Genomic DNA, 223,915 nt, shown 5'->3' with positions numbered 1-223,915 from the left:
GTCGCTCTGGCGGCGCAGAAGGATGAACCAGCCGGCGCCGATCACGATGGGCGGCACGATCAGCACCATGCTTGCGCCCGTATCCGTGAGTCGTTCGAGAAGACCGGACCTTCCGCCGCGCCGGGCGATCTCGAGCGCGCGGCGGGCGACCACCAGCCCGATAGACAGGAGAAGGCAGAGAATTGCGGCAAAGGCAGCCAGGACGAAACTGGTCGCCGTCGCGCCTCGAACGGCTGGTTCGCCTGCCAGCCTCGATAGATCCGCTTCGAGTCCGGCAAACACGGTCGCGGCCATCGGTCCGCCGACAAAGACCAGCGCCATCAGGATCATCGCGGTGTTAAGCCCCGCTTCGCCCGGTCGCGCGAATACGGTGCGGCGCGGCGCCACCGGCAGGTTGGCGTCACCCGTCATCGAGGCGCCAAGACGGGAAAGGACGAGCACGATCGCAAGGGTGAGCACTACCTGCGCGAATGTCAGTGCGATGGCGCGGGCGGGATCGAAATCGAAGCGCAGCGCTTGGTAGATCGCCACCTCCAATGTAGTGGCGCGCGGCCCTCCGCCGAGCGTCAGCACGACGGTGAAGGAGACGACGCAGACCATGAAGACGAGCGCCGCGACGCCCGGAACCGCGGCCCGCAGTGCCGGCCACTCGATAAGCCGGAACGTGGCGCCCGCGCCCATGCCGAGCTGCGCGGCGAGCCTCCACTGATCCGCCGGCACGGTTTCCAGCGAGGCAAGCAGCAGGCGCGCCGCCAGCGGCAGGTTGAAGAAGACATGAGCGACGAGGATCCCCGAAAGCCCGTAGATCCCCTGCCATGTCTCGCCGGTAAACGCGGTGAAAAGCGGTGCCAGGAAGCCGGCGCGCCCATAGAGCGCGAGCACGCCGAGGGCGGCGACGATGCCAGGCAGGGCGAGCGGCACGGCGAAAAGCTGGAGAATGAGCCCGCGACCCGGAAAACGGGGATGGCGCGCGAGAGCGCGGGCGACGAGGATAGCAGGCACGACCGAAAGCAGCGTGGAAAGCCCCGCCTGCAGGAGCGTGAAGCGGGCAACACGCAGGAGATAAGGATCGAAAGCCGTGATGGCGCTCTGCCAGGAGCGGGCTGCCTCCAGTGCAAGGCCCGCGAAGGCGCCCCCGATGAGAGCCCCGATCGCCGCCAGCGCAAGGATGCCGGCAGCGACACGGCCCGGCCGGGGAAGGCTCACCGGCTCATCACGGAAAGCCACTCGTCGACCCAAGCCTTTCTATTGCGGGCCACGTCCTCGGGCGAGAAGAGCAGCGTCCTAGCCGGTTCCACCAGCTCATCGAAAACCGGGTTCAGGGGCTCGGATGTCCTGCCGGCGGGGAACATCCAGTTCCGCTCGGGGATCGCATCCTGGAAACCGGGCCCGGTCATGAAGGAGAGGAATGCTCCGGCAAGCGGATTGTCCCCGGCCTTCACCGTACGCGCGGCAACCTCGATCTGCAGGTAATGTCCCTCGGAGAAGGCTGCAGCCTTGTAGCGATCCGTGCCCTCGGCAATTCGGTGATAGGCAGGCGAGGTGGTGTAGGAAAACACCATCGGCACCTCGCCACTGGTGAAGAGGCCGTAGGATTCACTCCAGCCGGGGGTGACGGTCAGCACATTGTCCTGGAGCCTGCCCCAGGCCTCCGCAGCCTGATCGCCATAGACCGCCTTCATCCACAGAAGCAGGCCGAGGCCCGGCGTGGACGTGCGCGGATCCTGGATCGCGATCTTGAGGTCGCTTCCGCGTTCCACGAGCTCTTCCAGACTCTGCGGCGGATCCGCAAGGGCCTCTGTGTCGTAGACGAAGGCGAAATAGCCATAGTCATAAGGCACGAAGATATCGTCTTCGAAGCCGCCGGGCACGTCGATATTGCCGGTATCGATATCGTGCGGCATGAACAGGCCGGTCTCCTTCGCCTCGTAAACGAGATTCGTGTCGAGGCCGAGAACGATGTCGGCCCGTGTCTCCTCGCCTTCGAGCCGCAGACGGTTGAGGAGCGCCACGCCGTCAGCCACCGAGACGAATTCGAGATCGCAGGCGCATTCGGCCTCGAAGGCTTCTTCCACCACCGGACCGGGTCCCCATTCGGAGGTGAAGCTCTCATAGGTGTAGACGGTGAGCTTCTCCTGCGCCGTGGCGGGAAGCGCCGCCAAGCCGAATGCCAGGGCCGGAAGAAGAGCTTTCATGCGCATTTCGACGCCTCCTTTGCAACGGTTCCAAGGGAATGAGGCGCCTCGGCGTCTAATCCCTCCGCCGGTGCGAGCCGGATCAGGTTCAGCGGGTTGGCCGATGCCTCTCAGCCGGCAGCAGGCCGGCACCCCGTTAGAGCGACGGGAAGTTAGGCTGGAGTGGGGAAGCGTGCAAGGGGCCCCGGAGGGAGCAGGCATGCTTCATCGATGCCATCACGGTTTCAACCGTCTGCATTGACGTGGGAAACGAGGCGCATGGTCCGCACTGTTTCCTATTTTAAACCGGCACCTGACGGTGTGCGTCTGACATTTCCCGCTCCCCTCATCTTGCCGGTTGTTTCAGCGCGATTGCGCCTGAGCGCCGTCACCTCGATCTCGATCTTCATTTCCGGCTTGTTGAGATCACAGACGATCATGGCCGCGGCCGGCCTGATCTCCCCGAACGCCTCCCCCAGAATGGGGAAGACCCGGTCGACATGGGCGCGGTCGGTCACGTAATAATGCGCCCGAACCACGTCGGCCAACTCGAACCCGCCTTCCTCGAGCGCGGCACGGGTGGTGGCGAGACAGTTGCGGGTCTGCTCCTCCACGGTCTCCGGCATGGAGGTATAGTCGTAACCGGTGGTGCCGGAGACGAAGCACCAGTCGCCCTCGATCACCGCGCGGCTATAGCCTGCGGTCTTCTCGAAAGGAGAGCCGGTAGAGATCAGGCGGCGCAAGGACGCCAAGCCTCAGGCCCAGGGGCGGCTATCGGTGTATTCATCCTCGAAGCTCTTGATGGCCGGCGCCTTTTCGAGCGTCAGTCCGATGTCGTCCAGTCCGTTCAGAAGGCAATGGCGCTTGAAGGCATCGATCTCGAAGGAGATCACGCCGCCATCCGGCCCGTGGATTTCCTGGTGTTCCAGATCCACGGTCAGCGTGGCGTTGGCGCCGCGCTCGGCATCTTCCATCAGCTTCTCCAGCTCTTCCGGGCTGACCGTGATGGGCAGGATGCCGTTCTTGAAGCAATTGTTGTAGAAGATGTCGGCGAAGCTCGTGGAGATCACGCAGCGGATGCCGAAATCGGCAAGCGCCCAAGGCGCGTGCTCACGGCTCGAACCGCAGCCGAAATTGTCGCCCGCAACCAGGATCCTGGCGTTGCGGTAAGCCGGCCGGTTGAGCACGAAATCCGGATTTTCCGAGCCGTCCTCATTGTAGCGCATCTCGGCGAAAAGCCCCTTGCCGAGTCCCGTGCGCTTGATCGTCTTCAGATAGTCTTTGGGGATGATCATATCCGTGTCGACATTGACGATCGGCAGGGGGGCGGCGACACCGGTGAGCGTGGTGAACTTTTCCATGGGGCTGCGTGCCTGTCTGTAACCAGATTGGTGCCACCCCTTTACAACAAGCGCGCGCGGACGCAAAGCCCTTGCGCCGCTCCTTGCACTGCGCCATGAAGTGGCCATGCACGAGCCTCTTCCGCGCCTTCGCCGTTCCGTTCTCTATGTGCCCGCCAGCAACGAAAGAGCGCTGGGGAAAAGCGCGGCGCTTCCTTGCGACGCCGTGATCCTCGATCTGGAGGATGCGGTCGGGCCGGAGGAGAAAGCCGATGCGCGCGAGCGCCTGCGCGCCCTCCTTGCCGGGCCAGGCCGGCCGAAATGCGAGATCGTCATCCGCATCAACCCGCTGGGAAGCGAATGGGGCACGGAGGATCTTCTGGCCGCACGCGCCGGCCGGCCCGATGCCATCCTGCTGCCCAAGGTGGATGGCCCGCGCGACATTCTCGAAGCAGACGCGGCCCTTGACGAGACGGACGCGCCGCGCTCGATCCGCTTGTGGGCAATGGTCGAGACTCCGCGTTCACTTCTCAATATAGGCAGCATCGCGGAGCTCGGGCGCGACCCCGCCGCGCGGCTCTCCTGTCTGGTCGCCGGCACCAACGACATCGCGAAGGAAACGCGCGTGACGGGCCGCGGCAACCTGCTGCCCTGGCTGATGCAGGTCGTGCTCGCCGCACGCGCGGGGAATCTTACTGCGCTCGACGGGGTATCGAACGATTTCCGCGACCTGGAAGCTTTCGGTCGGGAATGCGCCGAAGCCCGCGCCATGGGCTTCGACGGCAAGACGCTGATCCATCCCGCGCAGATCGGGCCCGCCAATTCGGTCTTCGCGCCGACGGGGGAGGAAATCGCCGAAGCGGAGGCGACCGTCGCTGAATTTGCAAAGCCGGAGAACCGCCATCGTGGGGTCATCGCGATCGACGGCCGCATGGTCGAGAGACTCCATCTCGAACAGGCCGAGGCGTTGCTCAAGAAGGCGCGGGAAATCGAGGAGAAAAGCAAATGAGGCTGTACCGCTTTTTGACCGGGCCGGACGATTCCAGCTTCTGCCACAAGGTCACGGCAACGCTGAACAAAGGCTGGCTGCTGCACGGCTCGCCAACTTACGCCTATGATCCCGAGGCGAAGGCCATGCGCTGTGGCCAGGCCGTCTACAAGGAACTGGACGGGCTGGAATACACGTCGGACATGAAGCTCGGCGATTATTAGCGTCTTCGTGGCAACGCAGTCCGGGAGCGGCGGAAGCCGCCCCAAGGATTCACGACCCTGGATGCGGCCAGTCGCCCGCATTCTCCTCGATGCGCGCCATATCGTCGTCCGACAGGCCGAAATGATGGCCGATCTCGTGGATCAGCACATGGGAGACGATATCGCCAAGCGTCTCCTCGTTTTCGGCCCAGTAGTCGAGGATCGCCCGGCGGTAGAGCGTGACGCGGTTGGGGCCTTCTCCCGTAGCCGGGTTCCAGCGCTCGGCGATGCCGCGGCCCTCGAAGAGCCCCAGCAGGTCGAACGGCGTTTCCAGCGCCAGGTCATCCATGATCTCCTCGGTGGGAAACTCCGCCACCTGGATGACGATGTCACCGGTGAGCTTGCGGAACTCTTCCGGCAGGCCGGCATAGGTTTCCATCGCCAGAAGCTCGAATTCCGCAAGCGAGGGTGAAAGCTGGTCGTGCCAGGCGCGTGTTTTGTACATCCGGGCCATCTTGTATCCTTTGCCGGGCATATAGCGCTTTCCGGCGCGGGATTCGAGAGGGCCTGGATTCCATCTGGCCTCCCGGAACAGGGAAGGAATAAAATCCTTCTTGACTCTTGAGGGCGCCTCTGGAATCCATAAGAACATAACAGGAACGACCTATTCGCCGGAGTGAGCGGCATGGCACGTATGGCCATGGCGCAGGAGAAGATTTTTGCCCTGCGCCGGGAAATCGCCAGGATCGAAGGTACGCTGCCCGAGCGCCTTGTTGCGCCGGAAGCCGGCAGTGCTGTGGTGCTGCGGCGCGGCATATCGGCAGTTCGCGAAGGCCGCAGCGCGTTTCTTGGGACTGGCGTTCCGGGGCTCGATTCCGCGCTCGCCGGCGGCGTGCCGCAGGCCGCGCTCACCGAGTTCCACAGCCTCGAGACGCGCGACGCGGGAGCTACGGCAGGCTTCGCCCTCGCCCTTGTCTCTCTGTTGCGCAAGACCGACAGCCAGAGGCAGGGGAAGAGCGCCGTCTGCTGGATCGGCATGGCGAATCTCTTCCGTGAGGCAGGCTTTCCCTATGCCCCCGGCCTCGAAAGACAGTTTGGTCTCTCTCCCGGGGACCTCCTGTTCTCTACTGCGGAGCACCTTGCCGATGCGCTGTGGATCGCCAAGGAGGCCGCCAGGCTCAAGGATTTCTGCGCCGTGGTCCTGGAGATCCGCGGCAATCCCGCCCGGCTCGACCTCACGGCGACCCGCCGCCTCCACCGGCGGGCGCAGGAGGCGGGCCGACCCGTCTTCCTGATCCGCGAGGGGGCCCTGGCGGAACCGACGGCCGCCCTCGTGCGACTCGAGGTTTCCGCCGCCCCTGCCGTGCCGCGTCGGACAGTGGCCGGTCCTTTGGGGGATGCGATCGGCCATCCCGCCTTCACCGTCGTCATCGGCAAGAGCCGCACGGCCCGTCCGGGGCGTTTCATCTTGGAGTGGAATCCCGATGAGCACAGCCTGCGTGAAATCCGCCCAGCGCATTCTCGCGCTCTGGTTCCCGCATCTGGCCACCGACCGTATCTTCCGGCAGCGGGTGGGACGGTCGTGGCGCTGCGGCCCGCCGCCACAGCACCCACCGCTGGTGATCAGCAACCGCGAGAAGAACGCCCAACGCATCGCCGCCCTCGACGAGCGAGCTGAGGCGCTGGGGCTGAAGCCGGGCCTCGGCGTAGCCGACGTCCGCGCCATGCATCCCTCGCTCGAGATCATCGAGGCCGACCCGCAGGCCGACCGCCGCCTGCTCGAAAGCCTGGCCGACTGGTGCGACCGCTACACGCCGCTCGTCGCCCTCGACGGCACGGATGGCCTGTTCCTCGACATCACCGGCTGCGCTCATCTCTTCGACGGCGAGGAGAAGATGATGCAGGAAGTTCAATCCTGTCTCCACCGCCAGGGCTTCGATGCGCGAGCGGGCCTGGCCTCCTCCCCCGGCGCGGCCTGGGCGGCGGTGCGTTTCCCAAGCCTCTCGATGATTCCGCCAGGCCAGGAGGCGGATGCCCTTTCTCCGCTCCCCCTTTCCGCCCTGCGCATCGACGCGGAGACCCGTGCCAAGCTGGAAAGCGTGGGCCTTTACACGGTGGGGGTCATCCTCCATGCTCCGCGCGCGCCGCTGGCGCGCCGCTTCGGCGCCGGACTCCTTGAGCGGCTCGATCAGGCGTTGGGACGGATCGAGGAGGCGATCTCCCCGCGCCTGCCCGTGCCGCCGCTCTCGGCGGAGCGGCAGCTGGCCGAGCCGGTCGTCCATGCCGCAGACATCGAGAACCTCGTCCATATGCTCGCCGTCACCCTGCGGCTGGATATGGAGCGGCGCGGCGAGGGCGCCGACGCCTTGCTGCTTTCGCTCTTCAGGGTCGATGGCGCGGTGAACCGGCACGTGGTCCGAACCTCCCTGCCGCTGCGCGATCCGGCCGTGATCCGCAGGCTGTTCCGCGAGAGGCTTGCCGCGGCAGGTGACAAGATCGATGCCGGCTACGGCTTCGAGCTGGTGCGCCTTTCGGTGCTGAAGGCCTCTTCCTTCGCCCTTGCGCAGGTCGATCTCGCCGGCGAGAGCACATGCGAGGAAGAGAGGCTCGCTTTTTTCGCCGACCGCGTACGCGCCCGCCTCGGCGAGCATGCTCTGATGCGGCCCGTACCCGTCGAAAGCCATGTTCCCGAGCGCGCCGTCCGGATGCTTCCCTTCGCCGCGGCGGGCAAGGCGGCCGTGCTGCCCGTTGGAGAGGCGCCGGCCGCATCGGCGCGGCCGATCCGCCTCTTCTCCCGTCCCGAGCCGGTGGAGGTGATCGCCGCCGAGGTGCCGGAGGGCCCGCCGCTGCATTTCCGCTGGCGTCGCGCTACGTATCGCGTCGCCCGCTCCGAAGGGCCGGAGCGCATCGCGCCGGAATGGTGGCACGAACCGGACGATGCGGCCACGCGCGATTATTTCCGCATCGAGGATGCCGAGGGCCGGCGCTTCTGGCTCTACCGCCAGGGCCTCTATGGTGCCGCGGAAGACATGCCGCGCTGGTTCATGCACGGGATTTTCCCATGAGCGCGGCTGCCGTTCCCGCCTATGCGGAATTCGCCGTGCAGTCGAACTTCTCCTTCCTGCGCGGCGCCTCGCGGCCGGAGGAACTGGTTGTTGCGGCAAAGCTCTACGGCCATTCGGCCATGGGTCTTGCCGATCGCAACACGGTGGCCGGCGTGGTACGCGCCTGGAGCCAGTCGAAGCATATTGAACTGCCGGAAACGGGAGAGGTGGTTCAGCTGCCTTATCACCCCGGCTGCCGGCTCGTCTTTTCCGACGACATGCCGGACGTGCTGACCTATCCGCAGGACCGCCGGGGCTGGGCGCATCTCTGCCGCATGCTGACCGTCGCCAACGAGCGCGGCGAGAAGGGCGAGCCTGACCTGCGCACGGAAGATTTCCTGGCCTGGGGCGACCGCATGTCCCTCGCCGTCCTGCCGGACCTTCATGCGGCTGAGGAAAAGATCCTTTCCCTTCTGCGCTCGCTCAAGGACCGGTTCGGGCGCGATCTCCGCCTTGCTGTCGCGCCGGCCTATGGTGGGAACGACCGCTGGCGGCTTGCCCAGGCGGCGGGCATGGCCGAGATCGTCGGACTTCCGCTCATGGCCGTCAACGACGTGCTCTACCACGCGGCGGAGCGCCGCCCGCTGCAGGACGTGCTCACCGCCATCCGGCTGAATACCCCCGTCGCCGAGATGGGTCTTACGCTCCAAGCCAATGCCGAGCGCCACCTCAAGCCGACGGCGGAGATGGCGCGGCTCTTCCGCCGCTACCCCGAGGCGCTCGCCGAGACGATCCGCTTTGCCGAAAGCCTCACCTTCTCGCTCAAGGAACTCGAGCACAATTATCCTGACGAGCCGACGGAGTCCGGGCTCCCCGCACAGGAGGAGCTGGAGCGGCTCGCCTGGGAAGGCGCGAAGGAGCGCTTCCCGCAAGGCGTTCCCGAGGAGCACAGGAACCTCATCCGCAAGGAACTCGCCCTTGTCGAAAGGAAGAACTACGCTCGGTATTTTCTGACCGTCTACGACATCATGAAATTCGCGCGCTCGAAGGGCATCCTGTGCCAGGGACGCGGATCGGCTGCCAATTCGATCATCTGCTACTGCCTGAAGATCACGGATGTCGGGCCGGAGATCATGGATCACCTGCTCGAGCGCTTCATCTCCGAGGAACGTGACGAGCCGCCGGACATCGATGTCGATTTCGAGCATGAGCGGCGCGACGAGGTCATCGCCTATATTTATGAGAAGTACAGTGAGAAGCATACTGCTCTCGCCTGCTCGGTCATCTCCTATCGCGGCCGCTCGGCGCTGCGCGAGGTGGCGAAGGCGCTCGGACTTTCCGAGGATGTCATGTCCGCGCTGTCCGGTTCGATCTGGGGCTGGTCGAGTAAGGAAGTGGGTGACAAGGCAACCAGTGCCGCCGGTCTCGTCGAGGCTGATCCCCGCACGAAGCATCTGGTCGCGCTCGCAAATCAGATCATGGGCTCTCCGCGCCACCTCTCGCAGCATGTGGGCGGCTTCGTCATCACCAAGGACCGGCTCGACGAGATCGTCCCCATCGTCAGGACGGCGATGGAGGAGCGCCGGATGGTCGAGTGGGACAAGGACGACCTAGACAATGTCGGCCTTCTCAAAGTCGACGTGCTGGCGCTCGGCATGCTGTCCTGCCTGCAGCGCGCCTTCGGCCTTTTGGAGAACCACTACGGTGAGAAGCTGACGCTCGCGGCGCTCCCGAAGGAACGGAAGCCCGTCTACGACATGATCAGCCGCGCCGATACGATCGGCGTCTTCCAGGTGGAATCCCGCGCGCAGATGTCGATGCTACCGCGCCTTAAACCGAAAGAATTCTACGATCTCGTCATCGAGGTAGCGATTGTCCGGCCGGGACCCATCCAGGGCGACATGGTACACCCCTATCTCAGGCGGCGTGAAGGGAAGGAGGAGCCCGAATATGTGCGGCCGGAGCTCAAGGAGATCCTGGAGAAGACGCTTGGCGTTCCTCTTTTCCAAGAACAGGCGATGAAAATCGCCATCGTGGCCGGCGGCTTCGAACCGTGGGAAGCCGACCAGTTGCGGCGTGCCATGGCGACGTTCAAGCGCACGGGCACGATCCAGAACTATGAGCAGAAGATGATCGAGGGGATGGCCTCGCGCGGCTATCCGCGCGAGTTTGCCGAGCGCTGCTTCAACCAGATCAAGGGCTTCGGCGAATACGGCTTTCCTGAAAGCCACGCCGCTTCCTTCGCGCTGCTCGTCTATGCATCAGCCTGGTTCAAGGCTTTCTACCCGGACGTCTTCTGCGCGGCGATCCTCAATTCCCAACCCATGGGTTTTTATGCGTCGGCACAGCTCGTGCGTGATGCGCGTGAGCATGGCATCGAGATGCTGCCTGCGGATATCAACCGGTCTGAATGGGACTGCACGCTGGAGGAGGGGGTCTTCGATCCTGCCCGCGTGGCCAGGCGGCATGCGGACATGCGCCCCACTATCAGGTCGCGTCATGCCGTGCGCCTGGGCTTCCGCCAGATCAAGGGGCTCGCGGAAAAGGAAATGGAGCGGATGGTGCTTAATCGCGGTGCGGGTTACGAATCCGTGCGTGACCTCTGGCTGCGTTCAGGCCTGAGCAAAGGCGCGATCGCCCGCTTGGCTGAAGCAGATGCTTTTCGTTCCCTGGGTCTCGACCGGCGGGCCGCTCTCTGGGACATTCAAGCCCTGGATGGGGGAGCCCCCGTCGAGCGCCTGCCGCTTCTCGACAGGCCTGATCTCCACCTCACCGAGCATGAGCCGGAAGTGCTTCTGCCGTCTATGCCGCTGGGGATGCATGTGGTGCATGACTACCGGGCGCTTGGTCTCTCGTTGAAGGCCCATCCCGTTTCTTTCCTGCGCGACAGGCTTGCCGCCGAAAGGGTGATTTCCAACGAACGCCTGCAGGCTCTCGGCAACGGCCGCCGCGTGTCGGTTGCGGGCCTGGTGCTCATCCGTCAGCGCCCCGGCACGGCGAAGAATGTCATATTCATGACCATCGAGGACGAGACCGGCATCGCCAACATCGTCGTCTGGGACAAGGTATTCAATCGTTTTCGCCCGGAGGTAATGGGGGCTCGTTTCGTGCGCGTCGACGGCAAGCTGCAAAGCGCATCAGGCGTCATCCATGTGGTTGCCGAGCAGATCATGGATCTGAGTGCCAGGCTCGGCACCCTGGTGCAGGAAGAACAAAGGCCGGGAATCCGCGTTCAAGGGAAGACGACCGAGTCAGGAGCGACGAATGCAGCGTGTCGGCTCACGCCGCCGCACCCCACGGAAACGGAAAGCGAGCAATCGGCCACCGTGACGCGGGTGATGCCGAAAGGGCGAAACTTCCATTGAACCGTCAGAAAACCTGCTCGGGTCAGGGCTACGATTCTCAAGCGGCAGCCTTGATTCGGAGAGGTTCAAAAGAGGGGCCGAGTTCGACTGTCGACGCCACCCTGAGTAGCGAATGGATTGCTTTGACTGACGAGGAATGGGTGTTGATCAGGCCGCTACTGCCCGTTTAGCGCGGGTGCAGATGCCGTCCGGTGCAGGATATTCGCCGCTATTTCGAAGGCATGATGTGGATAGCGCGAACGGCGTCATCTGCTTGATGAGTATGGCAAATGGAACAGCATTCTCCCAATACTGGCTTGCTTGCGTTCCGATCGTCCGAATTTCTGGCGAGTTTCTGCAGTTAGCACTTCCACTGATACCTCTACGGCACCGTTTCCCTGTTTGTCTATTGGGCCGCTGGATAACCGCACCGCGACTGACGTGCTTCCCTCATCGACGAAATCGCCTCATGCCGGGCCAGAAGCGCGACGCGGTGCTCGGTATCCGTGAACCCATCAAGGAGGCGCACGAGCCGGCAGACGTGCCGCCCATCTGGTAACGGAACATTAATACCAGCGAAAAGTTGGAAAACTGGCTTCTCAGGCCTGGAAGAAATCCACGGAGGAGGGAAGGCTTCCATGAAGATTCTCTATGGTGTTGTCGTCGCCGTCCTCGTGCTGGTCGCAGCTGCGGTTGCCTATGCCGTCAGCCCACGCGCGCTGGAGACGGTCGAGCGGCCCGATTCCGAGGGTTTAGACCAGGAGACGGTGGCGCGCGGCGAGGAGCTGGCGATGATCGGCAACTGCGCCGATTGCCACACGGCCGAAGGCGGCGAGCCCTATGCAGGGGGGCGCGCCATCCCCACGCCGCTTGGAACCCTCTACGGCACCAACATCACGCCCGACGAGGAAACGGGCATCGGTGCCTGGTCCGCGGAAGCATTCCAACGGGCCATGTATCGCGGACTCGACCGCGAGGGAAACCATCTCTATCCGGCCTTCCCCTACCACCATTTCACGAAGGCGGCGGAAGAGGACATCGAAGCCATCTACACGTATCTGATGAGCCTTGAGCCGGTACGCAACGAGGCGCCGGCCCACGAGCTGACTTTCCCCTTCAACATCCGGCCGCTGCTCGCCGGCTGGAAGCTGCTCTACCTGGAGAACGAGCGCTTTGCCGGGCTGCCGGACACCGACGAGCAGGTAAATCGTGGCGCCTATCTCGTCCAGGGGCTAGCCCACTGCGGCGGATGCCACACGCCGCGCAACGCCCTGCAGGCGGAAATCGAAGACGAGTTCCTGCAAGGCGAGGTAACCGAGAACTGGTACGCGCCCGCGATCGCCGGAGAGGTGCCGGCGGCGACAAGCTGGGACAAAGAGCAGCTAAACACCTATCTCACCGGCCAATGGACTGAGCGGCACGGCGTAGCCGTCGGGCCTATGGCGCCGGTGGCGCACAATCTTTCGCGCGTGCCTGGGGAGGATGTCGCCGCGATCTCTGCCTACATGGCCACGCTGATCGAAAGCGATACCGGGGCGGAAGCGGAAGCCGAGGAGATCACCGCCGCGGTCGGCGAGGAGCCGGCGGGCGACAATCCCGGCGCGGTTATCTATGCGAGCGCCTGCGCGGGCTGCCACGAGGGCGAGCCGGCGCGGTTCGCGGCTGGCCTGCAGCTCGCTTACAGCACGTCGCTGCGCATCCCCGACCCGCGCAACCTGATCCACATCATCGAACAGGGGGTCCAGCCGCCCGAGGGGCGGCCCGGTCCCTATATGCCCGGCTTTGAGGGGGCGCTGACGCAGGAGCAGATGGTGGCGCTCACCTCCTATCTGCGTGAACGCTTCACCGACCTCGACCCCTGGGAAGACCTGGAGGGCGCCGCGACCGAGATCATGGGCTCTGGCGCGGCACACACCGCCGAAGCCTCGCACACGGAGGAATGAAATGGTCATGCTAAGAGTGAATGGCGGTACCTTCGAAACCGAAACCGATCCGGACACGCCGCTACTCTACGTGCTGCGCAACGAGATGGACCTTTACGGCGCCAAGTTCGGCTGCGGGCTCGGCCAGTGCGGCTCCTGCACCGTGCTGGCCGACGGAACGCCGATTTTCTCTTGCCTCACGCCCATCTCGATGCTCGCCGAGCGCGAGATCACAACTCTTGAAGGTCTCGGCACCATCGACAATCCCGGCCCGGTGCAGCGCGCCTTCATCGAGGAGCAGGCCGCGCAGTGCGGCTATTGCATTCCCGGCATGATCATGCGCGCGCATGCCCTGCTTTCGCACAATGCCACCCCCGACGAGACGGCGATCCGTTCGGCGCTGTCGCCGTCGCTCTGCCGCTGCGGTACGCACATGCGAATCCTGCGCGCCGTCCGCCGCGCTGCAGAAAGCTTCGAGACTCAGGCCTCCGTTGCAGAGGAGGAGACGCAATGAACATGGTCGGCCGAAAGGGCATGTCCCGCCGCACGCTGCTCAAGACGGGGGGTGCCCTGGTCCTTTATTTCTCCTCCTCCCCCGGCCTGCTTCTCGCGCAGGAGGAAGAGGCGGAGGTGGTCGATCAGTCTGGCGAACTCCCCGGAAGCCTTGCGGATTATCCTTATGTCGACTCCTGGATCCGCATCGGCGGTGACGAGAGCATCACCGTCTTCACCGGTAAGGCCGAGCTGGGCCAGGGCATCAAGACTGCGATCACGCAGATCGCGGCGGAGCAGCTTCAGGTCGAATTTCCCCGCATCGAGCTCCATACGGCCGATACCGGCCAGACGCCAAACGAGGGCTATACCGCCGCAAGCCACTCCATGGAGGAGAGCGGCACCGCGATCCTGCACGCCTCGGCCTATCTGCGCCGCATCATGCGCGACCTTGCGGCCCGGGAGCTCGGCATTCCAGCGGAAGAGCTGACGCTGGAAAACGGTGTTTTCATGTCCGGCTCCGGCGAAAGGCTGAGCTACGGCCAGCTTGTCACCGGGCGTTCGCTACACGTGCGCGTGAGCGAGCAAAGGGATTTCCTCGACCCCGGAAGCTACACGATCATGGGCCAATCCGTGCCGCGGGTGGACATTCCCGGCAAGCTCACCGGCCAGCCTTCCTACGTGCACGACCTGACACTGGAACGCATGGTGCATGCGCGCGTGGTGCGTCCGCCCCGTCGCGGCGCCCGCCTCGCCGGATTGGACACATCAGAGGTCGAAAACCTGCCGGGCCTCCTCCAGGTGGTGCGCGACGGCGACTATCTCGGCGTGATCGCCGAACAGGAGTTCCAGGCCATCAGGGCCATGCGCGCGCTGGAAGCGGCCGCAGAGTGGGAGGGCGGTGATCCCCTGCCCTCCGAAACGGAAATCTACGAATACATCCGCCAGCTTCCCTCGGAAGACAACGTGCTCATTGGGGCGGACAGCGCCCCGTCGCCGCCCGCCGGCGCCGCGGTGGTGGAGGCCACCTTCACGCGGCCCTACCAGATGCATGCCTCGATCGGCCCCTCCTGCGCGGTGGGGCTCTACGAGAACGGCCAGCTCACGGTTTGGAGCCACACGCAAGGCGTCTATCCCGACCGCGCGGCGATTGCCGAGATGATGAGAATGGACGAGAATGCCGTCCGTGTCATCCACATGGAGGGCGCGGGCTGCTACGGACACAACGGGGCGGATGACGCGGCGGCCGACGCCGCGCTGCTCGCCCGCGCCTTGCCCGGCCGGCCTGTGCGCCTGCAGTGGATGCGAGAGCACGAGCATGTGTGGGAGCCCTACGGCTCCGCCATGGTGGTGACGGTGCGGGGCTCGGTGTCCGACACCGGCGAAATCACGAGCTGGAACTACGAGGTGTGGAGCAACCCGCACTCGACCAGGCCGGGTCCTGCCGGCAATCTGTTGCCGGCGCAACTCCTCTCGGCGCCCTTCGAGCCGGAGCGGCCCGGCAACATCCCGCAGCCTGCCGGCGGCGCGGACCGCAATTCCGTACCGGGCTACACGATCCCCAACGCCCGCGTGGTCGAGCATTTCATCCGCCAGATGCCGCTGCGCACATCCGCCCTGCGTTCGCTTGGCGCCTACATGAACGTCTTCGCGCTCGAAAGCTTCATGGACGATCTTGCCGCGGCGGCAGGTGTAGACCCGGTGGAGTTCCGTCTGACCCGTCTGGAGGACCCACGCGCCCGCGAGGTCGTCACCGCGGCGGCCGACGCATTCGGTTGGAGCGATTGGGAGCGTGGTCCGGGGCGGGGCCGCGGATTCGCCTATGCACGCTACAAGAACCTCGCCGCCTATTGCGCCGTCGCCATAGAGGCGGAGGTGGAACGCACATCAGGTCGCATCCGGCTCGGTCGGGCCGTCGCAGCTTCCGACAGCGGTCAGGTGGTCAATCCCGACGGCATCCGCAACCAGATCGAGGGTGGGCTGGTGCAGTCGGCGAGTTGGACGCTCTTCGAACAGGTTCATTTCAACGAGGACGGTGTGACCTCCATGGATTGGGCCGGCTACCCTATCCTGCGCTTCCGTTCCGTGCCGGAAAGCGTCGAGGTTCACGTGATCGACCGGCCCGGAGAACCCTTCCTCGGTACCGGCGAGGCTTCGCAAGGGCCGACGGCCGCGGCAATCGCCAACGCCGTCGCAGACGCCACCGGCGTCAGGATTCGCGACCTGCCGCTCCATCCGGAGCGTGTTCGCACTGCTCTACGGAGGTAGTGCTTGCATCGGCGGCTTGCATTGGTCGGTCGTGCCACATGCCCGGCCGGGGCACCAAATCAACGCCCGGTCCGGGTACGACGACCCGTATTCTGCAAAGGAGGAACAAACCGCATGCGCGCGATCTTATTCGGTATCGTAACCCTCGCCGTGACACACGCGGCCGCCATGGCCCAGAATTCCATCCCGGCCTGTCCGGAACAGCAACAGCTCGAGCAGGTTCTGGACAGCAATGGGGGAATCATGCCGGAGGGCTGCCGAAACGTAAACATAAGTGTTTTGGAAACTGATGGCGACAGGCTCTGCCTGGTCGATCTTTCGGGCTCGGGCGAAGGCGTCGTCGAACAGCTGCGGGAAGCGGCAGTCGATCAGCGATGGTGGATGCGCTGCCAGGATATCGAGGAGGCTTTGCGTTAGGCCGAACATGCCCAGATTCCGCGTGCCGCAAGGGAAAGATCTGATACTGACGTGCCGCATCTTCCTGTCATTGCCCACGCGATCCGGCACGAGGCGCTGACGCGCCGGCGCGTCGGATGATCTGCCAGTGTCGCATTTCCTCTATTATAAGCGGTTAGAGTCGTGTTCGCGGATCTGGACTTGCGACGGAGACAAGCCACGGATGACGAGCCTGGCTCTCGTTCTCAGAGTTTGTGTTGCCTTCTTGCTCTGCGGCATCCTGGCGGCTGGCGCCCTTGCCGAGGAGGCAACGCTCAACACCATCTCCTTCACCCTGCCGGATATGGCACTGGGAGCATGAAGAGGGGGCAGGCGGCATCATCCTGCGCAGAGCCTGGCAGCGTGACGAAGCAGCCCGGCGCGACGAGGCCGGAGCCACGCTGATCCAGATCTTTCCGGCCACCGATGCAACCGATTTCGATGCCAGATTCGATCAGCTCTTCGGCATGTTTCCCGAACTGGCCGAAGACGACCCGCTGGTCGACAGCGAGGGCAGAACCGCCCATGGGCACGACATCCGCGTCGAGCTGCGCTGCTGCACGAGGCGGCAGGATGTGACCATCTCCGCCACCCTCGCCGGCATCGCCAAAGGCGGCCTTGGCCAGTACCTCATGCTCATCAAGATGGATCTTCACGACGAGGATTCGGACGCCGCCGAGGATGCCTTTTCCGATATCGTGCGCAGCGTGCGGTTTTCGCCGAACGAGGAGGCTTTCGCGCTCGCCCCGCCTAAAGGGGCGGGTGGCCTCGAAGGCGTATATACCACGCTCGACTCTGCCCTGATGCCCAACGTGTTCGGGGGCGTCGATTTCACTGTCGAGAACCGGGTGCTTGCGCTCGATCCGCGCGGTCTTTTCAGCGCCGTCATCCCGGCCGGAACGATTGCGGAGCATTGTGCCCGCGCGCCCACCGATTGCGGCACCTACAGGCTCGTTGGGGGCGGCCTGCTCTCGTCCGCCGATACCATCGAGATGGCCGAGGTGGCAAACGACTACGGCATTCTCGAAGTCAGCCGGCATGACGGCGGACATTCCGCTTCATCGGGGCTCTCCGTGACATGAACGGCTCACGCGTCGTGCTATCGACGCGTGAGGCTTAAGGGGAACTCGCTAGCCGCCTCCCAGGCGGCCATTCAAACATTGGGCGTTTGCGCCCCGTCATGCTTAGCTTTCACAATGACACCGGAGGCAGCAATCGGCGCTCGCTACCCCCACCAAGGGCGTGATTGCGAAGAACTTCTATCGCCCCTTTGCCTCGGTTTCCGGCTATCACGGCGATGGCTCGAAGCTCATTTCTTTTTCTGCGGATAGATCGTCTCGCCGCGCTTCAGCATCTCGACGAAGGTCTCAATCTTCTTCTTCCGACCGGCCTCCGTCTTCATGTGGTGAACGCGGTAGGCAAGCGCATAGCGGTTCTGTGCGCTCAGCTGCCCAAGCATTTCCCTGGCTTTGGGCTCGGCGTCGATAGCGGCCTGGAGGTCGTCGGGAATGCGCATGTCCCTGCCGCCGGCATAAGCGTGGTCCCAGCGCCCGTCAGCCTTCGCCGCCTCGACATGCCGCAGCCCGTACTCGGTCATCCGGCCCTGCTTCATCAGCCGGACGACATTGTCGACATTGCTCCTGCTCCAGGCGCTCTTTCTGCCGCGCGGCGTGTAGCGCTGGAGAAAGCTCTTGTCGTCGAAATCTTTGCGCACCCCGTCGATCCAGCCCCAGCACAGAACCACGTCGATTGCTTCCTGAGGGGTAATCGACTTGAGCCCAGAACCGAGCTTGTGGATCTTGATCCAAATCTCGTCCTGCTTGTCGTGGTTCTCGCCGAGCCACGCGTAGAAGCTCTCTGCATCCTCGAATTCGCGGATCTTGTCGGGATTTACCTTGATGGGCGCCATCGGTGACTCATGCGAGGCTGATGCTTCCGCTGTCACAGCGAAAATATCCCCGCATGTCACGACGCGGTTGCAGCCTCGTCGGAAATGCCGAGATAAGCGTTGATCACGGCAGGGTCGCTCAGCACCTCATCGGGCGAGCCGACGGCGATGGTGCGGCCGTAGTCGAGCACCTGCAGCCGGTCGGCAAGGTCGGCCACCATCTGCATGTCGTGCTCGATCCAGATCATCGCCAAGCCGAGCTCGTGCTTGATGCGCAGGAGAAAGCGCGCCAGATCCTCCCGCTCGTCGCGGTTGAGCCCGGCGGAAGGCTCGTCGAGCAGCAGGAATTTGGGCTCCATCGCCAGCGCCCGGGCAAAGCCCGCGAGCTTCTGGACGCCGAAGGGAAGGCCGCCGACCGGCGCGTGGCGGTAGCGCTCGAGCTCGACGAACTCGATGATCCGCTCCACGGCCTCCCGGTGTTCGACCTCCTGCCGCCGCACCGAGGGGAGAAACAGCGCCTCGGCGAGCGGGCCGGTGGAAAAGCGTGCATGCCGGCCGGCGAGGAGATTGTCCACCACGCTCATATCGGGGAAGAGCTCTCCATGCTGGAAGGTCCGCGCCAGCCCGGCCCGCGCGATCACATGCGGGGCGAGCCCCGTGATATCGCAGTCCTGAAAACGGATTCGACCCTGGCTCGGGCGGTAGATGCCACTGATGCAGTTGAAGACGCTGGTCTTGCCGGCGCCATTGGGACCGATGAGCGCGAACAGTTCACCCGGCGCAACGCTCAGCGAAACCTGTTCCAGAACCGTCAGCCCGCCGAAGCGCAGGACCAGGCCGGAAACCTCCAGATCAGCCATACCACCTCCGGCTGCGCCGATATTGCTTGACGTCGCGATAGCTTCGCCGGTCGCCCCCCGCATGGCCCAGATAGAACTCCTGTATGTCCGCATGACCGAGCAGGCGCTGGGCGTCGCCATCCAGTACCACCCGGCCGTTCTCCAGCACGTAGCCGTAATCGGCGATCCTGAGCGCCACGCTCGCGCTCTGCTCGACAAGCAGAATACTGATGCCGAGTTCGGCGCGGATCTGGACAAGGCTTTCCGTCAGCTTGCCGACGGCGACCGGCGCCAGGCCGAGGGAAAGCTCGTCGATCAGAAGCAGGTCTGGCCCACACATCAACCCGGAGGCGATCGCCAGCATCTGCCGCTCGCCGCCCGAAAGCAGGCCCGCCACGCGCCGGCGCAACTCGGCAAGGCGCGGGAAGAAGTGATAGACGACCTCCTCCATGGAGCGGCCATCGCCGCCGGCGTGGCGGCGCGGCACGACGGCCAGATTCTCGGCGACCGTCAGGTTGGGGAAGACCTTGTCGCGCTCCGGCACGAGGGCCAGCCCCCGGCGGGTGATCTCGTGCGGCGGGCGGTTCTCGAGATGCGCGCCGCGAAGGAGGATGGTGCCTTCCGTCACCCGCGCGTCGTCGAGGCCGAGAAAGCCGGATATGGCGCGCAGCGTCGTCGTCTTGCCCGCACCGTTGGTGCCGAGCACGGCAACGATCTGCCCCTCCTCCACCTTCAGGCTCACACCCTGGATAGCCGTTATCGCCCGCTGATAGACGACCTCCAGCTTGTCGACGGCAAGGAGCGGCGGCGCTGCCGTCATGGCCGCTCTCCCAGCGCTTTCTGGCGGAAGGGCCAGAGGAGGAAATAATTGCGCACCCTGCGCCAGATGCCGACCAGTCCCTGCGGCTCGAAGACCAGGAAGAGGATCATCACCATGCCGAAGGCGGCATAGTTGACGGCGAAGACGGAGCCTGCGAGACGGTCCGCCCCCGGAAGCGCGGCCATGAGGCCTTCGATCAGATAGGGAAAGAGGGTGACGAAGAGGGCGCCGAGCAGCGCGCCGAGCAGGCTACCCATGCCGCCGATGATGATCATGGCGACATATTGGATCGTCAGATAGAGTGAAAAGGCCTCGATCGACACGAAACCACGGTAATAGGCAAAGAGCGCGCCGGCGACCGCCGTCATCGCCGAGGTGATGACGAAGGCAAGCAGCTTGTAGCGGGCGATGCCGATGCCGAGCGCCTCAGCCACCGTCTCGTTGGAACGGATCGCACGCCAGGCGCGGCCGGAGCGCGAACGCATCAGGTTGATGCAGACGAGGAGCGCAAGTCCCACCGTGGCCAGCAGCACGAAATACCAGACGCGCGGCGCATAGATCTCGTAGCCGAATACCACAGGCGGGTCGATGAGGATGCCGGTCGAGAAGCCGCGCCGCGTCTCGTACTCGCCGCCGAGATAGACGACGAGAAAATGCAGTGCCAAGGTGGAAACGGCCAGATAGAGCCCGCGCAGGCGAAGCGACGGCAGGCCGAACACGACGCCCAGCAGCGCGCCGGCGAAGGCGGCGGCCGGCAGCGCCACCCAGAAAGGCGCGGCAAGCTCCTTGTAGAGGATGCCGGTGGTAAAGGCGCCGGCGGCAAGCAGGCCGGCATGGCCGAGGCTGATCTGGCCGGCAATGCCCGTGAGCAGCATGAGCGCAAGCGCGCCGATGGCGGCCAGAAACACCTGGGTCGCCAGATCGACATAGAAAGGCGAAGCGAGAAAGGGAAAGCCCACGAGGAGGAGAGTGAAGGCAGCGGTCGATGCTTTCGCGAAACGGGTCTCGACCAGGCGGAACTCGTCCGCATAGGAACGGCGGAAATGGCCGCTCGCCGACGGCAGGGGCTTAGACACGGTCGAGTTCCTCGCGCGTCCCGAACAGACCCCATGGCCGGATCACCAGCATCGCGATCAAAATGACGAAGGGCACCACGTCCGCCAGCAGCGGATCGACGAAACGGATAACGCCGACCTCGGCGGCGGCGATGATGAGCGCACCCACAAGCGCGCCCGCCAGGCTGTCGAGCCCGCCGACGAGGGCTGCGGGAAACGCCTTCAGCCCGATCATCACCATGGTGCTGTCGAGCCCCGAATCGAGCGCGATCAGGACGCCCGCCAGCGCGCCGGTGAAGGTGGAGAGTCCCCAGGCGAGGGCGAAGACGGCATGCAGGTTAATGCCGCGCTGGGCTGCCAGAAGCGGATCCTGTCCGGCCGCCCGCATGCGCATGCCCCAGCGGCCGAAGCGTAGGAACAGGAAGAGCCCGCCATAGACGATGACGGTCGCCACGATCAGGAGCGCGGCGTAGAGCGAGATACGCGCATCGCCCGGAAGCGTGATGACGGGGTTCTCCCAGCCGAGCATCGCCCGCGGATGGTAATGCTGGGCCGACCAGATGAGAATGATCGCGCCGCGGATCAATATGCCCAGCGCCACGGTCGTCAGCACCGCCGCAAGCACCATCTCGCCCGTCATGCGCCGCATGAGGAAGAGATAGACCATGCCGCCCACGGCAAGGCTGAGCAGGGCCGCGACCACGACCGCTACGACCGGGCTCATGGAAAAGACCGAGGCCGTTGCCGCCAGCATGTAGGCGCCGAGCATCATCAGCTCGCCATGGGCGAGATTGAGCACCCGGCTCACCCGGTAAATGAGCACATAGCCGCAGGCGATCAGCGCGTAGATCGCCGCGAGCACAAGGATATTGACTACAAACTGCAAGGGAGCCCGCCCAATCGCTTCGTTTCTTCCGTGGCAAGGTTGGGACTATTCGACCGAATAGGTCGTCCAGCCTGACACCGTCTCGATGCTGCCGTTTTCGGTATTCCAGCGATAGACCTTGTAGTGCTGCTCGGTGCGGAAGTGGTTCTCCTCCGTCCATTCGAGCGGGCCGCCGCGCAGACCCTCGGTATCGACGCTCAAACCCGACATGGCCTCGCGCACGGAATCTGCGGAAGCCGGATCCTCCGCCGAAGCAAGCGCCGCCTCGATCACCATGCCGGCGATCCATCCCTCGGTCATCTGATTGGCCGGATACTCGGCTCCTGCCGCCTTTGCCGCATCGGCGATCTCCTGCATCACCGGCAGGTCTTCGGCAAAGAGCGCGTTCGCGCCCAGGATGTAGAAGCCGGGATCCTTCACCCGCTCCAGCTCGCTCTCGGCCTCCAGATGGGCCCAAGCCAGGTATTGGCCCTCCCAGCCGAGCCGGCGCAGCGCCTCGAAGGTCTTGATCTGCGATCCCCAAGGGGCCCAGGACCAGACCCATTCGGCGCCGGCGCTGTTGATGTTGCTGGCAAAGGGCGAATAGTCCGGGGCAGGCGGCGGGGTGATCTCCTTGGCCACCGGCGTCATGCCCATTCCCTCCGCCAGACCCTCGGCATAATCGATCTCGCCACGCGACACGGGAATGGCCATGGCCTGGAAGCCGATCTTCACGTCGGTGCCGGCCGTCTCCTCGATGAAGTCGAGTGCTGCACGGCTGTCATATTCGGTGCCAAAGGCAGTGGCGCAGAAGAGGTTCGGGTCGGCCGGCGGGAAGACCTCCGGCGGGCAGGCCGCAGCGGTGAAGAGAAGCGGCACGCCCGCCCGCTTCGCCTCGGCGATCACCGGCGCATAGGTTGAGGAGAGGCTCGCATTCAGGAGCATCACCACGCCATCCTGCGTCAGGAAGCGCTTGGCGTTGGCCGCCGCCCGCGAGGGCTCCGCGCCATCGTCCTGAAGCAGGAGCTCGATCTGTCTGCCGTCGATTCCGCCGGCCTCGTTGACCCTGTCGATGTAGATCCGCAGGCCTTCCACGGCCGGCGCATAGGTGCCGGCGACGGGCCCGGTCAACGCGCCGGTAAGCCCGATCTTCAGCGCTTCCTGCGCATGGGCCCATGGCGCGGCGAGCGCCGTTGCCAGCCCGACGAGCATGCTCCACTTCATCGTCTTCATTGTCGTTCCTCCCTGTCGCAGCGGCTTGACGTCCGCGCGTTCACTCCAAGCAAATCAGCCGGCGCCCACGGCAGCGGCGACCAGCCGCTCCTCCCGGTCGTCGTACATCTCGTCAACGAGCGGCTTGAATCTCTCATACATCAGCGTGCGCTTGACCTTTCGCGTCGGCGTCACCGGCTCGCCGTCCTCCTCCGGGTCCAGCATTTTGGGCAGGATGCGGAAAGCCTTGATCTGCTCCACCCGCGCCAGTTTCTCGTTGCCGCGCGCGATCTCGGCCTGGATCAATTCGCGCGTGCGCGGGTTCTCGGCGAGATTGGTGAAGCCGGAATAGGCCACATCGTTGGCGCGGGCCCAGTCGGCCACCATGTCGAAATCGATTTCCACCAGCGCGGTGAGATATTTGCGGCCGTGGCCGAAGACAACGACTTCGCTCAGATAGGGGCTCGCCCGCATCACGTTCTCGATATAGGCGGGCGATATGGTCTTGCCGCCGGAGGTGACGATGAAGTCGCGCGCCCGGTCGATCAGGCGCAGGCTGCCGTCCTCCCAGGTGCCGATATCGCCTGTGCGCAGCCAGCCGTCTTCCGCGAAGGCGCCTTTCGTGGCTTCCTCGTTGTTCCAGTAGCCTTCGAAGAGATCGGGGCTCCGCACGTGAATTTCGCCGTCCTCCGCCAGCCGCACCTCCCAGCCGGCGGGAACGCTGCCCACGGTACCCGGCTTCGCATAGGGACCCTGCTGGCCGGCCACGATGCCGCCCGCCGTTTCGGTCTGGCCGTACATTTCAAGCACGTTGATGCCGTAGATCTGCCACAGCGCCGCCGTCTCGCCGGGCAGCGGCGCGCCCCCGGAGATGACGAGCTCCAGCCGGTCGAAGCCGAGCTTGTTGAGGATGGGGCGGAAAACCGCCGCCCAGGCGGCGGCGAAGGCGGTATTGTCGATTGCCGGGCGCCTGCCCTCCCACCGGGCGACCCGCATGGCGAACTCGTAGGCCGTGCGCTTGATGCCGGTGGAATTCGAGATGCCGATCAGGATCTGCGAGGCGAATTTCTGCAGATAGCGCGGGACGGTGAAGAGCACCGTCGGCGCGACCTCGAAGAAGGTGGTCGAAAGGTCCTCGAGATCTTCGCCGTAGTGCGGCACGAGGCGCGAGAAGAGCGGCATGGTGACGGCGATGTCCCGGCCGAGTACATGGCAGAGCGGCAGGAAGACGACCGTGCGCTGCTCCTTCTCGGTCAGCATCGGATAATGGGTGACGATGTTGTAGGTCGCGGCCAGATGCTTGCCATGGGCGATCACCGCGCCTTTGGGCGCGCCCGTCGTGCCGGACGTATAGACGATGAAGGCGGGCGCGGCGGGATCGAGTTTCGAGGACTGCTCTTCCAACCAATCGAGGCCCGCCGATTCCGCTTCCACAATCCGCTGATAGGTGAGGAGACGCGGGTCGTCATAGGCGAAGAGAGCGGTATCATCTATGACGACGATGTGGCGCAGCGCCGTCAGCCGGTCGGCGACGGCGAGGATCTTGTCGACATATTCTTGGTCCTCGGAGACGAAGAGCGCCGCACCGCCGTCGCGCATCTGGTATTCGAGTTCCTCGGCCGAGGCGGTCGGGTAGATGCCGTAGGTCACGCAGCCAATCGCCTGGGCGGCAAGATCGGCGATCACCCATTCCTCGCAAGGATCCCCCATGATGGCGACGCGGTCGCCCGGTTCCAGCCCCAGCTTGCGGAAGGCGGCAGCACAGCGGGCGACGGCCGTGGCATAGCCGGCCCAACTCCGCTCGCGATAGATGCCGCGGCGCTTCGCGCGGAAGGCGACGCCGTCCGGCTCGGCCCTGGCGCGCTCGCACAGCAGCGTCGGCGCCGTGGTGCGGCGAAGCCTTTCATACTCGGCCAAATGCGCGTGCATCCATCGCCCCCGATCCACGGGTTCTGTCGGTGTCCGAGGCTGCACCATAGCCGATCGGACTGCAAAATTCTATAGATCTATAAAAATTTTGCCCTCCGCAGCCTCAGCCATCCGAGACGGCGCCCTTGAGGACGAGGTCGGACAGGGTTTCGGCGATGTGGTCGAGCGTCGCGCTCTCGCGGTGATGCCAGATCGCCACCGAATTCATCATGCCAAGCATGGCGAGTGCCGTAAGCCGCGGATTAAGATCGCTGCGGAATTCACCGCTGCGCATGCCCTCACGGATCACTCGCTCGAAGATGGCCTCGAGCCGCCGCGACAGGCGCCCGATGCGGCGCCGGCTCTCGCGCGGCAGCCATTTGCGCTCGTTCAGGAAGGTGAGCATGTAGTCGGCGCGGTCGCCGAGCGGGGTTATGTGGGCGGCGAGGAGCGCGCGCAGCTTTTCCTCCGCGGAGCTGCCGTTCTTGAGGATCGCTTCGGCGGCTTCCACAAAGCCCGCGGTGCCCCGGGCGCAAACCTCCTCGAGCGCGGCCTCCTTGGATTCGAAATAGTAGTAGAGGCTAGCCTGGCGCATGCCCAGAAGATCGGCGATATCCTGGGTCGAAGCGCCGTGATAGCCGCGCTCGGCAAAGACGCGCGCGGCCGCATCGACGATTTCCTTACGGCGCTTTCGGACGGGCCGGCCGGCTGGCTTCTTGGTCGATTGGACCTCTCGTGACATGGTTTCTCCACCGCCTCCGGCCGAATCCCGCAACGCCGCTGTTGTACGCAGCAAGGACGGCGATGGAAAGCACAGGGGAGGACCGTCCCGCACCTGCATTTGGCGCGCGTCGTCCGCCTGCGCGTTTGGAGACAAGCCTGCGGTCCGGCCATACCCCCCGATCATCCCCCATTGTCATTTCTTCTATAGGTTTATAGAATGAATGTGAATTTGGCGAGCGACAATTCTTCCGAAAGGCAGTCCGATGGCCAGCAATGCACAAGAGCCGCAATCCCTGAGCGACCTGATCGAGAAGGTCCCGAGCATCGTGGATCATTTGTTCAGAAACCCGCCGAAGAACGCGCTGACGATCTTCACGCAGATGATGCCGGGCGATGCGGTGCGGCCGGAATTCACGACCTGGCGGGACGAGCAGCGGGCCTGGCGCGAAACCGTCGCCCTGCACGACCAGAGCTTCCACATGGACAGCCTGCATCTAAAGGGGCCCGGCGCGCTCGATCTCTGCCAGTACCTTGCCGTCAATTCCTTCCGGACATTCGAGGTGGGGGCGGCGAAACAGCTTCTCGCCTGCTCGCCGGAGGGTCACGTGATCGGCGACGCCATCCTCTATCGGCTGGAGGAGGAACATTTCATTGTCGTAGGCAACCCCGCCACGACCGACTGGGTGCGCTTCAACGCCGAGACGCTCGGCTACGATGTGGAAGCCGAGCTCGACCCGATGTGGGCGCTCAACAAGGCGAAAAAGCGCAATTTCTACCGCTATCAGGTGGAGGGGCCGAGAGCTTGGGATCTCCTGGAAAAGCTGCACGGTGGACCGCTGCCGGAGATAAAGTTCTTCAAGTCCGACATCATCGACATCGCCGGCTGCAGGGTGCGCGGCATGCGCCACACCATGGGCGGCGTGCCGGGGCTTGAGCTCTCCGGCCCCTGGGAGGACCGCAAGACGGTCAAGAACGCGCTGGTGGCGGCCGGCCGGGAGTTCGGCTTGCGGCAGATCGGCTCCATCGGCTATTTCACCACCGTCATCGAATCGGGCTGGTGGGCCGTGCCGGTCTCCGCCGTCTATACGAGCCCGGAATTGAAGCCCTATCGGGACTGGCTCACGGCGAAGAACGCCGTGATGCGCATGTCGCTCGGCGGCAGCTTCTATTCGCCGGATATCGAGGACTACTATCTCACGCCCTACGACCTCAACTACGGCCATCTCGTAAAGTTCGACCACGACTATGTCGGCCGCGCCGCACTGGAGCGCATGAAGGACGCGCCGCACCGGAAAAAGGTGACACTGGTGTGGAACGCCGAGGACGTGCTGGAAATCATGCAGAGCCAGTTCGAGACGGGCAGTGCCAATCCGCTGCCGATCACCATGCCGCTGGCGGCCTGCGCGCGCATGCATTACGACCGGGTGACGGACAAGGCGGGCAGGACGATCGGGCTCGCCACCTATCCGACCTATACGGCAAACGAACGGGCGATGATGTCGCTGTGCAGCATAGAACCGGAATTCGCCGAATACGGCACGGAAGTCGTCCTTCACTGGGGCGAGGATGGTGGCGGGGCGCGCAGCGCCGGCAATGTCGAGCCGCACGACCAGGTGAGGATCCGCGCCATCGTCGCCCCCTGCCCGATCAGCCAGGCGGCGCAGTCCTACCGCAGCGAGATCGGCGTGAAGCGCGGATCGCTGGAGGGAGTGTAATGGCGAGGATCGTCAACGAATGCGAGCGGACAGATGCTTACCAACACGCTTGAGCGGCGCATCGAATGGGGCGATTGCGATCCGGCGGGGATCGTCTTCAACCCCAACTACTTCTCCTTTTTCGACCACTGCACCACCATGCTTTACGAGGCGGCTGGCTGGCCGAAGCAGATCATGGTGGAAAAGTTCGGCATCGCCGGCTGTCCGCTGGTCGAGACCCGGGCCAAGTTTCTGGCGCCCTGCAGCTTCGGCGACGAGGTGAGCATCACCAGCACGGTGGCTGACATCCGCAACTCGAGCTTCGACGTTAAGCACGAGTTATCGAAGGCCGGCAGGCTTTGCGTGGAAGGCTTCGAGACGCGGGTGTGGACCCGCAAGGACCCCGACACCGGCCGGCTCAAATCCTCGCCGTTGCCGCCGGAGGTCGTGGCGCGCTTCCGCGGGGAATGAGGCCCGCTCCCTGCCTCACATCCACCACAGCGCCAGCGCCGGGAAGAGGATGATGAGCGCGACACGCACTATGTCGCTCGCCAGGAACGGGACGACCCCGCGGAAGGTCTGGGTGATCGGGATGTCGCGCGCCAGCGAGTTGATGACATAAGCGTTGAGTCCCACCGGCGGCGTGATCAGGCCCATCTCGACCAAAGTGAGCGCCAGAATGCCGAACCAGATGGCAAAGCCGTCCGGCGACAGGCCGAAGTCGAGCGTCGACAGCACCGGATAGAAAACCGGAATAGTGATCAGGATCATGGACAGGCTGTCCATGACGCATCCGCCGACGAGATAAAAGAGCAGGATTGCGAGCAGCACCAGATAGGGCGAGATCTGCGCATCGCCAAGCGCCTCGGTGAACATGCGCGTCAGCCCGGAGACGGTGATGAAAGAGCCGTAGAGTTCGGCGGCTATCAGGATCAGGAAGATCATGGCCGTCGTGCGCGCGGTCTCGAGCAGGCTCGCCACCAGTCTGCTGCCGTCCATCTCGCCGCGCATGAAGGCAGCCACCGCGACCAGGAAGACGCCGATCGCGCCAGCCTCCGTAGGCGTAAAGACCCCGAGATAGATGCCGCCGATCACGGCAAGGAAGATCAGAACCACCGGCCACACGTCGTTGACGACGCGCAGTCGGCTGGCCCAGCCCACGCGCGGCGCCAGCGGCGCGCTTTCGGGATCGACGGCGACGAAGATGCGCACCGTGATCACATAGCCGATGACGGCCAGGATGCCCGGAACCAGCGCGGCCAGGAAAAGCGCGCCGATCGATTGCTCGGTCAGGATCGCGTAGATCACCAGGATCACCGAGGGCGGAATAAGGATGCCCAGCGTGCCGCCGGCGGCGAGCGAGCCGGTGGAAAGCACGCCCGAATAGCCGTAGCGGCGCATCTCGGGCAGCGCCACGCTGCCCATGGTCGCGCCTGTGGCAACGGAAGAGCCGGAGATCGCGCCGAAGGCCCCGCAGCCGATGATGGAGGCGATGGCGAGCCCGCCCGGCCTGTGGCCGACCCAGGAGCGGATTCCGTTGAACAGCGATTTGCCGAAGCCGCCGTGCAGCGCCACCTGGCCCATCAGCACGAAGAGCGGAATGACGGTCAGGCTGTAGTGGGAGACGCGGCTCCAGACCATGTTGTTGAGCAGGTTGAAGAGCGCGTTGGAGCTCGTCAGAATGCCGAAGCCGAGCGCGCCGGTGACGAACATGGCCACGCCCACATGCATGCGGGCGACGATCAGGCCGATCATGGCTGCAAAGAGCAGGAGCGCTAAGACGGGACCGCTCATGATGCGTGTGCACCTTGCATGCGCCGGAAGGAATCATAGCCCCGCCAGAGGCAGACCACGACGAGGAGTGCCATGGCGAAGGCGCCGGGCACATAGCCCCACCACAGCGGAATGCCGAGATGCATATAGCTCTGGCCGTCGGCCAGCCGCTTTAGCCCACCAATCACCAAGCGCCAACCAATCAGCGCCGCCACGCCGACAAAGGCCACCTCGCTTACGAGGTCGAGGAAATGGCGCCAGCGCTCCGGCAGGGACATGGTGAAGAACTCCGCCTTGATATTGGCGCGGGTCATCTCGCAAAACGGGAAGAACAGAAGAATGGCGATACCGCAGCCGAACTCGGTGATCTCGTAGTCGCCAGGAACAGGCAAGGAGAATAGATACCGACCGGCCACGCTCGCCGTCGTCACCACGACCACCCCGAGCAGGATCAAGCCGCCGCAGCCGGCAAAGAACCGGCTGACGGCAAGCAGGCCGAGCGCGAAGCCGCTGGTGGCTCCGGCCTGCTCCTCCGGGCTCCGGGCGCCGTATCCCTCCGTGCTCATTGCGACGCCTCTGCCGCGTGTTTGTCGATCAGCTCACGGGCGCGGTCGAGCATCTCGCGTGCCGGCAGGCCCTTGGCCTCGACGCTCTTCGCCCAGGCGTCGATCACAGGCTGGGCCGTTTCCTTCCAAACTTCGAGCTCAGCTTGGTCCAGGGTCACGACCTCGACACCTGCATCGATCGCGCGCTGGCGCACGGCCCGCTCGTCCTCGTCCCAGATGGCGCCGGCGCGCTTGGCAAGCTCGATATCGGTGTTCTCAGCGAGGATCTGCTTCAGATCGTCGGGCAGGGATTCGTAGGCATCCTTGTTCATGAAGAGGGCGAAGGTGGAGGCGAGCACGCCAAGCTCGGTGGCATGGCCCGTAACCTCGTAGATGCGTGTCGGCCCCATGATCGTCCAGGGCAGAAGCGTGCCTTCGACAACACCGCGCGAGAGCGCCTCGTAAACCTGCGGCACGGGCATACCGACGGGAACGGCATTCCAGGCCTCGATGGTCTCCACGCCGACGCTGGAAGGCGCACGCACCTTCATGCCTTGGATGTCGGCGAGCTCGTCAACCGTCGTGTTGACGGTGTAGAGATTGCCGGGGGCGGTCGTGTGCAGCAGCAGCACCTTCACGTCGGACCACTCATCCTGCAGATATTCGTCATAGAATTCCATCAGGGCGGGGCTGGTCGCCTCGGCCGAACCGGCGATGAAGGGAAGCTCGAACATCTCGGTAAGCGGGAAGAGGCCGGCCGTATAACCCGGCAGAGTCCAGCCGAGGTCGACCACACCGTCGCGCACCTGCGAATAGATGTCGCTCGCGGTCCCGCCGAGTTGCAGCGCGGGGTAGATTTCGATCTTGATGCGCCCGTCGGAAGCCTCTTCGATCCGCTCGGCCCATGGTTGCAGAAGTGCCCGGTGGCCAATCGCTTGTGGCGGCAGATGGTGCGTCATGCGAAAGGTGAATTCCTGGGCGACGGCCGGCAGGGCCAGCAGCGCGCCGACCGTCGACAAGGCCACGGCCGCGCCCAGTCTTTTCAGTCGATCGTAGATCATCTTCTCCTCCTCTGTGCCCGACGTTCCGTATGGCGCATCGTCTGCCGGCCCGCAGGCGCGGCGGCAATCATGTCGGCAGGGCGAGCCTCGCGGTTTCTCCGACCGTGGCCCTCTCGGCCAGCGGCACCACGTCATAGTCATAGACGGACCTGCGGAAGGCAGCATGGGCGACGATCTCCGCATCCCGGACGCCAAGATCCGAATAGGCGGAATCGTAACGTAGGCCGTTTTGCCGCGCACCACGCTGGATTTCGGCGACACGCTCCCGCCGCAGCCCTTCATAGATGCGAAGGGCTGCCGGCAAGGTTTCCCGACGGGCCCCGGACAGAATCGTCGCAAGCGCGATGCCATCTTCCATCGCCTGATTGGCACCCTGGCCCAGATGCGGCAGCATCGGATGGGCGGCGTCGCCCAGGAGGGTCAGCCGCCCCCTGGTCCAGATGGGCAGCGGATCACGGTCGTAGAGCGCCCAGCGGAAGGTGTGCTCCACCTGGGCGAGCAGGTGCTCGATCCGCTCGTCCCAGCCGGCAAATTCGGCGCGCAGCTTCTCCGGGTCTCCAGGCGCGGACCAGGATTCCTTCAGCACCTCGTCCGCCGGAACGAAGCCGACATAATTGATGAGCTTGCCCGAGCGGAGGGGAAAGACCAGAAAATGCTTCTTCTGTCCGAGCCACATCTGCCAGGCATCGGTCGGCCAGTCCGGCACGCGCTCGTGCAGGATCGTGCCGCGATAGGCTCCGGAACCGGAGAAGACGGGCTCTGACGGCGGCGTCACATGGGGGCGGAGGACGGAATGGATACCGTCGGCGGCGATCACCACGTCCGCCTCGGCGACGGCACCATTGGAAAAATACACCCGGGCGACGGTTCCGTCCTGCTCGATCCCGGTACAGCAATGGCCCGTTTTGACGATGCCCTCCGGCAAGGGTTCCGCAAGGATGTCCACCAGGTCGGCGCGGTGCATGCCGAAGGTGGCGTTCCAGCCGGAGGAATCGGTGACCTGGACCGGGGCAATCTCGGTGCCGTCGTGCCGGTAATAGCGGGAAGCGGCACCCACCAGGGCGCCGCGTCGCCGCACGGCTTCCCCGAGGCCGAGACGGTCGAGCTGGCGGACGCTGTTCGGGGTGAGGAAGACGCCGGCTCCGATCTCGCCGAGCTCCGGCGCCTGTTCGAAGACGGTGACCTCCAGCCCCTGGCGCAAAAGCGCATTGGCGGTGAAGAGGCCGCCGATTCCGCCACCGACTATGGCTGCGCGAACCGGTCCTTCGGACATCCTATTCCTCCTCCCTTTCGCTCAATGGACCTACGGGTCCTTGCGCCGCGTGCTCGCAAAAGCTCTTGCAAAGCCGGCGTCCGATCTGTATCGTTCGAATATCGAACAGACAACCTTATAGCGAACGACATTAAGAAGGAGGGGCAGAGGTGTCAAGCCCGAGTGAGAGCAGCAGCGCCGCGGGGCGGCAACAGTCACGGGAGCAGATGGCCGGGCTCGCCAAGGGGCTCGCCATCATCGAGCTGTTCGACGGCATACGTTCGCGCCTTACGGCGGCGGAGGCAGCCCGCGCGACGGGCACCTCGCGCGCGACAGCGCGCCGTTGTCTTCTGACGCTGGAGGAGCTCGGCTATGTGGCGCGTGGCGAGGAGCAGAGCTTCGTGCCCTGCGCGCGCATGTCCCGGCTCGGGCGCGGCTACACCCCGCCTGCTTCCTTGGGCGAAGCCGCACAGCCGCTGCTTGAACGCTTGCGGGATGACCTGGAAGAGCCCGCCGCGCTCTCGGTCCTGGAAGGGACGGATGTCCTGATCGTCGCGCGCGCGGAGAGCGCGCGCATCGTCACGACGGGCGTCAGGGCCGGCGGAAGGCTGCCCGTTTACTGTTCGGCGACAGGGCGGGTGCTGACCGGGGAGTATACCCGGGACAGGCTCGAGCGCCTGCTCTCGCATGTGAAGCTCGCCCCCCTGACGCCGAAGACATGCATCTCCGTCGCCGAATTCGTCAGGCTCACGGAAAGGGCGCGCGCGGAGGGCGTGGCCTATTGCGACGAGGAGATCGAGATGGGCATGCGCAGCATGGCCATACCGGTGCATGGTCCGGACGGGCGGATAAAGTATGCGCTCAGCATGTCCACCTCTTCCGCGCGGACCAGCCTTTCGGAGATGGAGCAGCGTTACCTGCCCATACTAAGACGGCACCTGAAATATTTCGAGCAGCTGATCGCCGACGGCGTTTTCTGAGGAGGTGGCCCGCTGGGAGGGAGATGGGCCTTGTCGAACCCCTTGGCCTTTCCAGGCCCGGATGAAAACGGTCGTCGTTGTACGTTTGTTGTGCTGCGGTTCAGCAAGGCTCGTCAGGCTTGGCACATCCCCGGGTTGGCCTGCTGCCGTTCGGAAGCCGAGATAGGGTGTTTTGACGAAACCGGAGTTGCGCGAACTGGAACTCGCGCCTCCTGCCGGGGTGGCCTGTCAGCCGGGTTTCCCATGCTACGAACGTGACCCGAACCGCTCGATCACCGCATTGCAGCGATCGAGCGGTTTCGTCTCGGGTTTCGAGCAGAATATGGACGGTAAAGCTTCAGGTCTCGCCCTATCCCGCCCGCTCGCAGATGGAAAGGATCGCTAGCATGTATATGCGGACCGCATCCAGGAAATCAGTGATATCCACCCGCTCGTCCGGCATCGTGTTGTAGCGCCCACCTGGCCCGCATACGATGCCTTCCATGCCCGCCCGCTGGTACAGATGGGCAGCATCCGTGCCGTAGAACCCGGGCGGCGTGATCGCACCCGTGGGTTGATCTTCGCCACGCACCAGCCTATAGGCGTCGTTCACCGCACGGACTATCGGAGAATCCTTGGCGACCTCGAAGGGCGGCATGGCCGGCCGACCGATGGTATGCTCGGGCGTGAGGGTTGCGCTCAAGCCGGGAAAATCAGCTTCGATCTCGTCGAGCACCCGGCGCATGTCGGCGAGAACCGTCGCCTCGTCCTGCCCTGGGGCATAGCGCGCCGAACCCTTCAACCGGACAAAGTCCGCCACCTGCGGCGGACGCCATTCATGCAAATCTTTGCCCAGCGCGCCGTGGACGACGCCCACATGGCAACGATTGATCGAGCGGTGCTCGGCGCTACGCGCGCCTGAGAAGGTCATGCTGGTTAGCGCCGGGATCAGACGGCAAGCAGCGAGGATCGCGTCCACGGCTTCCTCACGCTTGGACAGGTGCCGCGTTACGCCCGTCAGCTCGATGATGAAGGTGAAAGCTGCCGCATGCATGGTCAGCGCTTTCAGGTCCGTCGGTTCCGTGTTGATGAAATAGTCTGCCTTCCAACCCTGCTCAATTGCGGCCAGCGTTCCCACGCCGCCCTGGAGCTCGCCCACCACATAGGTGAGGATGACGTCTCCTTTGACCTGCACGCCCGCGTTGATCAGCGTCTTCGCGGCGCAGAAATAAGCCGCATCTCCCGCCTTCATGTTCGAGACGCCTATGCCATAGATGAATTTGTCGTCGACGAGGCCGCCCCACGGGTCCACCGTCCAGCCTTCGGTCACCGGGTTGGTGTCGACATGGCCGTTGAAAAGCAGGCTCTTGCCGCCCCCCGTTCCTTTCCAGACGCCGATGGCATTGGCGCGGTCGCCTTCGAAAGGCTGGGTCTCGGTTTCCAGGCCGATCTCGCGCATCCGCTCAGCCATGAAGTCCACGATCCTGCGCTCGCCGGGCGTCTCGGAATAGCTCTTGTGCCGTACCATTTCGGCGAGAAAATCCAGGCATGCCTCCTTGTCGATGCGCGCCAGCAGGTCTTTTGTGTCCATTAGATATCCTTTTTCGTCTCAGCCAACTGGGGTGGGTACGGCATCGATCAGCGCTTTCGTATAGTCCTGATTGGTTGGCTGGCCGAGTTCCCCGGCAGCACGAACCTCGATCAGGTCGCCGCGGAGCATGACCGCCACACGATGTGCGATCTGCCGGATCAGGTTTATGTCATGAGTGATGAACAGGTAGGCGGTGCCGAACTGCTCCCGCAGTTCCAGGAGCAGCTCGATTATCTGTGCCTGCACCGAAACATCGAGCGACGAGGTGATCTCATCACAAATGACGAGCTTCGGCCGGGCCGCGAATGCGCGGGCGATTGCGATCCGCTGCTTCTGCCCGCCTGAGAGCTCGTGCGGGTATCGCTTGGCGAAGTCGCGGGGGAGCTGCACCTGCTCCAGGAGATCGCCGATCGTCTCTGCTTCCGTTCGCCCCTCGGAAAGCCCGTAGAGGCGTAGTGGGCGCGCCAGAATCTCATCTATGCGCCGACGCGGGTTGAGCGATGAATCGGGGTGCTGAAAGATGATCTGGACTGCACGCCGATAATCGCGGTCCATCGCATCAGGCGTCGGAATTGATCGGCCGCCGAGTGTTATCCTCCCTTCGAACGGATTGATGCCGACCAACGCTCGCGCAATGGTGGACTTGCCCGACCCGGATTCGCCGACCACACCGACAATTTCGGACGGGCGGACATCGAAGCCGATATTGCGGGCACCGACCGTCAGCTCGGGCCCAGCGCCGCCAAGCCGCTTCCAGAAGGAGGCCTGTCCGTAACGCACCGTCATATTCTCAAGCTTTAGGAGCGGCTCCAGCCGGCTTTCCTCGAGTGGCGGTGCGAGCCGCTTCTCGGGGCGGGGTACGCTCGCGATCAGCTGGCGCGTATAGTCATCACGCGGGTTGCGGAAGACTTCCCTGGCCGGATCTTCCTCCACAATGCGCCCGCGATGGATCACTGCCACGCGATCGGCGATGCGGGAGACGAGGGCAAGATCATGCGAGATGTAGAGCGAGGCGACGCCGGTCTCGCGTTGAAGCTCGCCGAAGAGCTCCAGGATTTGCCGCGCCGTGATGATGTCGAGCGCGGTCGTCGGCTCGTCGAACAGGATCGCCTCCGGTTCGGCGCCCAAGACGCCCGCGAGGATGACGCGCTGCTTCTCGCCGCCCGAAGCCTCGTGCGGATAGCGCGCCATCATCTTGCGCGGCTCCTTGAGCGCAACACGCTCCATCAGGTGCTCGGCCTGCGCGCGCGCCTCATTCCAGGAAAGCCCCTTGTGGCGCACGAGAGTCTCGCTGACCTGCTCGCCCAAGGTCAGCGTTGGGTTGAGCGAGGTGCTTGGGTCCTGAAAAACCATTGCAATCCGGCGGCCACGGATATGCGAGATCTGCCGGCGCGTCATGGTGCACAGATCCTGCCCGTCAAGGCGGATCGCCCCGCCGCTCTCTTGGGCGCCTTGGGGCAGGTAGCGCATGATGGCATTGGCAAGCGAGGACTTGCCCGAGCCCGACTCGCCGACCAGCCCCAAGACTTCACCCCGTGCAACCGAGAGGGAGATGTCGACAAGCGCGGGAACGAGATCGCCGCGATGGCCGGTGCGATAGGACAGGCTGTAGCCTTCGACGGAGAGAACCGGGCGCATCACTGGGTTATCGGCGGCCATGGTTTAGCGCTCCCTCGGGTTGATGGCATCGCGCAGCCCATCGCCTAGGAGGTTGAAGCCGATCGCGAGCAGAGCGATCGCGAGTCCGGGCCAGATCATCATCCAGGGATTACGGAAGAGGTAGTCCCGCGCTTCCGAAACCATCAGCCCCCATTCCGACGAGGGCGGCTGGGCGCCCAGCCCCAGAAAGCTGAGAGTGGCAATTGTCATGACAGCAAAGCCGATCCGGATGGTGCACTCCACGACAAGGAGCGCCAATACGTTCGGCATCATTTCCCTCATGACGATGAAAGTGCCGGATTCGCCGCGTGCCACGGCGGCGTTCACATAGTCCTGCTCGCGGATGGCAAGCGATGCGGCACGAGTGATACGCGCCATGCCGGGCGCGAGTGCGATGCCGATCGCAAGAAGTGCATTGGTGGCGCTCGCTCCTGCGGCCGTGACGATCAGGAGGGCCAGCAGCAGGCTCGGTATCGCCATGACCGCGTCGAGGACGCGCATAATGATCTCGTCTGCGATGCCGCCGAGATAAGCGGAAAGCGTTCCGATCACCGCGCCTATTCCCGTGCCCAGGAGCGTGGCTGCGACGGCGAGGAAGAGCGTCGATTGCGCACCGAGCAGAATGCGGCTCAGCAGATCCCGGCCGAACTGGTCGGTGCCGAGCAAGAAGGTGCTGCCGGGCCCCTGGAACCGGCTGGTGATGTTGAAGGCCTCCGCGCCATGAGGGGCGATGTAAGGCCCGATCAGGGCGAGAGCGGTGATGGTGCCCAGTATGACCATACCCAGAAGGCCCTGCGGAGATCTCACGAGGCGGCGCGTGGTGTCAAGCATACTGAATTCTCTTGTCGAGCGCGGCGTAGCACAGATCGGCGGCGAGATTGGCGATCGCATAGGTCGCAGCCATGATCAGCGCGCCCGCCTGGATGGAGGGCAGGTCGCGCGCCTGGATGGCAACGATCAACTCGCGCCCGATGCCGGGGAACGCGAAGATTTCCTCCACGACAATGATGCCGCCGAGCAGATAGCCCACATCGAGCGCGACGATGGTGATGGTCGGCAGGAGTGCATTGCGTAGGGCATGGCGGATGAGAATGCGGCCGCGCGACAACCCCTTGAGATGGGCGGCGCGGACATAGTCGAGATGGAGGACGTCGACCAGTTCGGAGCGTACCATGCGAGAGACATGGGCGACGAGCACAACCGACACTGTCAGCACAGGCAGCGCCAGATGATGAAGCCCGCTCCAGAAATCTTCCGTCAAAGGTACGTATCCCGTTGCGGGAAAGAGCCCGAAAGAGGGGTGCGCGAGGAAGATCAGCACCAGCGTTGCCGTCACGAATTCCGGCAGCGAGACGCCGAGATAGGTGCCGATGCTGACGCCGAGATCCGTGGCACCGCCTCGCCGCAGCGCAGCGAGCACGCCAAGCGGGATGGCGATGACGAGCATCAGGACGATCGCCAGGAGCGCAAGCAGTAGCGAGCGTCCCAGAGCCTCGGCCATGACCGGCCCGACGGGTAGTCCCGTGCGCAGCGACGTACCGAAATCACCCTGAAGAAGGCCACTGAACCAGCTCCAGTATTGCAGCCAGACCGGCCGGTCGAGGCCGAGCCTGGACGTGACGGCGGCGAGTTGTTCGGGCGTGGCGTTCTCTCCAAGCAGCATTGTGGCGGCATTTCCGGGCAGCACCTGGGTTATGCCGAAGACGACCATCGAAACGATGAGGAGGGTGACGAGGATCGTGAGAAACCTCCTCGCGAGATAGCCGGGCGACATCGCTGGGCTCCTTCCTGTTTCCAGCACCGAGACAAGCCCGAGAAACGATCCCGCGTCCTGCATCGGATAGAACAGAGGCGAAGCCGCTCAAATAGGAGATGAACGGCTCCGCGCGGTGTCTTCGATTTACCCGCGCTGTGGCTTGCCTTCGCCGAGCGAGACATGATCGAGCCGGAACACCGCGCCGCGCGGATGCAACTCGAAGTTTTCGACATAGTCGCGCTTGGCGCCGAGAAGGTCGAAGAACACAGGGATGATGGTCGGAACCTCGTCGTGCATGAGTTGCTGCGCCTGCGCATAGAGTTCGGCGCGGCGTGTTTCGTCAATGGTGCCCCGGGCCCCCGCGATCAGGCGGTCGAACTCAGCGTTGTTCCACTTGGTCTCATTCCACGCAGCGTCTGACGTGTAGAGCAGCGACATGATGCCGTCGACCGTCGGCTGCATGTTGTAGAAGCCTACATAGAAGGGACCCTTGAGCCAGACTTGATCGAGATAGGTGGCGTGCGCCAGGGTCTGAACTTCGATCCGGAAACCAGCGGGTGCCGCAAGCTCCCGAAGTGCTACGGCGAGCTGGGTCCGGGTACCCGGACGGTCGGAAGCGATCAGCTCGAGCGACAGACCGTCAGGATAACCGGCCTCGGCCAGAAGAGCGCGAGCTGCCTCGTAATCCGGCGTCTTCGCCGGCAGGTCGGCAAAGAAAGGATAGGCGGAATTGATGGGTGTATCGTTTCCGACCGTGCCGTAACCCTCGGCCACCAGCTCGACCAGCGCCTCCCGGTCGATGGAGAGAGACAGCGCCTTGCGCACGCGCGGATCGTCGAACGGCTTCTCGTCGCAGCCCAGGATCACGTTGAGGAACTGCCCGGACGGTATGCGCAGCGGCGTGATGCCGGTTGTTCCGCCAACCCGCTCGAAATCGCTCGGCGGCACGATCAGCATCAGGTCCGTGTCGCCGGAAATAAGGGCGGCGGCCTCGGCGGTCGTGTCCGGGTAGACCACGACATCGACGCGGTCGAGATAGGGGCGCTCCGGATCGTAATAATCCGGATTGCGCTCGACCACCGTCAGGCGTGACGGCTCGTAGGAGACGAGCTTGAATGGACCCGTGCCGACAGCCTCGCTGTCGAGACGTTCCAACCCCGATTCGACGATGGCGGCCGGCACGATCTTGGCATCCGTATAGGCGAGCGCGACCGGCAGATCGGCATAGGGCGACGAGAGATGAAAGACGACCGTCAAATCGTCCGCAGCGCTCACGGTCTTCACCGGGCCGATATTGGTGCGGGCGGGCGAGCCCGTGGCTGGATCGAGGATGGCCTCGAAAGTTGCCACCACATCGCTGGCGCTGAACGGTGTTCCATCGTGAAAGGTTACGCCCTGACGCAGGCGGAAGGTCCACGTGTCCAGAGTTTCGTTGGCCTCCCAGCTTTCGGCAAGATCAGGCTCGGCCTGCATGTCGCGACCAAGACGGGTCAGACCGCTGTAAAGCAGCTCGCCGAGGAGGTATTCGGGATTGACCCGATGCTGAAGGGGATTCAGCCGGGCCGGCGCCTGGTCGACGCTGACGCGGAGAACGCCGCCGCGCGCGGACTGGGCAAGGGCCGGCCCTGACTGGAAGCCTATGCCCGTTCCGACCGCCGCTCCCAGCAGGGTGGCGCGATGCAGGAATTGGCGGCGGTCAAGTGGAAGGATTTTTTTCATTTTGGTTCCCCAATTGTACGCGTGGAAGGAAGACGGGCGCCCGCTAGATAGAAAAGAATGCTGCGGGCCAGCGATCGGACATCGCCGAGAGTCGCATGCTCGTCAGCGGCGTGAGCCGCCGAATCCGGCCGGATCAGCCCGCCCAACAGGATTTCGTGGATGCCGGCATCCTGCACCCATCCCATGTCGGAACTGCTGGATGCGCCCCATTTCGAAAAACTTTCGACGGGCCATCCGAAGCCGTGGGAGAGCGCCTCGATCCATGCCGGCCAGTGGGGGCCCGTAGGATCGACGACCGGAGAGAGATGGCCGACCATCCGATGGGTCACGCCGCGCGCCCTGCTACCTGCCATGGCCCGCGCAATCGTCGTCTCCAGCTCGGCCCGCACATCCTCATAGCGCTCTTCTGGCGCATAGCGGCGGTTGACGACCAGCTTGAAATGCCCTGGCACGGACGACCCCTTCGCGCCCCCGTGGGCTGCGGTGACGGTCAAACGTGCGTTGAGTGGGCGCCCTCCATTGGCGGGCGGCGGCGGCAGAGCCGAGACACGCTGCTCGACCTGCGCTTTCAGCGCGAGGAAGGCGTTTAACAGCGGGATCGCCTCCTCGATCGCGTTAATGCCTTTGCCGGTGGATTCTCCCGAATGGGCGGCGAGGCCCTTTATACTTATCTCCAGGTCGATGCTGCCGAAGCACCCGGCCCAGATGCGCGGCGCCGCACCACCGTTGAATGAAAGGAGATGGCCTTCCACCAGCCCTTGTTCGGCAAGATAGCGGATCCCGGGATAGAGGCCGCCCTCCTCATCCGTGCAGAAAAGAAGCGAGGGATCGTAGGCAAGCTCGATACCAACGGCATCGGCGGCCCGGATTGCGGCGAGGGTGGCAGCGATGCTGCCCTTCATGTCAGCTGTCCCGCGGCCGTAGAGGCGGTCGCCTTCCACGGTGAGAGCAAACGGATCGCGCGTCCATCCGTCACCCGCCGGAACGGTATCGACATGATAGTAGATCGAACAGACGGGGCGTCCGGTCCGCCGGCGCGCAATCAGATTGATCCGCTCTCCGCGAGCAGGACCATTCTCCGTTTGCCATAATTCTCCCGGCACGCTCACACGATCGCAGGCGAAGCCGGAAGGCTGCACCATCTCCTCACACGCGGAGGCAAATGCCTCGTAACCATCTCCGGGCGGAAACGAGGTATCGATAGCAATGAGGCGGTCGAGATCGGAAATGATAGTCGCCTCGTCCCCAGAGATATGGGCGAGCGCATCCTCCAGGTGCTTCGGCAATGGATATTTGGTAACAACCGACTCCACAGGGCTGCCCGTCGAACTATTTCTATAGAGAATAGAGTGCGGTTGGCTGGGAAGTTTGTCAAATGCATATTCTCAGGGAACTGAAATTTCAGTGTCGGGCAGCTATCGATTGCACAATAATCAGACGGATGGTGCAGAACGCGGCAGCCAAGTGCCGCTTTATGTGCGGATTAAGCGTGAGTTGACGGAGCGAATCCTCATGGGAGTCTGGTTGCCGGGGGACAAGCTCCCAGGGGAGGTACAACTCGCGGAAGAATTCAACGTTGCCGTCGGTACTATTCGCCGGGCGCTTATCGATCTTACCGCCGAGGGTTTCGTCACCCGAAGGCCTAAAACGGGAACGGTGGTGACTGGCCGCACACCGCACCACAACCTGCGCAATTTTTTCCAGTATTTTCGCTTTCACGATCTCGACGGTGGTCTGCTGCGCTCTACCGCCCGAATCATCGAAGCCACCGAGGGCCGGGCAAGTCCTCACGAATTGAGGCTCCTCAACCTGGAGGAGGAATGCCAGCTCGTGCGAATCCACCGTGTGCGCTCAGTGAAGGGGCGACCGGTCATGCACGAGAAACTCTGCATCCCGACAAGGCGGGTCCCGAATTTCCCTCTGCAGGGTGTTCCCGAGCTTCTCTATATCTCTCTTTTCGAGCTTTACGGCATCCGCATCTCGGCTGTGAGAGAGCAACTCTCGGCGGAACCGGCGTCTTCCATGGACAGTGAGTTACTTGCTGTCGCCGAAGGAACACCGCTCCTGATCATCGACGAGATTGCCTACGACCAGCTCGCCGTGCCGATCATCTGCGCGCATCATCGCGCGATCACGGACAAGTACCGTTACGTGAATGAGATTTCTTGACCCAAAGGCGCCAGGAGCCTGAGAAAAGCATAACGGTCTGTCGGTCTGACGTCGCCATCACGACATGCTGTTTCGCTCAAGACGGCGGGCGTTTGCGTGACGGGGCGAAATGACACGCTCTTATGACCGTCATGTTGGCATGGCGGGTTTCATCGAGGAGAGGGATCGCCGGGAACAGCTTTTCTTGCCGGAATGCCTCGATGGTTACGTCACCTGACGGCCGGCAGGTAAACAGCGGCACTCGCTACTCCGGCATCCGAACGCTGCCATCAAAGCACACCGCAGGTGACGTGCGATCATTCGTGACGGTCGATATCGTAGGCTTGCTCCGCTCGTCCCGGAGCGGTGTGCCAAATTACCTCTCTGTAAGCGCCTCCGAGTGATTGGTACCAGATGCCGCCGGCCACGGGTACGGGGTACAAGCCGGCGGCGGAGGTGGAGAGCTTTCGCTACTTGCCGAGCGCGTTGCGGAAGGCGTTGAGCACCTCAGTGCCGGCTTTGCCGCGCGCATCAAGCTCGGCGGCCCATTCGTCGCCGACGCTGGCCATGCTGGCTTCCAGCGCGCTCCGATCCTCTTCTGACAGCGTCACAAATCTGACGCCAGCGTCCATGATCACCTGCCGGTCGTTGGCCGTCGCCTCGTCGGTATATTCGCAGCCATGTCGAGTTGCGGCCTCACCGGCTTCGGTTAGCGCCTGCTGGGCATCTTCTGGAAGGCTGTCGTATTTCGACTGGCTCATCATGTAGACCACGGTGAACGAGCCAAAGTTGGTGTTATCGGTTGCACTGCTCAGCTCGGGCGCGAGGTCATAGGGGCGGATCGAGGCGATCGGAAAGGCAAGACCGTCCACCGTCCCGCGCGAAAGCGCCTCGCGCGCCTCGGGGGCCGCGATGGTGGTGGGGACGGCGCCGAGCTTGGTCAGGCCGATGTGCTTGGGCGCGCCGCTGGCCACAATCCGCTTGCCTTTCAGATTCGCGAGGCCCGACATCTCCTCAGACAGGAAGACCTGATAGGGTGCAAGCACGAGCACAGCTAACGCGCGCACGCCCTCGGGTTGGTACTCGGCCTTGTCGAGCACACCGCCCGGCTTGGCCAGTTCCCAAAATGCCAGAGTGCCTTCGCAGGATGACGAGAACGCTTCGGGCAACTCTCCGACTGAGCTGAGCGGCAGCTTGTCGGATACGTAGGACGCGCCAACATAGGCAATATCGGCAACGCCGGATTTCACTAGCGAGAACATATCGGCAGATTTTCCCAGTTGCTGCGCCGGGAAATGCTCGAAGGCGACCCTGCCGTCGGTAGATTCGGTGACCTGCTTCATCAGCGGCAGCAGCACGCCTTCCGAGATGTAATGCCCCACGGGCAGGCTATCGGCAGCGCGCAATGTGATCTCCTGCGCCGATGAGGCACCGGCCGCGACCGCGGACGCGATCAGCGATGCCGCCATCAGGAATTTCGGATATTTCATGGATGTCTCCTCCTTCATATTGATTAGGTGGTTTCTGCCCTCAGCGCATGGTCGAAGGCAGCCAAAGGGTGATGGCCGGAAAGGCAGCCAGGATGGCGATGATCACCAGATGCGCCCATACATGGGGCGCGACGCCACGAAAGATCTCGCTCAGGGGGCGTCTTGTGTAGCGCGCCACCACGAAGGCATTCATCCCCAGAGGCGGCGTGACCATTCCAACTTCGGCCGTAACCACGATCAGCACACCGAACCAGACAGGATCGAACCCGAGCTGCAGGATCAGCGGCAGCACGACCGGCACGGTCAGGATCAGGATGGCGATTTGATCCATGAAGAAGCCGAGCACCAGATAGCCCGCCAGTATCACGGCGAGAATTATCCAGCGCGATGTTTCAAGCGCACCGACCCATGCGGCGATGTCGTTTGTCACCCGTGTGAGGGTAAAGAAATATCCGAAGACATGCGCGCCCATCACGATGAAGAGAATCATGCAAGTGGTCTGGGCCGCCGATCTCAGTGCACGCCAGGCCGAGGTGAAGCTGAGCTTGCGCTCCCATGCGGCAGTGAGCATCGCGGCGAAGGCGCCGATGCCCGAGGCTTCGGTCGGAGTAGCAATACCGGAATAGATCGTGCCGGTCACCGAAAACAGCAGGACGACCACTAGCCCGACGCGTTTCAGCGAGGCCAATTTCTCAGCAATAGTGTAGGTGCGGGTCGCTGGGGCGATGGCAGGGTCCCACCAGACGAGGATGGCAATGGTCACGATGATCGTCAATGTCACAAGGATGCCGGGGACGACCCCGCCAATCAGCAGTGCGCCGATCGGAATATCCGCAATGATCCCATAGAGTATCAGCGCGATGGAGGGCGGGATGAGCATCGAAAGGGTGCCCGATATCGCCACCACGCCGCAGGCAAACTTGGTTTCATAGCCTTGCTTGATCATCACCGGAATCGATGTCGAGGCGAGGGTCGCCGCAGCAGCAGTCGATGAACCAGAGATCGCACCGAAGCCAGCTCCTGCAAGCGCCGTCGCCATGGCCGTACCACCACGTACCCGGCCCACCCAGATTGTCGCCGCGCGGAACAGATCGTCGGCCACACCCGAGAGAATGACAAACTCCGCCATCAGCATGAACATCGGGATGGTAATGATTTCGTAATTGTTGGCCGTCGACAGCGGCGCGGTTTCGAGGATTCCGCGCAGGATTGGCCAGCCGCCGAACATATAGAGCCCGACGGAGCCCGAAACCGCCATGGCGAGGGCGACGGGCAGGCCCAGAACCAGCATGGCCGCAAGGAACAGAAGGACGATGGTAACGGTCATTCAGCGTGCTCTCCGGATCTCGTGCTGGTGATCGGCGGCGGCGGCAGTTCGACCAAATCGCGGCCGGAAAAGGCACTGGCGAGGTGAAAGATCGCGCGATAAGCGCAGCGCAGCGAGAGGACAGCCATGCCGAGCGCCAGCACCGCATGGGCGACCCACGTTGGCATCGGCGGCACCGAGTTGATGCGTTCATTGCCGAGATAGGCTCCAACCGCCTGGCCGTACTCCAGCCAGGCGATCAGTGCCACGACAACGGCTGAAAACACGAAACCCACGGACTGCATGAGGTGTCGGGCGAAGCGCGGCATGGCAGGAAGGAAGACATCGAGCGCGATGTGGCCGTGGTGCTGCAACGTATCGGACAGGGCGAGGAAAACCACGGTCCCCACGAGGTAGAGACCGATCAGATCGTAAGACCAAATCAGCGGCGCGTTGAACACATAACGCAGCACGACGTCGCTGACGACGATCAGCATTATGGCTGCCATCGCGAGGGTCGACACCGCCACCAGCGCCAGTTCGACCGAAGCAAGCAGTGCCGACAGGCGATTGGCGGGTTGTTGGTGAGATGCGGAATTCGCCATCTCGATCACGCCTCGCCCGCAGCCGCCAGCAGCGCTCGTGCCGTTCGCTCATGCGGCTTGTCGATCATCTGCCCGCCGATCTGCAGCACCCCGGCGCCCGGATCCGAGGCGAAGGCGTCTCGCACCTGGCGCGCCCAGGACAACTCGTCCTCGGTGGGGGTGAAAGCCCGGTTCACGACCGGAACGTGTTTGGGGTGGATCACCGCCTTGGCGCCGAAACCATCGCGGCGTGCAATCTGAGCCTCGCGGGTCACAACGTCGAGATTATCCAGAACGGCGCAGACCGTATCCACCGCAACCACACCCGCCGCAGCCGCCCCTGCCAGGCAAAGGTTGCGCGCCAAGCGGAAGGGTTCGTGGAAGCCTTCGCGCGCGCCGTTGTTGCGCGCGCCGAGTGCCACGGTCAAGTCCTCGGCACCCCACATCATGCCCCATAGGCGCGGATCGGCATCCTTGTAGCGCCCTAGCGAAAAGAGCGACTCCGCCGTCTCCGTCACGATGGCAAGGATCGGCGTCTGGTCCAACCCGTAGGTCGCTTCGAACGCGGCGAGATAATATGCCGCCTGCCTTAGCGCCTCGGGTCCCTCGCATTTGGGAAGAACAATCCCGTCCGGCTGATGCGGCATAACGGCCGCGAGATCATCGAGCGTCAGCGCGGTGTCGAGCGCGTTGACCCGTACGAAAAGGCGCGGCCCCTCACGCGGCTCCTCGAGCATCTCGGCCACCTGATCGCGCGCACGGGTTTTTTCGGCCAACGCGACGGAATCTTCCAGATCAAGGATCAGCGCGTCGGCATCGCCGGCCCTTGCCTTTTCGAACTTGCGGCGGCTGTCGCCCGGAACGAAGAGAAAACTGCGTATCATCCTGCCTCCGTCGGACGTTTGCGCATCATCGCCGTGCGTCGGCAGTACGCCACGAGCGTTCCGTCCTGCTTGAAACAACTGTGCTCGAATTCCACCAGCCCCCGGTCGGGCTTGGATCGGCTTTCGCGCAGCGAAACGACACGGGTCTGCGCGCGCAGCGTGTCGCCGTGGAACACCGGCGCCGGAAACCGTACGTCGGTCATGCCCAGATTCCCGATGGTGGTGCCAAGCGTCGTGTCCTGCACGGTTAGTCCCACCAGGATCGCCAAGGTGAACATGGAGTTGAACAGCCGTTGCCCCCATTCGGTGCCTTCTGAGAAGTGGGCGTCGATATGCAGCGGCTGCGGGTTCATTGACATCAGGCTGAACATCGTATTGTCCGCCTCGGAAACCGTTCGCGTCAGCTCATGATTGAAGACCTGACCTTGCTGGAACTCCTCGAAATACAGACCGGCCACATGCAGTCCCATCAATAGGATTTCGGTAGCTTCAGCACCTTTTCGGCAATGAAGCAGAGGGCAAGTTGCGGCGAGACCGGTGCGAGACGCGGGATCAGGCTTTCACGGAGATAGCGCTCGACGTGGTATTCCTTGGCGTAGCCGAAGCCGCCATGAGTCATCACCGCCTGCTGGCAGGCATTGAACCCTGCCTCGCCTGCGAGATACTTGGCCATATTTGCCGAGGCGCCGCAGGGCAGCCCCTGATCGTATTCCCACGCGGCCCTCATCACCATCAGCCACGCGGCGTCGAGCTCGGCGCGGCACACGGCCAGCGGATGCTGGATGGCTTGGTTCTGGCCGATTGGGCGATTGAAGACGATCCGCTCGCGGGCGTAGTCCGTGGCGCGAGCCAGCGCTGCATATCCCAGCCCCACCGCCTCGGCGGCGATCAAGACGCGCTCCGGGTTCATCCCATGCAGGATGTATTCGAAACCCCGTCCCTCCTCGCCGATCAGATCGGTTTCGGGAATCTCGAAATCCGAGAAAAAAATCTCATTGGAATCCACGGCCTTGCGGCCCATTTTGTCGATCTCGGAGATTTCGGCGCAGCGGCGGTCCAGCGGAGTGTAGAAGAGCGACAGCCCCTGCGTGGATTTGGTGACCTCTTCCAGAGGCGTGGTGCGGGCCAGCAGCAAGATGTTGTCGGCCACCTGCGCGGTTGAAATCCAGACCTTCTGCCCGTTCACCACGTAGCGATCGCCCCGCTTTTCCGCGCGCAGCCGGAGCTGTGTGGTGTTCAGGCCGGTATTGGGCTCAGTGACGCCGAAACAGGCCTTCTGCGTGCCCGCGGCAATCGGTCGGATCATGCGGTCACGCTGCGCCTCGGTACCGAAGACCGCCACCGGCTGCAGGCCGAAAATGTTAATATGCACCGCCGAGGCGCCCGACAGCCCTGCTCCGCTTTCGGCAATCTCGCGCATCATCCAGGCTGCTTCGGCTATACCTAACCCCGCCCCGCCCTGCGCCTCGGCGGTGCAGATACCCAGCCAGCCTTCCTTGGCGAGAGCATCGTAGAAGGCTTCGGGAAAACCGCCCTCCCGATCGCGGGTCAGCCAGTATTCGTCGCCGAAACTGGCGCAGATGCGCCTGATCGCGTCCCGAATGGCTGTGACGTCGTCGCTGATGGAAAACTCCACCCTGTGATCTCCTCCCGTCTCCCTCCCGGCCCACGCGGGGCCGGGCCTTAGGCCTGCTCCGGCAATCGCAATGCACCACTCTCTGCCAGGGCGGCGATCTCCTCGTCGCTCAGTCCGGCGTCGGAAAGCACCTCGGCCCCGTTCTCGCCCTGCCGGGGCGCAAGACGGCATGGCGCGGGCTGACTGCGCGAGAATCGCACCGGTACCGCCATCGAGCGGATCCGGCCCACACTCGGGTGCTCGACTGTCTCGAAGAAGCCAGTCGCCGCCAAATGCGGATCTTGCAGAATGCTTTCGAAACTGTGCATCGGCATGGCCGGGACGTCGGCTTCTTCCAGCAGCACCAGCCATTCGTCTGTGGTCCGGGTCAGCAAGATCTGCCCGAGCTCGGAATAAACCTCGTCGATATGCGCCATCCGCGCAGTAAAATCTGCAAAACGCGGATCGGTCTCGGGGGTCAGGGGCCGGCCGATGGCGTTGAAGAAGCGCCGCCAATGATCGTCGCTGTAGATCAGCGCGCAGATATATCCGTCTTTTGTGCGATAAGGCCGGCGCTCGGGCGATAGTTGGCGGGCATAGCCGCCCTTGTCGAGTGGCGGCTCATAGGTCAGTCCCCCGAGGTGATCGCTGAGGATCATCGAAACCATGGTCTCGAACATCGGAATCTCGACCTTCTGGCCCGCGCCCGAAGTCTGCCGTTCGATCACCGCCGACAGGATAGCATTCACAGCGGCGAAACCCACGATCCTGTCGGCAACCGCCGCAGGCACGTAGGCCGGGGCCTGGCCGGCGCGGACGAAGCAATGCGAAATGCAGGCTCCGCCTTGGATGAGATCGTCATAGGCCGGGCGTGCGGCATAAGGACCTCGCTGATCGAAGCCGACGAGCGAGGCATAGATCAGACTTGGATTGATCTCCTGCAGCGCCTCATACCCCAACCCGAGGCGACCCATCGCCTTAGGCCGGATGTTGGTGACCAGAATGTCTGCCTGCGCGATCAGCCGGATGAGGGCCGCATGCCCCCCCTCGGTTTTCAGGTCGAGCGTAATGCTCTGTTTCGAACGGTTGGTGTTGAGGAACAGCGGCCCCATACCGGCACGACGCGCGGGCCCGATCTGCCGGATCATATCGCCCGCGGGCGGCTCGACCTTCGTCACCTCGGCGCCGTAGTCGCCCAGGATCTGCGTCGCGTGAGGCCCCATGAGCACCGACGTCATATCCAGAACGCGCAATCCCGCGAGTGGGCCCAAACTGTTCCTCCCTTCATTTTGTTCAAACATATGAACAAATCTGTTATATATAGAGATACTTTCAGGACTGATTTGCGTTGTCAACGGTGGAGTTTTATGGCCATCGAACGCAGGTCCGACCTGCCGCACGAGGCGGGGCACATGTTCAGCAGAGGCGCAACAACGCATGTCCGTAAGACAAATTCACAACTTGCTGTCCCTTTTGGAGTTCTTCGCGCAACGTCAGTCGCCCGCAACGCTTGCCGATGTGGTCAAGCATTTCGGCTGGCCGCGCTCGAGCGCGTTCAACATCCTTTTGACGCTGGTCGAGGCGGGCTATCTCTACGAGCCCCGCGCGCGGGCAGGCTATTACCCCTCGCCGCGGTGGAACCAGCTCATTGATGCCATCTCGCAGGCCGAGCCCGTGCCCGATGCGCTTAGGGCAGTCATCCACAAGCTGGCCGAAGAGACCGGCGAAACGACATGGATCGCCGCGCCAAGCGGGCGCATGGCGGTGCTGCTCGACGCAGTCGAATCCGCGGCACCGATTCGCTATGCCGCGCAGATCGGCAAGCGCGTGCCCATTCATATGACCGCTTCGGGAATCGCCCTCCTGGCGGCGATGCCTGCGCGGGCCAGGGAGGGGATCTTTCGCAAGGTCGATTTCGCCGGAGGGCGAAAGGACGCTCCCAAATCCGTCGACGCGGTTACCGGGCTGATCGAGGCTGGGCGGGCGGCCGGCTATCTCTACTCGGTCGAATGGCATTCCGAGGGGCTTGGCGGCGTGGCGGTGCCGGTGCGACTCAACGATCGGATATTTTCGGTTGCGGTCGCCGGGCCCCTCTATCGCATGGACGGCAAATGGACGCGTCATGCCGAAGCCATCCAACGCACCATCGCCGCCGATCTCGGGACCGAATGCTTCGTCTGGCCTCCGGCACGCGACTGATTCCGCAGCGGGGTCAGCCGGCCGGCGTCGCGCTTACCCCTCTCGCGCCTCGGCAAAGCTCAACTGATCCTTTATCATCTCTATCAGACTGGGCATCTCCGAGCGATCTGGCCATGTCTCGGGCTTCCACAGGTCCGAGCGCATATAGGCTTTGGCGCAATGTAGAAACACCTCGCGCACCTGCACGATCATCACCGTCTTCGCGGGGCGTCCGTTGACGGCCAACTTCTCGCACAGCGTTGCGTCGGCGGTGATGCGCGCCCGGCCGTTCACGCGCAAGGTCTCGTTCATGCCGGGAATCATGAAGAGCAAGCCGACCGATGGGTTACGGATGACATTCGAAAACGTGTCGAGCCGATTGTTCCCGGGCCGGTCAGGAATGGCAAGCGTGGTCTCGTCAAGCACCTGTACGAAACCCGGCGCATCGCCCTTCGGGGTCACATCTGCGTTGCCCTCGTCGTCCTGGGAGCCGATGGCCACCAAGGGCGCGCGCGCAATAAAGCGAGCCGCATGCGGATCGATAGCGGGGATCTGCTTGCGCACCGCGTTCGTCGACGGAGCAGTATAGAGGCTTCGCAACTCGTCCAAAGTCTCGATGAATTTCATGTCCTGTCCTTCGGCGATCCGACAGTGGAAAACTGCATCGCCTTCGCCCGGTTTGCAATTTCCGCCGCCGCTTCCTGCAGGCGAGGCACGTATTGGCGCTCGATCTGTTCGACCGACACCGCGTTTCGTGCCGTCACGACATTGAGACAGCAGCGCAGCTCTCCGTCTACGATCACCGGCACGCCGGCGCCGGCCTCGCGGTCCAGAAACTCGCCCGATTGCAACCCGTAGCCGCGCAAGCGAGTCTCGTGCAGGATGGCACGCAACTGTTCGGGATTTGCCATCAAATCGCGCGATTCAAGCGAATGTGGATTGTCGAAACGGAGGATTCTTTCACGCATTTCCTCGGGACAGAAAGCCAGCCAGGCTCGCCCTGTGGCCGAGATGGAAAACGGCAGGCTCGATCCTGCCCCGCGCGATCGCACGACCGCGAACTGCGGTTCCGAGGTGTTGGTATCGGCAATCACGAGCTGGTCGTTCTGGCAAACCACGATATCCGAGGGCCAGCCCAGATAAGCGCGAAGTTCGGCGACGATGGGTCGGGCGATGTTCACGATCTCGTCCACCGCGTCATAGCCATTGCTGAGCGCCAGCGCCCGCAGCCCTACCGCAAAAGTCTTGCGCATAGGATCGTAGGTGGCAAATCCCCCGGCCTGGAGTGTCTCGAGCATTCGCAGTGTTGTTGCCTTGGGCAGCCCACAGCGCTTGTGCAGCGCGGTCAAACCGGCCGGGCCGATCGCATTCAAAGCCTCAAGAACCTCCAGCACTTTGAGCGAGGCCGAAACGGCTTTGTAGACAGGGGGCTTACGGGCAGGTTCGTTCGTCACCTGGATCGTCTCCTGATTGGTCTGCACCCGCCGCCGTTTCGGGGGGCTATTGCCTCCTGTTCCCTCACATCAGGTTGGGCAACCAGAGCGACAGGCCTGGAAAGGCGATGAGTAGCCCGACAATCACCACTTCGCACAGCAGAAACCAGCTCAGCCCGGCAAAGATCGTGCTAAGCGGGACCCTGTCACCAACAATATTTTTCACGATGAAGGCGTTCATACCGACCGGTGGCGTCAACAACCCCACTTCGATCATCTTCACCACCAACACGCCGATCCATATCAAGTTAATATCCAGTTCCTTGAACATCGGCAAAAAAATAGGAAGCGTCAGTAGGATAATCCCCAGTGGATCGAGGAACATGCCGAGGATCAGATAGACTACGATCATGATCAGTATGACCCCGAGGGTACCGAGATTCCACGCCTCCACCACATCGCCCATCATGAGCGGCAGCCCCGACATGGCCAAAAAACGGGTAAACAGGATAGCCCCGATGGCGATGAAGAATAGCGAGGCGGTGGTGCGCATGGCCTCCGTGAAACTGTCATATAGCGCGCGCTTGCTCAGTCGCCCCGAGAAGAGCGCGATCAGCAGCGCAAAGCTCGCCCCGAAAGCACCCGCCTCGGTCGCAGTGGTCATGCCCGAGAAAATCCCGCCGACGACGCATAGAATTAGCAGCGGCATCGGCCAGATGTCGGTCAGCGCCGCAAATTTTTCGCGCCAGGTGACGGTGATGTCGGCACGCGGCGCCAGATCGGGATTGTGCATGCACCGCAGGATGATCATCGCCGAATAGAGGCCCGCCGTCAGCAGGCCCGGGACGATCCCCGCCACGAGCAGCGTGCCCACGGGCTGCTGCGTGTACCAGCCATACAGCACGAAGGCGATCGACGGCGGGATGAAAGCGCCCAACGTGCCTGAGGCGGCGATGGTCGCCGTCGCGAGCCCCTTGTTGTAGTTGAAGGCGAGCATCTCGGGGATAGCCAACCGGCCCATGGCGGCGGCAGTGGCGAGGCTTGATCCCGAGGCGGCCGCAAACCCGGCCGAGGCGAAGTTCGATGCCACAGCAAGCCCGCCGGGCAGTCCGTTGAACCACAACCGCGCCGCCTGATAGAGCGAGCGCGTCATCCCGGTATGCGAAGCCAATGCCCCCATCAGTAGAAACATCGGCACCGCCGATAGTGACCACGAAGCGGCGAAGTCGAACGGCAGTGACCCCAGCACGCCAAAGGCGGGACGGGTGCCGCGCAGCGCGATGATCCCGCCGATCGAGACCAGCGCAAGCGAGATGGCGATGGGCACGCGGACGGCGAGCAGCACCAGAAGCAAGATGAAGCAGACGGCGACGATCATGGGATCCCTATGCGTGTTGGCCGTCACCGCCCAGCGCGGCCCGAATATCTTCGGCGACGAGCAGCAGGAACCATGCCAGCATGGTCAGGCACCCCAGCGGCACCAGCCAGCGCGCGGGCCAGATTTCGACATAGCCAAAAGCCGTCTCCCAGGTCTCGCCGATCCGCGTCTGATGCAGCGCCTCGGCGGCAGTGAACCATAGCAGCAGCGCGGCATAGACCGCCCCCAGAAGATCGCCGAATGCATCCAAAGCCGCCCTACCTCTTGGTGGCAGGTTACGGGTGAACAGATCCACCCCCACATGGCCGCGATCCCGCGTTACCAGCCCCAGCGGCAAGAAGATCAGCGCGACCATGTAAAAGCTCGCCACCGCCTCGAGCGTCAGGGGTATCGGCCTGTTGAAGAGATATTTCGACAGCACGTCCGCAGTGACCTGAACCATCATCAGGGCCACGCTGAGAAATGCGATGGCGAGGATCGCATTGTTGGCCTTGTCCAGCCAGTGGCGAAGGGTTTTCATGATCGGCCCAGTTGGCAAGGGCAACGCCTCATCGCGGCGCATGCCGGACGGGCGTGCCGGGGATCACAGCGCTAGTTTCTGAAAGACTTCACGGTCTATCGCGTCAATGAAAGCTGCGCGATCGTCGCCGACCTCGGCAAGGATGCCGCGCCATTTCTCGACAAGCGCCATATAGGTCCTGATCCGCTCCTCGGCGCCTTCAATTCCAGCCTTTTCGGCATTCGCGATCGTGTTGGCGATCTCGCCCTCGCGGAAGTCGGCCAGCGCCTGTTTCATGTCATCGCCCGGTTGAACCACCACCACGCCGGCGTCCTCGGCGGCTGCCAGCGCATCGTCGCCACCTGCCTTGTAGGCCAGCAGCGCATCGACGACCAGTTCAGCGAGGTTGTTACGAATTGCCGCTTGTTGCGCCCCGGACAAACCGTCCCAGACGTCGCGATTCATCACCAGAAGGCCAGCATTGAAATAGCTGCCCATCGGCAGATCGATCACCGTCTCGACCACATCGCTCAGACTGTAGCTGTCGAGCCACGCAGTCGAGGCGATAGTGCAATCCGCCTGCCCTCGCTGCAGCGCCTCATATACTTCGGAACTGGGCAGGGTGACGGCGGTCGCGCCGAGTTGCTGGACAAGCACTCCCATCCGGCCGCTGGAACGGGTCTTCCTATCGGCAAGTTCGGCCACCGATCTCACATCGTCGGCGCACATCAGACGGTACGGGTCCGGCCCATAGAGCGCCAGGGTCAAAATTCCCTTTTCCTTGCGCTCTGCCTGACATGCCTCACAGGCGACGAGCTGCATTTCGTTCGCCGCCGCGGCATAAACAACAAAATCGTCCGGCAGGGCGATCATATCCGCGAACATCGAACTCACCGGAACTTCCTGTCTCGTATAAATGTCGAGCAGAAGGCCCAAATCCGTGACGTTGTCGCGCAGCATCTGAACAGTTTCCTTGACGCTGCCCATGGCGCCGCCAGGGATGAGTTCGATGCTGAGCTCCCCGTCGGTTGCCGCGTGCACGCGCTCGAAAAACGGGTTCAGCGCCTCTTCGTGCACCAGATGCGGTGCGGGTAGCGTGCTGCCGTAGGTGAGTTTGGTTTCCGCGCGGGTCACTGTGGCCGAAACGGCGACGATGGCGGCAGCGATTAGACCGGCAGATTTCATGGCGTATCCTCCCTAGCATAGCGTCGGACGCAGAACCTAGGTTCATTTGATGAACCAGATATTTTCCACATGAACCATGCTAGACGTATTATCTTTCTTGAGTCAATCATGAGGGCAAGAGCCATTTGGCTCATACGTTGAACCACGGAGATCCTTCATGACCGACCCCACTTCCGTTCCCCCCTTTAACTGCGAGAAATCGCCCGCCATTGGCGCGAAGGGCGTGGCGGTGACAAATCATCCCCTGGCCTCGGCGGCGGCTATGGAAATTTTGGCGCTCGGCGGAAACGCTGCCGACGCCACGGCAGCCGCATTGTTCGCGCTGACCGTGGTTGAGCCGATGATGGTGGGCATTTTCGGCGGTGGCTGCGCAGTGATCCGCATGGCCGACGGTCGCGAGGCGGTGATTGACGGGCTCTGCACCGCGCCGCTGGGCTGTAAGCCGGATCAGTATCGCCCAATTTCGAATACCTGGCCCACCTACATGGAGACCGAGGGCCGAGAAAATCGCGTCGGTATCCGGTCGATCGCAGTGCCCGGCAATCTGCGCGCATGGTGCGAGATGCTCGGCGAGTTTGGCAAGCTCACCCTGTCCGAGGTCCTCGCCCCGGCGATCCGCCTCGCCGAAAACGGCTTCATTGTGACCCCTTACCTGGAAAACTGCATCGCCGAACATGTCGACGATTTGTCGCTCGATCCGGCGATCTCTGCGATCTTCCTGCCCGACGGCACGCCGCTGAAGGCTGGCGACCGCCTCATTCAGAGCGACTACGCCCGGACATTGCGCCGGATTTCGGCCGAAGGACCCGACCTACTCTATCGCGGTGATCTGGCCCGCGTGATCCACGACTTCATGCAAGGCGGCGGTGGTTATGTCACCGCCGATGATCTGGCCTCCTACCGCACCGAATGGCGCGAGCCCGTGCGCGGCACTTATCGCGGTGTCGACCTGATCGGCCCGCCTCCACCCTGTTCCGGCGGGGTTCACGTGATCCAGATGCTCAACCTGATGGAGGGCTACGACATCACCGGCAAGGGCTTCGGCACGCCGGAGACGGTGCATCTGGTGCTGGAAGCGCTGAAGATCGCTGCTGCGGACCGCCGCGCCACCACCGCCGACCCGGCTTTCGTGAATGTTCCCATCGAGCGGCTCATCTCGAAAAGTTATGCCGAAGAACGCCGCCCGGAAATCCGCCCCGACGCGGCGTCGGTTCACGTATCGAAAGTGCTCCTCCGCGAGTCCGACAACACCACCCATGTAACCATGGCCGACAGCGAGGGGAATGTCGTCAGTTCGACCCAGACGATCAATTCGCTCTTCGGCGCACGGGTCGTGATCCCCGGAACCGGGATCATCCCCAACAACTACATGTATCTCTTCGATCCGCACCCCGGCAACGCTCTTTCGCTGGAAGCAGGCAAGCGCATTACCTCCGGCATCTCGGCCTTCATCGCGCTGCGCGAAAACCGGCCCTATTTCGCGGTCGGCCTGCCGGGCGCGCATCGCATTCCTGCCTGCGTGTTTCAGGCGATCATGAACATTGTCGATCACGGCATGTCGCTGCAGCAGGCGGTCGAGGCGCCGCGCGTCTTCACGCAAGGCCAGGAGGCCGAGCTCGAGAAGGGCTTCGCCGCCGAAACCCGAGCGGCGCTGGCGGCCCTGGGACACGACGTGCAAGAGGTGCCCCACGTGGGCGGCGGCATGGGAATCATCGGCTTTCAGGAGAACGGCCTGATGGAAGGCGCAGCTTGCTGGCGCGCCGATGGCACGGTGATGGCGATCGGCGGCGGCCTTGCCCGGCCCGGCGTAAGCTTCTGGCCCGATCCCCACGGACGTTGACGGGATTCGATCGAAGTCATGAAGGCCCGGGAGAAGCCAATTCGAGCCAACGAGATCGAGCCTGCCAGCGCGCTACAAGCTGAGTTGCTGCGTCTGCCGCGGATCAGAACCCGGTGATCGCGCCGGCCCCAAGCCATTCAAATCTAATGAGCGACCTGAGACATAGGTGGCGATTCGTACCGGACACATGGCGATGGCGGTGGAAGAGGGCGTCGACGTCCACCACGGACTGAAGGTCTATTTCAACCTGACCAAGGAACAGCGTCTCGACGTTCAGGTGATCTCCAACACGAACATCTCGGTGCCCACAGACCTGCTCGACCGCATGTACGCCACTATGGAGGGCAAGGATCTCCGTGCCTGGTGTCAGAAGGTAGGGCTGCTCGAAAAAGGTCAGGATTTCGCAGACAGGAGCAAGCACGGTGCCCCCATGACGGTGAAGGAGGCGCGAACCTTCATCGCCAACTTCTGTCTAGGCAAGGCGATTCCGGCCGAGAAGTTCGAGTCGGTTGAGACGGTGCCCCAGGTCGTCGAGTCCGGCGAGCGCCACCCGGTCCTGTGGGAGGACACGGTCAAGAATAATCCGGACCTCTGGAGCGACCTTCAGCTTCTGGAGGCAGGGAAGCGGTTCGCGGCATGATCGCGGCGCAGGCAGAACATTTCCGGGACCCCAAGAGCAAGAAGCTCAAGGGCAAGCCGGATCAGATTCATAAGACGAAGAATATCGCGCTCCTTGCTGCATGGGCCTTCGTGGCGGGCGCCCTGCAGGGCAACCAGCAGCGTCTGCAGCGGCACTATGGCCTGATCACGTCCAAGAGCAAGGACCCGCTCCGAGCCGACTTGCTGGTCAAGGAGCGACACACCACCGACGCGGACAGCTACCGAGGACTTGGCTTCCGCTCGGACGCCAAGGAGCGAGGTCGTTTCACTCAGTTGTTCTGGCTGCAGGCTGAGAAGGGCTCAGGGTTCACCTCCGCGATGATCGATTCCGCGATCAAGGGATACGAGGCGAAGCGCGCCCAGCTCGTTTATCAGGAAAGCAACTCGATGACGCCATGAACGCGATCCTGATGGGTGTCGACGCCCTCTACCGAGTAGCGCTGAGCAAGCCGCTGCCCTACGCAAAGAAGGGCCTCGACGGTGGGCTGTCAGTCTAGGCCGTCGTCAGGGCGGTCAAGCACCAGTTCGGCCCTGCAGTTCCGGCAGTCCTCATGAGCCTCGGCCGCGCGGGCGTCAGGTGGTCGGCGAGGTCCGCCAACGCGACTTTCTGGAGCGCCAACTACTCTGAAATCTGCTTTGATTGAGAACGCCGGACGCCGCCGATTGCCGCCATGGATCAGGTTGACGGCGGCCGCCGCGTCTGTGGCGTGGCCCACGGCCTGGCGAGAAGGGCGGGCGGTGCACCGCGAACTCCCAGAATACGTTGTGGCCGGTATTCTCCGCCACAACGATGCCAAACTCGCAGGACTCCTAAAGGGCCGGCACATCGTCGAAGGGCAGCTCGGCGATGTGCACTTCGCCGGTTTTAAGCGTAGCGAGCCGCGCCTGTGGCTCCGGCTCGACTATGATGACCGAGCCCTTCATGTAGAACGGCCCTTGTTCTCCGCGAGCTTGCCGAAAATTCACGTGGTCCGGGTTCTTTTCCAGCACGATCTTGTCGCCCTTCGTCCAAGAGACGAACTTCCAGGGCCTAAGCCGCTTGCCGCTGTGGTGCCGAATCCTTCCGTATCCGCGTTGGAGTGGCAGACGGTCTAGGAGAAGCTGCCAGCCAGGAACGGGACGAGAGCCGCAAAGGGCTTTTCCAGCGTGATCTTCACCGCCAGCGGACCGATCGCCTCGGCACCTCTCACCGCCCCCCAGCTCGCATGTGTCACGCCGGGGGCTGTCGAGGTCGGAGGCCCGGTCGATCGTGTACTTCACCTCGTTGGCGTCGAGCGGCGTGCCGTCGTGGCGTTTAGTGTCGTCAAAGTGTGAAGACGTGCTCGGTGCCGTCCTCGTTCGCCGTCCAGGACTTCGCCAGATGGGGCAACACCGGTAGCCGGGCTTTCCGGCACGGCACTTGCATGTGAAGCCAGAGGCAGCATCAGTGGGGTATTTACCATGCAAGAAACCACGAACGCGCGCGTCGAGGGCGACTCGCTCTTTCCCATCGTGCTTTCGATCGTCGCTGCAGCGGCGACCGGCGTGCTCTGGGCCTACGCGAACCCTATTCAACTCGTCCCGGGCGTCATCCAGTGGCGAATCTTTGCTTTCCTGCCGCCGCTGGTGGGCATTTTGCTCGGCTGGAAGAGCGGCTTCATCTGCGGCTATCTCGGCACGATCGTCTGGTCGCTTCTTGCAGGCACCTTCATTCCCGCCCACTCGCTCATCGTAGATGGCATAATGGTGGGTCTGACCGGCCTTCTGCCGGGGCTGATGTTCGACCCGGCGAAGACGACGTTCGACCGTATCGCACTGGTGAAAATTGCGGCAGTTTGCCTGATCGTTGGTCTCGTGATGGTGGTTGCCGTCTCCGCAAGCCTCGCCTTCCTGGGCATCTTTCCTTTCTGGTGGGCGGTGTTCTATCTGGGCCTGTCGGATATCGTGCCCATGATCATCGGCACTCCCCTTTTCGTCATCCCAGCGCTGAAAATCCTGAAGAACGCGCATCCAACGGGCTTCTCCCGGTTCTGAGCCGAAGCGGAAGAGGTGCTCACGCTCGAGAACGTGACGGTCGGCTTCGGCGAGGCAACGCCGGCGATTGCCGACACCAGCATGACGCTCGCCCGCGGCGAGCGTCTGCTCGTCTGCGGGGCCGGAGGGGCGGCCAAGACCACGCTACTCGCAGTGGCGGCAGGGATCATCCCCCGCCTCGTCAGGCCGGCGCGCTTCGCGGGTTCCGTATCCCTGAACGGCCGGCCGCTTGCGGCCCTTTCAAAGGATGAGCTCTTCACCAAGGCCGGCATCGTCATGCAGAATGTCGATGACCAGCTCTGGGATCTGGGCGTCGAGGACCTGATCGCCTTCCCCCTCGAAAATCGCGGCGTGGAGCAAAAGCGCTTACGTGAAAGGCTGGAGGTGCTGCTCGGCGCGCTCAAGCTCGACGCGCTCAGAGGGAGGCGGGTCCTCTCCCTCTCTGGGGGAGAGCGGCGGATGGTGGCAATTGCGGCAGCACTGGCCGCCACGCCCGCCCTGCTCATCCTGGACGAGCCCACCACGGGCCTGGACCCGGCCGCGCGCCAGCGGCTGGGGCGGGTCCTTGCAGCACTTGCCGCCGACGTGCCTTCGCTGCTCGTGGCCGAACAGGATCCCGGCGCGTTCGAAGCGATCGCGCAAACCGTGCGCTTCCTGACGGCGGGCAGGCTCTCGCCGCCTGCCGCCGCCCACACCGTAATGGCCCAGCACGAGCCATGGCTCGAAGCGGGTGTCCTGCCGCCCCGGCGCCGAGCCGCCTACGCGCCCCGCCGTTCGCCCGGTCGTACGCTTCTTTCGGTTGCTGGACTTACGACGCGGCTTGCCCGCCGAGACGGCAGGCCGGTGCTGCGGGACGTTTCCTTCGAACTCCGCGCTGGCGAGGCGGTCGCGCTGGTGGGGCGCAACGGCGCCGGCAAGACGACGCTGTTTCAGTCGATTCTCGGCCTGTCCAAGGTGGCAAGCGGCTCCGTTGCAATCGGCGGAATGCCCGCCGATGGCTGGACGGTGGCACGGCGCGCCCGCGCGATTGCCTATCTTCCGCAGAACATGCGCCGCATCCTTTTCAACATGACGGCGCTTGAGGAAGTGGTCTTCGCAATGACCGCGGGAACTCTGGCCAGCGAAGCGACCATGAAGACGGCGCGCGATGCGCTTGAGAAATACGGGCTCGGCACGCTCACTGAAGCCAATCCCTTCGGGCTTTCGGTGCGGCAGCAGGCATTGCTGGGCCTCGCCTGCGCCGACGCAGCGCAATCCCCGGTGGCGATCCTCGACGAACCGCTGCTCGGCCGCGACCTTCACGGCCGCCGCATGCTGGACCTCTTCCTGGATTCCATGCTGTCGTCGGGGCGCGCCCTCATGCTGATCTCGCACGATCTGGACCTGGTCGAGGAGGCCGCCTCGCGCATGCTGATCCTGGAGGACGGCGGGATCACCTATGACGGAACGCCGCGGGAAGGTTGGACATCGAAGGCGTTTTTCGAGCTTGGCTGGGCCGTGCCTTCGGTGCTGTCCGCAGAGGCGGCCGCATGAAGAGGGTGCATGAGCTCAACTTCTTCGTGAAGCTGGCTGCGGCCTTCGCCGTCATGCTCGCAGCCTGGCTCATGCCGGACTGGCGCTTCGGCCTGCTTCTGGCCGGATTCTCCATCGGCTTTCTGCGGCTGGCGCGGGTGTCCGGGCTGCGCGGCTATCTCAAGGGAGCAGGCCTGCTCGTTCTCCTGGTCATGACGAGCTGGATCGCCAACCTCCTGCTGCAAGGCCAACCGCTTGCCGCAGCTCTGCCGATCGCGGCGAGCATGGCGGCGCGCCTGCTCACCACCACCGCGGCGTTCTACTTCGTGATGGAGACGAGCACCCCGGGCTCCATCCTGGCGGCGGCCAGCGCCGCGCGTCTTCCGCCGATGGCAACGCTGGTCCTGTCGCTCACATTCGGGGTCATCCCCATGCTGCGCGAGGATCTCGAGCGCATTGCGGATGCGCAGCGCGCCCGCGGCATGGAGATCGATGATGTGCCGTTGCCGGTCCGGCTGCGCTTCGCGCTGGCGCGGGGAATCCCGCTTCTCGTGCACGCCATCCGCATGGCGCACGCCATCTCGCTCTCCCTTTCCATCTATGGGTTCGACATGCACCGCAAGCGCACGACATGGCGCAATGTGGGGCTATTGGTCGAGCCGCGCCTCCCCAGCCAAGGATCAGCAGAATGAACAATCCCTCGCCGGTCACCCGGCAGACATGGCAGGTCGACGTCGCCGGGCTGACCGTCGAGCTGCCCATCGTGGCCATCAAGCCCGACTTCGCCATTTCGCTGATGATGGTCGTCGATCTCGGTGTGAAATTCGGCGAGCATGTCGGTCGCAAGCTTGCCGAAAAGCTCGGTCCGCTAAAGCCCGACGTGGTGGTGGGTGCTGCCACGCTCGGTATTCCCGTCGCCATCGAAGTGTCGCGCGCCCTTGCTCTCGATTCGTATGTGATCCTGCAGAAGTCGCCGAAAATCCATCTGGGGGACGCACTCGTCCAGCGCATCTCCTCCATTACATCGAAGGGCGAGCAGCGCCTGCTTCTCGACCGCCGCTCGATACCGCTGCTTTCGGGCAAGCGGGTGGTGGTGGTTGACGACGTGGTCGCCTCGGGGTCGAGCCTGAAGGGCTCCATCGAGTTGGTGCGCAGCGCGGGGGCGAATGTCGTGGGCTCCGGCGTAATCCTTACGGAAGCACGGGATTGGCAGACGATGCTTGGGGAGGACCGCGCATTGATCCATAGCTTGGCCCATATTCCGCAGTTCGCGCCGGGTCCGGACGGATGGACGCCGATTCCGGAGACGTTTCTCTAGAGCGGTTCCGGTTGTGTCTGAATCGAAGGGGGATTCCGATTTCGGAGGTTTTGTGATTCAAGATGCTGGCTGGAGTGGAGGCCAGCATGGGATGACGCGACCTCTTTCGAATGATCTGCGTGAACGTGTTGTTGGGGCGGTCGAGGCCGGCGAGAGCTGCCGGTCGGTGGCGGCTCGTTTCGGCGTTGCCGTCTCGTCGGCGGTGAAGTGGTCTCAGCGCTACCGTGCGAGCGGGTCTGTGGCGCCGGGCAAGATGGGCGGGCACCGCAAGCGCGTGCTGGAGCCGCACCGTGCCTTCATCGCCGAGCGGATCAGCCAGACGCCGCATCTGTCGCTGCACAAGCTGAAGGAAGAGCTGGCGGCGCGCGGCGTGAAGGTGTCGCACGATACGGTGTGGCGGTTCCTGCGCCGCGAGGGGCTTCGGTTCAAAAAAACGCTGTTCGCCCTTGAGCAGGCTCGTGCCGACATCGCCCGCCGGCGGCAACGCTGGCGTTCTTGGCAGTCCGGTCTCGATCCGACACGGCTGGTGTTCATCGACGAGACCTGGATCAAGACCAACATGGCGCCGCTGCGGGGCTGGGGACCACGCGGCAAGCGCCTGCGCGGCTTTGCCCCGCACGGCCACTGGCGCACGCTGACCTTCCTCGGCGCTTTGCGCCATGACCGGCTGACGGCGCCTTGCGTCTTCGATGGACCGATCAACGGCCAGTGCTTCCGCGCCTATGTCGAGCAGCAGCTCGTGCCGGTGCTTGAACCGGGCGACATCGTCGTCATGGACAATCTCGGCTCACACAAGTCGGCCGCCGTCCGGCAGATGATCAAAGCCGCCGGCGCAAGGCTCTGGTATCTGCCCCCATACTCGCCCGACCTCAATCCGATCGAGCAGGCCTTCGCCAAGATCAAGCATTGGATGCGCGCGGCTCAGAAGCGGACCATCGAGGAGACATGGCGGCACATCGGCGGCCTCGTCTCCTTAATCCAGCCCAGTGAATGCAGCAACTACTTCGTCAATGCAGGATACGCTTCCGTCAAAACCTGAAAGGCTCTAGTCATCGCGCATACAATCGATCGAGCCGAACGGCGCGCCCGATCAGGATCAGTGCAACGACGGTGAATGCGATCAGCAGTGCGGAGATCGCGTGCGCAGTCGGCTCGAGGCTGAAGGTGGAATCAGCGTAGATGCGGACGGGCAGCGTGGTGAGCCGCGCCGTGGTGACGAAGCTGGTGACGGTCACCTCGCCGAAGCTCAAAAGGAATCCCACCATGCCGGCGGCGAACAGCCCGGGTGCCAGCGCCGGCAGCGTCACCAGCAGGAAAGTCCGGGCCGGATTGGCGCCAAGGCTCGCTGCCGCTTCCTCCAACGCGCGGTCGAGCGCCATCACCGATGCGGTGAGAAGGGTGATCGCAAAAGGCAGGATCACCACCACGTGGATCGCCATGAGGCCGATGAACGGCGGGATGGCGACATAGATCTGCAAGAGCCGCAGCATGCCTACCCCGATCGCGATGCCCGGCAGCGACAGCGGCAGGAGCCAGAACACGAGCAGCACCGAGCGCCCCCTGAACGGATGGCGCGCGAGCGCGAATGCGGCGGGCAGCGCCAGCGCCAGCGCAACGACCATCGAGGCCAGCGCAAGCCGCATCGAAACCCAAAACGAATCGGCATAAGCCCCGCCCCACAGCACCGCCTCGTACCAGCGCAGGGTGAAGCCGCGGAAACCGGAGGCGGTCGCCTGCGGAACGTCGTTGAAGCTCTGCACGCAGACGAGCACCAGCGGCAGAAGCAGCAGCAGCAGGGCCGCGGCGAGCAACAGCCATGAGATTGGTCGTCCGACCACGTCTATGACGGCAAGCACGGCTTTCGGAGGTGTGACCGGGCGGCTTTTCCTGCCCGATGTCCACGGCATGAGCCGGCCGATGAGAAAAGAGGTGAGCGCGGCGAAGGCAAGGCCGATCGCGGTCATCATCAGCGCGAGCGCCGCAGCCATCGGAGCATTGAGGTAGTTGATCGCCTCCTGCACGACCAGCATTCCGGTGGTCCACACCTTCTTGCCGCCGAGCAGCGTCGCCGAAACGTAGGCAGTGGTCGACGTCAGGAAGACGATCACGATGCCGGCCCTCAAGCCGGGCAGGGAAAGCGGCAGGTCGACCGTCAGGAAGCGGACGGCGGGCGAAGCGCCCAGGCTCTCGGCCGCCTCGTGCACGCGGGGCGACGTGTTCTGCAGGCTGTCGTAGAGCGCCAGCACCATGAACGGCATGAAGACCTGCGCCAGCGCTATGGCGACTGCCCCGTGGGTGAACAGCATGTTGCGCATGGGCGGCAGGCCGACGAGCCCGGTGACGGAATTCAACAGCCCCTCCGGCGCAAGCAGCAGGATGATGCCCAGCGAGCGCACCACGACATTTGTGAGCAGCGGAATGAGGATCACCGAAAATGCCAGCGGCCGCCATTTCGCGGGCATGCGCGCCAGCCAATAGGCGAGCGGGTAGGACAGGACGATGCAGATGGCTGTGACCCCGAAGCCGAGCAGCATGGTCTCGCGGATGACGCGGGAATAGAACGGATCGGTGGCGATCACGGTGAACTGGGCAAGCGAAGGCCTCTGGAGCAGCGGTCCAAAGGGATCGGCCACTTCGTGCAGCGACAGCATCGCCACGACCAGCATCGGCGCGGCGAAACTGAGGAGCAGGCAAAGGGTGACCGGCGCCGCGAGCGCCGGTCCGAGCCAACGGTTCATCCCGCGATCTCGCGGTCGAAGCGCGCCTGCCATTTCGGCAGGCCGGCGGTCACGACGTCCCAGTCGAAGTCGACCAAGCGGTCGACCTGGTCGCCGATGATGAGCTTCGGCTTCAGATCGTCGGGGATGGTGAGGTTGCTCACGGTCGGCGAATAGTAGATTTCGCGCGCATAGGCGAGCATGCAGTCCTCGCTCAGGTGCAGGTTGATCCACTCCTCGGCGAGCTTCTGGTTGCGCGAGCCTTCGGTGATGCAGGCGACGTTCATCGTCACCGCCTGGCCTTCGACCGGATCGGCGATTTCGATATTGGGATTGCGCGTCTCGGCATAGGAGCGCGTGAAGCTGCCGAACTCGATCGACAGGTCGCAGATGTCCTGGTCGAACATCTCGAAGAGCTGCGCCTGGCTAGACTGTATCGCGGCGAGCGGCTTCAGTTCCTTGATCTTCTCGAAGGCGATCTCGACATTGTTCTCGTCGCCGCCCCAGGCGCGCGCGGCCATCATCAGCGCCGATATTCCCTCGGCGCCGCCCATCAAGGGCCAAGCGATGCGACCCTGCCACTCGGGATTCCACATGTCCTTCCAGGAGGTGATGGGTGCGGAGGCCCGCGTCTTGTCATAGACGATCGTGCAGGGATTGAAGGCCACTCCGTAGCCGCCCAGGCGAGCAAGGGGATAGAGGTTCTCGAAGTTCTCGACGGCCGGCGTGGGCGCCTGGGTGACACCGTCCCGGACGGCTTGGCGGCTTTCGTAGATGTTGAGGTAGATGACGTCGAAGCTTGGGCGCCCGCGCTCGGCATAGGCGCGGGCGCGGCGCTCGCCGGTGCCGCCCAGCACGTAGCTGATCTTGCAGCCGTATTTCTCCACGAGCGCAGGTTCGATATGCGCCTTGACGATGCGCTCCTGGGCCCCGCCCCAGACACCGACCACCAGTTCGTCGCCCGGCTTGGGCTGCGCGACGGCGGGACGCACGAAATGGTAGGGGGCAGTCAGGCCCGCTCCCAGGATGAGCTTGTTGACGGTTCGGCGTGAAACGGTCATGCGCGGTGCTCCTTGTGCGAATGGATGAAGGTGGTCCCGCCGGACAAGGACTGGATCCTGCACGCCGTCCCGACGGGTGGCGGCGGCAGGTCTGAAGGCAGGAGGAGGCGGATGGTGCCCGCGGCCGATTCGATGTCGGCCTCGTAGACGTCACCCAGATAGCCGGTGCTGACGAGCGTGCCCGTGAGCGAAAGCGGGCCCGGCTCGTCCGATACACGAAGCCTGGCGGCGCGAAGCACCAACCGATCGGCACCTTCGGGCGCGCCGGCGCAGGTCAGGCCCGGTGCGTGAAAAACACCGTCGCGGCTCACACCCTCGATCACCGTCCGCGAACCGAGGAAGGAGGCCGTAAAGGGCGAGGCAGGCCGGTCGCAGAGCTGCTCCGGCCGCCCCGTCTCGGCGATCGCGCCCTTGTTCATGACCACGATGCGGTCGGCGATCGCGAGGGCCTCCTGCTGATCGTGGGTTACGAAAATCGTCGTGATCGCCAGCCGCTGTTGCAGCGCGCGGATTTCGGCGCGCATGTCGGCTCGCAGATGCGCATCGAGATTGGAGAGCGGCTCGTCGAGCAGCAGCACTTCGGGTTCGATGACCAGGGCCCTTGCCAATGCCACGCGCTGTTGCTGCCCGCCAGAAAGCTGACCGGGATAGCGCTCCGAGAGGTTACCAAGGCCCACCGTGTCAAGAACGGCCCGCGCGCGCTCGCGCAGCTTCGCGGTCGGCACGTGGCGCATGCGCAGACCGAATCCGACATTGTCCAGCACGGTCAGGTGGGGAAACAGCGCGTAGGATTGGAAGACCACGCCGATATTGCGCTTGTGCACCGGCTGCCGCGTGATGTCGCGGCCGTTGAGCACAACCATGCCGGAATGCGGCTTCACGAAACCGGCAATCATCCTCAGCGTCGTGGTCTTGCCGCATCCGGAAGGTCCGAGCAGCGAAACCAGTTCGCCCTTCAGTACCTCGATGGTGACACCGTCGACCGCACGCGTGTCGCCGTAGATGGCCGTGACGTTGTCGAGCGTCAGATACGGGTTAGACGGCATCGGCATCAGGCGTTTCCTCGGACAGGATGGGCAGGTCGATCCGCGACGGCCGCATGGCGCCGTGGCTGATTTGCAGCGTCACGGGCGCGGCGCCCATGCCGGAGGCCGGATGGATGTCGAAGGCCGGCCAGCCCCCGCCTTGAAGCGACAGCCTTAGCGCGCATCCGGCGGGCACCGTGGCGCAGGTGGCGTTGAGCGCGATCGCGATTTCCTGTGATCCGCCGGCATGGCTGCGCGCATAGCCGGTGGCGAGCACGAACGCTCCTCCCTGCGGGTGGACCAGCGACAGGCGCGCGCTGAGGTCGAAACCCGGCTCGGCCGTGGCTACCTGGATCGCGGCTTTCGCCTCGCCGGCCAGCAGCACCGTCTTTTCGAAGGGCGGCGTGGTGTAGACGGCCACGTCGGCCCGGTCGTCGGCCGCGCGCGGATCGGCGAAGCCGTTGGGCGTGCCCAATGCCCCGCCCACCATCGGTGCCGGCCTCGTCGGGTCGTGCACAAAGAGGTCCTCGCCGGGCTCTCCGGGTTCGCGCGCCAGCCTGCCGTCGCTCACCAGCGCGGCCGCAAGACCCGACGAGGCGAGAAAGAAGGAGGTCGAAGCGGCCGCCGGCCGATGCGGAAGCGTCAGCCAGCGCCGCCGGCCCATATCGAACATCTGGGCAGACGGTGGCCGCTCCCCTTGTCCCTTGAGGTAGAAGTCGAAGAAGGCGAGCTGGGCGCGGTCGACCGAGAACTCGGCCGCCGCACCCATGTCTGCCGTTCCGGCAGAGCGGTTCCACGGTAGGTGCGCCCACGGGCCGACCACCAGATGTGCGGTCTGGGGGCTTTTCGCGCGGAACGCCGCATCCGCGGCAAGCGTGCCGCCGAGGAGGAAGTCGTTCCAGCCGCCGGTGTGCAGCACGGGTATATCGAGGGGATCGTCGGCAAGAAGCTGCGATGGGGCTATGCGCGCCCAATAGGACGGATCGTCGGCCAGCCATGCGGCCAGATGCGACAGGTCCGGCCGGGCGACGAGCAGCTCGCGCAGCCGATCATGGCCGCAGGGACCGGAGAGCGCGGCATGGGCCTCAAGATCGCCGGCGCGCGCAGCCTTGAGCTTCGCCATCTGCACCGCCCAGCCGACATTGTTCTGTATGCGGAAGGCCCCGCCTTCATAGGCCCAGTCGTCGCGCAGCGACCATCCGCCCATGGCGGGTGCGAGCGCGTCAGGACGTCTGCCGCCCCCTGCCAGCGCCAGATATTGCGTCACTGCCTGGTAGCTGAACCCGTAGAGCCCGATGCGGCCGCTCGAATAAGGAAGCTCCGCAGCCCAGTCGAGCGTGCGCACGCCGTCCGCCGCCTCGTTGACGAAAGCCTGGTAGTCGCCGCCGCTGTCTCCGCAACCGCGCACGTCCTGCACGACCACGATATAGCCCCGCGCCGCGTACCAGGCGGGATGCGCAAACACGACCGTGGATGCGATGGCGCGGCCATAGGGCTGGCGCATCAGGAGGACCGGATGGTGGCCGCCGCTTGGCCGGTAGATGTCGGCGACGAGCACCGCCCCATCGTCCAAACCCAACTCCGCGCGCTCGGGGCCGATCACGGCGAAGCGTGGCGGAGAGGCAGTGTTCACCTCACGCGCCCCCGAAGGCGGTTTTCCGGGTCATGCCGTCCAGCGGAAAGTCCAGCACCTCCTGGAAGAGACGGACAAGACCTTCGGCACAACGCTCCACGACGATCCGTCCGCGGTCCGCGTCGGCGGCCGAGGCATTGCCGCAGGCGCCCCAAGGCTGCACGTCCTGCGTCTGCCAGCCGTAGCCGACGAGCGCGCCCTCGGGCATCAGCAGGCCGCCCTTCTTCTCCATCTCCACCGAGACCGGCACGAAATCCCGTGCGTATTCCATGTCGATCAGATCGCGATGCAGATGGAGCATCAGGCTTGTTTCCATCTCGCCGCCGTGGATGCCGTGCTTGCGCTCGTGCGCGCTGAACAGGTCCGAGATGTCGGCGCCGCTGTAAGCCCAGGCGCTGACGGCGAACATGCCGAGCTTGACCCTGAGCTCACGGCAGATGATCTCCATCACCTGCGGCTGACCGCCATGCGAATTGATGAACACGATCTTGCGGCAGCCGGCGCGGTACACGCTTTCGGCGATTTCGTACCAGACACGCGCCAGCGTTTCGTAGCTGAGCGTCAGAGTGCCGGGATAGGCGATGTGCTCCACCGACTTGCCCACTGCCTGCATGGGAAGCACCAGCACCGGCATGTCCGCCGGCATCAGCTCGACCGTGCGCGTCAGGACCCCGGCGTTGATCGCGGCATCGACCTTGACCGGCAGGTGCGGCCCGTGCTGTTCGACCGCCGCGACGGGCAACACCGCCACGACCTTCGACATGTCCAACTCGGCGAAGTCCTTGGTGGTATGGTCCCACCACCAGTGCGATTTGAGCTGCATTCGAAATCTCCGGTCGTGTCAGAGCCCTGCCCGGGCGCGGGCAGTGAGCTCGGCCTTGGCGATCTTGCCGGTCGGCGTCATCGGCATCTCGGCAATTGCGACGATCTCGAGCGGTGCAAGGTCGTAGCTCACCGTCCCGGCGATCATCCGCTTGAGCGCGTCCGCATCGACCGCCGCCGCTGTCTCCACGAAGGCCACCGGACGGCTGCCGAGCGCTGGATCGGGCACGCCGACCACCGCGGCGCCGGCGATGTCGGGATCGGTGCAAAGCGCCTCCTCGACATCGCGCGGATACCAGTCCTGCGCGCCCACTTCGATCAGCTCGGAGCGGCGGCCCCGCATGGTGACCTGCCCCTCTGCATCCATGGAGCCGAGGTCGCCGGTCCACAGCCATCCGTCGCGCAGCGTTTCCGCGGTCTTCTCGGGACGCTGCCAATAGCCGACCATGAAGCCGCCGCGCAGCGCGATTTCGCCCACGGCGCCAACGGGCAGTTCGTTGCCGTCCCGCCCGAGAATGCGCACCTCCTTGTCAGGCAATGGCGGGCCCACGCGGCGCGTCTCTTGATCCCGCGGGCCTATTTCGGGAAAGCCGAGCGCGACGAAACCGCCGAGCTCCGACTGGCCGTAGCTCTCGACGAGCGGAATCCCCAGCGTCTGCTGGAAAGCCGCCTTGAGCTGCGGCGGCACCGGCCCGCCGCCGGACAGGCCCAGCCGCAACCGGCCTGGCTTTCGGCCGCGCAGCGTCCCCTGGACAAGAAGGTCTTGCAGGATCGGCGGGTTGGCGATCAGCATGGTCGCCTGCCGTACCTCGATCGCATCGTATCCGGTCTCGGCCGTCCAGCGGCCCATCACGTTGATCGACGCACCACGGGAAAGCTGCGGCAAGAGATTGCCGACGAGCTGATAGGAACTCGAAAGCGCGCTCGGGCCGAAGGATATGTCATCGCCGGTGATGCGCAGCCGTTCGGCAATGCAGCGGCAGGCCCGCACGGTAGGCTCGTGCGCTAGGCACGCACCCTTCGGCTTGCCTGTCGTCCCGGACGTATAGGACAGGTGCGCAATCGCCGTTTCGTCTGAAGGATCGGCCGGCGCAGGCAGTCCGGCCGCCATGAGCTCGGGGAGGCCGTGCGCACCGTCCTGCGGACCATCCATGCAAACCAGCGCCTTGACCGAGGAAACACCGGCTGCGGCACGGCGCACCGCATCAACCATATCGTGGGTGTAGATGACCACGCTCGGCTCGTGGTCGGCGAAATAGTAATCGAGCTCGTCGACGAATTTCACATTGACCAGCCCCGCGATTGCGCCAATCCGCCAGCACCCGAGCATGGCGACAAGGTAGTCGAGCCCGTTATGCGCGAAGATCGTGACGCGGTCGCCTTTGCGCACGCCGAGCTCGTGGAGAGCGCCGGCCATGCGGTCCATGGCAGCGGCCGCTTCCGCATAGGTGAGCCCACGGCCGCGGTCCACCCAGAAGAAGCAGGGCTTATCCGGAGTTCGGTTGGCGCCATCCAGCAACAGTGTGTGCATGAGCATCGCGCAGGATTCCCTTCGATCGGTCAAGAATTCGGGCTGATCGCCTAAAATTTAGGCGTCCATCGTTTCTGCAATGATAGTAGGCAGGAACGGGCTCGCCGCGTAAGAGCAGCTGCGACATACCTGTTATTACCGATCGCTTATGACCTAGCAGTCTCAAGGGGTTGCGTCATCCTTCCGCGCAATGTGCCGGCAATTTCCGCGCTGTGCAGCGCAAGGTCGAAGCGCTTGGCGGCACTCTTGACGAGCCCGCGCAGCCATCGATTGTGGGCGCTGAAATGCGCGCGCTCGTGCCATAGCATGTAGAGATTCATCTCGCCGAACTCCGCAGGCGCCTCGATGAGGCGGAGCTGCCCCGGGGGCGATGCGGCGATGATCCGCTCGGCATAGGGACGGGCCGTGGTGAACAGCAGGTCGGTTTCCGCAAGCACCGCCGGGATCAGTGAATATTCCGGCACCGACATGGCGATGCGGCGCTGCACGCCAAGCTGATAAAGGCGGCCATCTATCGGACTGAACGCAGCGCTCGTGCCCGGCGTGGGCGAGACGTGGTCAAATCCCAGATAGGCCTCCAGCGGGATCGGCCCCGGCCCCAAAAAGGAATGGTCAGCGCGCGCCACGCAGGCGATGCCGCAGTGAAGAAGCGCCGAATGCCGCAGGCTTGGCGTGGGTGCCGGCCAGTTGCCGATGACGATATCCACCCGCCCAGCGCCCAATTCCTGCTGCAGGTCGGAGTTGGGGGAGGGGGCGAAGAAGTCCACCGCAATCTGTGGCGCCTCCCTCCTTATCCGCTCGCCGATCGCCGGGATCAGGAAGATGCCGAAGCAGTTGACCGCCGCGATGCGGATGCGGGTCTGGGCGGTGCGCGGATCGAAGGTCGAGGCCGGCAACAATGCCTCGGAGAGGCCGCCGAGGACCATCTCGATAGCGCGCCGCACCTCTTCGCCGCGCTCCGTCAGCACGAGCATGTGGCCGCTGCGCACGAGCAGCGGGTCGCCGAATACATTCCGCGCCTTCTTCAGGCTCTGGCTCACCGCCGGCTGCGTCTGCCCCAGAAACACGGCCACCCGCGAAACATTGCGCTCACTCAAGAGCAGATGCAGCGTGCGGAGCAGCCGGACGTCAATGGTGGGATTAAGATGCGCGAACATGGCGCTACCTCTCTGATTGCAACCTCCCCTTCGGTTGCCTCTGGCCTAGTGCCAAACAAGTAATGCAAATATCGCGCCAGTCTTTGAACCAGGAATGCCGCTGCCCCTTGACCTGCATCAGGCGTGCATAATGGCCAGGCCTCCGGCGTTCCTGCCTCCAACAAGCGGGCGAAGAACCGAAGCACCTTGGATGCTATTCTCGAGGCCGCTTGACGGAAGCGTGGGCGGCGATCGCGCCTACGCAAAGGACCGACACCAGAAAGGTTTGCGCCCGACATGGCGTAGATCGTCGGCGAGGCGCCGGAATTCATCTTGCCGAAGAGGACGACCGGCAGTGTGTTCTGTCTGCCCGCGAGATAGAAAGCGCGGGTGAACTCGTTGAGGGACAGCAGGAACGAAAATACGAAAGCGCTGACAAGGCCGGGCCGGATCAGCGGCAGGATGATGTCGCGGAACTGCCTCCACCGGCCGGCGCCGAGATCCGCGGCTGCCATGAGAAAAGAGCCGCGCACCGCCGCGAAGCTGGTCAGGATGACGATGAACGCGAAGGGCATCGCCCATAAAAGATGCCCTGCCATCACGGTGAGGCCCGAAGCCTTGACCCCGACGCGGGTCATGATGACCGAGAGGGCAAGCCCTTGGATGACGCCCGGCACGAACATCGGAAGAATGACGATCAGGAACCACCTGGCGCGGCGGATATGCAGCTCGACATAGGCGAGAGCCGCGAGCAGGGACAGCAAGGTGGCGGCCAGCGCCGTTCCCGTCGCAATCGCAACCGACTGCCAAAGTGCCGCGAGCAGCGCGCGTTCGCCCGCCAGCGCGGCATACCATTTCAGCGTCGCTTCCGACGGGTAGGGCGAGCGGGGCTGGAGGGACGGGCTGAACGAAATGCCGAGCAGGTAGAGCGGCGGCGCGTAGATCGCCACGAAGCCGAGGACGGTGATCGTCCAGACCACCAGCCGCGGGATAGGCTCGTCACGGATCGTCATTGTTTCCGATCCTCGAACAGGCGCGCCAGACCGTCCAGTTGCCAATCAGCACCAGGCCGAAGATGATGACGAGGACAATCGTCGAAATGGCGAAGGCGAGCGGATAGTTCGCTACCCGCATCACGTCGTTGATCATCACCGATATCACGCTGGCGCCGGCGCCGCCCAGCATCTGCACCTCGGTCGACGATCCCGCGACCATGACGAACACGAAGAGAAAGCCGGCGAAGACGCCGGACAGGGTGAACGGCAGAAGCACGGTTCGCAACACGGTCCAGAAGCCCGCGCCGAGGTCGCGCGCCGCCGCAAGGACGATCGGATCGACCCGCTGCATGGCCAGGATGAGAGGGAAGGTGGCAAAAGGCAGGTAGGAGGCGACTAGGCCCACGATCACCGCAAAGTCGCTGAACAGCAGCCAGTCGATCGGCGCCGATATCAGCCCGACGTCCTGCAGCAAGGTGTTGATAATGCCGGTCCGGCCAAGCACCAGCCGTCAGGAGAAGGAGCGGATCAGATAGGAGGTGAAGAAGGGGATCGTCATCAGCGCCAACAGCACGACGGCGAGCCGACGGCCGGCGATAAAATGGACTGCATAAGCAGTCGGATAGGCGAAGAGCAGGCAGATCGCGGCCGTGAGGAATGCCTTGAGCAGGGTCGACAGGATGACGGTCCAGCGGCCGGCTGCGGGAGTAGGGGTCGTCTCGGGTACAATTTCGGGCTGGAGCTCGCATTCTGGAGCTGGATTGTCGACCGCCTAAGAGCAGGCAAAAACCGCGACTTCACGCCGGGGTGGATGCGCTATCTGGTGACCATGCGGTAACCCTGATCCCTCGATGCAAGATCTCGAATTATGATCTCAACCGCCCTGAAAACACGAAAGCCGCGGCGTTCCGCGGCTTTGAGTCTTAAAGATTTTGGAGCGGGCGAAGGGATTCGAACCCTCGACCCAACCTTGGCAACCCATTGATTCTGCTTAACTTTCTGTCCCACAGAGTAACTTCTTCATGCCAAAACTGATTGTCGTACCTCCGGGGAGCGGACACGATTCGTTCCGTGGGGTTCCACTGAAAACCGGGCCTTTTGGCTCCCCGTGGAAACCCCGGAAAAATCGAATCGGACCTCTTTGCCACATCGGGGGAGCAATGGCTACGACAAACAAGAAGCGGCTGACCAATCAGGTGCTGGAGCGGATGAGCCCGCCCAAGGCGGGGCGGCTGGAGATGGGCGATGAGCTATGCCCTGGGCTCGTGCTGCGGGTTACCGAACAGGGTGCGAAATCGTTCTCGGTCATCTACCGCGTACTCGGCGAGGGCGGCGAGACGGAGAGTGGTCGACCGCTGGCGGGCAAGCAGCACCGCATCACGCTGGGCAAGTGGCCGGTCCTCAGCCTCGCAAGCGCGAGGGACCGGACGCGGGCGATCATCGCCAAGGCCAATGAAGGGATCGACCCAAGGGCGGAGCTTATCGAGGCGGTGAAGGAGCGGCGGGCGAACACCTTCTCCGCCGTGCTCGACCGTCATGTGAAGCAGGACGCGATGCGCACCATATCGAGCTGGCAGAACGTCGAACGGGTGCTTCGCCTGCATGTCGTGCCGCGCCTGGGCGACAGGCCGATTGCCGACATCCGCCGCTCGGAGGTCCACGAGATCATGGACGATCTTGTTGCGAGTGGCCGCATCGGCACGGCGCGCGAGGTGCGCAAGCAGATGTCGCGCATCTTCAATTGGGCGGCGGATCGCGAGATCATCGAGAGCAACCCGCTCTCCGGCATGAAGCGTACGGACCTCGCCCGGAACACGGAGGCAGGCCGTGCGCTCACCGACGTCGAGCTACGCTCGATCTGGAAGGCTGCGGAGGACCTTCGCTACCCGTTCGGCTCGCTCTATCAGACGCTCATGCTGACCGGCCAGAGGCGGGCCGAGTGGGCCTTCTGCAAGCGCTCGGAGATCGACACGGAGAACCGCTGGCTCGATCTCGGCAAGGAGCGCTTCAAGAGCCGGCGCGAGCACATCGTGCCGATGTCGGAATTCGTCTGGGCGCTGTTCGAGACCTTTCCGGTATGGGCTGGCCGCAACGACTATTTCGTGTTCTCCTCGAAGCATGGAAGGGTTCCGGTCGCGGGCTTCTCGCAGGGCAAGCGGGCGCTCGACGCGGCGGCGCTCAAGCACCTGCGCGAGGAGACCGGCGACAAGACGGCTTCCCTCCAGCACTTCCGCATCCACGATCTGCGCGTGACCTGCGAAACGCGCCTTGCCAATCTCGGCTTTAATCAGGAGGTCCGTGACGCGGTGCTTGGGCACGCGCGGCCGGGGTTGCAAAAGATCTACAACAAGCACGATTATCTGAAGGAGAAGCGCGAGGCGCTACAGGCGTATGGCGCGCACCTGATGGGGATTGTGCGGAAGTGACGGTGTCTATCCAAGCCGGTCTCGCCGAAGAGATAGCGAGAGACTACGGCCTCGATACGGAGCGGCTCCAAGGCGCGTTGGTTCAAGCTGCGCAAGCGCATCGCGATGTGCAGAATTTTTGGCTGTGGCGTGAGCGCTCGACTGGGCAGTCAGCAGATATCGAACCGACGCTTGCCGCCGTCCAGCGTGCCTTGCGGCTGTGGAGCGAAGTGCCGGCCGAATTGCACCGCGACGTTGCTTTCTTCCAAGACCCGTCCGACCAGAGCGATCCCGTCGGCGCAAAGCTGCGCTTCGTGGCTGAACTATTGGAAGAGTACCGCGACCACTATCGGCGGCCTCGCGGCAATCCCGGCCGCTCGCGGACTGGACAGGCAGCCAACGACCTCGATCCCCTCAAAGCGTTTTGTGCCGTGCTGATCGATTTCTGGAGCATCGAAAAAGGAATGCCCTTCGGCCACGGCGTTGAACGTCAATATGACCTTGATGGTGTCGATCTCAGCGACGACAAATCAGCGCCGCGTGCGGCAGAGTCGTTGGCAATGCGTTTCCTCGAGCATGCGGGCGTCGCGCTCCACCCGATCAACTACACAATCTCGAATTTCGAGACTGTGGTGCGCCAGATCAAGAGAAACCCACACCGCCTTTAGGTGGGACTTAATCGGCCTGCTTTCGCCCGATTTAACCCACGCCCCGTGATCCACCCTCCCTGCTCGAATGGGCCTGCATGTAACCACATGGAGGACCCAGACATGCCGAACCGCCTACTCTCACTAAAGCAGGTCATGGAGCGCATTCCGCTCTCGAAGACCGAAATCTATCGGCGCATCCGCGATGGCCGATTCCCTCGACCAGTTCGCATCGGTTCCCATCGTATCGCCTTCGCCGAAGCCGAAATCGAGGAGTGGTTTGCCGACCGCCTCAATCATCGCGACGGCACTCCAAAGGCGGGGGAGTGACCGACATGAGCAACCATGATCTCCTGATCGACCTTGCCATGCAGACGCCCCCCTTTGTTCTCGTAGCGCGAAATCCGCTGCCTACATCGATTGAAGTACGGACAACAACCGCCGTGCGGTTCGACACGGTGGATGCTGCGGCGTCTTGGGTGTCGCGTGCAGAGCGCGCCGCCCGGAATCTCTACGTCGTTAGAAATCCTTGCGTAGATGGAAGGCTCTATCGACGGCGTTCCGATGGGGTGCGTATTTCCGCTGCAAGATGGGGCAATCCGCCTCTCATCGAGGATATTGCATCGATCGAGTGGCTGGTTATCGACCTTGATCCTGTCAGCGCAGATGGCGACCGCGCAGTTGATCACGCAAATGAACTGCTCGACCGCCTGCCTGTCGCCCTGCACTATCGAATGTTCAGCGGTCGGGGCGTCCAAGCCGCGCTCCGGCTGGCGGAGCCTGCCCACAGCGACAATGAAAAGCGTTTTCGAGCTGCGCTAGAATTGGCTGATCGCGTCAATACCTGGCTTCGCAATGAAGCCGACCCATCGCTGGTGACGGTTGACGACGTTTCAAACATCAATCGCTTTTCGCGTCTTTGCGGGACGATAAATCAAAAGACCGGCCTGCGCGCGACGTGGATTATGCCGCCTTGTCCTGACGCCGTGGTGGTTAGCCCCGAGACTGCCCTGCGGCATATCACTCCGACGCGAGCGCGGCACTGGCAGCGCGTCGCCATCGCTGACGGTGTTGATCCCTATGTTGCGGAAGCGGTACGCGAAATCGGCCGGCAGCCAAACGAGGCGGAGCTTGATTTGCTCCGGCAGATCGGAGCACATGACCGCAATCCCTCACCTCCTCTCTCCGAGGAATTTCAGCACCGCGCGGCTTCTGGCGAGGATTGGGCCGGGAACATCAACCCAGATCGTTCGGCTCGCATCATCTCGTTCGCGTCAGCTGCGCTGAAGGCGGGAGAGCCGATCTCGGCTATCGTGGCGGCACTTCTGGACCCCGAAAATGAAACCCTCAACGAGCACTGGCTGAAGCCGAAATCCGGCCGGCCAAATCCTCGGCGCGTTGCCTTTCGCGCAATCGCAAAGGCGATCATGGCCTTGGGATTGGAACGTTCAGAAGTGGAGGCCGGCCATGAGGACTTTTGAGAATCCTTTCGCCGGCAAAGCACGAGAGCTTCGCGGCAAGAGCCCGCTGGTGGGTAAGGCGCACGGAATAGTAGCGAAGCACTACCTAACCCACTTTCGGCCTCACCTCGTCTACTTTAACGACGAGTATTACGACTGGACCGGCTCAGGCTACCAGCTTCTTGATCCGAGGCAGGTTCACGCGGATTTGGTGGCAATATATGACGGGTACCCGGTCGTTGTTGGCGAAGGCCTGGAGCGTGCGGCGTGGGCTGCTTCGCCCACCAATCTTGCGGGCGTCATCTCCATCGTCAACGGGACATGCCTGCTATCTCGCACTGATCATCAGCCCCCATGTTGGCTTGATGGCCGCCAAGGCGCCACGGACAATCTGGTCGTGTTCAAGAACGGTGTCCTCGACCTCGATGCCGGCACGCTGATACCACCGACAGAAGCGTTGTTCTGCACCAATGTGCTGCCATTCGACTACGACCCGTCGGTGACCGAGATGCCTTACTTTAAGGCATTCCTGGACCAGGTGTTCGCTCATGACGCAGGCGCGCAAAACCTGCTTCAAGAGTGGTTCGGTTACAATCTCGGGACCGATACCTCTCACCAAAAGCTGTTGCTTATCGTTGGTCCTCGCCGATCCGGCAAAGGCACGATTGGCCGTCTTCTGCAGAGTCTGGTCGGTCCCGCGAACGCCGTTGCTCCAAAGCTCCGGCAGTTCGGCCAGAACTTTGGCCTGCAACAACTCATCGGTAAATCGGTTGCAATCGTTTATGAGGCTCGGACCAGCTCTCGCGATGACCGGTATGCGATTGCCGAGAACCTGCTGTCGATTGTGGGTGAAGATCCTCAATCAATCGATCGGAAGAACAAGACCGCGTGGCAGGGTAAGCTGAATACCCGGATAACCCTTATGTCCAACGAGGTGCCCGATCTGCCGGACGGCGCGAAGGCACTGGAAGCGCGGTATCTTATCATTCGCCTTCAGGAATCCTTTGTCGGTCGGGAAAATCGAGAGCTTGGAGCAAAGCTGACCGCCGAACTGCCGGCGATCATGAACTGGGCGCTTGCCGGCCTTAGGCGCCTACGTGATGTGGGATCATTTTCGCAATCCGATGACGCGGATATCCGCGAACTCATCTCCGAGACGCCGCTGAAGCAATTTGTAGCCGAGAGGTGCCATCTCAGTCCGGATGCCCGATGCGATAAGAGTGAACTCTTCCGCGAATTTCGGCAGTGGGCGGCGGAAAACAATGTTCCTCTCAGTATGGGCATGCAGCTGCAACATTTCAGTCGCCGGCTGTTCGAGGAGTTTCCCGAGGTGAGCGGCGCAAAGAACCTGAAATCAGAATATCGCGGCATCCAATTGCTGCCGCCACCGAAACTGCCGTTCTGATAAGGAGGAAAGAAGATATGTGGTATGTGAAGCAGGGACTTCTGCTCGAACGCGAATGGGATTCGATATCGTTTGGCGATGGAGTAGAGAAACTGGTTCGCCTGGGGAAGATCGCGGAGGCAGTAGAGTTTTGCCTTCTAGGCCAGCGAGCTGTGACGCAGGCAATGGTCCGTCGCGGCGAGCCAGAATACACCGCCACCGCCGACGACTGCGATTTTAAAATGGTGGCCCTGGCCAAGGGGGAATTCGGTCTGCTGGTCGAGCGAGTTTCGCAAGACGCGCCTTACCAGAGTTTGTACACACGGACTCCGCTACCCGGCAGTGTGCCGGCGGCAATATAGGGCATGCTCAAGGGACCTGAATGCCGAGGCTGTAGGCTGTTAGGAATTGTCCTTGGCTTCAGACGATATTGGCAGTCAGGTCCCCTGATATTGGCGGCTCGCTCCCCGTAGGCTCCCCGGCAGACTTGTCCAATTTAGAAAGCTGCACATCCCCAACGCGTTAGGCTAAGCCACCCTTACCTTAACGAGAGTATGGTGCCCCCAGCCGCCGTTTTGGGCTTGCTCCCTTCCGGTCGTCTAATCCCCCTCCCGCCAAAAAATCTCCCCGGACGGCGTTGCCGCGCCTATTGGCGGGGCAACTGTAGGGGGTTGGAGGGCAGTCCGCCATTTGTGATTCGTGGATCGCTTCTTCGCGCACGCGCGCGAGGCCGATACTGCCCATCAGGGCTTCCGCTGGCTACTCCCGGCATAGGCGCCCCGTGCCAGCAGATTGGCCGTCGTCGTGCCCAGCGCCTCCGCGAACCGAGCGACCACGGCGATCGTCGGGTTGCGTTTCCCCCGCTCGATCCCCGACACATAGGTTCGGTCGATGCCCGCCCGGTCGGCAAGCTCCTCTTGCGAAAAGCCGGCGGCGATGCGCGCTAAGCGCATGTTCGTCGCCAATATCTGTCGAACGTCCTCCATGTCGGGCATAGAGGCGATCGCGTAGACGATTGGCCCACGGACTATGAGTCACATTTTGCTTTGGATTGGCACTTGTAGACGATAATCATCATCCCCTGCTGGTACAGAGGGGGATGGGATGCTGCAAGCGGTCGGCGATTTTCTGTTCACGCTCGTCGGATGGGCTCTTGTCATTCTGGCGCTAAGCCCGATTGTCGGCGCAATCGGCTGGGAGGTCTGGCAGGGGCAGATACGGCCGCGTCTGATTCCCAAAGCCGAAATCGAGGCAATCGCGGCCGAACTAGTCGTCCGGCATGGGGACCAGGCCGAAGAGATGGCGTTCATTAATGAAGATCGCGCGTGGCGGTACAGCGATAGTTTTGAGCAGGGCAAGTGGCGGCGGGTTCGCTACCATTTGGCTCATATGGACGCCTCGCCTTAGTCAAGTTCCTTCATTAGCATTGCGCTCAACAGTTCTGTTAGGGCGCGGAATCTCCAATGGCTGACCTTATTACGCCAGAGCAGCGGAGCGCCAACATGGCGCTCATTCGCTCAAGAAACACGCTACCCGAAATACTCGTCCGCCGTACACTTCATCGGTTGGGTTATCGCTTCCGTATCCATTGGAAGAACGCACCTGGTCGTCCTGATATCGCTTTGCCCAATCGCAAATGCCTAATCCAAGTTCACGGCTGCTTCTGGCATCAGCATCCCGGATGCGCTGCGGCCCGGATCCCCACCACTCGACGCGAATTCTGGAAGCAAAAACTTGAGCAAAACAGAGCCCGCGATTTGAAAAATCAAGCAGCAGCGGAAGCCCTCGGCTGGCGAGCGCTTATCATTTGGGAATGCGAACTCCGCGACCTTCAGGCGATAGAAAAACGCCTGGTGACGTTCCTCGGGCCGACTCGTGTAGATCAGTAGGCGACCACAGATCATTTCCCATCTCAACCGCCCAGGCGCGCCTGAAAAAACGACCTGGCCATTTTTTCAATTGGCCAGGCGATTTTTCGTTGACGACATCGCGGTCATTCCTTTACAAAAAGAATCGTCGCTGAGTGTCTGGAAAACCGCAAGCGACAGCCGATAACCCGAGCGGAAAAGGAGGAACCAGATGCTGTGGCTCAGCTCGAATAGGAGAGTTTAAGCGTGGGTGGGAAATACCACTCGCCCACGGAAAAAACGTCGCGCGACCGGAGTGTCTGGAAACCGCCGGTCGCGCGATTCACACCGATATCCCGCCGAAGCGGAAAAGGAACATTCGATGGATGACGTACATGTAGATCAAATCGAACCAACTGTCACCAACAGTTTGGATGACCTCTTGGATCAGGGCGATCATTCGGGTCGCCCCTTCAACGTTCTGGTAGGCTCAAATATGGGTAATCGAACCCTTATTATGAGCGTTCCCATGGCAGCATTTTATGAGATTTCCGAGGTGGCGAATAAGGCTAACCTTGAGGCACTGCCTGCGCATCGTGAGTTGCCAGTAGCACAGCGGCGGCTTGATGAAACGCACGCTAAAAAGCTAGCAATATTTATCTTGAAGGGGCTCATCGACACTGCTCGCCGCAAGCTTGAGGTGCAGGGTCGCCCGCTTCCGCCCGCGCTTGTCTCAATTCAGAAAGATATAGGCTCCCAACCGTATATCTCGATGCAACCAATTACGGCCAATATCCGGACCTGTAAGTTTGGAGGGGATGGACTTCGGTTCGAGCGCAAGGGCGGTGTGATCACGGTCTTTCTGTCAGATAAGCACGTGCTTTGGGTAATTGACGGCCAGCACCGCCGTTTCGCCATGCACATGGTGTTCGATTTTCTTAAGTCGGTCATCAACAATGGTCGCTACCCTCGGAAACCCGCCCTCTACGTGCCGGCAGGAGACGCCAAGCGGGAGCCGACTCCGGAAGAGATGCAGGTTTGGGCAGCCGCTTTTGAGGTCGCGCGTGCTGAATGCTCAATTGTAGTGGAGACCCATTTGGGTCTGACTTTCGAACAAGAGCGCCAATTATTCCACGATCTTAACAATCTTGGAAAGACAGTCGAGAGTGGGCTGGTTTACGAGTTCGATAATTCCAATGCCGTCAATCGGTTTATTAAGGACCGGTTGCTGGGTAACGACATACTCAAGGCCAAGGTAGTGGACACCGATAATCCGCACGATTGGCACAAGGACGAGGGCGTGATTTCTCGAAAGGATCTCATTTCGATAAATGCGCTCCTTTTCCTAAATAAGACCACTATTAACGGCGCCTCACCTGCCGACATCAACGCCAAGGAATCGTATGGCTGTCGGTTTTGGGGTGCCGTCGCGCAAATTCCATATTGGGGAGAAGAAGGCGCCAAGAAGAACACCGTCGCGGCGCAACCTGTCGTACTTAAGGCCTTGGCCAAGCTCGCGTACGATTTCGGCTATGGCCGGGATCAAAACCCAGAGCACCTTGAGCGTTTGTTTACTGCTATTGAGGAGGGTGAGATTGACTTCGGTCATACCAATCCGATGTGGCGCTACTTTGAGATGAGCTCGGCTGATCGTGAGGCGCTTTGCCCTGGATTGAAGGACGCGGTGACGCCGGATGAGGCAGGTTACAATTTGGATCTTGGCAATTTCGACGAGAAAATGCAGGTCATGCGTTTCGGAGCGAAGCACAATGATATCCAACGGCATCTCGGTGACATGATCCGCTGGAAGCTACAGCTTCCGAAACGGAAAGCGTTGGTTAAGCTGCAGGAAGAGTTGGCATTCGCCAATTCAAAGTCCTAGGGGATGCACATCATCCGATGAAGACTTTTGCGCTTTGTCCGGGTAGTTTAGCTTGAGCTCGGGGGTGGGCTCTGTCGATCCGTGCCGCGGGCGATGAGGGGTAATCTGTGCCGGTAGAAGCTGAACGCGTATTGCAGCGGTCCTTTAAGCCGCGCGCTAGGTTGCTCCAGCTGCTGGGGGATCAGCTTATAGGTTCGCCTCGTCTGGCGCTTTTTGAGCTCGTCAAAAATGCGTACGATGCTGATGCGGACGAAGTCGTTATCACATTTCACAATGTTGGCACGACAAAAGCGAAGATAACCATACGCGACAATGGTCAAGGCATGTCATTGCAGACCATCGAAGATGTATGGTTAGTCCCTGGGCATGATCACCGGGAAAAGGATCGCGAGAAGAACGTCCGATCACCAAAATACGGCCGATTGCCGCTTGGCGAGAAAGGTGTGGGACGGTTCGCTGTTCATAAGCTCGGCGATCGAATCCGTCTCGTCACCAGAGCGGAGGGGGAGGCCGAGTGCATTGTGGATTTCGACTGGGACGTTCTGCTGGAGAAGACCTATCTAGCAGAAGCGGAGATCACTGTGCGGGAACGCACTCCCCAAGTCTTCAAGACAGGAACGGGGACGCTCATCGAAATCAGCCGTTTGCGTTCTGCCGACTGGACGAGGGGCGAGGTTCGCGACCTTTATAGGCAAGTTACCTCCATAGCCTCGCCATTTGGCGACCGGATAGGTGATTTCGATGTAAGGCTGGAGGTGCCCGAGCATCCGGAATGGTTGTCAACACTCCCTGGAGTGGAGCAACTGTTAGAGAAGGCCCCTTACACATTCGAGTTCGACTTTGATGGACGCAGACTGCACTACCGGTACGAATTCAGAGGTATCCCGCGGCTGAAACTCAACAAACGTGTGGTGGAGCGCGACGAAATTCACTTTCAGATCCCGCCTGGCGAGGAGCCGGACGTACTTGATCCAAGCGATGAACCACGACCGCGGCGGCGTGGCCGGATAGCGGCAGATGAAGAGACTCTTGCAGGAATTGGGCCTGTATCGGGTCGCTTCTACATCTTCGACAGAGATAAGAAGATTTTGCCTCTCTATGGAGATACCCGTTTCCTCGAACGATATCTCGACCAGAATGGTGGTGTCCGCGTCTATCGTGACGGTGTCCGCGTATATAATTATGGCGAACCCAGTGATGATTGGCTTGGCCTTGATCTCCGGCGAGTAAACGAGCCAGCCAAGCGTCTAAGCCGGAATATCACCGTAGGTGTTGTCGATCTAAGCTTAGCTGAAAGCTATGCTCTTCAGGAGAAGACGAATCGCGAAGGATTCGTGGAGACCGAGGCTTATCAAAGACTTAAACGAATAGTCCTTGGTGCGTTGACGATACTACAAGTCGAGCGCAACATAGACAAAGAACATATCCGCCAAGTGACTGGAGAGCCGAGCGGGACATCAGAGGGCATTGAGGGACCATTGGCAGAGTTGCGGCGTCTGGCGCGGGCGAACCGCGTGGACAAGATTTTAGAACCTGCAATCCATAAGATTGAGACCGACTATGCAATATTGCGTGAGAATTTCGCGCGATCCGGTGTGTCCAACGCCGGCCTTGCTGTTATTTTTCACGAGGTGGAGCGTGGCGTCCGTGTATTAACCGGAGCAATCAATGATCCGGACTTCGATATTGAGAGCTTGCGCGAACAGGCAGGCCAGCTTCAAGGCCTGTTGGAAACATCAACACAGCTGCTGCGGAACACGACGAGAAAGTCCGGCTCGCTTAGAGACATTGTGCGAACAGCCAGAGACCTGAGCCTTCTGCGATTTCGCCTACACGGCATCAAGCTTACATGTCCAGCTCTGGAGGAGGATGGCCCGGACGCAACCGCCGTTTTCAGTTCTGGCCTGGTGCTCGGTGCTCTGACCAATTTGATAGACAACGCAGTTCACTGGGTCAAAGTCCGCCATCCAAATGCTGACGACAGGCGTATATACGTCAATGTGTTCCCCGATTTCGAAGGCGGCCCCGCAATTATTGTTGCGGATAATGGCCCGGGTTTCTTGGATGATCCAGCCACAATTGTTAGTCCGTTTTTCACACGTCGACCTGGTGGAAGCGGTCTAGGCTTGTATTTTGCAAACTTGGTGATGGACCTTAACGAAGGGCATCTTGTGTTTCCTGCTGCGGAGCAAGCTGACGTGCCCGAGGCTTTTGACGGCGCTGTAGTTGCGCTTGTGTTTGGTAGACACTAATGTTCACGCCTGCGCGATATATTGCGATAGACGATGATCCTAAGGAGCTCTCACCTCTAATTCAGGCGCTCCATCGCCTTGGTGCCCCATGTGTTGGGATTGAATTTGATCCGGAGGCGCTGCCGTCACCGTCGCTGTTCCATGGACTGCGTATCTTGTTCAGCGATCTCCATCTCCTGAAAGGCGCACCCGCGAGTATCCAGCACTATGACACTCTTGCCAATATACTGAATCTGTGCATTCCGGAAACGCATGGCCCCTATGTACTGGTGTTATGGACATCCCATGAGCAAGAACGAGTTGAATTCTCGGGACGGCTTGAACAGATTCTGCCTCTAAGCAAGCGCCCTATCGCGGTACTTGCGTTGGATAAGAAGCTGTTCGGCCAGGCGGCCGGTCAGTGGGATGTGAAAGGTATCCGATCTGCCATTGGAGAGCAGATTGCGTCTATGCCGCAGCTATCCGCACTCCTGAGTTGGGAGCGCGACGTATTGGCGGCGGCAAATTCCACGCTGGCGCTTGTGGGTCAGCTTGTACCTGACGATCAGCGAACCTTTACGGCCTATCCGGCGGCTCTTGATGGCATCCTGAGCCGCTTAGCGGAGGCTGCTTTTGGAGCTTCCAATGCTCCGAATGATCCGAGGGGTGCTGTGACGGCAGCGCTGTCTCCATTGCTCAGCGACAGGATACTGAATCAGGCCGAGGCACCCGGTTCTGCAGATCTATGGAAACGTGCCGTAACATTCCCTCAGCCGGGCATCGTGCTTACTGACGCTCAGAAAGCACAGATGAATCGGATGGCACATTTGGCTATTGGGCCAGGTGAGTCCGTCAACAAAACGGACTGGGGTGCGATTATTCCGCTTTCCGCTGCTCAACTCGAAGACGCTGCGATGAAAGCAAGGTTCGGCGTTACTGCTGCACATCTAAGAGATAAGGAATTCAAGCTAAAACCGGATCGAGTAAATGACGGTCAGTTGGTGGTGATCCGTGGGGGCGCGGCTTGCGATCAAGCACAAGCCAATACCGGTCCACTACCTATGCAGTTGGCTCTCCTCGTGCCTACTGACGCGCTCCAGAACACAAAACGTAGTCCAGCAGTCTTTCTTTGTCGTGAGCAATTCAGTTTGGGGGCTCCTCCAGAACCTCACAGTTTACTCGTCCACGCCCGCTTTGGGACGACGGTGGTCCAAGACGATCTTCCGAATTGGTTAGACGCCTCAATGCGATTGCGCGAACAGTTGTTAATGACAATCTTGGTGCATGTCTCTGCGCATCTGATGAGGCCCGGGACGCTCAGTTTTTGACCGTGAAAACAGCAGCAGTACCGTTTCAGGTAGTGGACTTGTTCGCTGGCCCGGGCGGACTCGCCGAAGGATTCGCATCCGTCCGTGATGCGGATGGTTTTCGTCCCTTTAATATTGCTTTATCAGTTGAGAAGGATGCGACAGCTCATAAGACGCTGCGTTTCCGAGCCTTTTTGCGCCAGTTTGGCGACAGTTTCCCCGACCGGTATTACTCATTTCTGAACGACGAGATTGACGAGCCGGACTGGGAAACTCTCTATCCAGAGCAATGGCAAGCTGCTGAGGCCGAGGCACTCCTGTTGGAGCTTGGAGAGGAGGGCGCGAGCGATGTAATCGCCCCGAAACTCCAAGCAATTCGTGAGAGTTCGGGTGACAGAACCATCGTTATCGGTGGGCCCCCCTGCCAAGCCTATTCTATTGCCGGCCGCGCTCGGAACAGGGGAATTGCGGAGTACGACCCGGCAAAAGACAAGCGCCACTTTCTCTATAAAGAATACATCGCGGCGTTGGAGAAACTAAAGCCCGCAGCATTCGTTATGGAAAATGTAAAGGGGATGCTCTCCACGTCAGTTGGGGGGGAGGACATTTTCAAGAAGGTGCTTGCCGATCTCGCCGCTGTTGGAGGCAATTCGCAGACCTATGAGTTCTTCGCCTTTGCGCCGGGGCCAGGCGGTATCGGCCACCTAAAGCTTACTCGGAAGCCAAAGGACTTTGTCATCCGTTCGGAAGTATTCAGTGTACCTCAAGCACGGCATCGTATCATCATAGTTGGCGTACGTCGGGATTTAGCTCTGTTGAAGCAGCAGACTCAATCAGAAACTGAGCTGACCGCGATAAAGGTTACTGTCGCTGATGTGTTGAGGACGTTGCCAGCTATACGCAGCGGCGTGAGCAAGGCAGACTCGGTCGATGCATGGAAGAGCGCTTTGGCCAGATCAGTTCAAAAGGTGATTGAGGCTACGGCAGAATCCGGCGACGACAACTATCGTCTGATCAACCAACGATCCCGAGTGCTCGCTAAACAGATAGCGAATGGCGAAGGTCCGACACATCGAAGCAGTTCCGACCTAGGTGCTCTGTCCGAAAGATGCCCCCAAAGCCTTCGTGAGTGGATTATGGATCGAAGACTCAAATTGCTAAAGGGCCATCTCAGCCGTGGTCATATGGAATCCGACCTTGCTCGCTATTTCTTCGCTGCGGTATTTGCAGAGGTGACCGGACGCTCACCAGTCGCTAAAGAGTTTCCTCCTATCCTAGCACCGAACCATAAAAATTGGGATAGTGGAGTATTCTCCGATCGGTTTCGAGTGCAAATTTGGGATGCTCCCTCTACAACTATAACCAGCCATCTTGCGAAAGACGGGCACTACTTCATCCATCCCGACCCCATGCAGTGCCGGGCGCTGACTCTACGAGAAGCTGCTCGTCTGCAGACATTTCCTGACAATTATCGCTTTTTCGGCAACCAGACTGAGCAGTTTGTCCAAGTTGGCAATGCGGTACCGCCTTTCTTGGCGCGCCAGATAGGGGAGGCACTTCACGCCCTTCTTTCTGGGGCGATTGGAGCCGTATCGAGCAGAGAGGGAGAGAGCGCCAGCGACACGGCAACAGAGCCCATGGGCCAAGCGGCAGAGTGAAATTTTGTTCCGAAGCGGAACGCCACCATCTGTTGAGGCAAACTCCCCCGCCCGCTCCCCGGCGCCCAGACAGCAGAAAGGCCCGGATACCCCGAGCCCTAAGCCCTTCAAATCTAAGGAAAACTGGAGCGGGCGAAGGGATTCGAACCCTCGACCCCAACCTTGGCAAGGTTGTGCTCTACCCCTGAGCTACACCCGCTCGCGCGGCGAAACGCCGTAAGCGGCGCTTATATGGCTGAACTCGGCACCGATTGCAACAGGGAATTCGCGTCGAAACAGGAGACAGGGCTCGCACCGTGGTCGGGCGCTCTCCTGCTTGCACCTGTGCGGGCGAAACGCGTAGACCGGCCTCAGCATGATTGGAGAGCCATATGCCTAAAACACCGGATGATTTGATGCGACATCTCGCGGAGCTTGGCATCGAGGTGAGCACCTACGGGCATCCTCCCCTCTTCACCGTCGAAGAATCCCGCGGCCTGCGCGGAAAGATTCCCGGTGCCCACACGAAAAACCTCTTCCTGAAGGACAGGAAGGGCAGGTATTTTCTTCTGACCGTCGCGGAAGATGCGCGCGTGGACCTCAAGGCCATCCACCATACGCTCGGCGCGTCGGGCCGCCTCTCCTTCGGCAGCGCAGAGCGGCTTGAGGCGTTCCTCGGCGTGGCGCCTGGATCCGTCACGGTATTCGGCGTGATAAACGATGACCTGCGACAGGTGACGGTCGTCCTCGACGAACAGCTCATGGAGAGCGATGTGATCAATGCCCATCCGCTCCACAATGAGGCCACGACCTCCATCCGCCGCTCTGATCTGCTGCGGTTCCTCAGATCCACGGGTCACGAGCCCCTCATCTTGAAAGTATCGCAATGATCGCCACATCACGGGAGCCGCTTTGCGTTTGCATGATCGGCTGCTATGCGCAAGGTCATCAAGGATGAAGTCCAGGAAGGGGCAGAGATGAACGACCGTGAAAACCCTTATGCGGGCGGCGGGATGACAACCAATGTCACCTTCGGAAACGCACCGCATGCGGATGCCGGCGCCGCCGGCGGGATAGCAGGGTTGTCCAGTGCGCCATCCACGGGCGATCTTATCAAAGACACCAGCACTGCCGCTTTCGCAGCTGATGTGGTGCAGGAGTCGCGCAATCAGCCGGTGCTGGTGGACTTCTGGGCGCCGTGGTGCGGGCCATGCAAGCAGCTTACGCCCACGCTTGAGAAGGTGGTGCGGGAAGTTGGCGGCCGAGTGAAGCTCGTGAAGCTCAATATCGATGAGCATCCGGCCATTCCGGGCCAACTCGGGATTCAGTCGATCCCCGCGGTGATCGCTTTCAAGGACGGCCAGCCGGTGGACGGCTTCATGGGCGCAGTCCCGGAAAGCCAGATTCGCGAGTTCATAAAGCGGATTTCCGCCGGTGGCGGTAAGCAGGTGGAGGACGCGCTTGCAGCCGCTTCCGAAGCACGGGAAGCCGGCGATTCGCAGATGGCGGCACAGATCTACTCTGCCGTTTTGCAGCAGGAGCCGGAACATGTCGAGGCGATCGCGGGCCTTGCCGATCTGCTCTTCGAGACAGGCCAGACGGAAGAAGCGCGGTCCGTTCTCGACCGGGTTCCCGAAACGAAGAGGAACGCGGCGGCGGTCGCGGCCGTGCGGGCAAAGATGGCCCTGGCGGAGCAGGTCGCAGATCTCGGAGATCCCGTCCAGCTGCAAAGGCGCCTTGAGGCCGACCCGGCCGATCACCAGGCGCGTTTCGATCTCGCGCTGGTCCAGAACGCACAGGGAAAGCGGCAGGAAGCAGCAGACAATCTGCTGGCCATCGTGAAAGCCGACCGCGACTGGAACGAGGATGCCGCGCGGGCAAAACTGCTTGAGTTCTTCGACGCCTGGGGAATGACCGATCCCGAGACGCTCGCGGCGCGACGGAAGCTTTCTTCGCTGCTGTTTTCCTAAGGGTTTCCACTACCGGAAACCCGGGTCACGTCTCGGACAGAAGCGAATGCCCCGCTGCAACAATTTCCTCGCCAGCTCGGCGGTCGGGCGGGGTCGATAGTGGCAGGTGAACCGCTCCGCGATCCCCAATGGCCTCGATGCGTAGGCCACAAGTGAGATAAGCCGATGACGGATGCTCGACAAACGGAGAGGGCTTCGATCGATCCCAAGCTTTTGGAGCTGTTGGCGTGCCCTCTGACAAAGGGTTCTTTGAAGTGGGACGCAGCCAGGAGCGAGCTCGTTTCCGTTAGGGCAGGGCTTGCCTATCCGGTCCGTGAGGGCGTCCCTGTGATGCTTGCTTCGGAAGCACGCCCCCTCGAACCGGAAAAAGCCCGGCGGGGATGAACTTGCACGATCTCGCGGCCAACGGTGCCAAGCCATCAGCCTGGCACGCATCGAGGACAAGACCGACGGATATGCAGGCCCAGTACCTTCTCCGAAACTGCTCAGTTCGGCGAGCCGGAATGCGGCACAATTCCGGTCCGCCTCGACATCGATTGAGCACGCCGTAATGCGGCCAGCAACGAGTCAAACACTGGCCGATGAGGCGCTGATGAACCCGCGCTCCGTGGCCGAGGTCGGCGCGACTGAGCGGGCAGGCGCCTCGTCAAGCTTTGTCATGCGCAATCTATAGGGATGGGCTTTTCCGGCCATCTTTCCCATCCGCCGAAGGCCCAATCCGTCTTCGGCATTGCCGCCGATCGGGCGGTGGCGCACTGGAGGAGGCTGGGCGCGCGGCAACCACGACGGCCGTCATTCTCGCCTCCGGTTTCGCCGAGCCTGATACGCGGGGCCAAGCACGTCAGCGGAGGCTGACGGAGATCAACGCACAGCTACGAGACTGACTGCGAGTATTGGAATCGCTCTCGGCTCAGCGTTAGCCCAGGCGGGGATGTTTCCCTCCCCGGCCCGCAAGCGACTTCGTCAGCACTAACCCTGCGGGCCGGCGGTGGAGCTTGCCGGCTCGCCTGCTATGACGTGAGGATGAGAAAGGGCCAGGTGCCCGGCGGACTGCCTTTGGAACGAAGCCGCCACAGGGTCGTTCCGGTGAGGAGGCAATCGTGCCCCCCGGACGGGCGAATGCAGAAGCAAGGTACGATCCGCATCGGCATTTCTGGCTGGACCTACAAACCCTGGCGCGGCGTGTTCTATCCTGAAGGCCTGCCCCAGAAGCGCGAGCTTGCTTATGCGGCGGAGCATTTTCGTACTCTCGAGATCAATGGCACGTTCTACGGCATGCAACGTCCCGAGAGCTTTGCCCGCTGGTGTGGCGAGACACCGGATGATTTCGTCTTCGCCATCAAAGGATCGCGCTACATCACGCACATGAAGCGGCTGAACGGTGTGGAAACGCCGCTCGCCAATTTCCTTGCGTCAGGTCCCCTGCGCCTCGGGCCGAAGCTCGGGCCAATCCTGTGGCAGTTTCCACCGCGCATGAAGTTCGATCCGGAGCGGTTCGAGGCATTCTTCAAGCTACTCCCGAGCGACACCGAAGCAGCAGCAGCCTTGGCCCGCAGGCATGATCGGCGCCTCGAGGGCCGTGCCTGGACCGAAGCCGGTATCAGCCAGCCGATACGCCACGCGGTAGAGATCAGGCATGACAGCTTTTGCACCGGCGCATTCATTGATCTTCTGCGCCGCTACAACATAGCGCTGGTGTGTGCAGACACGCCGGACTGGCCCCTGCTGATGGACGTTGCTGCGGACTTCATCTATTGCCGCCTCCATGGGTCCGAACACCTTTATTCGAGCGGCTACGACGACGAGGCGCTCGATCGTTGGGCGACGCGAATAAAGGCTTGGGTGAAAGGCAGGGAACCTGTGGACGCCAACCGCGTACTCTCACCGACGAAACCGCAGCCGGCGGGACGCGACGTCTATGTTTATTTCGACAATGACGCAAAGGTGCATGCCCCTTTCAACGCAGCAGACCTGGCCGCCCGTCTTGGGATCGGCAAGGCCTTGAAACGGGAGGGGCTGAAGCGCTTGGCCGGCCACGACCGCAATAAGGCCTCGTCGGCGGGGCTCGCGCAAACGTGACCCCCGCACATCTTTCACGGTGCGTCTTGCCAGGATATTGTTTTGTGCCGTTGCGAACGCGGAGAACACCGCGGCCGGCATGGAGGAGGATTTCCGATGTTGCGTTCTGCCCTGATAGTGCTGTCGCTGCTCGCCTTTCCGGCGACGGCGCTCGCCAACCAATGCCCTGCCCTCATGGCCGAAATAGACGCCGCCCTACCCAACGCCCAGCTCTCGGAAGAAGATAGGGCAAAGGTCATGGAACTGCGTGCCAGAGGCGAGCAGGAGCACCAAGCCGGCAACCATGCCGCCTCCGAGGCGACCCTGGCGGAAGCCAAAGTCCTGCTCGGGATGTAAGAACGTCAAGGCGCGCTGGAGCGGTGTCTGCACGGCGCGCCTTTTCAAGCGGGATATCCTCGGCCAGATTGGCCGGATGCGATCTACGATCATCCGCCGCGTCTTTCTTTCTCTAACCTGCACACTGTCCGCGTCTCTCTCTCAAAACGGGCATGCCCTTGCGCATGCTTCGGAGCGCGGCCATGTGCTCCTCTTGCCCACACAGTTCTACATGCTGGGTGGCGCCATCGCCGTGGCGGCGAGCTTTCTCGCATTGGCGTTCCTGCCGCCTTTGCCGCTGATGCGGCTCTTCTCGCGACGCGTTTCCCTTGGCAAGGTCCCCTTTGACGGCCGCGCACAGACCAGCTTCCTCTCATTTCTTCTTTACGTCGGTCTTCTTTATGCAGGCGTCTCCGGCAGCCGCGATCCGCTGGCGAATCCCCTTCCACTCACGATTTGGACGCTGCTGTGGGTGGGGCTCACTCTGGTACAGGGCTTGCTCGGCAACCTTTGGGCTTGGCTGAACCCGTGGTATGGCCCATGGCGGCTCTTCGTGAGGCTGACCGGAAGGTCTGGCTGGTTCCATCTCCCGGAAAAGCTCGGCTATCGCGCCGCAGTTCTGCTTTTTCTCGCCTTTGCCTGGTTCGAGCTCGTCTATATCGCGCCGGACGACCCCGCCCGCCTTGCGGCAGCCGCACTTGCTTATTGGGTAATGACATTCATGGGCATATGCCTGTTCGGTTTTAAAGCCTGGACAAGCCGGGTGGAGTTCCTCTCCGTCTTCTTCCGGATGCTCTCGCGACTTTCCCTTTTCCAAGCGCGCTTCGAAACCGGAGGCTTTCAGCTTTCACTCGGGCTCCCCGGAGCTAAGCTTGCAAATATCGAACCGCTCCCCTTAAGTGGTGTAGCGTTTCTCCTGCTCGCCCTGAGTACCGTCTCCTTCGACGGATTCATGCGGAGTTTCGTTTGGCTGGATCTGATAAGGGTAAATCCGCTCGAATTCCCCGGACGGTCGGCGGTGGTGGTGGAAAACAGCGTGGGGCTGGTTGCCTCATTCCTGGTGCTCGGCGCGTTTTTTGCGGTGGCGGTGTGGCTGGGCGAACGCTTGGCTGGCGCAAGAAGCTGGTACCGTGCGGCAGGACTGCTCGTTTGGTCCATCACTCCCATTGCGCTTGCTTACCACTTTTCCCACTACCTCACGGCTCTTCTGGTCAATGGCCAGTATGCCGTTGCCGCGCTGTCGGATCCTTTCTCCCTCGGCTGGAACCTCTTCGGCACGGCCATCCCGCATGTGCGGGCCGGCTTGACCACGGGCGCCGCTTCCGCTTGGGCGATATGGAATGCGCAGGCAGCCGCGATCGTTCTCGGTCACGTGTTGGCGGTGATGCTCGCCCATGCTCTCGCCTACCGTGTCTATGGTACCAACCGTCGCGTCGCCGCCAGTCAATTGCCGATGGCCATACTGATGATAAGTTACACCCTCTTCGGCCTGTGGCTTCTTTCGACACCAACGGCGGGTTGAACCCACGCCACCTCATTGTTGCAACTGCGAAGGTTTGGTGTTTTCTTCTCCGCGCTGCGCTTTGCGCCCGCGTCGACAGGAGAGGACGGGTCATGATCCACAAAAACAAATTCCAGGGTACGGCGGCGAACGGAATTTCCCGCAGGGCTGCCCTCCAGGGTCTGGCCACCACCGCCGGAACATTGGTTGCGCCTGGCTTCGTCCGCTATGCCCAGGCCCAGTCGTCCGCTCCCATCAAGATCGGCTTTCAGTGCCACCGGACCGGCATCGGCGCAGCCTACGGCCGCTGGTACGAACGGGTCACCACCGCAACCGCGAAGCTCATCAATGATGAAGGCGGCATCAACGGACGGCCTTTGGAGATCATTATCGAGGACGATGGCACGGACCCGAAACGCGGCTCTGAGGTGGTCGAGAAATTTGCCAACCAGCACAAGGCAGACCTTGTCTATGGCACATTGTTTTCACATGTCGTCGTGGGCTCTGCGCCGACGGCGGGCGAATTGAAGATACCCTACTACGTGGTCAGCGAAGGCTACCACGTCGCTTCCGGAAGGCTTAACCGCTATTGTGTTCAGCCCGGCATCACAGACGTAAAGGCGCAGGTGCGTTCCGTCGCTCCCTGGATAGCGGACAATCTGGGGAAAAAGGTCACCCTCATCTATCCCGATTACGCTTTCGGGCACGATCATCGTGATTTCTTCGAACCTGCGATCCGGGTCCAGGGGGGCGAGGTGATCGCCAAGGTGCCGATCCCGCCGACCGAAACCTCTTTCACCCGCTATTTCCCGCAAATACCGCGCGACACGGATGTCATCTATCACGTCATGGTGGGACCAGCGGTACTGACTTTCGTGAAGGAACTTGGCGAGTTCTTCGGTTCGGGCGGGCCGCAACTCTTCGGCTTCATCGACTCGCTCGAAGCGGTCGACATCAACAGTCCGGGGCTTGAATTCCTGGAGGGCAGCCATTTCTGGGAAGGGATGCCACGCTACGCGCAACCGGATCAGCCGGATTTCGTGACATTCTACCGGAAGACGGTCGGCATCGATGAGAACGGTGCGAGCATCAACGATCCCAAGGATGTCTCCACAGCGGCTCATATGTTCGGCTGCTGGGAAACGCTCTACATCATCAAGGCCGCCATGGAGGCAGCAGGCTATGAGGGACCGGGCGACCGCGCCAAGCTGATCGAGGCCACCGAGGCTATGACGGAGATGGAAGCCGGACGCCGGCATCCGCAGGGAAAGAAGCTTTTCAATGGCAGGACTCATCAGGTCTTCGGCGAACAGAGCATCAGCCAGGTAAAGGGCGGGAAGCTGGAGGTGGTGCATCGCACCTCCATCGAAGACGGATTGTACGAACCGGAGGCCGATTACACGACCATGCCGTTCTGACAGGGACGGTTTCCCCCTGTCCGTCGTGGGCCTCTGGCCTGCTGCACAATCCCGGATGCATTCCTATGGCCTTCGGCCCCTATCTCCTCCTCGCCACCCTGGAAGGTCTGGTCATGGCGGCCGTGCTTGCGCTGATGGCGCTGGGACTGTCGCTCGTCTTCGGCGTCATGCGTATCGTCAATGTCGCCCATGGCGAGTTCTACATGCTGGGTGCGGTGCTCGCCTGGTGGTTCGCGAGCCTCATCGGGGGGCATCCGGCCCTTGGCTTTTTGCTTGCGCTTGCGGCAAGCCCCTTGACCGTTGCCGCCGTCGCCTTTCTGTCCGAGCGCCTGGTCCTTCGCCGGCTAAACTATGAGCCGGAAACCACGATCGTCGCCACGATTGGCCTTCTCTACATCATTCAGCAACTGGCGCTCACCTTCTACGGACCGGAGGCGCGGCCTGTGCAGCCTCCTTTCGATGTGCGGCTATCGCTGCCCTGGTTCGGCTATTCGAGCTACAAACTGGCTGTTGTCGGTGCTTCGATCTTCTTGATGCTTGCGACCTGGTTTTTGCTTGCGCACACGAAGGCCGGCCTGGTCATGCGCGCGACGCAGTCAGACCGCGAGACCGCGCAGGCTTTCGGCATACCCGTCGACCGCGTCTACGCCGGTGTCTTCGCGTTGGGTGCAGGATTGGCCGCTCTTGCGGCGGTCCTGGTCGTGCCGATCCGACAGGCCCACTATCTCATGGGCCAGGATCCGTTGCTCCTGTCCTTCATAGTTGTCATCATCGGCGGGCTGGGCTCCTTGCGCGGCACGGTTATCGCCGCCCTGCTGATCGGGCTTTCGGATGGCATTATATCCATGTTCTTCTCGCCAACCCTTGCCAAAATGCTCGCGACATTGCTGGTGGCACTCGTTCTGGTCTTCCGGCCGCAAGGTCTGTTCGGAACGGTGACGCAATGACCATAAGCGCCAAGGCCCTGTGGTTGCATTTCGGTATTCTTGCCTTGCTTTTCGCGTTGAACTTCGTGCTGCCGGAATATCACCGTGGCATCTTCTCGCGCGTGATGGTGCTTGCCGTCTTCGCGATGGGTTACAATCTGGCCTACGGCTATACGGGGTTGTTGAGCCTGGGTCATGCAATGTTCTTCGCAGCCGGACTCTATGGTGCAGGCCTTACGATCTATCATCTGGACTGGAGCGTTTGGCCGGCCCTTCTGGCAGGGCTGACCGCCGGCGCGATACTGGCAGTCGCAGCAAGCTTTCTAGCTTTGCGCACCGCGGGTGTGGCCTTCATGATTGTCACTCTGATGTTCGCCCAGGTCTTCTATCTTGCCACACTCTATTTCACGACCTACACACGAGGGGAAGAAGGCCTTGTTCTCCCCCAATCGGCGCGCGTGCTTTCATTGCCCGGCATAGAGTTGAACCTCACTGATCCGGGGACGCGTTACATGGTGGCTCTAGCGCTGTTTGCCACCGTACTCTTCTCCCTCCTGTTTCTCGTGCGCTCCTCCTTTGGCCGCACACTGGTGGCAATCCGCGAAAGTGAGGAGCGTATGCGCATGCTGGGCTATGACGTCTTCACAAACAAACTCTCGTCGATGACGATTTCCGCGCTCATTTGCGCCGCCGCCGGCGCAGCATATGCCATCCTCTTCGGCTATGCCGGCTCGAGCTTCGCCTCGATCCAATATTCCATCCTCCCGCTTCTCTGGGTATTGCTGGGAGGTGCTGCCACGACGCTCGGGCCGGTGGTCGGCACATTTTTCATGTTCTACGCCGTGGATATCGCCTCCGGCTATACCAGCGCCTACATGCTGGTCGTGGGCCTCGCACTGATCCTGCTCGTCCTCTATTTTCCCAGAGGCATCGCCGGCACAGCGCGCGAAAGATGGCTTCCATGGCTGCCATAGCGCCGCTTCTTGCGACACAAGGTCTGAGCCGCTCCTTCGGCGGGCTGAAAGCAGTGGACGGGGTCGATTTCTCACTGCTTGAGGGCGAAATCCGCGCGATTATCGGCCCCAATGGCGCAGGCAAAACCACGCTTGTGAGCCTTATCTGCGGACGGATTGCGGCGTCGTCGGGCAGCGTGTTCTTCGATGGCCGCGACATTTCGCGCTTGCCCGCCCACAAGCGTGTGCGCGCCGGCATCGCTTACACCTTTCAGATAACCAGTATCTTTTCCGATCTGACCGTCTTCGACAATGTGGCGCTCGCAGTGCAGCGGCACCTGCTCGATGACGAAACCGCGCGCTTCTCGCACCAAGCACTTGCAAGACAGAGTTTCGAGGCCTTGGAGAAGGTCGGCCTTGCGCGCTATGTCGATGCTCGGGCCGGCAATCTTTCCTACGGCCATCAACGGCTCGTGGAGATCGCGATGGGGCTTGCGCTCAAGCCACGCCTTCTCATCCTCGACGAGCCGACGCAGGGGCTGTCCGATGAGGAGATAAGGAGCTTTATCGCCCTCGTCCGCGAAATCGGGAAGTCTGCTACGGTTCTCCTGATCGAGCACAATATGGATGTGGTGATGGCACTTGCCGGGCGCATCACGGTGATGGAACAAGGACGCATCCTCGCCGAAGGCACGCCCGAGGAAATCCGCGCGGATAAGGCCGTGCAGCACGCCTATTTGGGAAGTGTCCCATGAATACGGCCCTTACACTTGATCAGGTCGACTGCTTCTACGGCTCCGTACAGGTGCTGTATGGCCTCACTTTGGAATTGCGCCGGGGCGAGGTGCACTGTCTTCTCGGGCGCAACGGTGCGGGCAAGACCACGGCGCTGAAAGCGATCATGGGCCAAGTGCCGGTGAGTTCAGGCAGTATAAGGAAAGGCCATACGGAACTGTCGCGGCTTGCACCACACGAAGTGCCCAAGACCGGCATAGCCTATGTGCCGCAAGGGCGCAGGCTCTTCGCCGATCTCACAGTGGCTGAAAACCTTGAGATAGGCCTCATGACACGACGGAAAGGCGAGGCTACGCGCGAAGATGTCCTGCGTCTCTTTCCCGTCCTGCGTGAGCGGCTCAACCAGCGCTCCGGCACGCTTTCCGGAGGAGAGCAGCAGATGCTCGCTATGGCCCGTGCACTCTGTCTCGAACCCGACGTGCTGCTGCTCGATGAACCCACGGAAGGACTCCAGCCGTCGATGATCGAGCGGATCCACGAAACTGTTTCCGCCCTTCACAACAATGGCGTCTCCGTCCTGCTGGTCGAGCAAAGGCTTCACGCCGTGCTTGCCGTGGCCGCGCGCGTATCTTTCATCGAGAACGGCAGAAATCGGGAAACCGTCGATGTCGGGCGCCTGCGTGAAGACCCGGACATGGTGCATCGTTACGTTGGTGTGGGATAGCTCGGAACGCGCCAAGGGTCACGCCTGGTCAAGCAGGCGTGGACCGCTCCCCTGCTCCGCGAGTCCATCATAGGGATTGCGCAACGGACAGGTTTCGACCGACAGGCAGCCGCAGCCGATGCATTCATCCAAGTGATCGCGCAACTGCACAAGTTTGTTGATACGTGCGTCGAGATCGGCACGCCAATATTCCGAAAGTTTGCGCCAGTCGGCAGCATTTGGCGTGCGCCCTTCCGGGAGGGTGCCCAATGCCTCCCGGATGGTCGCAAGTGGGATTCCCAGCCGCTGCGCTACCTTGATGATTGCGACACGACGCAGCGCATCGCGCGAGTAGCGGCGCTGGTTTCCACTCGTCCGGTAGGAGGAGATAAGGCCCTTAGCCTCATAGAAATGCAGGGCGGAAACCGCCACTCCGCTACGGCGCGCCACCTCGCCCACGCTAAGCTCCCGCACCAGCGGCCGACCATTGCCCATACCCATGTCATGCCTCCGGGCTTGACCTCAACTAAACTTTAGGTATTAGGCGATAACAACGGGACAGAGCAAGTGGTTGGGCGATCCTACCGGCGCAAGAAGTCGCGTCTCTTTTTCTCAAGTGCGCCGGAATTCGAGAATACCAGACCTTTTGCTCTGCAGCATTTTGAAATAGGTCGATAGGCAAATCTTGGCTGAGCAAACCAAGTTGGCAAAGACCCGTTGAGAGGAAAAGCCGAATGAACACTGCCGCGCTGCACAATCTCGAAGCCGCCGACAGGCTGGAGTTTCCCATCCCCGCCGGTGTCTACGCCGAGCGCGTCGTCAGTGTGAAGCATTATACCGACCGACTGTTCTCTTTTCGCATCACGCGGCCGCAAACTTTCCGCTTCCGTTCGGGCGAGTTCGTGATGATCGGCCTGCCCAACGCGGAAAAGCCGATCTTTCGCGCTTACTCGATTGCGAGCCCTGCCTGGGATGAGGAACTGGAGTTCTTTTCCATCAAAGTGCCGGACGGCCCGCTCACCCAGCACCTGCAGAAAATCGAACCAGGAGACATCGTGCTGATGCGGCAGAAGTCGACTGGCACGCTGGTGCTCGACGCGCTGACATCGGCAAAGAGGCTCTACATGATCTCGACGGGCACGGGCATCGCCCCCTTTGCAAGTCTTATCCGCGACCCCGAAACCTACGAGAAATTCGACCAGATCATTCTCACCCATACCTGCCGCGACGTGGCGGAGCTTGCCTATGGAGCGGAATTGGTTGCCGCGACCCGCGAGGATCCGCTGATCGGTGAGCTGACCGACGGGCGGCTGCATCATTTTACGTCCACCACCCGTGAAACCTCGCGGCAGATGGGGCGCATCACGACATCGATCGAAAGCGGAGAGCTTTTCCGTGCCCTTGGCACGAAGCCGTTCGACCCCGAGAACGACCGCGTCATGATCTGCGGATCCATGGCCATGTTGAAGGATGTCAAGGCGCTCGTTGAGAAGGCGGGGCTGAAAGAAGGCTCCAATGCCGAGCCGGCCGATTTCGTCGTTGAGCGCGCCTTCGTCGGATAGCCGCCGGACAAGGTCTGCATATCGGCGTAGCGAGATGCCTGGCGGTCCCTTTGCCCGATCCGATCAGGGCGGCGAACCCGACCTGTGGCATTACCTCCTGCGATAGTTGGTCCCGCACGCTTGTTTGCTGCCCCTCCGCGGGTAAATATGTCAGTGCCTGAAAACCGACGGGAGGCGATCATGGCCGAGACATTCGTCATTGCGCAGGGCGGCGGGCCGACGGCGGTGATCAACCAGACCGTGGTAGGTGCTACGCTTGAGGCGCGAAAGCGGTTTCCAGGCGCCCGCGTTCTTGGAGCGCTGCACGGCATACGTGGAATCCGAGACGGACATTTTGTTACTCTCTCCGAACTGTCGGATGAGCAGTTGCGGGCAGTGGCGGCGACACCAGGCGCAGCGCTCGGCAGTACACGTGACAAGCCGGATGACGCTTACTGCGAATCCATCCTCGACGGCCTGCGGAAGGTCGGTGCCGACGCTTTCGTAAATATCGGGGGCAATGACACCGCCGGTACGCAGGCAATCCTTGCCGATGCCTCGAGCGGCCGGATTTCCTGCATCCACGCACCAAAGACGATCGATAACGACCTTGTGGAGAACGATCACACCCCTGGTTTCATCTCCGCTGCGGAGTTTGTAGCCGGTGCTTTCCTGAGCCTTGATCTCGATTTTCGCGCGCTTCCGGGCGTCTATGTCGGCATTGTCATGGGTCGCCATGCTGGATTTCTCACCGCTGCGGCGGCCGCCTGGTCACTCGACGAGTATAGCGCCCCACATCTCGTCTACGTGCCGGAGCGGACGTTCGAACGCGCACGCTTTATTGACGACGTCCGCGCAACCATGAGCCGGCACGGCCGCTGCATCGTCGCGATGTCCGAGGGTGTGGTCGGCGCAAATCGGCGCTCCCTGGTCGAGGAACTGGTTCCGCCGGAAATGCAGGAACGGGATCAGCATGGGAATATTCGTCTGTCGGGCACAGATCTGGGCCAGGCCGTGGAACGCATGCTGGCTGAAGATCTTCCTAGAACACGCGCCCGCGTCGATACGTTCGGCTATCTGCCGCGCGGCAACATTGCAACCATCAATGAAGACGACGCACGCGAAGCTTTCGAGGCTGGCGCCTTTGCGATCGCGTCTGCGGAGAAAGGCGCCGGCTCCGCGGCACTGCACCATAGCAGCGCCGGAACTATATTCCGGCTGGTGCCGCTCAGTGAGGTGGCGGGCAAGACAAGGCATATGCCCAGTGACTTCTTACATCCACAAGAAGACCGCGTATCGGAAATTTGCCTGAGATATCTCGCACGGCTTGTGCCCCGAAAATTCGCCGCCGCCAAACCGTTTGTGTGAATTTCCTCGCCGCGTCTATTCCTGGCTGCGGCTTGGCAAGTCTATAGGCATATGCCCGGGAGACTGCGCCGACAACGCTACTGATGCACTCTCTAATGCTCTAGCGCTGTAACAGGCGGCACAATTCGTCCAACTGCTCGAGCGAGCGATAGGAAATGCGCATCTCACCGCCCTTTTCCTTATGATTGATCGAAACCTTCAACCCAGTGTGATCACTAAGAAGTTTCTCGAGCGAAATGGTATCGGCGTCTTTTTCCTTTCGCTCCTTGGCCCGTGATGGCTCCTCATCTTGAGCGCCGGCCAGTGCTTCGGCTTGGCGAACTGACAGCCCCTCGTCGATAATGCGCTTCGCAAGCCCTGCCGGATCGACGGCAGTCACAAGGGTCCGCGCATGGCCCGCTGTCAGGGAACCGTCGATGATGAACTCCGCCACGGATTCGGGAAGCTTCAGCAGCCGCAGAGTGTTTGCAACGTGACTTCGGCTTTTGCCGATCACTTGCGCTAGGTCGGCCTGGGTATAATTATGCTCATCCATGAGCTGCTGATAACCACGTGCTTCTTCGATCGAATTGAGATCTGCTCGCTGAACATTTTCGATGATGGCGAGTTCCAACGCCGCCTTGTCATCGACGTCACGGATAATAACCGGGATCTCTGTGAGGCCCGCCCGCTGAGCAGCGCGCCATCGACGTTCGCCGGCAATGATTTCGTATCGCCCTGTTGCGGCGGCCGGCCGCACAACCACGGGCTGCACAATCCCATGCTCGCGAATGGATTGCGAGAGCTCGATGAGGTCCGTTTCGGCAAAATTGCGTCGAGGATTGCGCGGGTTCGGCGAAACGAATTCGATCGGTATGCTCCGATCGGCACGAACGGTCTCCTCCTCGCGGGTTGTGGGCTTGTCGACTTCGCCAATAAGGGCAGCAAGGCCGCGGCCGAGGCGTTTACGCGAGGGGTCTTCATTCATGACGGTGACCAGGTTCTTCAGTTTAGGGCAAAATTCTCAAGCCGCGCGAAGGCGCCGTTCTCTGCGGATGACCTCGGAAGCAAGCTGCAAGTATGCCTGGCTGCCGGAGCACTTCAAATCATAGAGGATCGCCGGCTTTCCATAGGATGGCGCCTCCGAAACGCGAACATTGCGCGGGATAACGGTCTCATAGACCGTTTCCCCCATATGAGCGCGCACGTCCTCCACCACCTGATTCGCCAGATTGTTACGTCGATCGAACATCGTTAGCACGATGCCCTGTATGGTTAACGAGGGATTGATGGAACCACGAATTTGTTCCACCGTCTCAAGAAGCTGGCTCAGCCCTTCGAGCGCGAAGAACTCACACTGGAGAGGGACGAGCACCGAGTCCGCGGCAGCCATGGCGTTAAGTGTCAACAGGTTGAGAGACGGCGGACAATCGATCAGGACGTAGGAGAATCCCTTTTTCGAAGGCGCTTGCCGCAAGGCATTGCGCAGCTTGAGAACTCGATCGGCGGAAGTGGAGATTTCCATCTCGATACCGAGCAGGTCGAGCGTAGAAGGAACAATCGCCAATCCGGGAACGGCGGTTTCCATTGCCGCCCCATCGATATCCGATGCGCCGGTGAGAACGTCATAGGATGAAACATGCCGCGCCGGTCTATCTATACCCAATCCGGTGCTTGCATTTCCCTGCGGATCGAGATCCACAATCAGAACACGTTCACCGATCGCGGCCAGCGCCGTGGCAAGGTTGATGGCAGTGGTGGTTTTCCCGACCCCGCCTTTCTGATTTGCGACGGTGATAATGCGTGAAGGCTTGCTCATAGGCCCCCTGCCAACAACGAATCCGAGAACCAGCGATCGCTAGAGGCGGCGAAGATTGCTTATATCCAGAATCACGCCGTCCCCTCCAACCTTGTTGCGATGTTCTATCAGATCGAATCCCCAGGCGTCACGGCTTTCTTCCACCTCACGTCGATAATCCCGGCCTTTATGAAACAACGCTCTTGCTCCTTCGCTCATCCAAGAAGCTGCGAGTTCCAGCAAAACGGGCAGCGGCGCCAGCGCGCGTGCCGTGATGATGTCCGGCGTCTCGAGATGCCCGAAACACTTCTCGACTCGCCGCGCATGGACGGAGGCTGGCGCATCGAGCGAAGCCAAAACAGTCTGAAGAAAGGCTGCCTTTTTTCGGTTGCTCTCGATCAGATCGACATGCCCTCCTTCTCGACCGGCGATCATGATCGCCACGATAGCGCCCGGAAAGCCCCCGCCGGAGCCAAGATCCAGCCAATACCTCGCGTTGGGAGCCAGCCGTGGCAGTTGTGCGCTATCCAGGATGTGCCGTTCCCATAGATGCGGAAGACTTGAGGGAGCCGCAAGATTGATCCGCGCCGACCACCTGACGAATGCTGCCTCGAAGCACTCGATGCGCTCGAATGTTTCACGTGAAACGGATCCGGCAACCTTCTCTAAGGCAAGAAACCGTCCGCCGGTCATGCAGCACCCTTCAGTGCGTTGCCGCGCTGCAGGGCCAACAGGATGAGGGACAGCGCGGCCGGAGTCATCCCATCGATCCGTTGAGCCTCCGCCAAAGTCCGTGGCCGGCGGCGTCGAAGCTTGTCCTTAAGCTCATTAGAAAGTCCCGGAACGGCATCAAAGTCAACGGAATCGGGGATTGCCCTGTTTTCCTCACGCCGCACTCTCTCAACATCCGCCGCCTGCCGGTCTAAATAAACGGCATAGCGAGCCTCTGTCTCCAGGCGCTCGCCCGTTTTTGCATCAATAGCGGATAGCTCGGCCCAAATTCCAGCCAACCTTCGCAGTGACATATCCGGGTGGGACAGAAGGTCATAGGCAGTGCGCCGGACTCCGTCGCGATTGAGGGACAGGCCATGCTGGGCCGCCTCGTTTGGCGTCAGGCTAAGCCTTCGCAGGAGCGCGCGTGCCTCTTCAAGCAACCGTTCTGAAGTTGAAAATCTTTCCAAACGCGCGGCGGAAGCGATTCCCCATTGCATGGCGATTGGAGTGAGGCGGATGTCGGCATTGTCAGCGCGAAGCGAAAGGCGGAACTCGGCACGTGAAGTAAACATGCGGTACGGCTCGGTTACGCCTCTCGAGATGAGATCATCTATCATGACGCCGATATAGGCTTCTGTTCGGCTGAGACTTACCAAGGCACCGCCTGAAGCAATCCTTGCGGCATTGACGCCGGCGACGACACCCTGGGCGGCAGCCTCCTCATAGCCAGTGGTTCCATTGATCTGGCCTGCAAGAAAGAGACCGCGCACACGCCGCGTCTCGAGAGAAGGATCGAGCTCGCGCGGATCAACATGATCGTACTCGATTGCATAACCTGGCTGGAGAACGCTGGCTCTTTCGAGCCCTGGTATCGTTTTCAGGAATGCATGTTGAACGTCCTCTGGAAGCGAGGTCGATATACCGTTGGGATAGACTGTATCGTCGTTGAGGCCTTCCGGTTCCAGGAATATCTGATGACCATCGCGCTCCCCGAACTTGACGATCTTGTCCTCGATCGATGGACAATAGCGGGGACCGATCCCCTCTATCTGTCCGGAATACATCGCAGAGCGGCCGAGATTCTCCTGAATAACCTGGTGAGTTTCGCTTGTCGTTCGTGTTATCCCGCAGGTAACCTGAGGGTTGGCGATCTTGTCCGTCATCAGGGAAAATGGCACCGGGTCGTTGTCCGCCTCTTGTGCATCGAGCCGATCCCAATCGATGGTTTTGCCGTCCAGCCGAGGTGGCGTTCCTGTCTTCAGCCTTCCTAGGGCGAATCCGGCCGCTTCCATGGAAGCGGACAGTTGCTTCGCAGCGGGCTCGTTGACCCGCCCGGCCGGTATTTTCTTCTCGCCGATATGGATCAAGCCGCGCAAGAAAGTCCCTGTCGTGAGGACTACCGCACCGCACCCTATTCGGCGGTTGTCAGATAGGAGCACATGCGTGATTCGACCGCCTTCAATGCCCAGCACATGAACTTCAGCTTCGATCGTATGAAGGTTCTCCTGAGTGTCGATCGCAGCCTGCATGGCGTTGCGGTATAGTATTCGGTCCGCTTGCGCGCGAGGCCCACGAACAGCAGGTCCCTTCCTGCGATTCAAAAGCCGGAACTGAATACCCGCTAAGTCTGCAACACGGCCCATCAGCCCGTCGAGAGCGTCGATCTCTCGCACCAGTTGCCCCTTACCGATACCGCCGATAGCCGGGTTGCAGGACATGACACCGATGGTATCTCGGCGCAAAGTGATAAGGGCCGTTCTGGCGCCGGCTCGTGCCGCCGCCGCTGCAGCCTCGCAACCGGCATGGCCACCGCCAATAACGACAACGTCGAAACTCTTGCTCATTGCAGATCCTCGCAGCTGGCTTCTGATGCTTATATCGCGTTAGCCAGTCAAGTCTTTCGCTTGTTTCACGTGAAACTGACCGAAGGGGGCCGGCTTGTCTCACGGACAATGTTTCACGTGAATCGCACTGCTGGTTCGAGCCTGGTTGTTTCACGTGAATCATTTGCCGATGCAAAAGGTTGAAAAGATCGTGTCCAGCAGATCCTCGGTCCCGATCTCGCCGAAAATGCGTCCAAGCGCATCGCCTGCCAAGCGCAGATGTTCTGCACGCAATTCAAGCCCGGCCGCTTCGCCCGCGATTGCCTCATCCAAGGCTTCGATCGCCTCCTGTAGAAGAACGACGTGCCGAGCGCGGAAAGGCAGGGTCTCGCCCGCCTGGCTATGGTATCCGGTGCTCACGCTGCGGAGAAGGCCGACAAGTCCGTCGAGGCCATCACCCGTCTTTGCCGATATCACGCAGTCATAGCGCTTCTCATCCCATGTTCCGGCCAAATCCATTTTATTGCCTACCCGGAGGGCGAGCTTATCCGGAATCCCGCCAAATTCGGCTGGAGACGTGATGTCCTCCAGAAGCAGAAGGAGATCTGCATCTCGTGCTCGCTCAAATGTTCGCTCAATGCCAATCGCCTCGATTCGACCGCTCGCCTCCCTTATGCCGGCGGTGTCCGCGAGAATCACTTTCATCCCGTGCAGGTCGAGACTCACCTCTAGAATGTCACGGGTGGTCCCTGGCTCCTCCGTCACGATCGCTACCTCCCGGCGGGCCAGCGCATTGAGAAGGCTTGACTTACCGGCGTTCGGCGCGCCGAGAATGACGACCACAAGGCCCTTTCGAATGATCTCTGCAGTGCGGTAGGTCGCCTTATGTTCCGCCAGTTCCCCCCGGAGAAGGTGGATATCACCCCAAACCGTGTCACCAACGGATCCTGGGACATCGGCTTCGTCGGCAAAGTCGAGTTCTGCCTCGATCATTGCCCTGGCGCGTATAAGCCGCTGCCGCCAATCCATATAGAGTCGCCGGTGCGCCCCGCTGCCGTTGGACAACGCAAAACGGCGTTGAGCCTCTGTTTCGGCCCCTATGAGATCGGAGAGAGCTTCCGCGCCGGTTAAATCCACCTTCCCGTTGAGAAAGGCACGCTTTGTAAACTCTCCGGCTTCTGCTTGCCGAAGGGACCGCAGGCTGCCCAACAGGTTCAGCACAGCGGCCACCACAGCCCTCCCGCCATGCAGATGGAGTTCTGCACAATCCTCACCGGTGAAACTGGCAGGACCCGGGAAATATAAAACCAAGCCCTGGTCAAGGATGGCTCCGCCCGAATCGCGGATCTCGGTCAATCGAGCGTACCTGGCCTTGGGAGCACTGCCGGCCACCCGCTCTAACACGTTCCTGGTCGCAGGACCGGATATTCGGATCACGGCCACGCCCGAAGGCAGGGCACCGCTTGATAGCGCGAAAATCGTATCGCGGACTGGTATTTGATTGGGCACGACGAGCGCTCTACCTTCTAGCGAAAGGATAGGAGAGATGCGCGTGGTCTTACCTCACAAGAACTTGCTTGGCGAGCAAACAAGCCCTTATCTGCTCCAGCACAAGGACAATCCGGTGCACTGGAGACCATGGTCACCTGAAGCACTGGCCGAGGCAAAGTCGCTTAACCGCCCGATCCTTCTGTCGGTGGGCTATGCTGCATGTCATTGGTGCCACGTCATGGCCCACGAGTCTTTCGAGGACGGTCGGGTGGCTGAGGTGATGAACCAACTCTTTGTAAACATCAAAGTGGATCGGGAGGAACGTCCGGACATAGACCAGATCTACATGGCCGCACTTGCGGCCATGGGCGAGCAGGGCGGATGGCCATTAACCATGTTTTTAACCCCGGAGGCGAAGCCCTTTTGGGGTGGGACCTATTTTCCGAAGGAGGCCCGTTTTGGAAGGCCTGGGATCCTAGATGTTTTGAAGGCGGTGCATACCGCCTGGCGGGACAAGCAGACAGAGATCTTGCGCAGCGCTGAAGCCCTCTCCTCCCATGTTCACCAGCGTCTCGCGCCGGAAGCGCTCAAACCCGCGGCCGAACCGCCCCTGAGTGACTTTGCAGGAAAGATAGCAGCGCTGATCGACCCGCAGTTCGGAGGTTTGCGCGGCGCCCCGAAATTCCCAAATGCGCCCTTCCTCAATCTGCTTTGGGTCGACTGGCTGGAAAACGCCAAGAGGGATCATCGCAATGCGGTTCTCCTGACGCTTCGTCAGATGCTCTCGGGCGGCATCTACGATCATGTCGGCGGCGGTCTCGCGCGATACTCGACGGACGAGCAGTGGCTGGTGCCGCATTTTGAAAAGATGCTTTATGACAACGCTCAGCTCATCCAACTCTGCTCTTTCGCCTATGCGGAAACCGGTGAGGAGCTGTTCCGGATCCGAATCGATGAGACGGCTGAGTGGCTTCTTCGTGAAATGCGTATGCAGAGCGCCGGGTTCGCATCCAGCCTCGATGCAGATTCAGAGGGTGAAGAGGGTAAGTTCTACCTTTGGACCCACGACGAAATAGAGAAGGTCCTGGGAGCGGATTCGGAAAAATTGCTCGCATATTATGGCCTTGCGAACCCGAGCGGATGGGAAGGAAACCCCATCCTCCACCGTCTGCATCATCCCGCAGCATTGAGCGATGCTGAGGAGCGAGACGTACGGGGGCTGCTGGATCAACTGCTTATCGCCCGCGAAGCGCGCGTGCGTCCCGCCCGTGACGACAAAGTCCTCGTAGATTGGAATGGCCTCGCAATAGCGGCGTTGGCGACCGCAGGCCGTCAACTCCAAAAACCGGATTGGGTCGACGCGGCCTCCTCCGCATTTCATTTCGTATGCGAATCGATGGAGGACGGGCGTTTGCCCCACAGCATCCGCGGCGCAAAACGCCTCTTCCCGGCTATGGCGAGCGATTATGCAAGCATGATCCAAGCAGCCATCGCTGTTCATGGTGCAGTACAGGACGACATTCTCGTCCGACAAGCAGAAGCCTGGGCACAGATGCTCGACCGCTGGTACCTCGACGAGACGGGGAGCGGCTATTATCTCACCGCCGCCGACAGCGCTGATACACCCATGCGTATCCGCGGAGACGTGGACGAAGCGGTACCCTCGGCCACGGCGCAGGTGATCACCGCGCTTGCACAGCTTTCCACGCTCTCCGGTGATCACGGCCTGTATGAAAGAGCGGTGAAGATGGCTGAAGCCGCTTTGGGCCGAGTTCGCAACCAACCCTATGGTCAGGCGGGAATCGTCCATGCAGCTGCGTTGGTCCAGCGCCCCAGGAAATTGCTGATGAGTGATCCAACCGGGACTGACTTTGTTCCGGTTGCGAACCGGATGCCGGACCCGCGGCGGGTCGACATTGTCGTCACTGCAGGAGGAACCGCGGCAGAACGGCACTCCGAAATCCAGATCGACCGGTCAGCTCGTGCCGCCTGGCTCTGCATCGGGCAAAGTTGCCTTCCCCCGATCCATGATCCTGCCGCGCTCGCGACAGCTTTGAAGGTAACGCCAAGGTCCAGAGATCGGAAGCAATGACAGGCTAGTGCCCAAATGTTTCGCGACTGCCTAGAGCGGTTCCGGTTGTGTCTGAATCGAAGGGGGATTCCGATTTCGGAGGTTTTGTGATTCAAGATGCTGGCTGGAGTGGAGGCCAGCATGGGATGACGCGACCTCTTTCGAATGATCTGCGTGAACGTGTTGTTGGGGCGGTCGAGGCCGGCGAGAGCTGCCGGTCGGTGGCGGCTCGTTTCGGCGTTGCCGTCTCGTCGGCGGTGAAGTGGTCTCAGCGCTACCGTGCGAGCGGGTCTGTGGCGCCGGGCAAGATGGGCGGGCACCGCAAGCGCGTGCTGGAGCCGCACCGTGCCTTCATCGCCGAGCGGATCAGCCAGACGCCGCATCTGTCGCTGCACAAGCTGAAGGAAGAGCTGGCGGCGCGCGGCGTGAAGGTGTCGCACGATACGGTGTGGCGGTTCCTGCGCCGCGAGGGGCTTCGGTTCAAAAAACGCTGTTCGCCCTTGAGCAGGCTCGTGCCGACATCGCCCGCCGGCGGCAACGCTGGCGTTCTTGGCAGTCCGGTCTCGATCCGACACGGCTGGTGTTCATCGACGAGACCTGGATCAAGACCAACATGGCGCCGCTGCGGGGCTGGGGACCACGCGGCAAGCGCCTGCGCGGCTTTGCCCCGCACGGCCACTGGCGCACGCTGACCTTCCTCGGCGCTTTGCGCCATGACCGGCTGACGGCGCCTTGCGTCTTCGATGGACCGATCAACGGCCAGTGCTTCCGCGCCTATGTCGAGCAGCAGCTCGTGCCGGTGCTTGAACCGGGCGACATCGTCGTCATGGACAATCTCGGCTCACACAAGTCGGCCGCCGTCCGGCAGATGATCAAAGCCGCCGGCGCAAGGCTCTGGTATCTGCCCCCATACTCGCCCGACCTCAATCCGATCGAGCAGGCCTTCGCCAAGATCAAGCATTGGATGCGCGCGGCTCAGAAGCGGACCATCGAGGAGACATGGCGGCACATCGGCGGCCTCGTCTCCTTAATCCAGCCCAGTGAATGCAGCAACTACTTCGTCAATGCAGGATACGCTTCCGTCAAAACCTGAAAGGCTCTAGCGTCCTCAAGTATTCATGGAATCAAAGAACTCGGCGTTACCCTTGGTCTGTTTGAGCTTATCGATGAGGAACTCAATGGCGTCTGTCGTCCCCATGGGTGCAAGGATTCGCCGCAACACGAAAATCTTCTGAAGATCCTGACGAGGCACCAGGAGGTCCTCTTTGCGGGTTCCGGATTTGAGAATGTCCATTGCGGGGTAGATCCGCTTGTCGGCCACCTTGCGGTCAAGCACGATCTCGGAATTGCCCGTTCCTTTGAACTCTTCGAAAATAACCTCGTCCATGCGGCTGCCCGTGTCGATAAGCGCCGTGGCGATGATGGTGAGTGAGCCGCCTTCCTCGATATTGCGGGCTGCGCCGAAGAAGCGCTTCGGTCTCTGCAAGGCGTTGGCGTCCACACCACCGGTCAGGACTTTGCCCGAAGATGGCACGACAGTGTTGTAGGCGCGGCCGAGGCGGGTGACCGAATCGAGAAGAATGACGACATCTCGCCCATGCTCTACCAGACGCTTTGCTTTCTCGATTACCATCTCGGCAACTTGGACATGGCGCGAGGCCGGTTCGTCAAAGGTCGAGGAGATAACCTCACCTTTCACCGAGCGCTGCATATCCGTAACCTCTTCCGGTCTCTCATCGATCAGAAGGACGATGAGGTAGCACTCCGGATGATTGGTCGTGATCGAGTGAGCGATGTTCTGAAGCAGAACCGTTTTACCCGTACGGGGAGGCGCCACGATCAGTCCTCGCTGGCCTTTGCCCAGCGGCGCGACAAGGTCGATCACCCGCGGTGAAAGATCCTTTGTCGTCGGATTCTCGATCTCCATTCTTAGCCGCTCGTCAGGATAAAGCGGTGTCAGATTGTCGAAGTGGATCTTGTGCCGGATCTTCTCGGGATCCTCGAAATTGATCGTATTGACCTTGAGCAGGGCAAAGTAGCGCTCACCCTCCTTGGGACTCCGAATGGGCCCTTCGACCGTATCGCCGGTCTTGAGTGAAAAACGCCGGATCTGCGAAGGCGAAATGTAGATATCGTCCGGACCAGGAAGATAGTTGGCAGTGGCGGATCGCAGGAAGCCGAACCCATCCTGGAGGACCTCCACGACACCGTCGCCGATGATCTCGATGTCCTGCATCGAGAGTTTCTTCAGGATTGCGAACATCAGCTCCTGTTTACGCATGATGCTCGCGTTCTCGACCTCGAGCGACTCTGCAAATGCAATAAGGTCGGTTGGCGATTTGCTCTTCAGCTCTTGGAGTTTCATTTCCTGCATAAGGGCGGACTCTAAATGTAGCATAGGGATACCGGAGATGGCTGGGCGCTCTTGCGGGCCTGCAGCGTCCGAAACTTCAGACGGAACGGCACCAGACATGAAGGGAAGGAAGACCCTTTTATCGTCCCGTCCGGAAAAGAGCAAGGAGTGATTTTCTCTCACTCCCTCAACAGCCCAAATGGAAATAACCGCTCGGGCGCCCCGGCTCACTTGAGCTAAACAACGGGCGTTCAAAAGGGTTTCACAATCACCAGGATAACGATGACGATCATGAGAAAGGTAGGCACTTCGTTGAGGATTCGCCAGTGCCGTGCCAATTTTTTGTTCTGATCCTTCTCGAACATCCGCTGAGATTTCGCCAGATAACCGTGAAGAGCGGAGAGAAGAACCACGAGACCGATCTTGGCGTGCAGCCACCCGCCCGAGAAGTCGAATCCTTTCCAGGCAAGCCAAAGGCCGAACACCCAGGTTGCTATCATGGCGGGATTGATGATGAAACGCAGAAGCCGCGCTTCCATCAACTTGAACGTCTCGCTCTGGGCCGAACCTGCTTCGACCTGAGAATGATAGACGAAAAGACGTGGCAGATAGAGCATCCCTGCCATCCAGGAGATCACTGCAACCACGTGAAAGGCTTTGATCCAGAGATAAAGGCCGTCGGGCGCTGCTGCGAAAAGGAGAACCGTCAGGAGGAGGAAGATCGCAAGGGACACGGCTGCTCTCCGTGCAGCGGCTTTCCCGCCGCTGACGCTTACGTCGGTTGCCATGATTGTTCCTCCCGCACCTGGTTGATCATCGCCTGTACATGCTCAACGGGTGTCTCAGGTGTGATGCCGTGGCCGAGATTGAAAATGAACGGGCCGCCGCTCAGTGCCGACATGATCGACTTGACGCCCTCCGAGAGAGCTTTGCCGCCGGCGACGAGCCGCATGGGGTCCAAATTGCCCTGCACGGCACCTTCCATTTGCAGCCGGCCCGCTTCATCGAGCGGCACCGTCCAATCGAGCCCGAGCCCCTTCACACCGGTTTCGCGGCGATAGCGGCGATAGAGCCATCCCGCTCCCTTCGGAAACCCGATGATGGGAGTGGTGGGATGCTTCTGCCGTACTCGCCGCACGATTTCCGCTACGGGCCGTATGCACCAGCGATCGAAGCTCTTCTCATCCAACACGCCGGCCCAGGAATCAAAGATCTGCACCGCATCAGCTCCTTCGTCGATCTGCCGGATGAGATAATCCGCAGAAGCTGCGGCAATGTCATCGAGGAGACGGGAAAGCGCTTCGGGATGCCTGTAGCTGAACAGACGCGCGGGCGCCTGGTCCGCGGTTCCGCGCCCGGCGATCATGTAGGTGGCAACTGTCCAGGGAGCGCCACAGAAGCCGATCAACGCGGCTTCTTCCGGCAATTCCTGCCGTAGCCGCCGCACGGTCTCGTATACCGGCTTCAGATGTTCGTGAAAACCATCCATGCTCAGAGCCACGGCTTCCTCCGCCCCGATTGGCGTCATAAGCGGTCCGAGCCCTTCCTCGAAGCGCAAGTCGCGGCCCAGCGCATGGGGCACGACGAGGATGTCGGAAAAAAGAATGGCGGCATCAAAACCGAAGCGACGGATCGGCTGCAGCGTCACCTCGACCGCGAAATCTGGATTGTAGCAAAGATCCAGGAAACTTCCGGCTTTCCGGCGCGCTTCCCGATATTCGGGCAAATACCGTCCCGCTTGGCGCATCAGCCAGACGGGTGGCGGAAAGGCTGTCCGCCCCTTCAGCACTTCCAAAAGCTTCCGTTCCGCCACGTTTCAGGTCTCCGGATTCAAAAAATAAAGATTCTATAAAAAAGGTTTCTGATTCTATGACTCTGTTTGGAACGTGGATTAAATCCTGTCCACCGGAAGGCATTCCCGGCGCCCGAGCAAATTGCCGCGCCTTATATCCGTACAATGTGGAAAATTGCGACAGAGGTCAAAAAAATCCCGCATTTTCAATACCTTTTCTCATGCAGAGAGAAGCAGATCCCGGCATCGACATGTGGACATGGTCCATCATCAACATAGTTCTGCACACCCCGCGATGCATTGCGCCATTCCCGATGGGTGTGGATCACGACCCGGTTTTTCCAGAGCCGAAAATTCGCCAAGCGTGTTTCGCCGCGCTATCAACATCTCTCCACAGAGTGGAATCGGAACCTGTGCAAAAGCCCCAGAGCTTCTTTCATCTCCACCTGATTTCAGATGCCACGGGCGAAACGTTGCTCGCGGCCGGAAGAGCGGCTGCCGCGCAATACAAGAATGCGCGTGCCATCGAGCACATTTACCCGTTGGTGCGCACGGAAAAGCAGCTCGACAAGGTCTTCGCCGAAATCGATGAAGAACCGGGGATCGTGCTTTACACGATTGTTGATCAAAAGCTTGCTCGCGAAGTGGACGAGCGCTGCCAATCCATGGGTTTGCCAAGCGTCTCCGTCCTAGAGCCTGTCCTCACGGTGTTCCAGTCCTATCTGGGCACACCCGCAGGTCGCCGGGTTGGCGCCCAGCACGTCTTGGATGCCGAATATTTTCGCCGCATCGATGCGTTGAATTTCACCATGGAACACGATGACGGCCAACTTCCGCAGGATGTGGATGAGGCCGACATCATCCTTGTCGGCGTATCCCGCACATCGAAGACGCCGACCAGCATCTATCTGGCAAATCGTGGCATCAAGACTGCGAATGTGCCCATCGTTCTCGACGTGCCGTTGCCGGAGCCGATGTTGAAGGCAACGCATCCGTTGGTCGTTGGCCTTATCGCTTCCGCCGAGCGCATTTCCCAGGTTCGGCAGAACCGGCTTCTCGGCACGATCAGCGTGGACTTCGATGCTTATGTCGATCGTGTGGCCATTGCCCGGGAACTCGCCTATGCACGCCAGCTTTGCGCACGATACAATTGGCCCGTGATCGATGTCACGCGCCGCTCCATCGAGGAAACCGCGGCGGCCATATTGGCCCTGCGCGGCAAGCCCTGGTGACGAAACGGGAGAAGAGAATGCCGACGGAAAATTCGATCATCATCCTGGCGTCGACCAGCCCGTTTCGCAGAAAGCTGCTGGAAGATGCCGGTCTCTCCATAGGGACCGTCACGCCGCAAGTGGACGAGCGGGCGCTGGAAACACCATTGGAAGATACCGGTGTCACCCCGGATGAAGTCGCTCTCATCCTCGCTGAAGCCAAGGGCGTGGACGTCTCGCAGCGTCATCCGGACGCCTGGGTGATCGGCTGTGATCAGACTCTCTCTCTGGACGACCGAATCTTCCACAAGCCGCAGGATATGGAGGGCGCCCGTCGCCATCTCCTGGCGCTGTCTGGCAAGACGCACCTTCTGAACAGCGCAGTGGTGCTCGTCCGTGGCGGAGAGGTCGCCTGGCGGCATGTTTCAATCGCGCGGATGACGATGCGCACGTTGGGTCCGGGCTTCATCGGCCGGCATCTTTCGAGGGTCGGCGACAGGGCATTGTCGAGCGTTGGTGCCTATCAGATCGAGGGCGAAGGCGTTCAGCTGTTCGAAAGGATAGAGGGGGACTATTTCACCATAGTTGGCGTTCCCCTTCTGCCGCTCCTGACAAAGCTGCGCGAACTCGAGGTGATCGATGGCTGATCCCTTTCCACGGGCTTTTGTTTGCGGACACCCGATCGGCCATTCCCGTTCGCCGATCATTCACGGTCACTGGCTGGCGGAACATCATCTCGGGGGCAGCTATGAGCGGCTGGACATCGCCCCGGAAGAGTTCCAGGCGTTCGTGAGGGAATTGCCTCTAACCTATGTGGGTGGGAACGTGACCATTCCCCACAAGGAACACGCGCACCGCCTGACGGATCGGCACGACGAGGCGGCCGAGATCATTGGCGCCGTCAATACGCTTTGGCTCGAAGATGGCCGTCTGTGGGGGGGGAATACCGACGCCTATGGTTTTGCGGCAAATCTCGATGCTGCCGTTCCGGATTGGGAAAAGAAATCTGCTGCCACGGTGCTTGGCGCCGGCGGTGCAGCGTTGGCGATCGTGCATGCGTTGCAGAGCCGCGGCGTAAATGAAATCCGAATCGTCAACCGCACGCTGGCGCGGGCCCAGGCGCTCGTTGATCACTTTCGTGGAAGTACCAGCGCCCATGGCTGGGAGGCGGTCCCGGAACTCCTTTCGGATACGGAGATCCTCATCAACACGACTTCGCTTGGCATGCACGGTGAGCCGGAGGTGATGCTGGACCTGTCTCCGCTGCCGGCCTCCGCGATTGTCACGGACATCGTCTATGTTCCATTGCAGACACCGCTCCTTACGCGCGCGGCTGAACGCGGTCTGCGCACAGTGGATGGCCTCGGTATGCTCTTGCACCAGGCCGCCCCCGGCTTTGCCCGATGGTTCGGCGTGTGGCCACAGGTCAGCACACGGCTGCGTGAAATCGTCGTCGCGGATCTCGAGGACGAAAAATGATTGTCCTCGGCCTCACCGGATCCATTGGCATGGGCAAGTCCACCACTGCTCGTATGTTTGCAGAGGAAGGCGTGCCGGTGCATGATTCGGATGCCACGGTACACAGGCTTTACGAGGGTGAGGCAATCCCACTGATCGAGGCGCATTTTCCCGGTGCGATCGCGAACGGAAAGGTGGATCGCGCACGCCTGGCCAAGGCGGTTGTCGGCAACCAGGAAGCGTTGGACAGGCTGGAACGGCTTATTCACCCTCTCGTGCGCGAGGATGCGGATCGGTTCGTTGAAAAGCATCGCGAGAAGGGAACGCCGCTTGTCGTGCTCGACATTCCGCTTCTGTTCGAGACCGCAGGTACCGACCGGGTGGACAAGATCGTCGTCGTCACGGCACCACCGCAGGTGCAGCGGGAGCGCGTGCTGGCTCGGCCGGGAATGACCGAGGAAAAGTTCCAGAAGATCCTTGCCCGGCAGGTATCGGATGCGGAAAAGCGGAGCCAGGCTGATTTCATCATCGATACCAGCAAAGGTATGGAAGCGGCGCGTCAAGCGGTGCGCGGAATCGTCGGCCTGCTGACATAAGGCTGACGGCTTTTAAACCATCTCTGCCTTGCAACGCGTGCGCTGCATGGCCCATGCTTCGGGTGGGGAGTGATTCGAATGCGCGAAATCATCTTTGATACGGAAACGACCGGCCTCGACTCGCGCGAGGACAGGATTATTGAGCTTGGCTGTGTGGAATTGGTGAACCGCTTTCCCACCGGCCGCTCAATGCACCACTATATCAACCCCCAGGGACGTTCCGTTCATCCCGACGCCCAGGCAGTGCACGGGATTTCCGACACGGACCTGGTCGGTAAGCCTGTCTTTGCCGAAATCCTCGACTCGTTTCTGGAGTTCATCGATGGTGCAAAGCTCGTAGCTCACAACGCCAATTTCGACATCGGCTTCATCAATGCCGAGTTCCATCGGTTGGGGCAGTCATTTGTTGATCCCGCTCGCGTGGTGGACACACTTGCGATCGCCCGCCGCAAGCATCCGATGGGTCCAAATTCGCTGGATGCACTTTGCCGGCGCTACGGCATCGACAATTCGCGTCGCACCAAACACGGAGCTCTTCTGGATGCCGAGCTCTTGGCTGAAGTCTATATTGAACTGGTTGGCGGCAAGCAGGCGGCCTTTGGCCTGGAGGTCGAGACGCAGGAGCGCGTTGAAGATGCAAGTGAAAGTCGCGTTGTCGTCGCACTGCCTTCCCGCCCCCGCCCCCTCCCTCCGCGGATGACCGAAGAGGAACGGCAAGCCCACGAGGCGTTGGTGGCAGGTATCGGTGACAACGCCCTCTGGCGGAAGCTGGCTCCGGCTGAACCGGCCGAACAGGCCGAGATCGCCTGAGCGCCAGAGGCGACTTGATGAGAAGGCCGGGCGAAGAGCCCGGCTTTTGTCTTTTTTTTTGCTGCTTTGCGCTCAGGAAACCTGAACTTTCCTCCGCGCCTCTTCTTCCGCGAGACGCTGCTGGAACATGCGTGCGAAATCGATCGGGTCGATCATCAGCGGCGGGAAGCCGCCGTTACGCGTGGCGTCGGCAACGATCTGCCGAGCAAACGGGAAGAGAAGTCGCGGGCATTCGATGAAAAGGAGCGGCAACATATGTTCCTGTGGGAAGCCCTGGATACGGAACACGCCGCCATAGACGAGCTCGACATTGAAGAGCACCGTCTTGTCGGCCTCCGCCCGCGCCGTGAGTGTGAGCAGGACATCATAGTCCGTTCCGCCAAGCGGGTTGGCGTTTACATTGACATTGATGTTGATCGAAGGTGCCTTGTCGCGAGCGCGCAGGGACTGAGGTGCGCCGGGGCTTTCGAAAGATAAGTCCTTGATATACTGCGTCAGCACATTAAGGTTCGCCGGCACAGTGTTGTCGCTGTTCCCCGCCTGCTTTGCCTCGTCTTTTTCTTCGGGCTGTTCAGCCATCCGCCTCGATCCTCTGGAATGTCGCGCGCCGCCCTGCGCGGGTTGCAAAAATAGAGGCGTTGGCTAGCACGGTGACCTTGGCAATACAAGTTTGGATTGGTCGACACCCTGCGCCCCGGGCCTACTTCTCCCGCCACGGCGAATCTTTGTCGTCCGAGCTGGAATAGTCGCTCATGTCGAGGTCGATCGTCTTGTCCGCCGGCCCCCGTTGGGCGCCTCCGCCGCCCATGCCCGCCGGAGCAACGACAACGACACGTTTGCGGATAGATTTCCAGGCGGCATCGCGTAGCTGGGGAACAAACAGCAGAAGCCCCAGGCTATCCGTGACGAAACCCGGCGTAAGGAGAAGAAGCCCCGCGACCAGGATCATCATCCCATGCACCAATTCGCGTCCGGGCAGCCGGTTCTCGGCAAGCTCGCGCTGCATGCGCGAAAGGACTGCAAATCCCTGCACGCGAAGCAGGATAGAGCCGGCGATCGCCGTCGCAAGAACAAGGCCCAATGTCGAGAGCAACCCGATCTGTTGTCCGACGATCACAAAAACGGCGATTTCCGCGAGCGGAATAGCCAGGAGAAGAAACGGGAGAATGGAGAAACGCACGTTTTTGGTCTAACCTCTTCACTTGGACCTTCGGGCCGTTCCGATCTGAACATAGGAAAGCGAGCCGACGATTTGAATGATCGCCTCACGCGTTCTATATGAATTCTAATCGCGGCGGCGCCGTGGCCTGGCATTCAGGCCTGCCCGTATCGGCAGGCGCAACACGACAGAGCGGCTTTGGCGGACAATATGGAATTCTTTGATTTCGGCACAATTTTCTTTCTGGTCGCGGCGGTCGTGATCTTTTTTCAGCTGCGCAATGTGCTCGGTCGGAGAACCGGCAGCGAGAGACCGCCTTTCGATCCTTATACGGCCGGACGCAGCCGCCCGACCGAAGGGGACAAATCCGCAAAACCGGATACGGTCGTGTCGCTGCCGCGCCGTAAGAACCCGGTCGAGCCCGCGGCGGAGCGCTACGCCGTCATCGATACCGTGGCCCAACCGGGCACGGATCTCAACCGCGGGCTGCGGGCGATCAAGGATGCCGACCCTTCCTTCGATCCAAAGGTGTTCGCCGACGGGGCCAAGCTTGCTTATGAGATGATCGTCATGGCATTTGCCGATGGCGACCGGCGCACCCTCAAGAATCTGCTTTCTCGCGAGGTCTACGACGGTTTTGTATCGGCCATCGATGAGCGCGAAAAGCGATCTGAAAAGATAGAATCCTCCTTTGTGGGGATCGACAAGGCCTCGATCGTTGGCGCTGAGATGAAGGGTTCGGAAGCGCACATAACACTTCGGATCGTCAGCGAATTGATCTCAGCCACGCGCGACAGCGCTGGCAGCATCATCGATGGCGACCCGGAGACGGTGGCCGAGGTCAAGGATGTCTGGACCTTCGCCCGGGACACACGCTCGCGCGATCCCAACTGGAAGCTGGTGGCGACCGAAGCCGAGGAATAGTTTTGGTTGAAGCCTCGGGTCCGGATGAGGAGAGGTGCTTATGAGCCTTTCCGAGTTTTTTCGTCCCGTTTCATACGACCAACTTCCTGGCTGGCGGCAGGATACCGGCATCGCTGAGGCGCTTGCTGCATTTACGCGGTCTGCCCACCAGGCGGCAACGCGGCCTTATCGTTCTGGAAGTCTCGGGATATGCTTCGAAGCCTTCGCACCCGCCTATGGCGAGGCCCGGACGATGAGCCATTCCGCCGACGCGGCTCGGGCATTTTTCGAGCGCCACTTTCTTCCCTTTCATGTGCGTCCGGACATCGGTGAGCGCGGATTCGTGACCGGCTACTATGAGCCGGAGGTTGAGGCGTCCTGCACCCCTACCGAAGTATTCTCGGTGCCGCTTTACCGCCGCCCGGACGATCTTGTCGATGTGGATGACGGGAACCGTCCCGAAGGTCTCGATCCATATCTTGCCTTTGCCAGGTATGAAGCTGGTGCCTTGGTCGCTTATCACGATCGGCAGGCCGTCGAGCGCGGCGCTCTGGAAGGAAGGGGGCTCGAACTCTGCTGGCTAGCCGATCGGGTGGACGCTTTCTTCGTTCACATCCAGGGGGCAGCCCGGTTGCGCCTGCGGGACGGTGGCAGGAAACGCGTCACCTACGCCGCCAAGTCCGGCCACCGATTCACCGGGATCGGTCGCCTTTTGGCTGATTTCGGCGAAATCCCTCTTCAGGAAGTGACGATGCAGACGATCCGCGCATGGCTCGCGCGGAATCCGCAGCGCCAAGACGATCTCCTTTGGCAGAATCGCTCCTATATCTTCTTCCGCGAGACCCCGCTGGGCGAAATGAATCTCGGACCGGTCGCTGCCGCCAAGGTGCAGCTCCAGCCCGGTCGGTCGATTGCCGTCGACCGGCTCCTCCACACCTTCGCCACGCCTTTTTTCATTGATGCTCCGGAACTTCGGCATGTAAACGGCGAGCCCTTCCGCCGGCTGATGATCGCGCAGGACACTGGCTCCGCGATCACGGGCTCCGCGCGCGGCGACCTCTTCATCGGTACGGGAAGCGCGGCCGGCGATGTTGCCGGCTCGATACGCCATGCAGCCGATTTCTATGCCCTTCTGCCACGGTTGCTGGTTGAGGGAGCATGAAGCGGGGCGGATCAAAGACGCTTTCGGCGGAAGATAGGATTCTTTGGAGCCGTGTGGCCCGCACGGCAACACCGCTTCCGGGAAAGAAGCACTCCGAGGAGGATGCCTCGTCTGTCGAAAAATCTCAGAGGCCTCGGATTATACCCTCGGCTGTTGCACCGCAGGCGCCTTCGGTTCCGGAAAGACAACCTCGAACCCCGCATCCGCGCCGCCTCGATTCTCCCACCCGCGAGAAGCTGGCCCGCGGCCGTCTTGACATAGGGGGCCGGGTGGACCTCCACGGATTGACCCAGTCGGAAGCCTATGCGCTTCTGCTCTCCTTCCTGAGACAGGCTTTTCTCGGCGAGCGCCGATATGTGCTCGTGATAACCGGCAAAGGCTCCAGCAGCGGTGGCGGCGTCCTCCGAAACGCGGTCCCGCAATGGTTCTCCACGCCACCATTTTCTGAAATCGTGGGCGGTTACGAGGAGGCCGCCCGGCATCATGGCGGTGGCGGCGCACTTTACGTTCGGCTTCGCCGCAAGGAAAACCGCCGATGACCCCTTTTGCCGCGAGGATACGAGCGCTCCGCCGCGCCCGCGGCGTAAGCCAGAAGGAGATGGCCACGGCGCTGGGCGTGACCTCCGCCTATCTTTCGGCCTTGGAACACGGGCGCCGCGGCCCCCCGAATTGGGCGATGGTCCAGAAGATCATCGGCTACTTCAACATCATCTGGGATGAAGCGGACGATCTCCAGCGGCTCGCCGAACTCTCGCACCCGCGCGTGGTGGTGGATACGGCTGGACTTCCGGAAAAGGCCACCGCAATCGCCAATCTGCTCGCGCAGAACATCGCGAGCCTCGATGAAGACGATCTCGAGCAGCTCTACCGCGTGCTGCACGACCTCCTGAGAGCAGGGACGGACAACCCGGCTAAGCCGGACGGCTGATTACGATTCAGCCGCAAGCCCCCGGAGTTCCTCCAGCTTCTCGTTGACGAGCCAGCCGTAATAGTTCTCCTCGGGCCATTTGGCCTCTATTCCCTGCTTACGGCGCAACCTATTCTCGGCCGCCAGCTTTTCCGCCCGTGTTTCGGGATCTCCGAGATTATACAACGTGGCCGTCAGGCCGGGGTTTTTGCTGATGTCGAAACCGGCTATCTCCCGATAGGCTTCGATCGCCTTTCTGATCGTCGCGGCCACATATTCGAGGGAAATGTCCGGATCCATGATGGCGCGGTACACTTGCTGCGGGTCGCGATGATCGATCTTCTCGTGACCGGAGATCCGGTGCACCATATCGTTTAACTGAAGTGCCGTAAGCGGGTTCAACTGGCCGATGCCGAAGGTCTGTCCAGCGAAGAAAGGTTGCAGGAAGACGGCGCTGAAACGGTCGTTGGGGAAGAGTTGGCCATCCACCCTTTGGCCACGGAAGAAGCGGTCCCAAACGGCCTCGCGGCAGCCCCAGAGAGCGTAGCTTTCCCTGATTTCTTCGCAGCCGGTGAATTGAGGCCGGTGGATGAAGTCGTCCAGCGCCTCGCCGCGATAGGAAAAGGTGAAGCTGCTACGCAGATACGAGACCGCCTTCACATAATAGGTTTGCAGCTGGTCGTAGGCATCCACATTGTAGGTGTGCTCGCCGACGATGGCGCCGATGATATGGATCGGATCGATATTGTAGGCGGCAGCCGCCCGGCGAATCTTGGCCCGCAACGCGCGGTCGTTCTTCAGGAGCTCAAAGACCTTCGCGTATTTCGCTTCATAGGTCGTCCTGGCAGCCTCGGTGCGCCTGGCGGAAGCCCCCGGGACGGGCGGCTGTTCCGCGTTGCGGTTTCCCGGTGGCACGAGCGTGGTGGCGCCGGCAGCGCTCGCCACCAGAACCATGACAAGGCCAAATAGCATGCCGCGCTGAAAAGCCATCCGCCACCCAGACATTTTCGGATTGGCCGGAACCTAAGGAAAGCGGGCACTCAAGTCGAGCGAATTTCCACGCTCGCGAGATCACCCGCTCCTTCCGTGTCTTCAAAGTCACAGGATAAAGCGCGACAGATCCGTGTTCTTCGCGAGATCGCCCACGTTCTCGTCCACATAAGGGGCATCGATCGTCACCTTGTTGCCTGACCGGTCGGGGGCGTTGAAGGAGATCTCGTCCAATACGCGCTCCATCACCGTCTGCAGTCTCCGGGCTCCGATGTTCTCGACGCTTGCGTTGAGGTCGACCGCGATCGCGGCCAGCCGGTCTATGGCATCGTCGGTGAACTCCAGTTCCACGCCTTCCGTCCCCATCAGCGCGACGTACTGCTTGATGAGGCTTGCCTCCGTTTCCGTCAGGATGCGGCGGAAATCCTCCTTCTCCAACGCGCGGAGTTCCACGCGAATGGGGAGGCGGCCCTGCAGTTCCGGCAGCAGGTCCGAAGGCTTCGACACGTGAAACGCACCGGAAGCGATGAAGAGGACGTGGTCGGTCTTGACCGGGCCGTACTTGGTCGCAACCGTTGTTCCCTCCACGAGCGGCAGAAGGTCGCGCTGCACCCCTTCGCGCGAGACACCGGCGCCGATGCCGCCTTCACTCGCAGCGATCTTATCGATCTCGTCGATGAAGACGATGCCGTCGTTCTCGGCGGACGAAAGCGCCCGCCTGATCACCTCGTCCTGATCCAGCAGCTTGTCCGATTCGTCGTCGATGAGATGCTTGTAGGAGTCCTTGACGGTGGTTTTGATCGTCTTGGGGCGGCCGCCGCCCATCGCCTTTTGCAGCATGTCGTTGATGTTGAGCACGCCGATATTGGCGCCGGGCATGCCCGGGATTTCGAAATTGCCCATGCCGCCGCCGGTGTCGGTGACCTGGATTTCAATTTCCTTCTCGTCGAGATCCCCACTCCTCAGCTTCTGCCTGAAGCTGTCGCGGGTGGCCGGGCTTGCCGTCTTTCCCACGAGCGCTTCCAGCACGCGCTCTTCGGCGTTGAGGTGCGCGCGGGCCTTCACGCTTTCGCGCATCTTCTCGCGCGTCAGCCCGATGGCGATCTCGACCAGGTCGCGTACGATCTGCTCCACGTCGCGGCCGACATAGCCTACTTCGGTGAACTTCGTCGCTTCCACTTTGACGAAAGGTGCGCCGGCCAGCTTCGCGAGGCGGCGGGAGATCTCCGTCTTGCCGACGCCGGTCGGTCCGATCATCAGGATGTTCTTCGGCATCACCTCTTCGCGCAGCCCGGATTCGAGCTGCTGGCGCCGCCAGCGGTTCCTGAGTGCGATCGCCACCGCCCGCTTCGCGTCCTTCTGGCCAATGATGTAGCGGTCGAGTTCGGAAACGATCTCCCTGGGTGAAAAACTGCTCATATCGTCGTCTCTTTTATGTTCGGGTCATATTGCATGATCAGGATGTCCCCGGTGCGCCCTTCCAGATCGGGAATGGGCTTGAAGCCCGCTTTCATATAGGCGCGCACGGCACGGGCATTTTCACGGTCCGGATCGGTGATGATCGTGCGGAAGCCCTCGCTGCGCAGCATGCAGACGAAGGCGGCAAGCGCCTTGGAGCCGATCCCTTGCGATAGCCACGCCGGCTCTCCGATCGAAAGATCCACACCGACCGCATCGGACGGCAGCTCCGTCAGCCAGGGGTTCTTTTTGATCCAATCCTCGTTCTGATGGTGGCCGATGAACCAGTATTGGATATAGCCTACCGGCACGCCGCCAAGCTTGATGATGAAGGGCCGCGTCGAATCCCGCCCTTCGATCATGTCGCGGATGAAGCCCAATTCCTGCTCCGGCTCACCCCACCATTCCCGCACATGCGGCTCCTCGAGCCAGCGCCGCAGCATCGGCAGATCCGTCTGCGTCACCGGTACGAAGTGAACGGCGATCTCATCCCGCATCCAGCGATTCCAGGACGACGTTGTCGTTGGTGTAGATGCAGATGCTTGCCGCGATCTCCATCGCCTTGCGGGCGATCTCCTCCGCGCTCTTGTCGGTGTCGAGCAGCGCGCGTGCGGCAGCGAGCGCATAGTTGCCGCCGGACCCGATGGCCATCACGCCTTCTTCCGGCTCGAGCACGTCGCCGTTTCCGGTGAGCGCCAGCGTCACGTTCTTGTCGGCCACGAGCATCATGGCTTCCAGCCGGCGCAGATAACGATCCATCCGCCAATCCTTCGCGAGCTCGACGCAGGCGCGCATCAGCTGATCCGGATACTGCTCCAGCTTCTTCTCCAGCCTTTCGAGCAAGGTGAAGGCGTCTGCCGTCGCACCTGCGAAGCCGGCAATCACATTGCCCCTGCCGATGCGGCGCACCTTGCGGGCATTGCCCTTCATCACGGTCTGCCCCAGGCTCACCTGCCCATCGCCGGCGATCACCACCTTTCCGCCCTTCCGGACGGTCACGATCGTGGTGGCATGCATGGAATGATTGTCACTCATGAAACTGCTCCTGCGGCGCCTCTCGCGGACGCCCGTTCGAGCGTTTATGTAAGAGGCGGAACAACGAATGCAAATCCGGCGGCAAACCCGATACCGCGGCTTCTGGCATTCCTCGTCCACATGCTCTAAAAGGCGAGCCTCTTCTTGGAGTATAAGGGAAAGCCATGGCTGCCACCAATCCGCGCCGGGCCGAAGTCAACCGCAAGACGAACGAGACCGACATCTCCGTCACGGTCGATCTCGATGGCGAAGGCCGTTCCGAGATCGTTACGGGCGTCGGATTCTTCGATCATATGCTGGATCAGCTCTCCCGCCATTCCCTCATCGATATGAGAGTGTCGGCATCGGGTGATCTCCATATCGACGATCATCACACGGTGGAGGATTGCGGCATTGCGATCGGTCAGGCCATCGCCGAGGCCTTGGGCGATCGTCGCGGCATCACGCGGTATGCCTCGCTCGACCTTGCCATGGACGAGGCGTTGACGCGGGCGGCGGTGGACGTCTCGGGCCGGCCCTTCCTGGTCTGGCAGGTCGCTTTCCCTTCGCCCAAGATCGGTACGTTCGACACCGAGCTGGTGCGCGAGTTCTTCCAGGCGCTTGCACAGAATGCGGGCATCACGCTCCATGTCGCGAACCTCCATGGCGCAAACGCTCACCACATTGCCGAGACCTGCTTCAAGGCGGTCGCGCGTGTGCTGCGCGTTGCCCTGGCGCCGGATCCGCGTCAGCCGAATGCGATCCCGTCCACCAAGGGCTCACTGAGCGGCTGAGCCATGGCAAGCTACGTCGTCGTGGAGCCGCCGGACACTAGGCCAGACAGGGCGGAAAAAGCCGTGGTCGTTCGCGACGGCTTCTCGCTCTTCGCCTTGATCATACCTTTGCTCTGGTTCCTGTGGCATCGGATGTGGCTGGAGGCCGCCGCCTTCTTTGTGGCCGCACTGTTGTTGGCTGGTCTCGGCACGCTGCCGGGCTTCACGATGCTGGCTCCATTGCTCTCCCTGTTTCTTTACATATTTATCGGCCTTGAGGCTCAGGCGCTCAGGATAGCGTCTCTCCGCAGGCGAGGGTGGGAGGTCTGGGGCGTTGTCGAGGCGGGCAGTCGTGATGAAGCAGAAGCGCGCTATGTAGCCGAGGCGGAAGAGATGCCGGCCCGGCAGCCGGCATCCGGCACTCCGGAGGTACCCGTTGCTCCCCGCGCCCATCCGGGTGCTCCAAGGTCCGCGTCCCCCGCCTTCGGCCTCATCGACTACCCGCGAAAGAATTGACCCATGCGTGTCGCTATCATCGATTATGGCTCAGGCAATCTGCGTTCCGCCACAAAGGCTTTCGAACGCGCGGCGCGCGAGACGGGGATTGCTGCCGAAATCGACCTTACCGACGATGCCGACCGGGTGCGTACGGCCGATCGCATCGTGCTTCCCGGTGTCGGCGCCTATGCGGATTGCCGCGCCGGCCTTGATGCCGTGCCGGGCATGACCGAGGCCATCGAGGAGGTCGCGATCGGGAATGCCAGGCCCTTTCTCGGCATCTGTGTCGGCATGCAGCTCATGTCGGACCGGGGGCTTGAGAAGACGATTACTGAAGGCTTCGGCTGGATCGCAGGAGACGTGAAGGAGATCACGCCCGACGACCCGTCGCTCAAGGTCCCGCAGATCGGGTGGAACACGATTCACGTGAAACATTCCCATCCGCTCTTCACCGGGATCACGACGGGACGGGAGGGGCTGCATGCCTACTTCGTCCACTCCTATCACCTCGACGCCAAGCGCCCCGAGGATGTTCTGGCCGTGACCGACTATGGTGGCGAAGTCACTGCGGCCGTCGCCTGTGGCAACCTCGCGGGCACCCAGTTCCACCCGGAAAAGAGCCAGGCGCTGGGTCTGGCTCTGATCGCCAATTTCCTGCGGTGGCGCCCATGATCCTCTTCCCCGCCATCGATCTGAAAGACGGCGAATGCGTTCGCCTGAAGCTGGGCGAGATGAGCGAGGCCACGGTCTACAACCGTGATCCCGCCAACCAGGCCAGAACCTTCGAGCAGCAGGGTTTCGAATGGCTGCACGTGGTCGACCTCAATGGTGCCTTCGCCGGCGCGAGCGTCAACGGGGCCGCCGTCGAGGCGATCCTGCGCGCGACAAGCAATCCGGTGCAGCTCGGCGGCGGCATCCGTTCGCTCCACCACATCGAGGCTTGGCTGGAGAAAGGGCTTGCCCGCGTGATCCTGGGCACGGTTGCCGTGCGCGATCCTGCATTGGTGCGCGAAGCCTGCCGGAAATTTCCCGGCAGGATCGCCGTCGGCATCGACGCGCGCGCAGGCAAGGTGGCCGTCGAGGGCTGGGCGGAGACCTCCGATCTTGCGGCTGTCGATCTCGCCAGGCGGTTCGAAGGCGCGGGCGTCGCCGCGATCATCTATACGGATATTGATCGCGATGGTGTGCTCACGGGTATCAATTGGGAGTCGACCATCGCCCTTGCGGATGCGGTGTCGATCCCCGTTATCGCGTCGGGTGGCCTTGCCTCCATGGCGGACATCGATCGCATGACCCGGCCCGATGCGGCGAAGCTCGAAGGTGCGATCTCCGGCCGCGCACTCTATGATGGCCGTATAGATCTGAAGGAAGCGCTCGCAATGCTTCGAAAGGCGCGCACATGACCCTGAAGGCACGCGTCATCCCCTGCCTGGACGTGAAGGACGGCCGCGTCGTAAAGGGGGTGAATTTTGTCGATCTCGTCGACGCAGGCGATCCTGTGGAGGCCGCGAAGGCCTATGACGCGGCTGGTGCCGACGAGCTCTGCTTCCTCGATATCACCGCGAGCCACGAAAACCGCGAGACGATCTTCGATGTGGTCGCCCGCACGGCGGAGCAGTGCTTCATGCCGCTCACCGTTGGCGGCGGCGTGCGCCAGGTCTCCGATATCCGGAAGCTGCTGCTCGCGGGTGCGGACAAGGTCTCCATCAATACGGCCGCGGTGAAGGATCCGGAATTCGTCGCCCGTGCGGCGGACAAGTTCGGTGACCAGTGCATCGTCGTGGCGATCGACGCGAAGAGAGTCTCCGCTCCAGGCGAGGCCGGCCGATGGGAGATCTTCACCCATGGCGGCCGCAATCCCACCGGAAACGATGCCGTCGAGTTCGCCAGACAGGTCGTCGGCCTGGGCGCGGGCGAGATCCTGCTGACCTCCATGGACCGCGACGGCACCAAGGGCGGCTATGACCTCCCACTCACGCGAACGATTTCCGATGCGGTCCGCGCGCCCGTCATCGCCTCGGGCGGTGTCGGCACGCTGGATCACCTCGTTGAGGGAATCCGGGAGGGCCATGCGGCGGCCGTACTGGCGGCCTCTATCTTCCACTTCGGAACCTATACGATCGTGGAAGCCAAACGGCACATGGCTGCGGCCGGGATACCCATGCGGCTCGATCAGACAGGCACCAGGCAGGATAAGTATGAGCGGGTTTGATCTCTCGACTCTCGAGGCCATCATCGCCGAGCGCGCCCGCTCCGACGCGGCAGAGTCCTGGACCGCCCGGCTCTTTTCCGCCGGAATGGAAAAAGCTGCCAAGAAAATGGGCGAGGAGGCGGTGGAGACCGTCATCGCGGCAGTGACGCAGGACAGGAAGGCTCTGGTCTCCGAAAGCGCGGATCTCCTCTACCACTGGCTGGTGGTGCTGGCGATGGCCGGGGTCGAGCTTGACGAGGTCATGGCGGAGCTGCAGTCGCGCACGGGCCGTTCGGGCGTCGCGGAAAAGGCTGCGCGCGGAAAGACTCCGGAAAGCCGGGCATGATGATATCATGGGCCTGCGAGCAGGCATGGAAAAGACGCTGATGGATCAATTGGTACCCGCCGAACGCTACTCTCCCTATCGGTTCTTCACGGCGGAGGAGTGGGCGAAATTCCGAGCCGACACGCCGCTCACCCTCCGCGAGGACGAGGTGCGCCGGCTCCGCTCCCTGAACGATCCCATCGATCTGGAGGAGGTGCGGCGGATCTATCTTTCGATGTCGCGGCTGCTTTCGGCGCATGTCGAGGCGAGCCAGCTCCTCTTTCGCCAGCGCCAGGTCTTCTTCGATTCGAACCATGCGGTGAAGACGCCCTTCATCATCGGCATCGCCGGTTCTGTCGCCGTCGGCAAATCCACCACCGCGCGCGTCCTGAAGGAGTTGCTTGCGCGCTGGCCCTCCAGCCCCAAGGTCGATCTCGTCACCACCGACGGCTTCCTCTATCCCAACGCGGTCCTCCTTCAGGAAGGACTGATGGAGCGCAAGGGTTTTCCCGAGAGCTACGACGTCGGCGGCATCCTGCGCTTCCTTTCGGGCATCAAGGCGGGCCTGCCCGATATGCGCGCCCCGCTTTACTCACACCTCACCTACGACGTGCTGCCCGGTGAATTCGTCACCATCGACCGGCCGGACATCCTCATTTTCGAGGGTATCAACGTCCTGCAGACGCGTGACCTGCCCAAGGACGGCAAGGCGGTGCCCTTCGTGTCCGACTTCTTCGATTTCTCCATCTATATCGATGCGCCGGAAGAACTGATCCATCACTGGTATGTCGATCGCTTCATGCGGCTGCGCGATACGGCCTTTCGCGACCCGAACTCCTTCTTTCACAAATATTCGCAGCTTTCGGAAGGGGCGGCACGCGCCGTCGCCGAGCAGCTCTGGAACAGTATCAACCTCAAGAACCTGCGGGAGAACATCCTGCCCACCCGTCCGCGCGCGGATCTTATCCTACGCAAGGGTACGAACCACCTCGTGGAGGAAGTGGCGCTCAGGAAGCTGTAGAGCGAAGGCGCCGACCGCCCACGATCAAGGCAGGTTCACTCGGCGCAACGTGAGGTTTACCCGCCCGCCGTCCTTCAAAAGCGCCGATGTGCCGGAATACACCCGATCGACGCCATGAAAGGCGAGGCGGCCCTCCCCGCCCAGCACCACCACATCGCCACTTTTGAGCCGAAACGACTCCGTCTTGTCCGATCGCTTGGTGCCGCCCACGCGGAAAAGGCAGTCGTCTCCGAGAGAGACGGAGACCACCGGTGCCGCGAACTCCTTTTCATCCCGATCCTGGTGCAGACCCATCTTGGCCTCACGCGTATAGAAATTGACGAGGCAGGCCTCGGGCGGGTGCGGATAGCCGGCAAGCTCGTTCCAGAGTGAAAGCAGCCTCTGCGGGATCGGCGGCCATGGCTTTCCGGTGACGGGGTGCCTGTCCTGATAGCGATAGCCGTGCTCCTTGTCGGTCACCCAGCCGAGTGCGCCGCAATTGGTCATCCGTACGCTCATGGGCTTTCCCGAGCGCGGCATGGTCGGCACATAGAGCGGTGCCTCTGCCACCACCACACGGATGTCGGCAAGCAGCGCCTCTTGCTCGGCCGGCGGGAAAAGGCCGGGCATATAGCTTACGCCGCGCGGCAGAACGGACATGACCTCCTCCCGAAAACATGCCGGCGCGAGTAGGACCGCGCCGGCTAAGAGCAGTTCGTCGTTGGAATGAGTTGTCAGCTCAGTCCGAAAGCTCGGGGATGCGCAGCACCTGCCCGGGATAGATCTTGTCCGGGTCCGTCAGCATCGGCTTGTTCGCTTCGAAAATGAGGGTGTATTTGGCGCCCTTGCCTTTGCCGTACTGGGCCTCGGCGATCTTCCAGAGATTGTCCCCCTTCTTGACGGTATGGAAAACGGGCTCCTTGGCGGGCGCGCTCGCCACCTTCAGCTCGGACGCTTCGACCTTGGAGACGCCCAGCGTGTTGCCGACGGCGATAACGGCCTTTTCGAAGGCCGACTGGTCCTTCACCTCGCCCTTCAGCACCACCTTGTCCCCCTGCACATCGACATCAACCTTTTCGGTCCCGAGCTTGTGGGATTCCAGTTCCTTCTTCAGTTGGTCCGCGGCCGGCGGTTCGTCGTCCCCGATGCCCAGCTTCTTGCCGACGGATTTGACGAAATCGAAAATGCTCATGGAATCTGCCCTCCGGATTGAATGCATGCCCTCGACGTGTGGCAGGCAAATTTATCGAACAGAAAACACAGGAAGGCAAACCGGATCGGCAGCGCTTAGTCGGCGGAAACCTTGCCGCGCATTTTCTTGATGCCCGATCGTCCGGCTTTCTCTTTGAGGCGCCGCTCGACGGCGCCGCGGGAAGGTCTTGTCTTCTTGCGCGGTTTCGGGGGCGGCTCGGATGCCTTATGCAAGAGCTCCGTCAGTCGCGCGCGGGCGTCGGCGCGGTTCTGCTCCTGCGTGCGGTAGCGCCCGGCCTCGATCAGGATGTGCCCTTCCTTGGTCGCGCGGCTCCCGGCAAGCTTCAGTGCCTGTGCCCGCACGCGTTCGGGCAGGTGCCGCGCATTGGCCGCGTCGAAACGCAGCTGGACCGCCGTCGCCACCTTGTTGACGTTCTGCCCGCCGGGCCCGGAAGCGCGGATGAACTGCTCCTCCAGCTCGTCCTCTTCGACGAAAATCCCCGGTCGGATATGGAGGCTCCCATCCATGATCTTACGCTCCGGCGTTTCAGGAGCGGCCGTTCGTGTGCCAGCCGCGACTCACGCCGAAAGATGGTCCGGGAGCGCCGGTCCGGCAAGCCTATTCCGCCGCCTGCCTGACTTGCGGTGAGGCGTCCATCACGTCCGGCTCCACATGACTCTCGAACTTTTCGAAATTGACGACGAACATGGAAACCAGCTTTTCGGCTTGCGCATCATAGGCGGCCTTGTCGTTCCAGGTCGCCCGCGGATCGAGGATCGTGCCGTCGACGCTCGGCACCGCCACCGGCACGGCAAAACCGAAATTCGGGTCCGTGCGGAACGGGGCCTGCTTTAGCGATCCGTCGAGGGCGGCGGAAAGCAGCGCGCGCGTCACTTTGATCGGCATGCGGTGACCGGTCCCGTAGGCGCCGCCGGTCCAGCCGGTGTTGACGAGCCAGCAATCCACATTGTGCTCCGCGATCAAGTCTCTGAGCAGATTGCCATAGACGGATGGATGACGCGGCATGAAAGGCGCACCGAAGCAGGTGGAGAACGTCGCCTCGGGTTCCGTGACGCCTTTCTCGGTCCCTGCCACTTTTGCGGTGTAGCCGGAAAGGAAATGGTACATCGCCTGCGCCGGCGTGAGCTTGGCGATCGGCGGCATCACGCCGAAGGCGTCCGCCGTCAGCATGATGATGTTCTTGGGCTGCCCCGCCCGTCCGGTCTCGCTGGCATTGGAGATGAAGTGCAGCGGATAGGCGCAGCGCGTGTTCTCCGTCAGGCTGCCGTCGTGGAAGTCGGGCACGCCCTGCTCGTCGAGCACCACATTCTCCAGCACCGTGCCGAAACGCTCGGTCGTGGCGAATATCTCCGGCTCCGCGTCGCGGCAGAGCTTTATGGTCTTCGCATAGCACCCGCCCTCGAAATTGAAGATGCCGCGCGCTCCCCAGCCATGCTCGTCGTCGCCGACGAGGGTGCGGGAGGCGTCGGCCGAAAGCGTTGTCTTGCCCGTGCCCGACAGGCCGAAGAAGACCGCGACATCTCCCTTCGGCCCCACATTGGCGGAGCAATGCATGGGCATCACGCCCTTGGCCGGCAGCAGGTAGTTGAGCGCGGTGAAGACCGATTTCTTCATCTCGCCCGCGTAGGACGTGCCGCCGATGAGCACGATCATGCGCTTGAGATCGATGGCGATGATTGTCTCGCTGCGGCAACCGTGCCGCGCGGGGTCGGCTCGGAAGGAGGGCAGGTCGATCACCGTCATCTGCGGTATGAACGTTTCGAGCGCCGCGGGCTCCGGCCGGATGAGCAGGTTGCGGATGAAGAGTGAATGCCATGCATATTCGGTGATCACACGCACCGGCAGTGCGTTGTCCGGATCGGCGCCGCCGATGAGATCCTGAACGAAGAGATCAAGCCCTTCTGCATGATGCTGGAAATCCCGGTAAAGGGCTTCGAACTGTTCGCACGAGATCGGCTTGTTGTTGTCCCACCATACCGTGTCCTCGGTGCCGGTGTCGCGTAGGATGAATTTGTCCTTCGGCGAGCGGCCCGTGTGCTTTCCCGTATCGGCCGTCAGCGCACCATGGGCCGAAAGCCGGGCTTCTCTCCTCTGAAGCGCCTCTTCGTAAAGCCTGGGTTCGATGAGATTGAAGAAAACAGTCCCGCTCGTCTTCAGCCCGCTGGTTTCGATACCGCTGGCGGGATTGCGGAGGCCGGTCTCTTGCATAAGTCACTCCAGAACAGGTGTTGGTCGAGGCCGGCCGCGGTGCCGACGGGCGCCCATATAGGGGAGCTTCTTTTCAGGACCAGAAAAGCGGAATGATTTCAAATCATTAATCGATTTAAAAATTTGAAGACAAAGCTAAATCGTTTAAAAGCCGGTCTGGCGGGACGCCTACGGCGTCTCCAGCGTTCCGAGCACGTCCGCGGCGATCTCGAACGATTTCAGCCGCGCACCATGATCATGGATTTGCCCTGTGATGATCAGTTCATCGGGAGCATAGCGAGTGACGAAACCTTGAAGCTGCTCCCGCACCGTGTCAGGCGAACCTGCCGCCGTGCAGGCGAGTGCGTGATCGACCTGGGTGATCATCGCCGGATCGACATGCTCGGCGATATCCCGCACCGGCTTTGGCAACGGGCCTGGCCGGCCGGTGCGGAGATAGGCGAAGGCAAGCTGCATGGAGGTTTTCAGGAACAGCCCCTCCTCGTCCGTCTCAGCAGCAAAGACATTGAGGGCCAGCATGAAACGAGGGCTTTCCAAATGCCTGGAGGGGCGGAATGTTTCGCGGTAGACCGCAATGGCCTGCTCGAGGGCAGGCGGCGCGAAATGTGAAGCGAAGGCGTATGGCAAGCCCAGATGAGCGGCAAGCTGTGCGCCGTAGAGGCTCGATCCCAGAATCCAGATCGGCACGTATGTGCCCGTCCCGGGAATGGCCTGCACGTTCTGCCCCGGCGTGGGATCACCGAGATAGGCGATCAGCTCCATCACGTCGTTCGGAAAACCGTCGCCATTGTCGAGCCCGCGTCTCAGCGCCCGTGCGGTGGCCATATCGGTGCCCGGCGCACGGCCAAGCCCGAGATCGATGCGGTCCGGGTGCAGGGTGGCGAGTGTGCCGAACTGCTCCGCCACCACCAGGGGCGCATGGTTGGGCAGCATGATGCCGCCCGCCCCTACGCGGATGGTCGAGGTCTTCGCCGCTACATGCCCGATCAGCACGGCGGTCGCCGCACTCGCAATTCCGGGCATGTTGTGATGCTCGGCGAGCCAGTAACGGTGATAGCCCCATCGCTCCGCATGCTGGGCCAGGTCGATCGTGTTGCGGAGGGCGTCTGCAGGCGACGCTCCCTCCGGAATCGGCGCGAGATCGAGAACGGAAAAGGGTATCATGCGGAGCGCTCCGGATGGGTGTAGCTGCCGTTCATATGGTGCCGCTCGGGCGGTCGCCCAAGAGGCCTTGTTCTTGACCGGTTTCGCTGCCTGGCAGGAACCTCCGCCGGCCCGAATGATTGGGGCCTCAGATCCAGTCTCACCGAGAAGGAGGAAGACCATGGCAGAGAATGCAAAGGAGAGACTTGTGGGCTTCCTGGAGCGGAAGGCTTTCCGGCCCGTACTCGGCGCAGATCCCGACTCCTTTCCGCAGGACAAGCGCAACAAGCTCAGGGATGTGCAGGAGGCTACCCGCGCCGAACGCGAGCGCTTCCACAATTATGGCTCGGCAAAGGAAGTCTACGAGATGTTCGAGGACGATCTTAACTCCGAGCCTGCCCAGAAGATCCATCGCGAGCTGCGCGATCTGGATCTGCCGACCCTGAACGACTGCCGCGAAGACTTCGAGAAGCTGGCCGAAGAGGTCGGCGTCCGCCATTGATCGAGGATCACGTTATGGAAGCCAAGCGCGAACACGAGATGAAAAAGGCCACCAGCGGCAGCACGGAGGAGAGCGCGCCGTCGAAGAAGGGCGGCAGCCAGGCTCGCAAGGCACAGGAATGGGGCGGCGGCTCCAAGGGCTCCAAGGGCCCGATCACGAAGGACGACCGTCACAATCCCAACTCGAGTCAGAAGAGTTGATCCGCGACTTCCCCGGAGCGGAATCGCCCCGGGGCTGTCAAGATTACCGATTGAGGAGCCACAGGGCAAGGCTCAGCACAATGCTGATGACGATCGAGGTGGTGATCGGGATATAGATGCGGAAGCTCTCGCCGCCGAAGGTAAGATCCCCGGGCAAGCGTCCGAGGCCCATCTTCTGGATCACCGGCCAAAGAAGCCCAGCCGCTATGAGCACGATCCCGAAGGTGATCAGCAGCCGGCTCATTTTGCCCGCTCGAGCACCGACACATAGTTGGCGACGGCGGCCCCGCCCATATTGAAGACGCCCGCGAGCCGGGCATTGGGGATCTGCATGTCTCCCGCTTCGCCCATCAGCTGCATGGCGGCCATCGCATGCATGGAAACGCCGGTGGCGCCGATCGGGTGCCCTTTGGCCTTGAGCCCGCCGGAGGGGTTCACCGGCAGTTTTCCGTCCTTGCGCGTGATGCCTTCCCGCACCACCCGGTGGCCTTCGCCTGGTCTGGCGAGACCCATGGCCTCATATTCGATCAGCTCCGCGATCGTGAAGCAGTCGTGGGTTTCGACGAGCGAGAGGTCGTTCACGGAGATCCGGCCCTCCTCCAGCGCTGCCGCCCATGCGCGCCGCGCTCCTTCGAAGGCGAGCACGTCCCGGCGGCTGAGTGCCAGGACATCGTTCACATGCTTGCGTGCGCGAAACGCGATCGCCCGCTCCAGCGTGGCCGCAATCTCCTCGTCTGCGAGCACCAGCGCCGCAGCACCGTCGGAAATCAACGAGCAGTCGGTCCGCCGTAGCGGTTGCGCCACATAGGGGTTCTTGTCGGAAACCGCGTTGCAGAATTCGAACCCGAAATCCCTGCGCATATGCGCATAGGGATTGGCCACGCCGTTGGCATGGTTCTTGGCGGCGATCATGGCGAGTTCCTCCGAGCGGTCGCCATAGCGCTGGAAATAATTCTGCGCGATACGGGCGAAGAGCCCGGCAAAGCCGCCCTCCATATCGGCCTCTTCCTTTCGGTAGCTCGCTCCGAGGAGGATGTCGCCCACTTCCGCCGTCGGCGTTGCGGTCATCTTTTCCGCTCCGACCACGAGTGCGATGCGCCCGCGTCCCGATTCGATGAAGTCCATGGCGGTGTAGATCGCGGCGGATCCGGTGGCGCAGGCATTTTCCAGCCGCACGGCCGGCACGTGTGCGAGCCGCTCGTCCGTCATGGCCACCAGGGCACCCTGGAAATCCTGCCTGGAAAAGCCGTTGTTCATCACCCCGACGAAGATGCCGTCCACCTCGTCAGCCGCCACGCCGGCATGCTCCAGCGCGGGCGCGGCGACCGAGGCCATCAAGGCCTCGGTGTCCTCCAGCTCAGATTTTCCGAAGGGCGAATGCGCCCAGCCCACGATTTGTGCCTTGCCCATGCCGGTGCTCCTTGCTCGGTTTCAACATAGGAGCGAAGCACTGCGGCTCCAAGCCTTACCAGATTTCCGGCGGTCGGGTGATCATCAGCCAGAAGATGGCGAGCACCGCGCCGAAAGCCGGAAAGCCGAAGGCGAACCATAGGCGGAAGAGCCTGTGGTAGCGCTGCGGCAGCGGCGCTCCCTTCTTCACCGATGTGGTCGCGAGCCTGCGCATCTCCGCCTGCATCCACACGACAGGCAGCCAGAAGGCGCCGGTCAGGAGATAAAGCAGGATTGAAAGCACGATCCAGTGCTCGCCAAGAGGATAACCGATGTGCCATGCGAGCGCGAACCCGGTGATCGGCTGGGCAACGACCGCCGTGGCGGTGAAAAGGAAATCGGCGAGCACGACGATCCGCGCGGTGGCTGCGATCGTGGCGGCATCCCCCGTGCGATGGGCCATCAGCATGAAGAAGGCGATGCCCGCGCCTGTACCCAGAAGCACCGCCGCGCCGATCACATGAAGATATTTCAGGAAGAAATAGAGCATCAGCGTTCCCCGTGGATGGCAAGCGCCACGAGGTGGAGCGCCAGGATCGGCCAGATCTTCATGAGTGGTCCGAGCGGCTGCAGCCATAGCGAAGGCAAGAGGATCGAGCCCGCGACGATATAGAAGAGCGAGAGCGCGATCGCCGCATAGAGGCCCTGACGGGCCGTGGGCCGATACGCGATGGCAAGCCCTACCAGGATATCGGTGATGGCGCCGGCCACGACGCCAGGGGAAGCAAGCGAAGCCGCGCCGGCCCTCGTCATCAGTTCGATGCCCTGCTGATAGCCGGCCGTGAGCGATATGATGCCGGTTCCTATCCAGAAAAGCGGCAGGATCAGAAAGATGATCGGCTTCAGGAAATAGAGTTTCGCGAACCAGCGGTCCTGCACGCTGGCGGGCTCCCGCACCAAGGCGCTGGAAAGCGAACTGGGCGCTATGCCCGTCATCGAGCGCCATGGCCGGGGATTGCCGATCGCCCCTCGCTCGATTTCCTTGCGGGCAGTGCTGCGCACCGGCGATCGCCAGCCGAGCAGGCTCGCCAGATCTCCCGTCCGATAAAGCAGGTTCGCTGCCCGGTCCGGGACGGTCAAGCGGCGTGCCGGTCGCCACCCGTGCCATTCCCGGTAGCGCGCCACCACTTCATCCATGGTGAGCCGCTCCGGCCCGGCAAGCTCCAGCGCCACCTGCGAGGGGGCGGCGGGATGCATGAAAAAGGCGACCGTGGCCGCCACATCGTCGAGCTGCACGACTTGGAGGGGCGCGGTACGCCCCATGCTGAGCCCGAGCGGCAGGGCGGACAGGCCGCGGATCAGCGCGCTTGCCCCGAAGACGTTTCTCCCCAGCACGACAGATGGTCTGAGGATCACCCAGTCGAGCTCGCGCTCCATCAGCAGGTGATCCCCTTCGAGCTTGCTCACCGAGAATGCCGAGGGCTGGGCACGATCGACGCCGATCGCGGAGAAATGAATGACGCGGCGCACGCCTATTTTCTCGCAGGCGCGGAAGAGCGCGGCGGCCCCGGTCACGTGCACGCCCTCCACATCTTCGCGCGCGCTGTCCTGCAGGACGCCCACGCAGTTCACCACCGCCTCGACACCCAGCAGGTGCTGTTCCCAGATCTGTGTTCCGGTTGCGCGGGCGATATCCATCTCCACCACCCGGACGGCGCCCATGGGAAGCGGTCTGCTGCCCGGGCGCACCACTGCCAGAACCTGATGGCCTTCCTCCGCAAGCCGAGCGCACACGGCACAGCCGATCAGCCCCGTGGCGCCTGTGACGAGAACCTTCATGGACCTCCTTTTCGAGTGCCCAGGGGGACGCCGATCTCCACGCCGACCCTCCACGCCGACCCTCTCCTAACCTGAAATGCTGAATCAAACCTGAGGCCCGCGGGAAAGTTCCTGTGGTCCGCGGTCCGCAATGGGCTGCGGTAAACGGCGTAAGCGCACGCTCATCGCGGAATGATGCTGATATTGCCACCGATCTCGAGCACGGCGAACTTGATCTGATCGAGTCGCTCCAGGCCATGCTGCTCCCGTGCCGCCTCCAGCACGTCGTCGAGGCTTACGCGAGCCCGCGTAAGCGCCTCGTTGTCCGCTTTGCCGAGGCTGATGAGCACGGTGGGAGTCCCGTCGATCAGGGTGGCGGTTCTCGGCGACCACTGCTTCAAATAGGAAAGCGCGATATCCGTCACGAAAAGGGTCAGCACGAGGATGGCCGCGTTGACCAGCGAAAAATCATCGCCGAGCAGCGCCTGCTGCGTCGTCTCGGCGATGATGAGCAGGAGCACGAAGTCGAAGGCGGTGATCTCCGCGAGTGTGCGCCGGCCCGAAAACCTCACGACGACGAGGAGGAAGAGATAGACGACGATGCCGCGGGTCACCGAGTCCATCGCTCTCTCCTATGGCAGGATCAGGGTGGACGCTTCCACCTGGGCGCCGTCGAGAGTGATCCGGTATTCGGGGAAACCGGCATGCAGTGCACGCAGATAGAGGATCACCTCGACCGGTGCCTGCTCCTCGGCTTCGAACTCCATCGCCACGCCATCCGGTCCGGTCACCATCCTCTCCGGTTCCGGCTGGATGCCCTGGATCTCGAAATATTCGAAGAGGACGGGGTCGAGGATCAAGCGGTGAGTATCCGCACCGCCCGCGAAGCTGGCCCGCATCTCGTCCGAGGCCTCCCACCGTGCAACACGAGGATAATCCGCCTTGCCGGTCGGAAGAGCCGCCGTGATCCTGGAGAAATAGCCTCCCGAACCTGTGAGGCCGGCGAGTGCAAGGAGGAGGAAGAGGGCGAAGACCGCCCAGGCGCCACGTTCGACCGCCCAGAAGAACCGGTGAAATTTTCGTTTCTCCTCAAGCTGTAGGCCGTCTTTGCGGATCGGGGGTGCTTGCATGGCGGTGTGCTTCGCTGTGGGCGAAGCTTCAATCCGCAAACCCGCCACAAGTTCCCGTGGGTGCGTCCGGCCCGCCGCCCATGGCTGTTAATGCCTCCGCTGGGCCGCCCACGCCCCGGCAGCAAGCCCCGCCGCCATGGCCGCGAATGCGCCGGCGACGGCGCGCTTCGAAACTGCCAACTCCCATCCCGGCGACAGCCGGCGTGGCAGCAGTCCGTAGTCCAGGAGTGCGGCCAGTGCCGAGAGCACGGACGCCCCGCAGAGGAGGTGCGTCAGGCTGCGCGGACCGCCGCGCGACGCCCAGAACGCGAAAGGCAAGGCCCAGAACATTGCCGAAGCGGCGTTGGTGACGAGTCCCACGCCCGTATGGCTCGCATCGGCCTTCGCCGTCCTGCCGGCGCTGTCGCCATGCAGCCAATGGCTCGTCGCACTCACCGGCTCGAGCACGCCGCGCCCTTCCGCCATGGCTGAAGCCATGACGGCAAGCAGCGCGGCAAGGCCCGCCGCTGTGCCGCTGAAAAGTGCATATCGTGCCGTGCCCATGCGCTGCTCCATCAAAACCCGTTCCTGCGCGAACCGTCGAAACCGCCGCCAGTTCCATTTGCAATCGCGGCCGTCTTCGTGTCCGCTTGCGGGCGGAACAAGCCTGCAGGGGCCGCGTTCCGGTTCGGGTTCGCCGTTGATGTCCGGGGGCAGCCCATCCAGCGAGAGATAGCGCGCATGATTGCCAGAGACGACATGCCTGTAGCCGATCCTGTCACCCCGCGCACTGCGCGCGTCGTCATCGTCGGCGCGGGGTTCGCCGGTCTAGAGGCGGCAAAGGAATTGGGCAAGGCCGGGGTTCCGGTTATCCTGCTCGACCGCCAGAACCATCATCTCTTCCAGCCCCTGCTCTATCAGGTCGCCACCGCGGCGCTGTCCGCGCCCGACGTCGCCGAGCCCATCCGCAAGGTTCTCAGGCGGTATGAGAGCGTGCAGGTCCTTATGGGAGAGGTGAAAAGGATCGACATGACCAGCCGCTCGCTCGACCTGACCGACGGGTCCTGCCTGGCATTCGATTATCTGATCCTCGCCACCGGAGCCACTCACAGCTATTTCGGTCACCATGACTGGGCGCGTTTCGCTCCGGGGTTGAAAACCCTGGCTGACGCGCGCCGCATCCGCGCCAATGCGCTGCTCGCCTTCGAGCGCGCCGAGCGTACCGTCGATCCGCAAGAGCAGGCCCGCCAGATGACGATCGCCATCGTCGGCGGCGGGCCGACCGGCGTCGAGCTCGCCGGGTCCCTGGCCGAACTTAGCCGCTTCACCCTGGCGCGGGATTTCCGCAGCGTCCGCCCGGAAGCGGCTAGGGTGATGCTGATCGAAGCCGGGCCGCGTATCCTGTCGGCGTTTTCGGAGAAGATCTCCGGCTATGCGCTGAAACGCCTCGAAAAGCTCGGCGTGGAGGTGCACACCAACACCCCCGTCGAAGCGATCGAGAAGGACAGGATCACCTTCGGCGGTCAGACCGTCCCGGTGGGTCTCGTCCTGTGGGCGGCAGGGGTCGCCGCCTCGCCGCTTGCCGCCCAGCTCGGTGCCGAGACCGACGATGCGGGCCGCGTCGTCGTCGACGAGACGATGCAGGCAAAGGGTCTGCGGAATGTCTTCGTCGTGGGCGATGCCGCCAATTTCACCGGCGAGGACGGGAAGCCGCTTCCGGGCCTCGCCCAGGTCGCCAAGCAGCAGGGCCGGCATCTCGGCCGCAGCCTCTCCCGCCATCTCCTCGACGGGTCGCCGCTCGCGCCCTTCACCTATCATGGCCGCGGCAACACGGCGATTGTCGGGCGCCATGCCGCCGTCTTCGAGCAGGGCCGCTTCAAACTCACGGGTTGGGTCGCCTGGCTTTCCTGGGCGATCATCCATGTCTACCTGCTCGTGGGCTTTCAGCACCGCCTCATGGTCTCGCTGCAATGGCTCTGGCGTTACCTCACCTTCGAGCGGGGCGCCCGGGTGATCACCGACGATTCGCTGGAAGGTCCGCCCGAGGGGGCGCATGCCCCCTCCACGGCCAAGCGCCGCGCCGGCTGAGCCGCGCCGGGTTGGCGCGGAACGGGGGCTCGGGTCGTGCGTTGGATGGCATGTCCGGGTCTCCCGCCGCCATCCCTTCCATCTCCGCGCTGGACAGCGGCATTGCGCTCTGGCGCGAGGGCTATGTTTTTGTGCGCAGTCGCTGCGATGGCCTGGGCACGGACGCCTTCCGCACGCGCATCATGATGCGGAACGTGGTCTGCATGCGCGGACCTGCGGCGGCAGAGCAGTTCTATATGCCTGGCCGCTTCACGCGCCGTCGCGCCATCCCGCGCACCGCGCTGGCACTCCTGCAGGACTGGGGCAGCGTGCAGACGCTGGATGGCGAGGCGCACCGTCACCGCAAGCAGATGTTCATGGATATGATGGATGCGGCGGGGATCGGGCGTGCGATATCGATCTTCCGAGCGGAATGGGGGGCGACGCTTGATCGGGCGCCGCGGCGTGTCAGGCTGCATGACCTGGCGCGCGAGGCTCTCGGGCGGACGGCGATCCTCTGGTGCGCGCTGCCGCTGGAAGAGGCGGAGCCGGAGCGCAGAACGGCCGAACTCTCAGCCATGATTGAAGGCGCGGGCAGCTTCGGTCTAGGCCATATACGCGCCCGCCTGATGCGCCGTCGCTGCGAGCATTGGGCGCGGCAGACCATTGAGGCGATCCGCGACGGCGCTCTTCAGGCAAGGTCCGACAGCCCCGCGCAGCGGATCGCCCTCCATCGGGGCCTTTCGGGCGAAGAGCTTCCGCCCGGGATTGCCGCGGTGGAACTCCTCAACCTTCTGCGTCCCTTGGTGGCGATCGCCCGCTTTGTCACCTTCATCGGACATGCCCTCCATGTCCATCGTGATGCGGCAGCGCATCTCTCGGCCAACGCCGCTGACGCGGATTTGGAAGCGTTCGTTCAGGAGGTTCGCCGATTCTATCCTTTTTTCCCCATGGTCGGCGGCCGCGTGCTGGAACCGTTCTCCTGGGCCGGCCATCAGTTCGGCAAGGACGATTGGGTGCTCCTCGATCTCTACGGCACCAACCACCATCCCGATGCCTGGCACGACGCGGAGACCTTCGATCCGCAGCGCTTCCGTGGCTGGCAAGGCGATGGCTGCACCCTCGTCCCCCAAGGCGGCGGCGGGTTCCTCTCCGGTCATCGCTGTCCGGGCGAATGGCTCACAATAGCCCTGATGGGCGAGGCCGTCCGGCAACTCCTCGCGATGGACTATGCCGTTCCCGAGCAGGACCTCCACATTCCGATGAACCGCCTCCCAACGCTCCCGAACAGTGGTCTCGTGCTGGAATTGGGGAACACCTGATTCTTCCGGGTTTGCGGGGAACATGGGTGCCGCTCCGATGTTGGAGCCTCGAACATAACCACTTCCGAGGAGTAACATCGATGCATCGCAGTCTTCTGTTGGCCGCCGGCGCCCTTGCACTGGCGTTTACCGGCCCTGCTCTGTCACAGGATACCACCCCGACATCACCAACCGAACCGGAGCTTTCGGACAGGAACGATCTGCCTGCGGGCAGCGAGGTCACGGTTTCCACGCCGCAGGAATTCGCGACCATGGCGGCGCATTCCAATATGTTCGAAATCGAATCGAGCCGAATCGCGCTGGACAAGGCGCAGAGCGACGAAGTCCGGCAGTTCGCGCAGCGGATGGTGGACGATCACACCATGGCCGCGGAGGAAATGAAGGCGGCAGCGGAGGCCGACGGCGTCAATGACGTCCCGCAAACGCTCGATGCGGCCCATCAGCAGCAGATCACCGAGCTTGAGAACGCCTCGGCCGATCAGTTCGACAGCCAGTACGTGCAGATGCAGGTCGCGGCGCATCAGCAGGCGGTGGCGCTCTTTTCGAGCTATGCGGAGCAGGAAGGCGCTTTGGCGGATTTCGCCGAGAAGACGCTCCCCACCCTGCAGGAGCACCTCGACCGCATTCAAGAGATCGCTCAGCAATAGCCGACGGAGAGACGAATGACCGACATGAACGACAGGTTGAACCAATGGCTGCGCGATGCGCACGCCATGGAAGAGCAGGCGGAGCAGATGCTCGATGCCCAGGCGCGCCGGATCGAGAACTATCCCGAACTCAAGGCGCGCATAGAGCAGCACATCTCCGAGACGCGGTCGCAGAAGCAGCGCCTCGAAGCCTGCATGGAAAAACGCGGCACCTCCTGGTCCGGCATGAAGGACCTTGCGGCCCAGTTCTCTGCTCTGATGCAGGCGGCAGGCGGGATGTTTGCCGGCGACGAGGTGGTGAAGGGCTCGATGGCGAGCTACACGTTCGAGCATTTGGAGATCGTCTCCTATCGCATCCTGGTGGCGGCGGCGGAGGCCGCGGGCGACGCGGAGACGGCGCGCGTGTGCGAGGAGATCTGCCGCGAAGAGGAAGCCATGGCCTCCTGGCTTCAGGATCATATTCCGCAGGTCACGCAGGCCTATCTCATGCGGGAGGCGACCGACTCGGGCGCCGCTAAGCGCTAGCTGGAGGCGAGGCCCGGTGATCTGCAACCGGGTGCGAACCCGCCCGGCATTGCCGTTGGGGCGGCGGCCCGCGTCGCGCAGGCGCCGCCCCGTCCGGAATGGCGGTGATGCCGCTTCCGCGATGGGAGTGGATTTGGCGAGGAGAGAGATGCCGGATCTGTCCAAACGATCGACCGCAGAGGTCCTGGCGGATCATTTGCGGTGCAGAATCGCCGGAGAGGTCGAGCAGGATATCGAGCGGAATTATGCGCCCGACGTGGTGGTGATGACCGCGAAAGGCATGAAGAAGGGGCATGCGGCCGTCCGTGACTTCGCAAAGATGCTGGTTGGCCACGTGCCGCCCGGCTACGAGTTTCCGATGAAACTCATCGAAGGCCCCTTCGCCTTCATCGAATGGCGGGCGCGCGAGCCGGGCCGCAGCGTGGAGGACGGCGCCGACAGCTTCGTTGTTCAGGACGGCAAGATCGTCTTCCAGAGCATCCACTACTCTCTACAGGAGACAATGCCTGGATAGGTGTATAGCCGGCTGACACGATAGGCGTGGGCTTCTGCGTGGCCATCACTTGCAATGCGGCGGCGGAAGAAAAAAGCCATCAACGCTGGCCCTGTCCAGCACGATGCCGCTCGGCGGGGATAAAATCCGCCCCTCCGGAATTTTTCTCGCCCGCCAACCCTCTGTTCCCACTCGCTATTCGCTGTTTCGTCATTCGCTCGTTGCACTCTTTTTCTCCCCACTTCCTCCAGCCGGTTTATTCTTTCCCCATCGCTCTCGCGGGAACCGGATGCGCACCGGGTGTTCGGGAGGGCGGCGGAAACCTCCCTCCCCAGGATCGGAACCCGGGGATCCGAGGGCCCGCGACAGGCCGGCGGTGCCGGGGCGGTGGGTGTGAGACGCCGTTTCCGGAAAAACGGATGCTGGGTGAGAGACGGCATCGCGGAAACCGCGGAGAAGCCGCTAGGGCTCTCCTTCGGCCCGGCAGAGACCACCCCCTTCATCGGGTGCAGCCGGGAAGGAGAAGGGTCCGAGTGATCGGCCGAGGTCGGGACAGACTCCGGCGGGGGTGAGGAGCGGTCCGCGCAGCGGACGAAAAGCCAACGATTTGGCTTTTCGAGCGAACGAACGCCCGGAGCGAAAGCGGAGGGCCAAAGGGAGCGCCTTTTTTAATTTTGTGGCGCGAACGGTGCGCCCCGCTTCCCAAGTTCTTTGACAATGGCCAGACGGTGCAAACCGGGCGTGGCAATGGTGAGGCACGCCTATTGCTCCAGGAGCAGCGAGCCGTCTTCCACCTCGAATCGCGCAAGCCGGTTGAGGAAGCTCATGCCCACGAGCGCGAAGCCGAGCGCCTGATCCTCGAGCACCACAGCCTGTACATCCTCTACATATATCCCGCCGATCTGCAGGCTTTCGAGCGTCGCGGAGGCGGCCCGGGCAGTCCCGTTCGCCGTGCTGACCTCGTAACGGAAATCCGATGGCGCGAGCTTCAGGCCGATATGGCTGGCGGTCGACCGGTTGATCACGACATAGGTCGCGCCGGTATCGACAAGGGTTTCCACGGTACGGCCGTTGAGCCTGAAATCGGCGACATGATGGCCTCGCGCGTCCGCCGCGATCCGCACCTTTCTGCCGAGAAATTGATCCGGCGGCTCGCTGATCGGCGCGGTCGCGTCCTTGGACGAGCGCGCTGCGGCCTGTTCGTCGGCCACCCGCAGGACGCTGCGGAACGCGTCTGCGTTCTGTTGGTAGAGCGGAGGAATGCAAACGGCGGCGGCCGCCGCGATCGCGCCAAGAAAGATCAGCCTGCCCAGCATGGAGTCCGCCCCGTTCCACCGCCGCCATCCTGGCGGTATCATGATGACCGGAGCTTTAACCGCCGCGCGGTTTTACCGAGCGCAGTTAAGGACGGGTGAAGCTATTTCGTGCCGTACATCCGGTCGCCCGCATCCCCCAGGCCTGGCACGATATAACCCTGCTCGTTGAGGCGCTCGTCGATCGAGGCAGTGAAGACCGGCACTTCGGGGTGCGCTGCACGGAAATGCTCTATGCCCTCGGGCGCGGCGAGGAGGCATAGGAAGCGGATATTGGTGGCGCCGCGCGACTTGAGCTTGTCGACCGCCGCAACGGCCGAATTGGCCGTCGCCAGCATCGGATCGACGACGATCACCAGCCGGTTCTCCAGATCGCTCGGCGCCTTGAAGAAATATTCCACCGCTTCCAGCGTCTCATGATCGCGGTAGAGCCCGATATGGGCAACGCGCGCAGCCGGCACGAGGTCAAGCATGCCGTCCAGAAGGCCGTTGCCGGCGCGCAGCACCGAGGCGAAGACAAGCTTCTTGCCCTCGAGCGTCGGGGCCTCCATGGGAGTGAGCGGGGTCTCGATCCTGCGCGTGGTCAGTTCCAGGTCGCGCGTCACCTCGTAGCACAAGAGCAGCGAGATCTCGCGCAGGAGCCGCCGAAAACCAGCCGTCGACGTCTCCTTGTCGCGCATGATGGTGAGCTTGTGCTGGACAAGCGGATGGCCCACGACGGTCACGCCCTGCATGATCTGCTCCACGAAACTTCTCAACAGCCGATAACAATACCGCTTATGTGTAGCGCCGCCACCGTCGCGCAGGTTCCGGCCACAGATTTGTCGCCTCGCGTCTTCAGGCGGCCTTCTCCTCCCGCGCCAGACGGGCAAGGAGGACGGCGCGCGTTTTCTCGTCCATGAAAGCCGCCTCGATGGCCGTGCGCGTGATGGCGGCGAGAGCCGCGTCGCCGAGACCGAAATGCTCCGCCGCCACCGCGTATTCACGGGCGAGGCTGGTGTGGAAATGTGGCGGATCGTCGGAATTGAGCGTTACGCGGCAGCCGGCGGCGCGAAGCTGCGGGAAGGGGTGCCGCGCAAAATCGGGAAAGACCCTCAGCACCACGTTCGAAACGGGGCAGGCCTCCAGTACCACGCCTTCATCCGCGATGCGGCGCACGAGATCGAGGCTCTCGATCGCACGCACGCCATGGCCGATGCGTGAAGGGTGGATATGGTCGAGCGCCGCCGCGACGCTGTCGGCCCCGCCGAATTCACCCGCATGGATGGTAACGCCGAGTCCCGCCTCGCGGGCGGTGGCGAAGGCTCGGACGAAATCCCTCGGGTGCCCGATCCGTTCGTCGCCCGCCACGCCGAAACCCGTCACCAGCGGATGCCCGCAACTTGCGGCGAAGCGTGCGGCCTTCTCGATGGCCTCCGGGCCGAAATGGCGCACGCCGGTAACGATCATGCGGGATTCGATGCCGGTCGCGGCCTTCGCCCGGGCCATGCCCTCGCCGAGCGCTTCCGTGTAGGCCTGCGGCGAAAGTCCCGCCCGCTCCGCATGGTCCGGCGAGGTCAAGAATTCCGAATAGATTGCACCCTGGGCGGCAAGCTCCGTCAGATAGGACTCCGCGAGCAGCGCATAGTCCTCCGGTGAGCGGAAAAGACTCGCCGCCCGGTCATAGGCAAGCAGGAAACTGGTGAAGTCGTGCCAGTAGTATGCGCCGTTGCGGATGAAGGAGGAGATGTCGACCCCGTATTTCCGCGCCTGTGCTTCCACCAGGGCGGGCGAAGCCGCACCCTCGATATGGCAGTGCAGTTCGGCCTTGAGCACCATGTGGTCCATCCCTTTCGGGATCAGACCATATCACAAACGTCGCTCCAGGCAGCCGCCTTGCGCAGCGCTTCCAGGAGGCGCTCTCCCGCCTGTTCGAGGGGGCCGGAATTGTCGATGACGAGGGCGTCGGGCACGGCCAGCTCGCTTGCCGTGCCCCGGGCGAGCCGCGCAAGCACCTCCTCCCGCGTCTCCCGACCGCGGCGGGAAAGACGCTCCGCCAGGACCGCGCGCGGGGCGGTGACGACCAGCGGCAGGACATGGGCATAACGAGCCCTGATTTCCGGGATCACCGCGCGCGAGCCGTTCGCCACCACTACTTTGCCCTGGCGCATTGCATCGTCGAGACTCACCGGCAGGCCGTAGCTCAGGCCGTTGGCGTGCCAGGAAAGGGCGAAACGGCCGGCGGCCTTCTCCTGCTCGAAAGCCGCCTCGTCGAGCGTGTCGTGCTCCTCGCTGCCCGGCTCCATCGGGCGCGTGATGACGCGCCGCGCGAAGACGATGTCCCCTTCGAGCCGCCCAAGCCGTTCGCGGGCATAGCCGATGACGGAATCCTTGCCTCCGCCGGATGGACCGACTACGGCGACGAACACGCCCTGCCGGATGGGAAACGGCGCCTCGTCCTGCGCCCGCTCGATGGTGGCCGAAAACATCACGCGACGCGGCGCCCCTCACGCCAGACGGTACGCACCACCGGGATGCCGTCATCAAGCCGGACGCGCACGAGGTCGGCACGCCGGCCCGGCTCGATCACGCCGCGATCGGTGAGCCCGACGGATTCGGCGGGGTTCCTGGAAACCTTGGCCACGGCCTCCGGCAGGCTGATGCCTTCCACCACCTCGTCGAGGAAAAACGCCGCCTGGACGAGGCTGAAGGGGATATAGTCGGAAGACAGGATGTCCAGATCACCCGCCTCGGCGAGCTCGCGCGCGGACACATTGCCGGAATGCGAGCCGCCACGCACCACGTTCGGCGCGCCCATGAGGACCGCCATGCCCGCATCCTTGGAAGCACGCGCGGCAGCGGCCGTGGTGGGGAATTCGGCCACGCGCACGCCGTCGGCTTCCGCCTCTTTTACATGCTCCGTCGTGGCATCGTCGTGGCTCGCCAGGATGATGTCGTGAACCCGGCACGCTTCGGAAATGGCACGCCGGTTTGGACCGGAATTCGCCTGCGATTCCGCCATGCGCCTCTCACAGAAGCGCCGGAAATCGTCGTCCGAGAGCTTCATCTTGACCTTGTAGTAAGTGGCATAAGCGTCAAGATTGGTGAACTGCCGCTGGCCCGGAGAATGGTCCATCAGGGATGCGAGCTTCACATGCGGGTCATTCTCGAAGAGGGTGAACCCGGACAAGCAGTCGGGTGCGGAAACCTCGCAGCGCAGATGCAGAAAATGATCGGCGCGAAGCCGATCGGCCGCGATGCTCTGCTCGATCGCATCCGCCAGGCGGCGCATGTCCTCGGCTTCCACGTCCGCATCCTCGTCGAGACCGATGCGCAGCGCGTCGAAGACGGTCGTGATGCCGGACGCGGCGATCTGCGCATCATGGGCCAGCACGGATGCCACGGGGTTCCAGCGGACCTTGGGACGCGGCGCATAGTGCCGCTCGAGGTGATCCGTATGGAGTTCGACGAGCCCTGGGATGAGGAAATCGCCCTCCATATCCTCACCCGCATCCATCTGGCCTCGGGACAGTTCGGCAATCCGGCCATCCCGGACGGCGACGCTGCCGCCGATCACCTCGTCGGCCAGAACGATACGGGCGTTCTTGAGAATCAATTCACTGGGCATTTTCAAGCGAACTTTCTTTCCCTCGCGCCACCAATGGCATGCAAGGATTTCACATGGAAGGGAGATCCCGCCTCGGGCTCGGCGAAAAGCGCGAGAGAAGAGATCTCGAGCGGCTCCAGGAGCAGCGGCCCGAAGAACTCGTCGATCGCAGCCTCCATGCGCGCGGCTTCAGCCGCCGGGACACGCCCCGTAAGCGTCATATGGAAGCGGAACTCCTCGAACACGTAAGGATAGCCCCATTTGTGGAGATTTTTAAGCTGCGCGGGCGTGAGGCCGTCCGGATTGCGCCGCTCCATCTCTTTCGCCGTCATCGGAGCACGGAAAGGTTCGAAAAAGGTCACGACATCAGCGGCGAGGCGATCGAGTTGCGGAGAAGGAACGGCCGGAACGAGAGCGAAGAAGCCATCCAGCCGCGCAAGCTCGATGCGCTCGACGGCGAATGGCTCCCGCTCGGCGGCAAAGCGCGAGAGGGCGGCCGTAAGCTCGGCCTCGCTCTTGCCCTCCACGAGCCGGAACGGCGCCTTGAGCGTAGCGTGAAAACCATATCGGCGGGCGGCCGCTGTGTGAAAGGCGATCTCGGCGGCGGAAAAAGGGCCGGCGGCGGACGGTGCCTGGGTTTGACCGCCAAACGCGCTGCGCCCCAGCCACCGCTCGGCTACACGGGCCAGCGGATCGTCCTTCTCGGGTGTAAAATAGATCGCGTATCGCATGGTCGGTCCTCGCAGATCGCGATGGATTAAGTGATTTGCATGACAGATTAACGAAGCCGCCACAGAAAAGCATCTGCCGGGTTCTTCTCGGCTGGGGGCGTGCAGCGCCCGTCAGCCGCCTTCGGAAGCCTGGGAAGGCGCTCACATCCGCAGGCGTTCCGATTGTTCTTGCCGTATTTGTGCAACGCCAAGTGATGCCGTCGCCTTGGTCGAAAGGCCCTCTAAGGGCCGATCAGTCGGCGGCGCAGCATGTTGGATATATTATCGAAGATGAAAACCACAAGAAGGATGAGCAGCACCATATAGGCCACGTTCTCCCAATCGGAATTGGTCCGCATCGCCTCCCAGAGCTTCAGGCCGATCCCGCCTGCGCCGACGGCGCCGATGATGGTGGCGGAGCGTGTGTTCGATTCCCAGAAATAGAGCGCCTGGCTCAGGAAGACGGGCAGGACCTGCGGCATGACTCCGTAACGCTGGACCTCCGCCGGAGCCGCGCCGACGGAGCGGACGCCTTCGCGCTGCTTGTCGTCTATATTCTCCAGCGCTTCGGAATAGAGCTTCCCGAACGTACCGGTGTCCGTGAAGAAGATGGCAGAAATGCCGGCAAGCGGCCCCGGGCCGAAGGCGCGCGTGAAGAACAGGGCCCAGATCAGCATGTCCACCGAGCGCAGGAAATCGAAAAAGCGCTTGAGAAGGAAATTGCCGACGCGGTTCGGATAGATGTTGCGGGCGGCCATGAAGGAAAGCGGGAACGCCACCAAGGTCGCCAGCACCGTGCCGGCAAAGGCCATGACGATGGTCTGGAGAAGCTTCACCCAGACGTCGCCGTGCTGCCATTCGGCGTTGTTCACGAAATCGCTCCAGGCGAGCGCCGCGTTGGATACACCCGGATCGAGCCGCTCGCCGAAGAGGATGAGCGAAGCGACCTCGCCGAGCGGACGGCCGAAAAAGGCCGAGCGCGTGTCGAAGAGGAAGTTTTCCCAGCCAAGGAAGCGGCGGCGGATCTTGACCTCGTCGTCCTCGATCTCGGCACGCCCGGCAAATCCCAAATAGGCGATCACCTTGGCTCCGGGCTCACGCTGCGAGGCCCATCGCGGCAGGGGTTCGCGGGCGATCACGCCCGCGCCCTCCTCGACGTCGAGCGTCAGTGCCTCGCCGCCGCGTTCGATGCGCACGAGACCGGGGCGGACATCCACGCGGGTTCCTGCGCCGAACCGGATGCTGGCCTCCACGACTGCTTCTTCCCGCCGAACCGTCTCCGGCACGCCATCGGCGGGAGAGGACTCCACCGACGGCGTACCGGAGGCCCCCGCGCCCAGGGAGCCGAGAAAGCTGTCTTCACCGCCCTTGGCGTTCGCATTATCCAGCGGGCCGAGGAAACCCGCGCCGCTAGTTGCACCGCCCGAGGCGGTCCCCGCCTGCTCGCGTATCGCGACGATAGCAGTCTCCTTGGTCACCCAATCGGGGTCGGGGTGCTCTCCCAGGGGCGAAAAACGCGGATAGGTGATCTCCAGGTGGTTCTCGCGGAACCCGATGTCCGGCCGGACTTCATACGAAACCCAGTCAGCCATATAGGCGCCGGCAATGCCCCAGTTCCCGCCGGAGAACACCTGCCCGATCGAGAAGAACCACCACGCGAAGACGAGATAGGCGACAATGCTCGCACCGACCAGAAATGCGGTCAACCGCTTGCGCACCGACGCGGCAAAGACCTGCGGGTGGCGTTCGGCGATCGCCTGAGCCTCGGCTTCCGTCAAAACAGCCATCTCAGCCTCCGCGTCCGAATTCGAAGCTCTGTTTGCCGACGACGCGGCGGCGGAGCCACGCCGAGAGTTGGTCGACGGCTACAATCGTCAGGAAGAGCAGGAGAACGATCGCCAGCGTCTTGGCCTCATGCGTCTGGCTGATGGAGAGCCGGAGCGCTTCGCCGATGCCGCCTCCCCCAACCGCACCGATGATGGTGGAGGCGCGGACATTGATCTCCAGGCGCAGAAGCGCGTAGCTCAGGAAATTGGGAAGCACCTGTGGCACGATACCGAACCAGACGCGCTCGACCAAATTGGCGCCGGCGGCGCGCAGGCCTTCCTCGGCACGCATATCCGCATTTTCCACGACCTCGAAAAACATCTTGCCCAGAGCACCCACGGTGTGGATGGCGACAGCGATGATGGCCGGCACGGCGCCCAGCGAAAGGATGGCGAGGAAGAAGCCCGCGATCACGATCTCCGGAAACGCGCGCAGCACTTCCATGAAGCGGCGGACGAAGAAACGCAGCCAGCGCCGGGTCGTGATATTCGAAGCAGCGACGAAGCAGAGCATGAAACCCAGCGCGAAGCCGACGAATGTCGCGACGAGCGCGATATTGATCGTCTCCAGCATCTTGTAGAAATACTCGGGAATATAGAAGGTCTCGGTGATATAGACCCTGCCCGCCGGATAGTTGTATTTGAGGCTGCCGTCGTCATAGGGCGAGGGCAGATCGAACAGGGCGCGCCAGACTTCCCAGCCGTCGCGCGGCACGAGTTGCCCGACGAAGTCGAAGAAATAGGGAAGGCGGTCGAAGAACTTGCCCGCATTGGATTCGTTGGCGAACCAGAGCGAGCCGCCCATGGCGAACACCATGAAGAGGATGCCGCCGATGGTGTAGAGCCGGCGGCGCGCCGCCAGGGCCTGCCAATGACCTTCGATGGCAAGGCCGACACTGGAGAGGGTTGCGCCCTGATTGGCTATGCTCATGCCGCTCTTTCCGCAAAAAAAGCGCCGCCAGGAGGGACTGGCGGCGCAGGTGGGGCAATCGATGTTCAGGAGCCGATCTGCTTGCGGCGCGCCTCGAAGATGGGCTCATAGAAGGCCGGCGTGACTTCCGTGTAACCTGTGTAATCGCCGCCCTGGATCGCGGAGAAGCACTCGGGATCGTTGTTCGGCAGGTCCATCATGAAGGACTTGAACGTGTCCTTCATGCTCTGGTCCATGGAAGTGCGCACGACGATCGGGCCGTTCGGGATGAGCGGTGATTTCCAGATCTCGACCAGGTCATCCATGTCGAGGATACCCTTCTCCACCATCTTGTGCAGGTTGCCCGACGTGTAGCCTTCGGAGAAGTCACCGACCCCGGAGGCCCAGGTCGTGCCGGCGTCGAAGGTGCCCTTGACGACTTCCAGCACGAGGTTCTCGTGGCCGCCGCCGAAGCCGGTCTCGGAGAAATATTCCTCGATGCTGCTGCCGATCGCGGCCGGCAGGGTGACCGCCGGAATGAGATAGCCGGAGGTGGAGTCCGGATCGGCGAAACCGAGCTTCTTGCCCTTGAGGTCGGCGAGCGTCTCGATGCCGGAATCCTTGCGCGCCACCATCACCGAATGGTAGCCGGTCGAACCGTCGGTCTGCACCGTGGTCAGGATCGGCTCGACGGCGTTCGAGTCCTCGAGATAGACCTTGGCATAGCCAGAGGCGCCGAGCTCGGCGTAATCGAGCGTGCCGCCCAGAAGCCCCTGGATCACGCCGTCATAGTCGGCGGCCGGGAAGAGCGAGACCTTCTCCACGCCGAGCACAGCAGGCAGTTTGTCGACCAGGCACTGGAAATTTCGCAGCCGGTCGGCTTCGTTCTCGCCGCCCAGGATGCCGATACGGAATTCCTTCAGGTCTTCCGCGTGTGCGCCGTTCGCCAGAACCGCGCCGAGGGCGAAGGCGCCCATCACTACATGCTTCAACATTGCGTCTCTCCTGTCTGGGCCGGGCCTGCCGGCTCGCTTGTTGTCTGCTGCGCCCTTTACGCGGGCAAACGCGCCGGTTCAGCCGGCGAGCACGGCCGGTTCCAGGTGGCGCGGCTTTTCGCCTCGCGGCCGGAGCGGCTCGTCGATGCTCGTGGAGGTGATCTCCTCGGGAATGGCGTCCGCCCCTTCCGCGCCGTAGATCCGCCGCACGGCGTCGCCGGTCAGTTCGTCGGGCGCGCCGTCGAAGACGACGGCACCCCTGGCCATGCCGACGATGCGCGAGCAGTAGTGACGTGCGGTGTCCAGCGTGTGCAGGTTGGTGATGACGGTAATGCCCTCGCGCGCATTGATGTCGGCGAGCGAATCCATCACCACCTTGGCGTTGAGCGGATCGAGCGACGCGATCGGTTCGTCGGCGAGGATCACCTTCGGCTCCTGCATGAGCGCACGCGCGATCGCGACGCGCTGCTGCTGACCGCCGGAAAGGGTTCCGGCACGCTGAAGCGCCGTCTGGGCGATGTCCAGGCGCTCGAGGGCCGCGATCGCCTGCAGCCGCTCCTCGCGCGAATAGAGGTTGAGGAGGTTGAGCGCGGTCGACCGGTGGTTCAGCCGTCCGAGCAGCACATTGGTGAGAACGTCGAGCCGCGGCACGAGGTTGAACTGCTGGAAGATCATCGCGCAGTCGCGCTGCCAGCGGCGAAGCTCGGCGCCCCTGAGCGCCGACACCTCGGTGCCGCGAAAGAAGATCGCGCCCTCGCTCGGATCGATGAGGCGATTGATCATGCGAAGCAAGGTCGACTTGCCGGCGCCGGAGCGGCCGATAATGCCGACCATCTCGCCCTCGCCGATCTCGATCTGCACTCCCTTCACGGCGGCATTGGAGCCAAACCGCCGCGTGACCTGGCGTAGCTGAAGCATGAGCTGCTTCTCCCCGTTTCGGGCTTTGCACCCTTTGTTGGGGAAACCGCCTAAAACCTCAGCATGAACTTGGAATGTCGGCGAGGTGTCAGTTTTGTTACAATCCACCGGCACCTGGCCGGCAGCATCCTTCGGACCGTTGCTACAGCCTCGCCAGGCGCTCGACCAGAAGCTCGAAGAAGGCCTCGTGATCGATGTCGCGCATCACATGCGCATTCACCGGCCGGTCGGTGATGCGCCACCAATCGATCACCGTCATGCCCCGGGTCAGCGGCGAAGCGGTCTCGACGCTCACATTGCAGCGGCGCCCGCGGAAAAGCTCCGGTCGAAGGAGATAGGCGATCACGCACGGGTCGTGCAACGGGCCGCCGTCCGAGCCGTATTTCTCCTCGTCGAAGCGCTCGAAGAATTCGAGCAGTTCCGCCGTGACCGCGCCGACGCGGGTACCGAGATCGCGGAACGCAGCGATGCGGGTTGCCGTCGTCAGGGCCTTGTGCGTGACGTCGAGCGGCATCATCACGATCGGGATCCCGGAACGGAAGACGACGTCGGCCGCGTGCGGATCGACATAGATGTTGAACTCGGCCGCGGGCGTTATGTTGCCGCCCTCGAAGAAGCCGCCCCCCATCATGACGATCTCCTTGACGCGCGGAGCGATGCGCGGCTCGCGCACAAGAGCGAGCGCGACATTGGTGAGCGGCCCGAGCGTGCAAAGGGTGATCTCGCCGGGATCATGCGCCATCAGCGCATCGATGACGAAATCGACGGCATGCGCGTGCTGCAGCGGCATTGTCGGGTCCGGCAGGTCCGGACCGCCGAGGCCCGTCCTGCCATGGACGTGCTCCGCCGTCACGAGTTCGTTCACCATCGGACGTGTGGCGCCGGCATAGACGGCGACATGCGGCCGCACCGCCAACTCGCAGACCTTGCGGGCGTTCTTCACCGTCAGCGCGAGCGGCACGTTGCCCGCGACAGCGGTGATCCCGAGGACTTCGAGTTCGGGGCTCGCCAGCGCCAGAAGGATGGCAACTGCGTCATCCTGGCCGGGATCCGTATCGATGATGATCTTTCTCGGTTGCGCCACAGGACTTTACCCTTCTTGAACTCGTCCCCAGGATCGACCATATCAGGAGCACGGGCGGAAACGCCATTCGGGTTTCCGCCTCTCCACGTCGCTCTTTGAGGGCAGGAAGACATGACGCGCATGACGCCGTTTTCGAACCCGCTTCTGTTGGGGTTCGACAGTATGGAAAAGACGCTCGAACGCATCGCAAAGTCGGGCGACAGCTATCCGCCATACAATATCGAACGCATTCGCAACACCGATGGGCAAGGCGAACGTCTGCGCATCACGCTTGCCGTTGCCGGCTTCTCGGAGCAGGACCTGGAAGTGACCACGGAGGAAAACCAGCTCCTAGTACGGGGACGGCAGAACGACGAGACCGAGCGCGAGTATCTGCACCGGGGCATTGCCTCGCGGCAGTTCCAACGCGTTTTCGTTCTTGCCGACGGCATGCGGGTGTTGAGTGCCGAACTCAAGAACGGCCTGCTTGCCATCGATCTCGACAGACCCGAGCCCGAGCGGCTGGTGCGCAAGATCAATATTTCGGTGAAGGAGCCATGACTGACAAAAGCGGCGGCTCCCTTTTTACCGGAACCACAAGCTCTTTGGCGGGTTGGTCCCTTGAGGACGGCCTGCCGGACAGGAGGCTAAGATGACTGAGAACGAAATGAAATTCACGGTGACCCCGCAGCAGCTCGCCCATCTCGGCGAAGGTGCAATCGCCTATATGCGCGAAATGGACGCGGCGGAATTGAAGGTGAAGTTCCCCGGTGTGCCCGACATGGCACCGGGCACCAAGCTGTGGGCGCTGTTTGCCGCCAATGGTCAGCCGATCCTGCTGGCCGATGCGCGCGATGCAGCCCTTGCCGGCGCGTTCCAGAACGATCTGCAGCCGGTCAGCCTGCACTGACGAGGAGCTGAACAAGCCGATGGCGCCACGCCGGAATGCCTGCGTGGCGGATGCCTGATGGTCAGGCGGCGTTCGAGGCGGGAGCTTCAGACAAAAATGTGTGAATGGCCACGGCGTCATGCGTGCCGCGGATTTTCGCCGTGGTTTCCGCATCGCGCAGGACACGCGCGATGCGCGAAAGCGCCTTGAGATGATCGGCGCCTGCCCCTTCGGGGGCCAGCAGCAAAAATACCAGGTCGACGGGCAGATCATCAAGGGAATCGAAATCGACCGGCGTCTCCAGCCGGGCGAACACACCGGTGATCTGCTTGATTCCGGGCAGCTTTCCATGCGGGATGGCTATGCCGTTGCCCACACCGGTGGAGCCCAGCTTCTCCCGCTGCAGGATGGTGTCGAAGATTTCGCGCTCCGGCAGCCCCGTCTCGGCAGCCGCCTTTTCAGCAAGAAGCTGCAGGACCTGCTTCTTGGAATTCGCCTTCAAGGCCGGCAGGATCGCCGAAACCTCGATCAGATCGCTAAGATCCATTTCATGCTTCCTCTGCTTGCCCAGCGGCCAAGCTTTATCCGTTGGTGGCTGCCGAAGGATCGATCCAGCCGATATTTCCGTCCGAACGCCGGTAGACGATGTTCACCTCATTGCTTCCGGCGTTGCGGAAGACGAAAACGGGGCTGTCCTTCATGTCGAGTTCGATGACGGCGGAAGCGACGGACATGGATCTGAGCGGCATCTTCGATTCGGCCACGACGGTCGGCGCATAGTCCTCCGGCACCTCGTCCTCGCCCTCGTCAAAGGAAGCGAAGACCCGGTAGTCCGCTTCGAAGGACCCGGACCCGTTCTGGCCGATGCTGTGAGACTTCAACCTCCGCTTGTAGCGTCGCAGCCTCTTTTCTATCCGTTCCGCGGCCATGTCAAATGCAAGCTGCGGCTCCTGTGCCTCGCCCGTTGCCTGCAGCATAGCCCCGGTGTCGAGATGGATCGTACAATCCGCCGAGAAGCGGCTGTTCGACTTCTCCACAGTTACCCGCCCCGAAGACCCGCCGTCGAAGTATTTTTCCACCGCTTCGTGGATCCGGTCTTCGATGCGCGTCCGAAACGCATCACCGATTTCCATATGCTTGCCAGAAATACGGAGGCTCATGAGAGAACGACCTTTCCTGGTCAGGATACCAACAGATGCGAGTTTATACCCGTGGTCCGCGCATACAAGGTTCCGCGGAAGCAAAATGAGGTCCATGCAGTCGGGACTTCGGCTCATTTTCCGCCTGCCCCCGAGGGAGCAGGCGCGAGCGCCGAACCCGCCGTCCTCTTGGGGGCGGGCTTCTAGTGGCTTCACAGACCGTTGTCAATCGAAGCGCGCGGACAATCGGGCGCAAGCAGCATTCATGCGCCGGCGCCGGCCATCGCCTTCTTTTCGCGCCGGCGTTGCACCGAAGACGGAATATTCATGCCCTCTCGATATTTGGCGACCGTCCGGCGGGCGATATCGATCCCTTCCTTGTGCAGCACGTCCACGATCGTATCGTCGGAAAGCACGTCGTTGGGGTCTTCGGCTTCGACGAGGCCGCGGATGCGGTCACGTACGGATTCCGCCGAATGCGCATCGCCCCCGTCCGCCGCTGCGATCGCCGTTGTGAAGAAATAGCGAAGCTCGAAGAGGCCACGCGGCGTCATCATGTATTTGTTGGCCGCCACCCGGCTGATGGTCGACTCGTGCATATCGATTGCCTCAGCCACCGTGCGAAGCTTCAGCGGGCGCAAATGCCGTATCCCGTGCAGCAGGAAGGCATCCTGCTGCCGCACGATTTCCGCCGCTACCTTCAAGATGGTCTTCGCCCGCTGGTCCAGGCTGCGGGCGAGCCAATTGGCGTTCTGAAGGCACTCGGTAAGAAACGCCTTCTCACCCTTGGTGGCACGTTTGGAAACGGTCGTGAAATAGGTCTCGTTGACGAGGACGCGCGGCAGCGCGTCCTGATTGAGCTCGACCGCCCATCCGCCGTCCGGAGCAGGCCGCACGATCACATCCGGCGCGACCGGCTCGGCGGGCACGGACGTGAACGCAGCACCCGGCTTCGGGTCCAATGCCCGGATCTCGCCCAGCATTTCGATGAGGTCTTCCTCGTCAACGCCGCAGATCCGCTTCAGCGACTGGAAATCCCGTTTTGCGAGCAAATGAAGATGATCGAGCAGCGCCCGCATGGCCGGGTCCAGGCGATCGCGCGCCTCAAGCTGCAGCGCGAGGCATCCCGCCAGATCACTGGCGAACAGCCCCGGCGGATCGAATGTCCGGCAGGTTTGAAGCACGCGCTCCGCCGTCGCAGGATCTGCGCCCATGCGTTCGGTGATCTCGGTCAGGTCACCCGTGAAGTAGCCGGCATCGTCGAGGCCCTCGGCGAATTCCTCGGCGAGCAACCTGGAGGCGGGATCCGGAAAAGTAAGGACGATCTGCTCGCGCACGTGGTCACGCAGCGTCACCGGCGCTGCCGCTATCGCCTCAAGATTCCAGTCCTCACCTCCCGCGAGGCCGTTGCCCGAAGCCGAGCGCCACTGTGCGGAGAGATCCGGTCCAATGGCATCCCGCATGCCGGGATCGTCGGGAAAGAGATTCTCAAGCGAACTGTCCAGCCGATCGGCCATCCCCTCGGCGATAGAGGAAGGAGGCTGCGTGGTGTCGGAAAGGGCATCTCCCTCGTTCGCCTCCTCCCGTTCCAGAAGGGGATTGCGCTCGATCTCGGCGGAGATGAACTGCTCCAACTCCACGTGAGTAAGCTGAAGCAGCCGGATCGACTGCAGCAGTTGCGGCGTCATCACCAGCGATTGGGCCTGCCGCAAATATATGCTGGGTGAAAGCGCCATGCCGCGCCGTTCGATTCCGTTCCCGCGGACCATTCCGCCTGGCCGCGATAAAACTGGCCCGGTATTTGCTTGTCAAGAAACAAGCGTCAAAAGAAGGCGAAAGCACGCTCGAAGACGGTACTTTTCGCATTTTGGGCGCAGGACAGCTTCCCGGGTCGCAATCCCGGCGGGACGCCGCGCGCCGCGGAATACTAAAGCGTGAAGCCCTCGCCGAGATACAGCCGACGGACATCGGCGTTGCCGACGATGTCCTCCGGCCTCCCGTGGGTGAGGACCTGGCCCGCATGGATGATATAGGCGCGGTCGATCAGACCGAGCGTCTCACGCACATTGTGGTCGGTGATCAGGACACCGATACCGCGCGCGGTCAGGTGCCGCACCAGTTGCTGGATATCGGTCACCGCAATTGGGTCGATACCGGCAAAGGGCTCATCAAGCAGCATGAAGTTCGGCTTGCTGGCAAGGGCCCGCGCGATCTCCAACCGCCGCCGCTCGCCGCCCGAGAGAGCGATGGCGGGCGATTTGCGCAGGTGACCTATATGGAACTCCTCGAGAAGCGAATCGAGCGTGCGCTCGCGCTCCTTGCGGCTCTTCTCGACCACTTCGAGGATGCCGCGGATATTGGCCTCGACCGTCAGGCCGCGAAAGATGGAGGCTTCCTGCGGCAGATAACCGATGCCGAGACGCGCCCGGCGGTACATCGGCATGGAGGTGACGTCATAACCGTCTATGTGGATCGTGCCCTGGTCGACCGGGACCAGACCGGTCACCATGTAGAAGCAGGTGGTCTTGCCGGCGCCATTGGGCCCGAGAAGACCAACCGCCTCGCCGGCGCGCACGCCGAGCGACACGCCGCTGACGACCTGGCGGTTCTTGTACGACTTGGTGAGACCGCGGGCGATCAGCGTGCCCTTGTAGGGCTCCGGAACCGCGTTGGAATCCGGCTTCCCGGCCCCGCCATTCCCGCGCGACTGTAGAAATGCCACTGGCGCTTACTGCCTGTTCTCGGAACTCGGGGTGAGGAGCATCTTCACGCGGCCGTTCGATCCGCCGCCCTTGCAGCTCTCCAGGGTGGCCTGACCGCTTTTCATCTGCACGGTGAGCTTACAGCCCACGATCACGTTGTCGCCTTCAGAAAGGACCACCTCGTCACCGGAAAGCACCAGCACTTCCGTTCCCATGTCGAAGGTGCCGCGGTCGCCGGTTGCGACCTGTGTCTCCGATTTTATATAGACGCCGCCTTCCGCCTCGATGCGGTCGATCTGCGCGCTGCCGGCCGTGGCGGAGCCTCCGTCATTGCGGTAATAGACATTCATCACTGCGGCCTTCATGGTGGTCGGCCCCTGGACGACCGTCACATTGCCCGTGAACGTGCCGAGACTCTTGTTCTCGTCCACCTCGAAGCGGTCGCTCTCGATCTGGATCGGTTCATCGCTCGAAAGACTGAGACTGCCGAACTGTGTCTGCGTGTCCTGCGCCGATGCGCCCGGCGCCGCAAGCACAAGCGCCGACACCAGGAGTGCCCCCAGAAGTTTCGTCATTGTTCTCCGCTCTCCTGCCGCTGCCGCAGCCGCGCGGGGTCGAGCTCCACGCGCACGCGCTTCTCGAATATCAGCTTGCTGCCGCCTTCCGTCGCCTGGAAGGTATCCGCGTTCACACGCATCCCCTCCATCTCGATCTCTACCGGGTCATCGGTCGCCAGATCGTTCGATTCGATATCGACATTGGCGGATTGCAGCCGCGCCACGATGCCGGAGCTCATCGTCACCGTGATTTCGTCATCAAGCACCAGCTTGTTCGCCTGCCTGTCAAAAACCCCGCCGCCGGCGCTGATCGTCGCCTTGTGCTCCTCGTCGATCGGCAAAGTCGCCCTGATCTTTTCAAGCTCGATCGGCCCCGTATCGGAGCCGATCGGTTGCCGCGCCCGTTCGGCGGTCATGCTGTAGGGCAGATCCTCACTGGTGAAGCCATTGAGGGAAGGATTGTGCATCACCAGGCTGCCACCTTCGATTGTCGCCGAATCGAGATCGATCGCCTCGAGTCCTGTCGGAGAAAGCAGAGAATAGCCAAAAAAGAGCCCGGAGACCACGATGGCCGCCGCCGGCAATATGAATTTGAGAGCGCGGACGCGGCGCGAGTGGCGAACGGCGCGCGCGAAAGCTTCCGCGCCACGCTCGGTGTGCCGCGTGGCCGGGGCGGAAATCCCGCTCATTTCTGCTTTGGCGATGCTGTTCAACAATCCACTCCTGGCGAACGAAAAAAACGTCTTCCGGCCCTTTGCATCCTGCCCGTTCGCGTCTTCGGCAGCACTGCTGCTTTCGCCGCCTTTTGCCGGCCGCTGCATCGGGGTTCCTCGCCCTTTCTCGCCGTCCCACCGCATTATGGCCGATTTTGGGTTGCCTTCAAAGGCTTAGCAGCAGTGGACCCGACGCCCACCCGTGATCCGGAGCGAAACACGGGTAGCTCATATGCGCAGCTTCGTCTAAAAGGCAAGCCTGATCATATGTGAGTATAAGAGCCCGCCATGTCCACCCGAGCCGATGATCTTGTTGACCGGAGGCGCCTGAGGCGCAAGCTGACGTTCTGGCGTGCCGCCGCCCTGCTGGTGCTGGTCCTTGCCATCGCCGCTACCGCTCGCTGGCTCTTCGGCGATACGCTGGCCGCCGGCCCGCATATCGCGCAGGTTCGAATCGAAGGCACCATCCTGGAGGACAGGGAGCTTCTCGACCTGATCAAGGACCTGCAGGAAACCGACGCCGTGGAGGGCGTGATCGTCACCGTGGATTCCCCCGGAGGCACGACGGCAGGCGGGGAGGCGATCTTCGATGCCTTGCGCCGGCTTGCGGCCGAAAAGCCGGTGGTGGCCCAGGTCGGGACGCTGGCCGCTTCAGCAGGCTATATGGTGGCGAGCGCGGCTGATTTCATCGTTGCGCGCCAGACCTCGATCGTCGGCTCGATCGGCGTCATCATCCAGTATCCGGAGGTCACCGAACTGCTGGACAAGCTCGGCATCAAGGTGGAAGAGGTGAAATCCTCCCCGTTGAAGGCGGAGCCTTCTCCCTTCAATCCGACCACGGAAGAGGAACGCCAGATGCTGGCCTCCATGATCAGCGACAGCTACGACTGGTTCGTAGACCTCGTCAGCGAGCGGCGAAAGCTGCCTCGCGAAGACGTGCTGGCGTTGGCGGACGGCTCCATCTTCACCGGCCGCCAGGCGCTGGAGCGCAAGCTTGTCGACGCCTTGGGCGGCGAGCGCGAAGCGCAGGCGTGGCTGACCGAACAGGGCCTCAGCGGCGATCTCGAAGTGGTCGAGTGGAAGCCGGAAGGGTCGGGCGGATCGTTCCTCCTTCCGGGCGCTGCGATCCGGTGGATCGCGGCCGTGCTGGGTCTGCCGCAAGAAGGAGCGTTCCTTAATCGTCTCGGAATGGAACACATCTTCCTTGACGGTCTGGTGTCGCTCTGGCAACCTGAAGCCGGGTTTCAAGAATGAAAAAAAGAATAAATTCAGGGGAATATGTGAACAATCAGAGCGGCGGAAAAGACTATGATCAAGTCCGAACTCGTGCAGACCATTGCCAATCGCAATCCGCACCTGTTTCTTCGTGACGTGGAAAACATCGTCAATGCGATATTCGACGAGATCACCGAGGCGCTCGCCGCGGGAAACCGGGTGGAGTTGCGCGGCTTCGGTGCTTTTTCAGTGAAGAACCGCCCCGCCCGCACGGGGCGCAACCCGCGCACCGGGGAATCCGTTCCCGTGGAGGAGAAATGGGTTCCCTTCTTCAAAACCGGAAAGGAGTTGCGCGAGCGGCTGAATGCGGAAGAATAGCCTGTCTCAGCGAAGGAACCCGCTCGAATGCTCAACCGTGCCGTGCTCGTGCTGATCATCGTGCCCCTCGCGATCATCCTGATTGCGCTGGCGGTGGCGAACCGAGCCCTCATGCCGTTCACCATCGACCCGTTCAATCCCGGAAACCCGGGGCTGACGGTGGAGATGCCGCTGTTCGTCTATCTCTTCCTCGCCATGATCCTGGGCATGATCATCGGCGGCGCGGTCACCTGGTTCCGGCAGGGGCGATACCGCAGGCTCGCTCGCGAGCGGGCCTCGGAAATCGAGCGCTTGCGCACGCGCGCCGCTCCGGAGGCAAGCACGACCGCGTTGCTGCGCACGGATGCGTAGAAACGCGGCATGATCACGATCTCCCCTGACGACGTCGACGGATGTCTTACCTATCCCGGTTTGGTGGAGACGCTGCGCAGTGCATTCAAAAACGGGGCGGTGCAGCCGGTGCGCCACCATCATACCATCGCCCGACAGCGAGGAAGCGATGCGACCTTGCTCCTGATGCCGGCATGGACGGGCAGCTCGGCGGAAAGCGACGGCCATATCGGCGTCAAGATCGTCACCGTCTCACCCGATAACAACGGGATCGGCAAACCCGCGGTCATGGGCGTCTACTTGCTCATGGACGGGAGGACCGGCGAGCCGCAGGCCTTGATCGACGGCCCGCGGCTGACGGTATGGCGGACCGCCTGCGCTTCTGCGCTTGCCGCCTCCTATCTCGCGCGCCAGGACGCGTCACGGCTTCTGGTGGTGGGTGCCGGCGCACTTGCGCCGCATCTTGCGCGCGCCCATGCCAGCCAGCGGACGATCGAGGAGGTGCGAATCTGGAATCGCACCCCCGCCAATGCCGAAAAGGTGGTCCGGTCCTTGCGGGAGGAAGGGCTCGACGCTTCGGTTGCCGGCGACCTCGATGAGGCGCTCGGCTGGGCCGACATCATCTCCTGCGCCACGCTCTCGGAGACCCCCCTGGTCCGAGGCGCTCTCCTGAGACCGGGCACTCATGTCGATCTCGTCGGAGCCTTCTCTCCGACCATGCGCGAAAGCGACGACGAAGCGGTTTCCCGGGCCTCGGTGTTCGTCGACACCCATGCTGGCGCTACCAAGGAGGCCGGTGACATCGTGCAGGCGATCCTGTCCGGCGCGCTGACGCCGGAGGGAATCAAGGCCGATCTCTTCGAACTCACGCGGGAAGAGAAGCCGGGGCGGCAGACTGGCGGCGAGATCACCCTGTTCAAGTCCGTCGGCGCTGCAATCGAGGACCTCGCCGCGGGAATAGCCATCTACCGGGCTTCCAGGGGCTGAAGCCACCCGGGGAGCGTTGTTGCGTGCATCGGAGCCCTATGGCAGAAGCCGGTGATGCACAATCCATTCGGAGCCCTTGTTGAAGCCTCCTCGGGACAAGAACAGAAATCCCCGCCAGCACGCTAACGCCCGCCCGCGGCCTGAGCCTGCAAAGATGGGTCGCCGCGCCGGCCCCTTGCCGGACGAACGCCTGCCCGTGATCCTGGAAGTGCAGCCAGATGACGAATACGCGCTGCTCGATTCGGGCGGTGGCCGCAAGCTCGAGCAATACGGCCCCTATCGCATCATCCGCCCGGAGGGCCAGGCGATCTGGCAGCCGGCGTGGAATGCGACGGAATGGGAGAAGGCAGACGCGGTCTTCACCGGCGACACCGACGAGGAGGGTATGGGCCGCTGGCGCTTCCCCGCCGCACCGCTCGGCGAGACGTGGCCCATGCGGCATGAAGGCATCGCCTATCTCGGCCGCTTCACGTCCTTCCGGCATGTCGGCGTGTTTCCCGAGCAGGCGACGCACTGGGCGCATATGCGTGGCCTCATCGAAGAAGCGCGGCGGCCGATCAAGGTGCTCAACCTGTTCGGATACACCGGCCTTGCCTCTCTCGTCGCGGCCCAGGCCGGCGCGCAGGTGACCCATGTGGATGCCTCGAAGAAAGCAATCGGCTGGGCGCGCGAGAACCAGGAAATGGCCGGCCTTTCGGACCGTCCCATCCGCTGGATCTGCGAGGACGCGGTGAAATTCGCCGAGCGCGAGGCGCGCCGCGGCAATGGCTATGACATCATCCTTCTCGATCCACCTGCATATGGCCGCGGCCCCAAGGGCGAGGTCTGGCAGCTTTTCGAAGACCTGCCGGCGCTGGTGGAGACCTGCCGCGCGATCCTTTCGCCGAAGCCGCTCGCGGTGGTGCTGACGGCCTATTCGATCCGCGCGTCCTTTTTTGCGATCCATGCACTGATGCGCGACAGCTTTGTCGGGATGGGCGGTCGGGTCGAATCGGGTGAACTGGTCATCCGCGAGAAGTCGGCGGGCCGCGCGCTTTCCACTTCGCTTTTCTCGCGCTGGGTGGCCCGATGACCGGCGGGGAGAGGAGCAGGCGGGCGCCGGGCCAGGTGAAGGAGGTGACGAGCCTCTCCAATCCCCTCGTCAAGGACATCAAGGCGCTCTCGCTCAAGAAGTACCGGGACCGCGAGCACGCCTTCATGGCCGAGGGGTTGAAGCTGGTGCTCGACGCGCTCGATGCCGGCTGGATCATTCGGACGCTCGTCTACGCAAAGGCCGGGCGCGGAAATGCCACCGTGGAGAAGGCGGCCGCCCGTACGGTGGCGGCAGGGGGGCTGGTGCTCGAGGTCAGCGAAAAGGTGCTTTCCTCCATCACCCGGCGCGAGAACCCGCAGATGGTGGTGGGCGTCTTCGAGCAGAGATATCTGCCGCTCAAGGAAATCCGCCCCTCCGACCAGGACGTCTGGGTCGCGCTCGATCGCGTGCGGGATCCGGGCAACCTCGGCACTGTCATCCGCACGGTTGACGCGGTCGGCGCCAAGGGCGTGATCCTTGTCGGCGAGTGCACGGACCCTTTCTCCATCGAGACCGTGCGCGCCACCATGGGATCGCTGTTCTCGGTGTCCATCACACGGGCGGAGCGGGAGGCATTCCTCACCTGGCGAGGGGGACTCCCGGGTCTCATGGTGGGCACGCATCTGAAGGGTTCGGTCGACTATCGCAACGTCGACTATTCGAAAGGCCCCATTCTGCTCCTCATGGGCAATGAGCAGCAAGGCCTGCCCGAAACACTCGCCGAGGCATGCGACCGGCTGGTCCGCATCCCCCAGGCGGGCCGGGCCGATTCCCTCAATCTCGCCGTCGCCACGGGTGTGATGCTCTATGAAATCCGCCGGGCAGCACTGCCTGCAAGCCACGGGGCCGCGTGATGAAAGCTCGTCGAGTCGCACCCTATGCTCTCATCGTGATCGTTGCGATCCTGTTCGACCAGGGCGTCAAAGCACTTGTCGAAGCGTGGCTTCCACTGCACCAGCAGGTCGAAATCCTGCCGTTCCTTGCCCTCCTCCACTCCCGAAACACGGGCGTCGCCTTCTCGTTCTTCTCCGGCGTCGGCGGGTTCTGGCTGAGCCTCCTGGTATTCGGGATCATCATCTTCATTGCCGTGCTCGCCTTCCGCACCGATTCGGCGCAGCTTCTTGCACGGCTGGGCTTTGCCCTGATCCTCGGCGGAGCTATCGGAAATCTCATCGATCGCGCGGCCCGCGGCTATGTGGTGGACTATGTCTATTTCCACACGCCGGTCTGGTCCTTCGCGATCTTCAACCTGGCCGATGCCTTCATCACCATCGGAGCAGTGCTCGTGATCCTGGAAGAAGTGCTCGCCTACCGCCGCGAGCGGCGGGATTCTTGAACCGGCGTTGACCGCGAAGCCCCAGCGACGCACTTTAGGCCGTGTCATCTGGAGAGCGCGCCATGAGCGATCGTTTCGAAGCCGTGCTGATCACGTGCGACGAGGAGAAGAGTCAGTCCGTCGCGTTCGTGGAGATGGGCGAGGACGAACTGATGGCGGGCGATGTGACCATCGCGGTCGAAGCGACGACGGTGAACTACAAGGACGGTCTCGCCTTGACGGGCAAGGCCCCGGTCGTGCGGCGTTTTCCGATGATACCGGGCGTCGACCTCGCAGGCACTGTCATGCGCTCTGGTCATCGTGAATGGAAAGAGGGCGACAAGGTCATCCTCAATGGCTGGGGCGTGGGGGAGACGCACTACGGAGCCTATGCAGGGCGTGCCCGTGTGAGCGGCGACTGGCTGACACCGCTACCCGAAGGCATGAGCCCGCAAGAGGCGATGGCGGTCGGTACGGCCGGCTACACGGCTATGCTTTGCGTGATGGCGCTCGAATGGCATGGCATTACGCCGGATCGCGGTCCGGTGGTCGTCACGGGGGCTGCAGGAGGGGTCGGCTCCATCGCCGTCTCCCTCCTGGCAAGGCTTGGCTATGAAGTGATCGCATCCACTGGCCGGATGCGGGAAGAAACCTATCTGAAGGAACTCGGCGCCCACGAGCTCATCCCGCGGGACGAGCTTTCCGGCCCCGTGCGGCCGCTCGGCAAAGAGCGCTGGGCGGGCGGGATCGATACCGTCGGAAGCCATACGCTCGCCAATGTACTCTCCATGACGAATTATGGCGGCGCCGTCGCTGCCTGCGGCCTCGCACAGGGTATGGACCTGCCCGCCTCCGTGGCTCCCTTCATCCTGCGGGCGGTGTCCCTGCTCGGGATCGATTCGGTGATGGCGCCGAGACCGCTGCGGCTGGAGGCGTGGAAGCGCATCGCCGGCGATCTCGACCGCGCCAAGCTTTCCGCGATATCGCAGACGATCCCGTTCCATGATGTCATCTCAGCCGGTGCAGACATCGTTGCCGGGCGCGTGCGCGGGCGGCTGGTTATACAAATGTAAAGCAAATGTGCAGGAAAGAAGAGCGGCCGTAACTCTCTATAAGTCTGCCGGAAGTATCGTGTCGGCATGGGGTCGGTGAGCAGAAACCGTATAATGCAGTGGCTACGGAGCGGGGAAACGCGGCCGGCGAACGATTTTTCCCGCTACGGCGGGCTCTCCCTCCTCATCTTCAGCGTTGCGGCGTTTCTTCTGGCTGTCGCCGCCCATGTCAGCGGCGCTGTACCCCTGCTCACGTTCCTGCTCGTCTTCCTCGCCATCTCGGCATTCGCCGCCGCCATCGCCCTGCCCGACAGCAGCGGCAAGACATCGGCGGCAGAGCCGGCGCAGGCGGCGAGCCACCTGGAAGAGCTGGCCGATCGCGTTACGGCGATGCGGGAGGCAGAGCAGCGCTTCTATGGGCTCCTGGAGACGCTCGGGGACCTCGTGATCAACAGGGACGGCGAAGGCCGCATCCTCTATGCAAACCGCGTTTTGGGCGAACTCATGGAGTGCGACGCGCGCGATCTTGTAGGCCAAACCCTACCGCAACTCGGCATTGATATCGGTATGGCATCCGAGACCGCCCTCATCGAGGGCGAACTCCTGAGCTCGTCCGACGTCTCGATCCAGACCAAGGCCGGCCTGCGCTGGTTCTCCTGGACGGAAATTTCCCTGCGAGAGGGCGAAAGCGGCACGGTCTCCCACTGGGCGATCGCCCGCGACATCACCGCGCGGAAGCGCGCCGAAACCGCTCTCGTGAACGCGCGCGAACGGGCGGAACAGGCGAGCTTTGCCAAATCGCGCTTTCTCGCGACGGTGAGTCACGAGATCCGTACGCCGATGAACGGCATCATCGGAATGGCGACCCTCCTGGCCGATACCCGGCTTTCGTCCGAACAGCGCACCTATGTCGGGGCGATCTCGACTTCGGCCAGCGCGCTTCTGGCCCTCATCGAGGATTTGCTCGACTACTCCAAGATCGAAGCCGGACGGCTCGAGATCGAACCGCAGCGCATGTCCGTACGGGAGCTGGTCGAAAGCGTGGTGGAGCTTATGGCCGTACGGGCCTTCGCGAAGAAGATCGGCCTCGGCTGCCACATCGCCCCGGAAGTTCCGGATACGATCTTGGCCGATCCCGGGCGGCTTCGGCAGGTCCTACTCAATCTTCTCGGCAACGCGATAAAGTTTACCGAAGAGGGCGGTGTCCTGGTGACCGTCACGATGGTGGTCCAGGACGGCGCAGTGAAGCTGGCCTTCAAGGTGGACGACACGGGCCCCGGTCTCGAGCCGGAAAGTCTCTCCCGAATCTTCCAGGAATTCGAGCAGGCAGACACCAGCTCCACCCGAAAACACGGCGGTGCAGGCCTCGGTCTTGCCATCACGAGGCGCCTCATCAGTGCCATGGAAGGCACGATCACGGTCGAGAGCGCCCCCGGAGAGGGCGCCGGCTTCACCGTCTTCATCCCGCTTGTGGATCCGGAGGGAACCGAGGCGGAAACCCGGCTGGCGCTCAAGGGCTTCGACATCGCCATCCTGACGCCTCATGTGGTGGAAGGCGAGGCGCTCGCAATGGCCGTGCGCGCGCACGGCGGCAAGGCACGGGTCTTTGAAGGGGAGAAGAGCGCACTGGCGCTCCTGCGCCGGCGAAAGACTGCTTTCGACGCCATCATCATCGACGCCGCCCTCGAAAACGAAAAGGGGGATCTCCTGGGCCGCCTGCGCCGAAAAGGCCTTCGGGCCACCCAGGCGCTCACGCTTATCGCGCCGACCGACCGCGGCCGGCTGACCGAGTTTCGCGCCAACGGCTACGACGCCTTCATCGCGCGGCCGGCTCGGGACCGCACATTGCTGCGCCTGCTCCTCAACACCCAGATGACGGATACCGCACCTGCTCCCGATGACCACGCGCGCGGCGACGCAACCCGGGCGAGCCGCGGCCTCAAGGTTTTGGTGGCCGAGGACAACGAAATCAACGCCATGCTGGCGCGCGCCGCACTTTCCAAGGCCGGACATTCGGTCGTTCTGGTCTCGAACGGCCGGGCCGCCGTTGAAGCGCTCACCCATCCCGCCCGCGACTACGAAATGGTGCTGATGGACCTGCATATGCCGGTTATGGACGGCCTCGATGCCATCGTGCAGATTCGCCGGCACGAGGAAGATACGGGCCTCGCCCCGATCCCGATCCTCGTCCTCTCGGCAGACGGACAGGAGAAGACCCGGCACACCGCCCTTGCCCACGGGGCCACCGGGTTCGTCACCAAGCCGCTCGATCCTGCCCGCCTGCTTTCCGCCCTGGAATTACACACCCCGGCATAGGGCCATTTACATGGATGATTGTAAGCCGGCCAGTTTCCTGTCATCGTTCTGTCGCAGCTTGCCCTTATTTCCCCATCGTCGCGTCGTGGAGGAGAATCAGCCGTGCAAAGCCAGACGCTGAAGCCGATCATCAGCCGCGAGAACGCGGAAACGCTGGCGCTTGTCGAAGCCGGCGCGCTTCCGGATCAGTCCGTCCTGGGCCGAATAGGACCCCTGGTGGTTCGGCTCGCCCGTGATGCCGATGAAGTCGCGGCCGCACAATCCATCCGCTTCCGGGTTTTCTATCAGGAGATGGGCGCGAAGCAGGCCGCGGTCGAGGCGCAGGAGCAGCACGATGCCGACCGCTTCGATGCCGTCTGCGACCATCTTCTGGTCATCGACACCTCGCTGGTCGGAGCGGAATGGGACCGTATCGTCGGCACATACCGGCTCCTCCCCCAGGAGCAGGCGTTGGCCTCGGGCGGCTTCTATTCCGAGGCCGAGTTCGAATTGAAGACGCTTTTGGCTCGCCATGCCGGGCGCCGTTTCCTGGAACTCGGCCGCTCCTGCGTTTTGCCGGCTTACCGCTCCAAGCGCACCATCGAGCTCTTGTGGCAGGGGATCTGGGCCTATTGCCGCCGCCGGAACATCGATGTGATGACCGGCTGCGCCTCGTTCCATGGAACCATACCGGCGGCCCATGCGCAGGCGCTTTCGTTCCTGGCTCACTTCTGTCAGGCCGAAGGCCCGTGGTATTTGCGCGCCAAGGACGAGCGTTACGTCTCCATGGACCTGATGCCGCGCGAGGCGATCGATGCGAAGGCAGCACTTTCCGCCATGCCTCCGCTCATCAAGGGGTATCTTCGGCTTGGCGCCAAATTCGGTGATGGCTGCGTGATCGACCGGGATTTCTTTACCACCGACGTCTTCGTGATTTTGCCGATCGAAGCGATCTCTGAGCGCTACATCGCCTATTACGGTGCCGAGGCGGAGCGCTTCGCGGCCTGACGGAGCGCATCACAATGACGTCCGCAGCTGCGCGACAAGTCGCGATGAGCGCCGCAGCGCGGTGAGCAAGGCGCCAATGGCGACCACCCACAGCGTGAAGGTCAGGATGTCGTTGCGACCGCTCCAAAGCGGCTCCAGCAAGGATAGCAACGCACCAGCCGTGACGGCGGCCATCCGATGAGGTTTTGCCATGGGACCGGAAAAGTCGGCCTGAACACCCGACGCGCGCCCCAGCTCGCGGACATAGGCGGTGAGAACGGCGAACGCCGCCGCGGCCCAGCCGAGTGCGGGTATGCCGATGCCATATCCGACGCCGGCCAAGATCAGGATATCCGCGATCCGGTCCGGGAATTCGTTCCAGAAGGCGCCATCGGGCGTCTTCTTGCCCGCTTCGATCGCGACCATTCCGTCCAGCAGGTTGCACAGAAGGCGAAGCTGGCAAAAGGCGGCGCCGCACAGAAGCGAAACGACACGTTCCCACCCCTCGGCCGCGCCGGCCAGCCAGAACGCGGCACCGGAAAGGGCGGCCATGGCCATGCTGGCGGCGGAGATCTGGTTTGGTGTGACGGATGTCTGCGCGAGGAAGCGCGTCAGCGCCGCGGCCCATCCCGTGTTGCGGCTCGCCAGTGGCCGGCGGTTGGCATCCTCCGCCATGTCGGTTCCTCCCCTTCCTGAGCGCATGGTTGCAAGCGGGTGCGAAGACGGTCACGGACAGGAAAAATGCTCATGTCAGCGACCACCAGTAACGGACGAGATGGAAGAAGATCGGAGCGGAGAAGATCACCGAATCCAGCCGGTCGATGAATCCCCCATGACCGGCAATGAGATGTCCCCAATCCTTCACGCCACGATCGCGCTTGATGGCCGACATGACCAGCCCGCCGAAAAAGCCCATGAGCGCGATCGCAAGGGCAAGAAGGCCGGCCTGGATGATGGTGAAGGGCGTCATCCACCAGAGGCCCGCCCCGACCGCAGTGGCGCTCGCCACACCTCCAACAAAGCCCTCGACTGTCTTGGATGGCGATAGGAGGGGCGCGATCTTGCGCCGGCCCAGGAGCTTGCCCCAGACATATTGCAGGACATCGCTGAGCTGGACCACCACGACGAGAAAAGCGACCAGCAGCACGTTGCGCCCTTCATAGCCGGGAATCTGCAAGCTGAGCAGCGCCGGCACATGGGAGACGCAGAACACGCAGATCATCAGGGCCCACTGCACTTCGGCAACGCGGATGAGATAATGATCGGTATCACCGCGGAGCGCTGAGATGATCGGCATCAGAAGGAAGGCGTAAACAGGAATCAAGATTGAATAGAGCCCGTACCAGTCCACCCAGACCAGGTAGTACTGAACCGGCAAGACGAGGAAGAAGGCCGCCGCCAGGGCCCAATGATCGGCGCGGCGAGCGTTGGTGAGGGTGACGAATTCGCGCAATGCGGCGAATGAGCAGAAAGCGAAGAGGAGGATCACACCAGCGCGGCCACCGATAAAAGCGATCGCCATCAGCACCACCATCGCCCACCAGGCCTTGATGCGGGCGTTGAGATTCTCGATCACCGCATTGGAGCCGTCAGGCGAAAGACGGCGCTCCAGAATGTAGCCAGCGACGGAAGCGGCCACAAGAAACGCCGCAACGGCCAGAAGCAGCATGAATAGATGAGCATGCATCAGGCTCATCCATTCGCCTCCGTCAACTTGGAAGAGAGTGCCATCAGCGCGCCTCTGGCACGGCCCAGAAAGGCCTCCTTGCCTTCTTCCGCACCCAGACGCATGGCCGCCCCGAAGGTGACGGTGCAGATCAGCGGAACCGGGACGAACTCGCCCTTCGGCATGACGCGGTTGAGGTTCTCGATCCAGACCGGGACGAGTTCAACCTCCGGCCGCGTTCTTGCCAGGTGGTAGATCCCGCTCTTGAAGGGCAGCAAGGGTGCGTCCGTCTCGTTGCGTGTACCCTCGGGGAAGACGATGAGCGAGGAGCCGGCATCAAGCGCCCTGGCCATGATCTCGATCGGATCCTCCCTGCGGCTTTCCCGATCGCGGTCGATGAGCACCGCACCGAAGACGCCGCAGCCGATGAAACGCCGCAGCGGCGTCTTCAACCAGTAATCCGACCCCGCCACCGGCCTGGTTTTCCCGCGAAGCCGGGGCGGCAGTACGGTCCAGATCAGGATGAAATCGCCATGGCTGGCATGGTTGGCGAAGTAGATGCGCTGGCGTGGGACCGGTTCCGACCCTTGCCAGATGCCGCGCACGGCCGTGAGGAAGCGCGCGAACACGATGATCGCCATCGCGGCAGCCCGGGTCACGATGTACATCGACGCGCCACCCCTCCATGCGGACGGATTCCCTATCCGACCGTCCCCATTTGCAACCTGCTACAATGAGCGGGCATTTTGGGAAAGAGCAAAAAGAAGGCGATCCGCCCACCGGGCGTTAGGATGCCGGGGGGCGATCTGGTTAACGCTTGGCGCTGCCCGGCTCCGCCATCTTGCGGTGCATCTCGGCGAGCATTCCGGCAGGGACGAGATGCGCCATCGCAGCCTGGATCTTGTTGGAGAATCCAGTGACGACACCCGGATCACCCCGCATCATGGCCTCGAAGCCGATTCGCGCGACCTTGGCCGGGTCATCCATTCCGCTCGGGTCCGAGCCAATCTTGGTGTCGGTCATACCAGCCCTCTCGAAGAATTCCGTATCCGTCGGACCGGGCATAAGGCATGTAACGGTGATTCCGGTATCCTTCAGTTCATTGCGCAACGCCCAGGAAAAGCTGTCCACAAACGCCTTGGTCGCGTTGTACACCGCTTGGAAGCTCCCGGGCATGAAGCCGGCGATCGAGCCGGTGAAGAGTATGCGCCCTTTGTTCCGCAGGCGCATGTCGCGCCCGATACGGTGGACCAGCAGGATGGTGCCTGTAATATTGGTATCAACCACGCGACGGATATCGGCCACCTCCTGATCGAGAAAGGCGTTGCCGAGCCCTTGCCCCGCATTGGCCAGAAGCAGTTCCACCGGGCGATCTTCGAGGGTCATGTAGAGCTTCTCGACGCCTTCCGCCGTCGCGAGATCCGCTTGGACGGGCTCTGCCTGGGCACCGATGGCGCGGAAATCTTCCGCAGCTCTGGCGATTTCGGGTTCGTCCGCCGCCACCACGAGATCATAGCCGGCTTCCGCGCAGCACCTCGCCAGTTCATAGCCTATGCCGCTGGATGCGCCGGTGATGACGGCAAGTCCCGCTTCGTCAGCCATCGCTCTTCTCCCATCCGGGCTTCAGCACGACTTTCGTGGTCTCGTTCTGCTCATAGGCGAATTTCCGGTAGCCGTCCGGCGCCTCCTCGAGTGGGAGGCGATGGCTTATGAGGAAGGTCGTATCGATCTTGCCGTCGCGGATCATATCCAGGAGTTTGGGCAGGTATCTCTGCACGTGGGTCTGGCCGGAACGGAGCGTAAGCCCTTTTTCCATGAGAGCTCCGATCGGAAACTTGTCGACGAAACCGCCATAGACGCCGGGCACCGAGACGCGACCGCCCTTGCGGCAGGCATAGATCGCCTGGCGCAGCACATGCGGTCGGTCGGTCTCGAGCTTCAGCGTCTGCTTGGCATAGTCGTACACGTTGTCGGGAGCGAAGCCATGGCTTTCGAGGCCGACCGCATCGATGACTGCATCAGGGCCGATGCCCCCCGTCATCTCCATCAGCGCTTCGTAGACGCGGGCATTCCTGTAATTGACGACTTTGGCGCCGAGCTTCTTCGCAAGTTCCAGCCGATGCGGGTAGTGATCGATGGCGATCACCTGGGCTGCCCCCATGATGAGCGCACTCTGGATGGAAAAGAGGCCGACCGGTCCGCAGCCCCAGACAGCCACCGTATCGCCCTCCTCGATCTCGCAGTTCTCCGCCGCCATCCAGCCCGTGGGCAGGATGTCGGACAGGAAGAGAACCTGATCGTCCTCCATACCGTCGGGAACAACGATCGGGCCGACGTCGGAAAACGGCACGCGGACATATTCCGCCTGCCCTCCCGCATAGCCGCCGGTGAGATGCGAATAGCCGAAAAGTCCGGCCGTCTGGTGGCCGTAGAGCATCTCGGAAATATCCGCCTTCTCCGCCGGATTGGAGTTGTCGCAGGCGGAATATTGCTGCTTTTCGCAGAAGAAGCATTTGCCGCAGGCGATCACGAAGGGAACGACCACCCGGTCGTCCTTCTTCAACCTCGTGTTGCCTTTGCCGACCTCCACGACCTCGCCCATGAATTCATGACCGAGAATATCGCCTGCCCGCATGGTGGGAATCACGCCGTCGTAAAGATGCAGATCCGACCCGCAGATCGCCGTAGAGGTCACTTTGATGATCGCGTCGCGCGAATTGACGATCTGCGGATCGTCGACGGTGTCGACGCGAACGTCTTTTTTTCCATGCCAGACGAGAGCGCGCATTGCTGTCCCTTTTCCGTTAGGCGCGGGGCGCTGCGGGACCCGCAGCCGCGGTGGCGATCTCGCCCGTTTCCATCAACTGCTTGAAGCGCCGAAGTTCGCGCTTTGCCTGGATGCCCGGTTCCTTGCGGAAAAGCTTTGCCGCCATGCGGCCAACCGCGCCGCCCGGCGGGTCATAGGAAATGACGGCCTCGATCTGGGTGCCGCGCCCGCCGGGCGCATCACGAAACGTCACCCTGCCGCTGTTGCGGATTTCCGCATCCTCATCCGACTCCCAGGCGATAAGCTCGCCGGGCCTATCCTCAATGATCTTCGTCTCGAACTCGACCGTACTGCCGGCCGGTCCCTCGACCACCCAACGCGACCGGGTCTGATCCAGCGACGTGACCGAGATCACGTTCTCCATGAAATTCGGGAAAGTGGAGAAGTCGCGCCAGCGCGAATAAACCTCCTCGCGCGGGGCGTTGACGGTGATGGCCCGCCCGACGACCGCCCCCTCGCGCCAGTTGCGACTGGCATGGCGGCGCCAAGCCCGACGCGGGGCGTCCTCCGGCTCGAGGGGATGCCTGTCCTTCATCATGTTGCGGGCGGCCACGAGGATCACGGCGCCGGCAGCGGCGCCCAGCATGCCTGCCGCGAATGCGCGGCCGCCAGCCCGGTACTGATGTCGATAAGTCATGGAACGCTCCTTGCCGAGCCTTCTGCGATGCGGCCCGAACCCGGCCCTGCCCGGGATTGTTCCAAGCAATCCGTCGAACCGGGGAGACGGAGCAACTCACCGTTTTGGCGGCAACGAAAGAATGCTGCGCGCCAGAATTCCGGCGGCAAGCGCCACGCCGAAACCTGCCACCGCGGCTGCGAGTCTCGTCGCATTTCCGGAAAAGGCTTGCGCCGAAGCCGACGCCTCACTGTCGAACGATCCATGCATCCGATGGGGGCCGTGCACCGGGTGGAACAGGTTGTCCGGACGGCCGGATGGCAGCTTCGCCCTTCTTTGCTGCCCGCTATAGCAGGTGCGCGCGAGATAGCGGTCCAGACACCAGGGCGCGAGCGCGTTTGCCAGGATCAGCTTTGCGGTGCTCGCGCCGAGCCACACCTCCCGATGTGGATTGCGCGACGCATGATAGATCGCGTCGGCCGCTACCTCCGGCTGAAAAACGGGAGCGACGGGCCGTGGCTCGTGCGGCAGGCGCGTACGAGCCCAATCGAATTGCGGCGTGTTGATCGCCGGCAGATGCACCATCGTAAGCTGGATCCGGCTTCTTGCGTGGATAAGCTCGCAACGCAGCGAATCGGTGAAGCCGCGAATCGCATGCTTCGCACCGCAATAAGCCGACTGCAGGGGAATCCCGCGATAGGCGAGCGAGGAGCCGACCTGCACGATCACACCCTGGTTGCGCCGGCTCATCTGCTGCAGCGCCGCCATGGTCCCATGCACGAAACCCAGATATGTAGTTTCCGTGACCCGACGGAACTCCTCCGGCGTCATGTCCGAGACCGGCGCGAACATCGTTGCCATGGCGTCATTGACCCAGACATCGATGGGCCCCAGCTCCGCCTCGATGTCGCGCGCGGCAGCGAAGAGCGCGTCCGCATCTGCGACGTCAAGCGGAATGGCCATGACTTTCCCGCCGAGAGCTTCCAGCTCGGCCCGCGTCTCCTCCAATGCGGCTTGATCGCGCGCGATCAGCGCAACCGCAGCACCCGAACGGACGAATCGGTGGGCCGTGGCGCGCCCCATGCCTGCGGAAGCGCCCGTGATTGCGACGATGCGAGGGCGGGTGCGCTTGCTCCTTCTCATGAGAATCTCCCGTTTCGAAGCGTGTCAGCCTCCCTCATGCGGCAGACCAAACCAGCGCAGGCCATAAGGTTCGAGTGTGAGCCGCAGGCGGCCGTTCTCAACGGCTGGCGGCTCGTCTCCCACGAGCGCCGCCAATCTCGTTGCGCCGGGAGGCAGCGGCACGTTTACCTCCGCCTCGTCACCCTTGAGGTTGTGCAGCAGTACCAAAGGTGCGAATTCGGACTTGTAATGGTGTGCCAGGACGTGATCCGAACCGCTTTCGAGAAACGCACAGAACCCGGAACCGATCTCGATGCGTTGGCGGCGGATTTTCACCAGCTTCTTTACGAAGGACAGCAGTGAATCCTTATCCTGGGTCTGGGCTTCGACATTGACCTTCCCGTAGCCGAAAGGGCCGTCCTCGATCACAGCCTGCACGAGCTTGTTCTTCTGGGCCGAGGAGAAGCCGGCGTTGTGACCGCCGGTCCACTGCATCGGCGAGCGCACGGAATTGCGCCCATCCTGGGAAAGGTCCTCTCCCATGCCGATTTCGTCGCCATAGACAACGAGCGGCGCGCCCGGCATGGAGAAGAGAAGGCTCATCGCCATTTTTATCCGCCGGGGATCTCCGCCCAGCATGGGAGCGAGGCGCCTTCTGATCCCGCGATCGTAGATGCGCATTCTTTCGTCGGGCGCGAAACGATCGAGAACGAATTCGAGTTCCTGCGGCGACAGCCGCTCCAGGTCGGCCTCGTCGAAATTGCGCAGGAAGTTGGCCCACTGGCCGTTCGGCGGCGGCACTGGCTGTAACGCGAGCCCGCGCTGCAGGGGCTCTGCCGTTTCGGAAGCCAGGGAAAGCATCATGTGGCAGTTGAGCAGAAAGTTGAACATCATGTCCAACCGTGTGCCGTCGAAGAACTTTTCGAGTTTTTCAGGTGTTTCGTCGACTTCGCCGAGAAGCACCACGTCGGACTTGAAACCCGACGCGCGGTCGTAAATCTCTCTCAGCACGTCGGGTGAGGTCTGCTCCTTGCCCGTTTTCGACAGGGGGTCCTCTTCGATATGCGAAGCGGCATCCACGCGGAATCCTGCTACTCCGAAACTCAACCAGTAATCCACAATGCGGATGATCTCAGCGCGCACCTCGGGGTTCGCGTGGTTCAGCCCCGGTTCGAAGTGATAGAAGCGATGGTGGTAATAGGCGCGCGCCACGTCGTCATAGGTCCAGACCGTCTCCTCCTCGCCAGGAAAAATGGTGCCTTTGCCGGGCGGAGTCGGCGGAGGATTGTGCGTCCACACGTAATAGTCCCTGTAGCTCGACGACTCGTTATGCCTGCCGGCCTGAAACCAGGGATGCTGGGTCGACGTATGGTGAACCACGAGATCGACGACAATACGGATTCCGTACTCTCCCGCCCGGTGCACGAATTCCAGGAAGTCCTCGAAGAGGCCGAAGCGTGTGTCTACGCGCAGGTAGTCGGTGATATCGTACCCGTTATCCCTTCCCGAAGAGGGATAGAAGGGCATCAGCCAGATGCAGGTCACACCAAGATCGGAGATATATCCCAGCTTCGATGCGAGCCCTTTGAAATCACCGATTCCATCGCCGTCGGAATCGAAGAAGCGTTCCACGTCGACGGCATAGATGACCGCATCCTTCCACCAACATTTATCCATGAGCCTTTAACGTCGCTGATATCCGAAGAACCTGCGGGCCAACGCGCTTGCTGCGGGAACGTTCCGGGCGTGGCTGCGCCTACTCGGCCATTTCGGCCAGCACACCTTCGTTCCCGGCAAGGTCGAGCTTGCCGGCGATAGGCTCGCCTTCTTTTCTGTTTTCGGTGCTGACCAGGATGCGGCACGGTCCGGGAAGCTCAAGAGCGGCAGGCTCGGCCCCCAGGTTGAGCGCGACCAGATAGCGCTCCTCTTCCGTTTCACGGAGATAGGCGAGCATGTTGCCTGACGCCTGAACCGCGGCGTATCGGCCGATGGCGAGCGCGTCGCGCTTGCGCCGCAAGCCCAGGAGACGACGATAGAGGGCCAGCACGGAGCGGGGATCTTCCCGCTCCGCCTCTACATTGAATTTGTCCCGGTCCGACGCGAGAGGCAGCCAGGGCGAACCAATGGTGAAACCGGCATTCGCGCCCCTGTCCCACTGCATCGGGGTGCGCTGCGGATCCCGCCCGAAGCCTTTGCCGGGGACACGCCTTTCGAAGGGGTCCTGTACCCGGTCAGCAGGGATCGGGACGTCGTCCATGCCGATTTCGTCGCCGTAGTAGATCGTGGGCGTGCCGCGCAGAGTAAGCAGCATCATGGCGGCGACCCGTGCTTGCTTGCGCCCGACCCGGGCTGCGATGCGCGGCTTGTCGTGGTTGCTCAGCACCCAGTTCGGCCAGCCACCCTCCGGCAAGGCTGCCTCGTATTCGGCGATCTGGCGCTCGATATGCCGCGCGTCCCACTGAGCCTGGATGAGATGGAAATTGAAAGGCAAATGCGCGCCGCGCAGATCGCGGCCGTAATAGCCGACGAGGCGGGCGACGGGCAGGTAGATTTCGCCGATCAGGAGCCGATCGCTCCCGTATTCCTCGAGCACCCCACGCATTTCGGAGACGACTTCGTGCACCTCCGGCTGATCCGTGGAGTAGAGCGGGAGCACTTTCTTGTGCGGCGGCATCTCCTCCGTCCAGTCGGGATTTGGCGGGTTGTCGCGAAATTCGGCATCCTTGATGAGATGCCACATGACATCCACCCGAAAACCGTCCACTCCCTTGTCGAGCCAGAAGCGCAATATGTCATACATCTCCCGGCGCACCTGCGGATTGCGCCAGTTGAGGTCCGGCTGCTCCTTCAGGAATGCGTGATAGTAGTATTGGCCCGTGTGTTCGTCCCACTGCCAGGCGCTGCCGCCGAACTCGCTCCGCCAGTTGTTCGGCGGTCCGCCATCAGGAGCGGCATCGTGCCAGAGATAGAAATCGCGCCGGGGATTTTGGCGCGAGCTACGGGATTCCAGAAACCAGGGATGACGGTCGGAAGTATGGTTGGGCACGAAATCGAGCAGCACCCGCAGGCCGCGCCGATGCGCCTCCAGGAGAAGTCGGTCGAAGTCGGCCACCGTGCCGAAGCGCGGATCGATGCCGCGGTAGTCTGCGATGTCATAGCCGAAATCGGCCATCGGCGAAGGAAAGATGGGCGATACCCAGATTGCGTCGACCCCCAGCCAGACAAGGTAATCGAGCCGGTCTATGATGCCGCGCAGATCGCCGATCCCATCGCCGTCGCTGTCCTGGAACGAACGCGGATAGACCTGATAGATGACCCCGCGCTGCCACCATGGTTCGGTTTCGGAATGTGTCTTCGCGATCTGGCCCGGACGGGACGTGTGCTGCATGATGCGATTCCGCCGTGTTCCCAACAGGCCGGGAACGCCGCACGCGAGCCGAATGTTCCGTGGCGTGTGAGCGGCGTTCCCCGTCACTCGCGGTTAGAACAAAAAAGCACCCGCCGGGGGAGGAGATCCGACGGGTGCCTTTTGGTTCGGTCAGCCCGGGAGGAGGATGGGCTGACCGCGGCTCGACGAGGATTGGGAGGAGGGAAGAACCTCGTCGAGAACTTGGCGGTTACATAGGCTGGCCGCGGTGCCGTTTAAAGGGCCATTTTGCATGTCAGCCGTGCAATTCTGTCGCACCGCAGCATGGCGCCGTTCTTGACGGCGGCTCGGCTCCCGGCCCATTAACGATCGTACAACGCTGTGACCGTTTCGGGAGGTTTGCATTCAATGGCGACCAATGTTGCGCTGGTTGGCCTCGCGCGAGACTTGGAAGAACGCGCGAATTCCGGAAAACCTGTCCGAATCGGTCTGATCGGTTCGGGCGAAATGGGAACGGATATCGTCGCCCGAGTGGCGCATATGAGGGGAATAGAAATCGGTGCGATCTCGGAGCTGCGACCCGAAGCCGCACTCATCGCTGTCGAAATCGCCTATCGGGAGGACGGCCACGCCACGGCCGTGGACAGTGCTCTCGCCATGACACGCGCGATCGAGGCCGGAAAGATCGCCGTCACGCCGGACGCCAGCCGGATCATCGAAAGCGACCTGATCGATGTGGTGGTCGACGCCACCGGTGTTCCCGCCGTCGGCGCGGAAATCGGCCTTCGGGCGATGGAGCACGGGAAGCACCTCGTCATGATGAATGTCGAGGCGGATGTAACCATCGGCGCCTATCTGAAGAGCGAAGCGGACCGTCTGGGCGTCACGTACTCGTTGGGAGCCGGCGACGAGCCTTCCGCGTGCATGGAACTGATCGAGTTCGTTTCCGCCATGGGCCACCCGATTGTCGCAGCAGGCAAGGGCAAGAACAACCCGCTCAATATCTGCGCCGTCCCCGACGACTATGCCGAGGAAGCGCGGCGCCGAAACATGAATGTGCGCATGCTGGTGGAGTTCGTCGACGGCTCGAAGACCATGGTCGAGATGGCCGCAATAGCCAACGCCACCGGCCTCGTGCCCGACAGGCCCGGCATGCACGGTCCATCCGCTACGCTCGGCGAACTCAACAGGACGCTCATCCCGGAAAGGGATGGCGGTATACTTTCGCGCAGCGGCGTGGTGGACTATTCGATCGGCAAAGGGGTTGCACCCGGTGTGTTCGTGATCGCGGAAATGTCCCATCCGCGCATCCGCGAGCGCATGGAGGACCTCAAGATGGGCGAGGGCCCCTATTTCACTTTCCATCGGCCCTATCATCTTACGTCTCTCGAAGTGCCGCTCACCTGCGCGCGTGTGGTGCTCCACGGCAAGGCCGACATGGTGCCGCTCGCTAGGCCGGTGGCGGAGGTTTGCGCGGTGGCCAAGAAAGACCTGAAGCCAGGCGACAAGCTTGACGCCATCGGTGAATATTCCTATCGCGCCTGGATCATGCAGGCCGGGGAAGCAAGAGCGGCGAAAGCGGTACCCTGCGGCCTCCTGGAGGGCGGGCGGGTTCTCAAGCCGGTCGGCAAGGGCGAGCTTCTCACCTATGAAAATGCCGCTCCGCCCGCGGGGTCGAAGATTGCCGAACTCCGGGCCCGTCAGGACAAGCTGATTCATGGCGGATAGCTTGGCAGGTCCGCAACTTTTCTGGTCGATCGCCACGGGGATGTGCTCGCATGGCCACGAAGACCATAAGTATCGCTGTCGTAAAAGTGCAGTTTTCCGGCCGTTTTGCACAGAATGCAGAGAAAAATTACAAATATACTCAATCCCCTAAGGGAGATTTCAGCCAAGGCCTCGATCAACCTTGCGATCGGCTCCGAAATAGCCGAGACTGTAAGAAAAACATAATTCGGGTGGCGGCTACCGATGCAACATCATGTGAATGCACTGTCGTATGGACGGCTTTCTTCTGACCGTCCGTCGGCACAACCTCGTATTTTGGATGTGATTCCTGAAAATGCCGGCCCAAGGGTAACGACATTCCGGGGCGGCGCGGTCCATTCCGTACGCCCGGCCGGATCCCAAACCTTCGTGTCCGACATGCATTTCGCAGCCGTAATGCTGGCGCCTCTGTCCGGCATCACGGCTTCGTTCGGAAGCGACAAGCCGCAGACCTATGACGCACCGCTCGGGATGATCGTCGTCAGCCCCGCTTTCGTCGAGAGCAGAAGCAGCTGGTCTGCCCGCCGGGAAAATATCGCAGTGGCAATCACGCCGGAAAGCATGATCGAACTCGCGGAGAGCGAGTTCGGCGGCAGCGCGTGGGATCTCCAGCCGCCGCCGTTCGGAACGGTCGATTTGAAGGCCCTCCAGTTGGCGCAGTTGCTGAAGGCCGAGCTGACGCGCGCCGAACCGCCGAACGAATTGATGGTAGACTCCCTGATCACCATTTTCGGCATTCACCTTCTGCGCAACTATACGGGGCGCGCGGTGCCGCCCAGCCGGAAGAAGGGCGGGCTTCCCGTGGCGACTGCCAGGCGCGTACAGAACTACCTGAGGGAGAATTTCGCCCGCAAACTCTCCGTGACGGAACTCGCGGCGGTATGTGACCTCTCGGCCGGCCACTTCATTCAAGCTTTCACTAGAGCGGTTCAGGTTGTGTCTGAATCGGAGGGGATTCCGATTTCGGAGGTTTTGTGATTCAAGATGCTGGCTGGAGTGGAGGCCAGCATGGGATGACGCGACCTCTTTCGAATGATCTGCGTGAACGTGTTGTTGGGGCGGTCGAGGCCGGCGAGAGCTGCCGGTCGGTGGCGGCTCGTTTCGGCGTTGCCGTCTCGTCGGCGGTGAAGTGGTCTCAGCGCTACCGTGCGAGCGGGTCTGTGGCGCCGGGCAAGATGGGCGGGCACCGCAAGCGCGTGCTGGAGCCGCACCGTGCCTTCATCGCCGAGCGGATCAGCCAGACGCCGCATCTGTCGCTGCACAAGCTGAAGGAAGAGCTGGCGGCGCGCGGCGTGAAGGTGTCGCACGATACGGTGTGGCGGTTCCTGCGCCGCGAGGGGCTTCGGTTCAAAAAACGCTGTTCGCCCTTGAGCAGGCTCGTGCCGACATCGCCCGCCGGCGGCAACGCTGGCGTTCTTGGCAGTCCGGTCTCGATCCGACACGGCTGGTGTTCATCGACGAGACCTGGATCAAGACCAACATGGCGCCGCTGCGGGGCTGGGGACCACGCGGCAAGCGCCTGCGCGGCTTTGCCCCGCACGGCCACTGGCGCACGCTGACCTTCCTCGGCGCTTTGCGCCATGACCGGCTGACGGCGCCTTGCGTCTTCGATGGACCGATCAACGGCCAGTGCTTCCGCGCCTATGTCGAGCAGCAGCTCGTGCCGGTGCTTGAACCGGGCGACATCGTCGTCATGGACAATCTCGGCTCGCACAAGTCGGCCGCCGTCCGGCAGATGATCAAAGCCGCCGGTGCCAGGCTCTGGTACCTGCCGCCTTATTCCCCAGACCTTAACCCCATCGAGCAGGCTTTCGCCAAGATCAAGCACTGGATGCGCGCGGCCCAAAAAGTGAACCATGAGGAGACATGGCGTCATATCGGCGGCCTCGTCTCCTCAATCCAGCCCAGTGAATGCAGCAACTACTTCGTCAATGCAGGATACGCTTCCGCCAAAACCTGAAAGGCTCTAAGACCTTTGGCGAGCCTCCCCACAGATATCTCGTGAACCTGCGCCTGAGCTTCGCGGAGAAGCTGCTCGTCGAAACGGAGATGACAATCGCGGAAGTGGCCTATCTCAGTGGCTTCTCGAGCCAGAGCCATCTCACGTCGGCCATGCGGAGATACAAGAAGGTCACACCGGCGCTGATACGCTCGCAGGCTTGAACTTTTCCTTCGTTGGATGTCGGCCCCGGCGTTCTTCCTTCGTCCTTTGGCTGCAACGGAGCAAAGGAGTATTTCTCATGCCTTACGTCGACGGTTTCATCATTCCCCTGCCGAAGGACAGGATCGAGGAATACAAGGAGCAAGCGCAGCTCGGTCAGCAGGTGTGGCGGGAACACGGCGCGATCGGCTATGTTGAATGCATCGGCGACGACGTGCCGTATGGAGAGGTGACGTCCTTTCCTCGCGCCGTACAGGCCCGGGAAGACGAGGTCGTGGTGTTTTCCTGGATCGTCTACAGGTCGCGAGAACATCGCGACGAGGTTCTCGCCAAGGTGATGGCCGATCCGCGCATGAAAGCCGAAGACATGCCTTTTGACGGCAAACGCATGATCTTCGGTGGCTTCCAGCCATTCCTGGGACTTTGACCTCGTCCTGCGGCATTCGGGAACGCGGGAACAGGGGGAAACCTTCCCCTCCGGCTGCGGGCCGGTAAAAGCCGCTCTGGCGGCGATCACCCCGCAGCCCTCTGTTGCCGGCGAGACCAAACGAAGACGTCTCCTCTCCCTCGGAAGCCGATAACCGGTCTAGCGCTCGTAGGTGCCGACCAGCGTCGCCTCCTCCAGCGTGTGTTTCCCGGCCTCGTCCCAGAGTTCCGCCACGCTGGCGGTCGGCGGCAGGCCGATGGACGGCACGTCGAGCGCCCCGAGACGGAAGTGATAGTGGTGCACACCGTGACCCTGAGGCGGCTGTGGACCATCGTAGTAATTGTTCCCGAAGCCGTTCCGGCAGACACGCAGCATGTCCTTCTTCGGGCCCGTCTCGACGCTTTCCGGCAGGTGATCCTGATCAGCAGGAATATTGAAGAGCCCCCAATGTCCGAACGTACCGTTCGGGGCGTCCGGATCATCGACGACAAGCACGAAACTCTTCGTGCCATCGGGTGCACCGGTCCATTTGAGCGGCGGCGAGAGATTTTCGTCATCGCGGGCATATTTGCCCGGCAGCTGCTCACCATCGGCGAATGCAGGGCTCAGCAGGGTCAAGGGCATGCAGTTCTCCTTCCGCTCGTCATAGAGATCATTCCACTTCGGGTTGCCACTCCCGGGCTTCCTGCAAGCAACGGATCACTTCCTCATCGCTCGTCTGGTCGAAATTTTCGTAGTGGAGGCCAACGGCGTGGAATTCGGCGGGCGCGGCGAGACAGATCACCTCGTCGGCATCATCGTGCAGCGAATCGAGCGCGTCGCGCGGTGCAACGGGTATAGCGAGCACCACGCGGGTAGCGCTCGATCTTCGCAGCGCCTTGAGGGCGACGCGTACCGTTCCTCCGGTTGCAATGCCGTCATCCACGAGGACGACCACGCGGCCAGCAACCGGCGTGGGGCTATGCTTTGCGAAATAGGCCGCCCGCCGCCGCTCGATCTCGGTCAACTGGCGCTCCATCTCGGCACCTACGTAATCGGAGGAGGGCCTGATGATCTCCATCGCCTCGTCATTGAGAACAAGCTGGGGGTCCTTGCCGTCCACCACGGCGCCGATGCCCAGCTCCGAATGACCGGGAGCCCCGAGTTTGCGGACCATCAGGAGATCGAGGGGGGCGGACAAAGCCCTGGCGACCTCGAGAGCGACGGGCACGCCGCCGCGCGGCAGAGCCAGCACCACCGGACGCTCCTCCTTCAGATGGCCGAGCTCCGCAGCCAGGCGCCGTCCTGCCTCGCGGCGATCCTTGAACTCGGCTTTCCTGCCCAACATGGCGCGTGCTCCTGCGATTGCACAAAATCACATCGCCCGCATGTCCACCGGAAATGCGGTGCTGTCGAACTCGTCGGCTAGCTTGTGGAGTGCGCGACGCATCTCCGCGCCCTGCATCGGGTGTCCATGGCCGGTGACGATAAGTTCGGGCTCAAGGGCGGCCAGCTTGCGGACGGACGCCCATGCTTCCTGCCAATCCGGCGTGAAATAGCGCGGAGGTCCGTGCATCTGCGGCGACTGGGCGGCGATTTCATAGGCCGATTCCTGGCCGGTGGTGACGACCGCGTCCCCAATGATGATCGAGGAGTCCTCCTCGCGCCACAGAGAGACGTGGCCGGGTGAATGACCGGGCGTATGCATCCAGCACCATTCCGGCATGCCAGGCACGGTGCCGTCATCGGGAAGCGCCTGCAAGCGCGCGCCCACATCGATAGGACGGGTTGGAAACAAAGGCGAAAGAAGCGCCATCGAGCCGCCGCCCACCCATGGATCCGCAGGCGGATAGGAGCGGCGGCCGTCCAGATACGGATGCTCCAGCGGATGCGCATAGACGGGCACGTCCCACTCTTCCGCAAGCACTTCGAGCGCACCGACGTGATCGAAATGTCCATGCGTAAGCACGATCGAAGACGGCGGATTGCCTTCTCCAAAGCGCATTCCGGCCGCCTCGCGGATGGCTCCCGCCGAACCCGCTATGCCGGAATCGATCAGCACCCAGTCCCTTGCACCCGGAAACCCGTAGAAGACGACGTTGACCATCATCAGACGGCGGTAGGCGAGGTCCGGCCTTATCTCGACCATTGCGCCTACCGGTTCCGTGCCCGCCTCGTTCTGATGGTCCGGGGGAATCTGGGTCGACATGACGCCTCCTAGACTCCGAATGGATAGGTTTCCGGCACGCCATGCGGCCGTTCGGTCGGAAGCGGGGTGACCGCACGCGTGTCCTCGAACCATACGAAGGCATCGAACTGTTCGGGCAGAACCGCCTCGAAATAGTGACTGTAAAGCTCCGACTCCGGCCGATATACGACCCCTATCGCGCGCTCGAGGCGCGGAGAGGAAAGGGCATCCCGCAACTCACGTCCGGCGGGCGCGCGCAAGTCCGTCAACGACGAGGTGATGCCCGATTTCCTGAAGACGTGCTCGTACGAATCCGGCCGGGAGGGATTGATATTCATGATGCGCATGGGGGCTCCCCAATCATCCGCGGCAGCCACCGTGCCCCGGTCTGTGCCGAATCCGATCAGCGCCGCTCCATCGCCGAAGGCCGTGCGGCAGAGCTCACCGATGTTGAACTCGCCCTGCCAGCCCATCGCGGTCGCCGCCGCGTTTCCGATATGGGAATTGTGGGCCCAGATCACGGCCTTCGCCTCCGGACCGCGCCTTGCCAGCAGAGCTCTCAGCGTGTCGAACATGTGCCGGTCGCGCAAATTCCAGGATTCGGTCGAGCCGTGATACAGGATGCGGTAATAATGCTCCGCCGCACGAACGATACTGGCATTCTGCGCGGCATCGAAGAAGTCTTCTCCGTCCCGAGCCGCGTAGTCGAGACGGTGCTCCAGCATTTCCTGTAGCTGGGCCACCACTGCATCCTCGCAGGTGTCACGCCCGCCGCGCAGCATGGCGCGGCCATAGTGCGCGGGTTCGCCCTGCCACGGTGTGAGGCAGCCGTAGCGCTCGCGGGCCTTCTTGGCAGCTTCCGGATCAACACGATCGAGATAGCCGATCACGGCTTCAATGGACGAATCGAGAGAGTAGACGTCGATGCCGCGGAACTCCGCCCGCCTGGCCTCAGGCAGGCCCCTGTTGTGGGATAGCAGCCATTCCACGAAGTCGGCGAATTCCCGATTGCGCCACATCCAGCTGGGAAACCGCGCGAAGGTCTCTGCATCGTAACGTCCGGACGGACGATGCCGGACGTGGCGGTCGACCCGTGCCGCATCCGGCCAGTCCGCCTCGACGGCCACGATGTTGAAGCCGTGCTTTTCGACGAGTCGCCGCGTAACAGCGGCACGCGCACGATAGAATTCCGCCGTGCCATGGGTCGCCTCCCCGAGCAGCACGACGCGTGCATCGGAGAAGCGGTCGAACAAGGCCCCGAAGGCGTCCGCTTTTTCCGGCGGCGGGAGGGATTCGCACTTGTCCCGGATCCAAGACGCCGCCTCGTCCGTGTGGCGTGTGCGACTGCGTTCGGTGGTGGTGGCATCGACCATGTACAGTTCCTCACACGCCGACGCTCTCCGGCCAAAGCGCCTGGATCTCCTTCGGCAGCGCGTCGCGCACCTTGGCTGACTGGCCGAGATCCACATGATGAGCGATCACACGGAAGACCGAGCGTGTCGCCTCATTGGAATCGACTGGCCTGATCATCCTCAGCCCTTGCTGCACCCGCTCCAGAAATTCATCGAGAGAGCGCGTGACGTCAGGCTGCTCGGAGGGCTTGTACTGGTCGTAGTAGAGACCGCGGATGACGAGCGGCAGCTCGGCCGCCAGATGCGCGGCCAGATCGGCCGGCAGGCGGTCACGCAGCGCGTGCAGCACGGCACCAAGAATGTGCCAGGCAACCTGCCGATCATGGCCATGGTTCTCCATGATCTCGTTGAGCCAGATATTCGTAGTCTGAACGCTCTTGTCCAAAACGTCGAGGCCGGTGGAGCTCATATCCAGTCCTCCTAACTCTTTGGGTATGTTCGGGCCCTTTTGCCCGGCTCGCCAACCGAACCAAGGGCGAAAGGGATTGTTCGCCCCAGCAGGCAAAAAAGCGATGCCGCGAAACCGCGAGGGCTTCCGGAGACGTCGCCCCGGCCTGGCGCAAGCGAATGAGAGGTTGTGCTACGGAACGTTTAGTCCGCGAGCGGAGTTGTACCCTTGCCAGCGAGCGGCCTCCAGGCTCGCCGCCTTGGCATGTTGGGATGGCCTTGATCGCCGCCATCCGATTTGAGCTTGCAGGGGGTGCAATCGTGTATCGCATCGTTCTTTCCGTCATCGTCATCATTCTTGGACTCGTCCTCGCGGCAGGCGGCGTCTGGCTCGCGGTGGTCGGCGGGTCCTGGTACTATATTCTGCTTGGCATCCTGCTCATCGTCTCCGGCGGGTTGCTGATCGCCCGACGTGCGATCGGGCTTGGGCTCTACGCCGCGACCATTCTCATCACTCTGGCCTGGGGGCTTTGGGAGGTGGGCTTCGACTGGTGGGCTCTTGCGCCGCGCGGCAGCCTGCTTCTCATTCTAGGCGTGCTCCTGCTTCTGCCGCCGATGGTGCGGGCAGTGCATCCGCCCGGAGGTCCCCGGGCCGGCTATGGCGCAAACAGCATAGCGCTCGCGGTGGCGGTCGTCATTGCGGCCGCCGTCGGCATCTATTCCATGTTCCAGCAGCCGCACGAAATCGCCGGCGCTTTCGCGGAAGACCGGATGACGGTCGAAAACGCGGTGGATGTGGATGTACCGCCGGGCGAGTGGGTGGCCTATGGGCGTACGTCCTATGGGCGGCGCTACTCGCCGCTCGACCAGATCACGCCGGAGAACGTCTCCGATCTGGAGGTGGCCTGGACCTATCAGACCGGACAGGTGCGCGACGAGGAGGATCCGGGCGAAACCACCTACGAGGTGACGCCGCTGATGGTGAACAACACCGTCTATATCTGCACCCCGTTCAGCACGGTGATCGCGCTCGATCCGGTCACGGGCGAGGAGAAGTGGCGCTTCGATCCGCAGCTCCGGCAACCGCCTACGCAGACCACCCAGCACATGACCTGCCGTGGGGTCTCCTACCATTCCGCCCGGCCGGAGGATCTGCCGGCCACGAGCCCTGCGGCCGCCGCGCCCGCGGGCGGCGGAACGACGGCGGGCGAGGCCGACGAGCAGCAAACCGCGGAAGCACAGGAGGAGCGCCTGGTGGACGAAAGCGTTGACGAAGTGACCACGCAGGCCGCTCCCGTGCCGCAGAACATCGTCACCGGGCAGGCGGAGCCGGGCGGCCCGGTTCCCCTGGTGGAACGGGAAGATCCGCCTGCCAGCGTTACGCTGTCTCCCGAGTGCATGAACCGGCTATTCGTCCCGACCTCGGACGGAAGGCTGATCACGATCAGCGCTGAAACCGGCGAGGTCTGCGCCGGCTTCGGCGGAGAGGACGGCACGGTCAACCTGTGGGCAAACCTGCCCAATGTCACACCCGGTTCGTTCTATTCCACCTCGCCGCCAGTCGTCACAAGGGATCTCGTGATCATCGGCGGAGCGGTGAACGACAATGTCGCCACGACCTCGCCTTCCGGTGTCATCCGTGCCTACAACGCCTATACCGGTGCATTGGTCTGGAATTTCGACAGCAAGAACCCAGACGCGACGGAGCCCATTCCCGCCGGGGAAACCTACTCTCAGAACGCTCCCAACTTCTGGAGTGTGGCAAGTTACGATCCCGAGCTTGGTCTCATCTACCTGCCGATGGGCAACGAGTCGCCCGACCAGTTCGGCGGAAACCGCGGCGAGAATACGGAGCGGTTCTCCTCCTCGATCCTGGCGCTGCGCGCGGACACCGGCGAGGTGGCTTGGGTTTTCCAGGCCGCGCATCACGATATCTGGGACTATGACGTACCCGCCCAGCCTGCGCTCGCGGACCTCACGATCGACGGGGAGGCCGTGCCGGCGCTGATAGCGCCCACAAAGCAGGGCGAAATCTTCGTGCTGAACCGCGCGACCGGCGAGCCGGTTCTGCCGGTAGAGGAGGTGCCGGTGCCGCAAGGGGCGGTCGAAGGGGACCAGACGGCGCCGACACAACCGCATTCGGCCGTTTCCTTCCTGCCGGAGCCGCTGACGGAGGCCGACATGTGGGGCGCTACCCTGGTCGATCAGCTCTACTGCCGGATTCGCTTCAACCAGCTACGCTATGAAGGCGCCTTCACACCGCCCTCCACACAGGGAACGATTGTCTATCCCGGCAATTTCGGCACCTTCAACTGGGGCTCGGTGGCGGTCGACCCGAACCGGGACATCATGTTCGGCATGCCTGTCTATCTTGCCTTCACGGTGAAACTGATCCCGCGCGAGGATGCACTGTCGCGCGTGGTGACGCAGGAAGGCGATCCGGTGTTCAACGAGAATTTCGGCGCGCCCTACGCAGCGGAAATGGGGCCGTTCTATTCGCCCCTCAATCTGCCTTGTCAGCAGCCGCCATGGGGCTATGTCGCGGGAGTGGATCTCACTACGGGCGAAGCGGTCTACCAGCACGTGAACGGCACGGTGCGCGATCTCGCACCCGTTCCCCTGCCCTTCGAGATGGGGGTACCGGGAATCGGCGGGCCTATCGTGACGGCGGGCGGTGTCGCCTTCCTGAGTGGCACCCTCGATTACTACGTGCGCGGATATGACCTGCGCACCGGCGAGGAACTCTGGCGGGCGCGCCTGCCGGCCGGCGGCCAGGCCACCCCGTCCACTTATATGGGTGCCGACGGGCGGCAATATCTCATCGTCGTCGCCGGCGGCCACGGTTCGACGGGCACCAAGGCGGGCGATTCGATCATCGCCTATGCCTTGCCGCAATAGTGCGCCGGCGCGGCCCGCAAGACGGAACAAAGGCGGGCCGCGCCGGGTTCACGGGCGGAAAGCCAAGGAGGCGACGATGCCAGAGGACGACGCGAAGCAGCATGTGAAGGTCGAGACGGACCTCACCGAGACGACCGGAACCGAACCCATGAACGCATGGACGCAGAGCCCGACAGCGAAGACCTGACCGATCCGGAGGAGGTCTGGGAAGACGCCGAACGCACCCCCGCCGATGAAGAGGGGGAGCGGATCGCGGGCGGCGGCGCCAAACGGGTGGCTGATGCGGGTGATGTTGGCGAGGGGCAGGCCTCGCCCTACGGCACCGAGGCGCAGGCCGATGCGCTGGCCCGCCAGACGAACAGGACGGGCGAGCCGCGGGCCGTGGAGAAGCCGAAAAAAGGCTAGACGAGCCTCATTCCCGTGCTAACAAGCCGCCCGCAACGGGATTCACTGCATGACAGCCAAGATACGGGCGGCGGCGCTCGTCAGCATTGCGCTTCTCTGTGCGGCGTGTGCGAGTGCGCCCAATGAGAACAACGCGCTGGATAATGTAGCCTACCCCGAGGCGCTCCGTTCGGAAGCGCTCTCGTTGGCCAACCAGGTACGCCGGGTGGACGGCGCGCCGGAGCTGCGCCTCGATTCAACGCTGAATGCCGCGGCCCAGGCCCATGCCGAGGACATGGCCCGGCGTGGCTTCTATGGCCATCGTTCGCCGGAAAGGCGGGATGTGGCCGATCGCTACAAGGCCAACGGGGGCGGCCTGTGGGACATCATCGGAGAAAACATCTCGACCTGCCTCAACTGTGCGGCTAACGCCGGGCAAGTGCGGAAATTCCAGGAAGGCTGGATGCGCAGCCCGGGCCACAGGCGCAACATCCTGGACGCTCGATTCGACTCCTTCGGATTCGGTATCGCCCAGGCGGCGGGAAAGGTCTACGCCGTGCAGACTTTCGTTCGACCGCGCGATCATTGATTGCTCGGCGGACTTGCTTCCGCCGACCCGTGAGGCTCACGCAAATCCGCCGCCTGCAATCACCCGGAGAACTTATCCAGGACCGGCGGCTCCATGGAGGGCCGCCCATCGGCCAGATGGTAGGCCCGGCGTACCGCTTCGGCTGCCCGCTCGGCATCGTCCGCCGTCCGGGCGTGCACGATCGCAAGCGGATCGCCGCAGCGGATTTCTGCGCCGATCGGCTGTGTGGCGGTGAGGCCGACTGCGTGGTCGATGACGTCTTCGGGCTTGCGCCGGCCCCCGCCGAGTTCGACCACGGCGATGCCGAGGGCCCGTGTGTCGATACCGGCGGCGAATCCGTTCCGATCGGCCTTCACCGCAATTTGCTCCGGTGCGCGGGGCAGATATCCCTCCATGCGCTCCACGAAATCGGCCGGGCCGCCAAGCGCGGACACCATTTTGCCGAAGCGCTCGGCAGCGGTGCCGTCTTCGAGAGCCTGGCGGGCGCGCTTGCGCGCATCATCCACGCCGCCCGCTATTCCGGCGGCCGTCAACATCTCCGCCGCGAGCTCTAGCGTGACCTCTTCGAGCCGCCGGTCGCGCGCCTTGCCGGTGAGGAAATCGACGGCGTTGCGCACCTCGACCGCATTGCCGGCCGCCGTGGCGAGCGGCTCGTTCATGTCGGTTATGAGGGCGCTTGCCGAAAGGCCTGCGCCCTGCGCCACCTGCACCAGACTTGCGGCGAGCGCCACGGCGTCGCGCCTCTGCGCCATGAAGGCGCCGTTGCCGGATTTTACGTCCAGCACCAGCGATTGCAGGCCGGCGGCGAGCTTTTTGGAGAGGATCGAGGCCGTAATGAGCGGGATCGATTCCACGGTGCCGGTGATGTCTCGGATCGCATAGAAGCGGCGGTCGGCCGGTGCCAGATCCCCGGTCTGGCCGATAATGGCGCAGCCGGCGGCGCGCACGGTCTTTTCGAAATCCGCCTGCGTGGGCTGGCTGCGATAGCCGGGGATGGAATCCATCTTGTCGAGCGTGCCGCCCGTATGCCCGAGCCCACGCCCCGAGATCATCGGCACATAGGCGCCGCAGGCGGCCACGATGGGCGCGAGCATGAGCGAGACATTGTCGCCCACGCCGCCTGTAGAGTGCTTGTCGGTGACCGGCCCCGGCAGGGAGGACCAGTCGAGCACGTCACCCGAATCGCGCATTGCAAGGGTGAGCGCGACGGTCTCCTCGCGCTCCATGCCGTTGAGGATGATGGCCATGGCGAGGGCCGCTACCTGCCCCTCGCTCCAGGAGCCAGAGGCGAGGCCCTCGGCAAAGTCGGCGATCTCGGCCTCAGACAGCGCCTTGCCGTCGCGTTTCCTGCGGATGGTTTCCTGCGGCAGCGGCATGGATCAGATCTCCGCCGCGCTATCGCGCACGAATTGAGTGAGCACTCTTGCGAGCTTGGCTCCGCCCACCGGTGCCATGTCCTTCGTCTCCTCATGCGAAAGCTCGCCCGTGGCCATGCCGGCGGCGAGGTTGGTAACTACCGAACAGGCGGCGACTCGCAGGCCCAGGAAACGGGCGAGGATCACCTCCGGCACGGTGGACATGCCGACGGCGTCGGCACCGAGAATGCGTGCCATGCGGATTTCGGCCGGCGTTTCGAAGCTGGGGCCGGAGAACCACATATAGACGCCCTTGTGCAGCGTCTCGCCGGCTTTGCCTGCCGCCTGCTCCAGTGTTTGGCGCAGCTCCCGGTCATAGGCCTCGCTCATGCCGACGAAGCGGGCCTCCCTTTGCTCGCCGATCAGCGGGTTCGCGCCGGAATAGTTGATGTGGTCCTCGATGAGCATCACCGAGCCCGGCGGCATGTCGGTCCGGAGCGAGCCCGCGGCGTTGGTGAGGATGAGCGCGACGACCCCTATGCCCGCCAGGACTTCCAGAGCGGGACGCATGGCGGCGGCGTTGCCGTGCTCGTAATAGTGCGCGCGGCCGGCAAGCATGACGACCGGGATGCCGTCGAAATAGCCCGCGACGAGCTCGCCCGCATGGCCTGTCACCCCGCTCTGCGGAAAACCGGGCAGGTCCGCATAGGGGACGCGCACGGGTTTCGCCAGTCCGTCGGCCAGCTTGCCGAGACCGGAGCCGAGAACGATGGCCAGCCGTGGCGCGAGTCCGCCGAGCCGCTCGACGAGAATGTCCACGGTGTCCTTCATGCGCGGGACTCCAGATCGAAAGCACGCGGGAAGATGGAGGAGAAGGGCACGGTCTCCACAACGCCTTCCGTGTCGCACAGATGGAGCTTGGCATCTGCGGTGGTAAATTCCGAAAGGCGCTGCCGACAGCCGCCGCACGGCATGATCCTCGGCATCTTCTCCGCCACCACGGCGATCTCGCAGACGCGTCCCCCGCCCGCCATGACCATGTGGCCGAGTGCAGTGGTCTCGGCGCACCAGCCTTCCGGATAGGAGGCGTTCTCGATGTTGCATCCGGCGTAGACAGCGCCTGTGTCCGTACGGATCGCGGCACCGACGGGAAAGCGCGAATAGGGCGCATAAGCCCGTTCCATCGCGGCCTTGGCGGCGGCGAAAAGCTCGTCCGTACTCATCAGCGCTCCTTCACATAGGGGACACCGCCCGCCCGCGGCGGCTCGGCCTTGCCGATGAAGCCGGCGAGCAGGATGACGGTGAGGATATAGGGCAGCGCCTGCATGAACTGCACCGGCACCTGGCCGATGAGCGGCAATGGCGAGCCCTGGACGCGTATCGAAAAGGCATCGAGAAAGCCGAAGAGCAAACAGGCGAACATGACGGGTACCGGCCGCCATTTGGCGAAGATGAGGGCGGCAAGCGCGATGAAGCCGCGCCCGGCGGTCATGTCCTTCACGAAGCCCGCATTTTGCGACAGCGCGAGATAGGTGCCGGCGAGGCCGGTGAGAATGCCCGTGCATATGAGCGCCCGATAGCGCAGCCAGGCAACGGAGATGCCGGCCGTGTCCACTGCGGCGGGGCTCTCGCCAACGGCCCTGAGCCGCAGCCCGAAGCGGGTGCGGAACAGCACCCACCAGGTGAAGGGCACGAGCAGGAACGCGACATAAGCTATGAGGGAATGGCCGGAGAGGAGGTCGGAATAAATCTCGCCGATGACAGGCACACCGCTCAGGGCTTCCGCAAACGGCAACTGAATCGCGCCGAAACGCGCCTCGCTGGCGAGAAGCGGCGTGCGCCCGCCCTGACTGAACCAGGCTTGGCCGAGGATGATGGTGGAGCCGGCGGCAATGAAGTTGATCGCCACGCCCGAGACGATCTGGTTGCCGCGATGGGTGACCGAGGCGAAGCCGTGCACCAGCGAGAGGAAGACAGCGATGAGAACCGCCGCGGCAAGGCCGATCCAGGCGGAGCCGGAGACGGCCGCCGCCGCTCCGGCGGCGAAGGCGCCCCCGAGCATCTTGCCTTCAAGCCCGATATCGAAGACGCCGGAGCGCTCCGAATAGAGGCCGGCAAGTGCCGCGAGCAGCAGCGGTACCGAGACGCGAACGGTGGAATCGAGCAGGAAGACGAGCGTGTGAAAGATCTCCATCAGGCCCGCTCCCCCTGCTTCGCCTCGGCCACGACCGAGGCTGGACGGAGGCTGGCGAACAGCGTCTGAAGGCTCGGCCGGAACATGTTTTCGAGCGCCCCCGCGAAGAGGATGACGAGGCCCTGGATGATGACGATCATGTCGCGCGAGATGCCGGGCATCTCGAAGGCGAGTTCCGCGCCGCCCTGGTAGAGGATGCCGAAGAGGATGGCCGCGGGCACGATGCCCGCCGGGTGCGAGCGGCCCATCAGGGCCACGGCGATGCCCACGAAGCCCGCACCGGTGACAAAGTCGATCGTCAGCCGGTTCTGGTCGCCCATGACCGGGTTGAGAGCCATCATGCCGGCCAGCGCGCCGGAGATCAGCATGGTGATGACGATCACGCGCGCCTCGCTGATGCCCGCGTAGCGCGCCGCCTTCGGACTGTGACCGCGCGTGCGGATCTCGTAACCGAGCTGCGTGCGCCAGATGAGCACCCAGACGAGGAAGGCGGCGAGGAGCGCCAGCAGGAAGGAGAGGTTGAAGGGCGAGGAGCGCACCGAAAGCCCGATGGCCTCGAGCAGGAAATTGAGCTTGGGAAGCTGTCCGCCCTCCAGGAAGGTGCGCGTCTGCGGCGCCTGGCTGGCGGCGGGTTTCAAGACGTTCACGAGGAGATAGACCATCACGCTCGCGGCGATAAAGTTAAACATGATGGTGGTGATCACGATGTGCGAGCCGCGCTTTGCCTGCAGATAGGCCGGGATGAAGGCCCAGGCCGCACCGAAGACCGCAGCGCCGGCGATCGCCAGAGGAAAGGTGAGCCACCACGGGAGGATGCCGTCGAAGGCGAGGCAGGCGAGCGCCACGCCAAGCCCACCGATATAGGCCTGCCCCTCGCCGCCAATATTGAAGAGGCTGCAATGGAAGGCGACGGCGACCGCGAGCCCGGTGAAGATGAAGCTCGTGGCGTAATAGAGCGTGTAGGCGATGGCCTGCCCGCGCCCCAGCGCCCCGTCGATCAGGATCGCGGCGGCGCGGAAGGGATTCTCGCCGATGAGCAGCACGACGAGGCCGGCGACGATGAAGGCGACCGTAAGATTGATGAGGGGGATGAGCCCGTAATCGGCCCAGGCCGGCAGCTTTGCGTATGGCGCGCTCACGCGGCCGCCTCCTCTTCTTCCACGCCCGCCATGAGAAGGCCGAGTTCGCCCTCGGTCGCCTCCCCGTCGCGCTCGCCGACGATGCGGCCTCCGAACATGACGAGAATGCGGTCCGACAAAGAACGGATCTCGTCAAGCTCGACGGAGACGAGAAGTACGGCTTTTCCCCGGTCGCGCATCTCGATCAGCCGCTTGTGGATGAACTCGATGGCGCCGACATCCACGCCGCGCGTGGGCTGACCGACGACGAGCACCCTGGGATCCTGCTCGATCTCGCGGGCGAGCACGATCTTCTGCTGGTTGCCGCCGGAGAAATTGGCTGTCTTCAGGAGGGGATCGGGCGGGCGGATGTCGAATTTGCCGATCTTCTCCCGAGCGTCGTTGCGAATCGCATTGATGTCGAGAAAGGGACCCTTGGCGTACTTTTCCTGCCGGTGATAGCCGAGGATGGAGTTCTCGCTTTCATCGAAGGGCAGAACGAGGCCCATGTGATGCCGATCCTCCGGTACGTGGGCGAGGCCGCGGGCGCGCAAGTCCGCGGGATCGGCCGCACCCGTGAGGTCCACGGGCCTGCCGTCGAGCGTCACCGTGCCGGAGACCGCCTTGCGGATCCCGGTGATGGCTTCGAGGAGTTCCGACTGGCCGTTGCCGGCAATGCCGGCGATGCCCACGATCTCGCCGGCGCGCAGGTCGAAGGAGACGTTGTCCACCATGGTGACACCGCGCGAATCCTTCACGGTGAGGTTCTTGACCGAGAGGAGGACCTCGCCGGGGGCGGCCGGTCCCTTCTCCACGCGCAGAAGCACCCGGCGGCCCACCATCAATTCGGCGAGTTCCTCGACGGTGGTCTGGCTGGTCTTGCGGGTGGCGACCAACGCCCCCTGGCGCATGACGGAGACATTGTCGGTAACGGCCATGATCTCGCGCAGCTTGTGTGTGATGAGGACGACGGTCTTGCCCTCCTCCTTGAGCTGGCGGAGGATGCGGAAGAGATGGTCGGCCTCGGCCGGCGTCAGCACCCCCGTCGGCTCGTCGAGGATGAGCACCTCGGCGCCGCGGTAGAGCGCCTTCAGGATCTCCACCCGCTGCTGCAGGCCCACGGGCAGGTCGTCCACCACCGCGTCGGGGTCCACTTCCAGCCCATAGTCGCGCTCCAGCCGCTCCAGCTCCGAGCGCGCCTTGGCGATGGAGGTGTTGAGCAGTGCCTCGCCCTCGGCACCGAGGATGATGTTCTCGATCACCGTGAAATTATGCACAAGCATGAAATGCTGGTGCACCATGCCGATGCCGAGCGCAATGGCGTCGCTCGGCGTCTGGATCTTCGCCCTCTCGCCGCGCACGAGGATCTGGCCCCGGTCGGCCTGGTAGAAGCCGTAGAGGATCGACATCAGGGTGGATTTGCCCGCCCCGTTCTCGCCGATGATGCCGTGGATCGTGCCGGCCGGAACCTTCAGGCTGATGTTCCGGTTGGCGTGGACCGTGCCGAAGCTCTTGTCGATGCCAACCAGCTCGATCGCGGCGTTCCCCATGCCAGCTTTTCCCTGCGATTTTATCGTTTGGTCAACAGGTAGCATGCGGCTTTTGGGCTGCCAACCGGGACCGCGATGCGGGCGCGGGCGGATTGTCCGCACCGCAGGGGAACAAGGGCCGAGCGGGGTTGTTCCACTGGTAAACCAACGATGGAGAGTGCCCGATGGCGGAAACGGACAAGGAAGAACGCGTGTGGGAGCTGATCCGCAAGATCGGCATATGCATGCTGGCGAGCCGTGACGGTGACATGCTGCGTGCGCGCCCCATGGCGGCCCATTTCGACGCCGAGACGCGTGTCATCTATTTCCTGACGGATGCCGACAGCCACAAGAAGGAGGAGCTCGACCGCGATCCGCACGTGGTCCTGGCCTTCGCCGATACCGGCAGACAGACCTATCTTTCCCTGAGCGGCATTGCCGAGGTGTCGAACGACCGCGGAAAGGTGCGCGAATTGTGGTCGACGCCCGCAAAAGCCTGGTGGCAGAGTCCGGACGATCCGAGTATCCGCGTGCTCAAGGTGGTCCCGCAGGACGCCCAGTATTGGGTCAGTCCCGGTACCGTCATCAGCTATGTGAAAATGGCCGCGGCCGCCGTCTCCGGCGCCCGCCCGGCCATGGGCGAGAATGTAAAGGTCGAACTCTAACGCCGGCACGACGAGAACGGGCGCAAGGTACCCGCTGGTCCGCGACGCCACATCACCGCTTGACGTAACCAGCAAAAGGAATTTAGCTGGTTACGCAAAAGCGGAGGTGCCGATGAACGCATCACTGGCGGCGGGTGGGCCCGTGCCGTTTTTCTTTGGTGGCAGGCTGTGCCTCAATTTCGTCAACACGGTGAACAGCCGGACGAGGCCCGCCACGAGGGACTATTTGCCGGGTTTCCGAGAGGTGCTCGGTTGGAGCAGGCAAATGCGCCTATTCGAGCCCGCGGCGCTGGGCCGGCTCGCGGCACGGGCCGAGGCGGCTCCCGCCGAGGCGGCGCAGGCGCGTGAGGCAGCGATCGCGCTTCGCGAGGCGCTTTATGGGATCTTCCGCAGCGTCATGGACAAGGCGTCCGCGCCGAAACCCGAGATGCGGCTCCTCAATGATTGGCTGCACGAGGCGAACGGGCGGCAGGTTCTCGCCGAAACGGACCAGGGCTTCTCATGGACATGGGACGCGATGCGGATAGACCTGCACTTGCCGGCTTGCGCGGTAGCGCTGTCGGCGGCCGATCTTCTCGCCCGGGAGGACCTGAAACGGGTGAAGGCGTGCCCAGGGCCGGATGGCTGCGGCTGGCTGTTCTACGACGAGACGAAGAACGCCTCGCGCCGCTGGTGCAGCATGGAGCATTGCGGCGGCGCGGCCAAGGCGCGCCGCTACGCCGCGCGGCACGGCGCTTGACGGGAGGGGAAGGATGCGCTGGAGATGGTCCGAGAAAAAGGTCCTGTGCATCGCCCTGGCGCTCTGCGCCGTCCTCTTCGTGGCGGGCTGGTTCTCCCGCGAGGACCCGTCCGACAAGGCTTACCTGAAGATCATGGGCGGCGGCTTTATGTACAACTACCGCATCGCCGACGTCTATTACGGCTTCACGGCCCAGGTGGTGCGCCCGCTTGCGAGCGGTTCTATCATCGAAGCAAGCTTCGAGGACCCGGCAGGCGGGCCTCCGCACACGGTATCCGAGCGCGTGAGCACGATGACGGACCGCTACTCCCTGCGCTCGCCCTCGATCCGCGGTGTGGAAGCCGGCAAGGCCTATCGCGTGGCGATCCGGGTCTATGATCGCAAACGCAAGCAGCTCCTTTGGGAGGCGGAGCGAAGCTACAAGAGCCAGATCAGCGATACGATCGTTCCCGACGCTCCGCTGACCGTCGGCCCCGGCTATCACCGTAATCCCGAAGCAGCGGGGGCGCGGCGCACCGCAGAATAGCCCGGGGATACAGGTTTAGAGGTTCAGGCAAAATCACTGTAGTGCCGGAGGCCTCGCCCTACCGGCCGAGCGGCTGCTTCGCGAGGCCGACCAGCTCTTCTTCGTCGGTGATTCCGGCGAGGTAGTATCCGAGAATGCGCGAAGCGCGCGTCTCGCGATCATGTTCGGTTTCGCCCGGCACCGCTGTCGTGTCGAAGACACGCCCCAGCAGTTCCACCTCGACCGGGTTCAGAATGCCAGCTTCTTTAGCTTTGCGGCGATAGGGCATGGGCAACGCTAGCGGATGAAGTCTCTGAACGTCAATTGTTTTGTCGCGGCTAACAATCGCCGCGCGGCCGGAGGAAGTCGGGCGGGTGGCTCGCACCAGGGCGCGGAAAGGCTGAAAAGCTCATCACTCTGCCAGAATATCCGCCTCCATTGCTGCCTCCTTAAAGGCCAGCCGTGCCGCCTCGGGATCCGCTGTCCCGTCGAGCGCAGCGAAGCAGATGTCGCAGGCGTTCGCATGGGCGGGGCCGCCTTGGACGGGCCACTGGTGAATGAGGACCTGAAGGGCGGCGAGCGCGGAATCGATTGCATCGACCATCGCGCCGGAGCGGCCGAGACGCACCGTAACCGGTTCATTCCAATGCCCAATGTTCATGCCGGTGAACGTGGAATTGCCGCTGCGGTTCCCTTGGGCCGCGTCAGCGGCGCGGGGTCAGCGCGGATGGCCGCCGGCTGCAGGCAATCAGAACGGGCTTCCAGGCATTCACCGCCACACCCCGTTGGAGAACGGCATCGCCCGTGCGAAAAGGGCGCAAGACGGGGTTGCCGAAGCAGCGCGCATGGCGCAGGCACTTCAGTGGCCTCCTCGCAGCTTCTTCTCAGATCCCGTTACCGGCTCTGGAGGTGTCGTCCATGAATGTTGGCCTGAGCATTGCGATCGGTGTCGGACTGGGAGCGGCCCTGGGCGAAGCGCTGTTCGATGATATGCCGGTGGGAATCGCTATCGGCGTAGCCCTTGGCGCGGCATATGCCCTCGTCTCGAGAGACCGCAGCTAGGCCTCAGATCCCCTTCTTCATATCATGGCAGGACAGGAATTGGTGGAGCCAAGGGGAGTCGAACCCCTGACCTCTTGAATGCCATTCAAGCGCTCTCCCAACTGAGCTATGGCCCCACACTCGGCTCTTGCGAACCGCCGCCGTCTCCGGCGAAAGAGGTCTTTCGGCTTTCGCCGAAGATGCTGGCGGCTTCTAAACCCGACCGCCCGCAGAATCAAGTCCGCAATTGAAGTTGGACTGTTGAATTGGCAGTCCCCGGCTTCAGTGCTCGTCATCCTCCTCGCCCACACTGATGATGTCAGACACATCATCGTTGTCTTCCTCCTCCTCTTCGAGGAAGGTGTCGTCGTCGTCCCCGAGATCGACCTCTTCGTCATCGATGTCGGGCAGGTCGGTGTCGTCGCTCTTGGTCTCCTCGTCCGCCTCCTCGAGAGAGACGATTTCCGGACCGTCCTCCGCGTCCAGTTCCTTCTCCTCGATCTCCTCATCTTCCTCGACCAACTTTTCCGCGCCGGATTCGAAAAAGCTGCGCGGATAAGAGTTGCCCGTATAGGGCGACACGATCGGATCCTTGTTCAGATCGTAGAATTTGCGGCCCGTCTCCGGGCAGATGCGTTTTGTGCCGAGTTCGGGTTTAACCACCGTCTTGCCTCTTGTCCTTTGGCCGGCCTGATGAACCGGCTCGTCCGGCGGGGGACCAGCGCCGCCACCGCCATGTCTTTTCGGGGTCCCATAACCACAGATCGTGCGCCTGTCAAAGCCTAATAGATGGCCCGTTCCATGCCTCCGCGCCAGCCCGAATTCATGGGGGATGACCGGCCTTTTCCGACATGCTAGAGGCTCGGTCCTATGCATGCCGCCCCGGAGGGAAGCCGATGACCCATCATTCGCCGCGCCAGCCCGCGCTCAGCCGCCGGTCGCAAGGCCTTTCAGGCAGAGTGCGCGTGCCGGGAGACAAGTCCATCTCGCACCGCTCCCTCATGTTCGGCGGGCTCGCCTCCGGCGATACCCGCATCAGCGGCCTGCTGGAGGGCGAGGACGTGCTTCGCACCGCCGAGGCCATGAAGGCCATGGGCGCGCTGATCGAGCAGCGGGAGGGAACCTGGACCGTGCGGGGCACGGGCAATGGCTGCCTCATGGAACCGGCTGCGCCGCTCGATTTCGGCAATGCCGGCACGGGCGTGCGGCTCACCATGGGGCTGGTCGGCACTTACGACATGACCACGCGCTTCGTCGGCGACCCTTCGCTTTCCAAGCGTCCGATGGGCCGGGTGCTCGATCCGCTCCGCCGGATGGGCGTGCAGGTGCCCGAAGCCGGGCCGGGCGATCGCCTGCCCATCACGCTCAAGGGACCGAAGCATGCCGTGCCGGTCACCTATCGCGTGCCGATGGCCTCCGCCCAGGTGAAATCGGCGGTTCTGCTTGCAGCCCTCAACACGCCGGGGATCACCACCGTCATCGAACCCGTGATGACCCGCGACCATACCGAGAAGATGCTGCAAGGCTTCGGCGCTGCGATCGAGGTGGAGACGGATGCGGAGGGCAGCCGTCAGATCCGCATCGAGGGCCAGGGAAAGCTGCAGGGCCAGGTGATCGCCGTGCCGGGCGATCCCTCGTCCTGCGCCTTCCCGCTGGTCGCCGCGCTCATCGTGCCGGGATCCGATATTGTCATAGAGAACGTGCTGATGAACCCCACGCGCACGGGCCTGATCCTCACGCTGCAGGAGATGGGCGCGGAGATCGAACTCCTGAACCGCCGTTCCGCCGGCGGCGAGGACGTGGCGGATCTGCGCATCCGATCCTCCGAGCTCAAGGGCGTGACGGTGCCGCCGGAGCGCGCGCCCTCCATGATCGACGAATATCCGGTGCTGGCTGTCGCGGCGAGTTTCGCCGAGGGCGAGACCGTGATGCACGGGCTCGAAGAGCTGCGGGTGAAGGAATCCGACCGCCTCTCCGCCGTGGCCGAGGGGCTCAAGGCGAACGACGTCGACTGTACGGAAGGCGAGGCGTCCCTTTCCGTGCGCGGACGGCCCGATGGCAAGCGCCTGGGCGGCGGGACGGTCGCCACCCATCTCGATCACCGCATCGCCATGGCGTTCCTGGTGCTGGGTCTCGCGACGGAAAAGCCCGTGACCATCGACGACCGCTCGATGATCGCCACCAGCTTCCCTGAATTCATGGACCTGATGAGGGGGCTGGGGGCGGAGATCGAGTAAATCGGCCCGGCGTCTGCAAGTGCCGCATCCGGCGCAAAATTGATCATCGCGTTGCGAGGCGGCTTGCCTCCCGCTTCGTTATCGGCTTCAAGCGGCGCATGACGAAAAGCTTCATCATCGCCATCGACGGGCCGGCTGCGTCCGGCAAGGGCACGCTCGCGCGCAGGCTTGCGGCGCATTTCGGGCTGCACCATCTCGATTCAGGCCTGGGCTACCGGGCTGTGGCAAAGGCCCTGCTCGATGCCGGCCTGCCGCTCGACGACACGGCGGCAGCGGAAGAAGCCGCACGCGCCCTGGATATCGGCTTGCTCGACCGCCGGCTGCTTTCTGCGCACGGCGTGGGCGAGGCGGCGTCGACGGTCGCGGTCATCCCGGCGGTGCGCCGGGCGCTGGTGGAAAAGCAGCGCGAATTTGCCGGAATGCCGCCTGGTGTCGTGCTCGACGGCCGCGATATAGGTACGGTGGTTTGCCCCGAGGCGGATGTGAAACTATATGTGACGGCAAGCGCCTCCGTCCGTGCCGAGCGCCGCTGGCGCGAGATTCTGGCCGGGGGCGGCGATGCCGAATACTCGGAGATCCTCGCCGATGTGGAGCGTCGCGACGCGCGCGACATGGGCCGCACGGACAGTCCGCTGAGACCGGCTGCGGATGCGCACTTGCTAGACACCACCGAAATGGATATAGAGACCGCGTTTCTCGCGGCCCGGTCCCTGGTGGAAAAGGCCCTGGCGGCGCGAAACGGGATCTGAATGGATGGCGCCGGCGGCTTCCCGAGGGGAGCGGCGGGTGCTGTTTGGTTTTGTGTAACGCAATTGGAGACGGTGTTTCCGATCGCGTTCCATAAGGAATGAAAAACCGGTCTGCCCGCACCCCATGCGCCGGATTGCCGCTGGAAGCGGCCTTGGCCCGAGAGGGCCGGATGCTTGGGCAAGACCTGACGCAACGCCAACCCGCCGGCGCATCGTCCCGCAAACCGGGACGTTTTCAGGAGAATCAATGTCACAACTCAATCCGTCTCGCGATGATTTTGCGAGCCTTCTCGAACAATCCTTTACCGAGCGCGACGCCTCCGAGGGCTCTGTCGTCAAAGGCGTGATCACGGCCATCGAAAAGGACATGGCCATCATCGATGTCGGCCTGAAGGTCGAGGGGCGCGTTCCGCTGAAGGAATTCGGCGCCAGGGCCAAGGACGGCCAGCTCAAGCCCGGCGACGAGGTCGAGGTCTATGTCGAGCGCATCGAGAACGCGCTGGGCGAGGCGATGCTTTCCCGCGAGAAGGCCCGCCGCGAGGAGAGCTGGGTCAAGCTCGAAGAGAAATTCAACAAAGGCGAGCGCGTCGAAGGCGTCATCTTCAACCAGGTCAAGGGCGGCTTCACCGTCGATCTGGATGGTGCCGTGGCCTTCCTGCCGCGCAGCCAGGTGGACATTCGCCCGATCCGCGACGTGACGCCCCTCATGCACACGCCGCAGCCCTTCGAAATCCTCAAGATGGACAAGCGCCGCGGCAACATCGTCGTCTCGCGCCGGACCGTCCTTGAAGAAAGCCGCGCCGAGCAGCGCTCGGAGATCGTGCAGAACCTCGAGGAAGGCCAGGTGGTCGAGGGTGTGGTCAAGAACATCACCGACTACGGTGCGTTCGTCGACCTCGGCGGCATCGACGGCCTGCTGCACGTCACCGACATGGCATGGCGCCGCGTCAACCATCCGACCGAGATCCTCAATATCGGCCAGACGGTGAAGGTGCAGATCATCCGCATCAACCAGGAGACGCACCGCATCTCGCTCGGTATGAAGCAGCTCGAGGCCGATCCGTGGGAAGGCATCGGCGCGAAGTATCCGCTCGGCAAGAAGGTTGCAGGCCGCGTGACCAACATCACCGACTACGGCGCCTTCGTGGAGCTGGAGCCGGGCATCGAGGGCCTCATCCACGTCTCCGAGATGTCATGGACCAAGAAGAACGTGCACCCGGGCAAGATCCTGTCGACCACGCAGGAGGTCGAGGTGGTCGTGCTCGAGGTCGACCCGGTCAAGCGCCGCATCTCGCTGGGCCTCAAGCAGACGCTGGAGAACCCGTGGGAAGCCTTCGCCCGCAACCATCCGGTGGGCAGCCAGGTCGAGGGCGAGGTCAAGAACAAGACCGAATTCGGCCTCTTCATCGGGCTGGAAGGCGACGTGGACGGCATGGTCCACCTCTCCGACCTCGACTGGTCGCGCCCCGGCGAGCAGGTGATCGAGGAGTACAACCGCGGTGATGTCGTGCAGGCGCAGGTTCTCGACGTCGACATCGAGAAGGAGCGTATTTCTCTCGGCATCAAGCAGCTCGGCCGCGACGCGGTGGGCGAGGCGGTGGCCTCCGGCGACCTGCGCAAGAATGCGGTCGTCACCTGCGAGGTCACGGCGGTGAAGGACGGCGGACTTGAGGTGCGCCTGGTCGACCATGACCTGGATGCCTTCATCAAGCGCTCCGACCTTTCGCGTGACCGCGACGAGCAGCGCCCCGAGCGCTTCGCCGTCGGCCAGAAGGTGGATGCCCGCGTGACGATGTTCGACAAGAAGACGCGCAGGATCAACGTCTCGATCAAGGCGCTGGAAATCGCCGAGGAGAAGGAAGCGGTGGCCCAGTTCGGCTCGACCGACTCCGGCGCCTCGCTCGGCGATATCCTGGGTGCCGCGCTCAAGAAGCAGGGCGGCGACAAGGAGGAGTAGTTCTTCCCTGTTTCATAACTTCTCCAGGGAGCCCTCGCGTGCCGAAAGCACGCGAGGGCTTTTTCGTTCATGTGTGGTTGGCGACAATGGCGCCCGACTATTCGCCCGGTGACGGATAGACGGCATAGCAGGGGCACTCCGTCCTCGCCACGGGCACTCCCGCCGCAACAGTTCCTACCAATGCGGCGGCTTGGTGACAGGGATGTCAGGCGCCGTGCGCTCTTCAAGTGCGAAGAACCGCTCGCTCAGAAGGTCGAGCTTCTTCTGCATGCGTTCGATGAGAGCCCACTGCCGCGCAAGCTGCTCGGAAAGCTCCTCGATCGTCCGTTCCTGTTCGGCGGCAAGAAGCTCGAGTTTCTCCAAACGGTCCTGTTGCATGACCTTGCCCTTGGCGCGGCCTGGTCGGCCGCCGTCAGAACCATCTCCCGGAAGCTGCGCCTAAACGTCCAGATTGGCGACCGAGAGCGCGTTTTCCTGGATGAACTCGCGGCGCGGTTCCACCTCGTCGCCCATCAGGCGGGCGAAGAGTGCGTCCGCATCGGTGGCGTCGGCGACTTTCACCTGCAGCAGCGAGCGGGCATCCGGATCGAGCGTCGTCTCCCAGAGCTGCTCGGCATTCATCTCACCCAGGCCCTTGTAGCGCTGCATGGTAAGTCCTTTGCGGCCGGTGGCGAAGATGGCATCGAGCAGGGCCATCGGACCGGAGACAACCTCGGACTTGTCGTTGCGCCGGAGCACGGGCGGTTTTGCAAAGACCTCCTGCAGGCGCGGCGTGTACCGGTCGATAGCGCGGGCGTCGGCCGAGCCTATCAGCGCCGCATCGAGTATGACCACGTCGCGAACGCCGCGCACCGTGCGCTCGAAGAGATAGCCGCCCGTCCCGTCATTGGACGGGTTGATCCGGCCTTCCCAGCCACGCTCGGTCTCTTCCGAGATGATGTCGAGGCGGCGCGCTACATAGGTGGCGGCCTCCGCTGCCCGGCCCGGATCGGCCAGCACCGCCGCATTGAGCGCACCTGCAATTGCCGCCTGCTCGACCACGGCGCGATCGTACCGTGTGTGGAGGCCGTTGACGAGGCCGCGCACGGCGCGCGCATCCTCGATCACCTGCTTCAGGTCCTGGCCTGAGCGAACCTCCCCAGTGGAGAGCTCCAGAGACGCTTGCTCAAGGCCCGTGTCGATGAGGAACTCCTCGAAGGCTGCTTCGTCCTTGATATACTGCACCGACTTGCCGCGGGTGACCTTATAGAGCGGCGGCTGGGCGATATAGAGGTGCCCGCGCTCGATCAGGTCCGGCATCTGCCTGAAGAAGAAGGTAAGCAGCAGCGTGCGGATATGGGCGCCGTCCACGTCGGCGTCCGTCATGATGATGATCTTGTGGTAGCGCAGCTTGTCCGCGTTGAACTCGTCCTTGCCGATACCGGTGCCGAGCGCGGTGATCAAGGTGCCGATCATGTCGGAGGAGAGCATGCGGTCGAAACGCGCGCGCTCCACGTTCAGGATCTTGCCGCGCAGCGGCAGAATCGCCTGGTTCTTGCGCGAACGGCCAGATTTGGCGGAACCGCCGGCCGAGTCGCCTTCGACGATGAAGATCTCCGACTTCGCCGGATCCCGCTCCTGGCAGTCGGCAAGCTTGCCTGGCAGCGACGTGATGTCGAGCACGCCCTTGCGCCGCGTGAGCTCTCGCGCCTTGCGCGCGGCCTCGCGCGCGGCGGCCGCCTCCACCACCTTGCCGACAAGGATCCTGGCTTCGCCCGGATGCTCTTCAAGCCAGGTGCCGAGCGCCTCGTTGACGAGGCTTTCCACGACCGGTCGCACCTCTGAGGAAACCAGCTTGTCCTTGGTCTGCGAGGAGAATTTCGGATCCGGAACCTTTACGGAGAGAACCGCCGTCAGGCCCTCTCGGCAGTCGTCGCCCGTCAGCGAGACCTTTTCCTTCTTGGTGAGGCCCGAGACTTCGCCATAGTTCGTGACCTGCCTGGTCAGCGCACCGCGGAAACCCGCCATATGTGTGCCGCCGTCGCGCTGCGGGATGTTGTTGGTGAAGGCCAGCACGTTCTCGTGGTAGGATTCGTTCCACCACATGGCCACCTCGACGGTGATGCCGTCGCGCTCACCGGAGATAGCTATCGGATCGGCGATCAGCGGCTTCTTGGCGCGGTCGAGATATTTCACGAATTCGATGATGCCGCCGTCGTAGAGAAAGACCTGCTCCTTCACATCCGCATGGCGGCGATCGCTCAGGAGAATTCGCACCCCGGAATTGAGGAAGGCCAACTCGCGCAGGCGATGCTCTAGCGTGCCGTAGTCGAATTCGGTCATGGTGAAGGTTTCGCTGGAGGGCAGGAAGCTCACCTCCGTGCCGGTCTCCGCGCCCGCGTCACCGGTGACGGCGAGCGGAGCGTCCGGCACACCGTGGGTGAAGCTCATTTCGTGGATCTGCCCCTTGCGGCGGATCTTCAGCTTCAACCAGCTCGAAAGGGCATTGACCACGGAAACGCCCACGCCATGCAGGCCGCCTGAGACCTTGTAGGAATTCTGGTCGAACTTGCCGCCCGCATGGAGGTGGGTCATGATGACCTCGGCCGCGGAGACGCCCTCACCGGTATGGATTTCGGTCGGGATGCCCCGGCCGTTGTCGGTCACGGTGCAGGAACCGTCTGGGTTGAGGGCCACAGTCACGAGCGTGGCGTGGCCGGCCAGCGCCTCGTCGATGGCGTTGTCCACCACCTCGTAGACCATGTGGTGCAGGCCGGAGCCGTCGTCGGTATCGCCGATATACATGCCGGGCCGCTTGCGTACGGCGTCCAGGCCCTTGAGAACCTTGATGGATTCAGCACCGTATTCGGCAGATTCGCCGGGGATTGTTTCGGGCGTAGCGCTCATCAGATGCTTTCGTTAAGGGGCGCCCCTCGGGGCATCATGGGATGGCTGCGAATCAGCAGCCGAAGATGTCTAAAATATAGGGCTTCCAGCCTGTTTTTCCAAGTTTTGCCGGCTGACCGGCCTGGGGACGCATCCGGCGTGAAGCGCCCTTTGCCTTTGCCGCGAAAGGCATTATGAAGCGCAGGCAGGCACACAACCAAATCCCGAGGCGTCCATGGCCATCATCAGCGAGAAACCAAAGCTCGTCACTGTGTTCGGCGGCTCCGGCTTCGTCGGGCGGCATGTGGTGCTCGCGCTGACGCGCAGAGGCTACCGCGTACGCGTCGCCTGCCGCAATCCGCATACGGCAATCCATGTGAACACGCTCGGCAATATGGGTCAGGTGCATGCCATCCAGGCCAATGTGCGTTACCGCTGGTCGGTGGACCGCGCGGTGGAAGGGGCCGATCACGTCATCAATCTGGTCGGCATCCTGCACGAATCCGGCCGTCAGCGCTTTGAAGCGGTCCAGAGCTTCGGGGCTCGCGCGGTGGCCGAGGCCACGCGTGCCGCGGGCGCCGGTCTGACCCAGGCATCGGCCATCGGCGCCGATCCCGATTCGCCCGGCACCTATGGCCGCACCAAGGCCGAGGGGGAGCAGGCCGCGCTGGAGACGGTGAAGAACGCCGTCATCATCCGCCCTTCCATCATCTTCGGGCCGGAGGACAAGTTCTTCAATCGTTTCGCCAACATGGCCCGCTTCTCGCCCTTCCTTCCGCTCATCGGCGGCGGGCACACGAGATTCCAGCCGGTCTATGTGGGTGACGTGGCGGAGGCTTATGCGCGCGCCGTCGACGGCAAACTGAAGGGCGGCGCGATCTACGAACTCGGCGGCCCACAGGTCCTGACCTTCCGCGAATGCATGGAAGAGATGCTGGAGGTGATCGAGCGCAAGCGGAGCTTCATCTCCGTGCCCTGGCCGATTGCCCGCCTGCAGGGTCGCATCCTCGGGCTTCTGCCGAAGCCGCTCCTCACGCTCGACCAGGTGCATATGCTCGAAGTCGACAATGTGGTGTCGGAGGAGGCGAAGAAGCGCGGCCTCACCCTGGAAGGGCTCGGCATTCCGCGCCACACGCTGAGCGCCATCCTGCCCACCTATCTTTGGACCTACCGGCCGGCAGGGCAGTTCACGCAGCCGCAGATGTAAGCGGGCGCGGCTTGGACGCCCTGGCGTTTTTCCTGCCGGAGGGCATCGGCGCCCTTTCGGGAGCATTCCTCGTCGTCGCCAGCTTCTTCACCTCGGCGTTGACCGCCACCTTCGGCGTCGGCGGCGGCATCGCCATGCTGGCCCTGCTCGGCTTCTTCGTTCCCGTTTCCGCACTGATCCCCGTGCATGGCGCGGTTCAGCTCGGTTCGAACACCGGCCGGGCCTGGCGGCAGCGGATGCACATCGTGCAGGGCTTTGCCGCGCCCTTCATAGCCGGAAGCCTCGTGGGGGCGGTGGCCGGCGTCTATTTTGTTGTCCAGCTTCCCGATTCGGTGCTGAAGCTGGCGCTGGGCCTCTTCGTCATCGCCGTTACATGGGGGAAAATTCCCGGCCTGGCCCGCCTCAGCCATGCGGGGCTGGCGGTTGGCAGCGCGGTCATGGCGCTTCTCGGCATGCTCCTGGGCGCGACCGGTCCGCTTCTCTCGGCCTTCTTCGCGCAATTGATCCCGGACGACCGGAAGGCGCTGATCGCGACACATGCCGCCGGCATGACGGTGCAGCATGCGCTGAAGGTGATAGGCTTCGCACTCGCCGGCTTTGCCTTCGCCGAGTGGCTGCCCTTCATCCTTCTGATGGTCGGCTCGGGCTATCTCGGCACGATCTACGGCACCGGGCTGCTGGAAAAATTGCCTGAGGAGCGCTTCCGCCGCTGGTTCCGCATCGGCCTCACCCTGCTCGCGCTGAACCTTGTCCGGCAGGGGCTCGCGGGACTCCTTTGACCGTCAGCCGACTGTGAGCAGCGCGATCAGCCCCAGCCCGCCGACGAGAATGCGCCACCAGCCGAACAGGCCGTAGCCGCGCCGGGAGACGAAATCGAGCAGCGAGCGCACCACGAAGAGCGCCGCCACGAAGGCGGCGATGAAGCCCACGCCGATGATCTGAAGGTCAGCCGCGGTCAGTACGTTGTAATTCTTGTAAAGATCGTAGGCGAAGGCGCCGGTCATGGTGGGCATGGCGAGGAAGAACGAGAACTCCGCCGCCGCGCGCTTTTCCACGCCGAGCAGCAACGCGCCGACGATCGTGGAGCCGGAGCGCGACGTGCCGGGGATCATGGACAGGCACTGGAACAGGCCTATCTTGAGGTATACCGAAAGTGGAAACTGCGTGATGTCGCGGTAGCGGGGCACCTTCACCCAGCGATCCACCCACAGGAGCACGATGCCGCCCAGGATCAGCATGACGCAGATCAGCATCGGCGTCTCGAACAGCACCGTCTTGATGATCCTGTAGGCGAGCACGCCGATGATTGCGGCGGGCAGGAAGGCGATCAGGATGCCGAGAACGAAACGCCTTGTGGCGGGGTCGCCGGGCAGCGAGACCAGCATCTTCCAGAGCCGTGTGGCGTAGACGCTCAGAATCGCCAGGATGGCGCCGAGCTGGATCAGGATTTCGAACGCCTTGCCTGTGGATTCGAATCCGAGAAAATGGCCGGCGAGCAGGATGTGCCCGGTCGAGGAGACAGGTATGAATTCGGTCAGCCCCTCCAGCACACCCAGCAGGAGCGCCTCAGCAATGGTCTGTTCCGCCACGATTTCTCCTTGTCGGGCTTGCTTGTCAGGCTTGGCATCTCCCCCTATAGCTCGGCGGAGGGCCTGGAATCAGGCAATCCGAGGATTACCGTTGCGGCCGGAAAATGGCCAGAGCGTACATGAGTAGTGCGACAATGCTGACGCTGTTCCATCATTCACTTTATGCTTCCTGCCGCTTCGTGCGCCTCGCCTTTGGCGAATACGGCGAGGATCTGGCCTTGATCGAGGAGCGCCCGTGGGCGCGGCGCAAGGAATTCCTCTCGCTCAATCCGGCCGGCACCATCCCCGTCCTCCTGGCGGAAGGGGATCATGCCATCATCGGCGCCACGGTGATTGCTGAATATATCGACGAGACGCGCGGCGCGCTGCAGCGCCAGCGGCGGCTTATGGCGGAGGATCCCTTGACCCGGGCAGAGATCCGCCGGCTTGTCGACTGGTATCTCGTCAAGATGGAGAACGAAGTTACCAAGCACCTCGTGCGCGAGCGGGCACTCAAGCCCTTGATGGGCGGAGAAGGCGGCGGCTCCCCCGATTCAGGCGCGATCCGCACCGCGCGCGCCAATGTGCGCCAGCACCTGAAATATACGAACTGGCTGGCGGCGACGCGGGACTGGCTGGCCGGGCCGCGCCTTTCCTATGCCGATGCGGCTGCTGCTGCTGCGCTCTCGATCCTCGACTATCTCGGCGAGATAGACTGGCGCGAATTCGAGGCCGCGCGCGACTGGTACAGTCGCATGAAGTCGCGTCCCTCCTTCCGTTCCCTCCTGAACGACCGCGTGCGGGGGGTCTCGCCCGCCTCCCACTACTCGGATCTGGATTTCTGATGCGTACCGCGCGAGCCGAGCCGGAACGGCTGCGCGCGTTCATCGGGAGGGAGGCGCGCGCGGCAGGTTTCGACATGGTGGCCTTCACCACGCCCGACGCCGCGCCTTCGGCCCCGGCGCGGCTTGCCGAATTCCTGAGCGAAGGCCGGCACGGCAGCATGGAATGGATGGCGGAAACGGCCATGCGCCGCGCCCGCCCGCGCGCGCTCTGGCCGGATGTGCGCTCCATCGTGATGCTCGGCATGAATTACGGGCCCGAGGAGGACCCGCTGCCGGTCCTCGAACAAAGGGACAGGGCGGCCATCTCCGTCTATGCGCGGAATCGCGATTACCATGACCTGATCAAGGGCCGGTTGAAGCAGGTCGCCGGCAAGCTCGCCGCAAAAGCCGGCGAGGATGTGAAGGTCTTCGTGGACACCGCACCGGTGATGGAGAAGCCGCTTGCCGCCGCCGCCGGGCTCGGCTGGCAGGGCAAGCACACGAACCTGGTGAGCCGGGAACTGGGCTCCTGGCTGTTCCTCGGCTCGATCTTCACCACCGTCGAGATAGCGCCCGACAGACCCGAGACGGACCATTGCGGCTCCTGCCGCGCCTGCCTGGACATCTGCCCGACCGAGGCCTTTCCCGCACCCTATCAACTCGACGCGCGGCGCTGCATCTCCTATCTCACCATTGAACACAAGGGGCCGATCCCTCATGAGTTCCGCGCGAAGATGGGAAACCGCATCTATGGCTGCGACGATTGCCTCGCCGTCTGCCCGTGGAACAAGTTCGCCCGGACCGCCTCCGAAGCCAAGCTCCAGGCGCGCGAAGACCTGAAGGCGCCCGCACTGGCCGATCTGCTGGACCTGGACGATCGGGCTTTCCGGGCATTCTTCTCCGGTTCGCCGGTAAAACGCATCGGCCGCGATCGCTTCGTCCGCAACGTGCTGATCGCGGCGGGCAATTCCGATGCGCGGGACCTCATCCCCCGGTGCGAGCGCCTCGCGCGTGACGAAGCGCCGCTCGTTCGCGGTGCCGCCGTCTGGGCGCTTTCGCGGCTCCTGGACCCTGCCGCCTTCGACGCCTTGGCGAGGCGCCTGCGGCCCATCGAAGGCGATCCGGAAGTGCAGGCCGAATGGGACCGGGCCGAGCAGGAGGTGCTCGCCTGATGCGACGCGTCCTCATATTCGGCGCGGGCTACAGCGGCCGGGCGATCGGCCGCGCGCTCGCGCCGCAAGCGGATTTCCTGGCGGGCACCACCCGCAGTGCGGACAATGCGGAGGCACTCTCCCGCCTCGGCATCAGGCCGCTTCTCTATGCGGGGGAGGGTTTCGGAGGCGAAACGAAGCAGGCGCTACAGGAGGCAACGCACCTCATCATCTCGATCGCGCCCGGCGAGGGAGGAGATCCGGTGCTGGCCGACCTGCGAGCGCTCAGCGGCGGCATCCCGAACCTGGAATGGGTCGGCTACCTCTCCACCGTCGGCGTCTACGGCGACCACGGCGGCGCGTGGGTGGATGAAGAAAGCGAATGCCGGCCCTCCTCTTCCCGCTCGCGCCAGCGCCTTGAGGCCGAGGATGCGTGGCTGACCTTCGGCAGGCAGACCGGCGTTCCTGTTGCCATCCTGCGCCTTCCCGGCATTTATGGGCCGGGGCGCAATGCATTCGTCAATTTCTCCGAAGGGACGGCAAGACGTATCGTGAAGCCCGGCCAGGTCTTCAACCGCATCCATGTGGAGGATATCGCAGGCGCCACGCGCCACCTGATGCGGATGAAGGCCGGCGGCATCTTTAACCTGTCCGATGAGGAACCCGCGCCGGCGCAGGACGTGGTTGCCTATGCGGCGCGATTGATGGGCATGGACCCGCCGCCGGAAGTCCCCTTCGATCAAGCGGATTTGAGCCCGATGGGCCGGTCCTTCTATTCCGAATGCAAACGTGTTTCGAACGGAAAACTCAAGGCCTCGGGGTACGAGTTGCGCTACCCGAACTATCGCCATGCGTTGGAAGCGATATGGAAGGCCGGCGACTGGAGGGGCGAGTCTGCCGCAAATATGCTATGATTCGCCGCAACCCTGGCCGAACCAGGAGCGAAAGATGCGGCAATTCTCGATCATACGGCTGGCTGGTGCCGGCCTCCTGTCTGCCCTTGCGTGGGCGGTCCCGGCCAAGGCCGAGCCGCTCGCTAAGGAGCTTTTCGGGGCCAAGACCCTGCCGGCGGCCACCCGGCCGGCCTCCTACGGCTTCTATTCCAAGGGCTGCTTCGCCGGCGGGGTGGCGATCGCGCCCGATGGCGAGCATTGGCAGGCCATGCGGCTTTCGCGCAATCGGCGCTGGGGCCATCCGGACCTCATCCGCCTGCTCGAACGCTTCTCGCACGACGCGGCGGCGGTCGGCTGGCCGGGGCTCCTCATCGGCGACATTTCCCAGCCTCGTGGCGGGCCGATGCTAACGGGCCATGCGTCGCACCAGATCGGGCTCGATGCCGATATCTGGTTCACCCCCATGCCCAACCGCCGCATGACCGTTCTGGAGCGTGAGAAAATCAGCGCCGTCTCCATGATCAAGGAGAACTCGCTCTATGTGGACGAAAGCCGCTGGACACCGGCCCATGCGGCGCTGCTCAAGCAGGCTGCGAGCTACTCGGAGGTGGAACGGATCCTGGTCCATCCCGGCATCAAGAAGAAGCTGTGCGATACCGTGACGGGCGACCGGAGTTGGCTCAGCAAGATCCGTCCCTTCTGGGGCCACAACTACCACTTCCATATCCGCATCGGCTGTCCGAAGGGCTCGCCCGGCTGCAAGAGCCAGAACCCGCCCCCCAGAAGCGACGGCTGCGACAAGTCGCTGGCCTGGTGGTTCACCGACGAACCCTGGAAACCAGCGAAGGGACCACAAAAGCCGAAGGCGCGGGACGTCATGACCATGGCGGCGCTGCCCGCCGCCTGCAAGGGCGTGCTTGCCGCGCCCTCGCCGCCTTCGGAAGCATCGGCCACATTGGTCGACTCGGGCCAGGTGCCCTTCTATGCGTCGGCTGCATCTGCGGCGGTGCAGGCGGCGGATCCGGCCTCGCTCCTGCTTTCGCTGCAGCCGACGGAGATACCGCGTCCCTCTCCGAGGCCCTATCGCTAAATCTCTCCGGAAGAGCGTAAGCGGCTTTTCATGGCCGCCTCGCTCGCCTATAGAGCTTCAACCGATTTAGAAGCCCGGCAAGCCGTGGAAGACCGTTTTGGCAGTCAGACGTGTTGCGCTGATCGCGCATGACCAGAAAAAGGACGACATGGTGGCGTTTGCGCGCGACCACCGGGCTTGGCTCGCGGGCTGCGACCTGGTCGCCACGGGCACGACCGGCGGGCGCGTCGCGGAAGCCTGTCCCGATCTGACCATAAGACGGTTGAAAAGCGGGCCGCTCGGCGGCGACCAGCAGATCGGGGCTCTGATCGCGGAGCGGGCGATCGACCTCGTCATCTTTTTCGTCGACCCGCTCACGCCCATGCCGCATGATGTGGATGTGAAGGCGCTAATGCGGCTCGCCATCGTCTACGATATACCGATGGCCTTGAACCGTGCCACGGCCAAGAACATTCTAGGATTGGAAGAAGCGGGCAAGCCCGCGGCGTGAGAGCTGGGCAAGGAGGCTTCGAGGCGAGATGGCGTATTCGACCGATCATGACGTGATGCTCGACTTCCCGATCCTGATCGGCGACATCGGCGGCACGAATGCGCGCTTCGCCATCGTGGTGGACACCTATGCCGAGCCGCGGGAATTCCCCGTCGTCCAGACGGCCGACTATCCGACCATCGAAGACGCGATCCAGGCTGCGATCCTCGATCAGACGCATCTCATCCCCCGTTCGGCCGTGCTGGCGGTCGCCGGTCCCGTGGACGGGGACGAGATCGACCTCACCAACGCGCACTGGGTGGTCCGTCCGCGCGAGATGATGGCCAGTCTGGGCTTCAGCGACGTGGTCGTGCTCAACGACTTCGAGGCCCAGGCGCTGGCCGTGGTCGCGCTCGGCGAGGAGCATTTGGAGAAGATCGGCGGCGGCAATGCGGAGACGGTGGGAAGCCGCGTCGTCCTGGGGCCCGGCACCGGCCTCGGTGTCGCCGGCCTGGTCCACGCCCGCCGGACTTGGATTCCCATCCCCGGCGAGGGCGGCCATATCGATCTCGGGCCGCGTACGGCGCGCGACGACGAGATTTTCCCGCATCTGGAGAAGATCGGCGGTCGTGTCTCCGGCGAGCAGGTGCTCTGCGGCCGCGGGATCGTGAACCTCTACCACGCCATCGCCAAGGCGGACGGCAAGAAAGCCGGCTTCACGACACCGGCGGAGATCACGACCGCGGCACTGGCCGGCAGCGATGCTGTGGCAGCCGAGACGCTCGACCTCTTCGTCACCTATCTCGGCCGCATCGCGGGCGATCTGGGCCTGATCTTCATGAGCCGCGGCGGCGTGTTCCTCACCGGAGGCATCGCCCAGAAGATCGTGCCGGCTTTGCAGAACGGGCTCTTTCGCACTGCTTTCGAGGACAAGGCGCCCCACAACGCGCTGATGGCTTCCATGCCGGTCTTCGTCATCACGCACCCGATGGCCGCCCTCCAGGGCCTTGCGGCCTATGCGCGCACGCCGGCGCGATTCGGCGTTGAAACGGTGGGACGGCGTTGGCGGGAGCGCTGAGCGTCTGATACCGCCTGTTGCCTGCCTGCAATTGCATGTGCGCCGTCGATCGGGCATAGGCTGGCCGCAGCCATGGGCGAGCGCCGCGGAGCGTGCGGGACAGCAGACGAAGGACAGTCACAGTTGGGCAGTTTGCGAACGACAGTCGCCTCGATCTTCGGCAGGTTCCCGAGCAAGATAGAGCCGGATGCGATCATTGCCGTCATCCGGCGGGTGCTGGCGGAGAACGGTCGGGATTTCATCCCGCAATACCGACTGGCCATCCTCTGCATGCTGATCCTTGCGCCCACGGCTTATTTCAACGTATGGGCGCTGAAATACATAACCGACGACGTCTTCGTCGAGCGCGACTGGAACGCCGCCTGGATGATCGCCGGGGCGATCGTCGTCGTCTTCGCCATCCGCGGCGTCGCAAGCTACGGCCAGGCGGTGCTGCTGGCCCAGGTCGGCAACAACATCGTGGCCCGCTACCAGCGCCGTATGTTCGATCACCTCATGCGGCTTGATGTCGGCTTTTTCACCGGGACGCGCTCCGGCCAGCTTGCTTCCCGGATCGCGCAGAACGTCACGGGCATTCGCGATCTCCTGAACCTGACCCTGGCCGCCTTGGCCCGCGACGTGGTCCAACTCGTCACGCTGGTGGTGGCGATGGTGACGATGGATCCGGTGCTGTCGCTCTTCGTGCTGATCATCGTCCCGCCGCTCCTCTACGCCATCGGCTACGTGACCCGGCGGGTGCGCAGCGTGAGCCGCGAGGCGGTGGAGATCAATTCCCGTCTTCTCGGCGCCATGCAGGAATCCGTCCAGGGAATCTCCATCATCAAGGCCTTCACGATGGAAAGCGTGTTGGCCGATAAGATGGCCAGGCTGATCAAGAATGCGGAGGCGCGTTCAAACAAGATCGCGCGCCTTTCCGAGCGGCTGGGGCCGATCACCGAGCTCCTGACCGGCTTCGCCATTGCCGCCGTCGTCGTCTATGCGGGCTGGCGCATCGCGAGGAACGGCGAGCCGCCGGGCGCGGTGGTGGCGTTTCTCGGCGCGCTGTTCCTGTCATACGAGCCGGCACGAAAGCTCGTGCGGGCGCCGGTCAACATCGAGCGGGCGCTGGTGAATGCGCGCATGATCTACGAGATCCTCGACCTCGAGCCCGCGCAGCCGGATGCACCGGGCGCCGAGCCCCTGAAGCTCAGCACGGGAAACGTGCGCTTCGAAAAGGTACGCTTCTCCTATTCGGAGCACATGCCGGTGCTGCATGGCGTCAGCTTCGATGCGGCGGCGGGCAGGACCACGGCGATCGTGGGGCCGTCAGGCGCAGGCAAGTCCACGCTCTTCGCACTGCTGCAGCGCTTCTACGACCTCGACGGCGGCGCGATCCTGGTCGACGGACAGGACATTTCCCGGGTCACGAAGCGGTCCCTGCGGTCGAGCATCGCCTATGTCTCGCAGCATCCTTATCTTTTCGAGGGCACGATCCGCGACAACGTCCGCTACGGCCGGCCGGATGCCGCCGATGCGGAGGTGGAGGAGGCCGCGAGACTCGCAAATGCGGAGGAATTCATCCTGCAGCAGGAGAACGGCTACGAGACGCTGGTTGGAGAAAATGGCGCAACGCTTTCCGGCGGGCAGCGCCAGCGCCTTTCCATTGCGCGCGCGATCGTGCGCAATGCGCCCATCCTGCTCCTGGACGAGGCCACGTCGGCGCTCGACAACGAATCGGAGGCCAAGGTGCAGCAGGCCCTGGAGCGGGTGATGGCCAAGCGCACGACGCTGGTGATCGCGCACCGTCTTTCCACTGTCGTCAACGCCGACCATATCGTCGTATTGGAGGAGGGCCGCCTGGTGGAGCAGGGGACGCATCGCATGCTGGTTAAGAAGCCGCATGGCATCTATGCCCGCTTCTATCGCATGCAGACCGAAGGGGCGGAGAATCTGCTGGAAGGTGCCACGGTCGATGTGAAGGGCACCCCGATGAGTGAAGCCGAGGAGGGCCGTTGATGGACGATATGGGTCTCGTTGTGGTCGGAGCGGGCGGCCGGATGGGCCAGACGCTCATCCGCACCATCCATGCCATGGAAGGCGCGCGGGTGGTGGGCGCGGTCGAACGCGCCGGCTCGCCGCATCTCGGCCGCGATGCCGGCGAGCTCGCCGGCATCGGCATCATCAATGTCGAGATCAACGACGATCCGCTGCCGGTCTTCGCCAGGGCCGACGGCGTGCTCGACTTCACCACGCCCCGGGCGACGGTCGAGTTTGCGGGGTATGCCGCACAGGCCCGCATCGTTCATGTGATCGGCACGACCGGGCTTTCCGGCGAGGACGAGGCGGCGATCGCCGCCGCGGCCCGCCATGCGACCATCGTCAAGTCGGGCAATATGAGCCTTGGCGTCAACCTGCTCGCGGTCCTGGTGAAGCAGGCGGCTAGGGCGCTCGATGCGGCCGATTTCGACATCGAGATCCTGGAGATGCATCACCGCCACAAGGTGGACGCGCCGTCCGGCACCGCCCTGCTCCTGGGCGAAGCGGCCGCCGAAGGGCGCAGCGTCGACCTGGCGGAGGAAAGCGTGCGCGTCCGTGACGGCCATACCGGCCCGCGCGAAGCAGGCACGATCGGCTTCGCCACGCTGCGCGGCGGCTCGGTCGTGGGCGACCATTCCGTCATCCTGGCGGGCGCCGGGGAACGCATCACGCTCTCGCATCAAGCAGAAGACCGCACCATCTTCGCGCGCGGCGCGGTGAAGGCTGCACTCTGGGCCCGCGGCAGGAAGCCTGGACTTCATTCCATGCTCGACGTGCTGGGCCTTTCCGAAACGTCCGTCCAAGCCTCATAGGGGAGAAACATGTCCGGAACCCTCATCCTCGTCCGCCACGGCCAGAGCGAATGGAACCTGAAGAACCTGTTCACGGGCTGGCGGGACCCCGGCCTCTCGGAACGCGGGCATGAGGAGGCGAAGACCGCCGGCCGCAGGATCAGGGAGAAGGGGCTGAAGCCGGACATCGCCTTCACGTCCGTCCTCTCGCGCGCCCAGGTGACGAACACGCACATTCTCGAGGTGCTCGGCCTGCCCGATCTCGAAACCATCCGCGACCAGGCGCTCAACGAGCGCGACTACGGCGACCTCTCCGGCTTGAACAAGGACGACGCGCGCAAGAAGTGGGGCGAGGAGCAGGTGCATATCTGGCGCCGCTCCTACGACGTGCCGCCACCTGGCGGCGAGAGCCTGCGCGACACCGGCGCACGCGTCTGGCCCTATTACCTGCGCGAGGTCCTGCCGCAGGTGCTTCGCGGGAAGACGGTGCTGGTGAGCGCTCACGGCAATTCGCTGCGCGCGCTGGTGATGGTGTTGGATCGCCTTTCCGGCGAGGAGATCGTCAAGATGGAGATCGCAACGGGCGTTCCCATCGTCTACCGGCTCAACGCCGATTCGACCGCGGCCTCGAAGGAAATCCTGGAAGGCTGAGCCGCCTGCCCGTCAAAGCAGCACCGGCGGGTCCAGGCGCCCCTGCACGTCGAGGTCGACGAGGAAGGTCTTGCCCGCCTCCGGATCGGCCTCGCGTGCTTCCCCGTCCATGCCCTCATAGGCGGAGGTGGCGGCGAGCCGGCCGGCGTCACGGCCGATGAAGACCGGGCAGGAGATCTGCCGCGCCGGCATAGGAATCGAGCGGATGAGCTCGCCGCGCGGGCTCCACGCATCGATTCTTGCGCCACCCCAACGCGCATTCCAGATGGTCCCCTGCGTATCGACCACCGAGCCGTCGATGCCGCCCGGCATTTCCTTGCCTTCCACGGTGAGCACCGGGTCGTCCACGGGCAACCCGGTCTCCGGATCGCAGGCAATGCGATAGAGCCGATTCTCGCGCGTGTCGGCGAAATAGCCGATCGCTCCGTCGGGCGAGAAGCAGATCGAGTTGGGGACGGTGATGTGAGAGAAGAGCCGGCGCAGCTCGCCCTTGAAGAACCAATAGATAGCGCCGGCCTGCTCCTCCGCCGTCTTGCTCATGGTGCCGAACCAGAGCGCCCCGGCCGGGTGAGGCCGGGCATCGTTCGACCGCATGTCGGGTCGGTTCGCATCCACCTCCATCAGCATGTCCAGCCGGCCCGAGGCGCGGTCGCGCAGCTGCAGGCCGGTTTCCGTGACCAGAAGCTGGCGTTCCGCATCGATATCGGCGATCGCGCTCGCCATGACCGGAAGTGTGTGCACGATCGTCTCCGTGCCCGACAGCGGCTTCTCCAGCAGCTTGCGCTCAAGAATGTCGAACCAGAAGAGCGTATCCGTGCGCGCATCGTAGCTCGGCCCCTCGCCCAGGCGGCAAGCGACGTCCGACAGGACCGAAACCGCGACCTTGCTCATAGATATCCTCCATCGACGATGATTGTCTGCGCGGTGATCGCGCGCGAAGCGCCGGACGCCAGGAAAAGGCACGGCCCGACCATGTCCGCGGGCTCCAGTTCTCTCTTCAGGCATTGGCGCGCCACGAAGTCCTTGAGCCCTTCCTCCGTGACCCAGAGATCCTTCTGCCGCTCCGTCATCACCCAGCCGGGAGCAAGCGCGTTGACGCGGATGCCGAAGGGACCGAGGGCGCCGGCGAGCCCTTTCGTGAGCCCGACGATGCCGCCTTTGGCGGCCGTATAGGCCGGCATTTCGCCGTTGTTGATCATGTAGGAGATGGAGGTGAAATTGATGATGGAGCCGCCGCCCGCCGCCTTCATGCCGGGCACGACGGCCTGCGCGGCGAAGAATTGGGGACGCAGGTTGACCGCCTGGTTGTTGTCCCAGTAGTCGGGTGTCACCTCCTCGATTTCGTGCCGGTCGTCGCGCGCCGCGTTGTTGACCAGCACCGTGACGGGGCCGTTCGCCTCCTGGGCTTCAGCGGCGGCCTTGCGCAGTGCCGAGATGTCTCGCAAGTCGGCGTGCAGGAAAAGCGGCGTGCGGTGAAGCGCGTCATGCAGCCGCCCGCAGAGGGCACGGCTTTCGTTCTCTGCGATATCGATGAAGGCGACCCGTGCGCCCTGCCGCAGAAAGCCTTCGGTAAGGGCGGCACCGATGCTCATACCGCCACCCGTGATCAGCACGGACGCATTTTCGAGATCCGGAAATTGTCCTGTGTGCATCATCTGAACGCCTCCATGGACTGGCGCGTTAGCCTATATAGCCCGCCAAGTGAACAAGGGGTAGCCATGTCGGTTTCGTCGCGCATCCCCCCTCGAGCGTTCGGCAAGCTCAGAAGTGGGACGGTGAAAGCGAGCTTCATTGCCGCTACGCCCGGCTCCGCCGTCTGGCGTTTTCAAGGAGATTCACCGAGTGGGATGTGGAAAACGGGAGCGCGCGGTCTTAGCAGCGATTCTCGCGGAGGCGGAATTGCAGAAGACGGCCATCACTGGCCGTCTTCTCTCGGTGACCGATCCTCGGAGGGACGGTTCCGCGGGTTAGCGGCCACCAAGCTGAATTCGAAACTCGGCGCTTGCGCCGGATATCTCACCGCGCACCCCGTGAAGAACTGTCGAGGCAAGCCGCATGGCGCCCCGCCGAGGCAGAAATGCCTCAAAAGTGGAGATCCGAGAAAACCCGTAGCCGGCAACGCCTATTCGCGGCGGATCCGAGCCCGCGATTTGCATTCAACATAAGAACAGGTCCTCAGCGAAGCCAAGCAACAGCTCTGGACCTCACGGAACTCTTCTCGAACCCTGAGTTGTATTCAAAGAGGCCCGTTATTTCCCCCGAAAGGACAAATTGACCTCTATCGGCAGCATCCGATAGATACGACCATGGGAGAATTCTGTCATTACCTCAGAATCCGCGGAATTATCATCGAGTACATTCTTGCAAGGGCGAAGAGTTGACGCCGCCGCACAGCTTCACCTGCGAACCGTTGATTTGGAACAGGCAGCGCACTCGGGCGTTTTATGTCTTCGACCCGGAATGCCTCGAAAAGGCCAGAGGGCGGGAGCACTGTTGGAAGAGGGCCGGAGTGGCAGGCCAATGGGCGAGAGTCCGCCGAGAGTTCACAGGACGGATATGGACGAACGC

Annotated in this window: 231 protein-coding genes, 2 tRNA genes and 1 riboswitch (2 of these 234 cut by a window edge); of the genes, 111 read left to right on the top strand and 122 right to left on the bottom strand. The window is 62.8% G+C overall.

Annotated features, from left to right (window positions below; all coding sequences use genetic code 11):
* The 4 genes from thiP to leuD all read right to left on the bottom strand — a co-directional run.
* Positions 1–1,227: the 5' portion of a thiamine/thiamine pyrophosphate ABC transporter permease gene (gene thiP / locus PVE73_RS01680; RefSeq protein WP_277365282.1), read on the bottom strand. 405 nt of this gene lie to the left of the window's left edge; 1,227 of the gene's 1,632 nt are visible here — the first part of the coding sequence; it begins with the start codon at positions 1,225–1,227; its stop codon lies beyond the left edge, outside the window.
* Positions 1,203–2,201 (bottom strand): thiamine ABC transporter substrate binding subunit, encoded by a 999-nt coding sequence (gene thiB / locus PVE73_RS01675; RefSeq protein WP_277365281.1) that lies wholly within the window; start codon positions 2,199–2,201, stop codon positions 1,203–1,205. The genes thiP and thiB overlap by 25 nt, the downstream gene beginning before the upstream one ends.
* Before the next feature lie 36 nt (positions 2,202–2,237).
* A riboswitch (TPP riboswitch) is annotated at positions 2,238–2,341 on the bottom strand.
* 129 nt (positions 2,342–2,470) lie between these two features.
* Positions 2,471–2,917: a RidA family protein gene (locus tag PVE73_RS01670; RefSeq protein ID WP_277365280.1), complete on the bottom strand. Its 447-nt coding sequence runs from the start codon at positions 2,915–2,917 to the stop codon at positions 2,471–2,473.
* 12 nt (positions 2,918–2,929) lie between these two features.
* Complete coding sequence (gene leuD, locus PVE73_RS01665; protein WP_277365279.1) at positions 2,930–3,535, bottom strand: 3-isopropylmalate dehydratase small subunit; 606 nt, start codon at positions 3,533–3,535, stop codon at positions 2,930–2,932.
* 106 nt (positions 3,536–3,641) lie between these two features.
* On the opposite strand from leuD, the gene PVE73_RS01660 reads away from it, so the two are divergent.
* Positions 3,642–4,523 carry a CoA ester lyase gene (locus PVE73_RS01660; RefSeq protein ID WP_277365278.1) on the top strand — a complete coding sequence of 294 codons (882 nt, stop codon included), beginning with the start codon at positions 3,642–3,644 and terminating at the stop codon, positions 4,521–4,523.
* A complete protein-coding gene (locus tag PVE73_RS01655; protein WP_277365277.1) occupies positions 4,520–4,726 on the top strand; it encodes a DUF1737 domain-containing protein in 207 nt (68 codons plus the stop codon). Before PVE73_RS01660 ends, PVE73_RS01655 begins: the two co-directional genes overlap by 4 nt.
* A 49-nt stretch (positions 4,727–4,775) precedes the next feature.
* Here the strand turns inward: PVE73_RS01655 and PVE73_RS01650 are convergent, their stop codons facing one another.
* On the bottom strand, positions 4,776–5,219 hold the full coding sequence (locus tag PVE73_RS01650; protein WP_277367309.1) for a metallopeptidase family protein: 444 nt from the start codon (positions 5,217–5,219) through the stop codon (positions 4,776–4,778).
* A gap of 171 nt (positions 5,220–5,390) precedes the next feature.
* Between PVE73_RS01650 and PVE73_RS01645 the strand changes: the two genes are divergently transcribed.
* From PVE73_RS01645 to PVE73_RS01620, 6 genes are all read left to right on the top strand, one after another.
* Positions 5,391–6,383 (top strand): hypothetical protein, encoded by a 993-nt coding sequence (locus PVE73_RS01645; protein WP_277365276.1) that lies wholly within the window; start codon positions 5,391–5,393, stop codon positions 6,381–6,383.
* Positions 6,325–7,770, top strand: a complete 1,446-nt coding sequence (locus tag PVE73_RS01640) for a DUF6504 family protein (protein ID WP_277367308.1) — start codon at positions 6,325–6,327, stop codon at positions 7,768–7,770. Before PVE73_RS01645 ends, PVE73_RS01640 begins: the two co-directional genes overlap by 59 nt.
* On the top strand, positions 7,767–11,114 hold the full coding sequence (locus PVE73_RS01635; RefSeq protein WP_277365275.1) for an error-prone DNA polymerase: 3,348 nt from the start codon (positions 7,767–7,769) through the stop codon (positions 11,112–11,114). Before PVE73_RS01640 ends, PVE73_RS01635 begins: the two co-directional genes overlap by 4 nt.
* Before the next feature lie 617 nt (positions 11,115–11,731).
* Entirely contained in the window at positions 11,732–13,036 is a 1,305-nt protein-coding gene (locus PVE73_RS01630; RefSeq protein ID WP_277365274.1) for a cytochrome c, read from the top strand.
* Position 13,037: 1 nt separating this feature from the next.
* Positions 13,038–13,529 carry a (2Fe-2S)-binding protein gene (locus tag PVE73_RS01625; protein WP_277365273.1) on the top strand — a complete coding sequence of 164 codons (492 nt, stop codon included), beginning with the start codon at positions 13,038–13,040 and terminating at the stop codon, positions 13,527–13,529.
* Positions 13,526–15,775, top strand: a complete 2,250-nt coding sequence (locus PVE73_RS01620; RefSeq protein ID WP_277365272.1) for a molybdopterin cofactor-binding domain-containing protein — start codon at positions 13,526–13,528, stop codon at positions 15,773–15,775. Before PVE73_RS01625 ends, PVE73_RS01620 begins: the two co-directional genes overlap by 4 nt.
* A gap of 126 nt (positions 15,776–15,901) precedes the next feature.
* Here PVE73_RS01620 and PVE73_RS01615 read toward each other — a convergent pair whose 3' ends face one another.
* Positions 15,902–16,201, bottom strand: coding sequence for a hypothetical protein (locus PVE73_RS01615; RefSeq protein ID WP_277365271.1), 300 nt, complete (start codon positions 16,199–16,201; stop codon positions 15,902–15,904).
* Positions 16,202–16,467: 266 nt separating this feature from the next.
* On the opposite strand from PVE73_RS01615, the gene PVE73_RS01610 reads away from it, so the two are divergent.
* Complete coding sequence (locus PVE73_RS01610) at positions 16,468–17,292, top strand: hypothetical protein (RefSeq protein WP_277365270.1); 825 nt, start codon at positions 16,468–16,470, stop codon at positions 17,290–17,292.
* Between the two features lie 227 nt (positions 17,293–17,519).
* Here PVE73_RS01610 and PVE73_RS01605 read toward each other — a convergent pair whose 3' ends face one another.
* The 8 genes from PVE73_RS01605 to PVE73_RS01570 form a co-directional block, all read right to left on the bottom strand.
* Complete coding sequence (locus tag PVE73_RS01605) at positions 17,520–18,119, bottom strand: YdeI/OmpD-associated family protein (RefSeq protein WP_277365269.1); 600 nt, start codon at positions 18,117–18,119, stop codon at positions 17,520–17,522.
* Positions 18,120–18,175: 56 nt separating this feature from the next.
* Positions 18,176–18,958: an ABC transporter ATP-binding protein gene (locus tag PVE73_RS01600; protein WP_277365268.1), complete on the bottom strand. Its 783-nt coding sequence runs from the start codon at positions 18,956–18,958 to the stop codon at positions 18,176–18,178.
* Positions 18,951–19,757, bottom strand: coding sequence for an ABC transporter ATP-binding protein (locus tag PVE73_RS01595; protein WP_277365267.1), 807 nt, complete (start codon positions 19,755–19,757; stop codon positions 18,951–18,953). Before PVE73_RS01595 ends, PVE73_RS01600 begins: the two co-directional genes overlap by 8 nt.
* Positions 19,754–20,833 carry a branched-chain amino acid ABC transporter permease gene (locus PVE73_RS01590; protein WP_277365266.1) on the bottom strand — a complete coding sequence of 360 codons (1,080 nt, stop codon included), beginning with the start codon at positions 20,831–20,833 and terminating at the stop codon, positions 19,754–19,756. The genes PVE73_RS01595 and PVE73_RS01590 overlap by 4 nt, the downstream gene beginning before the upstream one ends.
* Positions 20,826–21,698, bottom strand: a complete 873-nt coding sequence (locus PVE73_RS01585; protein WP_277365265.1) for a branched-chain amino acid ABC transporter permease — start codon at positions 21,696–21,698, stop codon at positions 20,826–20,828. The genes PVE73_RS01590 and PVE73_RS01585 overlap by 8 nt, the downstream gene beginning before the upstream one ends.
* A gap of 45 nt (positions 21,699–21,743) precedes the next feature.
* Complete coding sequence (locus PVE73_RS01580; protein WP_277365264.1) at positions 21,744–22,910, bottom strand: ABC transporter substrate-binding protein; 1,167 nt, start codon at positions 22,908–22,910, stop codon at positions 21,744–21,746.
* Between the two features lie 54 nt (positions 22,911–22,964).
* A complete protein-coding gene (locus PVE73_RS01575) occupies positions 22,965–24,818 on the bottom strand; it encodes a long-chain fatty acid--CoA ligase (protein WP_277365263.1) in 1,854 nt (617 codons plus the stop codon).
* A 103-nt stretch (positions 24,819–24,921) separates the two neighbouring features.
* Positions 24,922–25,539 (bottom strand): TetR/AcrR family transcriptional regulator, encoded by a 618-nt coding sequence (locus PVE73_RS01570; protein ID WP_277365262.1) that lies wholly within the window; start codon positions 25,537–25,539, stop codon positions 24,922–24,924.
* A gap of 244 nt (positions 25,540–25,783) precedes the next feature.
* On the opposite strand from PVE73_RS01570, the gene PVE73_RS01565 reads away from it, so the two are divergent.
* Together PVE73_RS01565 and PVE73_RS01560 are read left to right on the top strand one after the other, a co-directional pair.
* The gene (locus PVE73_RS01565; protein ID WP_277365261.1) at positions 25,784–27,235 is read left to right on the top strand and encodes an aminomethyl transferase family protein; all 1,452 of its coding nucleotides are present in this window, start codon (positions 25,784–25,786) and stop codon (positions 27,233–27,235) included.
* Positions 27,236–27,268: 33 nt separating this feature from the next.
* Positions 27,269–27,685, top strand: coding sequence for a thioesterase family protein (locus PVE73_RS01560; protein ID WP_277365260.1), 417 nt, complete (start codon positions 27,269–27,271; stop codon positions 27,683–27,685).
* A 15-nt stretch (positions 27,686–27,700) separates the two neighbouring features.
* On the opposite strand, the gene PVE73_RS01555 is transcribed toward PVE73_RS01560, so the two are convergent.
* The 4 genes from PVE73_RS01555 to PVE73_RS01540 form a co-directional block, all read right to left on the bottom strand.
* On the bottom strand, positions 27,701–29,008 hold the full coding sequence (locus PVE73_RS01555; RefSeq protein WP_277365259.1) for a TRAP transporter large permease: 1,308 nt from the start codon (positions 29,006–29,008) through the stop codon (positions 27,701–27,703).
* The gene (locus PVE73_RS01550) at positions 29,005–29,553 is read right to left on the bottom strand and encodes a TRAP transporter small permease (protein ID WP_277365258.1); all 549 of its coding nucleotides are present in this window, start codon (positions 29,551–29,553) and stop codon (positions 29,005–29,007) included. The genes PVE73_RS01555 and PVE73_RS01550 overlap by 4 nt, the downstream gene beginning before the upstream one ends.
* On the bottom strand, positions 29,550–30,593 hold the full coding sequence (locus PVE73_RS01545; protein ID WP_277365257.1) for a TRAP transporter substrate-binding protein: 1,044 nt from the start codon (positions 30,591–30,593) through the stop codon (positions 29,550–29,552). The genes PVE73_RS01550 and PVE73_RS01545 overlap by 4 nt, the downstream gene beginning before the upstream one ends.
* Positions 30,594–30,660: 67 nt before the next feature.
* Positions 30,661–31,866: an FAD-dependent monooxygenase gene (locus tag PVE73_RS01540; protein ID WP_277365256.1), complete on the bottom strand. Its 1,206-nt coding sequence runs from the start codon at positions 31,864–31,866 to the stop codon at positions 30,661–30,663.
* Positions 31,867–32,015: 149 nt separating this feature from the next.
* Between PVE73_RS01540 and PVE73_RS01535 the strand changes: the two genes are divergently transcribed.
* Positions 32,016–32,825: an IclR family transcriptional regulator C-terminal domain-containing protein gene (locus tag PVE73_RS01535; protein ID WP_277365255.1), complete on the top strand. Its 810-nt coding sequence runs from the start codon at positions 32,016–32,018 to the stop codon at positions 32,823–32,825.
* Between the two features lie 349 nt (positions 32,826–33,174).
* On the opposite strand, the gene PVE73_RS01530 is transcribed toward PVE73_RS01535, so the two are convergent.
* From PVE73_RS01530 to PVE73_RS01505, 6 genes are all read right to left on the bottom strand, one after another.
* Positions 33,175–34,395 carry a M20/M25/M40 family metallo-hydrolase gene (locus PVE73_RS01530; RefSeq protein ID WP_277365254.1) on the bottom strand — a complete coding sequence of 407 codons (1,221 nt, stop codon included), beginning with the start codon at positions 34,393–34,395 and terminating at the stop codon, positions 33,175–33,177.
* A gap of 18 nt (positions 34,396–34,413) precedes the next feature.
* Positions 34,414–36,054, bottom strand: a complete 1,641-nt coding sequence (locus PVE73_RS01525) for an ABC transporter ATP-binding protein (protein WP_277365253.1) — start codon at positions 36,052–36,054, stop codon at positions 34,414–34,416.
* A gap of 3 nt (positions 36,055–36,057) precedes the next feature.
* Complete coding sequence (locus PVE73_RS01520) at positions 36,058–36,885, bottom strand: ABC transporter permease (protein WP_277365252.1); 828 nt, start codon at positions 36,883–36,885, stop codon at positions 36,058–36,060.
* The gene (locus PVE73_RS01515) at positions 36,878–37,828 is read right to left on the bottom strand and encodes an ABC transporter permease (RefSeq protein ID WP_277365251.1); all 951 of its coding nucleotides are present in this window, start codon (positions 37,826–37,828) and stop codon (positions 36,878–36,880) included. Before PVE73_RS01515 ends, PVE73_RS01520 begins: the two co-directional genes overlap by 8 nt.
* Positions 37,829–37,954: 126 nt before the next feature.
* Entirely contained in the window at positions 37,955–39,529 is a 1,575-nt protein-coding gene (locus PVE73_RS01510) for an ABC transporter substrate-binding protein (protein WP_277365250.1), read from the bottom strand.
* Entirely contained in the window at positions 39,526–40,815 is a 1,290-nt protein-coding gene (locus PVE73_RS01505) for a M20/M25/M40 family metallo-hydrolase (RefSeq protein ID WP_277365249.1), read from the bottom strand. Before PVE73_RS01505 ends, PVE73_RS01510 begins: the two co-directional genes overlap by 4 nt.
* A 118-nt stretch (positions 40,816–40,933) precedes the next feature.
* Here PVE73_RS01505 and PVE73_RS01500 point away from each other — a divergent pair, with 118 nt between their 5' ends.
* A complete protein-coding gene (locus tag PVE73_RS01500) occupies positions 40,934–41,698 on the top strand; it encodes a GntR family transcriptional regulator (protein WP_277365248.1) in 765 nt (254 codons plus the stop codon).
* A 449-nt stretch (positions 41,699–42,147) separates the two neighbouring features.
* Here PVE73_RS01500 and dctP read toward each other — a convergent pair whose 3' ends face one another.
* Genes dctP through PVE73_RS01465 form a run of 7 tightly spaced genes read right to left on the bottom strand, consistent with a single transcriptional unit; the run spans position 42,148 to position 48,827 of the window.
* Entirely contained in the window at positions 42,148–43,167 is a 1,020-nt protein-coding gene (gene dctP / locus PVE73_RS01495) for a TRAP transporter substrate-binding protein DctP (protein ID WP_277365247.1), read from the bottom strand.
* A 40-nt stretch (positions 43,168–43,207) separates the two neighbouring features.
* Positions 43,208–44,494, bottom strand: coding sequence for a TRAP transporter large permease (locus PVE73_RS01490; protein ID WP_277365246.1), 1,287 nt, complete (start codon positions 44,492–44,494; stop codon positions 43,208–43,210).
* Positions 44,491–45,078: a TRAP transporter small permease gene (locus tag PVE73_RS01485; RefSeq protein WP_277365245.1), complete on the bottom strand. Its 588-nt coding sequence runs from the start codon at positions 45,076–45,078 to the stop codon at positions 44,491–44,493. Before PVE73_RS01485 ends, PVE73_RS01490 begins: the two co-directional genes overlap by 4 nt.
* 5 nt (positions 45,079–45,083) lie before the next feature.
* On the bottom strand, positions 45,084–45,938 hold the full coding sequence (locus tag PVE73_RS01480; RefSeq protein WP_277367307.1) for a CoA ester lyase: 855 nt from the start codon (positions 45,936–45,938) through the stop codon (positions 45,084–45,086).
* Positions 45,938–46,399, bottom strand: coding sequence for a MaoC family dehydratase (locus PVE73_RS01475; protein WP_277367306.1), 462 nt, complete (start codon positions 46,397–46,399; stop codon positions 45,938–45,940). The genes PVE73_RS01480 and PVE73_RS01475 overlap by 1 nt, the downstream gene beginning before the upstream one ends.
* A gap of 11 nt (positions 46,400–46,410) precedes the next feature.
* Positions 46,411–47,577 carry an acyl-CoA dehydrogenase family protein gene (locus tag PVE73_RS01470; protein ID WP_277365244.1) on the bottom strand — a complete coding sequence of 389 codons (1,167 nt, stop codon included), beginning with the start codon at positions 47,575–47,577 and terminating at the stop codon, positions 46,411–46,413.
* A 47-nt stretch (positions 47,578–47,624) separates the two neighbouring features.
* Positions 47,625–48,827 carry a CoA transferase gene (locus PVE73_RS01465; RefSeq protein ID WP_277365243.1) on the bottom strand — a complete coding sequence of 401 codons (1,203 nt, stop codon included), beginning with the start codon at positions 48,825–48,827 and terminating at the stop codon, positions 47,625–47,627.
* Between the two features lie 166 nt (positions 48,828–48,993).
* Between PVE73_RS01465 and PVE73_RS01460 the strand changes: the two genes are divergently transcribed.
* Positions 48,994–49,755, top strand: a complete 762-nt coding sequence (locus tag PVE73_RS01460; RefSeq protein WP_277365242.1) for an IclR family transcriptional regulator — start codon at positions 48,994–48,996, stop codon at positions 49,753–49,755.
* 33 nt (positions 49,756–49,788) lie between these two features.
* On the opposite strand, the gene PVE73_RS01455 is transcribed toward PVE73_RS01460, so the two are convergent.
* The 5 genes from PVE73_RS01455 to PVE73_RS01435 form a co-directional block, all read right to left on the bottom strand.
* Positions 49,789–50,361 carry a pyridoxamine 5'-phosphate oxidase family protein gene (locus PVE73_RS01455; protein WP_277365241.1) on the bottom strand — a complete coding sequence of 191 codons (573 nt, stop codon included), beginning with the start codon at positions 50,359–50,361 and terminating at the stop codon, positions 49,789–49,791.
* On the bottom strand, positions 50,358–51,188 hold the full coding sequence (locus PVE73_RS01450; protein ID WP_277365240.1) for a helix-turn-helix domain-containing protein: 831 nt from the start codon (positions 51,186–51,188) through the stop codon (positions 50,358–50,360). Before PVE73_RS01450 ends, PVE73_RS01455 begins: the two co-directional genes overlap by 4 nt.
* A gap of 64 nt (positions 51,189–51,252) precedes the next feature.
* Positions 51,253–52,545: a TRAP transporter large permease subunit gene (locus PVE73_RS01445; protein ID WP_277365239.1), complete on the bottom strand. Its 1,293-nt coding sequence runs from the start codon at positions 52,543–52,545 to the stop codon at positions 51,253–51,255.
* 7 nt (positions 52,546–52,552) lie between these two features.
* Entirely contained in the window at positions 52,553–53,065 is a 513-nt protein-coding gene (locus PVE73_RS01440) for a TRAP transporter small permease (RefSeq protein ID WP_277365238.1), read from the bottom strand.
* 63 nt (positions 53,066–53,128) lie between these two features.
* On the bottom strand, positions 53,129–54,229 hold the full coding sequence (locus tag PVE73_RS01435) for a C4-dicarboxylate TRAP transporter substrate-binding protein (RefSeq protein WP_277365237.1): 1,101 nt from the start codon (positions 54,227–54,229) through the stop codon (positions 53,129–53,131).
* A 157-nt stretch (positions 54,230–54,386) separates the two neighbouring features.
* Here PVE73_RS01435 and ggt point away from each other — a divergent pair, with 157 nt between their 5' ends.
* From ggt to PVE73_RS01420, 3 genes are all read left to right on the top strand, one after another.
* Positions 54,387–56,069, top strand: a complete 1,683-nt coding sequence (gene ggt, locus PVE73_RS01430) for a gamma-glutamyltransferase (RefSeq protein WP_277365236.1) — start codon at positions 54,387–54,389, stop codon at positions 56,067–56,069.
* 166 nt (positions 56,070–56,235) lie between these two features.
* Positions 56,236–56,709: a hypothetical protein gene (locus PVE73_RS01425; RefSeq protein WP_277365235.1), complete on the top strand. Its 474-nt coding sequence runs from the start codon at positions 56,236–56,238 to the stop codon at positions 56,707–56,709.
* On the top strand, positions 56,706–57,128 hold the full coding sequence (locus PVE73_RS01420; RefSeq protein WP_277365234.1) for a hypothetical protein: 423 nt from the start codon (positions 56,706–56,708) through the stop codon (positions 57,126–57,128). The genes PVE73_RS01425 and PVE73_RS01420 overlap by 4 nt, the downstream gene beginning before the upstream one ends.
* Before the next feature lie 411 nt (positions 57,129–57,539).
* Here the strand turns inward: PVE73_RS01420 and PVE73_RS01415 are convergent, their stop codons facing one another.
* Positions 57,540–57,719 carry a hypothetical protein gene (locus tag PVE73_RS01415; RefSeq protein WP_277365233.1) on the bottom strand — a complete coding sequence of 60 codons (180 nt, stop codon included), beginning with the start codon at positions 57,717–57,719 and terminating at the stop codon, positions 57,540–57,542.
* A 101-nt stretch (positions 57,720–57,820) separates the two neighbouring features.
* Positions 57,821–57,943, bottom strand: coding sequence for a hypothetical protein (locus tag PVE73_RS01410; protein ID WP_277365232.1), 123 nt, complete (start codon positions 57,941–57,943; stop codon positions 57,821–57,823).
* A 226-nt stretch (positions 57,944–58,169) separates the two neighbouring features.
* Here PVE73_RS01410 and PVE73_RS01405 point away from each other — a divergent pair, with 226 nt between their 5' ends.
* From PVE73_RS01405 to PVE73_RS01385, 5 genes are all read left to right on the top strand, one after another.
* Positions 58,170–58,742, top strand: a complete 573-nt coding sequence (locus tag PVE73_RS01405) for an aminotriazole resistance protein (RefSeq protein ID WP_277365231.1) — start codon at positions 58,170–58,172, stop codon at positions 58,740–58,742.
* A 15-nt stretch (positions 58,743–58,757) separates the two neighbouring features.
* Entirely contained in the window at positions 58,758–60,275 is a 1,518-nt protein-coding gene (locus PVE73_RS01400) for an ABC transporter ATP-binding protein (protein WP_277365230.1), read from the top strand.
* Positions 60,272–60,946 carry an energy-coupling factor transporter transmembrane component T gene (locus tag PVE73_RS01395; protein ID WP_277365229.1) on the top strand — a complete coding sequence of 225 codons (675 nt, stop codon included), beginning with the start codon at positions 60,272–60,274 and terminating at the stop codon, positions 60,944–60,946. The genes PVE73_RS01400 and PVE73_RS01395 overlap by 4 nt, the downstream gene beginning before the upstream one ends.
* On the top strand, positions 60,943–61,572 hold the full coding sequence (locus PVE73_RS01390; protein ID WP_277365228.1) for a phosphoribosyltransferase family protein: 630 nt from the start codon (positions 60,943–60,945) through the stop codon (positions 61,570–61,572). Before PVE73_RS01395 ends, PVE73_RS01390 begins: the two co-directional genes overlap by 4 nt.
* 91 nt (positions 61,573–61,663) lie before the next feature.
* A complete protein-coding gene (locus PVE73_RS01385; protein WP_277362644.1) occupies positions 61,664–62,611 on the top strand; it encodes an IS630 family transposase in 948 nt (315 codons plus the stop codon).
* Positions 62,612–62,621: 10 nt separating this feature from the next.
* Here the strand turns inward: PVE73_RS01385 and PVE73_RS01380 are convergent, their stop codons facing one another.
* The 9 genes from PVE73_RS01380 to PVE73_RS01340 form a co-directional block, all read right to left on the bottom strand.
* Positions 62,622–64,310, bottom strand: coding sequence for an ABC transporter permease subunit (locus PVE73_RS01380; RefSeq protein ID WP_277365227.1), 1,689 nt, complete (start codon positions 64,308–64,310; stop codon positions 62,622–62,624).
* Positions 64,307–65,350 carry an extracellular solute-binding protein gene (locus PVE73_RS01375; RefSeq protein ID WP_277365226.1) on the bottom strand — a complete coding sequence of 348 codons (1,044 nt, stop codon included), beginning with the start codon at positions 65,348–65,350 and terminating at the stop codon, positions 64,307–64,309. The genes PVE73_RS01380 and PVE73_RS01375 overlap by 4 nt, the downstream gene beginning before the upstream one ends.
* The gene (locus PVE73_RS01370; protein ID WP_277365225.1) at positions 65,347–66,402 is read right to left on the bottom strand and encodes an ABC transporter ATP-binding protein; all 1,056 of its coding nucleotides are present in this window, start codon (positions 66,400–66,402) and stop codon (positions 65,347–65,349) included. The genes PVE73_RS01375 and PVE73_RS01370 overlap by 4 nt, the downstream gene beginning before the upstream one ends.
* Positions 66,386–68,008: a CocE/NonD family hydrolase gene (locus tag PVE73_RS01365; protein WP_277365224.1), complete on the bottom strand. Its 1,623-nt coding sequence runs from the start codon at positions 68,006–68,008 to the stop codon at positions 66,386–66,388. Before PVE73_RS01365 ends, PVE73_RS01370 begins: the two co-directional genes overlap by 17 nt.
* Before the next feature lies 1 nt (position 68,009).
* Positions 68,010–68,831, bottom strand: a complete 822-nt coding sequence (locus PVE73_RS01360; protein WP_277365223.1) for a creatininase family protein — start codon at positions 68,829–68,831, stop codon at positions 68,010–68,012.
* 18 nt (positions 68,832–68,849) lie between these two features.
* Positions 68,850–70,367, bottom strand: a complete 1,518-nt coding sequence (locus tag PVE73_RS01355; RefSeq protein ID WP_277365222.1) for a class I adenylate-forming enzyme family protein — start codon at positions 70,365–70,367, stop codon at positions 68,850–68,852.
* Between the two features lie 140 nt (positions 70,368–70,507).
* Entirely contained in the window at positions 70,508–71,518 is a 1,011-nt protein-coding gene (locus PVE73_RS01350; protein ID WP_277365221.1) for a LysR family transcriptional regulator, read from the bottom strand.
* Positions 71,455–72,510: an ABC transporter permease gene (locus PVE73_RS01345; protein WP_277365220.1), complete on the bottom strand. Its 1,056-nt coding sequence runs from the start codon at positions 72,508–72,510 to the stop codon at positions 71,455–71,457. The genes PVE73_RS01350 and PVE73_RS01345 overlap by 64 nt, the downstream gene beginning before the upstream one ends.
* Complete coding sequence (locus tag PVE73_RS01340) at positions 72,497–72,997, bottom strand: ABC transporter permease subunit (protein ID WP_277365219.1); 501 nt, start codon at positions 72,995–72,997, stop codon at positions 72,497–72,499. Before PVE73_RS01340 ends, PVE73_RS01345 begins: the two co-directional genes overlap by 14 nt.
* 655 nt (positions 72,998–73,652) lie before the next feature.
* On the opposite strand from PVE73_RS01340, the gene PVE73_RS01335 reads away from it, so the two are divergent.
* From PVE73_RS01335 to PVE73_RS01310, 6 genes are all read left to right on the top strand, one after another.
* Entirely contained in the window at positions 73,653–74,918 is a 1,266-nt protein-coding gene (locus tag PVE73_RS01335; RefSeq protein WP_277365218.1) for a site-specific integrase, read from the top strand.
* Between the two features lie 2 nt (positions 74,919–74,920).
* Positions 74,921–75,565, top strand: coding sequence for a hypothetical protein (locus PVE73_RS01330; RefSeq protein ID WP_277365217.1), 645 nt, complete (start codon positions 74,921–74,923; stop codon positions 75,563–75,565).
* Between the two features lie 102 nt (positions 75,566–75,667).
* The gene (locus PVE73_RS01325) at positions 75,668–75,874 is read left to right on the top strand and encodes an AlpA family transcriptional regulator (protein WP_277365216.1); all 207 of its coding nucleotides are present in this window, start codon (positions 75,668–75,670) and stop codon (positions 75,872–75,874) included.
* A gap of 5 nt (positions 75,875–75,879) precedes the next feature.
* Positions 75,880–77,025, top strand: a complete 1,146-nt coding sequence (locus PVE73_RS01320; RefSeq protein ID WP_277365215.1) for a hypothetical protein — start codon at positions 75,880–75,882, stop codon at positions 77,023–77,025.
* A complete protein-coding gene (locus PVE73_RS01315) occupies positions 77,012–78,409 on the top strand; it encodes a phage/plasmid primase, P4 family (RefSeq protein WP_277365214.1) in 1,398 nt (465 codons plus the stop codon). Before PVE73_RS01320 ends, PVE73_RS01315 begins: the two co-directional genes overlap by 14 nt.
* A gap of 17 nt (positions 78,410–78,426) precedes the next feature.
* The gene (locus tag PVE73_RS01310) at positions 78,427–78,750 is read left to right on the top strand and encodes a hypothetical protein (RefSeq protein ID WP_277365213.1); all 324 of its coding nucleotides are present in this window, start codon (positions 78,427–78,429) and stop codon (positions 78,748–78,750) included.
* Between the two features lie 381 nt (positions 78,751–79,131).
* Here PVE73_RS01310 and PVE73_RS01305 read toward each other — a convergent pair whose 3' ends face one another.
* A complete protein-coding gene (locus PVE73_RS01305) occupies positions 79,132–79,341 on the bottom strand; it encodes a helix-turn-helix transcriptional regulator (protein ID WP_277365212.1) in 210 nt (69 codons plus the stop codon).
* Positions 79,342–79,492: 151 nt separating this feature from the next.
* Between PVE73_RS01305 and PVE73_RS01300 the strand changes: the two genes are divergently transcribed.
* From PVE73_RS01300 to PVE73_RS01275, 6 genes are all read left to right on the top strand, one after another.
* Positions 79,493–79,795: a hypothetical protein gene (locus PVE73_RS01300; RefSeq protein ID WP_277365211.1), complete on the top strand. Its 303-nt coding sequence runs from the start codon at positions 79,493–79,495 to the stop codon at positions 79,793–79,795.
* A 56-nt stretch (positions 79,796–79,851) separates the two neighbouring features.
* The gene (locus PVE73_RS01295) at positions 79,852–80,277 is read left to right on the top strand and encodes a very short patch repair endonuclease (protein WP_277365210.1); all 426 of its coding nucleotides are present in this window, start codon (positions 79,852–79,854) and stop codon (positions 80,275–80,277) included.
* 340 nt (positions 80,278–80,617) lie between these two features.
* Complete coding sequence (locus PVE73_RS01290) at positions 80,618–82,117, top strand: DNA sulfur modification protein DndB (RefSeq protein ID WP_277365209.1); 1,500 nt, start codon at positions 80,618–80,620, stop codon at positions 82,115–82,117.
* A gap of 161 nt (positions 82,118–82,278) precedes the next feature.
* Complete coding sequence (locus PVE73_RS01285; protein ID WP_277365208.1) at positions 82,279–84,369, top strand: ATP-binding protein; 2,091 nt, start codon at positions 82,279–82,281, stop codon at positions 84,367–84,369.
* Positions 84,369–85,676: a hypothetical protein gene (locus PVE73_RS01280; protein ID WP_277365207.1), complete on the top strand. Its 1,308-nt coding sequence runs from the start codon at positions 84,369–84,371 to the stop codon at positions 85,674–85,676. The genes PVE73_RS01285 and PVE73_RS01280 overlap by 1 nt, the downstream gene beginning before the upstream one ends.
* Before the next feature lie 2 nt (positions 85,677–85,678).
* A complete protein-coding gene (locus PVE73_RS01275) occupies positions 85,679–87,313 on the top strand; it encodes a DNA cytosine methyltransferase (RefSeq protein WP_277367305.1) in 1,635 nt (544 codons plus the stop codon).
* A gap of 124 nt (positions 87,314–87,437) precedes the next feature.
* Here the strand turns inward: PVE73_RS01275 and PVE73_RS01270 are convergent.
* Positions 87,438–87,512: transfer RNA gene (locus tag PVE73_RS01270), tRNA-Gly, on the bottom strand.
* A 172-nt stretch (positions 87,513–87,684) separates the two neighbouring features.
* On the opposite strand from PVE73_RS01270, the gene PVE73_RS01265 reads away from it, so the two are divergent.
* The 11 genes from PVE73_RS01265 to PVE73_RS01215 all read left to right on the top strand — a co-directional run bounded on the left by PVE73_RS01265 (position 87,685) and on the right by PVE73_RS01215 (position 97,913).
* Complete coding sequence (locus PVE73_RS01265; RefSeq protein WP_277365206.1) at positions 87,685–88,182, top strand: prolyl-tRNA synthetase associated domain-containing protein; 498 nt, start codon at positions 87,685–87,687, stop codon at positions 88,180–88,182.
* A gap of 87 nt (positions 88,183–88,269) precedes the next feature.
* Entirely contained in the window at positions 88,270–89,262 is a 993-nt protein-coding gene (gene trxA / locus PVE73_RS01260) for a thioredoxin (RefSeq protein ID WP_277365205.1), read from the top strand.
* Positions 89,263–89,427: 165 nt separating this feature from the next.
* Entirely contained in the window at positions 89,428–89,646 is a 219-nt protein-coding gene (locus tag PVE73_RS01255) for a Trm112 family protein (RefSeq protein ID WP_277365204.1), read from the top strand.
* A 735-nt stretch (positions 89,647–90,381) separates the two neighbouring features.
* The gene (locus PVE73_RS01250; RefSeq protein ID WP_277367304.1) at positions 90,382–91,341 is read left to right on the top strand and encodes a DUF72 domain-containing protein; all 960 of its coding nucleotides are present in this window, start codon (positions 90,382–90,384) and stop codon (positions 91,339–91,341) included.
* A gap of 96 nt (positions 91,342–91,437) precedes the next feature.
* Positions 91,438–91,677 carry a hypothetical protein gene (locus PVE73_RS01245; protein ID WP_277365203.1) on the top strand — a complete coding sequence of 80 codons (240 nt, stop codon included), beginning with the start codon at positions 91,438–91,440 and terminating at the stop codon, positions 91,675–91,677.
* A 253-nt stretch (positions 91,678–91,930) separates the two neighbouring features.
* Positions 91,931–93,178, top strand: a complete 1,248-nt coding sequence (locus tag PVE73_RS01240; protein WP_346772392.1) for a hypothetical protein — start codon at positions 91,931–91,933, stop codon at positions 93,176–93,178.
* Positions 93,179–93,270: 92 nt separating this feature from the next.
* Entirely contained in the window at positions 93,271–94,575 is a 1,305-nt protein-coding gene (locus PVE73_RS01235) for an ABC transporter substrate-binding protein (protein ID WP_277365201.1), read from the top strand.
* A 65-nt stretch (positions 94,576–94,640) separates the two neighbouring features.
* The gene (locus PVE73_RS01230; protein WP_277365200.1) at positions 94,641–95,522 is read left to right on the top strand and encodes a branched-chain amino acid ABC transporter permease; all 882 of its coding nucleotides are present in this window, start codon (positions 94,641–94,643) and stop codon (positions 95,520–95,522) included.
* Positions 95,519–96,475: a branched-chain amino acid ABC transporter permease gene (locus PVE73_RS01225; RefSeq protein ID WP_277365199.1), complete on the top strand. Its 957-nt coding sequence runs from the start codon at positions 95,519–95,521 to the stop codon at positions 96,473–96,475. Before PVE73_RS01230 ends, PVE73_RS01225 begins: the two co-directional genes overlap by 4 nt.
* Entirely contained in the window at positions 96,472–97,209 is a 738-nt protein-coding gene (locus PVE73_RS01220; protein WP_277367303.1) for an ABC transporter ATP-binding protein, read from the top strand. Before PVE73_RS01225 ends, PVE73_RS01220 begins: the two co-directional genes overlap by 4 nt.
* Entirely contained in the window at positions 97,206–97,913 is a 708-nt protein-coding gene (locus PVE73_RS01215; protein ID WP_277365198.1) for an ABC transporter ATP-binding protein, read from the top strand. The genes PVE73_RS01220 and PVE73_RS01215 overlap by 4 nt, the downstream gene beginning before the upstream one ends.
* Positions 97,914–97,931: 18 nt before the next feature.
* On the opposite strand, the gene soxR is transcribed toward PVE73_RS01215, so the two are convergent.
* Positions 97,932–98,393 (bottom strand): redox-sensitive transcriptional activator SoxR, encoded by a 462-nt coding sequence (gene soxR / locus PVE73_RS01210; protein WP_277365197.1) that lies wholly within the window; start codon positions 98,391–98,393, stop codon positions 97,932–97,934.
* A gap of 233 nt (positions 98,394–98,626) precedes the next feature.
* Here soxR and PVE73_RS01205 point away from each other — a divergent pair, with 233 nt between their 5' ends.
* Positions 98,627–99,454, top strand: coding sequence for a ferredoxin--NADP reductase (locus PVE73_RS01205; protein WP_277365196.1), 828 nt, complete (start codon positions 98,627–98,629; stop codon positions 99,452–99,454).
* Between the two features lie 180 nt (positions 99,455–99,634).
* A complete protein-coding gene (locus PVE73_RS01200) occupies positions 99,635–100,801 on the top strand; it encodes a diphosphate--fructose-6-phosphate 1-phosphotransferase (protein WP_277365195.1) in 1,167 nt (388 codons plus the stop codon).
* A 100-nt stretch (positions 100,802–100,901) separates the two neighbouring features.
* On the opposite strand, the gene PVE73_RS01195 is transcribed toward PVE73_RS01200, so the two are convergent.
* The 5 genes from PVE73_RS01195 to mnmE form a co-directional block, all read right to left on the bottom strand.
* Positions 100,902–101,768, bottom strand: coding sequence for a ParB/RepB/Spo0J family partition protein (locus tag PVE73_RS01195; protein WP_277365194.1), 867 nt, complete (start codon positions 101,766–101,768; stop codon positions 100,902–100,904).
* A 36-nt stretch (positions 101,769–101,804) separates the two neighbouring features.
* Positions 101,805–102,599, bottom strand: coding sequence for a ParA family protein (locus PVE73_RS01190; protein ID WP_277365193.1), 795 nt, complete (start codon positions 102,597–102,599; stop codon positions 101,805–101,807).
* Between the two features lie 39 nt (positions 102,600–102,638).
* Positions 102,639–103,271 (bottom strand): 16S rRNA (guanine(527)-N(7))-methyltransferase RsmG, encoded by a 633-nt coding sequence (gene rsmG, locus PVE73_RS01185; protein ID WP_277365192.1) that lies wholly within the window; start codon positions 103,269–103,271, stop codon positions 102,639–102,641.
* Positions 103,268–105,136, bottom strand: coding sequence for a tRNA uridine-5-carboxymethylaminomethyl(34) synthesis enzyme MnmG (gene mnmG / locus PVE73_RS01180; protein ID WP_277365191.1), 1,869 nt, complete (start codon positions 105,134–105,136; stop codon positions 103,268–103,270). The genes rsmG and mnmG overlap by 4 nt, the downstream gene beginning before the upstream one ends.
* A 159-nt stretch (positions 105,137–105,295) precedes the next feature.
* The gene (mnmE, locus tag PVE73_RS01175) at positions 105,296–106,612 is read right to left on the bottom strand and encodes a tRNA uridine-5-carboxymethylaminomethyl(34) synthesis GTPase MnmE (protein WP_277367302.1); all 1,317 of its coding nucleotides are present in this window, start codon (positions 106,610–106,612) and stop codon (positions 105,296–105,298) included.
* Between the two features lie 49 nt (positions 106,613–106,661).
* Between mnmE and PVE73_RS01170 the strand changes: the two genes are divergently transcribed.
* Both PVE73_RS01170 and PVE73_RS01165 read left to right on the top strand, forming a co-directional pair.
* Positions 106,662–108,698, top strand: a complete 2,037-nt coding sequence (locus tag PVE73_RS01170; RefSeq protein WP_277365190.1) for a thioredoxin domain-containing protein — start codon at positions 106,662–106,664, stop codon at positions 108,696–108,698.
* Between the two features lie 125 nt (positions 108,699–108,823).
* Positions 108,824–109,770, top strand: a protein-coding gene (locus PVE73_RS01165; protein ID WP_277362644.1) for an IS630 family transposase whose coding sequence is annotated in 2 segments (ribosomal slippage) — positions 108,824–109,160 and positions 109,160–109,770 — 948 coding nt in all. Because the reading frame shifts where the segments join, the coding sequence is not laid out codon by codon here.
* Between the two features lie 15 nt (positions 109,771–109,785).
* Here PVE73_RS01165 and rho read toward each other — a convergent pair.
* The 3 genes from rho to hemE all read right to left on the bottom strand — a co-directional run bounded on the left by rho (position 109,786) and on the right by hemE (position 112,843).
* Complete coding sequence (gene rho, locus PVE73_RS01160; protein ID WP_277365189.1) at positions 109,786–111,051, bottom strand: transcription termination factor Rho; 1,266 nt, start codon at positions 111,049–111,051, stop codon at positions 109,786–109,788.
* Positions 111,052–111,281: 230 nt separating this feature from the next.
* Positions 111,282–111,818, bottom strand: a complete 537-nt coding sequence (gene hemJ, locus PVE73_RS01155; protein ID WP_277365188.1) for a protoporphyrinogen oxidase HemJ — start codon at positions 111,816–111,818, stop codon at positions 111,282–111,284.
* Complete coding sequence (gene hemE / locus PVE73_RS01150) at positions 111,803–112,843, bottom strand: uroporphyrinogen decarboxylase (protein ID WP_277365187.1); 1,041 nt, start codon at positions 112,841–112,843, stop codon at positions 111,803–111,805. Before hemE ends, hemJ begins: the two co-directional genes overlap by 16 nt.
* A gap of 332 nt (positions 112,844–113,175) precedes the next feature.
* On the opposite strand from hemE, the gene PVE73_RS01145 reads away from it, so the two are divergent.
* From PVE73_RS01145 to dnaQ, 5 genes are all read left to right on the top strand, one after another.
* Entirely contained in the window at positions 113,176–114,054 is an 879-nt protein-coding gene (locus PVE73_RS01145; protein ID WP_277367301.1) for a pyruvate, water dikinase regulatory protein, read from the top strand.
* Between the two features lie 17 nt (positions 114,055–114,071).
* A complete protein-coding gene (locus tag PVE73_RS01140; RefSeq protein ID WP_277365186.1) occupies positions 114,072–114,680 on the top strand; it encodes a Maf-like protein in 609 nt (202 codons plus the stop codon).
* Entirely contained in the window at positions 114,673–115,512 is an 840-nt protein-coding gene (locus PVE73_RS01135; RefSeq protein ID WP_277365185.1) for a shikimate dehydrogenase, read from the top strand. Before PVE73_RS01140 ends, PVE73_RS01135 begins: the two co-directional genes overlap by 8 nt.
* Positions 115,509–116,087 (top strand): dephospho-CoA kinase, encoded by a 579-nt coding sequence (gene coaE / locus PVE73_RS01130; protein WP_277365184.1) that lies wholly within the window; start codon positions 115,509–115,511, stop codon positions 116,085–116,087. Before PVE73_RS01135 ends, coaE begins: the two co-directional genes overlap by 4 nt.
* 78 nt (positions 116,088–116,165) lie before the next feature.
* A complete protein-coding gene (dnaQ, locus tag PVE73_RS01125; RefSeq protein WP_277365183.1) occupies positions 116,166–116,897 on the top strand; it encodes a DNA polymerase III subunit epsilon in 732 nt (243 codons plus the stop codon).
* 72 nt (positions 116,898–116,969) lie between these two features.
* Here dnaQ and secB read toward each other — a convergent pair whose 3' ends face one another.
* A complete protein-coding gene (gene secB, locus PVE73_RS01120) occupies positions 116,970–117,476 on the bottom strand; it encodes a protein-export chaperone SecB (protein ID WP_277365182.1) in 507 nt (168 codons plus the stop codon).
* A 121-nt stretch (positions 117,477–117,597) separates the two neighbouring features.
* Complete coding sequence (locus PVE73_RS01115) at positions 117,598–118,014, bottom strand: FxsA family protein (RefSeq protein WP_277365181.1); 417 nt, start codon at positions 118,012–118,014, stop codon at positions 117,598–117,600.
* Between the two features lie 252 nt (positions 118,015–118,266).
* On the opposite strand from PVE73_RS01115, the gene PVE73_RS01110 reads away from it, so the two are divergent.
* From PVE73_RS01110 to PVE73_RS01095, 4 genes are all read left to right on the top strand, one after another.
* Complete coding sequence (locus PVE73_RS01110) at positions 118,267–118,980, top strand: Tim44/TimA family putative adaptor protein (RefSeq protein WP_277365180.1); 714 nt, start codon at positions 118,267–118,269, stop codon at positions 118,978–118,980.
* Positions 118,981–119,020: 40 nt separating this feature from the next.
* Positions 119,021–120,121, top strand: a complete 1,101-nt coding sequence (locus tag PVE73_RS01105; protein WP_277365179.1) for a murein transglycosylase A — start codon at positions 119,021–119,023, stop codon at positions 120,119–120,121.
* A gap of 269 nt (positions 120,122–120,390) precedes the next feature.
* Complete coding sequence (locus PVE73_RS28215) at positions 120,391–120,660, top strand: Smr/MutS family protein (RefSeq protein ID WP_346772391.1); 270 nt, start codon at positions 120,391–120,393, stop codon at positions 120,658–120,660.
* On the top strand, positions 120,657–121,049 hold the full coding sequence (locus tag PVE73_RS01095) for a helix-turn-helix domain-containing protein (RefSeq protein ID WP_277365177.1): 393 nt from the start codon (positions 120,657–120,659) through the stop codon (positions 121,047–121,049). Before PVE73_RS28215 ends, PVE73_RS01095 begins: the two co-directional genes overlap by 4 nt.
* Here the strand turns inward: PVE73_RS01095 and PVE73_RS01090 are convergent, their stop codons facing one another.
* From PVE73_RS01090 to hslV, 4 genes are all read right to left on the bottom strand, one after another.
* Positions 121,050–122,018, bottom strand: coding sequence for a DUF1402 family protein (locus PVE73_RS01090; protein WP_277365176.1), 969 nt, complete (start codon positions 122,016–122,018; stop codon positions 121,050–121,052).
* 108 nt (positions 122,019–122,126) lie between these two features.
* The gene (gene hslU, locus PVE73_RS01085; RefSeq protein WP_277365175.1) at positions 122,127–123,437 is read right to left on the bottom strand and encodes an ATP-dependent protease ATPase subunit HslU; all 1,311 of its coding nucleotides are present in this window, start codon (positions 123,435–123,437) and stop codon (positions 122,127–122,129) included.
* A complete protein-coding gene (locus PVE73_RS01080; protein ID WP_277365174.1) occupies positions 123,434–123,973 on the bottom strand; it encodes a GNAT family N-acetyltransferase in 540 nt (179 codons plus the stop codon). Before PVE73_RS01080 ends, hslU begins: the two co-directional genes overlap by 4 nt.
* On the bottom strand, positions 123,963–124,511 hold the full coding sequence (gene hslV, locus PVE73_RS01075) for an ATP-dependent protease subunit HslV (protein WP_277365173.1): 549 nt from the start codon (positions 124,509–124,511) through the stop codon (positions 123,963–123,965). Before hslV ends, PVE73_RS01080 begins: the two co-directional genes overlap by 11 nt.
* Positions 124,512–124,675: 164 nt before the next feature.
* On the opposite strand from hslV, the gene hisB reads away from it, so the two are divergent.
* Genes hisB through coaA form a run of 7 tightly spaced genes read left to right on the top strand, consistent with a single transcriptional unit; the run spans position 124,676 to position 129,298 of the window.
* Complete coding sequence (hisB, locus tag PVE73_RS01070) at positions 124,676–125,284, top strand: imidazoleglycerol-phosphate dehydratase HisB (protein WP_277365172.1); 609 nt, start codon at positions 124,676–124,678, stop codon at positions 125,282–125,284.
* A 3-nt stretch (positions 125,285–125,287) separates the two neighbouring features.
* The gene (locus tag PVE73_RS01065) at positions 125,288–125,779 is read left to right on the top strand and encodes a DUF2628 domain-containing protein (RefSeq protein WP_277365171.1); all 492 of its coding nucleotides are present in this window, start codon (positions 125,288–125,290) and stop codon (positions 125,777–125,779) included.
* 3 nt (positions 125,780–125,782) lie between these two features.
* Positions 125,783–126,433, top strand: coding sequence for an imidazole glycerol phosphate synthase subunit HisH (gene hisH, locus PVE73_RS01060; RefSeq protein ID WP_277365170.1), 651 nt, complete (start codon positions 125,783–125,785; stop codon positions 126,431–126,433).
* Positions 126,430–127,164 (top strand): 1-(5-phosphoribosyl)-5-[(5-phosphoribosylamino)methylideneamino]imidazole-4-carboxamide isomerase, encoded by a 735-nt coding sequence (hisA, locus tag PVE73_RS01055; protein ID WP_277365169.1) that lies wholly within the window; start codon positions 126,430–126,432, stop codon positions 127,162–127,164. Before hisH ends, hisA begins: the two co-directional genes overlap by 4 nt.
* Positions 127,161–127,973, top strand: a complete 813-nt coding sequence (gene hisF, locus PVE73_RS01050; protein ID WP_277365168.1) for an imidazole glycerol phosphate synthase subunit HisF — start codon at positions 127,161–127,163, stop codon at positions 127,971–127,973. The genes hisA and hisF overlap by 4 nt, the downstream gene beginning before the upstream one ends.
* Positions 127,960–128,298, top strand: coding sequence for a phosphoribosyl-ATP diphosphatase (locus tag PVE73_RS01045; protein WP_277365167.1), 339 nt, complete (start codon positions 127,960–127,962; stop codon positions 128,296–128,298). The genes hisF and PVE73_RS01045 overlap by 14 nt, the downstream gene beginning before the upstream one ends.
* A gap of 25 nt (positions 128,299–128,323) precedes the next feature.
* Positions 128,324–129,298 (top strand): type I pantothenate kinase, encoded by a 975-nt coding sequence (gene coaA, locus PVE73_RS01040; protein WP_277367300.1) that lies wholly within the window; start codon positions 128,324–128,326, stop codon positions 129,296–129,298.
* Positions 129,299–129,322: 24 nt separating this feature from the next.
* Here the strand turns inward: coaA and PVE73_RS01035 are convergent, their stop codons facing one another.
* The 5 genes from PVE73_RS01035 to PVE73_RS01015 form a co-directional block, all read right to left on the bottom strand.
* Positions 129,323–129,937 (bottom strand): alpha-ketoglutarate-dependent dioxygenase AlkB, encoded by a 615-nt coding sequence (locus PVE73_RS01035; protein ID WP_277365166.1) that lies wholly within the window; start codon positions 129,935–129,937, stop codon positions 129,323–129,325.
* 79 nt (positions 129,938–130,016) lie between these two features.
* Positions 130,017–130,469 (bottom strand): peptidoglycan-binding protein LysM, encoded by a 453-nt coding sequence (gene lysM / locus PVE73_RS01030; RefSeq protein WP_277365165.1) that lies wholly within the window; start codon positions 130,467–130,469, stop codon positions 130,017–130,019.
* Positions 130,470–130,564: 95 nt separating this feature from the next.
* The gene (arfB, locus tag PVE73_RS01025) at positions 130,565–130,996 is read right to left on the bottom strand and encodes an alternative ribosome rescue aminoacyl-tRNA hydrolase ArfB (protein WP_277365164.1); all 432 of its coding nucleotides are present in this window, start codon (positions 130,994–130,996) and stop codon (positions 130,565–130,567) included.
* Positions 130,997–131,087: 91 nt separating this feature from the next.
* Positions 131,088–132,698: a phosphoenolpyruvate carboxykinase gene (locus PVE73_RS01020; RefSeq protein WP_277365163.1), complete on the bottom strand. Its 1,611-nt coding sequence runs from the start codon at positions 132,696–132,698 to the stop codon at positions 131,088–131,090.
* A 168-nt stretch (positions 132,699–132,866) separates the two neighbouring features.
* Entirely contained in the window at positions 132,867–133,862 is a 996-nt protein-coding gene (locus PVE73_RS01015) for an LLM class flavin-dependent oxidoreductase (protein ID WP_277365162.1), read from the bottom strand.
* Between the two features lie 160 nt (positions 133,863–134,022).
* Here PVE73_RS01015 and PVE73_RS01010 point away from each other — a divergent pair, with 160 nt between their 5' ends.
* Positions 134,023–134,343: a hypothetical protein gene (locus PVE73_RS01010; RefSeq protein WP_277365161.1), complete on the top strand. Its 321-nt coding sequence runs from the start codon at positions 134,023–134,025 to the stop codon at positions 134,341–134,343.
* A 14-nt stretch (positions 134,344–134,357) separates the two neighbouring features.
* Positions 134,358–134,543: a hypothetical protein gene (locus tag PVE73_RS01005; protein ID WP_277365160.1), complete on the top strand. Its 186-nt coding sequence runs from the start codon at positions 134,358–134,360 to the stop codon at positions 134,541–134,543.
* 43 nt (positions 134,544–134,586) lie between these two features.
* Here the strand turns inward: PVE73_RS01005 and PVE73_RS01000 are convergent, their stop codons facing one another.
* The 7 genes from PVE73_RS01000 to PVE73_RS00970 form a co-directional block, all read right to left on the bottom strand.
* Positions 134,587–134,787, bottom strand: coding sequence for a DUF2905 domain-containing protein (locus PVE73_RS01000; protein ID WP_277365159.1), 201 nt, complete (start codon positions 134,785–134,787; stop codon positions 134,587–134,589).
* A complete protein-coding gene (locus PVE73_RS00995) occupies positions 134,784–135,953 on the bottom strand; it encodes an acetyl-CoA acetyltransferase (protein ID WP_277365158.1) in 1,170 nt (389 codons plus the stop codon). Before PVE73_RS00995 ends, PVE73_RS01000 begins: the two co-directional genes overlap by 4 nt.
* Positions 135,954–136,008: 55 nt before the next feature.
* Entirely contained in the window at positions 136,009–136,482 is a 474-nt protein-coding gene (locus PVE73_RS00990; protein WP_277365157.1) for a DUF2269 family protein, read from the bottom strand.
* Positions 136,482–137,771 (bottom strand): SDR family oxidoreductase, encoded by a 1,290-nt coding sequence (locus PVE73_RS00985; RefSeq protein WP_277365156.1) that lies wholly within the window; start codon positions 137,769–137,771, stop codon positions 136,482–136,484. Before PVE73_RS00985 ends, PVE73_RS00990 begins: the two co-directional genes overlap by 1 nt.
* A 161-nt stretch (positions 137,772–137,932) precedes the next feature.
* Positions 137,933–138,373, bottom strand: a complete 441-nt coding sequence (locus tag PVE73_RS00980; protein ID WP_277365155.1) for a YetF domain-containing protein — start codon at positions 138,371–138,373, stop codon at positions 137,933–137,935.
* Between the two features lie 9 nt (positions 138,374–138,382).
* Positions 138,383–138,880: a hypothetical protein gene (locus PVE73_RS00975; protein ID WP_277365154.1), complete on the bottom strand. Its 498-nt coding sequence runs from the start codon at positions 138,878–138,880 to the stop codon at positions 138,383–138,385.
* Between the two features lie 87 nt (positions 138,881–138,967).
* Complete coding sequence (locus PVE73_RS00970; RefSeq protein WP_277365153.1) at positions 138,968–139,423, bottom strand: hypothetical protein; 456 nt, start codon at positions 139,421–139,423, stop codon at positions 138,968–138,970.
* A gap of 177 nt (positions 139,424–139,600) precedes the next feature.
* Here PVE73_RS00970 and PVE73_RS00965 point away from each other — a divergent pair, with 177 nt between their 5' ends.
* From PVE73_RS00965 to PVE73_RS00945, 5 genes are all read left to right on the top strand, one after another.
* A complete protein-coding gene (locus tag PVE73_RS00965; RefSeq protein ID WP_277365152.1) occupies positions 139,601–140,947 on the top strand; it encodes an NAD(P)/FAD-dependent oxidoreductase in 1,347 nt (448 codons plus the stop codon).
* A gap of 50 nt (positions 140,948–140,997) precedes the next feature.
* Positions 140,998–142,248: a cytochrome P450 gene (locus PVE73_RS00960; RefSeq protein ID WP_277365151.1), complete on the top strand. Its 1,251-nt coding sequence runs from the start codon at positions 140,998–141,000 to the stop codon at positions 142,246–142,248.
* Between the two features lie 80 nt (positions 142,249–142,328).
* Positions 142,329–142,895, top strand: coding sequence for a DUF4142 domain-containing protein (locus tag PVE73_RS00955; protein WP_277365150.1), 567 nt, complete (start codon positions 142,329–142,331; stop codon positions 142,893–142,895).
* Positions 142,896–142,910: 15 nt separating this feature from the next.
* Positions 142,911–143,420 (top strand): ferritin-like domain-containing protein, encoded by a 510-nt coding sequence (locus tag PVE73_RS00950; RefSeq protein ID WP_277365149.1) that lies wholly within the window; start codon positions 142,911–142,913, stop codon positions 143,418–143,420.
* 148 nt (positions 143,421–143,568) lie between these two features.
* A complete protein-coding gene (locus tag PVE73_RS00945; protein WP_277365148.1) occupies positions 143,569–143,934 on the top strand; it encodes a nuclear transport factor 2 family protein in 366 nt (121 codons plus the stop codon).
* A 740-nt stretch (positions 143,935–144,674) separates the two neighbouring features.
* Here the strand turns inward: PVE73_RS00945 and PVE73_RS00940 are convergent.
* From PVE73_RS00940 to PVE73_RS00890, 11 genes are all read right to left on the bottom strand, one after another.
* The gene (locus PVE73_RS00940; protein WP_277365147.1) at positions 144,675–145,229 is read right to left on the bottom strand and encodes a TIGR02281 family clan AA aspartic protease; all 555 of its coding nucleotides are present in this window, start codon (positions 145,227–145,229) and stop codon (positions 144,675–144,677) included.
* A 101-nt stretch (positions 145,230–145,330) separates the two neighbouring features.
* Positions 145,331–145,960 carry a uracil phosphoribosyltransferase gene (gene upp, locus PVE73_RS00935; protein WP_277365146.1) on the bottom strand — a complete coding sequence of 210 codons (630 nt, stop codon included), beginning with the start codon at positions 145,958–145,960 and terminating at the stop codon, positions 145,331–145,333.
* A 103-nt stretch (positions 145,961–146,063) separates the two neighbouring features.
* Positions 146,064–147,044 carry an adenosine deaminase gene (locus tag PVE73_RS00930; protein ID WP_277365145.1) on the bottom strand — a complete coding sequence of 327 codons (981 nt, stop codon included), beginning with the start codon at positions 147,042–147,044 and terminating at the stop codon, positions 146,064–146,066.
* Positions 147,045–147,064: 20 nt separating this feature from the next.
* Entirely contained in the window at positions 147,065–147,694 is a 630-nt protein-coding gene (gene phnN / locus PVE73_RS00925; RefSeq protein ID WP_277365144.1) for a phosphonate metabolism protein/1,5-bisphosphokinase (PRPP-forming) PhnN, read from the bottom strand.
* Positions 147,694–148,833 (bottom strand): alpha-D-ribose 1-methylphosphonate 5-triphosphate diphosphatase, encoded by a 1,140-nt coding sequence (locus PVE73_RS00920; RefSeq protein ID WP_277365143.1) that lies wholly within the window; start codon positions 148,831–148,833, stop codon positions 147,694–147,696. The genes phnN and PVE73_RS00920 overlap by 1 nt, the downstream gene beginning before the upstream one ends.
* Before the next feature lie 2 nt (positions 148,834–148,835).
* On the bottom strand, positions 148,836–149,543 hold the full coding sequence (locus PVE73_RS00915) for a DUF1045 domain-containing protein (RefSeq protein ID WP_277365142.1): 708 nt from the start codon (positions 149,541–149,543) through the stop codon (positions 148,836–148,838).
* 221 nt (positions 149,544–149,764) lie between these two features.
* Complete coding sequence (gene phnE, locus PVE73_RS00910; RefSeq protein WP_277365141.1) at positions 149,765–151,309, bottom strand: phosphonate ABC transporter, permease protein PhnE; 1,545 nt, start codon at positions 151,307–151,309, stop codon at positions 149,765–149,767.
* A gap of 1 nt (position 151,310) precedes the next feature.
* Entirely contained in the window at positions 151,311–152,279 is a 969-nt protein-coding gene (gene phnE, locus PVE73_RS00905; RefSeq protein WP_277365140.1) for a phosphonate ABC transporter, permease protein PhnE, read from the bottom strand.
* A gap of 65 nt (positions 152,280–152,344) precedes the next feature.
* Complete coding sequence (gene phnD, locus PVE73_RS00900; RefSeq protein WP_277365139.1) at positions 152,345–153,253, bottom strand: phosphonate ABC transporter substrate-binding protein; 909 nt, start codon at positions 153,251–153,253, stop codon at positions 152,345–152,347.
* Positions 153,254–153,331: 78 nt separating this feature from the next.
* Positions 153,332–154,171, bottom strand: a complete 840-nt coding sequence (gene phnC, locus PVE73_RS00895; protein ID WP_277365138.1) for a phosphonate ABC transporter ATP-binding protein — start codon at positions 154,169–154,171, stop codon at positions 153,332–153,334.
* A gap of 142 nt (positions 154,172–154,313) precedes the next feature.
* Positions 154,314–155,255, bottom strand: coding sequence for a nucleoside hydrolase (locus PVE73_RS00890; RefSeq protein WP_277365137.1), 942 nt, complete (start codon positions 155,253–155,255; stop codon positions 154,314–154,316).
* A 111-nt stretch (positions 155,256–155,366) separates the two neighbouring features.
* Here PVE73_RS00890 and PVE73_RS00885 point away from each other — a divergent pair, with 111 nt between their 5' ends.
* Positions 155,367–155,795, top strand: a complete 429-nt coding sequence (locus tag PVE73_RS00885) for an Hsp20 family protein (RefSeq protein WP_277365136.1) — start codon at positions 155,367–155,369, stop codon at positions 155,793–155,795.
* Between the two features lie 91 nt (positions 155,796–155,886).
* Entirely contained in the window at positions 155,887–156,144 is a 258-nt protein-coding gene (locus PVE73_RS00880; protein ID WP_277365135.1) for a DUF1150 family protein, read from the top strand.
* Positions 156,145–156,205: 61 nt separating this feature from the next.
* Here the strand turns inward: PVE73_RS00880 and ptsN are convergent, their stop codons facing one another.
* The 6 genes from ptsN to lptC form a co-directional block, all read right to left on the bottom strand.
* Positions 156,206–156,670 (bottom strand): PTS IIA-like nitrogen regulatory protein PtsN, encoded by a 465-nt coding sequence (ptsN, locus tag PVE73_RS00875; protein ID WP_277365134.1) that lies wholly within the window; start codon positions 156,668–156,670, stop codon positions 156,206–156,208.
* A 34-nt stretch (positions 156,671–156,704) separates the two neighbouring features.
* The gene (raiA, locus tag PVE73_RS00870) at positions 156,705–157,283 is read right to left on the bottom strand and encodes a ribosome-associated translation inhibitor RaiA (RefSeq protein ID WP_277365133.1); all 579 of its coding nucleotides are present in this window, start codon (positions 157,281–157,283) and stop codon (positions 156,705–156,707) included.
* A gap of 242 nt (positions 157,284–157,525) precedes the next feature.
* Positions 157,526–158,998, bottom strand: a complete 1,473-nt coding sequence (gene rpoN / locus PVE73_RS00865) for an RNA polymerase factor sigma-54 (protein WP_277365132.1) — start codon at positions 158,996–158,998, stop codon at positions 157,526–157,528.
* Positions 158,999–159,189: 191 nt separating this feature from the next.
* Positions 159,190–159,984, bottom strand: coding sequence for an LPS export ABC transporter ATP-binding protein (gene lptB / locus PVE73_RS00860; protein WP_277365131.1), 795 nt, complete (start codon positions 159,982–159,984; stop codon positions 159,190–159,192).
* Positions 159,985–159,990: 6 nt separating this feature from the next.
* Positions 159,991–160,539 (bottom strand): LptA/OstA family protein, encoded by a 549-nt coding sequence (locus PVE73_RS00855; protein WP_277365130.1) that lies wholly within the window; start codon positions 160,537–160,539, stop codon positions 159,991–159,993.
* Positions 160,536–161,234 carry an LPS export ABC transporter periplasmic protein LptC gene (lptC, locus tag PVE73_RS00850; protein WP_277365129.1) on the bottom strand — a complete coding sequence of 233 codons (699 nt, stop codon included), beginning with the start codon at positions 161,232–161,234 and terminating at the stop codon, positions 160,536–160,538. The genes PVE73_RS00855 and lptC overlap by 4 nt, the downstream gene beginning before the upstream one ends.
* Positions 161,235–161,522: 288 nt before the next feature.
* Here lptC and sppA point away from each other — a divergent pair, with 288 nt between their 5' ends.
* The 10 genes from sppA to PVE73_RS00800 all read left to right on the top strand — a co-directional run bounded on the left by sppA (position 161,523) and on the right by PVE73_RS00800 (position 170,886).
* Positions 161,523–162,488, top strand: a complete 966-nt coding sequence (gene sppA, locus PVE73_RS00845) for a signal peptide peptidase SppA (RefSeq protein WP_277365128.1) — start codon at positions 161,523–161,525, stop codon at positions 162,486–162,488.
* A 54-nt stretch (positions 162,489–162,542) separates the two neighbouring features.
* Positions 162,543–162,827 (top strand): integration host factor subunit beta, encoded by a 285-nt coding sequence (locus PVE73_RS00840; protein ID WP_277365127.1) that lies wholly within the window; start codon positions 162,543–162,545, stop codon positions 162,825–162,827.
* A 27-nt stretch (positions 162,828–162,854) separates the two neighbouring features.
* Positions 162,855–163,178: a LapA family protein gene (locus tag PVE73_RS00835; protein ID WP_277365126.1), complete on the top strand. Its 324-nt coding sequence runs from the start codon at positions 162,855–162,857 to the stop codon at positions 163,176–163,178.
* Positions 163,179–163,187: 9 nt separating this feature from the next.
* Complete coding sequence (locus PVE73_RS00830; RefSeq protein WP_277365125.1) at positions 163,188–164,144, top strand: ornithine cyclodeaminase family protein; 957 nt, start codon at positions 163,188–163,190, stop codon at positions 164,142–164,144.
* 154 nt (positions 164,145–164,298) lie between these two features.
* Positions 164,299–165,216 (top strand): class I SAM-dependent rRNA methyltransferase, encoded by a 918-nt coding sequence (locus PVE73_RS00825; RefSeq protein ID WP_277365124.1) that lies wholly within the window; start codon positions 164,299–164,301, stop codon positions 165,214–165,216.
* The gene (locus PVE73_RS00820; protein ID WP_277365123.1) at positions 165,213–166,070 is read left to right on the top strand and encodes an RNA methyltransferase; all 858 of its coding nucleotides are present in this window, start codon (positions 165,213–165,215) and stop codon (positions 166,068–166,070) included. The genes PVE73_RS00825 and PVE73_RS00820 overlap by 4 nt, the downstream gene beginning before the upstream one ends.
* Complete coding sequence (gene lspA, locus PVE73_RS00815; protein ID WP_277365122.1) at positions 166,070–166,552, top strand: signal peptidase II; 483 nt, start codon at positions 166,070–166,072, stop codon at positions 166,550–166,552. Before PVE73_RS00820 ends, lspA begins: the two co-directional genes overlap by 1 nt.
* 62 nt (positions 166,553–166,614) lie before the next feature.
* The gene (locus PVE73_RS00810) at positions 166,615–167,604 is read left to right on the top strand and encodes an MDR family oxidoreductase (protein ID WP_277365121.1); all 990 of its coding nucleotides are present in this window, start codon (positions 166,615–166,617) and stop codon (positions 167,602–167,604) included.
* A 93-nt stretch (positions 167,605–167,697) separates the two neighbouring features.
* Positions 167,698–169,899, top strand: a complete 2,202-nt coding sequence (locus PVE73_RS00805; RefSeq protein WP_277365120.1) for a response regulator — start codon at positions 167,698–167,700, stop codon at positions 169,897–169,899.
* 153 nt (positions 169,900–170,052) lie between these two features.
* The gene (locus PVE73_RS00800) at positions 170,053–170,886 is read left to right on the top strand and encodes a GNAT family N-acetyltransferase (RefSeq protein ID WP_277367299.1); all 834 of its coding nucleotides are present in this window, start codon (positions 170,053–170,055) and stop codon (positions 170,884–170,886) included.
* A 9-nt stretch (positions 170,887–170,895) separates the two neighbouring features.
* On the opposite strand, the gene PVE73_RS00795 is transcribed toward PVE73_RS00800, so the two are convergent.
* From PVE73_RS00795 to PVE73_RS00755, 9 genes are all read right to left on the bottom strand, one after another.
* Complete coding sequence (locus PVE73_RS00795) at positions 170,896–171,540, bottom strand: CDP-alcohol phosphatidyltransferase family protein (RefSeq protein WP_277365119.1); 645 nt, start codon at positions 171,538–171,540, stop codon at positions 170,896–170,898.
* Positions 171,541–171,610: 70 nt separating this feature from the next.
* On the bottom strand, positions 171,611–172,561 hold the full coding sequence (locus tag PVE73_RS00790; protein WP_277365118.1) for a phosphatidate cytidylyltransferase: 951 nt from the start codon (positions 172,559–172,561) through the stop codon (positions 171,611–171,613).
* On the bottom strand, positions 172,558–173,199 hold the full coding sequence (locus PVE73_RS00785; RefSeq protein ID WP_277365117.1) for a lysophospholipid acyltransferase family protein: 642 nt from the start codon (positions 173,197–173,199) through the stop codon (positions 172,558–172,560). Before PVE73_RS00785 ends, PVE73_RS00790 begins: the two co-directional genes overlap by 4 nt.
* Before the next feature lie 142 nt (positions 173,200–173,341).
* Positions 173,342–174,133, bottom strand: a complete 792-nt coding sequence (locus PVE73_RS00780) for an SDR family NAD(P)-dependent oxidoreductase (protein WP_277365116.1) — start codon at positions 174,131–174,133, stop codon at positions 173,342–173,344.
* A complete protein-coding gene (locus PVE73_RS00775; RefSeq protein WP_277365115.1) occupies positions 174,126–175,319 on the bottom strand; it encodes a zinc-dependent alcohol dehydrogenase in 1,194 nt (397 codons plus the stop codon). The genes PVE73_RS00780 and PVE73_RS00775 overlap by 8 nt, the downstream gene beginning before the upstream one ends.
* A gap of 16 nt (positions 175,320–175,335) precedes the next feature.
* Positions 175,336–175,995 carry an SRPBCC family protein gene (locus PVE73_RS00770; protein ID WP_277365114.1) on the bottom strand — a complete coding sequence of 220 codons (660 nt, stop codon included), beginning with the start codon at positions 175,993–175,995 and terminating at the stop codon, positions 175,336–175,338.
* Positions 175,996–176,091: 96 nt separating this feature from the next.
* Positions 176,092–177,117 (bottom strand): SDR family oxidoreductase, encoded by a 1,026-nt coding sequence (locus PVE73_RS00765; protein ID WP_277365113.1) that lies wholly within the window; start codon positions 177,115–177,117, stop codon positions 176,092–176,094.
* Between the two features lie 24 nt (positions 177,118–177,141).
* Positions 177,142–178,773 (bottom strand): alpha-amylase family protein, encoded by a 1,632-nt coding sequence (locus tag PVE73_RS00760; protein WP_277365112.1) that lies wholly within the window; start codon positions 178,771–178,773, stop codon positions 177,142–177,144.
* A 79-nt stretch (positions 178,774–178,852) separates the two neighbouring features.
* Complete coding sequence (locus PVE73_RS00755; protein WP_277365111.1) at positions 178,853–180,484, bottom strand: alpha-amylase family glycosyl hydrolase; 1,632 nt, start codon at positions 180,482–180,484, stop codon at positions 178,853–178,855.
* A gap of 387 nt (positions 180,485–180,871) precedes the next feature.
* On the opposite strand from PVE73_RS00755, the gene PVE73_RS00750 reads away from it, so the two are divergent.
* The 5 genes from PVE73_RS00750 to PVE73_RS00730 all read left to right on the top strand — a co-directional run bounded on the left by PVE73_RS00750 (position 180,872) and on the right by PVE73_RS00730 (position 184,818).
* Positions 180,872–182,191: an NAD(P)H-dependent oxidoreductase gene (locus tag PVE73_RS00750; RefSeq protein ID WP_277365110.1), complete on the top strand. Its 1,320-nt coding sequence runs from the start codon at positions 180,872–180,874 to the stop codon at positions 182,189–182,191.
* Positions 182,192–182,434: 243 nt separating this feature from the next.
* On the top strand, positions 182,435–183,208 hold the full coding sequence (locus tag PVE73_RS00745) for an AraC family transcriptional regulator (RefSeq protein ID WP_277365109.1): 774 nt from the start codon (positions 182,435–182,437) through the stop codon (positions 183,206–183,208).
* A gap of 35 nt (positions 183,209–183,243) precedes the next feature.
* Positions 183,244–184,190, top strand: a protein-coding gene (locus PVE73_RS00740; RefSeq protein WP_277364682.1) for an IS630 family transposase whose coding sequence is annotated in 2 segments (ribosomal slippage) — positions 183,244–183,580 and positions 183,580–184,190 — 948 coding nt in all. Because the reading frame shifts where the segments join, the coding sequence is not laid out codon by codon here.
* Positions 184,191–184,231: 41 nt separating this feature from the next.
* A complete protein-coding gene (locus PVE73_RS00735) occupies positions 184,232–184,393 on the top strand; it encodes an AraC family transcriptional regulator (RefSeq protein ID WP_277365108.1) in 162 nt (53 codons plus the stop codon).
* Between the two features lie 77 nt (positions 184,394–184,470).
* The gene (locus PVE73_RS00730; RefSeq protein WP_277365107.1) at positions 184,471–184,818 is read left to right on the top strand and encodes a DUF1428 domain-containing protein; all 348 of its coding nucleotides are present in this window, start codon (positions 184,471–184,473) and stop codon (positions 184,816–184,818) included.
* Positions 184,819–184,977: 159 nt separating this feature from the next.
* Here the strand turns inward: PVE73_RS00730 and PVE73_RS00725 are convergent, their stop codons facing one another.
* The 5 genes from PVE73_RS00725 to PVE73_RS00705 form a co-directional block, all read right to left on the bottom strand.
* A complete protein-coding gene (locus PVE73_RS00725) occupies positions 184,978–185,442 on the bottom strand; it encodes a YbhB/YbcL family Raf kinase inhibitor-like protein (protein WP_277365106.1) in 465 nt (154 codons plus the stop codon).
* A 28-nt stretch (positions 185,443–185,470) separates the two neighbouring features.
* On the bottom strand, positions 185,471–186,145 hold the full coding sequence (locus PVE73_RS00720; RefSeq protein WP_277365105.1) for a phosphoribosyltransferase: 675 nt from the start codon (positions 186,143–186,145) through the stop codon (positions 185,471–185,473).
* A 27-nt stretch (positions 186,146–186,172) separates the two neighbouring features.
* Entirely contained in the window at positions 186,173–186,946 is a 774-nt protein-coding gene (locus PVE73_RS00715; RefSeq protein ID WP_277367298.1) for an MBL fold metallo-hydrolase, read from the bottom strand.
* A gap of 68 nt (positions 186,947–187,014) precedes the next feature.
* Complete coding sequence (locus PVE73_RS00710; protein ID WP_277365104.1) at positions 187,015–188,358, bottom strand: erythromycin esterase family protein; 1,344 nt, start codon at positions 188,356–188,358, stop codon at positions 187,015–187,017.
* 10 nt (positions 188,359–188,368) lie between these two features.
* The gene (locus PVE73_RS00705; protein WP_277365103.1) at positions 188,369–188,806 is read right to left on the bottom strand and encodes a DUF2267 domain-containing protein; all 438 of its coding nucleotides are present in this window, start codon (positions 188,804–188,806) and stop codon (positions 188,369–188,371) included.
* Between the two features lie 299 nt (positions 188,807–189,105).
* On the opposite strand from PVE73_RS00705, the gene PVE73_RS00700 reads away from it, so the two are divergent.
* From PVE73_RS00700 to PVE73_RS00690, 3 genes are all read left to right on the top strand, one after another.
* The gene (locus tag PVE73_RS00700; RefSeq protein WP_277365102.1) at positions 189,106–191,682 is read left to right on the top strand and encodes a PQQ-binding-like beta-propeller repeat protein; all 2,577 of its coding nucleotides are present in this window, start codon (positions 189,106–189,108) and stop codon (positions 191,680–191,682) included.
* Positions 191,683–191,838: 156 nt separating this feature from the next.
* On the top strand, positions 191,839–192,087 hold the full coding sequence (locus PVE73_RS00695) for a hypothetical protein (RefSeq protein ID WP_277365101.1): 249 nt from the start codon (positions 191,839–191,841) through the stop codon (positions 192,085–192,087).
* A 49-nt stretch (positions 192,088–192,136) separates the two neighbouring features.
* Positions 192,137–192,655 carry a CAP domain-containing protein gene (locus tag PVE73_RS00690; protein WP_277365100.1) on the top strand — a complete coding sequence of 173 codons (519 nt, stop codon included), beginning with the start codon at positions 192,137–192,139 and terminating at the stop codon, positions 192,653–192,655.
* A gap of 59 nt (positions 192,656–192,714) precedes the next feature.
* On the opposite strand, the gene deoA is transcribed toward PVE73_RS00690, so the two are convergent.
* The 6 genes from deoA to PVE73_RS00660 are packed head-to-tail and all read right to left on the bottom strand — an operon-like array spanning position 192,715 to position 198,872.
* Positions 192,715–194,031 carry a thymidine phosphorylase gene (gene deoA, locus PVE73_RS00685; RefSeq protein WP_277365099.1) on the bottom strand — a complete coding sequence of 439 codons (1,317 nt, stop codon included), beginning with the start codon at positions 194,029–194,031 and terminating at the stop codon, positions 192,715–192,717.
* 3 nt (positions 194,032–194,034) lie between these two features.
* Positions 194,035–194,841, bottom strand: coding sequence for a purine-nucleoside phosphorylase (locus PVE73_RS00680; RefSeq protein ID WP_277365098.1), 807 nt, complete (start codon positions 194,839–194,841; stop codon positions 194,035–194,037).
* Positions 194,838–195,233 carry a cytidine deaminase gene (locus tag PVE73_RS00675; RefSeq protein ID WP_277365097.1) on the bottom strand — a complete coding sequence of 132 codons (396 nt, stop codon included), beginning with the start codon at positions 195,231–195,233 and terminating at the stop codon, positions 194,838–194,840. Before PVE73_RS00675 ends, PVE73_RS00680 begins: the two co-directional genes overlap by 4 nt.
* On the bottom strand, positions 195,233–196,204 hold the full coding sequence (locus PVE73_RS00670) for an ABC transporter permease (protein WP_277365096.1): 972 nt from the start codon (positions 196,202–196,204) through the stop codon (positions 195,233–195,235). The genes PVE73_RS00675 and PVE73_RS00670 overlap by 1 nt, the downstream gene beginning before the upstream one ends.
* Positions 196,204–197,343: an ABC transporter permease gene (locus PVE73_RS00665; RefSeq protein ID WP_277365095.1), complete on the bottom strand. Its 1,140-nt coding sequence runs from the start codon at positions 197,341–197,343 to the stop codon at positions 196,204–196,206. Before PVE73_RS00665 ends, PVE73_RS00670 begins: the two co-directional genes overlap by 1 nt.
* The gene (locus PVE73_RS00660; protein ID WP_277365094.1) at positions 197,340–198,872 is read right to left on the bottom strand and encodes an ABC transporter ATP-binding protein; all 1,533 of its coding nucleotides are present in this window, start codon (positions 198,870–198,872) and stop codon (positions 197,340–197,342) included. Before PVE73_RS00660 ends, PVE73_RS00665 begins: the two co-directional genes overlap by 4 nt.
* A gap of 164 nt (positions 198,873–199,036) precedes the next feature.
* Here PVE73_RS00660 and PVE73_RS00655 point away from each other — a divergent pair, with 164 nt between their 5' ends.
* The 3 genes from PVE73_RS00655 to PVE73_RS00645 all read left to right on the top strand — a co-directional run bounded on the left by PVE73_RS00655 (position 199,037) and on the right by PVE73_RS00645 (position 200,781).
* A complete protein-coding gene (locus PVE73_RS00655; protein WP_277365093.1) occupies positions 199,037–199,516 on the top strand; it encodes a pyridoxamine 5'-phosphate oxidase family protein in 480 nt (159 codons plus the stop codon).
* 112 nt (positions 199,517–199,628) lie between these two features.
* Positions 199,629–200,255, top strand: coding sequence for an ABATE domain-containing protein (locus PVE73_RS00650; RefSeq protein WP_277365092.1), 627 nt, complete (start codon positions 199,629–199,631; stop codon positions 200,253–200,255).
* Positions 200,256–200,268: 13 nt separating this feature from the next.
* On the top strand, positions 200,269–200,781 hold the full coding sequence (locus PVE73_RS00645) for a hypothetical protein (RefSeq protein WP_277365091.1): 513 nt from the start codon (positions 200,269–200,271) through the stop codon (positions 200,779–200,781).
* Between the two features lie 58 nt (positions 200,782–200,839).
* Here the strand turns inward: PVE73_RS00645 and PVE73_RS00640 are convergent, their stop codons facing one another.
* Positions 200,840–201,049, bottom strand: a complete 210-nt coding sequence (locus PVE73_RS00640; RefSeq protein ID WP_277365090.1) for a hypothetical protein — start codon at positions 201,047–201,049, stop codon at positions 200,840–200,842.
* A 123-nt stretch (positions 201,050–201,172) separates the two neighbouring features.
* A complete protein-coding gene (locus tag PVE73_RS00635; protein ID WP_277365089.1) occupies positions 201,173–201,421 on the bottom strand; it encodes a DUF982 domain-containing protein in 249 nt (82 codons plus the stop codon).
* A 257-nt stretch (positions 201,422–201,678) separates the two neighbouring features.
* Here PVE73_RS00635 and PVE73_RS00630 point away from each other — a divergent pair, with 257 nt between their 5' ends.
* The gene (locus PVE73_RS00630; RefSeq protein ID WP_277365088.1) at positions 201,679–201,822 is read left to right on the top strand and encodes a hypothetical protein; all 144 of its coding nucleotides are present in this window, start codon (positions 201,679–201,681) and stop codon (positions 201,820–201,822) included.
* Positions 201,823–201,862: 40 nt separating this feature from the next.
* Here the strand turns inward: PVE73_RS00630 and PVE73_RS00625 are convergent.
* Together PVE73_RS00625 and PVE73_RS00620 are read right to left on the bottom strand one after the other, a co-directional pair.
* A tRNA-Ala gene (locus tag PVE73_RS00625) sits at positions 201,863–201,938 on the bottom strand.
* A gap of 145 nt (positions 201,939–202,083) precedes the next feature.
* Positions 202,084–202,464 carry a TIGR02300 family protein gene (locus PVE73_RS00620; RefSeq protein ID WP_277365087.1) on the bottom strand — a complete coding sequence of 127 codons (381 nt, stop codon included), beginning with the start codon at positions 202,462–202,464 and terminating at the stop codon, positions 202,084–202,086.
* A 233-nt stretch (positions 202,465–202,697) separates the two neighbouring features.
* On the opposite strand from PVE73_RS00620, the gene aroA reads away from it, so the two are divergent.
* The 3 genes from aroA (at position 202,698) to rpsA (ending at position 206,744) form a co-directional block, all read left to right on the top strand.
* Positions 202,698–204,038, top strand: a complete 1,341-nt coding sequence (gene aroA / locus PVE73_RS00615) for a 3-phosphoshikimate 1-carboxyvinyltransferase (protein ID WP_277365086.1) — start codon at positions 202,698–202,700, stop codon at positions 204,036–204,038.
* A gap of 98 nt (positions 204,039–204,136) precedes the next feature.
* Positions 204,137–204,787 (top strand): (d)CMP kinase, encoded by a 651-nt coding sequence (gene cmk / locus PVE73_RS00610; protein WP_277365085.1) that lies wholly within the window; start codon positions 204,137–204,139, stop codon positions 204,785–204,787.
* Between the two features lie 247 nt (positions 204,788–205,034).
* Positions 205,035–206,744 (top strand): 30S ribosomal protein S1, encoded by a 1,710-nt coding sequence (gene rpsA, locus PVE73_RS00605; RefSeq protein WP_277365084.1) that lies wholly within the window; start codon positions 205,035–205,037, stop codon positions 206,742–206,744.
* Positions 206,745–206,918: 174 nt separating this feature from the next.
* Here rpsA and PVE73_RS00600 read toward each other — a convergent pair whose 3' ends face one another.
* Together PVE73_RS00600 and gyrB are read right to left on the bottom strand one after the other, a co-directional pair.
* Complete coding sequence (locus tag PVE73_RS00600) at positions 206,919–207,122, bottom strand: SlyX family protein (protein WP_277365083.1); 204 nt, start codon at positions 207,120–207,122, stop codon at positions 206,919–206,921.
* 60 nt (positions 207,123–207,182) lie between these two features.
* Complete coding sequence (gene gyrB / locus PVE73_RS00595; RefSeq protein WP_277365082.1) at positions 207,183–209,630, bottom strand: DNA topoisomerase (ATP-hydrolyzing) subunit B; 2,448 nt, start codon at positions 209,628–209,630, stop codon at positions 207,183–207,185.
* 214 nt (positions 209,631–209,844) lie between these two features.
* On the opposite strand from gyrB, the gene PVE73_RS00590 reads away from it, so the two are divergent.
* Positions 209,845–210,816, top strand: a complete 972-nt coding sequence (locus PVE73_RS00590; RefSeq protein ID WP_277365081.1) for a complex I NDUFA9 subunit family protein — start codon at positions 209,845–209,847, stop codon at positions 210,814–210,816.
* Positions 210,817–210,827: 11 nt separating this feature from the next.
* The gene (locus PVE73_RS00585; protein WP_277365080.1) at positions 210,828–211,595 is read left to right on the top strand and encodes a sulfite exporter TauE/SafE family protein; all 768 of its coding nucleotides are present in this window, start codon (positions 210,828–210,830) and stop codon (positions 211,593–211,595) included.
* 3 nt (positions 211,596–211,598) lie between these two features.
* Here PVE73_RS00585 and PVE73_RS00580 read toward each other — a convergent pair whose 3' ends face one another.
* A complete protein-coding gene (locus tag PVE73_RS00580) occupies positions 211,599–212,405 on the bottom strand; it encodes an undecaprenyl-diphosphate phosphatase (RefSeq protein WP_277365079.1) in 807 nt (268 codons plus the stop codon).
* A 134-nt stretch (positions 212,406–212,539) separates the two neighbouring features.
* Here PVE73_RS00580 and PVE73_RS00575 point away from each other — a divergent pair, with 134 nt between their 5' ends.
* From PVE73_RS00575 to PVE73_RS00535, 9 genes are all read left to right on the top strand, one after another.
* On the top strand, positions 212,540–213,229 hold the full coding sequence (locus tag PVE73_RS00575; RefSeq protein ID WP_277367297.1) for a glutathione S-transferase family protein: 690 nt from the start codon (positions 212,540–212,542) through the stop codon (positions 213,227–213,229).
* Positions 213,229–214,380 (top strand): tRNA epoxyqueuosine(34) reductase QueG, encoded by a 1,152-nt coding sequence (gene queG, locus PVE73_RS00570; protein ID WP_277365078.1) that lies wholly within the window; start codon positions 213,229–213,231, stop codon positions 214,378–214,380. Before PVE73_RS00575 ends, queG begins: the two co-directional genes overlap by 1 nt.
* Positions 214,380–215,273: an SDR family oxidoreductase gene (locus PVE73_RS00565; RefSeq protein ID WP_277365077.1), complete on the top strand. Its 894-nt coding sequence runs from the start codon at positions 214,380–214,382 to the stop codon at positions 215,271–215,273. The genes queG and PVE73_RS00565 overlap by 1 nt, the downstream gene beginning before the upstream one ends.
* A gap of 34 nt (positions 215,274–215,307) precedes the next feature.
* Complete coding sequence (gene mepA, locus PVE73_RS00560) at positions 215,308–216,342, top strand: penicillin-insensitive murein endopeptidase (protein ID WP_277365076.1); 1,035 nt, start codon at positions 215,308–215,310, stop codon at positions 216,340–216,342.
* Between the two features lie 148 nt (positions 216,343–216,490).
* Positions 216,491–216,832, top strand: a complete 342-nt coding sequence (locus PVE73_RS00555) for a methylglyoxal synthase (RefSeq protein WP_277367296.1) — start codon at positions 216,491–216,493, stop codon at positions 216,830–216,832.
* A 28-nt stretch (positions 216,833–216,860) separates the two neighbouring features.
* Complete coding sequence (locus PVE73_RS00550; RefSeq protein WP_277365075.1) at positions 216,861–217,889, top strand: glucokinase; 1,029 nt, start codon at positions 216,861–216,863, stop codon at positions 217,887–217,889.
* A 132-nt stretch (positions 217,890–218,021) separates the two neighbouring features.
* Positions 218,022–219,884, top strand: a complete 1,863-nt coding sequence (locus PVE73_RS00545) for an ABC transporter ATP-binding protein (protein WP_277367295.1) — start codon at positions 218,022–218,024, stop codon at positions 219,882–219,884.
* On the top strand, positions 219,884–220,717 hold the full coding sequence (gene dapB, locus PVE73_RS00540; protein ID WP_277365074.1) for a 4-hydroxy-tetrahydrodipicolinate reductase: 834 nt from the start codon (positions 219,884–219,886) through the stop codon (positions 220,715–220,717). The genes PVE73_RS00545 and dapB overlap by 1 nt, the downstream gene beginning before the upstream one ends.
* A 9-nt stretch (positions 220,718–220,726) precedes the next feature.
* Entirely contained in the window at positions 220,727–221,347 is a 621-nt protein-coding gene (locus PVE73_RS00535) for a 2,3-bisphosphoglycerate-dependent phosphoglycerate mutase (protein ID WP_277365073.1), read from the top strand.
* Positions 221,348–221,359: 12 nt separating this feature from the next.
* Here the strand turns inward: PVE73_RS00535 and PVE73_RS00530 are convergent, their stop codons facing one another.
* Positions 221,360–222,238 carry an SMP-30/gluconolactonase/LRE family protein gene (locus tag PVE73_RS00530; RefSeq protein ID WP_277365072.1) on the bottom strand — a complete coding sequence of 293 codons (879 nt, stop codon included), beginning with the start codon at positions 222,236–222,238 and terminating at the stop codon, positions 221,360–221,362.
* Positions 222,235–223,002 carry an SDR family oxidoreductase gene (locus PVE73_RS00525; RefSeq protein ID WP_277365071.1) on the bottom strand — a complete coding sequence of 256 codons (768 nt, stop codon included), beginning with the start codon at positions 223,000–223,002 and terminating at the stop codon, positions 222,235–222,237. The genes PVE73_RS00530 and PVE73_RS00525 overlap by 4 nt, the downstream gene beginning before the upstream one ends.
* A gap of 901 nt (positions 223,003–223,903) precedes the next feature.
* Here PVE73_RS00525 and PVE73_RS00520 point away from each other — a divergent pair.
* Positions 223,904–223,915: the 5' portion of a helix-turn-helix domain-containing protein gene (locus PVE73_RS00520; RefSeq protein ID WP_277365070.1), read on the top strand. Its footprint extends 1,104 nt past the window's final position; 12 of the gene's 1,116 nt are visible here — the first part of the coding sequence; its start codon is at positions 223,904–223,906; its stop codon lies beyond the right edge, outside the window.

This window comes from Chelativorans sp. AA-79, assembly GCF_029457495.1.
Classification (GTDB): Bacteria; Pseudomonadota; Alphaproteobacteria; order Rhizobiales; family Rhizobiaceae; genus Chelativorans.
The sequence above is the reverse complement of the archived record's forward strand: the minus strand, read 5'-3'. Positions and strand labels throughout refer to the sequence as shown.

What these genes read in the sequence shown, in the direction of transcription:
- PVE73_RS00810 (WP_277365121.1), top strand. Translation starts at nt 166,615, where the DNA reads ATGAGCGATCGTTTCGAAGCCGTGCTGATCACGTGCGACGAGGAGAAG.
- PVE73_RS01200 (WP_277365195.1), top strand. Translation starts at nt 99,635, where the DNA reads ATGGCCGAGACATTCGTCATTGCGCAGGGCGGCGGGCCGACGGCGGTG.
- PVE73_RS00650 (WP_277365092.1), top strand. Translation starts at nt 199,629, where the DNA reads ATGAACGCATCACTGGCGGCGGGTGGGCCCGTGCCGTTTTTCTTTGGT.
- PVE73_RS00755 (WP_277365111.1), bottom strand. Translation starts at nt 180,484, where the DNA reads ATGCAGCACACGTCCCGTCCGGGCCAGATCGCGAAGACACATTCCGAA.
- PVE73_RS01290 (WP_277365209.1), top strand. Translation starts at nt 80,618, where the DNA reads ATGGATGACGTACATGTAGATCAAATCGAACCAACTGTCACCAACAGT.
- PVE73_RS00920 (WP_277365143.1), bottom strand. Translation starts at nt 148,833, where the DNA reads ATGCCCAGTGAATTGATTCTCAAGAACGCCCGTATCGTTCTGGCCGAC.
- thiB (WP_277365281.1), bottom strand. Translation starts at nt 2,201, where the DNA reads ATGCGCATGAAAGCTCTTCTTCCGGCCCTGGCATTCGGCTTGGCGGCG.
- lysM (WP_277365165.1), bottom strand. Translation starts at nt 130,469, where the DNA reads ATGAGCATTTTCGATTTCGTCAAATCCGTCGGCAAGAAGCTGGGCATC.
- PVE73_RS01570 (WP_277365262.1), bottom strand. Translation starts at nt 25,539, where the DNA reads ATGTCACGAGAGGTCCAATCGACCAAGAAGCCAGCCGGCCGGCCCGTC.
- PVE73_RS00955 (WP_277365150.1), top strand. Translation starts at nt 142,329, where the DNA reads ATGCATCGCAGTCTTCTGTTGGCCGCCGGCGCCCTTGCACTGGCGTTT.
- PVE73_RS00530 (WP_277365072.1), bottom strand. Translation starts at nt 222,238, where the DNA reads ATGAGCAAGGTCGCGGTTTCGGTCCTGTCGGACGTCGCTTGCCGCCTG.
- PVE73_RS01520 (WP_277365252.1), bottom strand. Translation starts at nt 36,885, where the DNA reads ATGCTTGACACCACGCGCCGCCTCGTGAGATCTCCGCAGGGCCTTCTG.
- PVE73_RS00660 (WP_277365094.1), bottom strand. Translation starts at nt 198,872, where the DNA reads ATGGGGAACGCCGCGATCGAGCTGGTTGGCATCGACAAGAGCTTCGGC.
- PVE73_RS01440 (WP_277365238.1), bottom strand. Translation starts at nt 53,065, where the DNA reads ATGAAAACCCTTCGCCACTGGCTGGACAAGGCCAACAATGCGATCCTC.
- PVE73_RS01265 (WP_277365206.1), top strand. Translation starts at nt 87,685, where the DNA reads ATGCCTAAAACACCGGATGATTTGATGCGACATCTCGCGGAGCTTGGC.
- PVE73_RS00730 (WP_277365107.1), top strand. Translation starts at nt 184,471, where the DNA reads ATGCCTTACGTCGACGGTTTCATCATTCCCCTGCCGAAGGACAGGATC.
- PVE73_RS01540 (WP_277365256.1), bottom strand. Translation starts at nt 31,866, where the DNA reads ATGTCCGAAGGACCGGTTCGCGCAGCCATAGTCGGTGGCGGAATCGGC.
- dnaQ (WP_277365183.1), top strand. Translation starts at nt 116,166, where the DNA reads ATGCGCGAAATCATCTTTGATACGGAAACGACCGGCCTCGACTCGCGC.
- PVE73_RS00690 (WP_277365100.1), top strand. Translation starts at nt 192,137, where the DNA reads ATGACAGCCAAGATACGGGCGGCGGCGCTCGTCAGCATTGCGCTTCTC.
- PVE73_RS01625 (WP_277365273.1), top strand. Translation starts at nt 13,038, where the DNA reads ATGGTCATGCTAAGAGTGAATGGCGGTACCTTCGAAACCGAAACCGAT.
- PVE73_RS01555 (WP_277365259.1), bottom strand. Translation starts at nt 29,008, where the DNA reads ATGAGCGGTCCCGTCTTAGCGCTCCTGCTCTTTGCAGCCATGATCGGC.
- PVE73_RS00760 (WP_277365112.1), bottom strand. Translation starts at nt 178,773, where the DNA reads ATGGATAAATGTTGGTGGAAGGATGCGGTCATCTATGCCGTCGACGTG.
- hisA (WP_277365169.1), top strand. Translation starts at nt 126,430, where the DNA reads ATGATCCTCTTCCCCGCCATCGATCTGAAAGACGGCGAATGCGTTCGC.
- PVE73_RS01345 (WP_277365220.1), bottom strand. Translation starts at nt 72,510, where the DNA reads ATGACGATCCGTGACGAGCCTATCCCGCGGCTGGTGGTCTGGACGATC.
- PVE73_RS00970 (WP_277365153.1), bottom strand. Translation starts at nt 139,423, where the DNA reads ATGGGCACGGCACGATATGCACTTTTCAGCGGCACAGCGGCGGGCCTT.
- PVE73_RS01360 (WP_277365223.1), bottom strand. Translation starts at nt 68,831, where the DNA reads ATGCAGCTCAAATCGCACTGGTGGTGGGACCATACCACCAAGGACTTC.
- phnN (WP_277365144.1), bottom strand. Translation starts at nt 147,694, where the DNA reads ATGTTTTCGGCCACCATCGAGCGGGCGCAGGACGAGGCGCCGTTTCCC.
- PVE73_RS01545 (WP_277365257.1), bottom strand. Translation starts at nt 30,593, where the DNA reads ATGATCTACGATCGACTGAAAAGACTGGGCGCGGCCGTGGCCTTGTCG.
- hemJ (WP_277365188.1), bottom strand. Translation starts at nt 111,818, where the DNA reads ATGGCAACCGACGTAAGCGTCAGCGGCGGGAAAGCCGCTGCACGGAGA.
- ggt (WP_277365236.1), top strand. Translation starts at nt 54,387, where the DNA reads ATGACCGACCCCACTTCCGTTCCCCCCTTTAACTGCGAGAAATCGCCC.
- PVE73_RS01305 (WP_277365212.1), bottom strand. Translation starts at nt 79,341, where the DNA reads ATGCGCTTAGCGCGCATCGCCGCCGGCTTTTCGCAAGAGGAGCTTGCC.
- PVE73_RS00765 (WP_277365113.1), bottom strand. Translation starts at nt 177,117, where the DNA reads ATGAGAAGGAGCAAGCGCACCCGCCCTCGCATCGTCGCAATCACGGGC.
- PVE73_RS01190 (WP_277365193.1), bottom strand. Translation starts at nt 102,599, where the DNA reads ATGAGCAAGCCTTCACGCATTATCACCGTCGCAAATCAGAAAGGCGGG.
- PVE73_RS00695 (WP_277365101.1), top strand. Translation starts at nt 191,839, where the DNA reads ATGGACGCAGAGCCCGACAGCGAAGACCTGACCGATCCGGAGGAGGTC.
- PVE73_RS01560 (WP_277365260.1), top strand. Translation starts at nt 27,269, where the DNA reads ATGCTTACCAACACGCTTGAGCGGCGCATCGAATGGGGCGATTGCGAT.
- PVE73_RS00640 (WP_277365090.1), bottom strand. Translation starts at nt 201,049, where the DNA reads ATGCCCTATCGCCGCAAAGCTAAAGAAGCTGGCATTCTGAACCCGGTC.
- PVE73_RS01460 (WP_277365242.1), top strand. Translation starts at nt 48,994, where the DNA reads ATGTCCGTAAGACAAATTCACAACTTGCTGTCCCTTTTGGAGTTCTTC.
- PVE73_RS01635 (WP_277365275.1), top strand. Translation starts at nt 7,767, where the DNA reads ATGAGCGCGGCTGCCGTTCCCGCCTATGCGGAATTCGCCGTGCAGTCG.
- PVE73_RS01620 (WP_277365272.1), top strand. Translation starts at nt 13,526, where the DNA reads ATGAACATGGTCGGCCGAAAGGGCATGTCCCGCCGCACGCTGCTCAAG.
- PVE73_RS00550 (WP_277365075.1), top strand. Translation starts at nt 216,861, where the DNA reads ATGGCGTATTCGACCGATCATGACGTGATGCTCGACTTCCCGATCCTG.
- PVE73_RS01420 (WP_277365234.1), top strand. Translation starts at nt 56,706, where the DNA reads ATGATCGCGGCGCAGGCAGAACATTTCCGGGACCCCAAGAGCAAGAAG.
- PVE73_RS01255 (WP_277365204.1), top strand. Translation starts at nt 89,428, where the DNA reads ATGACGGATGCTCGACAAACGGAGAGGGCTTCGATCGATCCCAAGCTT.
- PVE73_RS00835 (WP_277365126.1), top strand. Translation starts at nt 162,855, where the DNA reads ATGCTCAACCGTGCCGTGCTCGTGCTGATCATCGTGCCCCTCGCGATC.
- PVE73_RS01080 (WP_277365174.1), bottom strand. Translation starts at nt 123,973, where the DNA reads ATGCGGGATGAGATCGCCGTTCACTTCGTACCGGTGACGCAGACGGAT.
- PVE73_RS00830 (WP_277365125.1), top strand. Translation starts at nt 163,188, where the DNA reads ATGATCACGATCTCCCCTGACGACGTCGACGGATGTCTTACCTATCCC.
- PVE73_RS01225 (WP_277365199.1), top strand. Translation starts at nt 95,519, where the DNA reads ATGACCATAAGCGCCAAGGCCCTGTGGTTGCATTTCGGTATTCTTGCC.
- PVE73_RS00770 (WP_277365114.1), bottom strand. Translation starts at nt 175,995, where the DNA reads ATGACTTATCGACATCAGTACCGGGCTGGCGGCCGCGCATTCGCGGCA.
- PVE73_RS01335 (WP_277365218.1), top strand. Translation starts at nt 73,653, where the DNA reads ATGGCTACGACAAACAAGAAGCGGCTGACCAATCAGGTGCTGGAGCGG.
- phnE (WP_277365140.1), bottom strand. Translation starts at nt 152,279, where the DNA reads ATGAGCATAGCCAATCAGGGCGCAACCCTCTCCAGTGTCGGCCTTGCC.
- PVE73_RS01390 (WP_277365228.1), top strand. Translation starts at nt 60,943, where the DNA reads ATGAACAATCCCTCGCCGGTCACCCGGCAGACATGGCAGGTCGACGTC.
- PVE73_RS01110 (WP_277365180.1), top strand. Translation starts at nt 118,267, where the DNA reads ATGGAATTCTTTGATTTCGGCACAATTTTCTTTCTGGTCGCGGCGGTC.
- dctP (WP_277365247.1), bottom strand. Translation starts at nt 43,167, where the DNA reads ATGAAATATCCGAAATTCCTGATGGCGGCATCGCTGATCGCGTCCGCG.
- PVE73_RS01250 (WP_277367304.1), top strand. Translation starts at nt 90,382, where the DNA reads ATGCAGAAGCAAGGTACGATCCGCATCGGCATTTCTGGCTGGACCTAC.
- PVE73_RS00655 (WP_277365093.1), top strand. Translation starts at nt 199,037, where the DNA reads ATGGCGGAAACGGACAAGGAAGAACGCGTGTGGGAGCTGATCCGCAAG.
- PVE73_RS00575 (WP_277367297.1), top strand. Translation starts at nt 212,540, where the DNA reads ATGCTGACGCTGTTCCATCATTCACTTTATGCTTCCTGCCGCTTCGTG.
- PVE73_RS00785 (WP_277365117.1), bottom strand. Translation starts at nt 173,199, where the DNA reads ATGTACATCGTGACCCGGGCTGCCGCGATGGCGATCATCGTGTTCGCG.
- PVE73_RS00945 (WP_277365148.1), top strand. Translation starts at nt 143,569, where the DNA reads ATGCCGGATCTGTCCAAACGATCGACCGCAGAGGTCCTGGCGGATCAT.
- PVE73_RS00975 (WP_277365154.1), bottom strand. Translation starts at nt 138,880, where the DNA reads ATGCAAGCACCCCCGATCCGCAAAGACGGCCTACAGCTTGAGGAGAAA.
- hslU (WP_277365175.1), bottom strand. Translation starts at nt 123,437, where the DNA reads ATGAGCAGTTTTTCACCCAGGGAGATCGTTTCCGAACTCGACCGCTAC.
- PVE73_RS01310 (WP_277365213.1), top strand. Translation starts at nt 78,427, where the DNA reads ATGTGGTATGTGAAGCAGGGACTTCTGCTCGAACGCGAATGGGATTCG.
- PVE73_RS01385 (WP_277362644.1), top strand. Translation starts at nt 61,664, where the DNA reads ATGACGCGACCTCTTTCGAATGATCTGCGTGAACGTGTTGTTGGGGCG.
- PVE73_RS00745 (WP_277365109.1), top strand. Translation starts at nt 182,435, where the DNA reads ATGCAACATCATGTGAATGCACTGTCGTATGGACGGCTTTCTTCTGAC.
- cmk (WP_277365085.1), top strand. Translation starts at nt 204,137, where the DNA reads ATGACGAAAAGCTTCATCATCGCCATCGACGGGCCGGCTGCGTCCGGC.
- PVE73_RS01595 (WP_277365267.1), bottom strand. Translation starts at nt 19,757, where the DNA reads ATGACGGCAGCGCCGCCGCTCCTTGCCGTCGACAAGCTGGAGGTCGTC.
- PVE73_RS01605 (WP_277365269.1), bottom strand. Translation starts at nt 18,119, where the DNA reads ATGGCGCCCATCAAGGTAAATCCCGACAAGATCCGCGAATTCGAGGAT.
- PVE73_RS01615 (WP_277365271.1), bottom strand. Translation starts at nt 16,201, where the DNA reads ATGTTCGGCCTAACGCAAAGCCTCCTCGATATCCTGGCAGCGCATCCA.
- coaE (WP_277365184.1), top strand. Translation starts at nt 115,509, where the DNA reads ATGATTGTCCTCGGCCTCACCGGATCCATTGGCATGGGCAAGTCCACC.
- PVE73_RS00670 (WP_277365096.1), bottom strand. Translation starts at nt 196,204, where the DNA reads ATGGAGATCTTTCACACGCTCGTCTTCCTGCTCGATTCCACCGTTCGC.
- PVE73_RS01215 (WP_277365198.1), top strand. Translation starts at nt 97,206, where the DNA reads ATGAATACGGCCCTTACACTTGATCAGGTCGACTGCTTCTACGGCTCC.
- PVE73_RS01580 (WP_277365264.1), bottom strand. Translation starts at nt 22,910, where the DNA reads ATGAAGACGATGAAGTGGAGCATGCTCGTCGGGCTGGCAACGGCGCTC.
- PVE73_RS00710 (WP_277365104.1), bottom strand. Translation starts at nt 188,358, where the DNA reads ATGGTCGATGCCACCACCACCGAACGCAGTCGCACACGCCACACGGAC.
- rpoN (WP_277365132.1), bottom strand. Translation starts at nt 158,998, where the DNA reads ATGGCGCTTTCACCCAGCATATATTTGCGGCAGGCCCAATCGCTGGTG.
- PVE73_RS00715 (WP_277367298.1), bottom strand. Translation starts at nt 186,946, where the DNA reads ATGGTCGAGATAAGGCCGGACCTCGCCTACCGCCGTCTGATGATGGTC.
- PVE73_RS00630 (WP_277365088.1), top strand. Translation starts at nt 201,679, where the DNA reads ATGAATGTTGGCCTGAGCATTGCGATCGGTGTCGGACTGGGAGCGGCC.
- PVE73_RS01550 (WP_277365258.1), bottom strand. Translation starts at nt 29,553, where the DNA reads ATGAGCACGGAGGGATACGGCGCCCGGAGCCCGGAGGAGCAGGCCGGA.
- PVE73_RS01235 (WP_277365201.1), top strand. Translation starts at nt 93,271, where the DNA reads ATGATCCACAAAAACAAATTCCAGGGTACGGCGGCGAACGGAATTTCC.
- PVE73_RS01205 (WP_277365196.1), top strand. Translation starts at nt 98,627, where the DNA reads ATGAACACTGCCGCGCTGCACAATCTCGAAGCCGCCGACAGGCTGGAG.
- PVE73_RS00705 (WP_277365103.1), bottom strand. Translation starts at nt 188,806, where the DNA reads ATGAGCTCCACCGGCCTCGACGTTTTGGACAAGAGCGTTCAGACTACG.
- PVE73_RS00825 (WP_277365124.1), top strand. Translation starts at nt 164,299, where the DNA reads ATGGGTCGCCGCGCCGGCCCCTTGCCGGACGAACGCCTGCCCGTGATC.
- PVE73_RS01350 (WP_277365221.1), bottom strand. Translation starts at nt 71,518, where the DNA reads ATGTTCGCGCATCTTAATCCCACCATTGACGTCCGGCTGCTCCGCACG.
- PVE73_RS01525 (WP_277365253.1), bottom strand. Translation starts at nt 36,054, where the DNA reads ATGGCCGCCGATAACCCAGTGATGCGCCCGGTTCTCTCCGTCGAAGGC.
- PVE73_RS01000 (WP_277365159.1), bottom strand. Translation starts at nt 134,787, where the DNA reads ATGAGCCGGCTGCTGATCACCTTCGGGATCGTGCTCATAGCGGCTGGG.
- PVE73_RS01035 (WP_277365166.1), bottom strand. Translation starts at nt 129,937, where the DNA reads ATGTCCGTTCTGCCGCGCGGCGTAAGCTATATGCCCGGCCTTTTCCCG.
- PVE73_RS01005 (WP_277365160.1), top strand. Translation starts at nt 134,358, where the DNA reads ATGGAAGCCAAGCGCGAACACGAGATGAAAAAGGCCACCAGCGGCAGC.
- dapB (WP_277365074.1), top strand. Translation starts at nt 219,884, where the DNA reads ATGGACGATATGGGTCTCGTTGTGGTCGGAGCGGGCGGCCGGATGGGC.
- PVE73_RS01515 (WP_277365251.1), bottom strand. Translation starts at nt 37,828, where the DNA reads ATGTCGCCCGGCTATCTCGCGAGGAGGTTTCTCACGATCCTCGTCACC.
- PVE73_RS00840 (WP_277365127.1), top strand. Translation starts at nt 162,543, where the DNA reads ATGATCAAGTCCGAACTCGTGCAGACCATTGCCAATCGCAATCCGCAC.
- rsmG (WP_277365192.1), bottom strand. Translation starts at nt 103,271, where the DNA reads ATGACCGGCGGACGGTTTCTTGCCTTAGAGAAGGTTGCCGGATCCGTT.
- PVE73_RS00780 (WP_277365116.1), bottom strand. Translation starts at nt 174,133, where the DNA reads ATGGCTGACGAAGCGGGACTTGCCGTCATCACCGGCGCATCCAGCGGC.
- sppA (WP_277365128.1), top strand. Translation starts at nt 161,523, where the DNA reads ATGTCCACCCGAGCCGATGATCTTGTTGACCGGAGGCGCCTGAGGCGC.
- PVE73_RS00940 (WP_277365147.1), bottom strand. Translation starts at nt 145,229, where the DNA reads ATGCTGGGCAGGCTGATCTTTCTTGGCGCGATCGCGGCGGCCGCCGCC.
- upp (WP_277365146.1), bottom strand. Translation starts at nt 145,960, where the DNA reads ATGCAGGGCGTGACCGTCGTGGGCCATCCGCTTGTCCAGCACAAGCTC.
- PVE73_RS00805 (WP_277365120.1), top strand. Translation starts at nt 167,698, where the DNA reads ATGCAGTGGCTACGGAGCGGGGAAACGCGGCCGGCGAACGATTTTTCC.
- PVE73_RS00980 (WP_277365155.1), bottom strand. Translation starts at nt 138,373, where the DNA reads ATGGACTCGGTGACCCGCGGCATCGTCGTCTATCTCTTCCTCCTCGTC.
- PVE73_RS00535 (WP_277365073.1), top strand. Translation starts at nt 220,727, where the DNA reads ATGTCCGGAACCCTCATCCTCGTCCGCCACGGCCAGAGCGAATGGAAC.
- PVE73_RS00855 (WP_277365130.1), bottom strand. Translation starts at nt 160,539, where the DNA reads ATGACGAAACTTCTGGGGGCACTCCTGGTGTCGGCGCTTGTGCTTGCG.
- PVE73_RS00680 (WP_277365098.1), bottom strand. Translation starts at nt 194,841, where the DNA reads ATGAAGGACACCGTGGACATTCTCGTCGAGCGGCTCGGCGGACTCGCG.
- PVE73_RS01645 (WP_277365276.1), top strand. Translation starts at nt 5,391, where the DNA reads ATGGCACGTATGGCCATGGCGCAGGAGAAGATTTTTGCCCTGCGCCGG.
- PVE73_RS01320 (WP_277365215.1), top strand. Translation starts at nt 75,880, where the DNA reads ATGAGCAACCATGATCTCCTGATCGACCTTGCCATGCAGACGCCCCCC.
- mnmG (WP_277365191.1), bottom strand. Translation starts at nt 105,136, where the DNA reads ATGAGCAAGAGTTTCGACGTTGTCGTTATTGGCGGTGGCCATGCCGGT.
- PVE73_RS01105 (WP_277365179.1), top strand. Translation starts at nt 119,021, where the DNA reads ATGAGCCTTTCCGAGTTTTTTCGTCCCGTTTCATACGACCAACTTCCT.
- PVE73_RS01095 (WP_277365177.1), top strand. Translation starts at nt 120,657, where the DNA reads ATGACCCCTTTTGCCGCGAGGATACGAGCGCTCCGCCGCGCCCGCGGC.
- phnE (WP_277365141.1), bottom strand. Translation starts at nt 151,309, where the DNA reads ATGGCTGTTTTGACGGAAGCCGAGGCTCAGGCGATCGCCGAACGCCAC.
- PVE73_RS01370 (WP_277365225.1), bottom strand. Translation starts at nt 66,402, where the DNA reads ATGCCGATGCCGTCTAACCCGTATCTGACGCTCGACAACGTCACGGCC.
- PVE73_RS01490 (WP_277365246.1), bottom strand. Translation starts at nt 44,494, where the DNA reads ATGACCGTTACCATCGTCCTTCTGTTCCTTGCGGCCATGCTGGTTCTG.
- PVE73_RS01315 (WP_277365214.1), top strand. Translation starts at nt 77,012, where the DNA reads ATGAGGACTTTTGAGAATCCTTTCGCCGGCAAAGCACGAGAGCTTCGC.
- rpsA (WP_277365084.1), top strand. Translation starts at nt 205,035, where the DNA reads ATGTCACAACTCAATCCGTCTCGCGATGATTTTGCGAGCCTTCTCGAA.
- PVE73_RS01575 (WP_277365263.1), bottom strand. Translation starts at nt 24,818, where the DNA reads ATGCACGCGCATTTGGCCGAGTATGAAAGGCTTCGCCGCACCACGGCG.
- PVE73_RS00795 (WP_277365119.1), bottom strand. Translation starts at nt 171,540, where the DNA reads ATGGCGGAGGATGCCAACCGCCGGCCACTGGCGAGCCGCAACACGGGA.
- PVE73_RS00990 (WP_277365157.1), bottom strand. Translation starts at nt 136,482, where the DNA reads ATGCTCTATTTCTTCCTGAAATATCTTCATGTGATCGGCGCGGCGGTG.
- PVE73_RS01650 (WP_277367309.1), bottom strand. Translation starts at nt 5,219, where the DNA reads ATGGCCCGGATGTACAAAACACGCGCCTGGCACGACCAGCTTTCACCC.
- coaA (WP_277367300.1), top strand. Translation starts at nt 128,324, where the DNA reads ATGGAAAAGACGCTGATGGATCAATTGGTACCCGCCGAACGCTACTCT.
- PVE73_RS00555 (WP_277367296.1), top strand. Translation starts at nt 216,491, where the DNA reads ATGGTGGCGTTTGCGCGCGACCACCGGGCTTGGCTCGCGGGCTGCGAC.
- PVE73_RS00565 (WP_277365077.1), top strand. Translation starts at nt 214,380, where the DNA reads ATGCGACGCGTCCTCATATTCGGCGCGGGCTACAGCGGCCGGGCGATC.
- mepA (WP_277365076.1), top strand. Translation starts at nt 215,308, where the DNA reads ATGCGGCAATTCTCGATCATACGGCTGGCTGGTGCCGGCCTCCTGTCT.
- leuD (WP_277365279.1), bottom strand. Translation starts at nt 3,535, where the DNA reads ATGGAAAAGTTCACCACGCTCACCGGTGTCGCCGCCCCCCTGCCGATC.
- lspA (WP_277365122.1), top strand. Translation starts at nt 166,070, where the DNA reads ATGAAAGCTCGTCGAGTCGCACCCTATGCTCTCATCGTGATCGTTGCG.
- trxA (WP_277365205.1), top strand. Translation starts at nt 88,270, where the DNA reads ATGAACGACCGTGAAAACCCTTATGCGGGCGGCGGGATGACAACCAAT.
- phnC (WP_277365138.1), bottom strand. Translation starts at nt 154,171, where the DNA reads ATGCTTCAGCTACGCCAGGTCACGCGGCGGTTTGGCTCCAATGCCGCC.
- PVE73_RS01140 (WP_277365186.1), top strand. Translation starts at nt 114,072, where the DNA reads ATGCCGACGGAAAATTCGATCATCATCCTGGCGTCGACCAGCCCGTTT.
- PVE73_RS01405 (WP_277365231.1), top strand. Translation starts at nt 58,170, where the DNA reads ATGCAAGAAACCACGAACGCGCGCGTCGAGGGCGACTCGCTCTTTCCC.
- aroA (WP_277365086.1), top strand. Translation starts at nt 202,698, where the DNA reads ATGACCCATCATTCGCCGCGCCAGCCCGCGCTCAGCCGCCGGTCGCAA.
- PVE73_RS01090 (WP_277365176.1), bottom strand. Translation starts at nt 122,018, where the DNA reads ATGGCTTTTCAGCGCGGCATGCTATTTGGCCTTGTCATGGTTCTGGTG.
- PVE73_RS01020 (WP_277365163.1), bottom strand. Translation starts at nt 132,698, where the DNA reads ATGCAAGAGACCGGCCTCCGCAATCCCGCCAGCGGTATCGAAACCAGC.
- PVE73_RS00775 (WP_277365115.1), bottom strand. Translation starts at nt 175,319, where the DNA reads ATGCGCGCTCTCGTCTGGCATGGAAAAAAAGACGTTCGCGTCGACACC.
- PVE73_RS00820 (WP_277365123.1), top strand. Translation starts at nt 165,213, where the DNA reads ATGACCGGCGGGGAGAGGAGCAGGCGGGCGCCGGGCCAGGTGAAGGAG.
- PVE73_RS00885 (WP_277365136.1), top strand. Translation starts at nt 155,367, where the DNA reads ATGACGCGCATGACGCCGTTTTCGAACCCGCTTCTGTTGGGGTTCGAC.
- PVE73_RS00880 (WP_277365135.1), top strand. Translation starts at nt 155,887, where the DNA reads ATGACTGAGAACGAAATGAAATTCACGGTGACCCCGCAGCAGCTCGCC.
- PVE73_RS01195 (WP_277365194.1), bottom strand. Translation starts at nt 101,768, where the DNA reads ATGAATGAAGACCCCTCGCGTAAACGCCTCGGCCGCGGCCTTGCTGCC.
- PVE73_RS00790 (WP_277365118.1), bottom strand. Translation starts at nt 172,561, where the DNA reads ATGAGCCTGATGCATGCTCATCTATTCATGCTGCTTCTGGCCGTTGCG.
- PVE73_RS01600 (WP_277365268.1), bottom strand. Translation starts at nt 18,958, where the DNA reads ATGGCTGATCTGGAGGTTTCCGGCCTGGTCCTGCGCTTCGGCGGGCTG.
- PVE73_RS01630 (WP_277365274.1), top strand. Translation starts at nt 11,732, where the DNA reads ATGAAGATTCTCTATGGTGTTGTCGTCGCCGTCCTCGTGCTGGTCGCA.
- queG (WP_277365078.1), top strand. Translation starts at nt 213,229, where the DNA reads ATGCGTACCGCGCGAGCCGAGCCGGAACGGCTGCGCGCGTTCATCGGG.
- PVE73_RS00645 (WP_277365091.1), top strand. Translation starts at nt 200,269, where the DNA reads ATGCGCTGGAGATGGTCCGAGAAAAAGGTCCTGTGCATCGCCCTGGCG.
- PVE73_RS00960 (WP_277365151.1), top strand. Translation starts at nt 140,998, where the DNA reads ATGTCCGGGTCTCCCGCCGCCATCCCTTCCATCTCCGCGCTGGACAGC.
- PVE73_RS01445 (WP_277365239.1), bottom strand. Translation starts at nt 52,545, where the DNA reads ATGATCGTCGCCGTCTGCTTCATCTTGCTTCTGGTGCTGCTCGCCGTC.
- PVE73_RS01280 (WP_277365207.1), top strand. Translation starts at nt 84,369, where the DNA reads ATGTTCACGCCTGCGCGATATATTGCGATAGACGATGATCCTAAGGAG.
- PVE73_RS01380 (WP_277365227.1), bottom strand. Translation starts at nt 64,310, where the DNA reads ATGAACCGTTGGCTCGGACCGGCGCTCGCGGCGCCGGTCACCCTTTGC.
- PVE73_RS00635 (WP_277365089.1), bottom strand. Translation starts at nt 201,421, where the DNA reads ATGAACATTGGGCATTGGAATGAACCGGTTACGGTGCGTCTCGGCCGC.
- PVE73_RS01455 (WP_277365241.1), bottom strand. Translation starts at nt 50,361, where the DNA reads ATGAAATTCATCGAGACTTTGGACGAGTTGCGAAGCCTCTATACTGCT.
- PVE73_RS00720 (WP_277365105.1), bottom strand. Translation starts at nt 186,145, where the DNA reads ATGTTGGGCAGGAAAGCCGAGTTCAAGGATCGCCGCGAGGCAGGACGG.
- deoA (WP_277365099.1), bottom strand. Translation starts at nt 194,031, where the DNA reads ATGCCGCTGCCGCAGGAAACCATCCGCAGGAAACGCGACGGCAAGGCG.
- PVE73_RS00600 (WP_277365083.1), bottom strand. Translation starts at nt 207,122, where the DNA reads ATGCAACAGGACCGTTTGGAGAAACTCGAGCTTCTTGCCGCCGAACAG.
- PVE73_RS00985 (WP_277365156.1), bottom strand. Translation starts at nt 137,771, where the DNA reads ATGAAGGTTCTCGTCACAGGCGCCACGGGGCTGATCGGCTGTGCCGTG.
- PVE73_RS01655 (WP_277365277.1), top strand. Translation starts at nt 4,520, where the DNA reads ATGAGGCTGTACCGCTTTTTGACCGGGCCGGACGATTCCAGCTTCTGC.
- PVE73_RS01065 (WP_277365171.1), top strand. Translation starts at nt 125,288, where the DNA reads ATGGCAAGCTACGTCGTCGTGGAGCCGCCGGACACTAGGCCAGACAGG.
- phnD (WP_277365139.1), bottom strand. Translation starts at nt 153,253, where the DNA reads ATGTTGAAGCATGTAGTGATGGGCGCCTTCGCCCTCGGCGCGGTTCTG.
- gyrB (WP_277365082.1), bottom strand. Translation starts at nt 209,630, where the DNA reads ATGAGCGCTACGCCCGAAACAATCCCCGGCGAATCTGCCGAATACGGT.
- PVE73_RS01170 (WP_277365190.1), top strand. Translation starts at nt 106,662, where the DNA reads ATGCGCGTGGTCTTACCTCACAAGAACTTGCTTGGCGAGCAAACAAGC.
- PVE73_RS01015 (WP_277365162.1), bottom strand. Translation starts at nt 133,862, where the DNA reads ATGATACCCTTTTCCGTTCTCGATCTCGCGCCGATTCCGGAGGGAGCG.
- PVE73_RS01435 (WP_277365237.1), bottom strand. Translation starts at nt 54,229, where the DNA reads ATGAAATCTGCCGGTCTAATCGCTGCCGCCATCGTCGCCGTTTCGGCC.
- secB (WP_277365182.1), bottom strand. Translation starts at nt 117,476, where the DNA reads ATGGCTGAACAGCCCGAAGAAAAAGACGAGGCAAAGCAGGCGGGGAAC.
- PVE73_RS01325 (WP_277365216.1), top strand. Translation starts at nt 75,668, where the DNA reads ATGCCGAACCGCCTACTCTCACTAAAGCAGGTCATGGAGCGCATTCCG.
- arfB (WP_277365164.1), bottom strand. Translation starts at nt 130,996, where the DNA reads ATGGATGGGAGCCTCCATATCCGACCGGGGATTTTCGTCGAAGAGGAC.
- soxR (WP_277365197.1), bottom strand. Translation starts at nt 98,393, where the DNA reads ATGGGTATGGGCAATGGTCGGCCGCTGGTGCGGGAGCTTAGCGTGGGC.
- hisB (WP_277365172.1), top strand. Translation starts at nt 124,676, where the DNA reads ATGGCTGCCACCAATCCGCGCCGGGCCGAAGTCAACCGCAAGACGAAC.
- PVE73_RS00590 (WP_277365081.1), top strand. Translation starts at nt 209,845, where the DNA reads ATGGCCATCATCAGCGAGAAACCAAAGCTCGTCACTGTGTTCGGCGGC.
- PVE73_RS00965 (WP_277365152.1), top strand. Translation starts at nt 139,601, where the DNA reads ATGATTGCCAGAGACGACATGCCTGTAGCCGATCCTGTCACCCCGCGC.
- PVE73_RS01045 (WP_277365167.1), top strand. Translation starts at nt 127,960, where the DNA reads ATGAGCGGGTTTGATCTCTCGACTCTCGAGGCCATCATCGCCGAGCGC.
- PVE73_RS01295 (WP_277365210.1), top strand. Translation starts at nt 79,852, where the DNA reads ATGGCTGACCTTATTACGCCAGAGCAGCGGAGCGCCAACATGGCGCTC.
- PVE73_RS00725 (WP_277365106.1), bottom strand. Translation starts at nt 185,442, where the DNA reads ATGCCCTTGACCCTGCTGAGCCCTGCATTCGCCGATGGTGAGCAGCTG.
- PVE73_RS01485 (WP_277365245.1), bottom strand. Translation starts at nt 45,078, where the DNA reads ATGGCGAATTCCGCATCTCACCAACAACCCGCCAATCGCCTGTCGGCA.
- PVE73_RS00995 (WP_277365158.1), bottom strand. Translation starts at nt 135,953, where the DNA reads ATGGGCAAGGCACAAATCGTGGGCTGGGCGCATTCGCCCTTCGGAAAA.
- PVE73_RS01300 (WP_277365211.1), top strand. Translation starts at nt 79,493, where the DNA reads ATGCTGCAAGCGGTCGGCGATTTTCTGTTCACGCTCGTCGGATGGGCT.
- PVE73_RS01230 (WP_277365200.1), top strand. Translation starts at nt 94,641, where the DNA reads ATGGCCTTCGGCCCCTATCTCCTCCTCGCCACCCTGGAAGGTCTGGTC.
- raiA (WP_277365133.1), bottom strand. Translation starts at nt 157,283, where the DNA reads ATGAGCCTCCGTATTTCTGGCAAGCATATGGAAATCGGTGATGCGTTT.
- PVE73_RS01660 (WP_277365278.1), top strand. Translation starts at nt 3,642, where the DNA reads ATGCACGAGCCTCTTCCGCGCCTTCGCCGTTCCGTTCTCTATGTGCCC.
- PVE73_RS01530 (WP_277365254.1), bottom strand. Translation starts at nt 34,395, where the DNA reads ATGGACACAAAAGACCTGCTGGCGCGCATCGACAAGGAGGCATGCCTG.
- PVE73_RS01395 (WP_277365229.1), top strand. Translation starts at nt 60,272, where the DNA reads ATGAAGAGGGTGCATGAGCTCAACTTCTTCGTGAAGCTGGCTGCGGCC.
- PVE73_RS01355 (WP_277365222.1), bottom strand. Translation starts at nt 70,367, where the DNA reads ATGCTCATGCACACACTGTTGCTGGATGGCGCCAACCGAACTCCGGAT.
- PVE73_RS00915 (WP_277365142.1), bottom strand. Translation starts at nt 149,543, where the DNA reads ATGCGATACGCGATCTATTTTACACCCGAGAAGGACGATCCGCTGGCC.
- PVE73_RS00950 (WP_277365149.1), top strand. Translation starts at nt 142,911, where the DNA reads ATGACCGACATGAACGACAGGTTGAACCAATGGCTGCGCGATGCGCAC.
- PVE73_RS01510 (WP_277365250.1), bottom strand. Translation starts at nt 39,529, where the DNA reads ATGAAAAAAATCCTTCCACTTGACCGCCGCCAATTCCTGCATCGCGCC.
- hisF (WP_277365168.1), top strand. Translation starts at nt 127,161, where the DNA reads ATGACCCTGAAGGCACGCGTCATCCCCTGCCTGGACGTGAAGGACGGC.
- PVE73_RS01135 (WP_277365185.1), top strand. Translation starts at nt 114,673, where the DNA reads ATGGCTGATCCCTTTCCACGGGCTTTTGTTTGCGGACACCCGATCGGC.
- PVE73_RS01565 (WP_277365261.1), top strand. Translation starts at nt 25,784, where the DNA reads ATGGCCAGCAATGCACAAGAGCCGCAATCCCTGAGCGACCTGATCGAG.
- hslV (WP_277365173.1), bottom strand. Translation starts at nt 124,511, where the DNA reads ATGAGTGACAATCATTCCATGCATGCCACCACGATCGTGACCGTCCGG.
- hisH (WP_277365170.1), top strand. Translation starts at nt 125,783, where the DNA reads ATGCGTGTCGCTATCATCGATTATGGCTCAGGCAATCTGCGTTCCGCC.
- PVE73_RS00525 (WP_277365071.1), bottom strand. Translation starts at nt 223,002, where the DNA reads ATGATGCACACAGGACAATTTCCGGATCTCGAAAATGCGTCCGTGCTG.
- PVE73_RS01375 (WP_277365226.1), bottom strand. Translation starts at nt 65,350, where the DNA reads ATGACCGTTTCACGCCGAACCGTCAACAAGCTCATCCTGGGAGCGGGC.
- rho (WP_277365189.1), bottom strand. Translation starts at nt 111,051, where the DNA reads ATGCAGGAAATGAAACTCCAAGAGCTGAAGAGCAAATCGCCAACCGAC.
- PVE73_RS00675 (WP_277365097.1), bottom strand. Translation starts at nt 195,233, where the DNA reads ATGAGTACGGACGAGCTTTTCGCCGCCGCCAAGGCCGCGATGGAACGG.
- PVE73_RS00930 (WP_277365145.1), bottom strand. Translation starts at nt 147,044, where the DNA reads ATGGTGCTCAAGGCCGAACTGCACTGCCATATCGAGGGTGCGGCTTCG.
- ptsN (WP_277365134.1), bottom strand. Translation starts at nt 156,670, where the DNA reads ATGGATCTTAGCGATCTGATCGAGGTTTCGGCGATCCTGCCGGCCTTG.
- PVE73_RS01245 (WP_277365203.1), top strand. Translation starts at nt 91,438, where the DNA reads ATGTTGCGTTCTGCCCTGATAGTGCTGTCGCTGCTCGCCTTTCCGGCG.
- PVE73_RS00750 (WP_277365110.1), top strand. Translation starts at nt 180,872, where the DNA reads ATGGCGACCAATGTTGCGCTGGTTGGCCTCGCGCGAGACTTGGAAGAA.
- PVE73_RS01010 (WP_277365161.1), top strand. Translation starts at nt 134,023, where the DNA reads ATGGCAGAGAATGCAAAGGAGAGACTTGTGGGCTTCCTGGAGCGGAAG.